Below are 218,001 nucleotides of genomic sequence, written 5' to 3'. Positions count from 1 at the left end.
GGCTTTGGCGATGTCGCCCACTTCATCGACGCGGTCCTGGCCGCTGATTTCGACCTCCAGTTCGCCGTGCGCCAACCGGCCCATGGCTCCCAGGATGCGATTGAGCGGTGCGGTGATGGAACTGACGATACCCCAGGCCAGACCGCCGCCAATCAGCAGCGCCAGACCGGCGGCCACCAACGCCAGGGTGACGCTGGTACGCGAGGTGTCGCGACCTTTTTCGTATTCCTGTCGGGCGGTCTCGACCTGAAGGGCGAAATCCTCGGTGATGGATTTTTCCAGCGCGGCGCCGGCTTGCGCCCCTTCGGTGCGGGAAATCTCGCGGGCTTTTTCCATGTCGCCGGCGGCCAGGGCGGCGAAATAGCGGTCGCGTGAGTCGCGATATGCCGCCAGCGTCCGTTCCAGCTCGTTGGCGATACGGGCCTCCCCGGCGGTCAACTCGACCGAACGATAGGTGGACCAACTTTCGTCCAGACGGGCGTCTAGCGTCGCGATTTCGCGCTTGATTCGGGCCTGAACCTCGGGGTCCGTGGCGTCGCGGTAGCCGATGGCCTGAAGCCGGATACGCAGGAAGGTGTCCTGGACTTCAGCCAAGTGGATCACCGCGGTGGTCCGGTCTTCATAGACCGTGCGCAGGCTGGCCAGGATGGAATTCATCCCGGTGATGCCCAGTCCGGCGACGGCGGCCAGGAAGACCCCCATGGCGATGGTCAGGATGGCAAGGCGTGCCGGAATACGAAGGCGAGCGAACATGGTCTGCGGTCCTTTGGGGCGGGATCAGACGTCGGCGCCGGGGGCGGCCGAAAGGGGGGCGTGCAAAAGCTTGGGCAGGTCCAACAGGGCGACCATGCGGCCGTCAACGGACACCAGCCCGGACAGGGCGTCGGAATGGTGAGCGTGATCCAGTTCCGGGACGGGCTGGATGGATTCCGGCGACACGGTCAGGATGTCGGCCACTGCGTCCATCAAGATGCCGACGTCGCGGCCATCGACGCTGACGACCATGATCACATGGCGCGAGGTGGCGTCGGTCTGTTGTCCGGTGAAGCGGGCGCGCAGGTCCAACACGGGAATGATCGCCCCGCGCAGGTTGATGACGCCGCGCATGAAGGGCGGCGTGTCGGGCAACGCCGTGGTTGGCGTCCATCCCTTGATCTCGCGGATGGCGATGATGTCGATACCGTATTCCTCGGCGCCGATCGTAAACGAGATGAATTGGCGGGGAACCGTGGAAGCCACCGGTTCTGTGTCGGACGGAGGGGGTGTCATGGATCGCCCATCGGAAATTTGAAGGGACCAGGATACGGGAGAGATTCCCGTGACGCAAAAAAGGAAGCCATGCGTCAAACGCACGGCTTCCATAATATTAGGGTTTTATGACGTGGTGGTGCGGGTGGGGAAACTAAGGTTTTATTTCCCGATATACTCCCGGATATAGGGCGGAAGCGCGAACGAAGCCTTATGGATGTCCGGCGTGTAGTAGCGTGTCGCCACCGGCGCGGCGGCGAAGCGGGCACGGATGGTTTCCGACGATTCTGTTCTGGCGCGCGTGCTGGCCGAGGCCCAGCCCAGCGCCATGAACCCGCCGACGTAAGTGGGGACCGCCGCCAGATAATAGGAGACGTCGGCGTAATGGGGGCGGCGGCGTTTCCAGGTGTCGGTGATTTCCTCGCCTTGCAGGAAGGGGACGCCGTTCTGGTTCACCACGATGCCGTCGGGTGTCAGGCAGCGGGCGCAATCCTTGTAGAACGGTTCGGTGAACAAGACGCCGCCCGGCCCGATGGGGTCGGTGGAATCGATGACGATCAGGTCGAACTTTTCCCGGCAGCGCGCCATGTATTCGATGCCGTCGGCGATGACGATGGCGGTGCGCGGGTCGTCGAAGGCGCCGTCCGACACGCTGGGCAGGTGTTGGCGGCAAAAGTCGACCACGGCGGCGTCGATTTCCACCAGCACGGCGCGTTCGACCGAGCGGTGTTTGAGCAACTCGCGCAACATGCCGCCGTCGCCGCCACCGACCACGCAGACCGAGCGCACGGCGCCATGGGCGTAGACCGGCACATGGGCCAGCATCTCGTGATAGATGAACTCGTCGCCGGTGGTGACCTGGATGACGCCGTCCAGGGTCAGCACGCGGCCGAAACCCGGTGTCTCGAACAGGGCGATGTCTTGCATCGGTCCCTTGATGCGGGTGATTTCACGGGTGACGCGGAAACTTTGGCGCCAATGGTCGTAAAGGGTTTCCTCGAACCAGTTCTGGATCATCGCAGGATCTCGCAAAAGCGTCGTGCCGGCATGCGGGACGCATGCCGGCGGCGAACGTTCGGATCGACAGGAACGGATATCCGCTTATGGCACCAGGCCGCGCTTGCTTTCCGAGACGGTGACGAAATCAGGGCTGAAGGCCGCCTTCAGCACCGGAATCGCCTTGTAGGGATCGCAGTCGCCGCACATGAACACATCCAGCGCCGCATAGCCGCGTTCCGGCCAGGAATGGATGGTGATGTGGCTTTCCGCCAGCACCAGCACGCCGGAAATGCCGCCGTTGGGCTGAAAGTGGTGCAGGTGGCAATGCAGGATGGTCGCGCCCCCGGCAATGGCGGAATCGCGTAAGGCGTCCTCCACCAGCTTGAGGTCGTCCAGTTTGCTCGCTCCCCACAGGTCGATGAGCAAATGCGTTCCGGCGTATTTCACGCCGTTGCGCGAGACATAGTAATCCTTGCCGTTCTCGGCCTCGGGCCAAGCTTCGGCAACGGTATCGGCGACGCTGTGGGTATTCCTCGGATCGGCTTCCGAGTTCATCCCCAGTCGGGCAAGAGCTTGAGCCATGGCTCCCCTCCAAACCAGCAGATGGACCAGAAAGGTATTAGGGGGGACCTTTCCCCTAAAGGGGCGGGTTATCCCCCAAACCGCGTGGGGATGCAAGTCTTAAGTGGGGTGTTCGCCCGACAACCCCGCGCGCCGCCTCAATTCACGGACGACAAACCGCCGGTTTGCATTTTCTTGCGCCAACTGTCCATGAAGGTCTGGAAGTTTTCCACCATCTTGATTTTTTCGCCGATCAGTCGGTAATCGATGATTCCGCGTTCCGGCGCGCTGGTCAAAAGGTCGAACGCTTCCTTGTATTCGCTTTTTTCCATGCGCGAGCCATAGGTGCGGCGCAGCCGTGCCAGCCCCCGGTCGTCACGGGCCAGGGTCAGCGCCGAAGCCAGTTCCACGAGCCGCTGGTCGGTCCCCGGCATCAATTGCGACGCCCCCTCGGGCTTTTCGATGATGGCCTCCAGCGCGGCCGCCGCCTCGGGCCATTTCTTCAGGTCCCAATAGATTTCGGCGCGCAGTTGCTTGGCGGTTTCGGAATGGTCGTTGATGATCAGGGCCAGCGCTTCGGCGGTGCGGCCCAACTTGGCCAGCGCCTGGACGCGCAGATAGCGGCGCTGGTCGTACAGTTCCGGCGGCTGGTCCGGCACCTCGCTCTGGTCCAGGGTCTCAAGCGCCCGGCCGGCCTTGCGGTCGGACAGCTCGAGCCCGGCCAGACGGGCCCCCACACGGGCTTTTTCCGCCCCTTGCAGGCGGAAGCGGACCTGATGGCTCAGCAAGTCGCTGGCCCGGTCCAGCAAATCCACCGCCGCCAGCCGGTCGGCCAGCTTGCGGATCATTTCGTCGCCTTTTTCACCCGACGGCGTCAGTTCCTGGAACTCGTCGTAAAGACCGATGGCGGCGACGGGGGAAAGGCTGTCTGCGGCGCCGCCCAGATACAGTTTCTCGAAGGTGTCGGACATCATCGTCTGGATGGTGCCGATGTCGGGATGGTCGGGGTAGTTGGCGACGATGGAGCGCAACAGCCGCAATCCGTCGGCATATTGCTGGTCGGCCAGCATCAATTCGCCCAGCCGCTTCAACAGGCTGTATTCAAAATCCTCGCCGCGCCAGGCGAAACGCAGCTTTTGCAACTGGTTGATGGCGTCCTTGGCGGTAATCGAGTTGCGCCGCAACTGCAACTCGATGCGGTTGCGGGCCGCATAGGCGCGGTCGGGCCGGGATTCGCCGTCCTCGGCCTCGCGGTACTTGACCACCGCCTGATCCCATTGCTTGCCGGCCTCGGCTGCCAGACCCTGAAGGTAGCTGATGGTGCCAAGGTCGCGGCGCGACAGGCCGGGGCCGTTCATGGCCTCGACGATGCGGGTGGCGCCCCGCGAATCGCCGGCCGCCGCCACCGATTGCGCGGCGATTCGGCCCAGCCCCATGCGCAAGCGCGCGGTCAGCGGCTTGATCTCGTCCGGGGCTAGCCGCAGCAACAGACCGTTGCGCGCCAGGTCGCCCGATGCCCGTGCCCGTGCCGCCGCCAGCCAGATCTGGGCCTGGGGGTCCTTGGCCAGCGACGGGTGGGACAGGTCTTCGACGGCATCGGCGTCGTGCAGCATCAGGAACTGGGCGACGCCGCGCGGGCCGCGGAAGGCGGCGGTATCGACCATGGCCGGATCGGCCGCCGTGATCAGCCGCAGGACACCCAACGCCTCGGCCGGCATGCCGTTGGCAAGGTAGTGCCGAGCCACCTCAAGCCGCTGAAGGTTCTTTTCCTCGGGTTTGACGTTGGTCAGACGGCCCATCAATTTCTGGTGCTCGGTCACGAACTTGTCGGCGCCGCCGCGGTTCCACCGGCTGATGTCGAGCGGCCCGCCTTCCGACGCCTCGGCCGATTGGGTATCGAGCGGGGTGTCTCCATCGGGCGTGGGCAGCGAGCGTGACAGGTGCAGGCCGCCGGGCATGGAAACCTCGACGCCCTGGCGGTTGCTTTCCAGATGGCTGCCATCGGCCAGCGGCACCAGCGCCACGCCCTGGGCGGTGGGCAGCAATTGGGCGCCGGGCACGATTGTTTCCACCGCGACACCGGCGCCGATGGTGGTCAGTGGCATCACCTGGATGGTGTCGCCCACCTCGGGATCGCGGAAGATCGCCGGCTTGGCCGGCACGTCGGAAGCCGGCAACAGCAGCCGCCCGCGCTCCTCGAAGTCGAACTGGCGGTTGACGGCCAGGGCGGTACGCGGGGCGATGGGTTGTTCGGCCATGTCGAACACCCACAATTGGCCTTCCTTGCGGACCGAGGGGTTGTAGCCCGGTTTGGTGATCAGGCGGACGGCGCTGCCGTCCTTGACGCCCTGGATCTGTTCGACGTGCAGCACGATGTCGCCGCCGGTGCGCTTGAGAAGCTTGGTGTCGATCTCGGCCTTGCGGTCGAACACCAGCCACAGCCAGCCGGCACGGCGGAAGACCGCCGCCCCCGACGGTTGGTCGAAGCCGACACCCAGGGACACCGCGACCGCCGGCTTTGCCGGCTCTAGAACAGAGGGCGGCTTTGCCGGCTCTAGAACAGAGGGCGGCTTTGCCGGCTCTAGAACAGAGGGCGGCTTTGCCGGCTCTGGAACGGAGGCTGGCCTTGCTGGCTCAGGTGTGGCGGTGGGCTTCGCCGGTTCCGGGCCGGTGACGTTTGGTTTCTGCGGTTCGGCCTTCGCCGTGGACGTGGCCGGCTCAGCCGGCGGGGAGGCCGGAGGTGTCAGCGCGACGGGGGCCGTCGCCGGTGGTTCGGCTTTGGCCGGTTGTGATGGCTTGAAGCCCGGCGGCGGCTTGACCAGATCAAGCGCCACCTTGCTGCCGGAAAGGAAATGCTTGGTGGTCATGCCCTCGGGCACGGCCAGCACGATCGCGGTGCCTTTGCCCTGGGGGCGGGCCTCGACGAAGCGGACATCGGCCGGCAGCGATGCCTCGAGCGAGGTGACGTTCAGGTTGGCCGGGCGGTCGAACGCCACCACCACCTGTCCGTCGCCGGCGGATACGGTGTAGCCGACCCGTTTGGGCCAGTCGAACACCAGCCGGTTGAAGTTGGCATGTTCCCCGCCGCGCACGTTGAGGTCGGTGGCGGGCGTGCCCTGGGAGGCGGTTTCCTTGGCGGGAGTCTCGGTCGGCGGCGTCGGCGAAGCCGCTGCCGCCGGTGTCTTGTCGGCGGAAAGGTCGATGACGGTCGAGGTGCCGGTGACGAAGCTTTTGACCTGAACCGGCGTGGACAGGGAAAACGTCGCCATGCGCCGGTCGGGCGACACCGTCACGCCCTTGAGGTATTTGGACAGGGGCTTCAGCAGCGCGCGGGGATCGCCGGCGATGGGTTGGTCGAAACGCACGACCAACTGGCCGTTGACCATTTCGGCCGACCATTGCACTGGGCCGGGCCAGTCGAACACCATGCGGCCGAACGTGTCGTGGGTGGCGCCGCGCGGCGTGTTCTGGGGTTGGGCTTGGGGCTGGCTGTAAGGCGCAGTCGCCAGCAAAAGCCCGACCGCCACCAACATGGCGGCAACCAACCGCTCTATACGGGGAAAATGGAACGTCAGGCCCCGCGCAAAGCGCGGACGCGCCTCCGACGGCTGACAATCCGACGCCCGACCATGTGCCCTGTCCCCGGCGTGCCCCCGCGCCTGCATGCCGGTCAGTCGAAGCTCGCCAACAGCCTGTCGATCTCGGCCTGGTCGGCAGCGTTGGAGGGCAGTTGCGGACCGTTGAGAAGGTTTTCGTCCGAAGAAGCGTCCTTCTGCTTGGCGGTGGGGGCGTCGTCTTCCGTCCCGAATGCCTTGACCAGGTTCTCGACCCGGCCCTCGATCTCCTTCAGCATCTTCACCACCTTGGTGATGCGCTGTCCGGTGATGTCCTGGAAGGTGCAGGCCTCGAAGATGCGGGTGGTGATCTCGGTCAGCCGTTGGGCCACCTGGGCATCCATCATCGGGGTGAGGGATTCCAGGTGTTCGGCCGAATCCATGATCTCGTTGGTCGCGGCCTCGGTGGCGCCGACGATGGCGTCCAACTCGTCCGTGGCCGAGGCGATGAACTCGTTCTTGATCTCGCCGGGCCGAAGCGCGGCGATCTCGGCCTTGGCGGCATGGATGTAATCCGCCAGCGACTCGATCTCGCGATAAAGCCTGAGGTCGCTGGCGTTGATGTCGCCGCTCATGGTGTCGAGCATGCCGCGCACCACCTGGGCGATCTGATCGACACGGACGGTGTCGCCATGCTCGCGACGAATGGCGTCAAGGCGTAAGGAAAGATCGCGGTCAACGCCCTTCGCCGGCATGGCGGATTGTCCCCCTGTCTGGATCAGGCGAAGTCGCCGAGCACGCTCGACATCTTGGTCTTCAGCGTTTCGGCGTTGAACGGCTTGACGATGTAGTTGGAAACGCCGGCTTCCTTGGCGGCGATCACGTTCTCGGACTTGGACTCGGCGGTCACCATGATGAACGGAATCGACTTCAGCTTGGCGTCGGCGCGCACTTCGCGCAGCAGTTGGAGGCCGGTCATCGGCTCCATGTTCCAGTCGGAAATGATGAGACCGTAATTGCCGACGCGCAGCATTTGCAGCGCCATCGAACCGTCGGTGGCTTCGTCAACATTGTTGAAGCCCAACTGCTTCAACAGGTTGCGGATGATTCGCAGCATCGTCTTGTAATCGTCAACGATCAAGACGTTCATATTCTTGTCGACAGCCATCCAACCAGCTCCTTCGAAGCACTAGTCGCCAAAGCGTCAAGAACCCGCCAAGGCGCAAGTTTCCCTAGTTAAGATAGGGGGCGGTGGTCACGCAAGGCATTTTTCATTCCTCCCCCCCCCTTGGAATTTGTTTTTAGCCTCCGGTCGTCGGCTTCGGCAAAGGAATTTGCCGGCGCTGCGCCAATTCGGAGGTGATCGTGCGGGCCTTGGCCGGATCCATTTCAGCCAAGATGGGTGCAACCTTCTGTTCTTTCATGCGTTCGACGACTTCAAGCATGATCGGCATGTCCAATTGCTCGAAAATCTTCGCAGCGTCTTTTGGTTTCATGTTTTCGTAGATTTTGACCAAGGAGCGCATCTTGTTGTCTTCCTGGTCGTTGTATTGGCGCAGCAACCCCTCGATGGTGTTCTGAAGGGTACGCATTTCCGAGACCTTGCGGTCGATCTGGTCCTCGGCGGCTTTCAGCAGCGCCTCGCGCCGGCCCACTTCTTTTTCGCGGGCGTCGATGGCGTTGCGCCGCTCGGTCAGCTTTTGCAGAACGTCCATTTCGGTCTGGCTGAACGAGCCGGGATCGGCGCCGCCGGGCGGTGGCGGCGGTGGAGCCGTGGTCTGGCTGGCCGGGGCGGGCGAAGACGTGCCCGTCGGCTGTGGTGCCGGCACCTGCGCGGTTTGCGCCTGGGGGGCGGTCTGCGGCGGCTGCTGGGCCTGCAATTCGCCGGCGACGCGCACCGAGGCGCCGTCCAGGAACCCCTTGCGGATGTCGTTGACGCGGATGCTCAGCATCACGCCGGCGACGATGATCAGCAACGGCAGCAGCCGCACGAAGGGCGTACGCTGTGCCTTGGTCGCCCTGACGGGGGCGCCCTTGGGGCGTGCGGCCGATTTGCTCCGCGTGGATTTGGTGGGGGCGGCCATGCCTTACCTCATGGATTGCAGCGCGCGCAACAATTCGCGCTCCGCCTCGGAACGTTCGTCCACGTCCATGTCGGCGGCGGCGGCGGCGGCCATGGTGGCGGCACGCGGCGACGCACCCGGCGCCCGCTCGGGCGGCGGCGCCATGCGGCCGCTTTCCTTGGCGGGCGCGCTGGTGGCGGTGGCCGGGCCGGTACGGACTTCGGTGCGGGCCGAGCGGACGGCGTTCTCCAGGCGGTTTGCCATGGTGTCGGCGCGTTCGATCATGAAGGCCAGGTCGTCACGCAGGCTTTGCGCCTTTTCGACCCGGTCCTGCAACGACTGGCCGGCGTCCTCGGCCGCCTTTCTCAGTTTGGGGATGGCGGTTTCGGCGCGCACGGTGGCTTCGTTGAAGCTGACGATGATCTTGGCCAGATCGTCGCGGTTCTTGCGAAGCGCGGTCAGGCGCTGGTTCAACATCACCGCGTAGCCGATGGTGGCGACCAGCAGCACCGAAACGACCAAGTCGAGGATGATCTTCCAATCCATGATCTATCCCCTGGCCTTGTTGAGTTTCTCGTCGACCCGGATGGCGATGTGCTGGCCCTTGCGGCCCATGCGGCCGCGGAACATGGACACGTCGCCGCAACGCAGGTCGATGGGAGAGGTGGGCGAGGCGTTCAGCATGATCTTCGATCCCACCTTCCAATGCAGCACGTCGCGCAGGTTCATCACCTGCTCGTCCAGAACCGCCTCCATCTCCACCTCGGTCAGCCACAATTCCTCGGCCAAGTGGGTTTCCCAGATCGAGTCGCGGCCGAACTTTTCACCCATGAACATCTGGAGCAGCAATTCGCGCACCGGCTCCAGGGTGGCGTAAGGCAGCAGCAGTTCCAGGCGGCCGCCACGGTCTTCCATGTCGATGCGCAGCTTGGCGACGATGGCGGCGTTGCTGGGGCGCGAGATGGTGGCGAAACGCGGGTTGGTTTCCAGGCGGTCGAAGCGGAAGGTGACGGGCGACAGCGGGTCGAAGGCGGCGGACAGGTCGGACAGCACCACGTGCACCATGCGTTCGACCAGATTACGTTCGATGGTGGTGTACGGGCGGCCTTCGATACGCATGGCCGCCGTGCCGCGCCGGCCGCCCAGCAACACGTCGACGATCGAATAGATCAGGGACGAATCGACGGTCAGCAGGCCGTAATTGTCCCATTCCTCGGCCTTGAACACCGCCAGCATGGCCGGCAGTGGAATCGAGTTCAGGTAGTCGCCGAAACGAAGCGACAAAATGTTGTCCAGCGACACTTCCACGTTGTCGGACGTGAAGTTGCGCATGGAGGTGGACATCATGCGGACAAGGCGGTCGAACACCACCTCGAGCATGGGCAGGCGTTCGTAGGAAACGAGCGCCGAATTCAGGATGGCCTGGATGCCGGATTTGTCGTCGCCGCGACCGTGGTCGTCATCGAAGCCCAGCAACGAATCGATTTCGTCCTGGTTCAGGACGCGGGTCGAATCCTTGGGCGCGTCGCCGCCGCCTTCGTCGCCGGCACCCAACATGGCTTCCCACTCGGCCGCCATGGCGTCCGAGTCTTCGCCTCCGCCTCCGCCCCCTCCGTCGCCTCCGCCGCCGCCACCTTCACCGGAATCGCCTCCGGCCATGGCGGCCCATTCGCGCATCAGGGCCTCTTCGTCCTCGGCGGACCGACTTTCGCCGCCATCCTCGTCCATAGCCATCCGATTCTCGCGCTTACTGGACCAGCATTTCCCGGAACAGAACGTCGTTGACCTTGACCGGCTTCACCGCTGCCGCCACGCGGGTCTGCAATTCCTCGCGCAGCAGGTGCATGCCGGCCGCTCCTTGCAGGTCCTCGACCCGCAATTCGCGCAAATAGACCTGGAAGGAATCGACGATGCGCGGCATCACCTGTTCGACGCGCGGCATGTCGGCCGGACTCTCCAGCTCCAGCGCCACCCGGATCTTGAGGAAGCTCTGCTTGCGTCCCTGAGTTTGCAGGTTCACCAGCATTTCCGGCAAATCCATGAACACCACCGGGCCGCCCGCCTTGGGGGCTTCGGCGGTGTGTTCGGCGGAAGCGCCGTGTTCCTCTCCGCCCTTCATCTTGCCCATCAGGGAATCGATGACCCCAGTGAAATAAAGACCGGCACCGGCGCCGACCAGCAACAGCAGCGGCAGCACCAGGATCAGAATTTTCTTGATCGGCAATTTCTTTGACGGTGCCTCGGATATCTCGTCCGAGCCCAGGTCGTCATCGAAATCCTCTTCCAGATCTTCCGCCATACTCCCCCACTTCGCGGGTCGGGCGTCCCAGGCGCATGGGCCCAGTGACGCACATGTTCAACGATATAAGGTAGCCGCGCCCGGTTAACATAAGGTTGACCCCCTCACGGGGGGCGGGCCGACCTTGCCGTATCGGCCGTGACCATACCTTTTGCCGGGCCCGGCCGGCAATATCTGCCCGGCTTCACCGGGGGATAGGGAGGGGTGGAAAATTCGAAATGGCGGAATTCCGCCATTTTCCCCGGGCCGGGAAACTTGGCACGCAGCCTGCAAGTATGGTGGGGAGCTTCGCAAGGCCGGGTTTCGTGAGATGGAAAATACCTCCTACATCGCTCTGTCGCGGCAAAACGCCCTGTGGCGCCAGTTGGACGTCATCGCCACCAACATGGCCAACGCCAACACCCCGGCCTACAAGGCCGAGCAGATGATGTTCCGCGAGTTCCTGGTCGATACCCGCTCGTCCAACCGCGCCACGGGCGGCAAGCTGTCCTTCGTCCAGGATACCGCGCTGTTGCGCGACACCCGCGAAGGCCCGCTGACCAAGACCGACAACCCGCTGGACGTCGGCATCCACGGCGACGGCTATTTCCAGATCGAGACCCAGGCCGGCATGCGCTACACCCGCAATGGCCATTTCCGCCTGGACGAGACCGGCATGCTGGTCAACACCCAAGGGTTCGCGGTGATGGACAAGAACGACCAGCCGATCATCTTCGCCCCCAACGAGACCCGTATCGCCATCGCCGGCGACGGCACCGTGTCCACCGAGAACGGCGTGGTCGCCAACCTCAAGGTGGTGCGTTTTGCCAACGAGCAGAACCTGCGCAAGGCCGGCGACAGCCTGTACGAGACCACCGACGCCGTCGAGGTGATCCAGCGTCCGCAGGTGGTGCAGGGGATGATGGAGGAATCCAATGTTCAGCCGGTGGTCGAGATCACCCGGATGACCGAGCTTTTGCGCCAATACCAGGCCGCCCAGAACATGATCGACAAAGAACACGAGCGCACCATGAAGGCCATCGAGGCCTTGGTGCCCCGGACCTGAGCCCGTAGGAGAGTAAGCCATGCGTTCGCTGAATATCGCCGCCACGGGCATGCTGGCCCAACAGACCAACGTCGAAGTGATCTCGAACAACATCGCCAACATGAACACCACCGCCTACACCCGTCGGCGGCCGGAATTCAGCGACCTGTTGTACCAGAACCTGCGCCGCGTCGGCGCCGCGTCGTCGGACGCCGGTACCATCGTGCCGAGTGGTGTGCAACTGGGGCTGGGCGTCAAGACCACCGCCGTCTACCGCATCACCGAACAAGGTTCGGTCAGCAGCACCGACAACACGCTCGACATGGCCATCCAGGGCAAGGGCTATTTCCAGATCCGCCTGCCCTCGGGCGAGACCGCCTACACCCGTGACGGCGCTTTCCAATTGTCCGACCAGGGGCAGATCGTCACCCACGAAGGTTATACCGTGTTGCCGGGCATCAACGTTCCCAACGATGCGGTTGGCGTTTCGGTCAACAGCTCGGGTCAGGTGCTGATCAAGCGTGACGGCGCCACCGAGTTGACCAATGTCGGCCAGTTGCAGATTTCGATCTTCCCCAACGAAGCCGGTCTGGAAGCGCGTGGCGACAATCTTTACATGGAAACCCCGGCCTCGGGCCCGGCGGCGGTGGCCAATCCCGGCACCGCCGGCTACGGCACCGTGCTTCAGGGCTACCTGGAAACCTCGAACGTCAACGTGGTGTCCGAGGTCACCAACCTGATCTCGGCCCAGCGCGCCTATGAAATGAATTCCAAGGTTATCCAGACATCCGACGAGATGCTCTCGACCATCAACCAGATGAAGTAATCGAGGTCCGCCATGAAGCGCCTCCTGCTCGCCGCCATCTTCGCCCTTGCCGCCACGCCGGCCCTTGCCGCCGGTTTGCCGGTCGAACTCAAGTCCTTTGTTCTGATCGAGGACGAGGTCGTCCATCTGGGTGATCTGTGGGACAATCTGGGCGACAAGGCCGACACCGTGCTGGCTCCGGCGCCGCAGCCGGGCAAGCGGGTGACCGCCGACGCCCGCTGGCTGAGCGCGGTGGCCGACCGTTACGGCATCAACTGGAAACCCGCCAACCCCGTCGAAAGCGTGGTCATCGAGCGGGCCGGCCAGATGATCGACGTGCAACTGGTGGAAAGCGAACTGCGCGAGGCCCTGGCGGCCGAAGGCGTGCCCGTTCCCTTCGATTTCGAGATCGCCAATCGCACCACGCTCAACATGATGGTTCCCACCTCGGGCGAAGCCATCGGCGTCGCCGTGCGCGATGTGGCGTGGGACCCCCGCACGGCGCGCTTCTCGGCCACCGTCGAGGCTCCGGCCGGCCTGCCGTCCGCCGTGCGCCAACGCATCAACGGCCATGTCTATTCCGTGGTCCGCGTGCCGGTGCTCAACCGGGCCCTGGGCCGTGGCGACGTGGTCGGCGAGCGCGACATCGGCTGGGTCGAGATGCGCTCGAACGCCGTGCGCCGCGACCTTGTCACCGACGTCCGCCAGATGATCGGCCAGGAACCGCGGACCCAGTTGCGGGCCGGCGCCCCGGTGCGTTCCGCCGACCTCCAGCGCCCGGTGCTGGTGCCGCGCAACTCTTTGGTCACCATGGTCATCGCCTCGCCGTTCATGCGGCTGACCGCCCAGGGTCGCTCCATCGACGAAGGCGGCAAGGGCGACGTGATCCGCATCACCAACCTGCACAGCAAGCGCGTCGTGGAAGCCGTCGTCGATGGCCCCGGAACGGTGCTCGTCGTCCCCAACGGCGCCGTCGCGCTGGCCAACTAAAATTCGCGAAAGGAGCGAAACATGACCTCGCGCCCGCTCAATTTTGCCCTCAAGGCCGCCGCTCTGATGACCGCGATGGCGTCGCTGTCGGCCTGCAACGCCCTGACCCGCCTGTCCGAAGTGGGCAGCGGTCCCGAGGTGTCGGCCATCCAGAACCCGACGCAACGGGCCAATTACCAGCCGGTGACCATGCCCATGCCGCAGCCGGTGGCGCCGCCGCCCAACGCCAATTCCTTGTGGCGGCCCGGTTCGCGCGCGTTCTTCAAGGATCAGCGCGCCAAGGAGGTGGGCGACATCCTGACGGTGGCGGTGTCCATCAACGACAGCGCCAGCTTCGAAACCAGCCTGGCCAGGACCCGCGATTCGTCCGAGGCAGCCGGCATCACCGGTCTCTTCGGCTTCGAGAACAGCCTGGACAAGTTCCTGCCCGACAGCGTCGATCCCGCCAATCTGGTGGGCACCACCGGGGCCAGCACCAATTCCAACAGCGGCAAGACCGGCCGCACCGAAAGCATGACGGTCAACATGGCCGCCATCATCACCCAGGTTCTGCCCAATGGGAATCTGGTGATCTCGGGCAAACAGGAAATCCGGGTGAACTACGAACTGCGCGAGTTGTCGGTTCAGGGCATCATCCGGCCCGAGGACATTTCCAGCTCGAACTCGGTGACCTACGACAAGATCGCCGAAGCCCGCATCCATTATGGCGGTCGCGGTGTCGCTTCCGACGTCACTCAGCCGCGCTATGGTCAGCAATTGATGGATGTGATCCTGCCGTTCTGATGGCTTTCCTCTTCGCCCCCGCCCGGTTTCGATCCGGCGGGGGCTGTGGCGTGGGCAAAAACTGCCGCGCGGCAAAAGCCGCAGGGGGCGCGATTCCCTCTGGCTCATGGGCACGGGCTTCCTTATTTAGGAGGCATGGCCGACAAGCTTCCCGACGCCCGCGGGCGTGCCGACATCGACGCTTTCCTTGACCGCCTGTCCTCGGTGCCGGCGGTGAAGACGGCGACGCGCGGCCGGCTGGTCTTCGCGCTGGACGCCACCGCCAGCCGCGAGGCGGCGTGGACGCGGGCCCAAGCGTTGCACGCCGAGATGTTTTCCGCCGCCGCCGCCTTGGGCGGGCTAGAGGTGCAACTGGTCTATTACCGGGGCATGGGCGAATGCCGTGCCGCCGCCTGGACCGACAGTGCCGACCGTTTGCTGACCTTGTTGGGCAAGGTGGCGTGCGTCGGCGGCCAGACCCAGATCGCCAAGGTCTTACGCCACACGTTGGGCGAGGCGTCGCGCGCCCGTGTCCATGCCCTGGTGTTCGTCGGCGACAGCATGGAAGAGGACGTGGACCATCTGTGTCGGCTGGCCGGCGAGATGGGGCTGCGCGGGGTGCCGGCCTTTTTGTTTCACGAAGGCGAGGACGCCGTCGCCGGCCGCGCCTTCGCCCAGGTGGCGAAGCTGTCGGGGGGCGCCAGTTGCCGCTTCGATCCCAACGCCGCCGACCAGTTGCGGGCGTTGTTGCGGGCGGTGGCGGTGTTCGCCGCCGGCGGCAGGCCCGCCTTGGCCGAATTGGGCCGGCGCGAAGGCGGCTTGGCCTTGAGTCTGACCCATCAGGTGGGAGGCTGAGCGGCCATGTTCCCGCAATTGCTGTTCGTGCTGGGGGCCTTGGTGGCGGCGTGGCTGTTCCTCGACTGGTTCAAGCGCGCCAAACCCCAGGTGGCCGCCCGCGCCGCCAAGATGGCGGCGTTCGGGTTGCTGGCCCTGTTCGGCGTCTGGTTGGTGCTGACCGGCAAGCTGGCCGGCCTGTTCGCGGTGGCCGCCGGCATCATGCCATGGGTCGCCCGCGCCGTGCGTCTGCATGGGTGGTGGAAGGTGTTGCGCGGCCTCGGCATCCGGGTACGCGGCGGCCGTGCCGCGGCCGGCGGCGCCAGTCAGGTGGAAACGCGCTTCCTGCGGATGGAACTGGACCATGACACCGGCCGGTTCGACGGTCAGGTGTTGGCGGGAAGTCTGAGCGGACGGATGTTGTCCAGCCTGGATGCCGACGAGGCGCTGGCGCTGTGGCGCGAGACGGCGGTGGACGCCGAATCCGCCCGCGTGCTGGAGGCCTGGTTGGATCGGGCGTGGCCCGATTGGCGGGGGCGCCCGTCGGCATCCGCCGCCGCGCCGCCATCCGGCCGCGCCGGCATGAGCGTCGAGGAAGCGCGCGAGATCCTGGGGGTCGGCGCCGATGCCGGGGCCGAGGAAATCCGCGCCGCCCATCGCCGGCTGATGTTGGCCAACCATCCCGACCATGGGGGATCGACCTGGATCGCCGCGCGCATCAACCAGGCCCGCGACCTGTTGCTCGGATAGTTATCCACAGCTTGTTGACAGCTTTTCCTTACCCCCGTTGCGTCCTTAGCCGTGCCATGGCAAAACAGGCCCCATCGGCTGAAGGCGGTTTTCGTCGCCGGCCGGACCATATGAATTCGCAAGGAGTTTCCAGATGGCTCGTCGCGTGCGCAAGGCCGTGTTTCCGGTGGGGGGCATGGGCACCCGTTTCCTGCCCGCCACCAAGGCGATGCCCAAGGAAATGCTTCCGGTGGTCGACAAGCCCTTGATCCAATATGCGGTGGAAGAAGCCGCCGCCGCCGGGGTCGAACACTTCATTTTCGTCACCGGCCGCGGCAAGGCGGCGCTTGAAGATCATTTCGACCACGCGCCAGACCTGGAGCGTACGCTGAAAGAGCGCGGCAAGTTCGATCTGGTCGAGGCCTGCACCAGTTGGATGCCCAAGTCGGGCCAGATTTCCTATACCCGTCAGCAGGAGCCGCTGGGTCTGGGCCATGCGGTGTGGTGTGCCCGCGATCTGGTCGAGGACGAACCCTTCGCCGTTCTGTTGCCCGACGATCTGATCCTGGCCAAGACGCCATGCCTGCGTCAGATGGTGGCGGTGCATACCGAGGTGGGCGGCCATGTGGTCGCCGTGTCCGACGTGCCGCGCGAACACACCAAGCGTTACGGCATCCTGGACGTGGAATTCGACAACGGCCGCATCGCCAAGGCCAAGGGGCTGGTGGAAAAGCCCGATCCCGAGGTGGCGCCGTCGACCTTGTCCATCATTGGCCGCTATATCCTGCATCCGGCGGTGTTCGAGGTTCTGGACAAGAAGGAAAAGGGCGCCGGCGGCGAAATTCAGCTGACCGACGCCATTGCCCAGACCATCGGCATGGTGCCGTTCCACGGTCTGCGCTTCGAAGGAAACCGCTACGATTGCGGCGACAAGGTGGGCTGGCTCGAAGCCAACGTCGCCTTCGCGCTGGAGCGCGAGGACATCGGCGAATCGGCTCGCGAAGTCCTCAAGAAATTCAAGATTTGATCTTAAAAGGATAGCAGCGTCATGCGCATCGCCATGATCGGCACCGGCTATGTGGGTCTGGTGTCGGGAACCTGTTTCTCTGAATTCGGCATCGAAGTGGTATGCGTCGACAAGGACGCCCGCAAGATCGATCTGTTGCATCAGAACGTCATGCCCATCTACGAGCCCGGTCTGGACCAACTGGTCGCCGACAACGTCAAGGCGGGGCGCCTGTCCTTCACCACCGACCTCAAGGCGGCGGTGCGTGATGCCGACGCGGTGTTCATCGCGGTGGGCACTCCGTCGCGTCGTGGCGACGGCCATGCCGACCTGTCCTACGTCTACGCGGCCGCCGAGGAAATCGCCGACGCCATGGACGGCTATACCGTGGTGGTGACCAAGTCCACCGTGCCGGTGGGCACCGGCGACGAGGTCGAGGCGATCATCCGCAAGCGTCGGCCGGATGCCGAATTCGACGTGGTCTCCAATCCCGAGTTCCTGCGCGAAGGCTCGGCCATCAACGACTTCATGCGTCCCGACCGCGTGGTGATCGGCACCGATTGCGACCGTGCACGGGCGGTGATGAAGCAGCTCTATCGCGTGCTGTACCTGATCGAGACGCCGATCGTCTTCACCTCGCGCCGCACCTCCGAACTGATCAAGTACGCTGGCAACACCTTCCTGGCGACCAAGATCACCTTCATCAACGAAATCGCCGATTTGTGCGAAAAGGTGGGGGCCAACGTCCACGACGTGGCCAGGGGCATCGGCCTGGATGGCCGCATTGGCAAGAAGTTCCTGCATGCCGGTCCCGGCTATGGCGGGTCGTGCTTCCCCAAGGACACCCTGGCCCTGGTCAAGACCGCGCGTGACTATGACGCGCCGCTCAAGATCGTCGAAACCGTGGTCGCGGTGAACGACGCCCGCAAGAAGGCCATGGCGGAAAAGGTGGTCGCCGCCTGTGGCGGTTCGGTCAAGGGCAAGACGGTGGCCGTGCTGGGCCTGACCTTCAAGCCCAATACCGACGACATGCGCGACAGCCCGTCGCTGGATATCGTTCCCGCCTTAGTCGAGGCTGGGGCCGACGTCCGCGCCTTCGACCCCGAAGGCATGGAAGAGGCCAAGAAGCTGTTGCCGACCATCACCTATTGCGATGATGCCTACGCCACCTTGGCCGGGGCCGATTGCGCGGTGATCATCACCGAGTGGAACGAGTTCCGCGCGCTGGACATCGGCCGCATGAAGTCGCTGTTGACCAACCCGGTGGTGGTGGATTTGCGCAACGTCTGGGACCCGGCGGAAATGCGCGATTCCGGTTTCACCTATATCAGCATCGGCCGGCCCTGATTCGGGGCAAGGTCACGGAAAGGAAAGGGCTCGTTCGCGACGCGGACGGGCCCTTTTCCCGTTCTCAAGGATTGGCGACGACGCGCAAGCCGGCGGCCCGCGCCAGCGCCTGGGGCATGTTGAGTCCCACCAGCACCCCGATAGCGGCGGCCGAGGCAAACGCGATCCCGGCCACCGTCGAAGCTACCTTGTTCATGATGTCGTCCCCCCTTGACGTGTTCCGAAAGCTACCTTGGGCGGCGCAGGGGGGCAAGCCGGGGGGCAGGCCTAGTCCCGCGTCATCACCTGTTTGACCGCTCCGGCCAGTTGTTTCAACGAGAACGGCTTGGGCAGGAAGTGGATGCCGGCGTCGGGGTCGATGCCGTTGCGTGCCACGTCTTCGGAATAACCGGAAATCAGGATGACGCGGATGGCGGGGCGTTCCATGCGCACCAGCCGGGCCAGGGTGACGCCGTCCATGCCCGGCATCACCACGTCGGAAATCAGCACGTCGATGGCTTCGTCGCCACGCAGCACGTCCAGGGCCTGTTCGCCCGAACGGGCCTCGATCACCCGGTATCCCTTGTTCCTGAGGGCACGTCCGGCGAACAGCCGGACCGCGTCCTCGTCCTCGACCAGCAAGATGGTGCCGCTGCCGGTCAGGTCGGGGGCCATTTCGGGGGGGGGGATGGGGCGTTTCGTCTCGACTTCCGGCTCGGCCTCGATGCGCGGCAGATAGATGGAGAAGCTGGCGCCCTGGCCCAGTTCGCTTTCCACCAGCACGAACCCGTCGGTCTGGCGCACGATGCCGTAGACGGTGGACAGGCCCAGTCCGGTTCCGGCCCCCACTTCCTTGGTGGAAAAGAACGGTTCGAAGATGCGGGCCAGGTTTTCCTTGGCGATGCCGGTGCCGGTGTCGGACACCTCGATCAGGACGTAGTCGCCGGCCGGCATCAGCTCGGGTCCGCGCTGGACCGGCTGTTCCACCTTGACCGCGCCGGTGCGGATGGTCAGCGTGCCGCCGCCGGGCATGGCGTCGCGGGCGTTGACCGCCAGATTGATGATGACCTGATCGAACTGGCCGGGATCGACGCGGACCGACCCGGTCTGGCGGCCGTGCACCACCTTGAGCTCGATGGTTTCGCCCAACAGCCGGCGCAACAGGTTGTTGAGGTCGGCCAGGGCGTCGGTGACATTCAGCAGTTTCGGCTGTAACGCCTGACGGCGTGAGAAGGCCAGCAACTGACGCACCAGCGATGCCGCGCGGTTGGCGTTCTGCTTGATCTGCATGATGTCGGCGAAGCTGGGGTCGCCCGGCCCGTGCCGTTGCAGCAACAGGTCGCAAAAGCCGATCATGGCGGTCAACAGGTTGTTGAAATCATGGGCCACGCCGCCGGCCAACTGGCCCATGGCCTGCATCTTCTGGCTTTGTGCGAACTGGACTTCCAGGTTGCGCTGTTCGGTGGCGTCGATGAAATGGACGATCAGGCCGGAAATGTCGCCGTCCTCGTGGGTCGGGCTGACGAACAACTGGGCGATGACGTCGCGCCGTCCGCGCAGCCGCACTTCGAGATGGGTTCCCGGCAACGATCCCGCCAGCACCTTGCTCAGTTGTTCAAAGGCGAGCGGGCGTTGTTCCTCGGCGATGTATTCGGTGAGCGGACAGCCGACCAAGCCGTCGTGGTCGATACCCATGATGGATTGCAGGGCCAGGTTGCAGGTGCCGACCGTGCCATCCAGCTCGATCAGGGCGATGCCCACGGGGGCGTCGTCGAACAGCCAGCGGAACCGCCGTTCGGCGGTGCGCAAGGCGCGTTCCCACTGATGTTCCGGGACCATGTCGCGCACCACCACCGAGCGGGTGCGGATTTCGCCGCCGTCGTCGAACACCGAATGGGCCAGCAACGCCTGGAACACCTCGCCGCCGCGGCCGAGCAGCCGCAATTCGGTGCGTTCCGCCTCGGGGTCGGGAACGCATCCCAGGATGTCGAGCAGGCTTTGGCCGACCAGTTCGGATGGTGGCCGGCCCAGCCATTCCGCCAGCCGGTGGTTGACCGAGCGGATGATGCCGTCGGAATCGGCCGAATAACATCCCACCGGCAGGAAATCGACGAAATCGGCCAACCATTCGTTCTCGCGCCGCAGCGTTTCCTCGATGGCGCGCCGCGCGGTGACGTCCTCGGCGAACCATGCCAGGGCGGTCTTGCCGGCGGGGCGAACCTCAAGCGCCAGCCATTCGCGGCCGCCTCCCTCGGCTGGCAGGGCGACCTCAGTGCGGCGCGGCGCCCGGACCAGCGCCGCCGCCTGCAACCGCTCCAACTCGCCCAAGGTGCGGTCGTCGGCACCGGCGCGGGTCATCAGCGGCGCCAACGGGGCGGCGGCCGGGCCCAACAACCGGCGTCCGCCGGCGTTGCGCAGGATTTCCAGGCCATCCTCGGTGGCGATCAGACAGGCGCGGGTTTCCGATTCCAACGCCGCCGCCAGCAACGGCGCCTTGGCCGCGGCCCGGCGGGCCTGGCCCCAGCGATGGGCGAGAACGCTGCCGGCGGTCATGGCGCCGGCGGTGGCCGCCAGCGCCGGCAAGGTCAGCGCGCCGCCCTGGGCGAACGCCACCGCCGCCAGCGCGGCCACCGAACCGCCCAGCCCCCATGGTATCGGCGATGTCCACCAATCAGCGCGCACGGTTTCCTTTCAGACGCATGACGTAGCCGATGACTTCCGCGACCGCCTTGTAGTGGTCGGGCGGCACTTCCTGGTCAAGTTCGACGGTGGCGTAAAGGGCACGGGCCAAGGGCGGGTTCTCGACGATGGGAACCTCGTTCTCGGTGGCCAGGTCGCGGATGCGCTTGGCGATCAGGTCGGCGCCCTTGGCCACCAGGGTCGGCGCGTTCATGGTTTCCTGGTCGTATTTCAGCGCCACCGCGTAATGGGTCGGGTTGGTCACCACCACGTCGGCGGACGGCACCGCCGACATCATGCGCTTGCGGGCGCGGGACATGCGCAGCGAACGGATGCGGGCTTTGACCTGGGGGTCGCCCTCGGACTGCTTGTGCTCGTCCTTCACCTCCTGCTTGCTCATCTTCATCTTTTCCTTCCAGCGATGGTGCTGGAACAGATAGTCGGCGATGGCGATGGCGGTGACCGACAGCAAGGTCACCAGCACCAGGAAGTAGACGTGGTCGCGCAAATACCCGAGAAGGTCCTCGATCTCCAGCGTGGCCAGGTTCTGGAATTCGGCGCGGTGGCGCCAACTGACCCAGAACAGCAGGCCGCCGATCAGCATCACCTTGAGCAGCGCCTTGGCCAATTCGACCAATTGGGTGGGTGAGAACAGGCGCTGCAATCCCTTGAGCGGGCTGATCTTGTCCAGGCTGGGCATGATCTTTTTCGGCACCCACATGAAGCCCTTGCTCTGTATGAGCGACATGCCCAGGCCGAACACCACCACAAGGGCCAAAGGCCAGGCCATGATGCGGGCCGAAGCCAGGGCCAGTTCGATGCTCAACTGCCGTAAACCGCCCGGATCGACCATGATGGTATGGGGGCGCTCGATGAACGGCAGCAGCAACGTCTTGAGATCGCGGGCCATTATCGGCAGCAGCAAGCCCACCAGGATCAGGCCGGCGACCAGCGACGCCAGCGCCCGGACCTCCATGGTCTGGGCGATGTTGCCTTCCTTGCGGGCGTCGTCCAGACGTTTGCTTGTCGGTTCCTCTGATTTGTCTTCGGACGATTCGTCGGCCATGCTTGCCTCAGCGCAGGAACGGGATCAGACCGGCTTCGAACCAGCGCAGGAAGATCATGATGATCAGCGGCAGCGCGATCATCAGCATGGACAAGCCGGCGATCACCTGCAAGGGCAGGGCGACGAAGAACACCTGGATTTGCGGGGCCAGTCGCGACAACAGCCCCAGGCCGGCATAGAAGATCAGGCCGAACGCCAGGACGGGCGAGGCCAGCCGCACGCCCACCCCGAAACTGCCGCTGAGGGTGTGCGCCAGGGTCGAGGCGAAATCGTCCAGCGGCAAGGGCTGGCCGGGGACGAAGGTGGCGTAGGAATCGGCCAGGGCCCGCAGCATCAGGTGGTGCAGGTCGGTGGCGAAGATGGCGACCAGCGCGGTGGTGGACAAGAATGCGGTCAGGGTCGAACCTTGCTGCTCGGCCACCGCGTCGAAGGAAAAGGCGTTGGTCAGGCCCGATTGGAACCCGATGATGGTGCCGGCGATGTTGAGCGCGGCCATCAGTGCCTGGGTCAGGACGCCGAGATAGATTCCCACCAGTATCTCGCCCATGATCAACAGCAGCAATGCCCCCACATGACGTGGAAGCGGCGGGTAAAGCGCGCCGACCACCGGCAACAACACCAGGCTGACCACCAAAGCCAGCAGCAGGCGAATCCGCGTCGACACCAATTGCCCGGAAAACCCCGGCAACAGCATCATCGCCGCACCGACGCGGGCGACGATCATGAAAAAGCGATAGATGTCGAGGGTGAGGATTTCGTTGAGCACGGCCGGCCGTTTATCCGCCGCCGGCGACCGCGCGATCCAGCATGGATTTCCAGAAATCGTTGAGTGTGCCGAGCATGAACGGCAAGAACAGGATCAACGAGCCGAAAACCAACAGGACCTTGGGCACGAAGGTCAGGGTCATTTCCTGAATCTGGGTGACGGTCTGAAGGATCGACACCACCAGACCGACGGCAAGACCGGTCAGAAGCGGCGGCGCCGCCACCACGATCATGGTCAGGATGCCTTCGCGGGCGATGTCGATCAGTTCGGCCTCGGTCATGGCAACAATCCCCGTCGGGGGTCAGATCGGCATGCGCATGATTTCGTTGTAGGCGTTGATCACCTTGTCGCGCACCGTCACCACGGTTTCCAGGGTCATCTCGGCGTTGGTCACGGCGGCGACCACATCGCGGATGTCGGCCTTGCCGGCGATGGCGGCGGCGGATTGGGTTTCCGCCTCCTTCATGGTCCCCACCGCCACCTTGGCGGCGTCTTTCAGCACGGCGGCGAAATCGGTGCCGGGAACCGGGGCGGGAGTGTCGCGCGCCTCCATGCCGTCGCCGCCGCTGACGGCCTTGGCGAGCGAGGAATAGGCGTTGATGGCGTTGTTGATGGTGGTCATGGCAGGCTTTCCCTAGGCCGGACGCGCGACGGAACTATTTCAGCATCTCGACGGTGCGCGACAGCAATTGCTTGCTGGAGCTGACCACCGCCAGATTAGCTTCATATGAACGCTGCGCCTCGCGCATGTCCATCATTTCGATCAGCGGATTGACGTTGGGCATCAGCACATAGCCGTCCTTGTCGGCCGCCGGATGCTTGGGGTCGTAGCGACGCTGGAACTCGGACTTGTCGGTGCGGACCTTGTCCACCTTGACCTTGGCGGCGCCGGTGGTCTTGTCCAGTTCGGTCTTGAACGACACCGTCTTGCGGCGATAGGGCTCGCTGTCCGGGGTTTGGGCCGCGGAATCGACGTTGGCGAGGTTCTGGGAAATGACGCGCAGCCGTTCGGATTGGGCCTTCATGCCCGACAACGCGATGGCTTGCGTGTTTTTCAGCTCGTCCATGGTCTATGGTCCCTAAATGCCCTTGCCAAGCGCTGTTCTCAGCATCTTGAATTGTTTCTGGAACAGGGACGCCGCGGTGTCATAGGCGCTTTTCGCCTCGCCCACCTTGGCCATCTGTTCCTCGAGGATCACCGCGTTGCCGTCGGCCGAGGATTCGAAATCCTTGCGGTCCTTGATCACCGTCTGAGGATCGGTCATCACTGGCTGGACGTGCATGGGGCTGGTCACCTTGACCTGGACGGTGGGGTTGCTGTCGTTCAGCACCGACTTGAAGTCGAAGGACTTGAGATCGCTGGGGACGAATTTCGGGGTGTTGGCGTTGGCGATGTTCTCGGCCAGCACCTCTTGGCGCTTGGCGACCCAATCCATGCGGTTCTTGGCCAGGGCGACCACGCTGAGTTTGTCGAACATCGGCCTTAGGCCCTTTTCCCGAAGACGATCCTCATCACGCCCAGTATGCGGGGTGGCTTTTAAGAAACGGTGAATCCGCCTTGAACGGGCGTTTAACCGTTCTTTAAGCGCACACGCCGAAAGTCGAGCCAGGACGCCAGCGGGGCGCCATCTCTGGGACGGGACGATAAGGGACATGGGCTCAGGCCATGACCTGTGGGACGAGCGGGCCGAGCAGGCCGCCGGGCAGGCGGAGGCCGAGGTGCGTTCGCGCGCCAAACGCCCGGTGGCGGTGGCGCTGCAATACGATCCCGACCGCGCCGATGCTCCGACCGTCACCGCTTCGGGCAAGGGGGCGCTGGCTGAACAAATTCTCAATCTCGCCTTCGCCAATGGCGTCAAGGTCCGCACAGATCCCGATCTGGCCCAGGTGTTGGCCGCGGTCGAGGTGGACACGGTGATCCCCATCGAGGCCTTCGCCGCGGTGGCCGAGATCCTGGCCTATGTCTACCGCGCCAATAACCGTGCCGTTCCGGTCCCCCCCCAGGCGGAGGCCTCGGCATGACCGCCAGCGGAGCCGCGGACGCCGTCGCCGGCGTGCGCGAGGAGTTGGACAAGGCGGCGTCCCTGGTGCTGACCGCGCGGCGTCTGCTTGCCACCGGCACCACCGTCGACCTGTCGGCGCTTGAGAACAAGGTGCGGACCATCTGTGATCGGGTGGCGGCCATGACGCGCGAGGACGGGCGGCCGCTGGTGCCGGCGCTGGAAGCGCTGATCGGCGACCTTGACCGTCTGGAAACCGCCATTCACGAGCGGGTCGATCCGCTGGTGCGGGGGTAGGCGCCGTGGAATGGACATCCTATCTGCGTGTGGTCCTGGCCCTGGCCGTGGTGGTCGGGCTGATGCTGGCGACCTTGTGGGCCTTGCGCCGGTTCCAGATCGGCGGCATGGTCGCGCGGCCCAATCCGCGTCGCCGCCTGGCGGTGGTCGAGACGGCCAACCTGGACAGCCGACGCCGGCTGGTGCTGGTGCGGCGCGACGGGGTCGAACATCTGTTGCTGATCGGTGGCGGCAACGACGTCGTGGTGGAAGCCGGCGTCGTGTCGCCGTCCGAAGCCGAGAAGGAGAGCGCGCGATGAGGCGGAAATGGCTGGGAGTGCTGGCGCTGGCGCTGGTGGCCGGAACCGCGGCGCTGGTGTGGGCCTGGCCCGCGGCCGCGCAACAGGTGACCTTCGATTTCGGTGCCGGCGGCGGTTCGGGCAACCCCAACAGCACCACCTTGCGCATCATCCAGTTGATCGCCCTGACCACCATCTTGTCGGTGGCGCCGTCGATCCTGGTGATGGTCACCAGCTTCACCCGTATCGTCGTGGTGCTGTCCTTCCTGCGCCAGGGGTTGGGCACCATGCAAAGCCCGCCCAACATGGTGATGGTGTCGCTGGCGATGTTCCTGACCATGTTCATCATGGCGCCCACCTTGGAACAATCGTGGAAACAAGGTGTCGAGCCCTACATGGACGGCAGCCTCGAGGAGATGGAGGCGTTCGACCGCACCGTCCAGCCGCTCCATGCCTTCATGAGCCGGCACGCGCGTCCCCAGGACGTGCAGTTGTTCATGGACCTGTCGCACAGCAAGCAGGTGGAGAAGCTGGAGCAGGTGCCGCTCAAGGTCATGGTGCCGGCCTTCATGATCTCGGAACTGCGCCGCGCCTTCGAGATCGGCTTCCTGATCTTCCTGCCGTTCATCATCATCGACATGGTGGTCGCCTCGGTGCTGATGAGCATGGGCATGATGATGATCCCGCCCACCCAGATCGCGTTGCCGTTCAAGCTGATTTTCTTCGTGCTGGTGGACGGCTGGTACATGGTGGTCGGTTCGCTGGTGCAAAGCTTCGGCCCCGGATGAATTCATTTCCGATCCGATCTCGGCGCCCCTTTCGGCCGGCGGTTGTGCTATAATTCCCTCAGGGCTGGAATACGGACCAGCGGCAACCGGACGCAAGGAGGGAAGCCATGGCCGACAAGACCACCATTCGCACAGACAAGGACGCGACCCTGTCGTCGGCGCCGCCGGACATGGCGACGCGCCCGTTGACCTTGCGTGACGAGGTCGACCGGCTGTTCGACGCTTTCTTTCCCGCCGCCTTCGCACGGACGGCGTTTGGCCTTGGCGCTTGGCCGCGTTTGGCCGGCGACATCGCCCCGCGCATGAACGTGGCCGAAAGCGCCGAACGCTACGACGTCAGCGTCGAACTGCCCGGCATGGATCTGGCCGACGTGTCGGTCGGGGTGCAAGGCGACATGCTGACCATTTCCGGTGAAAAGAAGGTCGAACGGGCCGATGCCGCCCTGCATCTGTCCGAGCGGGTCGAGGGGGCGTTCGCGCGCAGCCTGCGCCTGCCCGACGACGTCGATTGCGACGCCATCCGCGCGGATTTCGCCAAGGGCGTGCTGACGGTCACCCTGCCCAGGCGGCCGGCCGACAAGGCCGCGCGAAAGATCGAGGTCACCACCCACTGAAGACCCCTCCCCGTGTCTTCCTGGGTGTCCCCGATCAGCCGGGCGGCGGGCGGTTTGCTCCCCCCCTCTTGCGACCGCTGCCGTTCCGGCGCCCCCTTCTCCACCTTCGGGTGGGGGAGGGGGCTTTCTTATGGCTCGTTGCAATCCGTCGGACTAATCCCCATCCTCTTGCCAAGGCCTTCGCCAACAAGGGGGCCGCAACAGCAAACAACGGGGGATTCAATGTCCGTCGAGGCTATTCTCAAGACCAAAGGCAGCAACGTTTTCACCATTCGTCCCGAGCATTCGGTAACGGATGCCGCCGCCCTGATGGCGGCGAAAAAGGTGGGTGTCGCCATGGTGTGCGACGCCAAGGGGCGCCTTCAGGGCGTCATTTCCGAACGCGACATCGTCACCGGCATCACCCAGTACGGCAAAGGTCTGCTGGACATGCCGGTCCGCAACATCATGTCCAGCCCGGTGGTGACCTGTTCGCCCGCCGACGCGGTCAAATCGATTCTCGAGATCATGACCAAGCGTCGCATCCGCCACCTGCCGGTGGTGGACGGCGAGGATATCCTGGGCATCGTTTCCATCGGCGACGCGGTCAACTATCGTCTGACCCAGTCCGAGATGGAAAAAGCGGTGCTGCGCGATTTCGCCGTCGCCCGCTAGAGCGGCGAGCGTCAAACCTGACGCACGCCACGATCAGCGGCCATTGCGGCCGCGGCCAAGCGGGCGGATGCCCGCGCCCGGCGAGGGCTAAACATAAAGCTAGACCATCGTGCGCCATATTTGACGCGCGATGGTCTAGTGGTCCGATCCAGACAGAGGGTTCATGGACATGAACCTTCTGTCTGGTAAATCGGCCCAGGTGCCTTGCCTCAACGCTTGACGCCGCAAGCCTTGTCGATGGCGGCCAGGGCTTCGCCGAAGCCCTTGAGCGAGATGGTGTCGGTGATGGCCGCGCCCTTGGACGGCTGTGCCTTCACCACCAGGTCGCGGCCCTTGACCATGGCGGCGATGATGGCGGCGTCCGCCTTGGTGTCCTTGGCCCAGGCCGATCCGCCACGGGTAAAGAAGGTGTGCTTCATGCCGCCGATCTGGATTTCGGCCTCGGAATCCTTTTTGAAGCCGTAAGAGGCGATCAGGCTGATCTCGCCCGGGCTTTTCGGGCGGTGGGTGACGGCGACGGCGGTGCCGGCGCGGCCCTTGTCGCGCGGCGAGTCGGCGCGTGCCGCCGCATAGCAAACCTTGTCGCCCCCCTCGGAATAGGCATAGGCCTCCCAATTGCCGACACTTGCCAGCTTTTTGGCGTCGGCGGCCCAAACGGTGACGGGGCCGAACGAAGTCAGCAATGCGGCGGTCAAGGCAATGCGGCGAAGTTCCATGGCGATGGCTTCCAGTGGTTTCGACGATGAAAGGGAACGGTTGGGTTAAACGCCCGTGGCGTCCGGCTTGTCAACAACGGATGGCAACCGGGTGTTATTCCCGGTCGGGGCGGCCGCGTGGGGCGAAGCCGCTTTTGCCGCGCATCTCGCGTTCGTATTCCAAGGACCAGCGCACGTTGGGATAGGCCAGATCGTCCCAGGGAATGTCCTCCCAGGCGAACAGGGCGACCTCAAGGCTTTCCGGGCCGGCGGCGAAGTCCGGGCCGGTCATCGGCGCCCGGTAGATCATGTGGACCTGGCTGATTTCGGGAATGGAATAGATGGCCAGCAAGGCGTCGATCCTGGCGCGGGCCTGGGCTTCCTCCCACACCTCGCGCAGCGCGCCCTGTTCGGTGGTCTCGTTCAGTTCCATGTAGCCGACGGGCATGGTCCAATAGCCCAGGCGCGGTTCGATGGCGCGCCGGCACAACAGGTACTTGCCGTCCCAGGTGCAGACGGCGCCGACGATGACCTTGGGGTTTTCGTAAAGGACGAAGCCGCAATCGCCGCAAACCAGACGTTCGCGGTCGTCACCTTCGGGGATGCTGCGGATGACGGGTCCTTGCGGGCTCATGGCGCCAGTGTGAACAACCCGCGCCGTCAGGGCAAGGCTTTACCCGCCTGATTCGCCATTCGGCGTTTTCAGACCAGGATGTCGAGATAGGTGCCGCGGGCGGCGCTGCGGTCCAACTGGTCCATGGGATAATCGGCCGGCAGCACACGGCTGCCGCGCGGACCGAAGGCGCCGGCCTGACCGCCGCCACTGCCGCCGCCGGTGGCGGCCACGGCACCGCCGCCGCCCCCTCCCGTGGTCGGAGAGACGGAACCGACGCCGGAAATCTGGCGCAGCAAATCCATACCCGTTGTGGGCAGCGACGATCCGATGCGGGTCTGGTTGTCCGCCATTGTCTTGAAATCCGAACCCCAAGGACACTTCCGAAGCCATACCTTAACACGGTTGAGAACAAGGTGCCAGGAATGGTGGTTGTCCTTGCCCTCGACAACAGTGGTTGTCCTTGCCCTCGACTCGCGTCTCGGGCTAAATGGGGCCATGATGATGTCCACCGCCCCTTCCTCGCGCATCACGCCGCCGGCGGCCGATCTGGCGGCGCATTTCATGGAATGCGGGGCGCTCAACACCAATCTGACGTTGGCGCCGGGCGATCGCATGGTGATCACCGACGACCTGTTGAACGGCCGGGTGGCCGATCTGGCGGCGATCTCCATGGCGGCCATCGTCGCCCGCGATTCCCAGGTGGCCAAGGCGGCGGTGCTGCCGCTGGGCATGGTGGCCAGCAAGGTCGCCGCCAAGGATCGCGAGAAGTACGAGCGTCTGTTCGCGCTGATCGAGGAAACGGCCTTTGACGAAAGCGTGCGCGAATCGGCGGAATCGCTGATCGCCGCGCGGTTCCGCGAAAGCCAGATCAAGGAAATCGCCGCCGAGTTGGGCGGCACGGTGGGACCGGCACGCCAGCGCTATCGCGCCTTTCTGGACGTGGTCAAGCTGTTGACCGCCAAGAAGATCAGCGAAAGCCTGTTCCTGGACGAGTTCCTGGATTTCACCCGCACGGTTGCCGGCAAGCTGGATTTCGGCATCTACGCGCTGTGCGTCGATCGTCTGTTCATCGCCGCGCGCATTCCCGTCCTGGTCAAGGTCGCCTTGCTGCGCGAGGTGTGCAAGTACCCGCCGCTGGTGCGCAAGGAACTGCTTACCAATCTTTTGGCATCCGACCGGGTCGCGCCTGAGTTGATCCGCTATGCCCACCAAGAGGTGGCGGGGATCATGGACCGTGACCAGCTGACCGAGATCATGCTGTTCACCACCCTGAAACGGGCCTGGGCCGCCCAGCGCCGGACGCCGCTGGCCAAGGCGTCGTAAATCCCACCGCTGAGAAGGTGTTTCCCATGCGTGCCGTCGTCTGCCCCGCCTTTGGCGCCGCTCTCGAACTGCGCGAGATCGATCCGTCGCCCCTGGGGCCGACCCAGGTGCGAATCCGGGTGGCGGCCGCCGGGGTGAACTTTGCCGACACCTTGTTCGTCAACGGCAAATACCAGGAAAAGGTCGAGCCCCCGCTGGTCCCCGGCATGGAACTGGCCGGCACGGTGACGGAACTGGGCGCGGCGGTCTTTGGCCTGTCGGTGGGGGATCGGGTGATGGCGGCGGTCACCGGCGGCGCCTTCGCCGAGGAAGCGGTGGCCGAATACACCGACGTCGTGATGTTGCCCGAGACGCTGGATTTCGTCACCGCCGCCGGGTTCCCCGTGGCCTATGGCACCTCGCATCTGGGGCTCAAGGGCAAGGCCGGGCTGAAATCCGGCGAGGTGCTGGTGGTGCACGGCGCGGCCGGCGGCGTCGGGTTGACGGCGGTGGAAGTGGGGGTGGCCATGGGGGCCACGGTGATCGCCACCGCCGGCGGTCCCGACAAGGTCAAGGTGGCGCTGGACCATGGCGCCCATCATGGCATCGACTACAAATCCGAGGACATTCGCGAACGGGTCAAGGCTTTGACCGGTGGGCGCGGCGCCGACGTGATCTATGATCCGGTTGGCGGCGCGGTGTTCGACGCCAGCTTGCGCTCGGTCGCGCCCGACGGCCGCATCCTGGTGATCGGTTTCGCCTCGGGCACGGTGCCGCAGATCCCCGCCAACATCTTGCTGGTCAAGAACGTCACGGTGATCGGCTATTGGTGGGGGGCGTACCGCAAGCTCAATCCGGCGCTGGTCCAGCACTCCCTGGTTGAATGCGTGCAATGGTGGGCCGAGGGCAAGCTGAAGCCGCTGGTGTCGCGCACCCTGCCGCTCGACCAGGCCGCCGACGCCCTGGCCCTGTTGAAGGGGCGGGCGGCGACGGGCAAGGTGGTGCTGACGGTATGATTCAGGCCGTGCGGACGTTTGCCAGGAACTTTTCGACCAGGGTGCGCAGGGTCTGGGCATCCCCGGCCACGCCATGGGCGATGTGCAGGACCGATTGGGCCGCCGTGCCGGTTGTTTCGGCGGCGTTTTGCACGCCGGTCATGTTGGCCGACACCTGATCGGTGCCGATGGCGGCCTGTTCGACGTTGCGGGCGATTTCCGCCGTGGCCGCGGCCTGTTCCTCGACCGCGCTGGCGATGCCCGACGAGGATTGGCCGATTTCCGAGATGATGGCGACGATCTGATTGATGGCGGTAACCGCCTTGGACACCCGGTCGCGGACCTCGGCGACCTGGGTGGAAACTTCGTCGGTGGCGCGGGCGGTTTGGGTGGCCAGCGCCTTGACCTCGCCGGCCACCACGGCGAAGCCCTTTCCGGCCTCGCCGGCGCGGGCCGCTTCGATGGTGGCGTTCAGGGCCAACAGGTTGGTCTGGGACGCGATGTCGGTGATGGTCTGAACCACGGTGCCGATGCGCGCGGCGGTTTCCGCCAGCGAGCGGACCAGATCGGTGGTGTCGGCGGCGCGTTCGCTGGCCTGTTGCGAAATGGTGTTGGCATGGGCCACCTGACGGCCGATTTCGTCGATCGACGCGGCCAATTCCTCGGCGGCGGCGGCGACCGTCTGGACATTGCCCGCGGCCTGGATGGCGGCGCTGGCCGCTGTCTGCGCCCGGTCGCTGGCATCGCGGGCGGCAGAGGTCATGGTCGAGGAATTGTCTTCCAACTCGTGCACCTCGCCGCCGACGGCGCCGAGAACCTGACGCACTTCGGCGTCGAACTGGCTGGTCAAGGCCGCGATGGTCTTGGCCCGAGCCAAATCCGCTTGGCGACGTTCGTCGGCCTGTTGTTCCAAGATCCGCTCGGCCAACAGTTTTTCCCTGAACACCACCATGGCGCGGGCGACCGCGCCGATTTCGTCCTTTCGTCCGGCGCCGGGGATGTCGGTCTCGAGCCGCCCGTCGCTCATTTCGCCCAACGCCCGGACCGATTGTTCCAGCGGTCGGGAAATGCCCACGCGGACCACCGCCAAGGCGATGGCACAGCCGATCAGCAACGTCGCCAGGGTGGCCGCGACGATCAGCGACCGGCTTTGGCGGATGCTCTGTTCCGCGGCTTCCAGTTCCTGGTTGGCATGGTTTTCGGAAAGCTTGAAGAAGGCACGCACCGCCTCGCGCAAGGCGGCGGCCTGTTGGCTGTTGTTCTTGGCCGCGATGGCCAGGGCGGCGGCGTCGCCGGTTTGCGCCGTGGTCAACAGGTGGTCGAGGGCTTGGCGGTAATTGGCGAAACCCTCGTGCACCGGGGTCAGTGCGGCGTGGTCCAACTCGCGGTCCAACAGGCGGGCGATCTCGGCGGCGCGGGCGGTGAACAATTCCTGTTCGCGAGCCAGTCCCTTGCGGATCGTCGCCAGGTTTTCCGCCGATGGATCGGCCTGCAACTGAAATTGCAGGGCGTTCATGACCTGGATGTTGGTGTTCATCCGTGCCGCCAAGACCACCGCCTTGCCATCGGAATCGATATTGACGATGTCGTTGCCCAGGCTGTCAGCCATCTTCCACGCACCGCCGCCCACGGCAACCAGGGCGGCGGCGAACACGACGACGATGACGAATACTTTTTGCGCGATGGTAAGCCGGCTGAGCGTCATGGCCATTCTCCCCCCAATCCCAGGAAACATTATAAGGTTGCGGATTGTCATGGCCCATAAGCGTTTTCCAGGGGGCAGCCTTCAGTCGGGTGAAAAGGGCGGAACCAGGGCCGTCCCCCGGTTAAGGCTGCGCATGGCCTGATCCAATCCGTCCAGGGTCAGGGGGTACATGCGTTCGCCCATGAGCCGGCGCAGGATTTGGGTGGACTGGGTCCACTCCCACATGCGGATCGGCGCCGGGTTCAGCCACACCGCCGACGGCCATGCGGTCAACAGCCGCTCCATCCACACCGCGCCCGCTTCCTCGTTCCATTCCTCGACAGCCGCGCCGGGGGTCATGATTTCCCATGGACTCATGGCGGCGTCGCCGACGATCACCAGTTTCCAGTCGTGGGGAAAGGTGCGCAGCACCTCATGGGTGGAAATCCGGGCGGAATGGCGCCGGCGGTTGTCCTTCCACAGCGTGCCGTAGGGGCAATTGTGGAAATAGTAATGCTCAAGGTGTTTGAATTCGGATCGCGCCGCCGAGAACAGTTCCTCGCAGGTGGCGACGTGTTCGTCCATGGAGCCGCCGACGTCGAGCAGCAACAGCACCTTGATGCGGTTGTGCCGTTCCGGGCGGAAACGGATGTCCAGCATGCCGCCCGCCCGCGCGGTGTCGGCGATGGTGCCGTCCAGGTCCAGTTCGGTGGCCGCGCCCTCGCGGGCGAAGCGGCGCAGCCGACGCAACGCCAGCCGGAAATTGCGGGTGCCCAGTTCCTGGCCGTCGTCCAGGTTGCGGAATTCGCGTTTGTCCCACACCTTGACCGCGCGGTTGTGGCGGTTTCTTTCCTGGCCGATCCGCACTCCGGCCGGGTTGGCGCCATAGGCGCCGTAAGGGGAGGTGCCGGCGGTGCCGATCCATTTGTTGCCGCCTTCGTGTCGGCCTTTCTGTTCGGCCAACCGCTGGCGCAGGGTCTTCATCAACTGGTCGAAGCCGCCCATAGTCTCGATCTCCGCTAGTTCCTCGGGACTCAACAGCTTTTCCGCCAGCGCCCGCAACCAGTCGCGGGGCAACGCCAACAACATCTCTTCCGCCCCGGAATCGGGATTGGCCGTCAGCACGCCGTCGAACGTGGCGGCGAACACCCGGTCGAACTTGTCCAGGTGGCGTTCGTCCTTCACCAGGGTCGTGCGGGCCAGATAATAGAAATTCTCGGCGGAAAACCCGGCCACGCCCTTGGCCACCGCCTCCAGAAGCGTCAGGTATTCGCGCAAGGACACCGGAACCTTGGCGTCGCGCAGGGCGAAGAAAAGGGCGAGGAACACCCGTCGTGTCCTAACGCTGGCCGCGCGCGGCAAAAGCCAGCCGTTCGAACAGGTGCACGTCCTGTTCGTTCTTCAACAACGCGCCGTGCAGTCGGGGGATCAGCGAGCGGGTTTCCTTGGCACGCAGGTCATCGGGCGACAGATCCTCGGCCAGCAGCAGCTTGAGCCAGTCGAGGAGTTCCGAGGTCGAGGGTTTCTTCTTCAGTCCCGGAACCTCGCGTACCTCGAAGAACACCGTCAACGCCTCGCGCAGCAACGCCGGCTTGATACCGGGGAAATGCACTTCGGCGATGCGGGCCATGGTGTCGCGGTCGGGGAAGCGGATGTAATGGAAGAAACAGCGGCGCAGGAAGGCGTCGGGCAGTTCCTTCTCGTTGTTCGAGGTGATGATGACCAAGGGCCGCTGGCGGGCTTTGACCACCTGGCGGGTTTCGTAGACGTGGAACTCCATGCGGTCCAGTTCCAGCAACAGGTCGTTGGGGAACTCGATGTCCGCCTTGTCGATCTCGTCGATCAGCAGGACCGGCGCGACCTCGGCCTCGAACGCCTGCCACAGCTTGCCCTTGACGATGTAGTTGGCGATGTCGTGTACCCGGCCGTCGCCCAGTTGCGAATCCCTAAGACGCGCCACCGCGTCATATTCGTAAAGGCCTTGCTGTGCCTTGGTGGTGGATTTGATGTGCCACGCGATCAGGTCGCGGCCCAAGGCTCGGGCCACTTCCTGGGCCAGCACGGTCTTGCCGGTGCCGGGCTCGCCCTTGACCAGAAGCGGGCGTTCCAAGGTGGCGGCTGCGTTGACCGCGACCATCAGGTCGTCGGTAGCGATGTAGCTGTCGGTGCCGGCGAAGCGCATGGGCGTTGATCCTCCTCGGCAAAGGGTAGAGGAGGGGGAGGCCCAGCGTCGAGAGACAAAAACTTACGCCGAACGTGAAAAAAACGCCCGCCCCCATGGTATGGGGCGGGCGTCTTAGGGAGTGCGTCACCTGATGGGAAACGGATGGGAGGAGGAACCCGTCCCCGCGAACGCACTCAACCGGGCGCTGATTAGGCGGCGGTCTTGATCAGCGACTGGAACGCGGCGACGCGGGCGTTCAGCGGCTCGAGAGCGGCGGTGAGCACGCTCTGCGACAGCTCGGCGAACTTGCGGCCCTCGGCGATGGCGCTTTCCACCGACTCACGGGCCAGCTTGCCCTGAAGGTCGGCGAACTCGGCCGGGGTCTTGACGGCGAACAGCGCCTTGACGGCGGCGTCGGCCTTTTCGGCCGAAACGGTCAGGTAAGCCTGCGAAGCCTTGGCCAGTTCCTCGAAGCCCTTGGCGGCGAGGGTGGACGACTTCACCACGGCTTCGGCGTTTTCCTTGCCCAGGGCGACGAACTTCTCGAAACCTTCGATCTTCATGGTCATGGCCTTCATTCCTTTGTCTAGCCGACGACCGTTCCGGGGAAAGGTCGTTGTGCACTGCAACATGAGGCTAGGATACGGATTCCATCGGCCGAGGCAAGAGGTTTTTTGCACTGCACAATAAATTCATTGGGGCGGTTGCGCGCCTCAGGCGATGTGAGCCTGACAGGGGGCCTCCTGGCCGGAAACCGCCTTGACCAGCGCCTGACCCCGTTCCGGCCCTTCGGTGAACACCAGATGCAAGGATCCATCCTCCCATTTGCGGACCTCGACGGCGATGCCGCCGCCGGCCACGGCCAGCCGGCCCTGAAGGCCGGGGCGGCACTCCTCGATGCCTTCGACAGCGGCGCCACCACCGGAAATGTCCACCAGCCGGCCCTCGAACGTCTGACCGCCCAGGGTGACGGTACAAGGAGTGGAGACCGCGACGCGCGGGCAGATGCGGCGGTCGGCTTCCTTGGTGCTGGTGCGCACCACGCGGACCAGCACCTGGCGCAGTTCGTGGATGGAATGGGCGACGTCAGTGGAGGCGACGCGCACGTCGCCGGCCTGACCGCCGGTCTCGGCGGCATCGGCCGAGACCGAGGCGATCAGGGTGGAAACCTCTTGCGCCGCCGAACTGGTCTCGATGACGTTGCGGCTGATCTCGGCGGTGGCGGCGCTTTGCTCCTCCATGGCGGCGGCGATCGAGGCCGACACTTCGTCCACCCGGCGGACCGAGCTGTTGATGGCGCCGACCGCGTCGACCACCTGGTGGGTCAGCGATTGAATTTTGTTGATCTGGGTCGAGATTTCCTCGGTCGAGCGGGTGGTTTGGGTGGCCAGGTTCTTGACCTCGCCGGCGACCACGGCGAAGCCCTTGCCGGCTTCTCCGGCCCGCGCCGCCTCGATGGTGGCGTTCAGCGCTAACAGGTTGGTTTGCGAGGCGATGTCGCCGATCAGCACGGCGATTTCGCCGATCTTGGCCACTTCGGCGGCCAAGGAGGCGATGGTTTCCTGGGTGCGTTCGCCATCGGCGACCGAAGCGCGGGTCACTTCGCCGGCATAGGTGACCTGAGCGGCGATCTCCTGGATCGAGGCGGCCATTTCCTCGGCGGCGCCGGCCACCGCCTGGGCGTTGGCCAGGGCTTCCTCGGCGGCGGCGGCGACGCCTTGGCTGTGTTCGCTGACCCGTTCGGCGGAACGGGCCATGGTTTCTGCGTCCTGGGCCATCTGGGCGGTGCGTCCGGCCACCCGTTCCACCGCCTCGCCGGCTTCGCGTTCGACGGTGTCGGCCATTTCCTCCAGCGCCTTGGCCCGTTCCTCGGCGGCGCGGCGTTCGTGTTCGGCCCGTTCCTGGGCGCCATAGGCCAGTTTGGCCTTCATCGCCCGCAACAGGACGGTCAGGCGGCGGAACTCGTGTGCCGGCGGGGTTTCGATCTCGTGGGCGAAGTCGCTGCGGGCGATGGCGTCGAAATGGGTTTCGAACCGGGTCAGCGGGCGGCGCACCGCCGACAGCAGCAGCCGGCCGCCCAAGGCGGTAACCGCCACCGCCACCGCCACCAGAGCCGCCATCTGCATCAGCTTGAAGCGGAAATCCGCCTTGGCGGCGGCAAGATCCTGGTTGGCGAGCTCGATCTGCAATTGCAGCAGCTGACGGTTGGTTTCGTGCGCCGCCTCGAACAGCGGGGTGATCTGTTTGGCGAACAAGGATTCGATCTGCAACGGGTTGGAATCGCGTGCCGCCTGGATGGCCGGCAACAGGCCTTGCTGGACGAAGGCCGTGCGCTGGCTGGTGAAGCGGTCGGCCAGTTCCTTCTCGTGTTCGCCCATGGGGCGCGCGACGAAGGAAGCCCACAATTCGGTGATGCGGGCGATGTTGTCCTCGATGCGTTTGATACGGCCGGCGACGATGCTGTCGTCGCTGCCGTCGCGCAGGTCGATGACCAAAAGGGTGGTCTGTTGCAGGTTGTCGCGCATGCGGTCGACGATGTCGCCGATCTGGCCGGTGGGGACGGTGCGTTCCTGGATGGCCGAGCGCAGCGCCTCGTTGGTGTCGCCCATGCCGGACAGACCAAGGCCGCCGACCAGGATCATCAGGGCGATCAAGCCGCCGAACAGCACGTAGAGCCGGCCGGAAATGGAGGCCGCGAAAGTGGAAAGGCGGTGCGACAGGCCGGCGGGAACGGCGTCTCCCTCCTCGACCCTGAGGGCGGAACTGCCCGAGCGGATCGCAGTGTAAGCGTTGTCGGCGGCCCGGATTTGAGCGCGCGACGGCTTGGAGCGGATCGAGATGTAGCCGGTAAGCTGCCCGTTCTCCATGACCGGGGTGACGTTGGCCCGGACCCAATAGAAGTCGCCGCTCTTGGTGCGGTTCTTGACCAGTCCTTCCCACGGCCGGCCGCCTTTGACCGTGGTCCACAGGTCGGCGAAGGCCTGGGGCGGCATGTGGGGATGGCGGATCAGGTTGTGGGGCTGGCCGAGCAGTTCTTCCTCGGCGTAGCCGCTGATGGTGACGAAGGCGCGGTTGACGAAGGTGATGCGACCGGCCGGATCGGTCCGGCTGACCAGCAATTGGCCATCCGGCATCTCGACTTCACGGTCGGTGATCGGTTCGTTCACGCGCATGACGGCGCCCCCTCCACGGTTCAATCTTATTGTGGATATCCGATATGCTGAAACGACGTTCCAGGGCAAGGGCGTTGCAGGAAATGGTTGTGCGCAAGTATCGAAAAAGCGTCACATTACGGTTTCGACGGTTTCCAGGAAATTTCGTGTCACCGGGGTAATCCCGTCCCGGTGGATCAACAGCAAGTCGATAAACGCTTCGGGCGTGTCGATGCCGGCATAGGCGATACCGTCGAATCCCACCCGGCACATGGTCTGGGGAACGATGGCCAATCCCAGACCGGCGCCCACCAGACGGATCATGGTCGACATCTGATGCGCCTCGACCGCGATGCGTGGGGCAAAGCCGGCGGCGGCGCATAATTGGCTGATCTTGTCGTAAAGGCCGGTGCCGATGTGGCGGGGGTTCATCACCAGTCCCTGGCCCGCCACTTCGGCCATGGTCACCGCCGCGCGCCCGGCCAAGGGATGGTCGGACGGCAGCGCCAGCACCAACGGCTCGCGCAGGATCAGGCGAGAGCTCACGCCGGGGGGCAGGTTGCTGGCCGATGGCCGGGCGAAGCCGATGTCCAGGCGGCCTTCGGCCATCGCTTCGATCTGGCTGCCGGTGGACATCTCGCGCAAGGATACCCGGACGTCGGGGAAGCGGTGACGAAAGGCCCGCAGGATGCGGGGCATGATCTCGGTGAACGGCACCGATCCGGTAAAGGCGATATCCAGTCGCCCGGCCTCGCCGCCGGCTGCCGCGCGGGCCAGCCGGCCCAGGTCGCCGGCACGGGTCAGGATGTCGCGCGCCTCGGGCAACAGAGCTTCTCCGGCGGCGGTCAGCTCCACCTTGCGGCGGTTGCGGTCGAACAGGCGGGCTCCCAATTCTTCCTCCAGCGCCTGGATCTGCTGGCTCAGCGGCGGCTGGGCCATGCGCAGCCTGAGGGCGGCGCGGCCGAAATGCAGTTCCTCGGCGACGGCGACGAAATAGCGCAGGTGGCGTAGCTCCATGATACATTCCAAATATCACTGACGACTGTGTAATATATTGGATATGTGGGCAATCGACCACTAGCATCGGGCTCGCCGTTTTCGGAGTGTCCATGATCGCCCTCGACCGTCGCCGCATCGCCGTGTTCATCGCCGGTGCCAGCGCTTTTCTCGACATGTATTGCACCCAAGCCCTGTTGCCCGACCTGGCGCTGCATTTCCACGCCAGCCCGGCCCAGGTCGGCCTGACGGTGACCATGTCGACTTTGGCCACCGCCCTGGTGGCGCCGTTGATCGGGGCGTTGGCCGACATGTGGGGGCGCAAGCGGCTGATCGTCGCCGGTGCCTTGGCGCTGGTGCTGCCCACCCTGGCCATCGCCTGGGTCGACAGCCTGCCGGCGATCCTGGTCTTGCGTTTCCTTCAAGGGCTGTGCATGCCGGCCATCTTCACTGTCACCATGGCCTATGTGGGCGAGGAATGGCCCGCCGCCGAAGTGCCCGAGGTGGTGAGCCTCTACACCGCCGGCACGGCGCTGGGCGGGGTGTCGGGACGGCTGGTCACCGCCGCCGCCGCCGATGCCTTGGGCTGGCGTGACGCCTTTATCGTGCTGGGCGGGGTCAACCTGGCCGCCGGCCTGCTGATCTGGGGGTTGCTGCCGGCGGCGAGGGGCTGGCATCCGTCGGGATCGTTGCTGGAAACGCTGCGGGCGGCGGTGGGTCATTGGCGCAATCCGCGACTGGTGGCGACCTTCGGCATCGGCTTCACCATTCTGTTCTCGCTGGTGGCCACCTTCACTTATGGCACCTTCCATCTGGCCGGCTGGCCCTATTCGTTGTCCACCACCGGTCAGGGTCTGGTGTTCCTGGTCTATCTGTTGGGATCTGTGGCGGCACCGGTGGGGGGCAAGGTGATCGCCCGTATCGGTCCGGTGCGGGGGCTGGCCATGGCGGTGGGGCTGGTGTGGCTGGGCCTGGCGGTGGCCCTGGCGCCGGCGCTTCCGGTGATCGTCGCCGGCCTGGGAATCATGGTGTGCGGTATCTTCATCTGCCAGACCGCCTCCATCAGCATGATCAGCGCCACCGCCAAGACCTCGCGTTCGGCGGCCATGGGCATGTATGTCACGCTTTACTACGTGGGCGGTTCGTTGGGTGCGGTGGCTCCGGCACCGGCTTGGCACGCCTTCGCCTGGCCCGGCGTGGTGGTCATGGTCATGGTGGTCGGGTTGGGCGGGTTCCTGCTGGCGTGGCGTTGGTGGCGATAGCGATGCAGAAAGATTGCCTTTCCCCGCGGCAATCCCTATGTGTTGCCATCATGGATACCGGCACCTTGAAGAACCTGATCGGCCTGTCGCGTGAGCAACTGGCCGCCGAGATGGCGATGATCGGCGAGAAGCCGTTTCGCGCCAAGCAATTGTGGCATTGGCTGTACAATCGCGGCGAGACCGATTTCGCCAAGATGACCTCGATTTCCAAGGTCATGCAGGCACGGCTGGCCGAGCATTACGTGGTGGCGCGGCCCGAGGTGGAGCGCGACCTGATCTCGGTGGATACCACCCGCAAGTGGTTGCTGAAGTTCGCCGACGGCAACGAGGCCGAAACCGTCTACATTCCCGACGAGGACGAGGTGCGCGGCGCGGTGTGCATCAGCAGCCAGGTGGGCTGCACGCTGACCTGCAAGTTCTGCCACACCGGCACCCAGTTGCTGGTGCGCAACCTGACGCCGGCCGAGATCGTCGGCCAGTTCATGGTGGCGCGCGACGCCTATGGCGAGTGGCCGACTCCCGATGACCAAGCACGCAAGCTTTCCAACATCGTCATGATGGGGATGGGCGAGCCGCTCTACAATTTCGACAACGTCGCCACCGCGCTCAAGATCGTCATGGACGGCGAGGGCATCGCCCTGTCCAAGCGCCGCATCACCCTGTCCACCTCGGGCGTGGTGCCGATGATGAAGCGCTGCGGCGAGGAACTGGGGGTCAATCTGGCCATTTCCCTGCATGCCGTGACCGACGACGTGCGCGACCGCATCATGCCCATCAACAAGAAATATCCGTTGAAGGAACTGATGAAGGCCTGTGCCGAGTATCCCGGCGCCTCCAACGCCCGCCGCATCACCTTCGAGTACATCATGTTGAAAGGCGTCAACGATTCGGCCGCCGACGCACGTCAATTGTTGCGGCTGATCAAGGGCTTGCCGGCCAAGTTCAACCTGATCCCGTTCAACCCCTGGCCGGGCTCCGAGTTCGAGTGTTCGGACATGAAGCACGTCAAGGCGTTTTCCGACATCCTTCAGGACGCTGGCTATTCGGCGCCGATCCGCAAGTCGCGCGGCGCCGACATCCTGGCCGCATGCGGGCAATTGCGCTCGGAAAGCCAGCGTCAGAAGTGTTCGCGTCTGGCCGAGCGGCTCAAGGCCGGCATCGCCGACGAACACCACGTTTTCCCGAGTTAAGTCCTGTCTCTTCCCTGTTCGGGATGATGGAAGAAGCCGTCACCTGCATCGCAGGTGGCGGCTTTTGTGTATGGGATGTGTCCATAGTAAACAGGTTTTAAAAATTTAATCTAAATAGATCAACTGAGAACTAAGTCTTGGTTGATCATGATCAAACAACCGCATCTTTCTTGTCTGTATTACTGTTGCTTGTGGCCTGTGCGCTATGGTAGTCGTCCGGGTATGGGGAATATGTGGCCGATGGGCGGCCTTGAACGTGGATGTGAGATCATGTTTCGTCGTTTCCGCTCCCTGAGTGTCGCTTCCAAGATTACCGGTGTGATGGTCGCCATGATGGTGTTGCTGGGTACGGTGATCTCGATCGCCCTCAGCACTTATGTGGGGCAGGCCTTGGATCGCATGGCGGCGGAACGGCTGGAACAGAACCTCTCCGTTCTTTTTGCGGTGCTCAATCCCGCGCAGGAATCATTCCATATCCGTGATGGGAAATTGTTGCTGGGCGAGCGCGTCCTGGATGGCGACAACGGCGTTCTTGATGTGGTGGTGGGAGCGGTTGGCGGAGTCGCCACCATTTTTCGTGGTGATGAACGGGTTGCCACGACGGTAATGATGGGAACCCAGCGGGCGCTCGGCACCCATTTGGCGCCTGGGGAGGTATACGACACCGTGCTGAAGGACGGTTATCGCTACACCGGCCCCGCCGAGATTTTGGGTGAACGCTACATGGCGGTTTACGATCCCATCGCCGATGACGACACCGGCAACCCCATCGGCATCTTGTTCGTGGGCGTAAAGGTTGATGAGTTCCTGGCCATGAGCCGTTTGGTGGCGGAAATCGCCTTGGCGATCGGGGTTGGCGCGGCTTTGGGGCTGTCGGTGCTGGCTTTCCTGGGATTGCGGCGCATGCTCAGCCCCTTCGCGCCGTTGACCCGCATGATGGATCGCGCCACCCATGGCGACTATCCCGACAACGTGCCCCATGTCGGGCGCGGTGACGAATTCGGAGCGCTGGCCCGCGCCATCGGCTCTTTCGGCACGGCCATGCGCGCGGCGGAACGGGCGCGAGCCGAGCAAGAGGAGCATGAACGTGCCGCGGTGGCGAACCGGCGGCGCGACATGATCGCCCTGGCCGACAGCATCGAGGCGGGAATTCACGGCGCCATCGCGGCCATCGGCCAGCAGGTGGAAGGACTGGGGCGCACGGCCGAGAGCTTGTTGCGCAGCGCCGGGGCCACCAGCGAGCGCGCGGCCACGGTGGCGGCGGCGTCGCAGACCGCCACCGCCAACGTGCGGGGCGTGGCCTTGGCGACCGAACAATTGAGCGGCGCCAGCGGCGAGATCGGCCGTCAGGCCGAACAATCCTCGGCGGTGGCGGCCGAAGCCAGTGGCCGGACCGAGCAGGTGGGAAACCAGATCGGCGCATTGGTCGAGGCCGCCAAGCGCATCGGCCAAGTGGTGGAAATGATTACGGCCATCGCCTCACAAACCAATCTCTTGGCCTTGAACGCCACCATCGAGGCGGCCCGCGCCGGCGAGGCGGGAAAGGGCTTCGCCGTGGTGGCGGCCGAGGTCAAGCAACTGGCCAACCAGACGGCCAAGGCCACCGAGGAAATCGGCGCGCAAGTGACCACTATTCAAAAGGAATGCGCGGACACCGCGACCTCGGTCGACGCTTTTGCCGCGATCATCGCCACGGTGCGCGCCAGCGCCGGTTCCATCGCCACCGCCATCCATCAGCAAAACGCCACTTTGGGCGATATTTCCGACAACGTGCGACAAGCGGCGACCGGCACCGGCGACATCAGCGGCTACATGGAGGAAGTCTCCAACGGGGCGGCGGACACTCGTTCCGCCGCCGCCGAAGTGGCCAAGGCCGCCCAGGCGCTGGGCGAGGCCGCCGGCCAGATGAATCAGTCGGTACGCCAGATGATCGAGCGCATCCGCCTGGACAACGCCGCCTGAACGGATTCTTCCAAAAGGCGGCCGGCATGAGGGTCGGGCTATTTCTGCTCGGCCTTGACCGCCTTGACCTCGGTGGTGAACTGCCGGAGACCGTCCGGCGTGTCGAGGAACAAGGTGACGTTCGCGGTGCCGCTTTGCCAGTCGTCGGTGGTCACCAGACGCACCTCGATGTGACGGCCCAGCATCTTGTCCGAGCTTTGCAACGCCACCAGATGGTGGGTGCTCTTGGGCATCACCGTCATGTCGGTGACGGTGCCGTGCACCGGCAATTTGACGTCCAGCGGCGGGTTGGTCGCCTGGGTGACGCCGGACATGCCCGCCGCCTTGTTGTTGACCACGTCGACCACCAGGTCCAGCGTCAGGCAATAGCCCCCGGCCAGCACGTTGACGCTTTCATACGAGACCAGAAAGGTACCAACGGCCATGTTCTTTCCCTCCACGTTGGGGTGAGCTTCGACGGCATGGGAGGCGCTCGCCAAAGGTGATGGGATGTTGCCACTATTTCCCTCATTGGTGGAGTCGGCAGGGGTGATATTCCTCTCTATGGCTTTCAGGACAGGACTTATTCGCCGCGTTCGATACGTTCCAGCACCGGCCAGAATTCCAAGAAGGCGCGTTGACGGTCGATGTCGCCGCGTCCGCCTTGGTCGGGGTGGAACGTGCGGGCGAAGGCGCGTTTGGCCTCGCGGAAGCGGCCATCCTCGGGGATGGTTCCCGTGGGCGCGGCGCGGGCACGGGTGATCTCCAGCGCTTCCTTCAGCATTTCCACCTTGTTTTCGGCCAGCCGGGCCCGTTCCTCGGTCTCGCTCAGACGCGCGCTCAGGCGTGCGACCTCGCCGGGGGCGGGGAGGCGTTCCTGGCGTTGGGCCAGTTGCGCACGCAGTTTCGCCAGTTCGCTTTCGCACGCCTGTTGCAACTGGGAGGTCAATTGTTCCAGTTCGGCCACCCGCGCCTGCTCTTTCGCCAAAAGCTTGTCCTTGTGCGCCACAGCCTTTTCGCCTTGGTCGCGCAATACTTCGGTCAGGCGGGCCAGTTCGCGTTCGTAGTTCTCCGCCACTTGGGCGGGGTCGCCTCCGGGGCGCCGCCGGCCGCCGGCGCGCCACAGCCAATAGCGCAGCGTCTTTCCCGCCTGCTTGAGGGCTGGTTCCGCCCGCGCCTCGGCTTCGGCCACTCCGCCGCCCATCAGCTTTTCGGTAAGACTGAAGGCACGGGCCAGCTCGGATTCCTCGGCTCTGTCCGGGGTCTTGTCGGGGGCGGTGTCGCGGGGATTGGTCATGACTGAAGTATGGGGCAAAAACCCTGGCGCGAGAAGGGGGACGCGGTGCGGCGCATCTCCGCGCATGTGCTGGCCCTTGCTCCTGTCGCCGCAAAGCCTATACTTCGGGCCTCACGTTTTCCCATTTCCAAGGGCGTTTTCCCATGAAGGGCGAAGTTAAGAAGGTCGTGCTGGCCTATTCCGGTGGTCTCGACACCTCCATCATCCTGCGTTGGTTGCAGGACCAGTACCAGTGCGAGGTGGTCACCTTCACCGCCGACCTCGGCCAGGGCGAGGAACTGGAGCCGGCGCGCAAGAAGGCCCAACTGATGGGCATCAAGGACGAGAACATCTTCATCGACGACCTGCGCGAGGAATTCGTCCGTGATTTCGTCTTCCCGATGTTCCGTGCCAACGCCCAGTACGAGGGCGTGTACCTGCTCGGCACCTCGATTGCCCGGCCGCTGATTTCCAAGCGCCAGATCGAGATCGCCAACCAGGTCGGCGCCGACGCCGTGTCCCATGGCGCCACCGGCAAGGGCAATGATCAGGTGCGTTTCGAGTTGGGCTATTACGCGCTCAAGCCCGACATCAAGGTGATCGCGCCCTGGCGCATCTGGGACCTGACCAGCCGCACCAAGCTGTTGGACTTCGCCGAAAGGCACCAGATTCCGATCGCCAAGGACAAGCGTGGCGAGGCGCCTTATTCCACCGACGCCAACCTGTTGCACATCTCGTACGAGGGCAAGGCGCTGGAAGACCCCTTCGTCGAGCCCGACGAGGACATGTTCACCCGTTCGGTCAGCCCGGAAAAGGCCCCGGACAAGCCGACCTACGTGGAAATCCAGTTCGAGAAGGGTGACGCGGTCGCCATCGACGGTGAGCGCATGACCCCGGCGCAGTTGTTGACCAAGCTGAACGAACTGGGTGGCGCCAACGGCATCGGCCGCCTGGATCTGGTGGAAAACCGCTTCGTCGGCATGAAGTCGCGCGGCGTCTACGAGACCCCCGGCGGCTCCGTCCTGATCGTCGCCCACCGCGCCATGGAAAGCCTGACGCTTGACCGTGGCGAGGCGCACCTCAAGGACGACATCATGCCGCGCTATGCCGAGCTGATCTACAACGGCTTCTGGTTCAGCCCGGAACGCATCGCGTTGCAGCAAATGATCGACCACATCAGCCAGAACGTCTGCGGCGTGGTTCGCCTCAAGCTGTACAAGGGCAACGTCACCGTGGTCGGCCGCAAGTCCGAGAAGTCGCTCTATCGCATGGACTACGTCACCTTCGAGGAAGACAGCGTCTATGACCAGCGCGACGCCCAGGGCTTCATCAAGCTCAATGCGTTGCGCATGCGTTTGGCCAAGATGGCGCGCGGATAATCGACGAATTCAACTGAAAGAGTTCGTGGGGCGGGGGATTTTCCCCCGCCCTTGGTCTATGTGGGCTTTGCTGCTTATATTGGATGGAAGGGGCGTGGAAACGGAAAGGGGAGCCATGTGAGCGTCTATACCAGAGCTCGGCTGAGTATCCGTTTCGTCGTTGCCGGCGTGGTGGCGTTGACCATGATGGCTTTCTGGCTGGTGGCCGCCACGATCATCGAACATGCCTATGGCCGGTTGTCCCAGGACGCGCGGGCCTCGCTGGCGGAAACCGCCCGGCTGGTCGCGTTTGCTCACAGCCAGTGGGTGGACGAAACCCGTGCGTTGGCCGCCACCTTGGGGACCGTGTTGCCGCGAACCGGGTTCCGTCCTGGCGAATGTCAGACGCTGTTGACGGCGGCCCTGTCCAGCAGCCAGGGCTATGCCGCCTTCGTGGTGGTCTCGCCCGAGGGGGTCGCCCTGTGCGGTTCGACCGAACAGGCGCCGGGCACCGACTTCCGCGACCGCGGCTATGTCCGCCGGGCCATCGAGACCGGATCTTTCGCTGTCGGCGAATACGTGCGGGGCCGGGTCAGTCGTCAGACCGTGTTGCCCACCGCCTCGGCGGTGCTGACCCCCTTTGGCGATGTCGCCTTCGTCCTGATCGTCAGCAAGCGGCTTGACTGGTTCCAGGCGGTGGCCGACCGTCTGCGTCTTCCGGCCGACACGCGGGCGTTCCTGGTGGACGGCGCGGGGGTGACGCTGGCGTCGTTTCCCCATGGCTCCGTCGATGGCGGCGAGCCCTTCGCCGTTCCGCAAGTCCTTGATGCCCGGCGTGAACATGCCAGCGGCACCTTGATCCTCGACGACGCGGTGCATGCTTATGCGCCGTTGGGGGACGGCGCCTTGTCGTCCATTTCGGTGGTGGTGTCGCGGCCGCGTTCGGTGCTGTTGGGAGCCATCGAGGATTTCCGCCTGCATGCCAATGTGGCGGTGCTGGGGGTTTTGGTGCTGACGGTGTTGCTGCTGGTGCAGACCATGCGTCGGCTGGTGCTGCGGCCGTTGCGTGCCCTGGCCGAGGGCATGCGGATCGTGCACGGCGGCGATCTCGGGTGGCGCGCGTGCGAGGACGACGCCGTTACCGTCGAGATGCGGCGTCTGTATGGCGGTTTCAACGAGATGGTGGCCGAGGTGGCACGGACCCAGGCCCGCATCCGCGCCCAGGCCGAGACGCTGGAGCAAAGCAACCGCGACCTCCAGCATTTCGCCTACATGGTCTCGCATGACTTGCGCGAACCGCTGCGTTCGGTGTCGGGCTTCGCCCAATTGCTGGCGCGCCGTTATGCCCCGGTGGTCGATGACGAGGGCCGGGAGTTCGTCCGCTTCGTGACCGAAGGCGCCGAGCGCATGAGCCGCATGCTGGACGGGGTATTGGCCTTTTCCCGCATTGAAACCCAAGGCGAGCCGCTTTGTCCGGTGGCGTTGGACGGGCCGTTGGACAAGGCGGAAGAGGATCTACAGGCCGCCATGACGGAAAGCGGTGCCGTGGTCGAACGGGCCGGGCCTCTTCCGGTGGTTCGTGCCGATCCCGAACAGATGGCGCGTCTGTTTCTGAACCTGTTGGCCAATTCCATCAAGTTCCGCCGTCCCGACGTCCCGCCGGTGATCCGCGTCACCGCCCGTCGGCTGGGAACGATGTGGGAGGTGGTCGTGGCCGACAATGGCATCGGCGTGGATGAGGAAGGGCGTGATCGTATCTTCCTGCTGTTCCACCGTCAGGTGCGGCGCGACATGTATGACGGCGACGGCATTGGCTTGGCGGTGGTGAAGCGCATCGTCGATCGCCATGGCGGCACCATCCGTGCCGAGGCTGGTCCCGATGGCGGAACGGTCATCGTCTTCACCCTGCCGGCGGCGGAAGAGTAGGCGTTATTTCTTCGGCAATTGCACGACCTGGCCGGGATAGATCAGGTCGGGGTCGCGGATGCGGTCGCGGTTGGCGCCATAGATGATGGTGTAGGCCAAGCCGTCGCCATAGGTGCGGCGGGCGATGCGCCACAGCGAATTGCCCGGTTCCACGACTACCGTGGTGACGGTTTCGGCCGATGGCGGGGCCAGCGGCGCTTCGATGCGGGCGATCACGCGGCCGCGTTCGTCCACGATGTCGGCCCGCAACTGGCCGGTGGCTGGGGCTTGGCGGAGGCTCAGGTGCCAGTTGCCTTCGGCGTCGGTCAGGGCACGGCCCAGGAAACGGTTGTCCAGGTACAGATGCAAAAGCGCCCCGGCCGGAGCGCGGCCACCCAGGAACAGGGTGCCGTCGTCCTTGCGGTCGGCAAGGTCGATGGTCAAGGCGCCGCCGTCGCCGCCCGGTCCCTGCATCAGCCGGGCCGCGCCCGCGCCTTGCGGAATCACCGCCAGGACCGGCTGGCCGCCGTCTTCCGGCACCACCAGGATCACCGGGTCGGCCGAGCGGGTCACGGTGCCGTCGGGGTGGTGCGCCTCAAGGCTGAGTTCGCGCCCGCCCGGCTTGAGCGGCAGGCTGGGGACCAGCACCCATTCGCCGCGTTCGTCGGCCTGGACCCGGCCCAACTCGGTCTCGCCGTCCCGCACGATGACTTCGGCCCGTGGCACGGCGCGGCCGGCGATGACCATGTCGCCTTTTTCGCTGACCCGGACCACGTCGAAGCTGGGCGCGGTCGGCACGGGAGCGGAAATCGCCGCTACCGGTGTGGCCGGGGCGGTCGCGGTGGGCTCGCCGCGTTCGGCCTCGCGGTCCAAGGACCACGTCAGGGCCAAGGCGGCAAGGGCGGCGACAAAACCGAGGATGGCGATCAGAACGGCACGGGACAAGATGGTCCGACTCGCGGCAATCTACGAGAAAACGAGCCTAACCCTAGCGCCTTGTGGCGCTCCCGGCAACCGCCGCGCGTCTGACCCGATGTCAGTGCATGTTGACCACGGGCTTCGCGCTTGGAAAAGTATCGGTTGAAACACCGCCACGGAGGGATTCCATGCACGACGACGCAACCACCGAAGTCAAGGTATGGGACCATGCTGTCCGCCTGTTCCACTGGGTGTTGGTGGTGGGGGTGGCGACCTTGTGGTTCAGCGGCGAATTCGGTCACCTGGACCTGCACATGGTTCTGGGGGTGTGGGTTCTGGCCTTGCTGGTGTTCCGCCTGATCTGGGGCTTCGCCGGCAGTCCCACGGCGCGGTTTTCCCATTTCGTCCGCGGTCCGGGGGCGATCCTGGCCTATGTCCGGGCGGCGCGTTCGGGCGCGGTGCGTTCGGTCGGGCACAATCCCCTGGGGGCGCTCAGCGTGCTGGGGCTTCTGGGGTTGTTGACGGCCCAGGCGGCCACCGGCCTGTTCACCACCGACGACATCTTCACCAACGGCCCGCTGACCCATCTGGTGTCGTCCAAGGTGGCGGCGACGTTGTCGTCGCTGCATCGCCTGGGCGGCAAGCTGGTGCTGTTCTTGGTGTTCGTCCACCTGTCGGCGGTGGCGTTCTATACCCTGGTCAAGAAGGACGACATGATCCGCGCCATGATCACCGGCACCAAACGGGTGCCCGAGGGCGTGGACGGCATCCGCTTCGCCTCGCCGTTGCTGGCGGTGGCGGTGGCGGTGCTGGCCTGTGCCGTGGTGTGGGGCGGGCTGTTGCTGCTCAAGGGATAGTAGGCATGCGCGGGTGGGGCCGCTGAAAGTCCGCTCCCCACCCGTTTCCCACACCAAGGTGGTGCTTTCGTCTTGCGTTCGTCGCCCTGGATGCTATCGTCCCCGGCTGTCTGGAGAAGAGTTGGAACAACCTCCGGCAGACACCTCTCGATTGGCATGAAACGGGGACCGAAAAGAATGACCGACGCGAAAATCATTTGGACCCAGGTCGACGAAGCGCCTGCGCTTGCCACCTATTCCCTGCTGCCGATCGTGCAGGCTTTCACCAAGGCCGCCGGCATCGCCGTGGAAACCCGCGACATTTCGCTGGCCGGCCGCATCCTGGCCACCTTTCCCGACAGCCTGAAGCCGGAACAGCGTATTTCCGATCAGTTGGCCGAACTGGGCGAACTGACGCTCAAGCCCGAAGCCAACATCATCAAGCTGCCCAACGTTTCCGCTTCCGTGCCGCAGCTCAAGGCCGCCATCAAGGAATTGCAGACCCAGGGCTTCGCCGTTCCCGACTATCCCGAGGACCCGGCCAGCGACGCCGAAAAGGACGTCAAGGCCCGTTATGCCAAGGTGCTGGGCTCGGCCGTCAACCCGGTTCTGCGCGAGGGCAATTCCGACCGTCGCGCCGCCGGCGCGGTCAAGCAATACGCCCGCAACAACCCGCACAAGATGGGTGCCTGGACGGCGTCGTCCCAGGCCCATGTCGCCCACATGAGCCATGGCGACTTCTACGGCAGCGAAAAGTCGGTGACCGTGGCCGACGCCACCGATGTTCGTATCGAACTGGTGAGCAAGGACGGCGCCACCATCGTGCTGAAGGAAAAGACCGCGCTCAAGGCCGGCGAGGTGATCGACACGGCGGTGATGAACGTGCGCGCCCTGCGCGCTTTCTTCGCCGAACAGATCGCCGACGCCAAGTCCCAGCCCGGCCTGCTGCTGTCGCTGCATCTCAAGGCGACCATGATGAAGGTTTCGGACCCCATCATGTTCGGCCATGCCGTCACCGTGTTCTTCAAGGACGTGTTCGAACGTCACGCCGACGCGATCAAGGAAATCGGCGTCAACGTCAACAACGGCTTCGGCGACCTGTTGGCCAAGCTGGACAAGCTGCCTGCCGCGACCAAGGCGGCCATCGAGGCCGACATCGCTGCGGCCTTCGAGAATGGCCCGCCTTTGGCCATGGTCAATTCCGACAAGGGCATCACCAACCTGCATGTGCCGTCGGATGTCATCGTCGATGCCTCGATGCCGGCGATGATCCGCGATTCGGGCAAGATGTGGGGCCGTGACGGCAAGCTGCACGACGCCAAGGCGGTCATTCCCGACCGCTGCTACGCCGGCATCTACCAGGTGGTGATCGAGGATTGCAAGAAGCATGGCGCCTTCGATCCCAAGACCATGGGCAGCGTCCCCAATGTCGGCCTGATGGCCCAGAAGGCCGAGGAATACGGCAGCCACGACAAGACTTTCGAGATGCCCGCCGATGGTGTGGTGCGCGTGGTCGATTCCTCGGGCGCCGTGCTGATGGAACAGAAGGTCGAGAAGGGCGACATCTTTCGCGCCTGCCAGGCCAAGGACGCGCCGATCCAGGATTGGGTCAAGCTGGCGGTCACCCGCGCGCGTCTGTCGAACACCCCGGCGGTGTTCTGGCTGGACAAGAACCGCGCCCACGACGCCCAGATCATCACCAAGGTCGAAACCTACCTCAAGGACCACGACACCGCCGGCCTCGACCTGCGGATCCTGGCGCCCGAGGAGGCCTGCCAGTTCTCGCTGGATCGTATTCGCCAGGGGCTGGACACCATCTCGGTGACCGGCAACGTGCTGCGCGACTATCTGACCGACCTGTTCCCCATCCTCGAACTCGGCACCTCGGCCAAGATGCTGTCCATCGTGCCGTTGATGGCCGGCGGCGGCCTGTTCGAGACCGGTGCCGGCGGCTCGGCTCCCAAGCATGTCCAGCAGTTCCAGGAAGAAGGCTACCTGCGTTGGGATTCCCTGGGCGAGTTCCTGGCGCTCGGTGTGTCGCTCGAACATCTGGCCCAGACCTTCGACAACGCCAAGGCCCAGGTGCTGGCCGAGACGTTGGACCAGGCCAACGGCAAGATTCTTGAGAACAACCGCTCGCCGGCCCGCAAGGTGGGACAACTGGACAATCGTGGCAGCCATTTCTATCTGGCGCTCTACTGGGCCCAGGCCCTGGCCGCCCAGACCAAGGATGCCGAGCTCGCGGCCCGCTTCGCTCCCGTCGCCAAGGCCTTGGCCGAGAACGAGGATAAGATCAACGCTGAGTTGATTGCCGCCCAGGGCAAGCCGGTCGACATGGGGGGGTACTACCTCCCCGATTTTGCCAAGACTTCCGCCGCCATGCGTCCCAGCGCCACGCTCAACGCGGTTCTGGCGACCCTCTGACACGAACAAGCACGGCGGGGGCCAAAAGCCCCCGCCGCAGTTTTTCAGCGAGGATGTGAGAATGAAGAAGATCAAGGTCGCCAACCCGGTCGTGGAACTCGACGGCGACGAGATGACCCGCATCATCTGGAAGTTCATCAAGGACAAGCTGATCCTGCCGTACCTTGATGTCGACCTGAAGTACTACGACCTCAGTGTCGAACACCGCGACGCCACCGAGGACCAGGTGACCGTGGAATCGGCCGAAGCCATCAGGAAATACGGCGTCGGCGTCAAGTGCGCGACCATCACCCCCGACGAGGCGCGCGTCAAGGAATTCAACCTCAAGAAGATGTGGAAGTCGCCCAACGGCACCATCCGCAACATCCTTGACGGGACCGTGTTCCGTGAGCCGATCATCTGCAAGAACGTGCCGCGCCTGGTGCCGGGCTGGACCCAGCCCATCGTCATCGGCCGCCATGCCTTTGGCGACCAGTACAAGGCCACCGACTTCAAGGTGCCGGGCGCCGGCCGCCTGACCATCAAGTTCGAGGGCGAGGACGGCGAGGTCATCGAGCACGAGGTGTTCCAGTTCCCCGGTGCCGGCGTCGCCATGGGCATGTACAACGTGGACGAATCCATCCGTGGTTTCGCCCGCGCCTGCATGAATTACGGCTTGCTCAAGAAGTGGCCGGTCTATCTCTCGACCAAGAACACCATCCTCAAGGCCTATGACGGCCGTTTCAAGGACATCTTCCAGGAAGTCTACGAGACCGAGTTCAAGGCCGAGTTCGAAAAGCACGGCATGACCTACGAACACCGTCTGATCGACGACATGGTCGCCTCGGCGCTCAAGTGGTCGGGCGGCTTCGTCTGGGCGTGCAAGAACTACGACGGCGACGTCCAGTCCGACACCGTGGCCCAGGGTTTTGGTTCGCTGGGCCTGATGACCTCGGTGCTGATGAGCCCCGACGGCAAGGTGGTCGAGGCCGAGGCGGCGCACGGCACGGTGACCCGGCACTATCGCGAGCACCAGAAGGGCAAGGAAACCTCGACCAACCCGATCGCCTCGATCTTCGCCTGGACCCGCGCCCTTTATTACCGCGCCCAGTTCGACAACACCCCCGAGGTCGAGAAGTTCGCCCTGGCGCTCGAGGAAGTGTGCGTGGAAACCGTGGAATCGGGCTTCATGACCAAGGATCTGGCCATCCTGATCGGCCCCGGCCAATCGTGGCTGACCACCCAGCAGTTCCTGGACAAGCTGGACGAGAACCTGAAGAAGAAGATGGGCGTCTGATACCGGCTACTGTCTCGAAAGGAAGCCCCGTTAGGTCCGCCCCCTAGCCATCCACCTAAGGTGGGGGAAACTAGGGTTCCGGGGAAATATCGGCGAAGGCCGCGCAGCCATGGTTGCGCGGCCTTTTGCTTAGGCGTCGCCGCGCCAGGGCGCAGACCCGCCCGGTCCAGCCCAGACAGGTGGGGGCGTTGGTGCCGTTGAAGAAGCTGTCGCCCAGGAAACAAATGCGCATGTCGGCGATGGTGCGGCAGTGGGTGTTGATATTCCACAAGAATCCGCGTTGTGGGATAAGCTTGGCAAGGTCGTGAAAAAAGTCGCAAATTCCCTTTGCACGGCGCCGGGGTTGGCGCTATAAGAAGCGCCTCGCAGGCGACCGGAGTGTAGCTCAGCCTGGTAGAGCACTGTCTTCGGGAGGCAGGGGCCGGAGGTTCGAATCCTCTCACTCCGACCATATGAAAGCCCGCCAAGTCTTCGGACTTGGCGGGCTTTTCATTTCCATGGCGCGATGGATTACTAGATGTCGTACATCAGCACGGGTTCCACCTTGACGGTGCGCCGTGCCATGTCGGCCAGGGTGGTATTGTCGAGGATGCCGGCGATGGCGTCGCGCACGTCCTGCATCACCGCCCGTACCGCGCAGGCGGCTTCGTCGGCGCAATCGGTGCACGGCCGATAGGACCGGCGTGACACGCACGGGACCGGAGCCAACGGTCCGTCCAGGACCCGGATGACGTCGCCGACGCGGATGTGCGCGGCGGGCACCGCCAACTGGTAGCCGCCTCCCTTGCCCTTCTTGCTGCTCAGGAAGCCGTGGGTCTTGAGTTCCAGCAAGATGGTGTCCAGGAACTTGCGCGGAATGTGCTCGGCCGTTGCGATGTCGATGATCAGCGACGGCCCCTCGTTCTCGCGGCGGGCCAGGTAGACCATGGCCTTCAATCCGTACTTGGCTTTGCTGGCAAGCATGAGGTGTCTCGACAAGCTGAAGTGGCGGGCCCTGGTGTCCGTGGCAGGATGGGCCGCGCGCGCTAAATGTGGCGGTTGCCCGGCAAGGCGTCAATGCGTGCCGTGCCACGCGGTGAAGGGGTAGGGGCGCCCCGAGACCTTCCTTGACTGTGTTTGCCCCCCTTCGTACGGTACTCGGCCTTGATGCCGGCGCCGCGAGTCCGGCCTGTTGGCTGTTGGGAGGAATGTCAGGATGCAGGTCAGCGTTTCGCCGGGAATGTGGTTGCCGGTGCTGCGCACGCAGCCGCCGGGCAACGATGCGGTGGCGATCACCATCGACGACGCGCCCATGCCCGATTCCCTTCCGGCCATGCTGGATGTGCTTGACCGCCACAACGCCAAGGCGACGTTCTTCATGTCCGGGTGCCGTGCGATACTGGCCGAGGAACTGGTGCAGGAAACGGTGCGCCGTGGACACGCCGTCTATGGCCACGGCTGGGAACATGTGCGGCTGGATCGGGAGAAACCCGAGCGGCTGATCGCCGATTTCGACCGCTGCGAGACCCTGTTGGCCAAGTACCGGCCGACCCCTTCCGCCTATCTGGTGCGCATGCCCTATAACGGTGGCTACCGCAAGATAGCGGTTCATCGCGCCATTCGCCGTTGGATGCCCGGCAGCCAGATCGCCCATTGGCGTCTGTCCACCGAGGACCACCTGATATCTCCCCGTTGCGCCTCGGCCGCCGAGGTGGAGGCGGCGTGCCGCGTCGAGGCCCGCCGCGTGGTCTCGTCCGCCGCCATCAAGGGAGCTATCGTCTTGATGCACGACCAGCCGATCAACGAACGTCCCAACGGTCACCTCAAGGCGGCGGTGACGGTGGCGTTGATGGAGGCGCTGCTGGTCGAACTGGCCGCGGCGAAGCTGAGGGCCGGCGTGCTGGTGCCGCACGCGTCGCAAAGTCTGCTCAGCCGGTTTTTTCTTTGATCGCGTGCATTCACAAAATTTGAACGTCGATTGGAGGATTGTTAAAGCGAGGCCGCACGGCTGTTCATAGTTCGCCCCTACAATTGACTGTATTACCATTGGCTGGTGTCTGTTTTCGGGGGGTGATGTGATGCGCCTGATGGGAATCGTGGCTGCGTTGTGCATTGGCATGATGTCCGTGCCCGTTCGCGCCCAGACTCCGGCGGAACCGTCGTTCGTGGTGGCGGTCGCGCCCCATACCTCGGCCCGTGTGATCATCGAACAGTACCAGCCGGTGCGGGCGGCTCTTGCCGCCGCCCTCGGCCAACCGGTCGAGATCATCACCGCGCCCGACTTCACCGAATTCGCCCGCCGTGCGGTGGCCGGACAATACGACATCGCCGTGACCACCGGCCATCAGGCCGAGTTGCTGCGGGCCGATTCCGGCTACGTGCCGTTGCTGACCTATGCCGCCAGTTTCCGCGCGGTGATGGTGGTCGGGCGCGACTCGCCGATCGGCTCCGCCGCCGATTTGGCGGGAAAGGTGGTCTTGGGGCTGAACCCGTCGTCGCTGGTGACCTTGTGGGGACTGCACTGGCTGGACGGCAAGGGCGTCAAACCGCGTCAGACCCGCTATGTCAGCGCCGCCGACAGCGTCGCCCAACTGATTCTGGCCGGCGATGCCGCCGCCGGTTTCATCTCGCTGGCCAATTTCCAGAAACTGCCGGCCGACGTTCAGGCCGGCTTGCGGATTCAGGAACAAAGCGCGCCGTTGGCCGGCCGGGTATACATGCTGAACGGCCGTCATGCGGCCCGCCGTGATCTGGTGCTGTCGGCGTTGCGATCCTTTGCCGCCACCGCCGAAGGCCAGCGTTACTTCGCCGAGAACAAGCTCGAAGGATACCGCGACATCACGGAGGACGAACTTCAGGCCATGGCCCCCTATGCCGACGAGGTGCGGCGAAACCTCGGGGGCGACACGCCATGAGGTTCCTGCCTCGTTTCCGAACGGTGCGGGCGCGGCTTTTGGTGGCCGCGTTGTGCGTCGAGGCGGTGATGCTGTCGGCGCTGGTGGGCAATTCCGTCCGCCTGCTTTATTCCAGCCTGGCGGAACAGGCCCGGCTGCATGCCGAACAGATTTCCCCCGTCCTCAACGCTGCCCTGGTGGCGCCGCTGGCTCAGCGCGACACCGTCACCCTTCAGGCCATCCTGCGGGAAAGCCAGATGGCCGATGGTCTGTCCTATCTGGCGGTGGCCGATTCGCGCGGCAAGGTCATGGCGCGGGCCGGATGGGACGAGGACCGTCCCTTGCCATCGGCTGATTCCGGCTTTTCCCTGGCCGACAAGGATGGCGGCGCCCGCTATGACGTGGTGGTGCCGGTGGTGTCGGCCGGGCAGAAGCTGGGGACCCTGCATTTCGGCCTGGGTCTCGACCACATCGTCGCCGCCCGTCGCGCCCTGGTGGTCCAAGGCGTGGCCATCGCGGTGGGCGAGGTGGTCATGACCGCCTTGTTGCTGACCTTGGTGGGCTGGTGGCTGACCCGCCATCTGGGCCAGTTGACCCGCGCCAGCGCCCAGGTGGCGGCCGGCGACTACGCCCATGTGCGGGTGGCCGAAGGCGATGACGACGTCGGCCGTCTGGGGGCCGCCTTCAACGCCATGGCTCGCGCGGTGGACGAACGGCTGGGCGACCTGAACCAGACCTTGCACCAGCAGTCGCGGCTGGCCGGCGCCTTGGACCAGGAACGCGCCCGCTTGTTGTCCCTGTTGTCGGCCATGGAATTCGGTGTGCTGTTCGCCGATGGCGACGGCCAGATCGTCTACGCCAATCCGGCGTTCTGCGGCATCTGGAACTGCGAGGAGGAGCCGGCGGGAAAGTCGGTGACGGCGGTGTTGCCCGAACAGGTGACGGCCGGCGGCGGCGGCGACATCGAAATGGGCAACGGCCGCATCGTCACCCACCGTTCGTTCCCGGTTCTGGGCGGCGGAGAGACGGGAGGGCGGCTGTGGACCTTCGTCGATGCCACCGCCTCGCGCATGTTCGCCCAGCAATTGTTGTCGGCCAAGGACGCGGCCGAGGCGGCGGCCGAGGCCAAGGCGGCGTTCCTGGCCACCATGAGCCACGAAATCCGTACCCCCATGAACGGCATCATCGGCATGACCGGATTGTTGCTGGACACGCCGCTGGATCCACAACAACGCCATTTCGCCAACACGGTTCGGGTGTCGGCGGATTCGTTGCTGACCATCATCAACGACATCCTGGACTTCTCGAAGATGGAGGCCGGAAAGTTGAGCTTCGAGGAAAGCGCCTTTGAAATAAAGTCCGTGGTGGCCGGTGTGGTGGACCTGTTGGTTCCGCGCGGCCGCGAACGCCAGGTGGTTCTGGATTGGCGGCTGGATGGCCGGTGCGAGGGGGTGTTCGTCGGCGATTCCGGCCGCTTGCGTCAGGTGTTGCTGAATTTGGCCGGTAACGCGCTCAAGTTCACCGAGCGCGGCCGTGTGGACGTCGTCGCCTCGGTTGCCGCCGAGGGTGAACGGGAATGGTTGCGGGTCGCGGTGGTCGATACCGGCATCGGCATTCCCGAAGAGGCGCAGGCGCGCCTGTTCACCATGTTCACCCAGGCCGATTCCTCGACCGCGCGCCGTTTCGGCGGCACCGGTCTGGGGCTGGTCATCTCGAAGCGCATCGTCGAACAGATGGGCGGCGAGATCGGTTTCCTCAGCGAGCCCGGCCACGGCAGCACCTTTTGGTTCCGCGTGCCGCTGACCCGCGCCGAGAACCGGAGCGCGGTCGTGCGCGACATCGTGTTGCCGCCAGGGTCGCGGATGCTGGCGGTGACCGAGGATGCGGGCATGTTGGCCGAGGTCGAGCCGGTTTTCGACCGCCTGGGGCTCGAGGTGACGTTGGCCCTGGACGCCATCCAGGCGCTGGCCATGCTGCGTCAGGCCGCCGCCGCCGGTTGTCCGCCGACGGTGATGCTGCTCGACGACAGGCTGAGTGGGGTCACCGCGCTTGACCTCGTGTTGCTGACCCGTGCCGATCCGACCCTGAAAGGGGTGGCGGCGGTCCTGGTGGGCGACGAATTGCTGCGACGGGACGACGGCGCCAATCTGGCGGCGGTGGGGGTGACCCATCTGTTGTCCCGTCCGTTGGACGGCGCGGCCCTGGTCGAGACCCTGGCCCAGGTGTTCGGCGTCGCCGCCGACATGCCTTCGCCGGTGTGTGCGCCGGCTCCGGGGCATCGGCGTGGGGGACTGCGTATCCTGGTGGCCGAGGACAATGTCATCAATCAACAGGTTGCGGTGGGGTTGCTGGAGAAGTTCGGTCACCACGCCGAGGTCGCCGACGACGGTGTGGCGGCGGTGGAACAGGTCCGGTCCGGCGATTTCGATCTGGTTTTGATGGACATGCAGATGCCGGGCATGAGCGGCCTGGACGCGACGCGGGCGATCCGGGCGCTGGACGGGGCGGCGCGTTCGGTGCCGATCATCGCCATGACCGCCAACGCCATGAGCGGAGACCGCGAAATCTGTCTGGCCGCCGGCATGGACGACTACATCGCCAAGCCGATCGACCGGACCAAACTGGGGACGCTGCTCGATCGCTGGAAAGCCAGGTTGGATGACGGCACGGCCGCTCACGTGGAACGGCGCGCCTGAAAAATAAGCAATATTGGAATATGCCTAAAAATAGGTCTAAACTCGGGTCGTGCGCTTCCGCCAAGCCACAGCCGGGACCAAGACATGAGCGACGTCGATACCCTGAAAGCCGAGATCAAGAAGCTGTCGACCCAGGCCACCCAGGCCAAGATGGATTTGCACGACCTGTCCGAGGAACTGCCCACCGATTGGCAGAAAATCCCCGAGGTGGCGCAGAAATGCTATGATCTGCATTCCCGTCTGGCCGCCGCGCGCGAGCAGTTGAAGGCGGCCGGTTAGAGAACCCTATTCTTCCCCTTCGCGCACCAGCCGGCGCAGGGCGTCGAGGTCGGTCAGCACCACTTCGCGGCCATGGCTTTCGACGCCCACCGCCTTGAGCCGGCCCAAGGCCCGCGACAGCGATTCCGGGGCGATGCCGATACGGCTGGCCAGCACCGCCTTGGTGATCGGCAAACGGACCTGGGTGCCGCCGCCTTCCGCGTCGCCTTCCTGTTTCCTGGCCAGCGCCAACAGGAACGACGCCAGACGTTGGCCCGGCGACTTGCTTTTCAACTCGGTGATCTCGTGGATCATGCGCATCTGCCAGCGCGACAGACCCGACATCAGGTGAAACGCCGTCTTGCGGTTTTCGCTCAGCCGCTTGAGAAACGGCCCCGCCGGCACGTGCACCAGCCGGGACCCCGCCAGAACCTCGCAATTAAGCGGAAACTTGCCCGACGAGAACATGGCGGCCTCGGCGAAGGTGGCGACGGCGTCGAACACCTCGATGATGGATTGGTCGCCGGTTTCCGTCAGCGCGAACAGGTTGACGCGGCCGGCCAGCACCACGAAGAAGCGGTCGGCGGTGTCGCCCTGGCTGAACAACAGGCCGGTTTCGCCATAGGACACCGCCTGGGCCTGTTCCAGCAGGGCGCAAAGGTCGGTTCTGTCCAGTGCCGCGAACAGCGGTGCCTGGGCGCAAAGTTCAAGATCCGCGGCGGGTAACCCGGCCATCTTCCTTACCCCATGTCGTCTTCGACGCAGAATTCGCGCAGCCGTTCGATGTCGGCGATGACCACGCTGTTGTCGGGCCGTGATTCGACCCCCAGTTTGCCGAGTTTGGCCAGCGCCCGCGACAGGCTTTCCGGCTTCATGCCCAATTCGTCGGCCACCAGCCGCTTGTCGTAAGGGAAGCGCAGGGTGACGCGGCCTTCCTCGGCTTCGGCCTGGGACAGCAGGAAGCTGCCCAGCCGCTGGGCGGTGGTCTTGAGCTTCAGTTCGGCGATCTGGCGCACCAGCATGCGCAGCCGGAACGACATGGTGGACAGCATGTGGGTGATGATGTCGAAGCGGGTTTCCAGCTTGTCCAGGAACGACGCCGCCGGCACCGCCAGGACGGTGGCGCCGGTCAGCACCCGCGCGCTCATCAGGAAGCGGCCATCGCCGAACATGGCGGCGTCGCCCAGCACGGTGCCCTTGCGCACCACCTCGACCACCGAACGACGGCCGCCGCTGTCCACGGACAATTCAACATGGCCGTCAAGGACCACGTAGAAGTCGGCCACAAGGTCGCCCTGGTCGTAAAGCGCGTGTTCGTGGGCAAGGGACATCAGGCGCGCGCCCTCGATCAGCGCACGGATGTCCGCTTCGAGCAGGCCCGAGAACAGCGGAGTGAATTGCAGTTGCAGCAGGACGCTCTTGTCCGGCGCGGTATCGGGCATAATAGGCTCCCTGGATGCCGGTTAGACCCTAGACCAATGTCCGGGCGTCGCCAAGAGGCTGATGCCCGCGCTCGGCGCTTGCTTTTCCATGCCGACGGACCAAGGATGCCGGCTTCCGCCGCCAAGGATGCCAGAACCGTGCCTCAGAAGAAACGCGACCTGCCTATCGGAGTGTTCGATTCCGGCGTGGGCGGGCTGACCGTGCTCAAGGCCCTGCGTGAGCGCCTGCCTCGCGAGTCGCTGGTCTATCTGGGGGACACGGCGCGTCTGCCCTATGGCACCAAGAGTGCCGAGGCGGTCAGCCATTACGCGGTTCAGGCCGCCCGCGCCCTGGTCGCCACCGGCATCAAGGCGCTGGTGGTGGCCGACAACACCTCGTCGGCCCATGCGCTGGAACCTTTGCGGGCCGCCTTCCCCGGCCTGCCGGTGATCGGGGTGGTGGAACCGGGCGCCACCGCCGCCGGCCACGCCAGCGCCGAAGGCCGCATCGCGGTCATCGCCACCGAAAGCACGGTCCAGGCCGGCACCTATCCCCGCGCCATCCTGCATTCGCGGCCCGGCGCGCGGGTGACGTCGCGGGCCTGTCCGTTGTTCGTGTCGATGGTCGAGGAAGGCATGGTCGACGACGCCATCGCCGAGATGATCGCCCGGCATTATCTGGCGCCGTTGTTCCTGGACCCGCCGCCCGACGGGCGCGCCGACTGCCTGTTGCTGGGCTGCACCCACTTCCCGGCGCTGGAACCGTTGTTGCGCCGGCTGCTGGGGCCCGAGGTGGCCATCGTCGATTCCGCCACGACCACCGCCAGCGCGGTCGAGGATCTGCTGTCCCACCGCCGTCTGGCGACCACGGCGACGGCGGGCGAGGTGCGTTACATGGTCACCGACGCTCCCGATCGCTTCGCCCGCGTGGCCGGGGTGTTCGTGCCCTGGGGCATCGCCGCCGCCCAGGTGGAGTTGGTGGACATCGGCTGAAGGCCGGCCCGGCCCGCTTCTTGCTTCCCTTGTCGAACGTCAAGGGAATCGACCACACCCGGTGTAGGGTTGGCGACAAAGCAGGGAGTTTGCCATGAACGACCGGACAACGGGCGCGACGGCCAAGGGCTTGACAGACAAGGATTCGACGGCGGAACGGCAACCGGGGCCGCCGGAATGGCTGGCGTTGGCGCTGGATATCGAACCGCTGGACGTGCGTCCGGCCCTGGCCACCGGCGAGGACCCTTTGGGGCTGATCATGGAAGCCGCCGACGGCATCGAATTCGGCGGTGCCCTGGTGATCGACGCTCCCTTCAACCCGTCGCCGCTGCGCCGCATCCTGGCGGCACGCGGTTTCTCTTCGTACGGGCGTAACCTGGGGCCGGGCCATTGGCGGGTGTTCTTCGTGCTGAACGGCGGCCAGGACTGGGAGCGCGACGCCGACGTCGAGGTCGGGCCGGAAGGAGCCATGACCTGGCGCGAAGACGACGGTTTGCATATCGACGTGCGCAAGCTCAAGCCGCCGCAGCCCATGCTGGCGGTGCTGCGCCTGCTTGACGCCGTCGCCGCGACCGAGACGGTGGTGGTGCATCACGAACGCGTGCCGCAATTCCTGTTCCCGGAATTGGCCGAGCGCGGCTGGCGGGTGGAACGCATGGCCGAGGAATTCGCCAATGTCCGCCTGTGGCTGATGCGCGAGGGCTGAGGCCATGGTTCCCGGCATGCTGATGATGGGGGCCAAGGACCGGTTGCTGCCGCCGTCGGTGCCCTTTCGTTTCTTCGCCTCGGCGGTGGTCCTGCATGTTGCCGGCTGGGGCGCGGTGCTGCTTGGCGCCGACACGCTGCCTGGGTTCCAGGGCGGGTTGGGGCCGGCTTTGGCCGGGCTGCACCTGATCACGCTGGGCGTTCTCGGCATGACCGCCATGGGGGCCGCCTTCCAGATGTTGCCGGTGGCGACCCGGCGCCAATTGGGGCCGCTGTGGGCGTGCCGGCTGACGTGGTGGCTTTATACGCCCGGTGTCGTGGTGCTGAGCCTGGGCATGGGAGCCGAACATGTGGGCGCCATGCATGCCGGCGGGTGGCTGACCGTGGCGGGGCTGTCGCTGTTCGGGGTGCTGGTGGGGCGCAACCTGCTCCAGGTATCCGACCTGCCCGGCGTTACGCGCCACGCCTGGATCGCCCTGGCGTCCCTGCTTGGTCTTGCCGTGCTTGGCCTGTTGCTGGTGTCGGATGTGGGCGTGGGGTTCCTGGACCGTCGCGGCGCCGTCGCCGCCGCCCATGCGGTGCTGGCCGGGTATGGCTTCATGGGCAATCTGGCCTTGGGCTTTTCCTACGTGCTGGTGCCGATGTTCGTGCTGTCCCAAGGGGTGCCCGACGCCGTCGGCCGGCAAAGCGCGACGTTGTCCGCCGTGGCGTTGGTTCTGGCGGTGGCGGGGCTGGTGCTGGGACAGGGCATGGTGGCCGTGGCTGGCGGCGTGGTCGGACTGGTCGCCATCGGATTGCATCTGCGCGCGCTTCTGGCGGTATTGGAAAGTCGCATGCGCAAACGCCTGGAGCCATTCTTTCGGCTGGTGCGGCTGGCGTGGATCTTGTTGCCGGTCAGCGTGGTTCTGGGAATGGCGGTGGCCGTGGGCGGCGCGCCCGAATTGTCGGCGCCGCTGTGGGGATGGCTTCTGGTGTTCGGCTGGCTGCTGACCTTCGTCACCGGCATCTTGCAGCGCATCATGCCGTTTCTGGCGTCCATGCATTCGGGCGGCGCCAGCGGCCGGCCGGTGCTGATGTCCAAATTGGTGGCGGAACGGCCGCTGGCCGTTCATGCCGTATGCCATGGCGCGGCGCTGGCGCTTGGCGTCGTTGGCCTGATGGCGGGATCTGTGCCGGTGATCCGGGCCGCTGCCGCCCTGGGACTGGTCGGGGCCTTGGCCTTCGCCCTTTCCGCCTTCCTAGTCCTGTCGCGCCTGATCGCCCAAGAGCGGGCGGCCCAACCTTCAAAAGCCTGAGGATTTCGCCAAATGTTGATGCAGACCCAGACCGGTTCCCTGTTGCACCAGGACCACATGGCCACCATCGAAAGCCTGCAAAACCTCGAGGAATTCCTGGGCCGCCAACGCGGAGCACCGGTCTTGGACGAGACGGTGAAGGCGTTCCTGGCGGCGCTTGGCGGCACCCTTCGTCAAGAAGTGGAAAAGCATTTCGGCTTCGAGGAAAACCACCTGTTCCCGGAATTCACCCGGCGCGGCGAAACCGGCATCGTCATGATGCTGACCATGGAACACCGCACCATCCTGCCGCTGGCGCTCAGGGTCGCCGATCTGGCCGACGCGGCGGTGGCGGCCGGCGCCTTCGGCGAACAGGACTGGCGGGATTTCAAGGATGCCGGCGTCGAGTTGGTCGAGCGCGAGATCTTTCACATCCAGAAAGAAGAGATGGGGCTTCTGGCCGCCATTTCGGCGCTGGTGGACGGCGACACCGACGTCCGTCTGGCGCAGGTCTACCGCGAGACGGTGGGGTGACATGAAAAAGGCCCCTGACGGGGCCTTCGCTCATTCCTCGACGATGTCGGCGGCGGGCAACACCGTGACGCCGGCGCCGTCGTCTTCCTCGATCAGGGCGATGTCGCCCTGGATGCGCTCTTCCGGCTTGGCCATGTGGTTGAAATAATGCCACAGGAAGGCGACGGCGATGGTCTGGTCGATCTGGTCGTCCTCGTCCATCTCGTCTTCGTCGAGGTCGGCGACGTCGCGCAGGATTTCCAGCGAGTCGTCGAACATCTCTTCGATGTCGGGCTTGTCCTCAAGCAGGTTCTTGATGATGTAGTCGTGTTCTGCTTCGTCCAGCTCGTATTTCCACTGGGCGCTTCCAGACTTGTAGTAGACGGTGATCATCGCGATACCTCGGTCAGGACGGTATGGGGCGCAGGGGCCCAAAAGACCCGCGGACCATGGGCGATAACGGGAAAAAAGGCAAGCGGCGGTTTGCGGCTTGGCGATAGCGTCCGCCTCGGCTATCAAGCGGGGGCGACAAGGAGTACGGGCATGTCCGACAAGAATACTTTCGTGCTGACCATCACCTGTCCCGACACGGTGGGCATCGTCGCCGCCGTGTCCGGTTTCCTGACCCAGCACGACTGCTTCATCACCGAGGCGGCGCAATACGGCGACCCGCTGTCGCGGCGTTTTTTCTGCCGCATCGTGTTCGCCGCCGGCGCGCTGACCCCGACCCGGACCGAGTTCGAAAAGATGTTCGCCATCGTCGCCGAACGCTTCCAGATGATCTGGACGTTGCACGACCTGACGAAAAAGCCGCGCGTGGTGATCCTGGTCTCGAAATTCGGCCATTGTCTGGTGGATTTGCTGCACCGTTATCACACCGGACAGCTCAACATCGAGATTCCGGCGGTGATCTCGAACCATCCCGAGATGCGTTCCATCGTCGAATGGCACGGCATCCCGTACCATTATTTCGCCGTGGACAAGCACGACAAGGCCGGCCAGGAAGCCCGCGTGATGGAGGTCATCGATCGTGTCGGCGCCGATTTGACTGTCCTTGCCCGCTATATGCAGATTTTGTCCTCGGACATGTGCACGCGCCTTCAGGGCCGCGCCATCAACATCCACCATTCCTTCCTGCCCAGCTTCAAGGGCGCCAAGCCTTATCACCAGGCGCATACCCGCGGCGTCAAGATCATCGGCGCCACCGCCCATTACGTCACCCCGGACCTGGACGAAGGCCCGATCATCGAACAATCGGTGGAGCGTGTGGATCACACCCACACCCCTGACGATCTGGTGGGTATCGGCCGCGACATCGAGAATTTGGTGTTGGGCCGTGCGGTGCGCTGGCATGTGGAACACCGGGTTTTGCTGAACGGTTCGAAAACCGTAGTGTTCAAATAAGACGGTTCTGATAAAGTCCGGCTATGTCGCGAGCTTTACGCATGGGAGCGCCGCTGCTGGCCCTGGTCGCCATGACCGTGCCGGCCGCCGCCGAAGAAGAAACGAACGCCGACTGGTTGGGCGTGGTCGGTGATTTCGTCATGGCCGGCCTGGGCCCGGCCCGCACCGTCGAAGACATTCGCCGCCAGGAAGAGCGGGCGCGCGAAGCCTATTTGCGGGACTTGTCCGAACGCGAGAACGCGACCGAGGCCAGTGCGGCCCCTTCCCGTGACGAGGCCGAGATCGAGGTCAAGGGCGTGGCCGAGGATGAAGCCGACACGGATGCCGATGTCGCCGTCGCGCCGGTTCCCGACATTACGTCGGATGTCCCGGCCCCCGTCACCGTTGCCGTCACGGCTGCCGCTGGCCCGGTTCCGGTCGCGCCCGAGGCGGTTGCCCACTCCCTGTCCAAGCCGGTGCAGCAAGCCGGTGCTCCGGCGCCGGAAGCGGTTGCCAAGCCGGTGGTTCCGGTTGCCGTCCGTGTGGTGCCGCCGCCCGAACCGCTGGTCAGCCGGATTGCCGCCACCGCCACCGTGGACCAGGCCATCCGGCTGGGCGGTTCGTCCGACACCTATGATCGCCGTTTCGGCTCCTTGGGTCCGAACTGATCCCCGTTTCACGACGGATCAGCGGAATTCCACGCTGTCCAGGGCACGGCGGATTTTTGCCTCTCCCCATTTGACCGGGGCGCCCGGCGCTTGGTCGACAGCGGCGACGCCGGTTCCCTGGCCGGCGTCCAGATCGACGTGGCCGGCGTTGTTGGTCACCGTCACCGCGCCCTCCAGAACCAGCACATCCAACGGATTGCCCAAGGGGCCGCCCCAGAACCGGGTGCCGCGCACGCCGATCACCGCCACCGGTGTCGCCACCGACAACGGTCGCCCCGGCAGCTTGGCGACGGCACCGCTGGTGATCAGGAAGGCGCCGTCGGTCACCTTCAGACGAGCTTCGCCGCTGTTGGCGGCCGGGTCGTAAAGATAACGCTCCACTTTCAGGCGGGCATGTTCGCCTAAGACCAGCCGGCCGCCATCCACGAAGGCGATTTCCAGGCGGGAGTTGTCGCCGGTGGTCAGCTCGGCTCCACTTTCGAAGGCGGTGCCCGATGCCAACGCCACCCCGTCCGCGCGGGCGTCGCCGGCCACGCGCTGCACCGTCCCCACCGGTTCGGCCAGGACCGCCCATGGCCAGGCAAACAACACCGCGATCAGCCATTTTCCGAAACGCATGCTGTGCCTCCCTTTGGCTTGCGTTAGATTGGCTGCGGAATGTCATGGCCTGTCAAGGAGAAGGTAATGCGGGCGTGGGTGGTGCTGGCCGGGCTGAACGGGGTGGTGGCGGTGGGGATGGGGGCCTATGCCGCCCATGGACTGGGGGCCGACCCCTATCTTCAAAGCCTGGGCGAGCGTGCCTCGCAATATCAGTTGCTGCATGCGCTGGCGCTGTTGGCCGCCGACCGGCTGGCGGTAGACGGACGGCGTCTGGCCCATGGCGCGGCGGCGCTGTTCCTGGCCGGGTTGGTTTTGTTCTGTGGCTCGCTGTATTGGCGGGCGCTGACCGGGGGGCAATTGCCGGTCCCGATGGTGACGCCGGCTGGCGGCGTGTCCTTCATGGCGGGCTGGCTGGTGCTGGCGGTGTCCGGGGCGTTTGCGGCTCGGCGGCGTTCCTAAAGAGGCACCTTGGTTTGACTTGTGTTCGCAAATTGCCCATGATGTCGCTGTCTTGATGCGCCGTATCCTGTGGGGGAAATAGACGGGGTAGGGGTGTTTTCTTGTCGATTTCAGGGGATGTCATGCCGAAAACCGTACTGATCGTCGAAGACAACGACCTGAATATGAAGTTGTTCAACGATCTGCTTCAGGCCAACGGTTACAACACCTTGCAGACCAAGGACGGGCGCGAGGCGTTGGACATTGCCCGCGCGCATCGTCCTGACTTGATCTTGATGGATATTCAGTTGCCGGAGATTTCGGGCCTTGAGATCACCAAGATGCTCAAGGACGATGCCGAGTTGAAGGTCATTCCGGTGATCGCCGTCACCGCCTTCGCCATGAAGGGGGACGAGGAAAAGATTCGGGAAGGCGGTTGCGAAGGCTATATCGCCAAGCCGATCTCGGTCGCCGGCTTTCTTCAGACCGTCGCCAAGTTCCTGAACTGAGGCACCATTCCATACGAAACGTGAAAAGGCCCCATTCGGGGCCTTTCTTCTGTCGCGAGTGCCGTGCGCAAAAGCGAACGCCCGCCCAGGCATGGCCCGGGCGGGCGCGAAGCGTCATCGAAGGTCCGAAGGAGCCTTACTTGATCTTGGCTTCGTTGAACTCGACGTGCTTGCGCACGACGGGGTCATACTTGCGGAACTTCAGCTTCTCGGTGGTCTTGCGGGGGTTCTTCTTCGCCACGTAGAAGTAGCCCGTACCCGCGGAGCTAAGCAGCTTGATGAGGATGGTGGCAGGCTTGGCCATGACGAAAATCCCGAAATCGTTGGTTCTGGTACGAAACGTAGGGGGCGAAAAATACTGATCTGGCGCCAGGAGTCAAGGGGTTCTTACGGCTTGCCTTAGAACAGTTCGACGCCGCCCTCCGTGGCGTGGGGTTTCAGCTCTCCGGCGGCGACCAGATCGTCGTACCAGCAGACCCGGTTGCGGCCGTGCCGCTTGGCCCAATACAGCGCCTCGTCGGCCTGGCCGACCACGGTGGCGGGGATGTCATCTGGGTCGATGCGCACGAAGCCGACCGAGGCCGTGACCTGTCCCACCTGGGGAAAATGGAAGCTCTCGACGGTTTCGCGCAGGCGTTCGAAGGCCTGGCGTGCGCGTTCGGCTTCGGTGGGGGCCAGGACCACCACGAATTCCTCGCCGCCGAAACGGAACAACAGGTCCTCGGTGCGGAACACCTTGCGCATCAGGGCGGCGAACAGCAACAGCACCTCGTCGCCGAAGGCATGACCATAGGTGTCGTTGATACGCTTGAAATGGTCGATGTCGACGATGCCCAGCCAATGATGGTCGTCGTCGTCGTGGTGACGGCGGTCGTCGTCCCAGGTCCGGGCCGCGCGGGTCTGGGCGATGGCGCGGCTGATGTTGTCGTCGAAGGTCTTGCGGTTCTTGAGGCCGGTCAGGGTGTCGCGTTCGGAATCCTTGAGCACCGCCAGGAAGTTGCGGTAGACCGCCAGGAACCCCCGGATCAGCGTTTCCGAACCGGCCATGCCGTCCGAGCTTTCCACCACCAGGAAGGCCACCACCTCGTCGCCGTCCAGCACCGGCAGGCAGCAATGTTCGCCCCCTTCCACGGATGGTTCGCGGATTTCCGAGGCGGTGGTCAGGCTGCGAGCCATCAGCGGATGGTCGTCCAAGGGGCGGCACAACGGGTCGGCGTCCTTGCCCGTGCCCAATTCGGCGCGGGCCAGGATCTCGATGACCGTGCCGTTGCTGCGGCGCAGGGGACGGGCGATGGTGGCGGCGCGGATGCCGCTCAGTTCGGCCAGGGTCGAAACCAGACACTGTTCCAGGTTCTCACGGCTGCGCTGCTCGGTGATGCGGACCACCGATTGCAGGACGCTTTCCAGTGTGACGTGGTTTTCTGACATCCGCCCGCTTTCGCACGGCTTGGCGCCGTTCCCCCAGACCCGTGGCGGTCAGCACGCGGGCGGCGCGGACTCTGCCTCAAATCCTGTGGAGGCGTCAACTGCAAGTGGGGGAAAGACCCTAACGGGAATGCTGTCCCGTGCTTTGGAGGGGATCCCGCAGTTCGGCAGCCGCCGGTGTTTCGGCCGGTGCCGACAGCGCCAGCGCCCGCATGTGGAGTTCGGGTTGAAGCAACAGCCGCTCGGCCAGATCGGTTTCCAGGCGGGCGTCACCATGGGCGGCGCCCGGACAGGTGTCACGCAATTGCCGGCGCAGGCCGGTTTCGTCAAGCCGGGTGTGGCGCCACAGGCCGAGGTTGACGGTGGTCGCGGTCGGCGCCGTCTCTTGCGCCAGTCCGGCGGTCAATCCGTCCACGGTGGCGGCCGTGTCGGCGGTGCACAATGTCGGCAGCACGCCCAGCCCATGCAGGGCGTAGCCCGACGGTGTGTGGAAGCGGGACCAGGTCAGGGTCATCTCGCCATCGTTGGGCAGCCGGATCACCGTCTGGACGGTGCCTTTGCCGTAGGAGTTGGTGCCGATCACCACGGCGCGGCCGGAATCCTGAAGGGCGGCGGCGACGATTTCGGCGGCCGAGGCCGACTTGCTGTCCACCAGCACGGCAAGTGGCAGGGTCTCGCCGATGTCGCCGTCATGGGCGTCATAGGACTGGCTGGCCAGCGGCGAGCGGCCTCGGGTCGAGACGATGGTGCCGTCGCGCATGAAAAGGTCGGAAACGCCGACCGCCTGATCCAACAGGCCGCCGGGATTGCCGCGCATGTCCAAGATGGCGCCGGCCAGGTTGCCGCCGTTCAGGTCGCGCAGGTGCTCCAGGCTTTGGCGCAGGCTTTGGGTGGTGCGCTGGTTGAAGCTGGAAATCTGGATTTCGGCGATGCCGTTCCTGAGATGGGCGCTGACGGTGGGGGGGACGATCAATCCGCGCCTGAGGTTGACCTCGATGGGCTTGAAACCACGGCGCACGGTCATCGCCAGGCTGGACGACACCGGCCCGCGCAGGCGCTTGGAAATCTCGTCCTTGCTGAGTTGGGACAGCGATTCACCCTCGATGTGGGTGATGATGTCGCCGGCCTGAAGACCGGCCTCGGCCGCCGGGGTGTCCTCCATGACTTCGCTGATGCGCGATTCGCCGTCGGTCAGGTCGAACTTGATGCCGATGCCGCCAAAACCGTTGCGGCTGGCGCGGTGTTCGCGCGCCTCCTTGGCGCCGGCATAGCGCGAGAACAGGTCCATTTTGGAAAGCGTGGCGTCGAACACCGCCTGGTACACGGCTTCGACGTCGGCTTCGCGCATGCGGGCCGACAACCCTCGCGCTTCCAACGCGACCGTGACGGTCAGGCGGGACCAGCCGCGCACGTCGTCGGCCTCGGGCGCGGGATATTCGGCGGCCAGATGATCCGACGCGCTCAGCAATATCTTGCCGTCCAGGCGGGACACGACGATTTCCGGGTCGATGGCGGCCAGTCCCCGCATGCCCTCCAGCGCCACGTCGGCGGCGGTGGCGCGTTCGAGGTGGCGTTCGACGATCGAGGTGTAGGCGTAATGGATGGTCCGCTCGGCCTCGCCGGTGTCGTAGGGGGCCTCGGGCATGGCATGCAGCTTCTGGCTGACCGGGGCGCACGAGCCGGCGATCAACAACGAGGCGGCAACAATCCAGCGAGCGGTGGCGTTACGTTTCAAATCGGGCACCCGGAACGCGGTTCCGACGCGGCACGTGGGGCGAAATGCTCCGACGAAGGCCGGAAAACCGTCATTTTTCTTAGCCCCTTGCTGATGAAAAGTAAATTAAAAGCAAGGAAAACAATGCCTGTTAATAGGAAAAGCTCACCAGGAACAGGTATGGGAGCGGTTCCTATTAACAGGATGTTAATATTGGGGCGGGGTCCTATCTGCGGCCGCGTTTGAATGCCGCCTTGGCGCCTTTCCTTTCCGGTTTGGCCAGGCGGGACCGCGTTCGTGGCGGCCGCCGGTCGCCATCGGACGTGGTCGGTTCCGTCTCGGCCAGCCGGAACAGCATGGAACCGGTCAAGGTGTTGGCTTCATGCAGCACCACGTCGAGCGTCTGGCCCAGTTGGAACTGGCGGCGCGTGCGGCGCCCGACCAAGGCATGATGCGTTTCGTCGTGGTCGTAGAAATCCTCGGGCAGGGTGCTGACCGGGACCAGACCGTCGGCGCCGGTTTCCAGCAAGGTGACGAACAGGCCGAAACGGGTGACGCCCGACACCTTGGCGACGAAGCCGGCGCCCACGCGGTCGGCCAGGAAGGCGGTGACGTAGCGGTCGACCGCTTCGCGCTCGGCGGTGGCGGCACGGCGTTCGGTGGTCGAAATGTGCTCGCCCCATTCGACGAACTCGGCCAGGCAATCGGGGGGTAGGCCGCCATCGCCCAGCTTGAGGCCCGACACCAGCGCGCGATGCACCAGCAAGTCGGCATAGCGGCGGATGGGCGAGGTGAAGTGGGCGTAGCGCGCCAGGTTCAGGCCGAAATGGCCGATGTTTTCCGGGCTGTAGCAAGCCTGGGCCTGACTGCGCAACACCACTTCGTTGACCAGGGTCTCGTTGGCGGTTCCCTTGACCTTTTCCAGGATCTGGTTGAACTGGCCGGGCCGCAACGCCTGACCTTTCGGCAGGCTGAGGTCCATGGACGACAGGAATTCGCGCAGGCCGTCGAGCTTTTCCACGCTGGGCTGGTCATGGACGCGGTACATGCAAGGCTTTCTCACCCGCTCCAGTTCCTCGGCGGCGCAGACGTTGGCCTGGATCATGAAGTCCTCGACCAGACGATGGCTGTCGAAGCGCGGGCGCGGCTTGATGCCCAGCACCACCCCTTCGGGGCTGATGTCCACCTTGCGTTCGGGGATGTCGAGCTCGAGCACGCCGCGCCGTTCGCGCGCCGCGAACAGGGCCTTCCACGCGCCATAGAGCGGCTTGATCACCGGCTCCAGCAACGGCCCGGTCAACTCGTCCGGGCGTCCGTCCTGGGCGTCCTGCACCTGGGTATAGGTCAGCCGTGCCGCCGAGCGCATCATGGCGCGCACGAATTTGTGCTTGGTCTTGTTACCGTCCTTGTCCAGCCAGAAATGCACGGCGAGACAGCCGCGGTCCTCGTTTGGGCGTAAGCTGCACCAGCCGTTGGAAAGCTGTTCCGGCAGCATGGGCACCACCCGGTCGGGGAAATAGACCGAGTTGCCGCGCTTGTACGCTTCCTTGTCCAGGGCGTCGCCGGGGCGCACGTACCACGACACGTCGGCGATGGCGACGATGCAATGCCAGCCGCCGTCTTCCTGTTGCTGGGCCCACACCGCGTCGTCGAAGTCGCGCGCGTCCTCGCCGTCGATGGTGACCAGGGGCACCGGGCGCAGGTCCAGGCGGTGGTCCATGGATGCCGGCCCCGCCGCCTCGGCCTGGGCCAGCACGCCGTCGGGAAAGACGAAGGGAATGTCATTGGCATGGATGGCGACCAAGGACACCGATTTGGGGGCGCCCATGCGGCCCAGCCGTTCCTTGACCGCCACCTGGCGCAGACCGTAGACGCGGCCGGGCAGCAGGTCGCACATCACCAGTTCGCCGGCTTCGGCGCCGCCGGTTTCGCCGCGCGGCACGTTGTATTCGGCCTTTTCCTTGCGCGAGGTCGGCCTGATCCGGCCGGAACCGTCGGGCATGGGCTCGAACACCCCCAGCACGCGGGCTCGGGCCTCGCCCACCAGACGGATGGCGCGCCCTTCGTACAGGTCGTCCTTGATGCGGCGCAGCTTGCTCAGCACGCGGTCGCCGACGCCCGCCACCACGTCGCCCTTGCGCCAGGGCGCCATGACCACGCGCGGCGGCCGGCCTTCGCCTTCCCACCCGACCGGGCGGCCGATCAGTTCACCGTCGGTGTCGGTACCGACCATCTCAACCACCGCCACCTCGGGCAAGGCGCCGGGGCGGGCGAAGCGGCGATGCTGGCCGCGTTCGATGGAGCCCGTGCCCTCCAATTCCTTGAGGATGGCCTTGAGGCCGATCTTGTCGGCGCCCTTGAGGTTGAAGGCGCGGGCCACCTCGCGCTTGCCGACGCGGCCGGTCTGCGAGCGGATGAAGTCCAGCACCTCCTGTTTGGAGGGCATGGGGGTGATCTTGGGGCGTTTGGGCTTGGTCATGTTCTCAGCCTATCCCCAGGGGCTTGGCGCCACAAGGGCGTGCACGGTGAAGGTTTTGACAGGACGGAAACACAGGCCCATGCTGGGCGCGCCGCCACCGGAGACCCGTCATGGCAAAGTCGAAGCCGAAGAAGCCCGCGCCGCCGAAGAAACAGTCCCCCATGGACAAGATGATCGCCGAATGCGTCAAGAAGGCGCAGGCGCGCAAGAAGTCCGGCCAGACCGACCGCGAATGGCGCGAGCAATACGCCAAGACCCTGAAGGTCGAGGACGAGGCCGCGCCGCTGTCGGAAACGCCGTTCGACGGTACCACCACCCGCAAGAAGACGGCGGAGTAAGCTTCAGCTTTCGATGCCGTTTTCCGCCAGTTGCGCCCGCGCGGCCGCCAGTTCGTCGCCCATCGAGCGCATGGTGCCGATCAACGACTGAATCAAGGTGGCAAGCCCCGGCGCCGCGCTGTCCATCATGTCGCGGACGCGGGCTTTCGACAGCACCAGGACGGTGGTGTCCTCGCTGGCCTCGGCGGCGGCCATGCGCGGGCCGTCGTCCAACAGCGCCAGTTCGCCGAACACCTGGAACGGCTTGCACACGCCCAAGGTGACGCGGCGGCCATGCACGGTCTTGAAGATGCGGACCGAGCCTTTCTGCACCAGATACGCCTCGGACCCGCTGTCGCCTTCGCGGAAGATCACGCTGCCCTTGGTGAAGGTGCGCCGTTCGGGATTGCCGCTCATGTTCTTGGATCCCCTGTGATAGTCCTGGCGACCACAGCTTAGCGCACCCTCGCACTTTGTCCATCGGCCGCCGTCGGGTGACGTTGTCACTCACACGTATTCAGTGTAGTCTCTTGATAAATAATCCGAAGGGAGGCAGCGATGGCCAAAGCGCGGCGGATCGCCCTGGCACTTCAGGGCGGCGGCGCCCACGGCGCCTTCACCTGGGGGGTGCTGGAAGGGCTGTTGGATCATGTGGCGTCGGGGGGCATCGAACTGGCGGCGGCCAGCGGCGCCTCGGCGGGAGCGCTGAACGCCACCGCGCTGGCCTATGGGCTGCGCCAGGGAACGGCATTGCCGGGACCGGCGGCAGCCCGTTCCAAGCGCATGGCCGAAGCGGCGCGGAGCAAGCTTCAGGAATTGTGGGAAAACGTCGCCCGCGCCGCGTTCTGGGGCGGCAATCCGTTCGTTGCCGCCATCGGCCTGTCGCCGGGCTGGAACATCGATGACAGCCCGGCGGCGCGCTGGGCCGACATGGCCGTCGCCGGCGGCGTTTCCGATGCCGGCATCGGCACCTATCTGAACACCGTGCTGAGCCAGGTTTTGCCCGAGCTTCCGGCCATCCTGGCGATGCCCGAGCCGGGGGTGCCGTCGGTCCTGGTGGCCGCCACCGACATCGAGGAATGCCGGCGCCAACTGTTCGTGGACGGTGCCGTGTCGCCCGAGGCGCTCAAGGCCTCGGTTTGTCTGCCCAACACCTTCCAGCCGGTGACCATCGCCGGCGGCACCTATTGGGATGGCGGTTACATGGGCAACCCGCCGCTGACGCCGCTGGTGGATTGTCTGCGCGGCGGCGATTGCGACGACATCGTGCTGGTGACGGTGACGCCGCTGCACCGCGAGGGGGTGCCGCGAGGGGCGCGTCAGGTCATGGACCGGCTGTCCGAGATTACCTTCTCGGCCAGTCTGGTGCACGAGGTCAACGCCATCGAGACCATCAACCGCCTGATCGACGCGGACCAGATCAGGCCCGAGGCGGGATACCGCCGTGTCAACCTGCATCGCATCCACGCCGACGAGGAGATGACCAAACTGGGCGTCTATTCCAAGGATGCGCCATCATGGGATTTCCTCAGGCATCTGCGCGAAGTGGGGCAAGAGGCGTTCAAGCGTCTGTGGCCCGAGGTCGAGGCGGCGTTGGGCAAGACCTCGTCCTGGGATACCCGGGCCTTGTGCGATCAGATGATCGCGAGACAGGGACTGCGCTGAGGCTCGGGGACGGATGCGGGTCACTTCTGTCCGAGAGATGACGTTGCCGTTGTCCCGGTACGGTGACGTTCCGGCATCTTCCGGCGGCTTGACGACCAGCGTGGTGGCGGTGGTCACCGACGTCATGCGGGGCGGGCGGCCGGTGGTCGGCTATGGTTACGGCTCGGTGGGGCGCTATGCCCAGGGCGGGCTGATCCGCGAACGTTTCGCCCCGCGTCTGTTGGCGATGCCTGATCTGCGTGCCGAGGATGGCGGCCTGGACCCGTTCCGTGCCTGGGACGCGATGATGGCCGGCGAGAAAACCGGCGGGCATGGCGAGCGGTGCGTGGCGGTGGGGACCTTGGACATGGCGCTGTGGGACGCCGCAGCCAAGATCGCCCAAGAGCCGCTTCACCGCCTGCTGTCCCGGCGGCTGGGGCGTGACGGGAGCGCGACGGTGGCGGTCTATGCCGGTGGCGGTTATCCCTATTCCCATGACGACCTGTGCCGTCTGCGCGATGAAATTCGCCGATTCCGCGACGCCGGGTTCCTTCGAGCGAAGATCAAGTTGGGCGGCGTCGGCGGAATGGCCGGGGATCTGCGGCGGGTCGAGGTCGCCTCGGGTGAGATGGGAGGGGCGGGCTTGCTGGCGGTGGACGCCATGAACGCCTTCGGGCCGGAAACGGCGGAGGCGGCGGCCCAGGCTTTGGCTCCCTTGGGTCTGTGGTGGTTCGAGGACATTTGCGATCCCTTGGATTTCGATACCCATCGACGGGCCATCACCGCCTATGGCGGTGCCGTGGCGGCCGGTGAGGCGCTGTTCCATGTCACCGAGGCGCGTCTGTTGGCGGAGCATGGTGGCCTGCGGAGCGATCGTGATGTCCTGGTCTTCGATCCGGTTCATTGCTACGGCTTTCCGGGCTATCTGCGGATCGTAGCCGATCTGACGGCTCGGGGTTGGCCTCGGCGGGCATTCTGGCCCCATGGCGGCCATCGCTTCGCGGTCCACGTTGCCTCGGCCCTTGGTCTGGGGGGCGTCGAGGTGACTCCCGAGGCCTTTGCGCCGTTCCGGGGTCTGGGTGGTTGCGAGATGGTTGAGGGTGCCGTGGTGGTGCCGGAAACGGACGGGATCGGTTTCGAGGCCGACAAGGCAATTCGGTCGCTGTTGTCCGACCTGTCTGCCTGATCCTTTCCCGGCGCACTTGACGCCTTGCGTGCAATCACCCACCCTGCCCGCCATGGATGAGCCGACACGCAAGATTTCACCCACCGAGAGACTGGACCGTCTGCGTCTGATCCGCAGCGAGAACGTCGGGCCGCGGACTTTCCGCCGGTTGCTGGAACGCTTCGGCACGGCGGCGGCGGCGTTGGCGGCGTTGCCGGAACTGGCGGCGCGTGGTGGCGGCAAACGCCCGATCAAGGTCTGCGCAAGAGGGGTGGCCGAGGCTGAGCTGGCCGCCGCCGAGCGGTTGGACGCGGTGGCGCTGTGCTGGGGCGAGTCGGCTTATCCCGCCTTTTTGGCCGCTACCGACGACGCGCCGCCGGTGCTTTATGCGCGGGGCAACGTGTCGATGCTGACCAAGCCCATGGTGGCCATGGTCGGTGCCCGCAACGCCTCGATCAACGGCCGCAATCTGGCTCGGCGGCTGGCCGCCGATCTGGGGCGGGCGGGCATGGTGGTGGCGTCGGGGCTGGCGCGTGGCATCGACACCGCCGCGCATGAAGGATCGCTGGCATCGGGGACCGTGGCGGTGCTGGCCGGCGGCGTCGATGTGGTTTACCCGCCCGAGAACCAAAAGCTTTACGACGACGTTCTCGCCATGGGCTGCGCCGTCGCCGAGATGCCGCCGGGAACCCAGCCCCAGGCCAGCCATTTCCCCCGCCGCAACCGGATCATTTCAGGCCTCAGCCTGGGAGTGGTGGTGCTGGAGGCCAGCCTGAAGTCGGGCTCGCTGATCACCGCCCGCATGGCCGCCGACCAGGGGCGCGAGGTGTTCGCCGTGCCCGGTCATCCCGCCGATCCGCGAGCCGCCGGCCCCAACGACCTGATCCGTCACGGCGCCACCCTGACGGAACGCGCCGACGATGTTCTGGCGGTGCTGGGCGACCTGTTGCGACGGCCGCTGGCCGAAGGCAGCGGCGATGGTTTCGATGGTGCCGCACCGGCCTTGCCGTCCGATTCCGAACTGTCGGCGGCGCGGTCGCGGGTGGTGGAAAGCCTCGGCCCTGCGCCTGTGACGGTTGACTCCGTCATCCGCGAATGCCAATTGTCTGCTTCCGTGGTGTCCCTGGTCCTGCTCGAGCTCGAGTTGGCCGGCCGCCTGGAACGTCATCCCGGCAATCAGGTTTCCTTGCTGACGTTCCTGTAGGCTTCGGGTCCCACACCCTGGTTTCCTCGTACCCGTCAGGTTCGGATGAAGGTCGTCGTCGTCGAGTCTCCCGCCAAGGCCAAGACCATCAACAAATACCTGGGATCGGATTTCCAGGTCATCGCGTCTTACGGCCATATTCGCGACCTGCCGGCCAAGGACGGCAGCGTCAAGCCCGACGAGGGCTTCGCCATGGACTGGGAGGCGGACGCCAAATCCGAGCGCCAGATCCGGGAAATCGCCAGTGCTGTCAAGAAGGCCGACAAACTGTTCCTCGCCACCGACCCGGATCGCGAGGGAGAGGCTATTTCCTGGCACGTCAAGAAGGTGCTCGAGGAACGCGGCGCGCTCAAGGGCAAGGACGTCAAGCGCGTGGTGTTCAACGAGATCACCAAGAGCGCGGTCACCGAGGCCATGCGCAATCCGCGGGACATCCACCAGGATCTGGTGGACGCCTATCTGGCACGCCGCGCGCTTGACTATCTGGTGGGGTTCACCTTGTCGCCGGTGCTGTGGCGCAAGCTGCCGGGGGCCAAGTCGGCCGGTCGCGTGCAATCGGTGGCGCTACGGCTGATCTGCGAGCGCGAAACCGAGATCGAGGAATTCAAGAGCCGGGAATATTGGACTGTCGCCACCGACTTCCTGACCCCGCGCGGCCAGATGATCACCGCGGCGCTGACCCATATGGGCGGCAAGAAGCTCGACAAGTTCGACATTCCCGACGAGGCCGAGGCCATGGCCGCCAAGGCGGCGATCGAGGCGCGGCGCTTCCATGTGGGCAGCGTCGAACGCAAGAAGGCGCGGCGTAACCCCTATGCCCCTTTCACCACCTCGACCTTGCAACAGGAAGCCAGCCGCAAGCTGCATATGTCGGCCAAGCAGACCATGCAATTGGCCCAACGCCTGTACGAAGGCGTCGACATCGGCGGCGAGACGGTGGGTCTGATCACCTACATGCGTACCGACGGCGTGCAGATGGCCGCCGAGGCCATTGCCGCCGCCCGCGATCTGATCGGCAAGGATTTCGGCAAGGGGTACGTTCCCGACGCGCCGCGTCTTTACAAGACCAAGGCCAAGAACGCCCAGGAAGCGCACGAGTGCATCCGCCCCACCGACATGTTCCGCCGCCCCGATCAGGTGGCGCGCTATCTGGACCGCGACCAACTGCGCCTTTACGAGCTGATCTGGAAGCGCACGGTGGCCAGCCAGATGGCGGCGGCCGAACTGGATCAGGTGGCGGTGGACATCACCTCCGATGACCGCGCCGTCACCTTGCGCGCCACCGGTTCGGTGGTGGTGTTCGACGGTTTCCTCAAGGTCTATCGTGAAGACCGCGACGACGCGCCGGCGCACGGTGCCGCCGACGACGAGGCCGAGCGGCTGTTGCCCGACGTGGCCGAAGGTGACGACATGGCCCGCCAGGGCGTGCGTCCCGAACAGCATTTCACCCAGCCGCCGCCGCGTTATTCCGAAGCCAGTCTGGTCAAGCGCATGGAAGAACTGGGCATTGGCCGGCCATCCACCTATGCCTCGATCCTGTCGGTGTTGCAGGAACGCAATTACGTGCGTCTCGACCAACGCCGCTTCATTCCCGAAGACCGTGGCCGTCTGGTCACGGCGTTTCTCGAGCAGTTCTTCGGACGCTACGTCGAATACAATTTCACCGCCGACCTGGAAAACCAGCTCGACGACATTTCGGGCGGGCGCATCGACTGGCGCAAGGTGCTCGAGGATTTCTGGAAGGCGTTCTCGGCCTCGGTCGAGGGCACCAAGGAATTGCGCATCTCGGACGTGATCGAGGCGTTGGATGCCGAGCTGGGCGCCCACTTCTTTCCCGACGACGGTTCCGGGCACGATCCCCGGCTGTGCCCCACCTGCAATGCCGGCCGGCTGTCGCTGAAGCTGGGCAAGTTCGGCGCCTTCATCGGCTGTTCCAACTATCCCGAATGCCGCTTCACCCGGCCCTTGGGCATGGCCGGCGAAGGTGGCGACGCGCCGGCGGACGGCGCCGAGGGCCCCAAGGAATTGGGTGCTCATCCCACTGGCGGCGAGATGGTGACCCTGCGCAAGGGGCCCTATGGCTGGTACGTACAACTGGGCGAGGGAGCCAAGCCCAAGCGGGTATCGCTGTATAAGGGGCTTGCCCCGGCCGACGTCACGCTGGAGATCGCCGTCAAGCTGCTGGAATTGCCGCGCGAGGTGGGAATCCACCCGGAAACCCAAAAGAAGATCGAGGCCGGTGTCGGCCGTTTCGGTCCCTACCTCAAGCATGACGGCGGTTTCAAGTCGTTGGGCAAGGATGACGACGTGCTCAGCATCGGCATGAACCGTGCGGTCGAGCTGTTGGCCCAGGCTCGCGTCAAGAAAGGCGCCGAGCCCTTGCGCACCCTGGGCGAGCGCGCGGGAAAGCCGGTAACCGTGCACGAGGGGCGTTATGGCCCCTATGTGTCGTCGGACGGCATCCACGCCACCCTGCCCAAGGATGCCGACCCCAATACGGTGACGCTGGAAGAGGCGATCAGTCTGATCGACGCCAAGGCGGCCAAGGCCCCGGCCAAGCCGGCGCGCAAGGCAGCGGCCAAGAAGGCTCCGGCGAAGAAAGCCCCGGCCAAGAAGGCGGAAGGCGAAACACCCAAGAAGCCGGCCACCAAGAAAGCCCCGGCCAAGAAAACCGCAGCGAAGAAGCCCGCGGCAAAAAAGGCGGCGGTGGACTGATCCGCCGTCAGCCTTTCTGCGGAAAAGGGAAAATCAGGCGCTGCGGGCTCGGCTGGGCGGCGGCAACGGTGCGCAGACCGGTGCCGGCGCGCAAGGCGTGGTGCGGAACGACGGGGCCGGACTGCCCAGCGAGCGGCCGATGGTGCGTGACAACGTGGTCAGCCGTTCCAGTTCGGCGAACGGCACCATCACCGGGTCGATTTCCAGTCGGCGGGCGGTGTTGAGCAGGTCTTCCACCGGAGGGCTGAAACTTTCCGAGGCGGTGCCGCGCATACGGCGAAGCATGTCTTCCGCGACCGCGCTGAGTTTGCCGGTGTAAGGCGCCAGCGTTGCCGGATCCGTGGTGACGCCGTCGCGGATGGTGGCGTGGATGTGTGTCACCAGCCAATCGATCTGCACCGCGTAGCGTTCGATCTTGATGCGGTTCATGGTGATGGCGGTTTCCGCCACGCTACGGTTCAGCCGGGTTCCGTCCAGGTTGGTGGCCTCGGCCCGGAATTTCAGCGGGTTGGGAACCTCCACCATGGGGGCGGAATGGGTTTCGAAGGCGCGCGCCTTGGTGCGGCGATCGGGGCCGGTATAGTCGTGGGTCACCACGAACGGCTTGCGCGAACGGATCAGCTTTTCGATGCGCAAGATCAACTGGTCAGGCTGGATCGGGGTCAGCAGCAAGTCGTCGGCCCCGGAATCGATGACTTTCTTCACGTAATCGGGTTCGGCGTTGGCCAGCAGCGCGATGACCACCAGGAAGGGATTGGGGCCCAGGCGCTGGTTGCGCATCTCCGACACCAGAAAGCCGGTATCGTTGCCTTCCAACTCGCTCGAGGAGATCAGCAGGTCGATTGCATCTTGTTCGATCAAATCGTGAAGTTTAATAAAACTTCCGGTTTCTGTTATATTCCTGAAGCCAATAGAAAACAGCGCACCACGCAATCCTGTGCGCACCATCGGGCTTTGGTCGGCAATAAGCAGACGAACATTTTCGAAGGACTGCGCCAAGGTTCCGCCGTTTCTCTCTATCGAAGCGCGTATCTATCAAACCAATACCGTTGGCGAGGATTATCCCTACCTAGGTTGGATGGCATCATAGGGCCTCTTGGGCGCCCGGTCATCAAGGGAATCCTCTAGGGGCACATGCGGCTGCCGCTTGCGGGGGGCAAAAGGCCGCCCTATAGTTCGGCCACCATGATCGAACCGCGCTTCACGCACCGCCATCTCCTCGGCATCCAGGGTTTGGGGCCGCTGGAGATTACCACCATCCTGGATCTGGCCGACGGCTACGTCGCCCAGAACCGTTCCGACGACAAGCGCAAGAACCTGTTGCTCGGCCGTACGGTCGTCAACCTGTTCTTCGAGAACTCGACACGCACCCGCACCAGTTTCGAACTGGCGGGAAAGCGGCTGGGGGCCGACGTCATCAACATGCAGACCTCGGCCAGTTCGGTGGCCAAGGGCGAGACGTTGATCGACACCGCCATGACGTTGAACGCCATGCACCTTGATGTGCTGGTGGTGCGTCATCCCGATTCGGGCGCGGTCAAGTTGTTGTCGGAAAAGGTCAACTGCGCCGTCATCAACGGCGGCGACGGCAGCCATGAACACCCGACCCAGGCGTTGCTGGACGCGCTGACCATCCGCCGCCGCAAGGGGCGGATCGAAGGCTTGACGGTGGCCATCTGCGGCGACGTGCTGCATTCGCGGGTGGCGCGTTCCAACATCCACCTGTTGAACGCCATGGGCGCGCGGGTGCGGCTGATCGGCCCGCGGACGCTGATGCCGTCCGAGGTGACGCGGCTGGGGGTCGAGGTGTTCCACGACATGCGCAAGGGATTGGATGACGTCGATGTGGTGATGATGCTGCGCATCCAGAACGAACGCATGAACGGCCGGTTCATTCCGTCGATCCGTGAGTATTTCCATTTCTTCGGCCTGGATCGCGACAAGCTGTCGCGGGCCAAGCCCGACGCGGTGATCATGCATCCCGGTCCCATGAACCGGGGCGTCGAGATCGATTCCGACGTGGCCGACGACGTCGAACGCTCCCTGATCCGCGAACAGGTGGAAATGGGCGTGGCGGTACGCATGGCCTGTCTCGACCTGTTGACCCGCAACCTCGCCAACAGGGGCGTTCAGTGATGCCGAATCGTACCCAATCCGGCTTGGTGGCCTATACCAACGCCCGTCTGCTTGATCCCGCCACCGGTCTTGACGCCAAGGGCGCACTGCTGACCAAGGGCGAAGTGATCGCCGATTTCGGACCCGGCCTGTTTCAGGGCGGCGTGCCCGACGGCATCGAGGTGATCGATTGCGGCGGGCTGTGTCTGGCCCCTGGTCTGGTGGACATGCGCGTGCAATTGCGCGAACCGGGCGAGGAACACAAGGAAACCTTGAAATCGGCGGGTGAGGCGGCGGTGGCCGGCGGCGTCACCTCGATGGTGTGCCTGCCCAACACCGACCCGGTCATCGACGAAGTGGCGACGGTGGAGTTCGTGGCCCGTCGTGCCCGTAAGAACGGCTTGGCAAAGGTCTATCCCTACGCTGCCGCCACCAAGCGGCTGGAGGGCAGGGAACTGGCCGAGATGGGCTTCCTGCTCGAAGCCGGGGCGTTGGCCTTCACCGATGGCACCAAGGCCATCGCCGACGCCCAGGTCATGCGCCGGGCGCTGTCCTATGCCGCCACCTTCGGCGCGCTGATCGTTCAGCACCCGGAAGAGCCGAGCTTGGCGACCGGGGTCATGAACGCCGGCGAGATCGCCACCCGCATGGGCCTTTCGGGCATTCCCGAGCAGGCCGAGGTCATCATGCTGGAGCGCGACATGCGTCTGGTGGAGATGACCGGCGGGCGTTATCACGCCAGCCACGTCAGCACCAAGGCGGGGATCGAGGTCATCGCCAAGGCCAAGGCGCGCGGGTTGTCGGTCACCTGCGACACGGCGCCGCCCTATTTCGCGCTGAGCGAACTGGCGGTGGGCGACTATCGCACATTCGCCAAGCTGTCGCCGCCGTTGCGGACCGACGCCAACCGTCAGGCGGTGGTGCAGGCGTTGAAGGATGGGGTGATCGACGCCGTCGCCTCGGACCACGCGCCCCAGGACGCCGATTCCAAGCGTCAGACCTTCGCCTTGGCCGAATTCGGCGGCGTCGGCCTGGAAACGCTTTTGCCGGTGACGCTGGAACTGGTGCACAACGGTCATTTGTCGCTGTTGCAGGCGTTGAAGCTGCTGACGTCGGGACCGGCCGAGGTGCTGGGGCTGGCCGCAGGGCGTCTCAAGGTTGGCGCGGCGGCCGATCTGGTGCTGTTCGATCCCGAACGGCCCTGGCTGGTCGATCCCGCCCTGTTCCATTCCAAGTCCAAGAACTCGCCGTTCGACGGCCGGCCCGTCCAGGGTATGGTCGTGCGAACCGTGGTCGACGGCCGGACGGTGTTCGTGAAATGAGTCTTGATCTGGCGTTTGCCGCGATTGGCGGTTATTTGCTCGGTTCCATTCCTTTTGGATTGGTGTTGACCCGTCTGGCCGGATTGGGCGACATCCGCCAGATCGGCTCGGGCAACATCGGTGCCACAAACGTACTACGGACCGGCCGCAAGGGCTTGGCGCTGGCGACACTGCTGCTGGATGGCGGCAAGGGGGCCATCGCCGTCGGCCTTGCCTGGGCGCTGTTGGGCGGTGGCAATGCGCCGCTGGTTGCCGGCTTCGCCGCCGTGCTGGGGCACAATTTCCCGGTGTGGCTGAAGTTCAAGGGAGGCAAGGGGGTCGCCACTACCTTCGGAACGTTGATCGCCGCCGCCTGGCCGGTGGGGCTGGCGGCCTGTCTGACCTGGCTGGTGGTGGCTTTCCTGTTCCGCATTTCCTCGCTGTCGGCCCTGGTGGCGCTGGCGGCGTCGCCGGTTTACGCTTGGTTCCTGGCCGGGCCGCAGGCGGCGGTCATGGCCGCCGGTTTGGCTGTGTTGGGTTTCGTGCGCCACCACACCAACATCGTTCGTCTGCTCAAGGGCGAGGAGCCGCGGATCGGCGCCAAGAAATAGCTGTCGAAAACCGGGGGGGCGCAAACTAAGGACGGTTTCTTATGCTGAAGATGATGATCGTTGCCGTTGTCGGCTTGCTGGTGGCGGCTTTGGCCACCAATCCCGACGAGATTGCCCACAGCCGGGCCATGGTGCAGCACGTCAAGACCAAATGCGCCGACAACACCATGGCGCGGGCGTTGTGCGGCGGCGTCGCCTCGCTGGCGACCATGGGCGTGGTCTACGAGGACCACATCCTCTATTCCTCGGCCCGGATGGGCGAGATCGAGACGCTTGGTGTGTTCGGCAAAGTGATGGTGGTCGACGAATAGCCGACTGCCCGACGCCGGGCCCAGGCATGGCCGGCCAACAGCAACGGCGCCCCCAGCATCACGATTGCGGCGGCGGCCAGCAACGCCAGGCTCCAGCCGCCCTCGGCGGCCAGCCGGGCGCCCAGAACCGGGCCGATGATCTGGCCGATGCCGAATGCCGCCGTCAGAAAACCCATGACGCGGGCGGCGCCGGAAGGGTTGAGCACGCGCCCGAACGCCAGGCTCATGCCGACGATGCCCAGGAAGGTGCCGCCATACAGCGCGGCGCCGGCCAACACCGCCGCCGGATGGTTGGACAGCGCCGGCAACGCCACGCCTGCCGCCTGGATCAGGTGGGCGGCCACCAGCACTCTTAAATGACCATGGCGTTCCGCCAGGAACGACCACAGGACGGTGGAGGGCAGCGCCGCCAGCCCGACCAGCGTCCACGCCAGATTGGCGGTGTCGGCGATGTCGGGGGTGGCGCGCACCACCGCCACCAGGAAGGTGCCGGTGACGATGTAGCCCAGTCCTTCGCAGAAATAGGCGGCGGCCAACAGGCTCATGGGGAAAGCGGAGGTCCGGGCGGTTGGCGCGGTGGCGCTTGCCGGGACGTGCGGATGGGCGGCGGCCAGGATCGGCCATGCCGCCAGCGCCGCGCCCAGTCCCAGCGCGGCGGTGACCAGCCAGCCGGCATCGGCGCCAAAGCTGTCCACGGTCCAGCCGACCACCAACCCGGCCAGCACGATGCCGGCGCCGACGCCGCCGAAATGCAGGCCGCTCCAGCGGGCGTGGCCGGCGGCGGCCAACAGCGGGATCACCAGGGCGGTCGCCAGCACGAAAATCCAGGCCGAAGCCACACCGGCGACCAGCCGCAACAGGTTCCACACCGCCGGCGAGGCGGTGGCCGGCATCAGCGCCAAACTGGTGACCAGCAGGATCAGGCCCAGGAACAGCAGACGGTGACGGGTGGAATCGTCGCGTACCGTTCCGGCCCACAGCGCGCCGACCAGATAGCCGACATTGTTGCTGGCCGCCAGCCAACCGCTGCCTTGGGCATCGAAACCATATTCGGCCTGCATTACCGGCAAGATGGGGGTAAAGGCGAAGCGGCCCAATCCCACGGCGACCGCCAGGGCCAGCATTCCACCCAACAAAAGCCGTCCGCTGTGGGGTGCCATGTTACCTCCCGCAATTATGCTTTTTTCCCAAGATGGGGGGCGGCTTGCTTCTCTTCCAGCGAATAATTATGCTCTAACCGTTCTGCATAGGAGAACGCGGCCATGGATGTCGCCGGTCTGCGCCTGTTCCGCGCCGTGGCCCGCACCGGTTCGGTGGGGGCGGCGGCGGAACTGGTCCATTCGGTTCCGTCGAACGTTTCCGCCCGCGTGCGCAAGCTCGAGGACGATCTGGGAGCGGCCTTGTTCGTGCGCGAACCGCGCGGCATGCGCCTGACGGCGGCCGGGGACGTGTTGCTGGATTACGCCGAACGCATCCTGGCGCTGACCGACGCTGCCCGCGAAGCGGTGCGCGAGATGGTCGGCGAAGGCGGCGAGTTGCGGCTGGGGGCCATGGAATCCACCGCCGCCGCCCGGTTGCCGCCGCTTCTGACGGAATACCACCGCCGTTATCCCAAGGTGGCGCTGTGCCTGTCCACCGGCACGACCGACTTGCAGCTTCAGGCGGTGCTCGACCGTCAGGTGGACCTTGCTTTCCTGGGCGGGCCGGTGTTTCACGAACGGGTGGTCGGTGCTCCGGTTTTTGTCGAGGAACTGGTGCTGGCGGTGCCGGCGGACATCTCCTCGGTGGAAGAGGCCAACACCCATTCCATGCTGGTGTTCCGCGCCGGCTGCGCCTATCGCGTCCACACCGAGGCGTGGATGCGGCGCACCGGCCATCCGCCGCGCCGGGTGATGGAGTTCGGCACCCTGGATGGTTTGCTGGGTTGTGTCGCCGCCGGCATGGGGATCAGCCTGTTGCCGCGGAGTGTGGTGGAGCGGCCGCAACTGGCCGGTCAGATCCGCGCCCTGCCCATCGACGGGGTGCAGGTGGAAACCTGGCTGGTTCAGCACAAGGACGCGGTCGAGACTGGTGCTGTGCGGGCCTTCAAACAGATGTTGAGCGAACAATGACGGGGGAGACGGCCATGGACGACGCGGGCTTCATGCATCTGGCCTTTGAACAGGCGCAAAAAAGCTATGACGAAGGCGGGTTGCCCATCGGCGCGGTGATGGTCGAGGACGGCCAGGTGGTGGCTGCCGGCCACAACCGGCGCGTCCAGGATGGCGACCCGGTGGCGCATGGCGAGATGGATTGCATCCGCAGGGCCGGTCGCCGGCCGCGCTATGACCGCGTCACCCTCTATACCACCCTGAGCCCATGCATGATGTGCGCCGGCACCATCGTTCAGTTCGGTATCGGCCGGGTGGTGGTGGGCGAAGACCGCAACTTCGCCGGCAACGCCGAGTTCCTGCGGTCGCGCGGGATCGAGGTGGCGGTGCTGGACTCGGCCGAATGTGTCGAGTTGATGGCCCGTTTCATCGCCGAACATCCCCGATTGTGGGACGAGGACATCGCCGGCAAGGATGGCTGAGATCCGGTGCTTGGCAACCCCTGTCGCCGCATGACTGTTCCGGTGGTGGTTGCGCTGGCGTTGTGCGTTATTCGGGCTTACCCTTGGCGGATAACGAAGACCGGGGTGGAGATTTGCCATGCGCGACGCCTCGTCACCGCCCACCAAGGTTCTGATGGTGGAGGACAATCCGGGCGACGCCCGGCTGGTTCAGGTTCTTCTGGCCGAGGTCGGCGGCTTCGACATCGCCTGGAAACAGGACATGCGCGAGGCCGGGGACTGGTTGGCCGACAATTCCCCCGACGCGGTGTTGCTGGATCTTTCCCTGCCTGATTCGCACGGCGTGGCGACCATCGACGCCATGCGCCGTATTGGTCCAGACCTTCCGGTCATCGTCTTCACCGGCCTGTCGGACGAGGCGGTGGGCATGGCGGCGGTCAAGCGCGGTTGCCAGGATTATCTGGTCAAGGGCCAGGGCGACGGCCAACTGATCGCCCGCACCATCGCCTATGCCGTCGAACGTAAGTCGATCGAGCGCGAGCGGGCGCAATCGGCCGAACGCATGAAACGGGTGCTGTTGCAGACGGTCAAGGCAGTGTCGTTGACGCTTGAGATGCGCGACCCCTACACCGCCGGCCATCAGCGCCGGGTGGCGCAACTGGCCACCGCCATCGGCGAGCGGCTGGGATTCGATCCCGACCGGCTTGAAGGGTTGCACACCGGGGCGCTGATCCACGACCTTGGCAAGATCAACGTGCCGTCGGATTTCCTGTCGCGGCCGGGCAAGCTGTCGGACGCCGCTTTCGGCGTGATCAAGTCGCATCCCGACGTGGGGGCGGAAATCGTCGATGGCATCGACTTCCCCTGGCCGGTGTCCACCATGATCCGCCAACATCACGAACGTCTGGACGGCAGCGGTTATCCCGATGGCTTGCGGGGCGATGCCATTATCTTGGAAGCGCGTATCCTGGCGGTCGCCGACGTGGTCGAGGCCATCAGCAGCCATCGCCCCTATCGCCCGTCCCTGGGTCTAGACGCCGCGCTCAAGGAAATCCAGTCCAAGTCGGGCAGCCATTATGACCCGGCGGTGGTCGAGGCCTGTCTGGGGGTCATCCACGACAACGGTAACGCGGTGTTCCGCGACGACCACGATTTGCCGCTGGTGACCTGACGCCGGAAGGAAAAAGGCGCCCCTTGCAAGGGGGCGCCTTTTTGACGGTCAGGCCATGTCCTGGCCGTTGATGGCCTTGTCCAACAGGGCGACGGTGTTGGCGACGCCGTACAGCTTGATGAAGCTGCCCATGCGCGGCCCCTGATCCTGGCCCAGCAGCACTTCGTAACAGGCCTTGAACCACGCCTTGAGCTCGGGGAAGGCGTCGCGCTTGCCGATCTCATAGACGGCGGTCTGTAGGTCCTCGGCCGAGGAATCGGCGCCCATGGCTTCCAGCTTGGCCCTGAGGTCGGCGAAGGCGTGGGCTTCGTCGGGCGTGGCCTTGCGGTACTTCTTGGCCGGCTTGACGAAATCGGCGTAATAGGCGATCGCCCCTTCCACCAGCTTGTCGAGGATCGGCGCGGTCTCGGGGCTGGCACCCGGCGCATAGCGCTGGATGAAGCCCCACAGAACCGCCTTGTCCTCGGCGTTGCACACGCTGGCCAGGTTCAACAGGATGCTGAACGACAGGTGCGCCTCTTCCTTGGGCGGCTGGCCGTTGTGGATGTGCCAGGCCGGGTTGTCCAGCCGCTTGCCCGCCTCTTCGGTCTCGAACTTGCCCAAATACGTCAGGTAGTCGTCGACGCTGCGCGGGATCACGTCGAAATACAGCCGCTTGGCCGCCTTGGGCTTTTGGTACATGAACAGCGCCAAGCTGGCGTCGGGGGCGTATTTCAGCCAATCCTCGACCGCCAAGCCGTTGCCCTTGGACTTGCTGATCTTCTGGCCCTTGTCGTCAAGGAACAGTTCGTAGGTCAAGTTCATGGGCGGCTTGCCGCCCAGGATGCGGCAGATGCGGCCCGACAGCTCCACCGACGGGATCAGGTCCTTGCCGCTCATTTCGTAGTCGACGCCCAGCGCGTACCAGCGCATCGCCCAATCGGCCTTCCACTGCATCTTGCAATGGGCGCCGGTGACCGGGGTTTCGATCAGTTTGCCGTCTTCGCGCCTATAGACGATGGTGCCGGCCTTGACGTCCTTCTCGACCACCGGCACCTGCAACACGATGCCGGTTTCCGGGCAGACGGGCAGGAACGGCGAATAGGTGGCGCGGCGTTCCTCGCCCAGCGTCGGCAGGATGACGTTGATCACCTCGTCATAGCATTCGAGGATGCGCAGCTTGGCGGCGTCGAACTTGCCGGTCTTGTACCATTCGGTCGCCGACTGGAACTCGTACTCGAACCCGAAGGTATCGAGAAAGCTGCGCAGACGGGCGTTGTTATGGGCGCCGAAGCTGTCGTGGGTGCCGAACGGGTCGGGCACCTGGGTCAGCGGCTTGCCCAGATGCGGGCGCACGATCTCGGGGTTGGGGATGTTGTCGGGGACCTTGCGCAGGCCGTCCATGTCGTCGGAAAAGGCGAACAGCTTGCTCGGCAATTCCGGCGCCAGGACCTTGAGCGCGTTGCGGACCATGGTGGTGCGCGCCACCTCGCCGAAGGTGCCGATATGCGGCAGACCCGACGGGCCATAGCCGGTTTCGAACAGCACGAAGCCCTTGTCCGGGGTTTTGCCTTTCAACCGCTCGTCCAGCAGGGCCTTGGCTTCCTGGAACGGCCAGGCGGTGGCGTTGCGGGCGAGGTCGGAAAGGTCGGACATGATCAGGGTACTCTGACAATTAGGGAAAGAGCGGAACCCTAAGCCCGCAGGACGTTCAGGTCAATCATTCCACCGGTCACGTTGACAGGCGCGTCGCCGTGTCGCGACAGTGTGCCGACTATTATTGATTGAGGTCACCTATGCGTCGCATCGCCATTGTTATGCTGGGTTTGGGGGGCTTTCTGCTTGCCGGCTGCAAGTCCACCACGTTGTCCGAGACGTTCGTGGACCCGTCCTATCGGGTTCAGCCGAAATCCATGCTGGTGGCATATTACTTGCCGTACGATTCGGCGTTGCTGGACAACCAGCGGCTTGCCAATGCGGTGACCGTCGGGTTGGCGCGATGTGGCGTCCAGGCGCGGGTGGTCATGCGGGGCGGGGTATCCTTTGACGGTTTCCCGGCGGAATTCGCCAACAGCACCACTGCGGATGTGGATGCCATCCTGGTCCTGAGCGACGCTTCGAACAAAGGGGCGCGTCTCGCCGAGGCGTTCATGGGTGGCCGTCGGGGCGAGGCGGGCAACAACTATGCCGTCTCGTTGTTCGAACGCAAAGCCATGTCCCGCGTCTGGGGCAGCGAGATCAATGTGCATGGCAGCAATGGCTTGCAGATCTATACGACGGCGGAGAAAAGCGACAATTTCGCCCACGCCCTGCTGGATTACCTGGCGGCGGACGGTGTCGTATCATGCCCCAAGGCGGCGGGCTGATCGTCCAGGATCAGCAACAGGCTGTCCTCGGTGACCGAATCGGCGTTCCTGACCAGGACTTCGCGCACGGTGCCGGCGCAAGGCGCGGTCACCTCGATGGTGGTCTTGTTGGTTTCCACCTCGGCCAGCACGTCGTCTTCCTCGACCGTGTCGCCCGCCCGTACCAGCACGGCGGCGACGAACACGTCCAGTTTGTCGTCGGCGGTGAAACAGGCGCCGCAGGGTTCGGCGCATTCGGGGAACTTGGGAACGCGGATTTCGATCACGGTGGCACCGCCGTCAGGTCATGACCTGGATCATGCCCAAATCGGCGCCGGCCGCAACCACGGGTATTTTGTGGTCTTTCAGCAAAGATATTCCGACACCTCGACCAGATTGCCGTCGGGGTCGCGGAAATAGACCGAACGGATCGGGCCGGTGGCGCCGGTGCGGGCGACGGGGCCTTCCTCGATGGCGACGTCCTGGGCGGCAAGGTGGGTCATGACCGCATCCAGCGGAATTCCGGCGATCAGGCACAAATCGGCCGAGCCGGGCGTCGGGCGCGCCGCCTTGGGTTCGAATTCGCGTCCGGCCTGATGCAGGTTGATCTTTTGGGCGCCGAAGGTCAGCGCCTTGCGTCCCTGGCCGAAGGTCACCACCCCCATCCCCAGAACACGGGCATAGAAGTCGCAGGTGGCGGCCACGTCGGCCACCGTCAGGACCATGTGGTCGAGGCGCAGGATCTTCATGTTCTTGGTCCTCCCATGGTCAGGCCCTGGTTATTGGGCCCTGGCGATCAGAATCGCGCCGGTCGCCACCAGCATGATGCCGAAGGCGCGGCGCAAGGCCCGTTCGGAAAAAGTGTGGGCCAGGGCGACTCCGGCCGACACGGTGACGATTCCGCCCGCCGCCAGCGCCGCACCCAACGGCCAGTCGACGCTTTGATGGCGGGCATAACCCCACAGGGCGGCGCCGGCGCTGGGCGTCACCAGGGCCAGGGCGATACTTTGCGCCGCCCGCTGACCCAGGCCGAACAGACCGGTCAGGAACGGCGTCGCCACCAGACCGCCGCCGATGCCCAACAATCCCATGCTGCCGCCGCCGGCCAATCCCACCAGCGGCATCCATCGCGCCGACAGGCGGGGCCGCGCGTTCTCGGTCCTGGCCGGCCATTGTCCCAGGCCAAGAACCATCAGGAAGCCGGCGAACAGCAGACGCAGCAGTTCGGGGTCCAGGTCGTGGGCCAGATAGGCGGCGCCCCAGGTGGTCAGGGTCGCCACCGCCGCCACCGCCACGGTGCCGCCGCTCAGGCCGGTGGGATTGTGGCGGGTATAACGCCACCACGCCAACACCAGGTTGGGCACCATCATCACCAGCGCCGTTCCTTGGGCGGTGGCCTGTTCCATGCCGTATCCCAGCACCAGGATGGGAATGGCGATGATGCCGCCGCCGATGCCGAACACGCCGCCGAAAAAACCAAGGATCGCGCCGAGCGCCAGGGCGCCCAGCCAGGGAAACAGGATGTCCATCGCGGGTGTCGCCGAAAGTGGTCGTTCGATGACAGGATATTGTTGCCGAGAATCTGGTTAAATGCCGCTATGATCCAGTTACTCGTGCGTTTTACGCAATAGTATGTCGCCATGGAAAGCACTTCGGACCTTGCCTTTTTCGTCGCCTTGACGCGCCGTTCCACCCTGGCGGCGGCGGCCCAGGATCTTGGGGTCACCGCGCCCGCCGTCAGCCGGCGTCTGGCCGCGCTCGAGGCGCGTCTGGGGGTGCGGCTGCTCAATCGCACCACCCGTCGGCAAAGCCTGACCGCCGAGGGCGAGCGCTATCTTGAGGAAGGCCGACGCATCCTGGACGAGTTGGAGCAGTTGGAGCGCGAATTGACGGCGGGGGGCGCCGCGCCGCGCGGGCTGTTGCGGGTCAACGCCGGCTTCGGCTTCGGCCGCCGTCATCTGGCACCGACGCTGGCCGATTTCGCTCAGCTTTATCCAGAAGTCGAGGTGATCTTGCACCTTTCCGACAAGCCGCAGGATCTGGCGGCGGAAGGTGTCGACGTCAGCATCCGTTTCGGGCTGGGCACCGACACCGGCCAACTGACGCGCAAGATCGCCGCCAACCGTCGCTATTTGTGTGCCTCGCCGGCCTATTTGGCGCGGCATCCGCCACCCTTGGAACCGCGCGATCTGGCGGCCCATCAATGCATCGTCATCCGTGAATCGTTCGGCGCCTACAACATCTGGCAATTGGTCTCGGGCAACGCCCAGCAAAGCGTCAAGGTCGCCGGGCGTCTTGCCGTCAACCATGGCGAAATCGCCGTGGACTGGGCCTTGTCCGGTCACGGTATCGTGCTGCGGTCGCAATGGGATGTGGCGTCGTACCTGCGCAGCGGTGAACTGGTGCGGGTGCTGCCTGAATGGTCGGGCAGCGATTCCGACATCTACGCTGTCTATTTGCAGCGAGCCCACCTGTCGGCCAAGGTCCGGGTGTTCCTGGACTTCCTGGCCGAACGCTTCGCCGGACAGCGGCGGTCCGAAGAAGGGTGGTAGAAGCGAGGCCCTGTTGACAAAGGGGGTTCCCAAACGCGCGAGGACGTGACTCAACCCTGGTCTTTGCGGAGACCAGTGACATGCGCGGCGATCTGACGGACGAGGAATGGGGCATCATCGGGGTTCTGCTGCCCGCCGAGCGGGGGCGCGGCTGTCGCCCCGCCCATGACAACCGCCGTTCCATCAACGGCATGCTTTACGTGCTGCGGGTCGGCTGATCCCGCGACCGCCCTTCGATGTAGCCCGCCATGAAAAAATGCCCGAAGCCTACGCCTCGGGCATTCTCTCTCGGCTAAAGGGCGGTGTGAATCCGGTTTTCACACAGGCTCATATGGGGCCTTTTTTGTTTTAAATCCCTTTCAGCTTCGTGGCTGGCAGGTAATGGGCCAGCAACCATGAAACCTGGCTGGTCTCGACTGACAGGATGCTGGCGTCCAGCTTGAAGTTACGGCCGTCCGTCAGCGCGACCGAATACCAGGCATCCTCCCCCATACCGTCCGTGAACTGGACCTTGGCGATTTCCTCCCAGGTCACCGGAGAGCCAAAATCCCGCCAATAGAGTCCTTTGACGTCAATGCGCAGCACTTCGCCCCCACGAAACGCCTCGCGGACATAACGCCCGCCGCTCCACAGCGCAGAGAGCAGCACGGCAACAACGAACATCAGCGCAAGGTAGAGAAGCAGTCCTCCCCCCATGGCTTCGCTGAGCGTGCCCGCAACAATGGTCAGGACAATCGGTACGCCCAACAGATGGATGGTGGCCATCTTGATGGCACGCAAACGGCTGATTTCGACAGTAACGCTCTTTGCTATTCGCGTTATTTCTTCGGCGCGAGCGGGACGGACATCCTGCACTTCACCCTGGAAGATCAGGTGCAAACCGGCGAAAGGATGATTGCCGTCCAATACGACAGAATCGTCGCGGAGTTCGACCACCCGATAAAGCTCGCCCCCGCGTTCGACCATCTCACCCGGCTGGGGCGGGTTGGTGAACTGGTCAAAGCCAGCGACAACAACCTGTTCCGGGTCGTATTCCCCAAAGGCTTCCTTGGGCTCCAGACGCACCGAGACCTCGTCGCCAACGCTTTTGCCGTCCAGCGCACTCTCGATCCTGTCGAAAATATCATGATAGCCGCCGTGGAGATAGCTGACCGGTTCAGCGCCATCATCCACCACGGCGCCGTCCAAATCCGTCACCCGCTGGCGCAAGGTGACCACAACATCCTTGGCGATCTTCATCGCGCCCTGTCGGCAAAAGAACCGATGAGCACCAGCCCCACCAGCCAACATAATCCGCCAGCGCCCCGCACAATCTTCAACGCCGCCATCCCACCACCGATCACAACATTCTACATTCTTTGCATCGCCCAGTTCTTTACCACTATGGAACGCATGCGATTTCGCTCGCCGCCTGGAGACCCTGCTGGGGCTCATACCGTGCGAATACATCTGCAAAATCTGGGAAACGGAACCAAAGCGTTTCAGGCTTGATCCGCACCATCAAATGCCGGGGCTGAACATCTAGTGCAGTTCGGCCCTGATCTGCTGGCGCAGGGAATCGATGGGCACCATCTCGTCGCCCTTTTTCATGCGCCAGAAGGTCCAGCCGTTGCAGGCCGGGGCGTTCTGCACCAGGGCGCCGACCTTGTGGATCGATCCGCGATGGTCGGCGGTGACCAAGGTGCCGTCGGCGCGCACCTTGGCGGTCCATTTGGCCTTTTCACCGCCATACAGCACGGTGCCCGGCTCCAACAGGCCGCGTTCGATCACCGTGCCGAATGGGACGCGGGGTTCGGTGCGCTTGGACGGGGTCGCCAACAGCGACAAATCGGCCACCGGGCGAACCTTGGCGATGCGCTCCTTGGCGGCGGCGATGTAGTCGGGGTCGCGTTCCATGCCGATGAAATGGCGCCCCAGCTTCTTCGCCACGGCGCCGGTGGTGCCGGTGCCGAAGAACGGGTCGACCACCACGTCGCCCGGCTTGGTGGTCGCCATCAGCACACGGAACAACAACATCTCGGGCTTTTGCGTCGGATGGACCTTGGCTCCCTCGGCCCCCTTCAGACGCTCGGACCCGGTGCACAGCGGAATGGTCCAGTCGCTGCGCATCTGAAGGTCGTCGTTCAACGCCTTCATGGCGTCGTAGTTGAAGGTGTAACGGCTTTCCGCCGACTTGGCGCACCAGATCAGGGTCTCGTGCGCGTTGGTGAAGCGGGTACCTCGGAAATTGGGCATGGGGTTGGACTTGCGCCAGACGATGTCGTTCAGCATCCAAAAACCCAGGTCCTGAAGCGCCGCGCCGACCCGGAAGATGTTGTGATAGCTGCCGATCACCCACAGCGCGCCGTCGTCCTTGAGCACGCGGCGCGCGGCAGCCAGCCAGCGGCGGGTGAAGTCGTCGTATTCGCGGAAACTGTCGAAATGGTCCCAGGCGTCGTCGACGCCGTCCACCTTGCTGTTGTCCGGGCGCAAAAGCTCGCCGCCCAGTTGCAGGTTGTAGGGCGGGTCGGCGAAAACCAGGTCCACCGACTTGGCGGGCAAGGATTCCAGATGGGCGATGCAATCGCCCTCAAGGATGGTGTCGAGCGGCAGTTTCATGTCTCGCACTTTGAGTCAAATGCGAGACTTGGTCAAGAACCCGTTGGAATCACTGATTCTTTTTTTGAATCTGAGCGTGTCCGACACAAATTGCGCGGTTTTTCGCGGCGCTGGCCTACAACAGGTTGAGTTGGGCGATGGGGGCGAAGCTGGTGCGGTGGTGCGGTGTCGGCCCTTTTTCCCGCAGTGCCGCCATGTGGGCGGCGGTCCCGTAGCCGGCGTTCTTTTCCCAACCGTAGCCGGGAAACTGACGGGCAAGCTCGGCCATCAGGCGGTCGCGCCGCACCTTGGCGATCACCGACGCGGCGGCGATGGACAGCGACAAGCCATCGCCACCGACGACGCAGGTGAGGGGAACGCCCAGTGGCGGTGTCTGGTTGCCGTCCACCAGGACGTGGTCCACCGGCCGGCCCAAGGCGTCGAGCGCCCGACGCATGGCCAGGAAGGTGGCCTTCAGGATGTTGAGACGGTCGATCTCGGCGACGCTGGCTTCGCCGAAGCCGTGGACACAACTTTCCAGAACCAGTTCGGCCAGCGTCTCGCGCTTCTTGGCCGACAGCTTCTTGGAATCGTCCAGTTGTTCCGCCAGACGGGCCGGCAGGGTGGCGGGGTCGATGATCACGGCGGCGGCGACCACCGGTCCGGCCAACGGGCCGCGCCCCACTTCGTCGATGCCGGCGACCAAGCCGGCCAAACCGCGTTCCAGGGACAGGTCAGGCATCGGTGTCTTTGTCTCCGCTTTTGTGGAAGGGCAGCATCTTGCGGCGGCTTTTGGCCAGAACGCCGACGACGGCCGAAGCCTCGCGCCCGTAAAGCGCGGCCAACAGACCGCGCAGGTTGGTGTCGGCCACATGGCTCAGCCGGCGCATGGTGAACAGCCAGAACGGCGACAACACCAGCGACAGCACGGTCACCGCCACCACCAGCCGGGTCTCGGTGGCGGTGATCAGGCGTCCGGCCTTGCCCACCTCGGCCAGCAGGAAGCTGAACTCGCCCACCTGGGCCAGGGCGACGCCGGCGAAGGTGGCGTTGCGCCAGTCCTGGCCCAACAGGCGCAGGGCCGCGACGTTCAGTATGGTCTTGAACAAGGTGACCATCAGCAACAGGGTCAGGACGTGCCCCAGGTTCTTCCAGATGAAGGTGAAGTCCAGCAGCAACCCGATGGACAGGAAGAACACCATCAGCAATACCGCCTGCACCGGTGCCGCATGGCGCAGCACGGTTTCGCGCTGGGGCGAGTTGCCGATCATCACCCCGGCCAGGAAGGCGCCATAGGCCGGCGACAAATCCATCAGACCCGACAAGGTGGCTGCGCCGAAACACCAGGCCAGGGCCGCCAGCGGCCCCAATTCGGGCGAGCGGGCCAGGCGCTCGGTGATGGGAAGCCGCAGTTTCTGGCGCAGCAGCAACCAGAACAGCACCACCAGGAACACCACCGAGAACACCACCTTGATGATGTCGAGCGGCACGATGCCCTTGCGCTCAAGTCCCCCCAGGAACAGCATCATGGGCACCACCGCCATGTCCTGGGCGATCAGGATGCCGATGATGGTGCGCCCGACCGGCTTGTCCAACTGGCCGGCGCTTTCCAGCATCTTGATCACCACGGCGGTGGACGACACCGCCACGGCGAACCCCAGCACCATGGACAGGCCGAAACTCCAGCCCAGGAACTGACGCAGCAAAAGTGCTGTGCCCACCGACCCGGCGATCTGGATGACGGTGGTGAACAGCGCCACCCGCCATCCCTGGACAAAGCGGCGCAAATCCAGTTCGACGCCGATCACGAACAGCAGCATCAGCACCCCGAACTCTGCCAGGGTGCCGATGGCGTCGCGGTTGGACACCAGCGCGAAACCGCCCGGTCCCAGCACCACGCCGGCCAGGATGTAGCCGACGATGGCCGGTTGCCGGAAGCGGGTCATGACCACGCCGCACAGCAAGGCGACCAGGGCGACCAGGGCGGCGGCGGTAAGTTGGGTGTTGTGGACTTCCATGGTGGCCGAGGTTTAACACGCTTCCGATGGCGGGTTTAGGTGCAAGTGGTGGCGAGATTGTGACGGCGGGCGCATCCTGAGGTAAGATACAGTCCGAGGTGAGACGGGGAAAACACAGGGAGGGGGCATGGACATCCGAGGATGGGCCGTCGCTTTATGCGTCACGGCGTTCGCCTTTCCCGCCTCGGCCGCCGAGATCAGGGTCCTCGCCTGGTCGTCCTACCTTTCGCCCGAGGTGGTGGAGCGTTTCGAGAAGGAAACCGGCGTCCGGGTCCAGGTCGATACCGTCACCGGCTATGCCGAACTGATGCGGCCGCTGGAAACCGGGGCATCCGGCTATGACATCGCGGTGCCGGCCGATTTCCAGTTGCGTGAACTGGTGGACCGCCGGCTGTTGGAACGGGTGCAGGTGGACCGTCTGCCCAATTTCTGGAACGTCGAGGATCTGTGGCGTTCGCGCTCGCTTGATCCGCGCAACGAATATGCCGTGCCCCATGCCTGGGGAACCACCGCCTTCGTCGTCGACACCACGGTCTACAAGGGTGACCCCGACAGCCTGAAACTGCTGTTCGACCCGCCGCCGGAAATCGCCGGCCGCATTCTGCTGCTCGACAGCGGTTACGACATGATCCAACTGGCCCTGGTCTGGCTGAACCTGCCGCGGTGTTCGACCCGGCCCGAGCACATGGTCCGGGCCGAGGAAGTGCTGGTGCCCATGCTGCGCCGCTATCCCATCGCGACCATCGACACCATCGTCGACGAACTGGCCTCGGGCCAGTATGCGCTGGGGGTGGCGTGGAACGGCGACGCGCTCAAGGCCCGGCAAAAGCGACCCAGCCTGCGTTACGCCTATCCGCGCGAGGGATCGTTGGTGTGGACCGACGTCCTGGTCGTGCCGAAGGGGGCGCCTAACCGGGTCGACGCCCTGCGCTTCCTGTCGTTCATGATGCGCCCCGAGATCGCCGCCCTGGAAAGCAACTACAACGGCTACGCCAACATGGTGCGCGGGTCGGAACAACACATGGATGCCGAACTGGCTTCGGCTCCCGAGATCGTCACGCCGCTGTCGTCGTCGCTGGATTTCTTCACCTATTGCGACAACGCCGCCGAGTCGCGCCAGGAAGCCCTGTGGACGGCGCTGCGCGAGAAACTGGGGAAATAGCGTTTCCCCAGTTTCCTGGCCAATTGCTCAGCCCTTGTTCCATCGCACCGTGACGGAATCCAGTTCGGCCGAGTTGGGGCCGACGCCGATGACGAATTTCCCCGCTTCCCACACCCGGCGCAATTGGGCGTCGTGGAACTCCAGGTCGCGGGTGGTCAAGGCAAAGGATACCGTCCGGGACTGACCGGGCTCTAGCCACACCTTCTCGAATCCTCGCAATTGTTTTCCCGGCCGCACCTGGCTGGCGACCGGATCGGTCAGGTACAATTGCACCACCTCGGCCCCGGCGCGCCGGCCGGTATTGGTGACGTTGACCGACACGGTCAAGCGATCGTCGGGACCAAGCTCGGTCTTGTCCACGCCCACCGGGCCATAGGCGAAGCTGGTGGTGCCCAGACCGAAGCCGAACGGAAACAGCGGTTGGGACGACCCGTCCAGATAGCAGCGGGTGGTGTACTTCCCCGGATCCTCGGCCGGGTTGCCGGGGCGTCCGGTGGTGGCGCGGTCATAGGACAGCGGCACTTGGCCCACATGGCGTGGCCACGAGGTGGTAAGACGGCCACAAGGCGCACGCTCGCCGAACAAAAGATCGGCGATGGCGTTGCCGGCCTCGGACCCGCCGAACCACGACACCAGGATGGCCGGAACGTGTTCAGCCTCCCACGGCAAGGTCAGCGGCCGGCCGTTCATGGTCACCAACACCACCGGCTTGCCGGTGGCGACCAGGGCCTTCAACAGGTCGCGCTGATTCTCGGGGATGCCGATGTCCATGCGCGAGGCGGCTTCGCCCGACATCTCGGCCGCTTCGCCCAGCACCGCCACCACCACGTCGGCGGCGGCGGCGGCCGCCACCGCCTCGGCCACCATGGCTTCTGGGGGACGCGGGTCCAACTCTACCTTGGTGCCGGCGAAGTTCAGCAACTCGACCATGCGGCGGTCTTCGGTGAAGTTGGCGCCCTTGGCGTGGGTGACCGCGACGCCTTGGGCGCGGATGCCGTCCAGCACGCTGACCGCCTCGGCCGGGTCGCCCTGGAATGCCCATGGCCCCAGGATGTTCTTATGGTCGTCGGCCAGCGGACCGATGACCGCGACGGTGCCGGTGCGGGCCAGCGGCAACAGTTCGCCCGCGTTCTTCAGCAGCACACAGCAATCGGCGGCCGCCGCGCGGGCGGCGGCACGGTTCTCGGGGGTCTTGAGGTCGCGGGCCACGCGGGTTTCGTCGAAACGGGCGAAGGGGTCGGCGAACAGGCCCAGCTTGTACTTGGTCTCAAGCACCGCGCGGCAGGCGTCATCCACCTGTTCCATGGTCACGCGGCCGGCGGCCAGCGCACCTTCCAGGCGGCTGATGTAGCCCTTGCCCATCATGTCCATCTGCACTCCGGCGCGCAGCGCCCGTTCGGACAGGGTCTGAAGGGGATCGGCCTCATCGATCGCGCCGGTTTCGTCCCCCAGGCCGTGGGCGATCATCTCGGGGATGCCGTCGAAATCCGACACCTTGAGCACGCCGTCGAGGAATTTTCCCAGCAGGTCGGCATCGGCGTGCGATGGCATGGCGTTGACCGCCGAGAACGACATCATGGCCGACGCGGCACCCGCCGCCACCGCCGCCTGGAATGGCGGCAGGTAAACGTCGTACAGGCGTTGCGGGCTCATGTCGGCGTTGTTGTAGTCGCGTCCGCCCTCGGGGGCGCCATAGGCGACGAAATGTTTGACGCAGGCCATGACGCTTTGCGGATCGGACAGGGCGTCGCCTTGAAGGCCGTGCACCATGGCCTCGGCGATGCGCGATCCCAGATAGGGGTCTTCGCCCGAACCCTCGGCGATGCGGCCCCAGCGCGGATCGCGGCCGATGTCGACCATGGGCGAGAACACCCAGTTGACGCCGCTGGCGCTGGCTTCGCGCGCGGCGGTACGCGCCGCGGTCTCCACATGCCGCATGTCCCAACTGCACGACAGGCCCAGCGGGATGGGAAACACCGTCTGGTGGCCGTGGATGACGTCATAGCCGAACAGCAACGGGATGCCGAGACGGGTCTCGGTGACAGCGATTTCCTGGACCGCGCGCAAACCGGCGGGGCCGTTGACGCCGAAGCTGCATGGAAACAACCCGCCCAGCATGCCGCCGACCCGGCCGGCGCGGATTTCGTCGGCGCGCTCCTGCTCGATCGGGATGTTGGTGGTGACGAGGTTCAGTTGGCCCAGCTTTTCCCCAAGCGTCATCCTGGACATCAAGCCATCGACGAACGCCGCCATGCGCGGATCGTGGGAGGGGGTCTTGTCGCTCATCATCGTCGTTCCCTGTTGCGATGATTCAGCCTAATCCAACAAATGCCGGCCCGATAGTCCCCGCCCTGAGCCAAGGGTCGCAAAGTTGGGACGGATTTCCTGACGGGGCTGCGTTTCAACGGGCGAACGACGTTGCCTCAATGGGTTGGCTCGTCCACAATGGCCGCCGGCCTGGCGAGTTGGGCAACGGCACCTTGATGTTTCTGAGGAACAGAAACCGGGCTGGAATGGTGGCCATTTCTGCGGTGCGGGTTTCGACCGTGCCGTTGATGCGCTGGCTTGCCCTGCTGCTGCTGTTCAACGTGGTGGCCGCCGGCGTCTTGCCGGGGGTGGCCAATGCACGGCAAATCTCCACGCTTGATTCCGCCGGTTCCGTGGTGGTGTGTACCGCCGCGGGCATGGTCGTCCTTGACCTTGACGGCCAATCGCAAGGGACGGCAGCCGGTGACACCCGTGTCTGCGCCCTGTGTCTGCCCTTGATGCATGTGGGCGCGGCCTTGTCCGCGCCGACGGCGATGGCGGTTCTTCCCCAACCGCTGCCGTTGTCTCCGACCATGGCCTGGCCGGATAGCCACGGTGGCACGTCCAGTTAGCTAACTGGATGCGCCTCTGCACATTTGGCGGACGGACACACGCGAACGGCTACGGGCCGTTGGTTTTGCCACACCTATGCCACATGGAACGCCGTTCGCGCGCCGATGCCACACGGGCCAATCCGCTGAAACCCGCAGAAAAGAAGAGGCCCCGGCTTACGCCAGGGCCTAAGTCAAACAGGGAGGCTTCACGTCTAGGAGACGCCCCGCACCATCTCCCGTCCGTCACCGATAGGCATTTCGGACGCGAAGCCAGATGCCGAAAATATCCCAGCATTTCCCATGCTTAACCACACCCTTGCACCCCATGGGCAAAGGTGTCAATGATTGGATGGTGACGGCAAGTCGCCGTCATTTTGCCCATGAATTGCCCACGGAGGGCGCCATGAAGCGCCAACTGACCGACCGCACCATTCAGTCAATCAAGCCCCCCATGTCCGGCGTCGTCGAAGTCACCGACGCAGCAGTGACCGGGCTTCAAATTCGCGTGACTGCGAACGGTGTGCGCTCTTGGGCGCTCCGGTATCGGATCGACGGCAAGCACCGCCGCATGGCCTTGGGGGAGTACCGTCCCGAGGCCCCCGATCATATTTCGCTGGAAGCGGCCCGCCGGGTAGCCCTGGACGCGCTGGCATTGGCGAAGAACGGAACAGACCCCGCAGCAGCGGCGACGACAACTGAGGCCACGACCGCTTCAACAACGGTTCGCGTGGCGGCCGAAAGGTTCATCCGCGCTCAACGACGAAAGGGGCTTCGATCCGTTGGCGAGCAGGAGCGTCTTTTGGACCTGCACGTCCTGCCAGAGATTGGCGACATGCCGATTGGCGCGGTCGAGCGGCGCCATGTGTACGTCCTGCTAGAAAAGCTCCGCGATGGCGGGTTCGGCGCCCAGGTTAATCGCGTCCTAACGCAGACGAAGACCTTTCTCAATTGGGCCGTCGAGGCCGGCGAAATTGCAGCGAACCCCGCCGCAGTCATCAAGCGGATGGTTCCGGAGAAGCCGCGTGAGCGCGTCCTGTCAGGCGATGAGGTTGCAAAGGTTATCTTGGCGGCGGATGGCGTCGGGTATCCCGTCGCGCCTCTCGTCCGCCTACTGCTTCTGACCGGCCAGCGTCGGGAAGAGGTGACGCAGGCGAGATGGTCCGAGTTCGACTTGGAAAACGGATACTGGACGATCCCGGCGGAGCGGACCAAGGCCAAGCGGGAGCATCGCCTGCCACTGCCCAAGGCCGTGGTTGACATGCTCAACCAACTGCCCCGGTTCACCAGCGATGGCACGGAGGACCGGGGGTACGTGTTCTCTGCCCGAGGCGGCCGCAAACCCTATGCGGGGTGGCGAAGGGCCGCGCAGAACCTCCAGACCAAGGCCGCCCTATCCGCCCCTTGGACGATCCACGACCTGCGCCGCACTGCCGCCAGCATGATGGGTGAGGCCGGCGCTGACGAGGCCATTATCAGCCGGGTTCTCAACCACAGCCCGCGTAGCCGCATGGGCATCACCGCCACGTATGAGCGGTCGCGGCGGGATGAAGCGATGCGTTCGGCGCTGGAAAGTGTCGCATACAGCTTGGAAAAATTTATCGAAGAGGAAAAGCGCAAAAACCCTGAATGATCGCTAGATTTTTGCATTAAGATTGTCGCATACAGCATTGCAAACAAAAAACGAAAGTAATTGACGCTAGGTTTCTCATTGCCTCTCAATAGTTGCCAGAGTTTACCGCTGGCAGAGGCAATCATGAGTGCCAAACAGGAAAACAGCCTTCTCGACTTCTCCGACTTGAAGGCGCGCAACATCATCCGCAGCCGGTCCGCGCTTCACAGGCAGATTGAAGCTGGCAACTTTCCGGCGCCGATCCGCTTCCCGAATGGCCGCATCGCGTGGCGAGAAAGCGCGATCAATACTTGGCTCGCCTCGCTGGAAGCCGCCGCCCCGTCCACCGGAAGCCCGCAGAACGCCACCCCCTGAAACGACCACGGGGCCGCCCGGCAAGGCGACCCCGTTTGCGTTCCACCGCGCCCGGCGTTCACGGGCTGGAGGCTTCATGTCGGATCGAAAGATAGCAGATACGCCCGCGCATTTCATGCGGGAATACGGCCCGCGATTGCAGGCCAACGGCTGGCCCGTTCTACCCATCCTACCCCCCGACGCGCATATCCGGACGGCACCTTGGCCGAGCGGAAAGCAGATCGACGAGGCGCGCTTCCGCGAAGTGCAGGCCGCGCGGGGCAAGGCCCCCGGCAAGTGGACCGACACCGGTTGGTGGACCTATGGGGGCTGGCAGGATATCGGCCTCCCCGCCGCGTCCCTGGTGGCCTATTGGTGCGAGGATTGGCCTCCGCATAGCGTCGGGTGCGCCATGGGCTTCCAACTGTCAGACGGCAGCACCGTTGTCGCGCTGGACAACGACGTTCGCCATGCCGGCGCGGCGGATGCCATCGACGCCCTGTTGGTACGGATGCTGGGGCGCACGCCCGTTCGTGTCGGCGCGCCGCCGAAGCGGACGCGCTTCTACCGGGTGCGTGACGCTCTGCCCAAGGGCGAAATCGCCACCACCGGCTACGCGATGCCCGGTGATGATCCCCACCAGAAGGCCCATCGGTTGGAAGTGTTGGGGAAGGGGCGGCAGAGCGTCCTCTTCGGCGTTCATCCCGGAACCGGGCGTCCGTATTCCTGGCCCGAGAGCGACGTCCTGGGCATTCAGCCCGTGGGTTTGCCGCTGATCGGCTCGGACCAGCTCATGGCGGCGATCGACGCGGCGGATGCGATCCTCCGCGAGCACGGTGGGGCGGAGAAGTCCAAAAGCCGGCTTCACGGCAATCCTGAGCGGGACGCTCCGCGCCGGCCGCGCGCCGAATACCTCGCCAAAGACCCGCACGAACTGAAAGCAGCCCTCGTCAGCATCAAGAACGACGATTTCCCCCGCGCCGATTGGGTGGGCATGGCGCACGCGATCAAGGGCGCGCTGGGTGACACGGGCGAAGCGCGGGAAATCTGGCTGGATTGGTCGCTGTCCGCGCCGAAATCCAGCGGCGACCCGGCGGCCTCGCTTCGGGTATGGGACGGCATCCGGGACGCTGAAATCCGTTCGGGTGCCGGCACCATCTATTGGCTGGCGAAATCGACAGGGTGGCGCCCCAGCCGGATCGGCAAGCCCTGCACGCCCGATTTCGCTTTGCCCGTCGCCACGCTGGCCGAGGCCGCCGGCACCGTCCGGAATGTGATTGCCGGTTTTGTTGGAGAGGTCGAGGACTTCCTTGCGCGGCGTTCGGCTTGGATCGCGGCGGGGATGCCCGCAGACGGTCGCACGGATGCGCGCGACGACTTCGTCGCGGCCGATGTCCAGTTGGACGATAGCGAGGTCTGGGCATGACCGCCGGCAGCGTCATTCGTCCGGAAAGCCCGCAAACCGCCATCGTGGTTGACGTGGGCGTGGGCAAGACCCACGAGATCGTAAATACGATCCCCACCCTCGCACGCCAAGGCGCACGGATCGCCTACGCCACGGCCAATCACAAGATCGCGGCCGAGGTGGTGGCGAGGATCAACGAGGTGGCCGGGGAGCGGTTGGCCGTTGTGTGGCGTGGCCCCGAACAGGAAGACCCGGCGTGCCCCGGCGGGAAGATGTGCCCCCGTGCTGACGCCCTGGCCGCCGTTCTGGGCGTGACCCACGACCGGGAAGGCTTGTGCGGCTCCAAGCGGCGCGAGGGCGGCTTCTGCCGCTACAACCCCGCCGTGGCTGGCGAGGACGGGTGCGGCTATCTCCGCCAGCGGGAACAGGTGCGCGGCGCTCCCGTCGTGGTGTTCCCGGTGAACATGCTGGCCGAAGCGGTCCCGATGTCGATGCGGCGCCCCAAGGTGCCGTTGCCGGACGGCAGCGAGGCCGAACAGCCGGCCTTCGACATGCTGGTGATCGACGAGGCGTTCCATACCGCCTTGTTGGGCGGCTTCGGCGCCAAGCCCTACGCGGTCCCTCTTGAAGACTTGGCGCCCGAGCTGTGGAACCCGCCGGATCGTCCCGACGCGGATGGGGACCGGCCGGGCTGGGCGAAGCGAGAACTTCACGAGGTTTTTGGCGCCCTGGGGGCCGCAATCACCAGCGCCAGCAACGGCCGCGTTCCGGACGGCCCTTTCCGGACGGCAGGTCTTACGGGATCGCGGCTCCAGCGGGCGTTCAACCTTGCGCGGCGGTGCTACCCCGGCGATGCGGAGGTGAGGAAGTTATATCGGCCCGACATGGCCGCCGACCAGATCGCGGCGGCCCTGGCGGACGCGGCGAAAACCACCGGACGGGTCCGCAGGGTGACACGGCTCCTGGAAATCGCGGCTGACTTGCTCGACGGGCGCACCACGGCTGCCGCGATCCAGCGGCGCCAGCACGGGGCCTCGGTGAGCGTGGCGCTCAAGTGGCGCAAGCCGATCCACGCCGGCTGGGATGCGGCGACGGTGTATCTCGACGCCACCGGCACGCCTGAGCTTACGCGCGCATGGCTTCCCCGGCTGAATGTCGCCCCCGCCGTCACCGCCGCCAAACCGTACCAACGCATCGTCCAGGTGGTGGACAAGACGTTCTCGCAAACCTCGCTGATCGACGACGAGAGCAAGCCGCCCGAGGACAAGCACCGAAAAACCGCACTGAACAACCAAGCCAAGGTGGCGCAATTCGTGGAGGTGGTGGCCGCCACCCATCACGGGCGCGGCGTAGTTCTCCCTGACGGCCAGCGGGTGGACGTGCTGCTGATCGGGCAACTGGCCTTGGTGGGTGATCCCGAGAAAGGCGCGAAGGGCCGCCTGAGCGGACGCCTGCCGGGCAATCTCGCAGTCGCGCATCTGAACGGGATGCGGGGCCTTGATCGCTACAAGGGCGTATCCGCCTTGGTGATCGTCGGGCGCACGCAGGCATCGCCGGGAGAGGTCGAAGACTTGGCCGAGATCATCACCGGGACGCCCGTCGCGCGCTTGTCGAGTGGTGAATGGTACTCGACGCGGACGGGCGGGCGGTTGTTGGCGGACGGGTCCGGATTGTCCGCCGAGGTGGACCACCATCCCGACCGATTGGCGGAGATGGTGCGCCGTTCCATCTGCGAGGCGGAAATTCTCCAGGCCATCGGCCGGGGGCGCGGCGTGCGGCGTGGCGCCGACCACCCGTTGACCATCTATCTGCTTACGGACGTGGTGATCCCCGAGCCGGTAGAGGTGGTGACGTGGGAGGAGGCGCAACGGATCGCCGGCCCGCCCGGATTACTGTTCGCTCGCGGCGTCGTTCCCCTGGATGGGCGCGGACGGGCTGCCGTGTTGGCGGACGTGTTCGGACCGGGCGCGAAGGGGCATCAAGCGTGCAAGGACTGGTTGCGGCACCACCAGGAGGACGCGGCCACCTTGGACAAATGGGCCAACGGCGAGTTGGTGGAATTCTCCTATAGTACCTCTCTATTGGAGTTTTCCACCAAGTCGCGGGAGGGGTGGGCGGCGTTCAAATACCGCCGCGGCGGGGAGCGCCAGTCTGCCTCGGTGTGGATCGACACCCGCCAGCATCCAGACCCCCGCGCCGCCGCTGAACGGTGGTTGGGCCAGCTTGACCGCTGGGAGGCCGCGCCTATCCCGATGCCGGTTCCGGAAGCCAAGCCGGCCGAACAACCCGTACCGCCCCCGAAGCCGCAGGCGGCGCCCGTGGAACAGCAACCCGCCACCTTCACCCTTGAGCAGATTGCCGCCGCTCTCGGCTACTCCGACTGGCTCCAGAGGGAGGCGCGCAAAGGACGGCTCAAAGGGCTGCCCGAGGCCATGCGCGATGCGCTGGGTATCCATCTGCTGCAACAGGAAGCTGGGGTTCCCGCCTTCATCGCGGCGTGCAATCGACTGATCGCAGGCGCCGGCACGGGGAGGGCCGCGCCATGAACGCCGATCCCGACACCAAGGAGTACGTCCGCAGTGCGCTACGCCATGCGGCGTTGTTGGCGGAGTTGATCGACCACCACGGGAGGGAAGACCTGCGCCCCGAGTTTGAGGCCCTGATGTTTGACCTGGGGGTGGTGGCGCGATTGAACCACATAGCTTGGTTGGCCGATTTGGAAATCAGGCGTCATTGAGCGGGGAGACTTGTCTACTCTTAAGCACGGTATCATAATACCGTGCATTCCACCCCTGTTGGAGAGGCCGGAATTGTCTAGTTTGACCGAAAAGCAACAGGCGTTCGTTGATGCCGTCGTGCGCGGCATGACCCCCACCGACGCCGCCCGCGCCGCCGGCTATGAGCCGGCCGTTCACGCGGGGCAGATCGCTTATCGGCTCCAGAGAACCCCATCCGTGCAGGCGGCCCTTCGGGCGCGGTTCAAGGCTCGCATCGAGGGCGACCTGGTGCCGACTGCCTTGACGGTGATCGAGGAGATCATGCGCGATTCCACTCAACCCGGTGGCGTCCGTCTCAAAGGGGCGCAGTTAACCTTGCAGGCGGCCAACTTCCTCAATGAGCGCGGCCGGGCAATCGAAGATGAGGAGGGCGCGCGCGGACTGTCCGAAATGACGGTCGAGGAATTGGAGCGGTTCGCCATGGATCAGCGCCAGCGCCTCGAAAACGCCCTGGCCGTGGTCGAGGACTTGCGCCGTGAGGCTGGCGCTCAGGCGAACGTAATCACCATCGACGCGCTTCCGATTTCGAGTGACACCAGCCCGTGGGAATGAGATTGCACGCGGTAGCACGTAGAACCGTGCCGTTGGAGAGGCGCTGCGCGACACCTTGTGTCGCCATGGTGCATTATAGAAACAGTGTCGTGCAGTGATAATTAGGCATATACATCAGGTATCTACTAGGAGGCAACAATGCCTTATCCGGACGGCAACAGCGAATATCTGAGCGTGCTTTCTGCCGCTTCTGGTCTTGCCAAGTCTCTTTTTGGCGATCCCGAACTTGCGGCCAAGCACAAGCTCCAGCAGGCCCAAGAGGGCTACTACAGCGCCGCCGCCGGCAAAGCCCAATCCGAAGCGCAGCTGAACCAGGACGTGGCCCGACGCCGTTCCATGGCGGACGGCCTTTTTGGTGATCCGAACCTGTTTGCCGACGCCGGCAAGCGCCAACGTGCCGTCACTGCCTGGGCGCAGGCATACCCCGAGCAAGCCCATCGCGCCGGGGAGATGATGCGCGCCGGCTACGCCGCTGGCGACCCCAACAATATTGACCTGACGGTCATGTCCAACATGATCGCGGGCGCGGGTGGTCAGTGGGGGCACACTCCGCTTGGCTTCGCGCGGGCGGACGCCACCCAGCGGCGCGGTCAGGACATGGACAGCGCCGACCGACGCTACGACGCGGGGCTGGACTACAAAGCGGCGATGGCCGGTCACAGCCTGACCGACGACCGCGAACGGTGGAAGTTCGCCAACGCGGACGCCAAGATCGGACAGAACGAGACGGTGCTGTTCTCGCCCGAGCGCCAAAAGGCCCTTGGTGTTGCCAACGTATTCTCCGGACAGGCGAGCGTGGCGCCCGGCGAAAACATCTATCCGGCCGATCCGCAGATTGCCAAGCGCCCGGTGATCCAGGGACAGCCGCCCGCCGCTGGCCGGGCAGGCGGGCCGATTGACGTTTCCCCCTCCGACATGCGGGGCATGGACGCCCTGATCGGCCATCTGGTCCCTGACGGCTATGAGATGGAGAACGCCGACCGCAACGCCGTGTTGGCGCGCGCCGGGGAACTCTATCAGCAATCCCGTGACGCGGGAACGGCGGCCGAACAGGCGTGGCGGGAGGTGATGGGGCCGAACCCGCATACCGAAGGGCGCTGGAACCCGTTTTGGACCAACACCGTCCGGCCCGATCCGTCATTGAAGCGGGGTAGCAACCTGCCGGCACCTGAGGCGCGGGCAGGCGGGGCGCAACGGGACCAGATCATCCGCGAAGCGGAAGCAGCTCTCCAGCGCGGTGCCGATCCAGCCAAGGTGCGCGAACGCCTCCGACAGCTTGGGGTGGATATCGACGGCTGACAGCCGGTGGTCTGGTCATCGAGGCCGGACCACCCACGCCAATGCAAATAGCGCGGCCCCGAGGGCGATTAGCCCAGGATCGACGGGCGGGAAATTGCCCAACGCACGGGTTGGCGTGAATGCCGTCGCGGTGGAGAACGCTCCCGATCCGATGGCCGCAACGAACGCGGCGGTCCGCGAATGCCGCGTTGCGATGGCACGGAATAAGGCGCCCATTCTCGCCTCCCTGCAAGTAATGCTCGACCAGCTTACACCACATTATTGCCGAAGGCGCCTAGCCGAACCGGGTGGGGTGGTGCGCGTCGGCTTGCGCCCCAGTACCTTACCGACAGGGAACAGAGGGGCTTTGGCAACACCCATGCTGAGAAGCAGCCACCCTCCAGGCGGCACCATTCCCGGATCATCGCCCACGCCCTTTCTGGCGCGCATAGTCGGCGCCGATCATTCGGGAAAACGTGGTCATTGGTCCTCGTGGGCGACCGCGCTCCGCCTCCGTGCTGGCGAACGAGCACAAGCCCATCCCTGCCACCGGGCAGAAATTTTGCGTGAGGGGAGAACGGAGGAGCCAATTGGTCGAGAGAAGCCGGCGCCCAAGCGAACGCATCAACCATCGACGCGCGCCCGGTTCGAACGCCAGCAACAGTCCGTGGGAATGAGGGGGTGGTTTCACCAAGGCCCCTTGCCGGTGGCGCGGGCGCGGAGGGCGAGGGTTCGCCCGAGGGAATACGGGTCTTGCGCGCCTTTCTTCCCGGCGGCCAGCACCTTCCCCATGAGGCGCGGGTTCAGATGATCCTCAATAGATGCCGTCTTGGCCTTGGCCCTGGCTTCCGCCTGAGCCTCTTCCGAGGCGAGGTATGCGTTCAGGTCAAAGCGGAGGATTTTGACCGGACGGCCTGGGATGTAGGGCAGCTTGCCGGCCCGGCGGATGCGGTAGACTGTATCGGGGGTACACCCGAGGATTTCCGCCACCTCGTCTTGGGTCAACAGGTCGTCGGCGCTGCCTTGCGTTCCGGACTGGTCCGGCACCCGGTAGTTATTGAGCCTGAGCCATGCTCTCGCCCTGGCGACAGCTTTTCCGGGAGTGGTAGCAGCGAAAACGGCCTCTACGTCGCCAGTCGCCTCAGAGGTGAGCGACCACACGCGGGAACGGGGGTATTTCTCCAGTCGGAGCGGGATGCTGGCGGCGGCAAGTTGGCTGTTCAGCCGCCGAACGGGCGTCGTCATTCGAGTTATCCGATGGTTCCGCGCACATCTTGGGCCGGGGAAATCAACGCCGTCTAGGGTTTGGGGTGGCGAATATCCCCCGTCCTCATTCCGGACCATTTCGGACGGACGATGCGGCCTGTTCCGCCATTTCCGCCCGGATGCGCTGAACCACGCTGACGCCTACGCCGAACCGTCCGGCAATTTTTCGGACGCCAGTCCCGCCGGCTGCCAGCGCCGCCCGGATAGCGGCCTCGGTCGCGTCGGCCACCTTCGGCCGTCCGAGTGTCTTCCCTTGCTGCCGCGCCCGCGCCAAGCCGGCGTTGACCCGTTCACGGATCATGGCGCGCTCGAATTCGGCAAACACCCCGAGCATTTGGAACATCGCCTTGCCGGCCGGCGTGGTCGTATCCACCCCCTGTTGGTGGAGGAACAGGTCAACTCCGACCGAATGGAGTTCCCCCAGGAAGGCCACAAGGTCTTGCAGGCTCCGCCCGAGCCGGTCCACCGACCACGCCATCACCACATCGAAGCGGCGGCGGGTGGCGTCCTTGCACAGCCGATCGAATGCCGGCCGCTTGTCGCGGCCGTTGGCGCCGCTGATCCCGGCATCCTCATACACCCCCGCGATTTCCCAACCTGCCCGGTTGGCGACGGCCTCAAGTTCAAGGCGCTGGTTCTCGGTCGTCTGCCCGTCCGTCGAGACGCGAAGGTACATCACCGCGCACTTGGTCATGTTGTTCTCCTCTACTGGTTCCGGCCGGCCGTCAGGCTATGCCATGCCTGTACGGAAACCAACCGTTTGCCGAACACCCTTTCCGGCGCCTGCGAACCCCACGGAATGCGCCACATTGGTAGAAGCAAATTCGCGGGGTTTTCCGTACACCCCGGAAAATGCGAAAGGGCCACCGTCCCGGCGGCCTCTCGCTTGCGTGATCCCATGTGCTAGGGTCGGGCGCCTACTCCCTCGCAGGGGCGAGAATGCGTAGACCCTGCGAGCGTAGCCCTCGGCGTCGTCATCGAACCCGCCGGGAGCATCGGGCGCCGCCGGTCCGACAGGACCACCACGGACGCCTTGGGGCGCCGCTTCACGTTCTCCAGCCACGCCCGCGCCCAGGTCACGGCCTCGGCCTCCCCACAGGCCCATTGTTCCGCCACGGCGTCGTCCGTGACGGTGGAAACCACCGCCCACAGACCCGCCGGACCGTGAAAGCTCTCCAAGGCGTAGGGCAGACCGGCGGCGGCGAATTCGGCGTTGATCCTGGCGGCGGTAAGCATGGCGTGGCTCCGGGTTGACGCTGTGTGCGAATGTGTGCAGTATGCTTACGACGAGTGCAGCCGTCAATGCCTATCTGCACACAATGAATGCGGAGAGAACACAATGAGGAAGGATGCCGCGATATCGGTCCGCGTGACGCCCGATGTGAAGGAGGCCGCCGAAAAGGCCGCGAAGGAAGATGGTCGCACCCTGGCCGCGTATGTCGAGCGGCTGTTGGCCGCGCATCTTCGGGAGAAGGGATATCTCCCCCAGTAACGGACTATCCGTCCGGAAACCTCACGGCCGACAAGCTATTACTTGGAGGCGGGCCGCTTCGGTCCGCCCTCCGCTTGCTCCCTCCGGATCGCGGGGCAGCGCATCCGCTCACACCCCCACCCCACCCCCTGGGCTTGCCCCGAAGCGCAAACTTCTCCCAATGCCGGGCGCTCCGGAAAAATTCCGCGCCGAGCAAAATCTTGGACCCTGGCCTGCCCTCAGCGAGTTGGTGGAATTCTCCTATAGTAACTATCCATAGGAGTTTTCCACCAACTCGCGGGGGCAGGCCACCGACCATCTCCGCCGCCCGCGCCGTGTTGCCTCAGCGCAACATATCGTCGCCAAAGCTCTGGCCCTGCATAGATATTGTGTCAACACCGCTTGGTGTGAGCTATAATATCCTCGCGTTCTACCAACTATCCGCGAGGCTTCCATGTCGGAGTATCTGCGCGCACACAAGATCAGCGGAAATCCGCCCCACATCCACGACACGCTTGACGCGCTCTCACCCGCCATCGAAGGCGGTCTTTATTTGGACGGCATCGCCCATACGCTGCACAAGGTCATCTATATCCTTTTGGATCGGGCGAAAGAGAAGCCGCATCCCTACCCGGCTCCGGGCTTCACCGATGCTGCGGCATGGTTGAACCGCGCCGTTGATGTGGTCTGCGCCCTGCCGGCCGGCGAGGACCATGACGCCATTGAGGCCGCCATTCTCGACGTGCTGGAGGGGTTCCGCGCCCTGGCCTACGGCGAGCGGCTTCCGCGCCGCTTGGCCTCGCGGCTGGTGCGCCACGAGGCGCGCCTTCACGACGTTGCCGACGACTGGTGCGGCGAACAGGCCGGCGCCCCGGCGGACGGCTGGGTGGAGTGGCTGGACCAGCGAGCGGCGACGACCCACGCGGCCGACATCACTGCGTGGTTCGATGGCCGCCCCGGTGAACGCCTGGGGGCGTATTCGGGCGTGCCGGCCGGTGTGGTGGCGTTGCTGCCCGAGGCGATCAGGCCAGCCAGAGCGGCCTGATCCGTTCCCTGATGGTGGGGGCTGGGTTGGAAACAATTTCGCGTAGCCGGGCGGCTTCATATCCTGCCGGCAGCAGCGATTAGGAGGATGTGCCATGTGTGGAGGAGGTGGTGGTGGAGGCGGAGACGGCGGCGCTGGTGCGGCCCGTGCCGCCGAGGAGGCCCGGCAGGCTCGTATCCGTGAGGGTATGGGCAAGATCGACACGGCGTTCTCGAAGTTCGACGATCCGTACTTCGGTTCCATTCGCCAGAGCTACACGGACTTCGCTGCGCCCCAGGTCGAAGACCAGTACAAGAAGGCTCAGGAAAGCCTTGCCTACGCGCTGGCGCGGAACGGCATCCAGGACAGCACCATCGCCGGCTCGAAACAAGCCGATCTCCAGAAGGAATACGACCTGAACCGCGCGGCCATCGCGGACGAAGGGATCAATCAGGAAAAACAGGCGCGCACGTCCGTTTCCAACGAGCGGTCGAACCTCGTGGCGCAGCTCCAAAGCACGGCCGATCCGACCGCTGCCGCGTCGGCCGCCGCGTCGAGCGCATCCGCCTTGTCCATGAAACCGACGTTCTCGCCCTTGGGGCAGTTGTTTTCCAACATCGCCGGCAGCCTCAAATACGGCGGACTGCCTGTCTACCCGGATGGCAGCGGCGTCCTCGACCGCTTGAAGCAAACCGGGCTGTTTGGCAGTCCCAGCACCTCGGCCGCCGGTAGCTCCAAGGTCATCAACAGTCCGTAAGGAGGCGACCATGTGTGACGCGATCTCCGCCGCCGCTGCGGTTATGTCCGTTGCCGGTGCCCTGGAACAGAACCGGGCACAGAACGCGGCGCGCAAGAAGTCGGACGCCGCCATGTCAGCGGCGTCCGAGGCGGAGGCCGCGCGCCAGCGGCGCTACCAGGACGAGGCGCTCAACATCTGGCAGGGTGAACTTGACCAGATGGACCGCCCCGCCCAGGACGAACTCACCGACAAGAAGACCGCCGAGCGGCAGGCGGCCTACGATGCCGTGGTGCCTGGAAGCCGGGACTACAACGCCGAGATGGCGAGCCTGGGAGCGTCGTCTGACGCTCCGAAGGTGATCCAGGACGCCAACGCCAAGACGCTTTCCGAGGCCCTGTCGCAGACCCGCCAGCAGCTCTCGGCCAAGGCCAAGCTGCAAGGCTTCGGGGACCGCACGTTCAGCAACGCCGAGATGCTCAACCAGGGCGGCGGCAACGTGGGCATGTGGGGGAATTTCTCCAAGGGGTCGTCGGGCGTCTTCCCACTCGAATATCAGGCGGCCTCTCGCGCGGGCGGCTCCGGGTTCAGCCCCTTGGGTATGGGGTTGTCTCTCGCCGGCATGGGGCTTGGGATCGCAAACGCCGGGGGCCTCTTCGGCACTGGTGCGCCGCCCGCCAATATCGGTGCTCCGCCCGCCGGGGCGGAATGGGCGCCGTCTTCGCTCGGCGGCTGGGAGGCCGGTACGTCGTCGGGGGCAGGTTGGGTGCATCCCGATTACGCGGCTGGTTCCTTGGGGCGGCCGGACCCGATTGTCATTCGCAGCCCCAACGCCACGCTCTACTAGGGGGCGCCCCCTCTCCGAGCGGTAGCGGCTCCGCCAGCGGGGGAGGCATCGACCAATACCCGCCTGAACCTGGGGTGGGTGCCGCGCGCAGCAGCATATCTGCAAAATTTTGCCCACAGATTGCCCATGGCGCCCGTGGGCAATCGGACGGCTCCCGTAATCGCGCCCGCTAACCCCTTGAAAAAGAAAGCCCCGTGGTTTCCCACGGGGCTAAGTCAAACAGGGAGGCTTCACGTCTAGGAGACGTAGGGTCACAAGACCCCAAAAACCCAGGAACGTATCCTGGGGGTGGCAAGGCGGACCTTGCCAGAACATTTCGCGGTCGCGAAAACGACCTCACGCGATCTATGTACGGCAGGAAGCCTTCCGCAACCATGTGAAAAAGCGCGGGCTTGGCATGCGGTGCGTGCATAACAAAATTGTAAACGAAGGCGTCGCCGCTCAAACCAAGTGTCTGTGGCGGTTTCGTGCCGTTCTGGGGGATAAGCGTGCCCCCTGGAGAGGGGATTTGCTTGCCGCGCTCAGGATATATTAGAGAGATTCTTGAATTTTATGCAGCAGGAAGTCGCGGAACACCGTGATGCGCTTGGAGTGGCGCAGTTCCTCTGGATAGACGAAATAGGTGTCGAGCTTAGGTCCCTTCAGTTCGGGCAGCACGTGCACCAGATTGTCTGCTTCGGTGGTCATGTAATCGGGCAGGGCGGCGACGCCCAGGCCGGATTTCACCGCGCGGTAGATGCCGTAGATGTTGTTGACCTCGAGCACCGGCTTGCGCGGCCGCGACGGGCTGGACCCGGCTTCCAGAAGCCAGTTGACGTTGGCCACCGGCGGCGAGACGCGGGCGTCGTCGCCGTAGACCACGATATGGTGGTTGTCCAAATCCTCGGGCGTCTTGGGCAGGCCATAGCGCTTGATGTATTCCGGCGCCGCGTAGACGTTGTAATGCATGGTCAGCAGGTGGCGCTGGATCAGGTCGGGCTGGCGCGGCGGCATCATGCGGATGGCCACGTCGGCTTCACGCATGGCCAGATCCAGTTCGCCGTCATACAGCACCATGGTCACGTCGATCTCGGGATAGAGGTCGAGGAAATCCTTGATGCGCGGCGTCAGCCACAGGGAACCGAAGGCGACGGTGGTGGTGATCTTGAGCGGACCTTGCGGGCGTTCCCGGCTTTCGGTCAGCAATGCCTCGGTCATGGCGAGCTTGGAGAAGATCTCGCGCGCCGTCTTGTAGAGCAATTCACCCTGTTCGGTGAGGATCAGGCCACGGGCGTGCCGATGGAACAAAGGCAGGTTGAGGCTTTCCTCTAATGCGCTGATCTGGCGGCTGACTGCCGATTGGCTCAGGTTGAGCACCTCGCCGGCGTGGGTGAAGCTCCCCGCCTCGGCAACGGCGTGAAACACCCTGAGCTTGTCCCAATCCATGTCCCGAAAAGGGCTCCTTTCCCCCCTTGATCCGACTCCGGCGTCTTGCAAAGACGCCGGGCCGGTATTGTTCTGCGGCTGTTACTGTGCCGCAACTTACGGCGTATGTCCATGGATGGCGAGGAAACGTTCCGCTTCGAGCGCCGCCATGCAGCCGGTGCCGGCCGCGGTCACCGCCTGGCGGTAGGTCTTGTCCTGGACGTCGCCGGCGGCGAAAACGCCGGGAATGTTGGTGGCGGTCGAACCGGGCGTGGTGACGATGTAGCCTTCGTCGTCGATGGTGACCGCACCCTTGAACAACTCGGTGTTGGGGCTGTGGCCGATGGCGATGAATACGCCGTCGCACGACACGGTGGACACTTCGCCGGTCTTCACGTTCTTCAGGCGAACGCCGGTGACGCCGGGCGGGTTGCTGTCGCCGACGATTTCATCGATGACGCTGTCCCAGCACACGCTTACCTTGGGGTTGGCCAACAGGCGGTCCTGGGCGATCTTTTCGGCGCGAAGGGAATCGCGGCGGTGCACCAGGGTCACCTTGCTGGCGATGCCGGCAAGGTAGATGGCTTCCTCGACCGCGGAATTGCCGCCGCCGACCACCACCACTTCCTTGCCCCGGAAGAAGAAGCCGTCACAGGTGGCGCAGGCGGAAACGCCAAAGCCCTGGAACTTCTTTTCCGACTCGATGCCCAGCCAGCGCGCGGTGGCGCCGGTGCAGATCACCAGGGTTTCGCCAACATAGGTATCGCCCGAATCGCCCTTGGCGACGAATGGCCGCTTGGACAGGTCCACCTCGGTGATGGTGTCGTACAGGAACTGGGTGCCCACATGCTCGGCCTGCTCTTGCATCTGTTCCATCAGCCACGGACCCTGCACCGCCTCGGCGAAGCCGGGGAAGTTCTCGACGTCGGTGGTGATGGTCAGCTGGCCACCCGGCTGGAGGCCGGCGACCAGAAGCGGCGACAGATTGGCACGGGCGGCGTAGATGGCGGCGGTGCAGCCGGCCGGGCCGGACCCGAGGATGAGGACTTTGGTGTGGTGGGTGGCCATGGCGATCCCCCGGCAAAAAGGTTGTGACAAAATAGGTTCGGTGCCGTCCTTGCGCAAGCGTCGCTCGAAACGGCTGAAGATGTTATTATATTAGGATCAACTAATAAAAAGGCAAGGGGCGCGGAGTTGCCTCTGCGCCCCTTGGTTTCAGGCCGTGGCCCGAGGCTTACAGGTCCTTGGCGTTCTCGGCCAGATACTTGGCCACGCCCTCGGGGCTGGCCTGCATGCCGGACTTGCCCTTTTGCCAGCCGGCGGGACACACCTCGCCATGTTCTTCGGTGAACTGCAAGGCGTCGACCAGACGCAGCATCTCGTCGACGTTGCGGCCCAGCGGCAGGTTGTTGACGTGGGCAACCTGAACGGTGCCGGCCTTGTCGATCAGGAACGAACCGCGCAGGGCGACGCCGCCCGGCAGCAGCACGCCGAACGACTTGGCGATGTCCTTGGTCAGGTCGGCCACCATGGGGAACTGAACGTTGCCCAGGCCACCCTTCTCGACCGGGGTGTTCTTCCACGCCAGATGGGTGAAGTGGCTGTCAACCGACACGGCGACGACCTTGACGCCCTTTTCCGCAAAGGCCTTGAGGCGGTGGTCGTGGGCCAGGATCTCGGACGGGCACACGAAGGTGAAGTCCAGAGGATAGAAGAACACCAGGCCATAGGAGCCGGCCAGATAGGACTTCAGGTTGAAAGCCGGGTTGATCTCGTTGTCCGGCATCACCGCCGGGGCGGTGAAGTCCGGGGCGGCTTGGGTCACCAGGCTCACGGGGTTGATCGCGTCGGTCATCCTTGGGGCTCCCTTATATTAAGGAAAGGGGTGGAACATGGATGGCAATCTAGTCCCCTCGCCGGTGGCGGGCAAGGTGGAATGATTCCAGGCTTCAATGAACAGCAACAGCGGTGGCCGACGGCTCCGCCATGACGCATCGGTTGCGGCCATTGGCCTTGGCCTGATACAGGGCGGCGTCGGCCCGCTTCAGGGTGTCCTCCATGGTGTCGGTCGGCTGAAGTTCGGCGATGCCCATGCTGACGGTCAGCGGCGGCCCCGCAGCGATGGCGTCGGCGGCCGTCAGCGCCAGACGCAGCCGTTCGCCGACGACCCATGCCGCCTCGGTGCCGGTTTCCGGCAACAGGGCGACGAATTCCTCGCCGCCGAACCGGCACAGGATGTCGTTGCCCCGCAACTGGCCGATGGCGACCGCGACGAACCGGCACAGCGTTTCGTCGCCGACGGCGTGGCCGAACTGGTCATTGATGCGCTTGAAGTGATCCAGGTCCATGGCCAGCAACGACAACGGTCGGCCGGTACGGCGCGACCGCGCCACTTCGCGCGTGGCCAAGGCGGTGAAGGCCCGGCGGTTCAAGGTGCCGGTCAGCGGGTCCTGGCTGGCTTGGCGGTCCAGGTCCCATTGCAGGCGTTCGCCGGTCATCAACGCCATGCCCAGGGCCACCGCCACCGAGTTGGCCAGCCACCACAGCAGGCTCAGCGACGGAAAGGGGCCGTTGAAGTCGACTTCCGGCCCCCGCAAGGCGGCGGCGATGCGTAACACCATGAACAGGGCGGTGGCGGCGTAGGTATAGGCGGTGACGCGGGTGGCAAGCCCGCTCCACGGACTTGGGCGCCACAATTCGCGGGCGATCAGCGTCGCCAGCACGCCGATGCTGGCCGAATTGGTGAGAATCCGCCCGGAAGTCCAGTCCAGAGCCGAGGCTGCGTAGGGGGGAAGGGCTACAACCGCCGCCAAGACCACCCAGGTGGCACGGGGCAGGGGGCTACGGCCAAAGAAACGGCGGAAGCCGTCCCAGGCCACCATCAGCGCCGTCGAGGCCAGCAATGGGGGGAGCGGCAGCATCCACCATCGGGGCAGGCCGTGCATTTGGCTGTAAAGCGCCAGGGCGATCGCCGACAAGATGCCCGCCCAGCCCCAATGTCCCAGGCCGGGAACGTCGGGATGCATGCGCCACAGTAAGATGCGGGCCGAGGCGCAGAAGGCCGCCGCCAAGCTTACCGCGACCACCAGGGTCTGGAAATCCAACGCCATGCCAGCCTGTGTCCCGCCGTCCCGTTATCGTTTTAGATTGGATAAAAAATCGACGGTAGCGCAGGCGCACGGCCCGCGCCATAGGGTCTTGGCCGTGTGGCGCGGCGGACACAGGGAGCCGTGAATTCCTTGGTTCGTGCGATCGGGCGCGGGCGCAGAGGGGGCATGCGTGCTTCCGATACAAACAGGCGCTTGGCGGGGCGAACCGAGCGCGGTAATATAATTTCGTGAAACGCGTTCCGGTTGGAGTTCCTTAAATATGCAACGGGTCAAGCTCGACCGCATCGACCGCCGAATCCTGGCGGATCTGCAAGCCGACGGTCGCATGACCAACGTGGAACTGGCCCGCCGTGCCGGCATTTCCGCGCCGCCCTGCCTGCGCCGTGTCCGCGCGCTCGAGGAGGCCGGTTACATCAAGGGCTACCACGCCGAGATCGAGCCGCACGCCCTGGCCTTCAACGTCACGGTCTTCGCCCATGTCGGCCTCAACAGTCAGGCCGAGGCGGATTTGCGGTCCTTCGAAGAACTTGTACAGGGGTGGCCCGAGGTTCGCGAATGCCACATGCTGGCGGGCGAAACCGACTTCCTGTTGAAGATCGTCGCCCACGACTGGGACGACTATCAGCGTTTCCTCACCACCAAGCTGACGGCGGCGCCCAACATCAGCCACGTCAAAAGCTCGCTGGCCATCCGCACCTCGAAGCTTCAGCCGGGCGTGCCGATCGACGTCGACGCCGGCCCCGAGGCCGAGCACGAATAGGACCGTCATGGACATTCTGGATGTTACCGGGCTGGCGTGCCCGCTGCCCATCCTGCGCACCAAGAAGGCGTTGAAGAATGTTGCGCAAGGCGGGCTGCTCAAGGTGGTCGCCACCGATCCCGGTGCGGTCAGGGACATGGACGTCTTTTGCCGCCAGACCGGCAACGAATTGGTGGAATGGGCCGACGAGGGCGGAACCTACACCTTCGTCATCAAGCGTTTGACCTGAGACCGTCCGACACCTCGGTTTCGTCCAGGGGAGCATTCAGCGCCGCGCGGGTTTCTATGTCCAGCGCCGCCAGACGTGCCGCCAGGGGGCGAATTTTCAGCCAATCCTCGGCCTTTGCCGCCTGTTCCAGGGCGCGTCCCGTCAGTCCCAGCCGCGTCGCGCCCAGCGACAACGCGGCCGAGGCCAGGGAATGGGCGGCCTCGGACAATTCCCTGGAATCCCCTGCCGCCAAACTGGCGGTGATGGCGCGGCGCAAATCGTCGGCGGTGGCGCTGAACAAAGCCGCCATGTCGGCGCGGGTGGCCGGATCTGGGCCGCATACGGCGGCAAGGATTTCGGCATCCAGCAACGGCGCTTCGGTAAAAGAGGGGGGCGGACCGGGGTGGCACGGGCTGGTGGTCCGCGTCGTGCCGGCACGCAAGGACAGCGCGGACGCCATATCCTGAAGCGAGACAGGTTTGGTGACCACCGTGTCCATTCCCGCCTTCAGGCATTCCTCGACCGTGTCGGCGAAGGCGTCGGCGGTCATGCCGATGATGGGAACGCGCTGGTTCGGGGCTTCGGTGGCCCGGATGGCGCGGGCCAGGTCGAGCCCGTCCATCACCGGCATATGGTAATCGGTGACCACGGCGGCGAATTCCGTCCCCTTGCGGAAAGCGTCAAGCGCCAGGGCGCCGTTGGAATGAATCTCGACCTCGTAACCCAACCGTTCCAGTTGCGAGCGTAACAGCCATTGGTTCACCGGGTTGTCTTCGGCCGCCAGCACGCGGCCGGCGTCGATGGTGGCCGAGGCTGGATCGTGCCGGGGGCGTGCCGTTGCCGCGGTGGGCGTTGACGTCTCGATCAGCGGCAGCAGCACGCGGAAGGTGGAGCCGGTGCCCAAGGTGCTGGTGGCGTCGATGCGCCCGCCCATCAAGTCGACCAGTTGCCGCGAGATGGACAACCCCAGCCCGGTGCCGCCGTGCCGGCGGGTGGTGGAGGTGTCGGCCTGACGGAACGGTTCGAACAGACGGGCCAACTCGCTGGTGGCGATGCCGATGCCGGTGTCGGCGACGGTAATTTCCAGCCGTTCGCCGTGTCGTCCCAAGCTGACGGAAACCGTGCCGGTTTCGGTGAACTTGACCGCGTTGCCGACCAAGTTCATCACCACCTGACGCAGTCTGAGCGCGTCGGCCAGAATCCATTCCGGCAGATCGGGCGCGGTGACGAGGTCAAGGCGCAGCCCCTTGGCCCGCGCGGTGGCGTCCAAGGCGCCGGCAACCTCGCGGACGATGGCCGCCGGGTTGGTCGGGGCCGGGGTGATGCGGACCTTTCCCGCTTCGATCCGTGACAGGTCCAAGATGTCGTTGATGATGCCCAGAAGCGATTCCGTCGATTGCCAGATGACGTCGGCGTATTTGCGCTGTTCCAGGGTCAGTGGCGTTTCGCGCAGCAATTCCACGGTTCCCAGCACCCCGTGCATGGGGGTGCGGATTTCGTGGCTCATGGTCGCCAGAAAGCGCGACTTGGCCTGGGCGGCGGCCACGGCTTGGGTGCGGGCGTCCTCGAGTTCGGCGTTATGGGCGTCGATGCGGTCCAACAGGCCGTTATAGGCGGTGACAACCCGCCCCAGTTCGTCGCGCGGGCGGGGATTGGTCTCGACCTTGGCGGCGGTGGCGATGGCACGGTTCAGCCGGTCCAGCGGCGCCATCACCGTGGCGCGCAGGGCGAACACCGAACTGATCACCATGGCGGCGGACAGCAGCAGGAACACCAAGGCCGTCAACTGCGCGTCGGCCCGCGCGGCGGCGGTCAGTGCGCTTCGGTCGACCCACAGGGTCAATCGTCCGAGGTGGTGGCCTTCGTAATCCACGTCGGCGGCGAACGGGGTGCTGTCGACAGGGGCGTCGCAGCCCGCGGCGGCGGTGGCGGCCAACAGCCGGCCCCTGGAATCGGTCACTTCGGCACAGGACAGGGACGGGTTGGCGGCCAGCGAATGGACGATGGCGGCGGTGGCGCGGTCGTTGATCGACCACATGGGTTCCTGGAGCGCGATGGCGTTCAGACGGGCGACATCTTGCATGGCGGACGACAGGCGATGGCGCTCGCCCTCGAACTGCCGCCAGGCGACCGCGCCCGACACCAACGCCGCCAGCACCGCCGACACCGACATGGCGATGATCAGGAAGCGGGCGGTGATCTGCTCGACATGCCAAAGCGCCACCTTGGGTCGTCCTCGCCTGGATCGAGAATTCAGCCAAAGGTTAGGCCAAAGCCGCCTGGGATGCCAGAAGCCATTGCGCACGGCGGTTCCGCTCGGCACAATGGGCGCATGTCAGGTCTTTACCCGATAACGGCTGTTCTTCGGAGGTCGCTGGCCAGCTTTGTCGCGGTGGCGATGCTGGGGCTGTTGACGTGGCCGGCGGCCGCAGCCGAACCGGTCAAGGTCGGGTGCGTCGAGTTTCCGCCCCTGACCTATACCGGGGGCGACGGCCGGGCGACGGGACGGGCGGTCGAACTGGTTTCCGTCATCCTGGAGCGTGCCGGGCTGGAGTATCAGGTGACCTGCTATCCCGGTGCCCGGCTGATGGCGTCCTTGCGCGACGGGTCAGTCCAGGTTGCCATGCTGATCCGTCATCCCGACCTGTTGTCCTCGGTTCAATATGGTGCGTTGCCCATGGCGCGGATCGATCTGCGGGCCTATCGCCGGGCGGGGACTACGCCGTTGGGGCGGGTGGAAAACAGCCGGGGCAAGCGGGTGGTGGTGTTGCGCGGGTACGGCTATGGCGGCTGGATCGACTTTTTCCGCGATCCCGCCAACAGCGTGGCAGTGTCCTACGCCGACAGCCGCGAGGCCGCCGTCCGCATGTTGAGCGGCGGCCATGGCGACTATCTGATCGACTATGTGCCTCCCGAGGTTCTGGGGGCAAAGGACGAGGCGTTCCTGGTGGAGACGCTGGCCCGGCTGGACACCTATTTCGTGGTGTCCAACAAGGCGCCCAATCCCACCGCGCTGTTGCGGCGGCTCGAGGACATCTTCGCCGACATGGGGGCGCGGCCGGTCGAGTGACGATGGCCGTCGCCCATGGTGGCGTCAGGGCCATTGGCTGGTCGGCAGGCCGCGGGCCAGCCAGCCAGGACCGGCGGCGCTGCCGGCCATGCCCTCGGGGACGTGGCTGACCGCAGTGAAGCCCTGTTCCGCCAGATAGGCCAGCGCCCGGCTCGAACGGTTGCCGGTACGGCAGATCAGCACCAGGGGGGCTGCCCGGTTGCCTTTGGCCAATTCCAGGAGACGTTCGGCGAAGTCGGGTCGCCCCCAGGAAATGGTGGCGGCGCCGGCCGGGATGCCGGTGTCCGACCATTCCATGGGCGTACGGATGTCCACCAGGACGATTTCATGGCGTGCTTCCAACGTCTGGGCCTGGGGGGCGTCCAGCGTTCCGGCCTGGGCCGGCATCGCGGTTGCGATCCATCCGGCCAGGACCAGCGTGGCAAACCTAGCGACGGCGTGCCACCCAGCCGCCGAAGCACAATGCCCGGAAGAACGGGCGCGGCGGCTCGAACCCGGCTTGGTCCAGCAATTGCCCGAGCCGTTCTTCGGTGACGGGGTGGATGTCGCGGTCCACATGGGAAAACCCCTTGTCGATGGCGTCGGCACCGATGCCGGCGGCTTTTTGCAGGTGGCGCCAATAAAGGCGCAGTTGCGATTGCCAGGAATCGTCCCAGCCGGGACCGAACAGGTCGGCCAGCACCAGGGGCGCGCCGGGCTTGAGGTGGCGGGCGATGTCGCCAAGCAGGTCCAGCTTGGCGCCGTCGTCGGCCAGGAAATGCAGTACCAGCAACAATGTGGCCGCGTCGAACGGCTCGAAGGTCGGCAGGGCGGATACCGCGCATGGGTAGAGCCGGACCCGTTCGGTCAGACAGTGTTCAGCGACCTTGTGCTCGGCAAGTTTCAACATGTCGCCGGCCGGGTCGACGCCGACCACATGCAGGGCCGGGCAAGCCTGGCCCAGGGCCACGCACTCGGCGCCCGATCCCGCCCCGGCCACCAGCACCCGGCCGTGGCCGCCGGTGGTTTCGGCGATCACCATGCAGGAGAGTTGGTGCAGCGCCTCGTAGCCGGGAATGGCGTCGCGGATGCGCCGGTCATAGGCCTGGGCCTTCTCGGCGGCGTAGATGCGGTCCAAAGGGCTCTCGGTCATGGACTGTCCTCCGGCGGAAAGGCCCCTAACTGGCGCAACGCTTCCGACATGGCCATGGCGGCGGCCATGGCCACGTTGAGCGAGCGTGCCGCCGGCGCCAGCGGAATGCGGACCCGCGCGTCGGCCGCGTCGGCCACATTGTCGGGGACACCGGCGCTTTCGCGCCCCACCATGATGATATCGTTCGCGCGAAAGGAAAAGCGGTCCAAACGTTCCGACGCCTTTGTGGACAACAGCACCACCCGCCGGCCCGCACGGGTGGCGTCGTCGCGGAACGCGCCCCATGAAACGTGGCGCGTCACCTGAACCAGCGCGACGTAATCCATGCCGGCGCGGCGCATGCGTTTTTCGTCCCACAGGAAGCCGCACGGTTCGATCACGTCCAGGCCGAAATCCAGACAGGCTCCCAGCCGCAGGAGCGCCCCGGCGTTTTGCGGGATGTCGGGGTGATAAAGTGCCAGGCGCGGCCGGTCCATTCTTGCTCCAGGTCACGGCGCCCGGCCCGTTGGGGCGCCATTGATGAAAAATCAAGGGGCTGGATTAGTGAAAGCTGAACAGCCCTTGACTCGCCTGTTGATCCAGGCGGGCCAATGTGGTTAATAGGGCCGCTTCCGCGGGCCAACAAGAGGTTATGTCATGGCTGATTCGGCAACGCATGCCCAGCCCTCGTCGACGGACGGGCAGACTAGGCGGGATTTCCTGCTTTATGCCACTACCGCCGTCGGCGCGGTCGGGACCGCCGCCGCTCTGTGGCCGTTCGTGCACAGCATGAATCCGGCCGCTGACACCTTGGCGCTGTCCACCACCGATGTGGATCTCGCCGCCATCCAACCAGGTCAGGCCGTCACGGTCGTCTGGCAGGGCAAGCCGGTTTTCGTGCGCTACCGCACGGAAGCGGAAATCGCCCAGGCCGCCCAGGACGACAGTGCCCACCTGCGCGATCCACAAAAGGACGCCGACCGTGTGACCAAGCCGGAATGGCTGGTGGTCATCGGTGTGTGCACCCATCTCGGCTGCGTGCCGCTGGGCCAGAAGCCGGCCGACCCCAAGGGCGAGTTCAACGGCTGGTTCTGCCCCTGCCACGGTTCGCACTACGACACTTCGGGACGTATCCGCAAGGGGCCCGCGCCCCTGAACCTGCCGGTTCCGAAGTATGCGTTCACCACCGACACCACCATCCGGATCGGGTAAGGATCGGCCATGAGCGGTTTTCAGACCAATAACAAGGTGGTGAGCTGGCTGGACCAGCGGCTTCCCATCTTCTCGATGCTCCATCATTCCGGCATCGAATATCCCACCCCCCGGAACCTGAACTACTGGTGGAACTTCGGTTCGCTGGCCGGCTTCATCCTGGTGGTGATGATCCTCACCGGTATCTTCCTGGTGATGAACTATTCCTCCCACACCTCGCTGGCCTTCGACTCGGTCGAACGCATCATGCGCGATGTGAATTACGGGTGGCTGATCCGCTACCTGCACATGAACGGCGCCTCGATGTTCTTCATCTTGGTGTACATCCACATCTTCCGTAATCTTTATTACGGTTCGTACAAGAGCCCGCGCGAGGTTCTGTGGTGGATCGGCATCATCATCTTCCTGTCGATGATGGGCACCGCGTTCATGGGCTACGTGCTTCCCTGGGGCCAGATGTCCTTCTGGGGCGCCACCGTGATCACCAACCTGTTCTCGGCCTTCCCGATCGTCGGTGATCCGATCGTCACCTTGCTGTGGGGTGGTTTCGCGGTCGACAACCCGACCCTCAACCGCTTCTTCTCGCTGCATTACCTGCTGCCGTTCGTCATTCTCGGTCTGGTGGTCGTCCACGTTTGGGCGCTGCACACCGTGCGGTCGAACAACCCGCTGGGCGTCGAGATCAAGACCCAGGCCGACACCATCCCGTTCCATCCCTATTACACGATCAAGGACCTGTTCGGCATCGGCGTGTTCCTGATGTTCTACTGTGCCTTCGTGTTCTGGGCTCCGAACTTCTTCGGCGAGCCGGACAACTACATCCCGGCCAACCCGATGGTGACCCCGCCGCACATCGTTCCCGAATGGTACTTCCTGCCGTTCTACGCGATCCTGCGCGCCTTCACCCAGGACATCTGGATCATCTCGGCGAAGCTTCAGGGCGTCGTGGCCATGTTCTCGGCCATCATCATCCTGTTCTTCCTGCCCTGGCTGGACACGTCCAAGGTTCGTTCGGCCAAGTTCCGTCCGTGGTACCGCCAGTTCTTCTGGCTGTTCCTGGTGGATTGCGTGGTGCTGGGCTATGTCGGCGGCAAGCCGGCGGAAGAGCCGCTGGTGACCATCGGCCAGATCGCCACCGCCTACTATTTCGCTCACTTCCTGATCATCATGCCGCTCTTGGGCAAGATCGAGAAGCCCAAGGCTTTGCCGGCCAGCATCTCGGCCCCCGTGCTGAAGGAGAAGGCATAATGCGTAAGCTCATCCTTTCGGCCCTGGTCGCCGCCGGTCTGACCGGCGCTTCCGGCGCGGCTCTGGCCAGCGGTGGCGGCGAGCCGCTGATGAAGCCCGAGTTCTCCTTCAACGGCTTCTTCGGTCAGTACGACAAGGCCCAGCTCAAGCGCGGCTTCGAGCTGTTCCATCAGGTCTGCTCGAACTGCCACGGTTTGCGTCTGGTGGCCTATCGCAATCTCGAGGCGGTTGGCCTGACCGCCGATGAGATCAAGACCATCGCTGCCGAGCGTGACATCGACGACGTGCCCAATGACGAAGGTATCGTCAGCAAGCGCGCCGGCCGTCCGTCGGACAAGTACATCGGCCCGTTCCCCAACGACCAGGCGGCCGCCGCGGCCAACGGCGGCGCGTTGCCGCCCGACCTGTCGCTGATGGCCAAGGCCCGTGTCGGCGGTCCGAACTACATCTACAGCCTGATGCTGGGCTTCAAGGACGAAGCCCCGGAAGGCCATTTGGTCCCGGACGGCAAGTTCTTCAATGTCTACTTCCCCGGCAACAACATCAGCATGCCGCCGCAGCTGATGGAGGATCTGGTCACCTATTCCGATGGCACCGCCGCCACCCCGGAACAGATGGCGCTGGATATCTCGGCCTTCCTGAACTGGACGGCCGAGCCGGAACTGGACGTGCGTAAGTCCATGGGCCTCAAGGTTCTGGTCTTCCTGGCGGTGTTCACCGCCTTGCTCTACGCCCTCAAGCGTCAGATCTGGAAGAACGTGCACTGATCGCCCTTTCCCGGGGCGGCCCGCGCCGGGAAACAGATCGTCGGATTGGCCGCCGTCCTTGCGACGGCGGCCTTTTTGTTTTACGACCCATGTCGAACTTTTCCACTCAGGGGCGACAGGCATGACCACTCCCGTACTCGGCATCATCGGCGGTTCCGGCGTCTACGACATCGACGGGATGACCAACAAGGAATGGCGCCGGGTGGAAACGCCGTTCGGCGAGCCCTCCGATGAATTGCTGTTCGGGGAGTTGGGCGGCCAGAAACTGGTGTTCCTGCCGCGCCATGGCCGGGGACATCGCATTCCGCCATCGGAACTGAACTTCCGCGCCAACATCGACGCCATGAAGCGGGCCGGGGTCACCGAGATCGTCTCGGTCTCGGCGGTTGGCTCGCTCAAGGAGGAATTGCCGCCCGGCACCTTCGTCATCGTCGACCAGTTCATCGACCGCACCTTCGCCCGCGTCAAAAGCTTCTTCGAAACCGGTCTGGTGGCCCATGTGTCCATGGCCCATCCGGTGTGTGGCCGTCTGGGCGACATCATCGAAAGGGCCGCCCAGGACGCGGGCATTCCCGCCGTGCGTGGGGGCACCTATCTGGTGATGGAAGGGCCGCAATTCTCGACCCAGGCCGAAAGCAACCTCTACCGCCAATGGGGCTGCGACGTCATCGGCATGACCAACATGCCCGAGGCCAAATTGGCCCGCGAGGCCGAGATGTGCTACGCCACCGTGGCCATGGTCACCGATTACGATTGCTGGCATCCCGACCACGACGCGGTGACGGTGGAGCAGGTGGTCAAGGTGCTGATCGAGAACGCCGACCGCGCCCGCGCGCTGGTCAAGGCCATCGTGCCTTACGTGGCGGGGCGCGATTGTGCCTGCGGCAAGGGCTGCCACAGCGCGCTTGAGCATGCCATCATCACCCATCCCGAAAAGCGGGATGCGTCCTTGGTGTCCAAGCTGGACGCGGTGGCCGGACGGGTGCTCAAGAAGTAAGGGGGCCGTTCACGCGCGGTGGGAGCGGGCGACGGAGCGGAACATCTCCAGCGCCTGTTCGCTGCAACTGACACAGCGGTCGCACCCTTGGACCGAGGCGCAGTTGAGGATGGTCTGAAGCGTATCCAGGTTGCTATGGGCCGTGGGGTCGGAATGCCAGGCGCACTCCTCTCCTTTGCGGTTCCTCATGATGCTTCCGACGTGGTGGGCGAGCGTTCCAATGACCGCTCTTGATGAAATGATGATAAATCCGTTTTCTCCGACCTTGGTATAGGTGCAGGTGTATAGCTTCCACGGTGCGGGGCATCGTTCGGAAGGCTGGCGTCCCCCCTTATCCCTTTGCTTAAGACAAACGAAATGAAAGCCAACGAGGTTAGGCCATGAAGATCGACGGCAAGTCCACCCGGACCATCTGGCTGGCCGAGGACGGTCAGGGGGTCGAGATCATCGACCAGACCCGTCTGCCGCACGAATTGGTGACGGTGCGTCTGGAAACCCTGGCCGACGCCGCGCACGCCATCAAGGCCATGCTGGTGCGCGGCGCGCCGCTGATCGGTGCCACCGCCGCCTATGGCATGGCGTTGACGGCGCGGGCCAACGCTTCCGACATGGCCTTGACCGTGGCCTACAACATCCTGCATGCCACCCGGCCGACCGCCATCAACCTGAAATGGGCGTTGGACGAGATGATCAAGGCGCTGGCCGGCGTGCCCGAGGACAAACGGGCCGAAGTCGCCTATGCCCGTGCCGCCGAGATCGCCGACGAGGATGTGGCCATCAACTCGGCCATCGGCGACAACGGCCTGGACCTGTTGCACGACATCTGGGCGCGTCGCCGGGCGGAAGGGGCCGAGCGGTTGAACGTGCTGACCCATTGCAATGCCGGCTGGCTGGCCACCGTCGATTGGGGCACCGCCATCGCTCCCATCTACAAGGCGTTCGACGCCGGCATGCCCATTCATGTCTGGGTGGACGAAACCCGGCCGCGCAACCAGGGCGCCAGCCTGACCGCACGCGAACTGAACTGGCACGGCGTGCCGCATACGGTGATCGCCGACAACACCGGCGGCCACCTGATGCAGCACGGCATGGTGGATTGCGTCATCGTCGGCACCGACCGCGTCACCCGTAACGGTGACGTCTGCAACAAGATCGGCACCTACCTCAAGGCATTGGCGGCGGCCGACAACAATGTGCCGTTCTATGTGGCGCTGCCCAGCCCGACCATCGACTGGAGCGTCGCCGACGGTGTGAAGGAAATCCCCATCGAGGAACGCGACGCCACCGAACAGACCCATATGACCGGCAAGGCGGCGGATGGTTCCATCGTCACCGTCCAGGTGGTGCCCGATGGCAGCGCCGCCGGCAATTGGGGCTTCGACGTCACCCCGGCGCGGCTGGTCACCGGCCTGATCACCGAACGCGGCGTCTGTGCCGCCAGCCCCGAAGGATTGAGCGAGCTGTTTCCCGAACGGGGATAAGGGGCGTGGTCAGAACACGTCCTTGCGCCGCCTGAGTTCGGCGAACACGCGGGCCGGGTCGGTTCCCGGCTCCATGCCGACGGCACGGGCGACGCTGGCTTCGTCGGCGCGCAGGAACGGGTTGGCGGCGCGTTCGTCGGCCATCAGGGAAGGCACGGTGGGAAGCTCGGCTCCGCGCAGCCGGGCGACCTGTTCGACACGGGTCAGCAGGGCGGCATTGCCGCGCTCCACCAACCGGGCGAACCGTCCGTTGGCGGCGGTGTATTCGTGGGCGCAATAGATGCGGGTGTCGTCCGGCAGGTCGCGCAGTTTGCGCAACGAGTCCCACATCTGTTCGGCCGTGCCCTCGAACAGGCGGCCGCAGCCCAGGGAAAACAAGGTGTCGCCGCAAAACAGCGCGTGGCTGTCGGGAAACCAAAAGGCGATATGGCCGGTGGTGTGGCCCGGCGTCTCGAACACCATGGCCGCCGCGTGCCCCAACAGGAAGGTGTCGCCTTCGCGGACTTCGACGTCGATGCCGGGAATGCGCTGGGCGTCGCGGCGGGCGCCGACCACCTGCGCCCCGGTGGCGTGCTTGAGTTCCAGGTTGCCGCCGGTGTGGTCGCCGTGGTGGTGGGTGTTGAGGATGTGGGTCAACCGCCACTGTCGGCGCGCCAGTTCGGCCAGCACCGGCTCGGCCACCGCCGGATCGACGGCAGCCGTGGCGCCGCTTTCCGGTTCGTGCAGCAGGTAGACGTAATTGTCCGACAGCACCGCGATCTGTTCGACCACAATCCGCGTCATCGCGCCCTCTCTTTGCTGAAGGCGCAGCCTAGCACAAGGTGGAGGGGCGCGACCAAGCGGAGTTGTTCAAGGAGAGGGTGCCGGTTTAGTATTCGGGCTCTTTATTCCGATCACCAAAGGATCATTCGATGAAGTGCCCCAAATGCGATTCCGAGCACGTTTACGAAGACGGCAACCTGTGGGTCTGCCCGGAATGCGCCCATGAATGGAACCCCGAAACCGCCGCCGAGGCCGCTGACGAAGGCGTGATCAAGGATGCCAACGGCAACGTGCTGGCCGACGGCGATTCGGTCACGGTGATCAAGGACCTCAAGGTCAAGGGCTCGTCGCTGGTGGTCAAGGGTGGCACCAAGGTCAAGAACATCCGCTTGGTGGCGGACGCGGTCGATGGTCACGACATCGCCTGCAAGATCGATGGCATCGGCGCCATGAACCTGAAGTCGGAATACGTGAAGAAGGCCTGAGCGCCTTCTTTTTATCCTTCGATGCGGTAGACCACCACCTCGCGGGCGTCGCGGTCTTCCAGTTCCAGGCTGGTGCGTACGGTCGTGCGCGCCAGTTCCCGCAATCCCGTCTTGGGCAGGTAGGCCCGGCCGGGATCGGCCATCAGCACCACCGCCCCGGCGGCGGCCAGGGAGCGCAGCCAAGGCAGGATGTGGTCGGTCATGGGGCGTTCGTAACAGACGTCGCCGGCCACCACCACGTCCCAGCGGCATTCCTGGCCGACGATGTCGCCGTCCGCCACGTCCACCACCACACCGTTCAACTCGGCGTTCATGGGGATGACGGCGCAGGCCAAGGGGTCGATGTCGGCGGCCAGAACCTGGACGGCGCCGCCCAAGGCGGCGGCGATGGCCGACGCGCCCGATCCGGCGGCGAAATCCAGGACCCGTTTGCCGCGCACCAGTTCGGGATTGTCCAGGACATAGCGGGTCAGCGCCTGGCCGCCGGCCCAACAGAACGCCCAATAGGGCGGGGGCAGGTTGACGCGCAGCAACGCCGCCTCGGTGGCTTCCCACAGCGGCGTCACCTCGGTCGCCAGCCACAGGTCGATCTCGGGACAGGCCGGCGGTTGCGACACCTCGGTCACGTCGCGGATGAAGGCGCGGGGGTCTTGGGTCATGAGGACTCTCAGCCGTTCGATGTCCAGCATGGCCGCAAAACTCCGACGGGAAAAGGGAAAAGGATTACGCCACCTTGCCGGCCAGGATGGCCCCCAGGACCAACCAGCCGAACCAGCGGTTCGACTTGAACTTTTCCAGGCAATCGGCGGAATCGTCGATGTCGCCGGTCGCCACCTGCCACGCCAGTTGCAACCCGGCCACCCCCAGCAGCGGATAAAACGCGAGGCCAAGATCGGCGGCCCAGCCGGCGGCGGCCATCAGAACCAGCGTTCCGGCATAGAAGCCGACCACCCAGCGCGGCGTGGCGGCGGCCAGCCTGAGCGCGGTGGACTTGACGCCGATCAGCGCGTCGTCTTCCTTGTCCTGGTGGGCATAGATGGTGTCGTAGCCCAGCGTCCACAGGATGCCGGCGGCATAGAACAACAGTGGTGGCAACGCCATGTCGCCGGTCACCGCCGCCCAACCCATCAGCGCCCCCCAGTTGAAGGTCAGGCCCAGCCAGGCCTGCGGCCACCAGGTGATGCGCTTCATCAGCGGATAGGGGAACACCAGGGCCAGCGACCCCACCCCCAAGGCGATGGCGACGGGGGGCAGCGTCACCAGGATGGCGAGGCCGACCAGCAATTGCGCCACCAGGAAGGCCCAGGCCTGTTTCAGGGTGACGGCGCCCGACGGGATCGGGCGGCCACGGGTGCGTTCCACCTGAGCGTCGAACTTGTGGTCGGCGATGTCGTTGATGGTGCAGCCGGCGCCGCGCATCACCACCGCGCCCACCGCGAACAGGCCCATCAACAGCCAGTCGGGTTGGCCGTCGCCGGCCAGGGCGATGCTCCACCAGCATGGGAACAGCAACAGCCAGGTGCCGATGGGGCGGTCCAGACGCATCAGCCGCAAATAGGGGCGAAGAACCGCCGGCACATGGCGGTCGATCCAGTTGCCGACGGGAATGTCGCCGTCCAGGGTGGGTGCGCTGTTCATGGGGCAAGCTTTAGCGGAAAGCCGGCGTCAAAACCAGGGTCACAGCGCCGTGCGGCAGATCAACAAGCCGTTTTGCCATTCCATGTTGTCCACCGCCCAGCCGCGCAGGGCGACGTCGGCGGCGGGGCGCGGGCTGATCGGCTTGCCGAAGTGGTAGCCCTGGCCGAACCGCACCTTCAGCAGCTTCAACAGGTTGGTGGTTTCGGTGTTCTCGACGAATTCGGCGATGGTGCCGACCTTGAGGTCACGGCACAATTGGGCGATGGCGCGCAGGAACGGTGTGCTTTCGCCATTGGCGGAAATCTCGCGCACATAGGATCCGTCGATTTTCACGTGGTCCACCTGAAGGGCGCGCAGATAGTGGAAGGCGGCGGCGCCGGCGCCGAAATCGTCCAGGCACACCGGAAAGCCCTGACGGCGCAGCATCTGAAGCACGCCGTTGACCGCCGGCAGGTCCTCGACCTCGGCCGATTCGGTCAGTTCGAACAGCAACCGGCCGCGCAAGTCGATGGCTTCGCGCACGATTTCCAGCAATTGCCGGGCGGTGCCGATATGCGACAGCGACCGCCCCGACAGGTTGACGGCGAAGCGCAAGGCGTCGTGCTTGCCCATGGTCGAGCGCATGAAGTCGATGGCGCGCCGAAGAATGGCCAGGTCAAGGCCTCCGACCATGCCGACATTCTCGGCGAAGGTCACGGTCTCGAACGGCGAATCGCGACCAGGGAAACGCACCAGACATTCGAAATGGTGCACCACGCCGGTCCACAGATCGACCACCGGCTGGAACACCAGTTCGAATCCTCCGGTGTCGATCACCGTCTTGATCTCGCGCATCTGCGCCACCGTTTCCGACAGGCGCGGGCGAAGGTCGGTGGTCAGGTCGTCCAGCGTCATGGAGCCGCCGCGGGAAAAGGCGTTCAGGCTGTAGATCAGGGCGTTGGCCGCCTCTTCCGACGACACCCCGGCACCGTCCAGGGTCATGGAGGCCGAGAACACCGACTGATGCGGCGGCGGCGGCAGGAAGGCGTGCAGCAACTCGCCGATGGTGCTTTCGATGGCGTCGGCGGTGACGTTGGGGGCGTGGATCAGGCCGTATTTGTTGTCGCCCAATTCGCCGGCGGCGTCGCCGCCCACCGAACAGGCACGCAGCCGGTCGCCCAGTTCGGCCATGAATTCGTCGGCGGCCAAGGGGCCGGCCTCGGCCCGGACCTTTTCGACCTGCGGCACTTCCAGCATGGTCAACTGATAGGCGTCGGTGGCATCGACCGCCGAGGATTCGCTGAGCATGCGCCGCGCCAGATCGGTGAAACCGTCCTTGTCCAACAGGCCGGTGATGGGGTCGTGCGCTTCGGCCGGAGTTTCCAGCGCGGCGGCGTGGCTGAGGGCGATCAGCCGGGCGTGGGCGCGCTGGGGGTGGCGGTATCCCGACAACGCCACCGGTTTGCTGGGGTGTGTCTCGTCCCGTCCCGGCGTGTGCAGCAGCATGTGGCGCACGCGCTCGCCACGGTCGATGCGGATGAGGGCGCGGCTGATGCGCTCCGCGTCCTCGGGGATGAACAACTCGGCCAACGGCAGGCCGGACAACAGCCGCGCCGGCTTGCCGGCCAGGGCCATGGCGGCGCCCACGGCGAATCCGATGCGGCCGTCCTCCTCGACCTCGACCAACAGGTCGGCGGCGGCAAAGGCAAAGGCGACGTACAGGTCGCGCGAACGGTTGATGTCGCCGGCGGCGCTCATGCCCTTTGTGGAATCCCTCTCTTTTCCCCCAGGAAACTATCGCACGAGCGCACAGGGAACGCCAGTGACGCCAGGTGACGACGGCAAGGCCGGCGCGGTGCAGCGGGAGCTTGCAATGGCGGCGGCGAATCGATATAAACGCCCCTTCCTCGCGCGGCCAAAGGCCAGTGGCATGCCTTGTCGCGCCTGAATCGCTAAACTCGCACCGTAAGGACAAGCGAAAATGCCCAAGATGAAGACCAAGAGCGCCGCCAAGAAGCGGTTCAAGCTCACCGCCTCCGGCAAGGTCAAAGGCAACGTGGCCAACAAGCGTCACTGCCTTTCCGCGAAGCCCCAGGACATGAAGCGCCAGGCCCGCGGCACCTTCATCCTGTTCAAGGCTGACGGTGAAAAGGTCAAGCAATACTACCTGCCGAACGGAGCTAAGTAATGGCGCGCGTCAAGCGGGGCGTTATCACTCACGCCCGTCACAAGAAGATTCTGAAGCTGGCCAAGGGCTTTCGCGGCCGTTCCAACTCGTGCTTCCGCGTTGCGATCGAGAAGGTCGAGAAGGCGCTGCGTTACGCCTATCGCGACCGTCGCGCCAAGAAGCGCAATTTCCGCGCCCTGTGGATCCAGCGTATCAACGCCGGCACCCGTCAGTACGGCATGCCCTATTCCCGCTTTATGGACGGTCTGAAGAAGGCCAACATCGCGCTCGACCGCAAGGTCCTGGCGGACATCGCCGCCCGCGAGCCGGAAGCCTTCAAGTCGCTGGTTGAGAAGGCCCAGGCGGCCCTCCAGTAAGGCTTGTCCGATCCCCGGCGACGGGGAGAGGGAAATTACGTGGAGGGGTCGCCCGTCAGGGCGGCCCCTTTTCGCGTCCATAGGGGATCGAAGTCATGGATCAACTCGATAACATCCGCGCCGAGGCTCTGGCCCAGGTCGCCCAGGCGCAAAGCCTCGAGGCGCTGGAAGCCGCCCGCGTGGCGACCCTGGGCAAGAAGGGCAGCGTGTCGGCGCTGATGGCGTCGTTGGGCAAGATGAGCCCGGACGAGCGCAAGACCGCCGGTGCCCAGCTCAACGCCGTCAAGGACCAGGTGGCCGAGGCCATCGCCACCGCCAAGGCGGCGCTCGAGGCCAAGGCGTTGGAGGAGAAGCTGGCGCGCGAACGGGTGGACGTGACCTTGCCGGTGCGCCCCGAAAGCCAGGGCCGCATCCATCCCATCGCCCAGGTGATGGACGAGATGGTCGCCATTTTCGCCCAGATGGGCTTCGAGGTGGCGGAAGGCCCGGATATCGAGGACGATTTCCATAATTTCACTGCGTTGAACATCCCGGCCGAGCACCCCGCCCGCCAGATGCACGACACGTTCTATTTCGGCGAGAAGGACGATGGTTCGCGCCATCTGCTGCGCACCCACACCAGCCCGGTGCAGATCCGCACCATGCTGGCCAACAAGCCGCCGATCCGCATCATCGCGCCGGGCCGCACCTATCGCTGCGATTCGGACATGACCCATACCCCGATGTTCCATCAGATCGAGGGGCTGGTCATCGACAAGACCACCCACATGGGCCACCTCAAGGGCACCCTGATGGAATTCGTCACCACCTTCTTCGAGGTGGACGAGGTTCCGGTGCGTTTCCGCCCCAGCTTCTTCCCCTTCACCGAGCCCTCGGCGGAAGTGGATATCGGCTGCTCGCGCGAGGGCGGCGAACTGCGTATCGGCAAGGGCGCCAGCTGGCTGGAAATCGGCGGCTCGGGCATGGTGCATCCCAATGTGCTGCGCGCCTGCGGCTTGGATCCCGACGAGTACCAGGGCTTCGCCTTCGGCATGGGCGTCGAGCGCATGGCGATGCTGAAATACGGCATTCCCGATCTGCGCACCTTTTTCGATTCCGATTTGCGCTGGCTCAAGCATTACGGCTTCGTGCCGCTTGACGTGCCGACCCTGTCCGGAGGGCTGACCCGATGAAGTTCACTCTCTCGTGGCTCAAGGATCACCTTGAGACCGACGCATCCCTCGCCGAGATCGAGGCGCGGCTGACCATGCTCGGCCTCGAGGTCGAGGGCGTCGAGGACCCGGCCAAGGATCTGGGCGGCTTTGTCGTCGCCGAAATCCTGGAGGCCGAAAAGCATCCCGACGCCGACCGTCTGCGGGTGTGCAAGGTCAACACCGGGACCGCGACGATCCAGGTGGTTTGCGGCGCCCCCAACGCGCGGGCCGGCATCAAGGTGATCCTGGCCCAACCCGGCACCTACATCCCGGTCACCGGCGAAGCCCTGAAGAAGGGCAAGGTGCGTGGTGTCGAAAGCCAGGGCATGATGTGCTCGTGGCGCGAACTGAAGCTGGGCGAGGACCATGACGGCATCGCCGAACTGGACCAAGGCTTGGCCGTCGGCGCCCGTCTGGTGGACGTGATGAGCTTCGATCCGATGATCGAGATTTCCATCACCCCCAACCGCGCCGATTGTCTGGGCGTGCGCGGCGTGGCGCGCGATCTTGCCGCGTCGGGCCTGGGCACCCTCAAGCCGCTGAACAGCGATCCGGTGCCGGGCAGCTTCAAGAGCCCGATCGGCGTCAAGCTGGAGTTCACGCCGGAAAACGCCTCGGCCTGCCCGTATTTCGCCGGGCGTCTGATCAAGGGCGTCAGGAACGGCGAATCGCCGCAATGGCTGAAGGACCGGCTGACAGCCATCGGTCTCAGGCCCATTTCGGCCCTGGTCGATATCACCAACTACGTCACCTACGACCACGCCCGGCCGCTGCATGTGTTCGACGCGGGCAAGGTCAAGGGCGACATCCGCGCCCGGCTGGCGCGTGACGGCGAGACCTTGCTGGCGCTGAACGGCAAGGAATACACTCTTTCGCCCGAGATGACGGTCATCGCCGACGAGGCCGGGGCCGAAGCCATCGCCGGCATCATGGGCGGCGAACATTCCGGCTGTACCGAGACGACCACCGACGTCTTCCTCGAGGTCGCCTATTTCGACCCCATCCGCACCGCCACCACCGGGCGCAAGCTGGACGTCCTGTCGGATGCCCGTTTCCGTTTCGAACGCGGCGTCGATCCGGCCTTCGTCGTGCCGGCGGCGGAAATCGCCACCCGGATGATCCTGGAATTGTGCGGCGGCGAGGCGTCCGAACTGATCGTCGCCGGTGAGGAGCCGGATTGGCGGAGTTCGGTGGTGCTGCGCCCCGAGCGCGTCGCCGAATTGGGCGGTGTCAAGGTGAGCAAGGCCAAGCAGGAAGACATCCTGCGCGGTCTGGGCTGTGTGGTGTCCGAGCATGCGGACGGTTTGCTGGTGGTGCCGCCGTCGTGGCGCGGCGATATCGGCGCCGAGCACGATCTGGTGGAAGAGGTCATCCGCATCAACGGCTACGACCAGTTGCCGTCGGTGCCGCTGCCGCGCCCCAGCATGCCCAAGCCGCTGTTGACGCCGGGCCAGCGGCGGGCGTCATGGGTGCGCCGTCAACTGGCGGCGCGCGGTCTGGTGGAAACGGTGACGTGGTCGTTCCTGCCCTCGGCCCAGGCCAAGCTGTTCGGCGGCGGTGCGCCGGAAATGCATCTGGCCAATCCGATCTCGTCCGATCTGGACTGCATGCGTCCCAGTGTGCTGCCCAATCTGGTAGCCGCCGCCGGGCGGAACGCCGACCGTGGTTTCAAGGATGTCTGTCTGTTCGAGATCGGGCCGCAATTCGATGGTCCCGAACCCGGGCAACAGCGCGCCGTGGCCGCCGGCATCCGCTCGGGCCGCGCCGTGCCGCGCCATTGGTCGGAAAAGACCCGGCCGGTGGATCTGTTCGACGCCAAGGCCGATCTTCTGGCCGCCATCGCGGCGGCCGGGGGCAACCCGGATTCGTTCCAAGTGACGGCCGGCGGTCCCGGCTGGTATCACCCCGGCCGCTCGGGCACGCTCAAGCTGGGCAACAAACCGGTGGCGGCTTTTGGTGAGTTGCATCCGGCGACTCTGGCCGCTTTGGACGTCAAGGGGCCGGTGGTGGCGTTCGAACTGTTCCTGGAGGCTCTGCCGCCACAGAAGGCCAAGGCCACCAAGGCCAAGCCGGCGCTGAAGCTGTCGCCGTTCCAGCCGCTGGAGCGCGACTTCGCCTTCGTGCTGGATGCCACGGTGTCGGCCGACGCGGTGGCGCGTGCCGCCAAGAATGCCGACAAGGCGTTGGTCGCCGATGTCGCGGTGTTCGATCTGTACGAAGGGCCGAACGTCGGCGAGGGCAAGAAGTCGCTGGCCGTCACCGTCACCCTTCAACCCACCGAGAAGACCCTCACCGACGAGGAGATCGAAACGGTGGGCAAGAAGATCGTGGACGCGGTGGTCAAGGCCACCGGCGGCGTCTTGCGGTCGTAGTTTCCACTCCTCCCCCTTCCGGCTTGACCGGGAGGGGGCCGGGGAGGGGGAGTTCCCTATCCATGTTCGACATCATTTTGCTGCGTCACGGCGAAACCCAATGGAACCGCCAGAAACGCATCCAGGGCCATGGCGATTCGCCCCTGACACTCAGGGGTATCGAACAGGCCAAGGCCTATGGCCGGACCATCAAGGCCATGCTGGGCGACGACTTGGCCAATTGGCGGCTGGTGTCCAGCCCGTTGCCGCGTTGCCTGCAAACCGCCTCGATCCTGTCCGAGGTGGCGGGGATGGATTTTGCCGCCTTGGAAAGCGAGGGGCGGATCAAGGAAATCTCGACCGGGCATTGGATGGGGCGGCTTAAATCGGAAATGCCGGCCGAGGATCTGAACGGAGAGGGAACCCGGTCATGGTTTTTCCGCTGTCCCGGTGGCGAGAGCTACGAACATTTCGCTCAACGCCTGGGCTCTTGGCTGTCGGAACGCGGCAACGCTGAAAAGATGGTGGTGGTCAGCCACGGTGTCGCCGGCCGCGTGTTGCGCGGGCTGCACATGGGGATCGATCCCGACCAAGCCCTGTCGGCGGGAGAATCGCCGCAAGACGCCATCTTCCGGTTGCGTCCCGGTCACATCGAGCGGATTTCCTGCGGCTGAGCGGTCAAGCTCTGGCGTTGGTGCATGAGACCCGGTGTTGAAACGCAGGGCTCTGACGCTCCCGTTTTGTCGAAATTATTCTATAATAATTCCAGGTTCATACATGCGCGTTGCATATATGAATGGGCGGCAGCCATGACTGACAGAGGGGGCTTTCTAGACTCCTCGGTGCGGACTTGTTTGATAGTCATGTGTCGGAAAGGATTTGCCGAATATTTTTTTGTTTCTAGGCGTGTGTCTTACCGTTGTTCTTCATATGATGTCGCACCAATTAATGGTCGTAATCGTGTGGTTGTTTCTAAGCATGGCCTATCATTCTTGACGGGTGTGTGTTGCGCCAGGTCCAGAATGGTGTGAGCATGTGCCGGGCATGCGTTTGGGGAATGCGAATGGTTTTGATGCGGACGGTCTTGATCGCGTTGGTCATGGGGGGCGTGGCGACGTCGGCGGCGCTGGCGAAGCCGCGTACCTTCGTGGTCGGGGTCGAGGAACTGGACTATTTCCCCAGCTACGCTGTGCGTGATGGTGAATATGTCGGGGCGGCCCGCGACATCCTGGATGCGTTCGCTCAGGCCCATGGTTACACCCTGACGTTCCGGCCGCTACCCATCAAGCGGCTGTACGCGGAGCTTCTGTCCGGTGGCATCGACCTTAAGTTTCCCGACAACCCCCAATGGGCTGGCGACGTCAAGCAGGGCCAGCCGGTTCGCTATTCACAACCGGTGATCGCCTATGTGGACGGGGTGATGGTGTTGCCCGATCGCTTTGGCGGGGGGGCCGATGCGGTTCGCACGTTGGGGACCGTTTCCGGCTTCACCCCGTTCGCGTGGCTCGACCGGATTCGTTCCGGGCAATTGGTGGTCAAGGAAAACCCGCGGATCGACCTGTTGTTGCGCCAGGTGATGATGGGGCGGATGGATGGCGCCTACGCTTCGGTCGCCGTGGCCTACCATACCCTTGAGGGCGAGTTGAAGGCTCCTGGCGCGCTGGTGTTCGACCCGGCGCTTCCCCATTCCCGCGATTTCTATCGGCTGTCCAGCCTCAACCATCCCGAAATGGTGGCCCAATTCGACGAATGGATGGCCGCCAACCGGGAACTGATCGAGGGCATCAAGCTGCGTCATGGCGCGGAAAAGGGCGTGAACTAGAGGCGGGTCTCATCCCTGGCGTAACGGGCATGCACATACGGCCTGCTCAGGTGAGTGATGCATCGGCGATCTGGCGCGTCATCGGCCTACCACTCGGGCGCTCGATGAGGCCGTGGCCTAACGCGGCAACGCCACCAGTTGGAACCAATAGGTGTCGAGGGTGCGCACCACGTCGACCAGCCCGTCGAAGGTCACCGGCTTGCTGACGAAGGAATTGGCGCCCAGGTCGTAGGAGCGGGCGATGTCTTCCTCGGCCTTGCTGGTGGTCAGGATGACCACCGGGATACGGCGCAGGTCGGGATCGGCCTTGATGTGGCTGAGCGCGGTGCGGCCGTCCATGCCGGGCATGTTGAGGTCCAGCAGGATCAAGCCGGGCCGGGGCGAGGAGGCAGGGTCGGCGAAACGCCCGCGGCGGTTCAGGTAGTCCAGCAATTCCTGGCCGTCCGACACGTTGCGGAAATCGTTCTTGAGGTGACATTCCTCAAGCGCTTTTTGGGTCAGCCGGACGTCGGCCGGGTCGTCGTCAGCCATCAAGATGACGATCGCGCCGTTGCTGCTCATACCTGATACCCTTAGCCTGCGAATCCATAATACCGCCCATAGTGGTACGACAGGTGGACGGGTCAAGTCCATGGACCATTGGTGGAAGGCGGGTTGTCATAAGTGTATAAGCCCCAGATGTCCGCACGTCTCATACCTTGGCGGGCCGAGGCGATGGCGATGCTGTCGCTTGGCTGGCCGCTGATTTTGACCAATTTGGCCCAGATCGCCATTGGCACCACCGACACCTTGATGATGGGGTGGCTTGGGCCGCACGAGCTTGCGGCCGGCGCCTTGGGAACCAACCTGTTCTTCGCCTTCTTCATTCCCGGCATGGGCCTGACGCTGGCCACGTCCCCGCTTTTGGCGCAGACATTGGGACGTGCCCGCCACAGCGTACGGGAATGCCGGCGGCTGACCCGTCAGGGCTTGTGGCTGGCGGTGGCCTATGTGGTGCCGTGCTGGGTTCTGCTGTGGCATGCCGAACCGCTTTTGCTGTTGTTGGGACAGGAACCCGATCTGGCTCATGCCGCCGGTGCCTACATGCGGGCCCTGCAATGGAGTCTGTTGCCGGGGCTGTGGGTGATCGTGCTGCGCTCTTTGCTGGCAGCCAAGGAACGCCCGCGCGCCGGCATGGTCGTCACCTGGGTGGCGGTGGTGGTGCATGTGGGCTCCAACTGGCTGTTGATGTTCGGCCATTGGGGATTTCCGCGTATGGGGGTGGTCGGGGCCGGGGTGTCGTCGACCTTGTCGTTTTCGTTCATGGCATTGGCGCTGTTCGTCTTTTTGTATTGGGACCGTCATTTCCGCCGGTTCCATGTCCTGGGCCATTGGTGGCGGGCCGATTGGGCCAAGTTCCGCGAACTGGTCCGAGTCGGCGTGCCCATGGCCCTGGCCATGGGGTTCGAGGTTACCGGCTTCAACGTGGCGGCCCTGCTGATGGGATTGATCTCGGCCGATGCCTTGGCGGCGCATGCCATCGCGCTTCAGGTGGCGTCGATCACCTTCATGGTGCCGTTGGGGCTGTCCCAGGCGGCGACCGTGCGGGTGGGACTGGCGGCGGGGGCGTGCGACCCGGTCGGCGTGCGCCTGGCTGGCTGGATGGCGCTGACCTTGGGAGTGGGTTTCATGGGATGCACCGCCATCGTCCTGTTGACCGGGGGCGGCGTCATCGCCGGCCTGTTCCTGGATGCCGGCCGTGCCGATTCCGTGGCGGCGACGCAGTTGGCGGTCGGCTTTTTGGCGGTGGCCGGGCTGTTCCAAGTGGTGGACGGGGCCCAGGTGGTCGGTTCCGGTGCGTTGCGCGGCCTCAAGGACACCAAGGTGCCCATGCTGTTCGCCGGTTTCGGCTACTGGTTGATCGGCATTCCGCTGGGGGCCGCGTTGGCGTTCTGGGCCGGGCTGGGCGGCGTGGGCATCTGGGTCGCCCTGGCGGTCGGGTTGGGCATCGTCGCCAGTCTGATGGTGGGGCGTTGGAGCATGCGTGAACGCTTGGGCCTGGTTAACGTCCGTTCCACTTGACCCCTGGTGTGGGCAGGACTTGGCGCGGCTTCATTCGGCCGCGTCTCGCCCCGGATTTTTCCCGCACCATTGCGGACAGACGAAATCCGCCTGGGTCATCATCGCCAGACGGGGGTCGGGGGCGTCCAGCAGCCGGGCCCGGCAACGACCGCGAACCGGCGCACCGTCGCTGTCGCGGGGTATCCAAAACACGCAGGTCGCGCAAACGCGCGTGGCAATCGTCATGGCTTTCGAAATCCGCTCATCCCGGCCGCCTTCGGCGGTCCGCCCCCAGGTCGCACTATGGGCTTTGTTACGCTTCCAAGTCTCAAACAGCCCGTGAACGGTCGCGCAACGAACGGCAACGGCCTTTATCGCGAGGGGCCTCGACTCTGAGGTGGGGCGCCCCTTTCGGGCATCGCGATGCAAGGCGCGGCGATTTCCTCTTCCGGCGACATCCGTGGCGGCGGACAATGATTGGAAAACCGGTCGGGAGGACCGCCATGCCCCAGCCGACGGAACCCGTCGTCGTCCGCCATTTCCGCCACATCCTGTTGTGGCCGTTGCAGTTGATGCCGGCCGCCGACGGCCGACAGGTTCTGCGCCATTGGGAACGGCTTGGCGACACCGACAGCCCTTGGGTGCCGGTCGAGGACGAGTTCGGTGCCGCCGATGGTTTGCGGCCGCGTCATTACGGCGAGTTCGTCACCTTCCTGCCGGCGGTGCAGCGTTTTCTATACGGCGAGGGGCGGGGGGACGACGCCTCTGTCCGGGTGTTCCGCCGTGGCGACGTCGCCCGCGTGCGGCTGGGCTTGAAACAGGGGGCGGCGCCGATCGAGCTGACGGTCGCTCATATAGACCTCTATTTCTTTCACGACATCGACGTGGTGATCCTGACCGCCGAGGTGTTCGCCGATGATCTGGATTTGGCGGTGGTTCAGGAAATCCTGTTCCGGTTCGGACGGTCTTATCCCGCCAGTTGGGACGAGGACGGTTCGGGCAGTCATTGCCCGGCTTCGGTCGAGTGGTTGGATGCCGCCGGAATGGTGCTGACGCAAGCCGATTACACCGACCGGAGCAGGTATCTGGATTTCGTCGGCCAAGAGCGGGCGGCGGCTATTTCCGCCGATTGGGAATACCTGTTGGCGCCCCTGGTCCACCATGCCGGCAAGCGCGCGGGGGCATTGCGGTTCCGCCAGTTGGAATACGACCGCATGCCGGTGATGTCGTTTCTGGCGGTGGACGATCCCGGCCGGCTGTCGCGGGGCGATTTCGTGCGTCTGGCCCTGGCCACCCGCTCGGGGCCGTCCGACCGCTTGCCGTTCTCGGCGACCTCGCTACGCCGGTTCGAACATGAGTTTTGTTACGACCGCTACTGGAATACCGGCGATCCCGAGGTCGCGAACACCCGGTTGCTGTGTTCCGGCCATGCCTTCGTCATGGTGGGCGAGGTCGGACGGCGCTTCGTCACCGATTCGGAAAGCGGGCTGTTGGCCCAGTTCCGCCACCAATATTTCCTGGTCGGCTTGATCGCCCATTTCCACAAGGCGGCCCTTCTGATGTTTGGCGACCGTCTGGGCGGCGCGGTCAGCCGGTTGGACATCCGCGACGCCGACAGCGTCAAGGCGTTCAAGCGCACCATTCGCACCACCTTCGAAACCTTCCTGCGCTTCACCCATCGTTGCTGGTTCCACGAGGTGTCGATCCAGGCTCCGGCCAAGGCGCTGTTCGGGTTGTGGCGGGGGCATCTGGGGACCGATCCGCTTTACGATACCCTGCGCCGCGAGGTGCAGGACATGGCGCAATACCTGGACAGCGACGGTTTGCGCCGTCAGGCCAACACCGTGGTCCGGCTGACGGTGGTCACCACCTTCGGGCTGATCGCCACGGTGACCACCGGCTTTTTGGGCATGAACCTGCTGGCGGCGGCCGACGATCCCTTGCCCGAACGGGTGGTGTGGTTCCTGTTGGCTTTTGCCGGAACCACTCTGTTGACCCTTTACACCCTGATGATCTCCAAGCGGTTGTCCGACATGCTGGAAATGCTGTCGGACGAACGCTTGCCGTTGCGGCTTAAGCTGGCGGTTTTCGCGCGGGCGTGGAAATTCGGGTTCAGTCGTCCGGCGAAGGAGGTGTCGGGTGTCAAGGGCCGCGAATTGTAATCAGAAGTCGTCTGATATAGGCTGCGCTCGGCGAGGGGGAGGCAGTGCATGGCGAAAGGCGGTCTCGGCCTGAGAGGGCGCTTGTTGGTCGTGGTGTTCATCGCCGTGCTGCCGGCCTTGGGTCTCATCATCTACAACACCGACACCGTGCGCCGCTCGGCCAGCGAGCGCAGTGCCGAATCGGTGTTGCAGATCGCCCGTGTGGTCGCCGCCAGCCAGCGCGACCTGGACCGTCAGACCCGGACCCTGGTCGGATTCCTGGCCCGCGATCCGGCGGTGCTGTCCCAGGATCGCGTCGCCTGTTCCGCCCGCCTGGCGGAACTGCTGTTCAATGCCGTCAGCGATGCCGACAGTTTTTTCAATTTCGCCGCCATCGACATGAACGGCGACATCGTCTGCGCCGCCCGCAGCGGCCCGCCCGAACGCATGCATGTGCGCGACCGCGCCTATTTCCATCAGGTCGTGGAACGTCAGGCGCTGGTGACCGGCGAGTACATCTTCGGCAAGATCATCAACGCTCCGATCATTCCGGTGGCCGGTCCCATCTTCAAGGATGGCCGGATGCAGGGCGTGATGCTGGTCAGCGCCAACTTGGCCTGGGTCATCAAGACGCTGGCGCCGCGTCTGCCGTCGGATGCGGAGCTCAGGCTCTATGACAGCCAGGGCATCATCCTGGGTCAGGTTCCCAACCACGAGGCGGCGGTGGGCGGCACAGACCCGGTCTTCCATCAGGTGCTGGCGGGGGGGGACGAAGGAACTTTCCGCCACGGCACGGGACGGGAGGAACGGCTGGTGGCTTACAGCCGCCTGCCCTATGGCGAGCATTCTTTGTATGTGACGGTGTCGCGTCCGACGGCCATGGTCTTCGCCGATGCCGATTCCGCCCTGCGCGGCGGCTTGCTGGCGCTGTTGGCGGCGACCGTGGCGGTGCTGCTGTCGGCCTGGGCTTTCGGCAATTCGCTGATCTTGCGCTCGGTGTCGGCGTTGACATGTGCGGTGCGGCTGATGGCCGGCGGTCACCTTGGGGCGCGGGTCAAGGTCGATCGTCAGGACGAGATCGGCGAATTGGGCGAGGCCTTCAACGACATGGCCCGCGCGCTGGAACAAAACGCCCATGAGGCGGAAGCGCGCGAGGTCGCGCTGCAACAGGCCAACCGGGCCAAGAGCGATTTCGTCGCCACCATGAGCCATGAGATCCGTACCCCCATGAACGGTATCCTTGGCATGGCACGGCTGATCGCCCAAGGTCCGCTGACCGAGGAACAGCGTGGTCAGATGGGGGCGTTGACGTCGTCGGCCGAGGCGTTGCTGACCATCATCAACGATATCCTCGATTTCTCGAAGCTGGAGGCCGGGCGCGTCGAGTTCGAGGATGCCCCCTTCAGTCTGGTCCGCGTGTTCGAAGGCGTGGTCGGGCTGTTGAAACCGCGCGCGGCGGAAAAGGGGCTGGAGCTCAACTGGAACGTCGATCCTGGCTTGCCGCAATGGATCAGCGGCGATTCCGGGCGGTTGTGGCAGGTCCTGCTCAATCTGACCGGCAACGCGGTCAAGTTCACAGACAGCGGTCATGTCACCTTGCGCGCCACCGCCGAAGCGGCGGTCGACGGTCGGGTCGATGTGTTGTTCGAGATCGTCGACACCGGCATCGGCATCGATTCCGAGGCGAAAGCCCGGCTGTTCGAATCCTTCGTCCAGGCCGACGCCTCCATTTCGCGCCGGTTCGGCGGCACCGGGTTGGGACTGGCCATTTGTCGCCGGCTGGTCGAAGGTCAGGGCGGCGCCATCGGTGTGGACAGCCAGCCCGGACAAGGCAGCCGTTTTTGGGTGCGGCTGGCGTTTTCCCCCGCCGCCGGGCCGCCGCCGATGGACATGCCGCGCGTCATGGTGTCGGTGCCGCCGCTCGACATCCTGTTGGCCGAAGACAACCCGGTCAACGTGTTGGTGGCGCGCGGTCTTCTGGAACGCTGCGGCCATCGGGTCACCGTGGCCGTCGATGGTCGCGAGGCGGTGGCCCAGGCAGCCCACGGCAGTTTCGACCTGATCCTGATGGACATGCAAATGCCGGAACTGGACGGATTGGGGGCGACACGGGCCATCCGCCGGCTGCCCGGCCCGATGGCGGCGGTGCCGATCATCGCCTTGACCGCCAATGCCATGCCGGGCGACGCCGAACGGTGTCTGGCGGTGGGTATGAACGCCCATGTCAGCAAACCTATCGACCCCCATACCCTGTTCGAGACCATGGCGGCCCTGGTCCAGGGCGAGACGCCGCTGCCGCCCATGGTGAACGCCCGACAGTTCCGCGAATTGTCCGACCACATGGGGCCGGCGGCTCTAGGCGAACTGGTGCATCTGTTTCAGGCGACGGGGCAAGCCTCGGTCGATCGTCTGGCCGATCTGGCAGGCCAGGGGGATTTCGAGGCGTCACGTCAATGCGCCCACGACCTCAAGGGCATGGCCGGTTATTGGGGGGGGGAGCGGCTGTCGCAGCACGCCGCCGCCATCGAAAAGGCGGCGCGTGACCAGGACGTCATCCGGTTGCGGGCCCTGGCCTCGGGATTGGTGCCGTTGTGGCGCGAGACCCTGGACGAGGTGCGGCGCGGATTGGAGCGGGATACTGATTCTTAGATCCTATGTTCGCCGGCTGAAACGGCTGGCGAACATAGGGTCTAAAGCGCCACCAATTCGGGCCGGTGGCCGGTCGAGGCGAGAAAGGATCTGAAATCGGCGGTGCGAATGGTGGTGGTCATGGTGTTGCGCAATGGGTGATAGTTCAGCAGATCCTGCTCCATCATCCAGGCATCCAGCACCACCGAGACCTTGCGTTCGGCGTCGTTGATCAAGGCGAACGGCGTGACCGATCCCGGTTCGACCCCAAGCACCTGACGCAGCAATTCGGCCGAGCCGAACGACAGCCGGGCCGAGCCGATGCGGGCCGGCAGCCCTTTAAGGTCGATCCGGCGCTCGGCCGGGGCGACCACCAGCCACAGCTTTGCCTTGGCGTCCTTGAGGAACAGGTTCTTGCAATGCACGCCGGGGATGCCGTTCCAGATGGCGTTGCCCTGTTCGACGGTGAAGGCGGCCTCGTGGTGGTGGGTGGTGACCGCGATCCCCAGGTGTTCCAGATGGGCGAACAGGTCTTGGGGGGTGGCGGCCATGGCGGTTTCCGTGGGGGACGAAAGAAAACACTCCCGGCGACGGGGACGCCGGGAGTGTCAAGGATTTGGGGCTCAGGCGGCGCGGATGCCGTCGAGGAAACGGTCTACCGCTCCCTCCAGCGATTCCGCGCCATGGGACAGTCCTTCGGCCTCGGCCAACAGCCCGTCGGCGGCGCGGCCGGTGTCGCTGGCGGCGGCCCGCACTTCGGTGACGTTGTCCGAAACGTGGCGGGTGCCCATGGCCGCTTCTTGGGTGTTGCGCGAGATTTCGCGGGTGGCGGCGCCTTGCTGGGTGACGGCGGCGGCGACCGACGACGAGATTTCGCTGATCTGGTCGATCACCTTGGTCACGTCCTCGATGGCGGCGACCGCTTCGCGGGTCTGGTCCTGTACGGCGCTGATCTGGGTGCCGATTTCCTCGGTGGCCTTGGCGGTCTGGTTGGCCAGATGCTTGACCTCGTTGGCGACCACCGCGAAGCCCTTGCCGGCTTCACCAGCCCGCGCCGCCTCGATGGTGGCGTTCAAGGCCAACAGGTTGGTTTGGCCGGCGATGGCGCTGATCAGGGTCACCACCTCGCCGATGCGGCCGGCGGTCTGGGCCAGTCCGCGCACGATCTCCTCGGATCGCTGGGCGGTGGTGACCGCGCCCTGGGCGATGGCGCTGGAACGTTCCACCTGCGAGGCGATCTCGCCGATGGACGCCGACAATTCCTCGGTGGCGGCGGCCACCGAATCGACGTTCATGGTTGCCTGTTCGGCGGCGGCGGCCACGGCGGCCGAGCGTTCGGTGGCGGCCGAGGCGCTGGCGCTCATGCTTTGGGCGGTTCCCTTGAGGCTTTGCGCCGATTGCGCGACCTCGCCGACCACACCCTTGACCGAGCTTTCGAATTCCTGGGCCAGACGCTCCATCAGCCGCTTGCGTTCAGTCTCGGCCCGGCTTTGCGCTTCTGCCTGTTCCGCTTCCAACCGCTTCATGGCCAGGGCGTTATCCTTGAACACCTGCACCGCGTGGGCCATGGCGCCGATTTCGGCGCCCTGGTCACGGGCCGGGACTTCGACGTCCAGACGGCCTCCGGCCAGATCGTGCATGGCGGTGGTGAGCGTACGCACCGGGACGGCGATGGCGCGCGCGCCGATCCAGGCCAGCACCAGCACCAGGGCCAGGATCACTCCGATCTGGGCCAGATGTTCCAGGATCTGCTCCCGCACCTGGGCCCGCACGTCGTCCATGTAAAGGCCCGACCCGACCATCCAGTTCCAGCCGGGAACCGCCTGGACGAACGACACCTTGGGCAAGGGTTCGTTCGATCCCGGCTTGTTCCATTTGTAATGGACGGTGCCCGAGCCTTTGGCGCGTGAGACGTCGACCATCTGCTTGAAGAAGTTCTGGCCATCGGCATCCTTGAGGTCGAGCACGGTCTTGCCCACCAGCTTGGGGGCGAAGGGGTGCATGATCATCAAGCCGTCAAGGTCGTTGACCCAGACGTATTCCTGTCCCTGATAGCGCAGCATGGAAAGCGCGGTGGCCGCCGCCGACTTCGCGGCCGCCTCGTCCATCTCACCCTTGGCGGCACGTTGCTGGTAGCCGGCGATGATTGCGTGGGCGCTTTCGACCACCGAGCGAACCTGTTGTTCGCGTCCCTCAAGCAGGATGTGGGAGGCGTCGCGCAGCAATTGGGCGACGCTGATGGACATGCCCACCAAGGCAACCGCCACGATGACGGCCAGACGGCCCGCCACCGGCATGCGGCGGAAAAACGTGCTCATTCCCGGAACCCCTACAAGACGCTTCGGCATTCGATGTATGCGGGGCGGAATTTAACACCACCGTTGAATTGTACGAAGAATTTTATGGATTATGGCGACAACCCGGCCCCGGCCCGCGACGCGGGACCGGGACCGGGGGGCTTCGTTTCTTGTTCAGGCCGCGCGAATAGTACCCAGGAACTGTTCCACCGCCTGCGACAGCGAGCTTGCCTCGGTTGCCAAGGACTCGGCCTGGACCAGCAGCGTACCGGCGGAACGACCGGTTTCCACGGCCGCCGCGCGCACGCCGTCGACGTTTTCGGACACGTTCTGGGTGCCCATGGCCGCTTCCTGGGTGTTGCGCGAAATGTCGCGGGTGGCCGCGCCCTGTTCCTCGACGGCCGCCGCGATCGAGCCGGCGATCTCGTTGACCTCGCCGATCACCTGCGAGATGGCGGCGATGGCCGTTACCGCCTCGCCGGTGGCCTGTTGCACGCCGGCGATCTGGCTGGTGATCTCTTCGGTGGCCTTGGCGGTCTGGGTGGCCAGATGCTTGACCTCGCCGGCGACCACCGCGAAGCCCTTGCCGGCTTCGCCGGCCCGCGCCGCCTCGATGGTGGCGTTCAGCGCCAACAGGTTGGTCTGGGACGCGATGTCGGTGATCAGCCCCACCACCTGGCCGATGCGGTTGGCCGCTTCGGCCAATCCGCGCACGATGGCGTCGGTCCGTTGGGCGGTTTCCACCGCCTGTTCGGCGATCGAGCTTGAACGGTGCACCTGGATCGAGATTTCGTCGATGGAGGCGGAAAGCTGTTCCGTGGCCACCGCCACGGTCTGGACGTTGGCGCTGGCCTCTTCGGCGGCGGCGGCGACCATGGCGGAACGTTGCGAGGCTTCGTCGGCCGCCGAGTTCATGTCCTGGGCCGTGCCCTTGAGCGACGAGGCGGATTGCCCGACCTGGGACACCACTTCCTTGACCGATGCCTCGAAGTCGTCGGCCAGTTGCAGCATCAGCGTCCGCCGTTCGGCGGCGGTGCGAGCCTGGGCTTCGGCCTGTTCGGCCTCAAGCCGTTTCATGGCCAGGGCGTTGTCCTTGAACACCTGCATGGCCTGGACCATGGCGCCGATTTCCGCGCCTTTGTCGCGGTCGGGAATCTCGGTGTCCAGACGGCCCTCGGCCAAAAGGTTCATGGTGGCGGTCAAACGGCCCAGCGGCTTGGTCAGCGAGTGCGCGATCCACCAGCACAGAGCCATCAGCACCGCGACACCGGCGGCGGTCAGGGTGCCGCGCTGGATGGCGCGAGCCATGATCGCCTGACGAACGTCATCGACGTAGATGCCCGACGAAATCAGCCAGTTCCACTGCGGGAAAACCTTGAAATAGGTGATCTTGGGCTGGGGCTTGGCGGCGCCGGCCTTGGGCCACATGTAATCGACCACGCCCTCGGCGTGGGTCGTGGCCATTTCCAGCATGTCGCGCAGGAACAACTTGCCGTTGGCGTCCTTGAGCTCGGCCATGTTCTTGCCGACCAGTTCGGCCTTGGGATGCGCCAGGGTCATGCCCGAACGGTCGTTGATGAAGACGTATTCGCTGCCGTCATAGCGGATGGCGGCGATCGCCGCCTTGGCCTGTTCCTGGGCCTGTTCCTCGGTCAGCGTGCCGCGTGCCGCCATGTCGGCGTAATGGGCGGCGACGGAGTGGGCGGCTTCGATGACGTTGCGGACCTTGGCTTGGCGGGCGGCGTAGGTTTCGTCTGCCATGTTGACCATCTCGCCGGCGAAGGCCAGCGCGAAACCAACCAGCGACAGCACTACGATGGACCACAATCTTAGACCGATAGGCAACCTGTGGATGAGGTGCGGCATGGTCGCCTCCCGTTTTTATCTATCCATAAAGTATAGGGCATTGGCGACGGATAATCCTACGGTGCCTATGGTTAATACCCCCTATCCTGTTGGGGGCCCGGCACCTTCGATAGTCGGAGGTTCGGCTTCCTTGCGCCACATTCCTGCGCTAGCATCTTCGCCTCACCAGGAGAAGCGGGCATGGGCGGCTGGCAGTTCTGGATCGATCGTGGGGGCACCTTCACCGACATCGTGGCGCGACGCCCCGATGGCGGATTGGCGACGGCCAAGCTGTTGTCGGAAAATCCCGAGCAATATCAGGATGCGGCCCTGGCCGGCATCCGCCGCTTTCTTGGCGTCGCTGAGGGCGATCCCATTCCGCCGGAAAAAGTGGCGGCGGTGAAGATGGGCACCACGGTCGCCACCAACGCATTACTGGAACGCAAGGGGGAACGGATCCTTTTGGCGGTAACCAAGGGATTCGCCGACCTGTTGGCCATAGGCACCCAGAATCGCCCCGATCTGTTCGCCCGGGCCATCCGCCTGCCGGACATGTTGTACGAGCGGGTGGTCGAGGTGCCCGAGCGTACGGGGCCGCGCGGCGAGGTGTTGTGCGCGCTCGATCTGGCGCAGACCGCCGCCGACCTGATCGAGGCCTATGAAGCGGGCATCCGCAGCGTCGCCGTGGTGTTGTTGCATGGATACCGTTACCCGGAACACGAACGCGCCGTCGGCAGGCTGGCGCGCGAGATCGGCTACACCCAGGTCAGCCTGAGCCACGAGGCCAGCCCGTTGATGAAGGCGGTGGGGCGCGGCGATACCACGGTGGTGGACGCCTATCTGTCGCCGATCCTGCGCCGCTATGTGGACCGGGTGGCCGGCCAGCTTGGCGGCACGCGGCTGATGTTCATGCAAAGCTCGGGCGGGTTGACCGACGCCCGGCGGTTCCAGGGCAAGGACGCCATCCTGTCGGGGCCGGCGGGCGGCGTGGTCGGTGCGGTCAAGACGGCCGCCATGGCCGGCTTCGACCATCTGATCGGCTTCGACATGGGCGGCACCTCCACCGACGTCTGCCATTATGACGGCGAATACGAACGCAGTTTCGACACGGTTGTCGCCGGTGTGCGGCTGCGTGCGCCGATGATGCGCATCCACACGGTGGCGGCCGGTGGCGGTTCGATCCTGCATTATGACGGCGCCCGATTCCGGGTCGGCCCCGATTCCGCCGGCGCCAATCCCGGTCCGGCCTGTTACCGGCGCGGCGGGCCGCTGACGGTGACCGACTGCAACGTCATGGTCGGCAAGCTGCGGCCTGATTTCTTTCCGGCGCTGTTCGGTCCCGACGCCAACCAGCCGTTGGACAAGGTGGCGGTTCGCGAAGGCTTCGCCGCCCTGGCCGCTGAAATCGGTGACGGCCGCACCCCGGAACAGGTGGCCGAGGGCTTCCTGTCCATCGCCGTGTTGGGCATGGCCAATGCCATCAAACAGGTCAGCGTGGCGCGCGGCTATGATGTCACCCGCTATACTCTGGCCTGTTTCGGCGGGGCCGGTGGCCAGCATGCCTGTCTGGTGGCTGACGCTTTGGGAATGGACACGGTGTTCCTGCATCCGCTGGCCGGGGTGCTGTCAGCCTATGGCATGGGGCTGGCCGACTTGCGGGTGCTGCGCGAGCGGGCGATCGAGGCGGTTCTGGACGACGATGCCCACAAGGCCATGTGCCGCGCCTTCGCCGACCTCGAGGCCGAGGCGCGGTGCGAGCTGGAACGCCAAGGCGTCGAACGTGCCGACATGACCGGCACCCGGACCGTGTTCCTGAAATATCAGGGATCGGATACCGCCTTGCCGGTCGATGCCGCCGACCTGGACCGTCTGGCCCAGGCGTTCGCCGCCGCCCATCACGCTCGTTTCGGTTTCGTCATGGATGGCCGGCCGCTGGTGGTCGAGGCGGTGGGAATCGAGATGGCCGGTGGTGGCGAAGACTTGGCCGAGGCCGAGTTGCCGACGACGACAACCCAACCCGACGCCATGGCGCAAGAGCGCTTCTTCAGTGGCGGCCAATGGCATGACGCGTTGATTTTCGACCGGGAACGCCTGTGTCCGGGGCAAAGCGTGGATGGGCCGGCGATCATCACCGAGGCCACGGCGACGACCGTAGTTGAGCCGGGCTGGCGGGCCGCCATGAATGCCCGGCGCCATCTGGTCCTGACCCGTGTCGTTGCTAGGCCGCAACGATTTGCCGCCGGCACCCGTGTCGATCCGGTGTTGCTTGAGGTGTTCAACAACCTGTTCATGAGCGTCGCCGAACAGATGGGGGCGGTGCTGGCCAACACGGCGCATTCGGTCAACATCAAGGAACGGTTGGATTTCAGTTGCGCGGTGTTCGACGCCGAAGGCGGTCTGGTGGCCAACGCGCCCCATATTCCCGTGCATCTGGGCAGCATGGGGGAAAGCGTGCGGGCCATTCTGCGCAGCCGCGCCGGAAGCTTGCGGCCCGGTGATTCCTTCGCCCTCAATTCGCCCTATGCCGGCGGCACCCACCTGCCCGACATTACCGTGGTCACCCCGGTCTTCCACCAAGGGGCCGTCAGGTTCTTCGTTGCCAGTCGCGGCCATCATGCCGATATCGGCGGGGTTACGCCGGGCTCGATGCCGCCCGATTCCACCACCATCGACCAGGAAGGCGTGCTGATCGACGATTTCCAACTGGTCAAGGATGGCCGCTTCCGCGAAGCCGAGTTGCGGGAATTGCTGGCCGGCGGCCCCTATCCGGCCCGCAACCCGCGCCAGAACGTCGCCGACCTGCAAGCGCAGTTGGCGGCCAACGAAAAAGGCGCGGCCGAGTTGTTGCGCATGGTTGATCTGTTCGGATCCGAAACGGTTGCCGCCTACATGAACCATGTCCAGGACAATGCCGAGGAATCGGTGCGCCGGGTTCTCGCCCGGCTTGAGGACGGCGCGTTCGCGGTCGAGATGGACGACGGTGCCGTCATCAAGGTTCAGGTGCGGGTGGACAAGGCGGCGCGGCGCGCCACCATCGACTTTACCGGCACCAGCGCCCAGCGGCCGGGAAACTCCAACGCGCCGACGGCGATCACGCGGGCGGCGGTGCTGTACGTTTTCCGCTGTATCGTCGACGACGCCATTCCGCTGAACGAAGGCTGCCTCAAGCCGCTCGAGATCATCGTACCGCCGGGATGCATGCTGGCGCCCCAACCGCCGGCGGCGGTGGTGGCGGGTAACGTGGAAACCAGCCAAGCCCTGGTGGATTGCCTGATGGGGGCGTTGGGTGTGATGGCGGCCTCCCAGGGCACCATGAACAACCTGACCTTCGGCGACGACCGCTACCAATATTACGAAACCATCTGCGGCGGGGCTGGGGCTGGGGCCGATTTCGACGGCGCCAGCGCGGTCCAGACCCATATGACCAACTCCCGCCTGACCGATCCCGAAGTGTTGGAATGGCGTTTCCCGGTTCTGGTGGACGGTTTCGCCATCCGCCGCGGTTCGGGGGGCGAGGGGGCACATCGCGGTGGCGACGGCGTGGTACGCCGGCTCAGGTTCCTGGAACCCATGACCGCCGGAATCCTTTCCAACCGGCGGCGGGTGGCGCCATTCGGACTGGCCGGCGGCGGCAACGGCCTGCCGGGCCGCAACAGCGTCGAACGCGCCGACGGCACGGTCGAGGTGTTGGGCGGCACCGCGCTGGTCGAGATGGCGCCGGGCGACGTGTTCGTGATCGAGACGCCGGGCGGCGGCGGCCATGGCCGGCAACAGGTTTGACAGGTTCAGCGAGGTGAACGGGGAATGATCAAGCACATCGTGTTCTGGCGCATGAACGGCGAGAGCTCGGCCGAGCGGCACGCTCAGGCCCTGGAAATCAAGCAGGCGCTGGAGGCGCTGAACGGTCGGATCCCCGGTTTGCTGCGTCTCGAGGTGGGGATCGACGTCAGCGGTGCCGCCGACGCCGCCGACGTGGTCTTGTATTCCGAGTTTTCCGACCGCGCCGCGCTCGAGGCCTATCATCACCACCCCGAACACGAAAAAGCCGCTCCGGTGGTGCGGGCGGCGCGATGCGAACGGCGGGTGGTGGATTACGAAGCCTGAAGCTTAAAAGGGGCGCAACGACAAGGCGTTTCCAGGGCCTGTCGGTGCACCCCTTCGTCCGCTTCCGAAAAAGCGGCGCGGATAAGATTAAGCCTGTCGCGGGGGTGATGGAAAGGGTGTTTTTGCATCGCAGCATTCTCAAACGGCAATGGCAGCGCCTTGCCGCTCCGTCTCTGGCCGCTTAAGGTCGGGCGGAAACAAAGGATGCGATCATGGACGACGACGACGAAATTCCCTCGGGCCCGGTGCCCGGTGCCCGCCTGGATGCCTTGCGCGCCATGCTGGCGGCGCGTGGGCTTTCGGGGTTCGTGGTGCCGCGTGCCGACGAACATCAGGGCGAATACGTCGCCCCCAATGCCCGCCGTCTGGCATGGCTGACCGGCTTCACCGGTTCGGCCGGCATGGCGGTGGTGCTGGCGACCCAGGCGGCGGTGTTCGTGGATGGCCGTTACACCCTTCAGGTTCGGGCCGAGGTGGACACCGAACGGTTCGAACCGGTGCATCTGGTGGATTGCCCGCCATCGCGCTGGCTGGCCGATCGGCTGCGGGCCGGCGACCGCCTGGGTTATGACCCGTGGCTGCATACCGCCGATCAGGTCGAGGCGTTGCACAACGCCGCCGAACGGGCTGGGGCCGTGCTGGTGGCCTGTCTGGACAATCCGCTGGACGCGGTGTGGAACGAACGGCCGCCGCCGCCGGTCGCCCCCCTGGCCGTCCATGCCATGACCTTCGCTGGTCGGTCGTCGCAGGAAAAGCGGGGCGACATGGCGGAAATCCTGCGTGCCGACCGGCTTGACGCCGTCGTGCTGACCGACCCCAGTTCCATCGCCTGGTTACTGAACATCCGAGGCGGCGACGTGCCCTATACGCCGCTGCCGCTGTGCTTCGCCTTGCTTTACGCCGATGGTCGGGCGGCGCTGTTCGTGGACGACGCCAAACTGAGTGATGCGGTCCGCGACCATCTGGGGCCCGAGGTGGACATTCGCCAGCCGTCCGAGTTGCCGGCGGCGTTGGACCTTCTGGCTGGCAAGCGGGTGCGGGTTGATCCGAATGCGGCGGCTTCGGCGTTCTTCGACCGCCTGTCGGCGGCCGGCGCCCAGGTGGATCGCGGCGCCGACCCGTGCGTGTTGCCCAAGGCCTGCAAGAATCCGGTGGAACTGGCCGGGGCGCGGGTCGCCCATCTGCGCGACGGCGTGGCGGTGGTCCGTTTCCTGGCATGGTTGGAGGGGCGCGCGGGCGTGGACGAACTGGCCGCCGCCGCCCGACTCGAGACGTTGCGTGCCGAGGGCGAGCATTTTCGCGGCCTGTCCTTTCCCACCATCGCCGGTTCGGGGCCGCACGGCGCCATCGTCCATTACCGGGCCACGCCCGCCAGCAATCGCACGCTGCTTCCTGGCGAACTGTTCTTGCTGGATTCCGGGGCGCAATACCTGGACGGCACCACCGACATCACACGAACCGTGTTCGTGCGCGGGGGCGGACGGGAACCAGGGCCAGAGGAACGGGAACGTTTCACCCTGGTTCTGAAGGGCCATGTGGCGATCTCCCGCGCCCTGTTTCCCACAGGAACCACCGGCAGCCAGCTTGACGTGCTGGCGCGTCAGCCGTTGTGGCGGCACGGGCTGGACTATGACCACGGCACCGGCCACGGTGTCGGCTCGTTCCTGTCGGTGCATGAGGGGCCGCAGCGCATTTCCAAGCTGGGGGTGGGCGCGGCGGCGTTGAAGTCTGGAATGGTGCTGTCCAACGAGCCCGGATATTACAAGTCCGGCGCCTATGGCATCCGCACCGAAAACCTGCTGGCGGTGGTCGCGGCGGACGGACCGCCAGGGGGCGAGCGCGAGCTTTTGGCGTTCGAGACCCTGACCCTGGTTCCCTATGATCGGGCGCTGGTCGTTCCCGATCTGTTGGATGCCGAGGAACGGGCCTGGGTGGACGCCTATCATGCACGGGTCGAGGCGACCTTGGCGCCGTTGCTGGACGATGCCACCCGGACATGGCTGGCCGGCGCCTGCGCGCCGCTTTATTGACCCTCGCCGGGCGCGCCCATCTGGGCGCTTGGCCGCGCCCTCAACGGCCGCTTTATTGACCCGGCATGGAGACTTCTCCATGCCGGGTCAATAGCTATTCGCTGTAGCCGGCGGCGCGGGCGAATTCGGCGGTGACGAAATCCATGGTGTTGCGATGGTTCATCAGCCATTGCGGCAACGCGCGGGTGAAATATTCGTCTTGTTGGTCGCCGCCGGCTAAGCGCTCGCGGACCTGGGCCAATTCGGCCAGGACGCGCTGGTGTTCGCCCTGATGACATCCCAGGGCGAAAAAGCCGACCTTGCCCATCAACACCTCTTCGCGGGCGAAATGGTCGCGGCAATGGTCGATGAAATGGTCCAACTGGACCAGACGATCCTGCCCCGAGGCCTGGGCCATGGCGTTGATGGCGTTTGCCGCTTCTGTATGGTCGTGGTCCATGAAAGCCACTCCCACGTTCAATCCGTCATGCCATTCGATCACCGACATCGTGCCCATTCCTCACCAAGTCCCGCCGGGGCGGCATAATGCCGAAATGCCGCTATAGGTGGCAATAAAATACCTATTTGTTTTGTGGTTACCGTGGGTGCAAGAAACGCAAGGCTTGCCCGGAACGTTGCGCACAATGCCTTATCCCTTGGGGGCACGACTTGCTACCAACGCGCCCACCGCTCGTCTGGTTGCGTGGTTGGGCATGCTCGGCGGGTGATGCACAATGACCTTGTCATCGACCGCCAGGGGGGCGCGACCATGGCCGAACAAGAACACCGTCATTGCTTGAACCGATTGATTTCCATCACTGGTCTGGCCGAGGGGATGGACCATCGGCAGCTTGCGGCGGCTGTCGACGAGGCTCTGGCCTGTAACGGCCGCCGGGCCTGTTCGTCGCATCTGGCCTGTTCCTGGCTGGCGGCCGACCTGGCCGCGTCGCTGGCGAAACGCTATCGCTAGCGTTTATCACCTATTCACGGCGCGTAGCAAAAGTGGTTTACCTGGAGATGCTATGAACGGCTTCTCAGCCAGGCAGGAACCATGAAAGACCATCTTCATCGGATCAGGGCGGCCAATGTGCTGCGTGCCCACGAGGGCGCTGATCGCCGCCAGTATCAACGGTTCGAAGACCACGGTATCATGGCTCGGATCGGCGACAAGCTGCTTGAGGTCCATGACGTTTCCGTGGGCGGCATGCGGGTCGGGCGGATCGATGCCGTGATCGGGGCCGAGTTGGGCCTGACGCTGTTCCCGCGGGAAGGCCGCCAGTTGGAGCTGTCGCGGGCCATGACGGTCCGGGGCGAGGTGGTGGGGCATACCGGGCAATGGACCCGGTTGCGTTTCGTCACCGTCTCTTACACCCTGGCCAAGTTCCTGATCCAGCATCTGGCCCGTCGCCATGGGGTCGAACCTTATATCTTCAAATGAACGCCCCATGCTTTCGGAAGAGAGGGGGCGGAAAAGGTCTGTCATCCCATCGCCCGTTCGTCGTGGCGGGGGCGTCCGTGCTGTGATGGTCGCGTGGTGTTGCTCCCTTCGGGAGGCGAAGCATGGAATGGACCATTAGCTCGACTGATCGCAATTGGTTGGAATTGGCCGACATCCTGCGTCGGGAATGGCAGGGTTCCGCCATCGACCGCCAGCGCGCCCTTGATTTGGCGGCGCGCCTGGGCCCCAACTGTCCCGACATGCGGCACACCCTGACCCACTTGTGCGGCCGTCTGGGGTCGCCGACACATTGAAGGCGACCTCATCGAAGGGTTGCCTTGCCATGGCGAGCGTGGGAGCATCTTCCTTCCCAGGGGGGAAGGGGAAACAACGCCATGCGCCGTCTTGCCGCTATCGTCGCCGTTGCCCTGTCGTCAGTCGCCGCGCCAGCACTCGCGGATGGTTTGCCCGCTGACTTCGTCAGGCTGCGCGAGGTCGATCCCACCATTAATCAGGACATGCGCTATGTGGGGGCGCACAATTTCGTCGGCCGCCCCATTGACGGCTACGTCAACGGCGAATGCTGGCTGACCCGTCCCGCCGCCCTGGCGCTCAAGGGGGTTCAGGACGATCTGCGGGCCTTGGGGCTGGGGCTTATCGTGTTCGAATGCTATCGCCCGCAACGGGCGGTGAACCATTTCGTCCGCTGGGCGCGCGACGTGAATGACATTGTGACGCAGGCGGAATTCTATCCGGGTGTGGACAAGCGCGATCTGTTCCGGCTGGGCTATATCGCCGAACGCTCGGGCCATTCGCGCGGCTCGACCGTCGATGTCACCTTGACCGGTCCCGGCGCCTTGCCGGCCCAAAGCTATCGGCCGGGGCAGCCGTTGGTGGCCTGCACCGCGCCCTATGGTTTGCGTTTCGCCGATGGCGGTTTGGATCTGGGGACCGGCTACGATTGCTTCGATCCGTTGTCGCACCCCGCCTCGACCGAGGTCACGGCCACCGCCCAGGCCAACCGCAAGCTGCTGGCCGAAGCGATGGCGGCGCGCGGTTTCGGCGGCATCCCCGAGGAATACTGGCACTTCACCTATCGGCCCGAGCCCTATCCCGACAGCTATTTCGACGTGCCGGTGGAATAGGGGATGCTCAGCCGCCGAACAGGGCGGCGTAACGCTCGGGCTTGAAACCGGCCTCCAGGATGTCGGGGCCTTCCAGGATCGGGCGCTTGATCATGCTGGGTTGGGCCAGCATCAAGGCGATGGCCTTGGTCTCGTCCAGGTCGCTCCGCGCGTGCTCGGGCACCTTGCGAAAGGTGGTGCCGGCGCGGTTCAGCACCTTTTCCCAGCCTAAGGAGGCGCACCAGCGTTCCAGGTCGGAACGGTCGGCGCCGTCCTTCTTGTAATCGTGGAAGGTGTAGGCGACGGCATGGGCGTCCAGCCAGGTGAGCGCCTTCTTCATGGTGTCGCAGGCCTTGATGCCGTGGATGACGACGGTCATGAACGGCTACTCCCGATAACTCAGCCTGATCTTGGCCGCCGCCTCGCGGGCCGCCCGGCGGGCGGTGTCGGTGTCGCCCTCGCGGGCCAGCGCCAGGGCGACGCCCATGCGGCGATAGGGCCGGGTGGTCGGCTTGCTGAAAATACGCACGTCCACGTCGATGCCGGCAACGGTGGGGATCAACGCCTCGGCCAGGCCGGACACGGTGAAGTCATGGGCTTCGCGGTCCGCCAGGATCACCGCCGAGGCGGCGGGACCGTGCTGGGTGATGGACGGGATGGGCAGACCCAGGATGGCGCGGGCATGCAGGTCGAACTCGGTCAGGTTCTGCGAGATCAGGGTGACCATGCCGGTGTCGTGCGGGCGCGGCGACAATTCGGAAAAGATCACCTGTTCGCCTTTGACGAAGAACTCGACGCCGAACAGGCCGAACCCGCCCAGATTGTCCACCACCGCCTTGGCCTGACGCTGGGCCTCGGCCACGGCGGCCGGGGCCATGGCGGTGGGTTGCCAGCTTTCCTGATAGTCGCCGCGTTCCTGGCGGTGGCCGATGGGATCGCAGAACACCACGCCGTCGCGGGTGCGGACGGTCAAAAGGGTGATTTCGTAGTCGAAGTCGATGAAGCCTTCGACAATGACCCGCTTGCGGTCGCCGCGCATGCCGGCCACGGCGTATTCCCAGGCGGAAACGGCGGCGCTTTGGTCGCGCACCACGCTTTGCCCCTTGCCCGACGACGACATCACCGGCTTGACCACGCAGGGCACGCCGATCTCGGTCACCGCCGCGCGCATCTCCTCCAGCGTTTCGGCGTAAAGGTAACGAGAGGTCGGCAGCCCCAGTTCGGTCGCCGCCACCTCGCGGATGCGGTCGCGGTTCATGGTCATCAGGGTGGCCCGTGCCGACGGCACCACGGCGAAGCCCTTGTCCTCGAAGTCCTTCAGGATCTCGGTGCGGATGGCCTCGACCTCGGGGACGATCAGGTCGGGTTGGTGACGTTCGATGGCGGCGGCCAGGGCGGCGCCGTCCAGCATCGAGAACACCTCGGCCTGATCCGCCACCTGCATGGCCGGAGCATGGGCATAGGAATCGCAGGCCACCACATGGGCGCCCAGGCGCTTGGCGGAAATCACGAATTCCCGTCCCAGTTCGCCGGAACCCAACAGCAATATCTTGGCGATGGCGGCCATGGTCCTTGTCCTCCAGAGTGCCTGCACGCGTCCAGCCTTATAGTGGCAGTTGGCGGGGGCGGTCGAACGCAAAATACGGGTGGTGTTGAGTCCTCTCCGGTGCCTTGGTATGATTGTCCAGCTCTGGCGGAGCTGAACGGTCCTTGGCCGGAAAACTACTTGCTCCGAATCGGGACGGTCTCCCCGACAAGGGCAAGCCATGTCAGATCATCCCACCCTGCACCTGTCCGTCGAAGCCGCCTATGATCGCTGGGCCGGACTTTATGACGATTACGACAATCCCATGCTGTTCGTCGCCGGCCACGCGGTCGCTTCGTTGGCTCCCTTGGCGGCCGGTGGCAGCGTGTTCGAGTTCGGCTGCGGCACCGGGCGCAATCTGGCTCTATTGAAACATCTTGGGGCGGAACGTCTGTCCGGTTGCGATTTGTCGAAGGGCATGTTGGCCCAGGCCCGCCGGCGAGACCCGGCTTTCACCTTGATCCGCCACGATATGGAGCAGCCGCTGCCCGCAGCGGCGGCGACAGGCGCCGATCTGGTGCTGTTCTGTCTGGCGCTGGAACACGTGGGGGATTTGCGCCCGCCCTTGGCCCAGGCCCGGCGCCTGCTGCGTCCCGGGGGGCGGGTCGCCATCGTGGAAATCCACCCCTCGCTGGCCATTGGCGGGGTGGCCGCGCATTTCGTTGCCGAGGGGATGGAAGTGCGTATGCCGGTAGCGGCCCATGGCTTCGACGAGTACCGGGATGCTTTTGCCGAAACGGGGCTGGTGCCGCTCCAGTGCCGCGACTGGTGCCCTCGCGATCTGCCACCGCCGCTGCCGTTCAAGGTGAGCCGGCGGGGGCCGGATATCCCTTTGGCTGTCCAGTTCATCCTGGGGGGCCGCACGACGGAAAATGGCTAATCGTCGGTCACCCTTATTCCATCCCAACATATGGAATCACACGATGGGATATCAGGCCCAGCCTCTCCCCACAGCAAGAAGGCGCCTCGCGGCGCCCTCTCATCCAAGCTAAGTGATTGAAAATTCATTCCCATTCAATCGTCCCCGGCGGCTTGCTGGTCACGTCGTAGGTCACGCGGTTGATGCCCTTGACCTCGTTGATGATGCGGTTGGCCACGCGGCCCAGGAAGGCCATGTCGAAGGGGTAGAAATCGGCGGTCATGCCATCGGTCGAGGTGACGGCGCGCAACGCGCAGGCGTAGTCATAGGAGCGGCTGTCGCCCATCACGCCGACGGTGCGCACCGGCAACAGCACGGTGAAGGCCTGCCAGATGGCGTCATAAAGGCCGGCGTTGCGGATTTCCTCGAGATAGATGGCGTCGGCCTTCTTGAGGATTTCCAGCTTGTCGCGGGTGATGTCCTGGCCGGGGATGCGGATGGCCAGACCCGGTCCGGGGAAGGGATGGCGGCCGACCATTTCCTCGGGCAGGCCCAGTTCACGGCCCAGCGCGCGAACCTCGTCCTTGAACAATTCGCGCAAGGGCTCCACCAGCTTCATGTTCATGCGCTCGGGCAGGCCACCGACATTGTGGTGGCTCTTGATGGTGACGCTGGGGCCGCCGATCACGCTGACCGATTCGATGACGTCGGGGTACAGCGTGCCCTGGGCCAGGAAGTCGGCGCCGCCCACCTTCTTGGCCTCTTCCTCGAACACGTCGATGAACAAGGCGCCGATGGTCTTGCGCTTCTGTTCCGGGTCGGTCATGCCGGCAAGCCGGCCCAGGAACAGCTCGGAGGCGTCCTTGTGCACCAGATTGATGTTGAAGCGGTCGCGGAACACGCTCACCACCTGTTCGCTTTCGCCCAGGCGCATCAGGCCGTGATCCACATAGACGCAGGTCAACTGGTCGCCGATGGCTTCGTGGATCAGGGCGGCGACCACGGACGAATCGACGCCGCCCGACAGGCCGCAGATCACCCGGCCCTTGCCCACCTGGGCACGGATCTTCTCGATGGCCTGTTGCTTGAAGGCGGCCATGGTCCAGTCGCCGGTGCAGCCCGCCACGTCGTGGGTGAAGTTCTTCAAAAGCTGGGCACCGTGCGGGGTGTGCACCACCTCGGGGTGGAACTGCACGGCATAGAAGCGGCGGTCGTCATTGGCGATGGCGGCATAGGGCGCGCCCTCGGACACCGCCACGGCGCGGAACCCCTCGGGCAGCTTGGTGACGCGGTCGCCGTGGCTCATCCACACCTGTTCGCGGCCGCCCCTGGCCCACACGCCATGGAACAGCGCACAATCTTCCTTGATGTCCACATAGGCGCGGCCGAATTCGCGATGGTCGCCCGGCTCGACCTTGCCGCCCAACTGCTCGCACATGGTCTGCTGACCATAACAGATGCCCAGAACGGGGACGCCGAAGCTCCACACCGCCTCGGGGGCACGGGGGCTTCCTTCCTCGGTCACGCTGGACGGGCCGCCCGACAGGATGATCGCCTTGGGGCCGAAGGCGGCTAGGCTGTCGGCGGTCACCTTGTTGAACGGGTGAATTTCGCAATAGACGCCGCTTTCGCGCACACGGCGCGCGATCAGCTGGGTCACCTGGCTGCCGAAATCGAGGATGAGGACGCGGTCGGTCATGGACAAAGGCCTTTGGCGGAATTGGGAAAAGCGCGCGGAGCGGACTTTAGCGACGCCGTCGCGGCGGGGCAAGCATCGCCCGCTTGCGCGCGGTCAATTCGGCCATGCACGATCCGCGCTAAACTGACATCATCAACCGTCGGAGTGTCGTCATGCGTCCGCTGTTCGTGTTCTTGCCCGTTTTGGCCGTGCTGTTGTCGGGGTGCTACGAGACTCGTGCGCCGGTGGTGACCAACGGCGTGCGCGCCGAGGCGATGAAGGACGGACGCTGGCGCCGCGCCGATGGCAGCGAATTGGTGCTGTCGTGGAACCAGGCCGATTCCGCCTATCGCGTCGACGCCGGTGGCGAGGTGCGGCTGGCCCCGCTGGGCGCGCTGTGGCTGGCCGATTACCAGGCCGAGCGCAACGTGGTGTTGTTGGCCCGCCTGAGCAAGGATCAGGTTGTGTTGCTGGAACCCACCCCCGAGGTCGAGGCCAAGCTGATCGCCGCCCATGGTCTGGGCGTGCACCCCGGCCCGGTGAACCGCCTGTCCGGCGACCCGGCCGAGTTGCGGCGCTTCCTTGGCGACCTGGCCAAGCTGGAGGGGGCGGGCGTCCTGCGCGAGGCCGAGCGGCTGACCTGGGTCGGGCCGTCGTGATCTGTCACATTCCTGCAACTTGAGCCTGGGCGTGCTTCGGCGGATATAACCAGGGATCCGCCAGCAAGAGGACGCCGTGAGCCTGTCCGTGCCATCGGGCGCCGCCTCCACCCTTGAAGAGGCCGGCATCGTCTACGCCTTCGCCGTGAAAGACGGCCGGGCCACGCCTTTCCGCGCCTCGGGCCTGGAGGCGGCCGCCCGTGACGCCGACTATGTCTGGCTGCACGTCAATCTGGCGACCGAACCGGGGCGGCAATGGGTGTTGCGTCATTCGGGACTGGCGCCGCAACTGGCGGCCACCTTGCTGGATCGCAACGAGGACGTGGGCGCCCAGGTGTTGGGCAACGGCTGTCTGATCATCCTTGAGGACCGGTTGCGGGAGTTCGATGCTGCCGTCCAGGAATTGGGCGACCTGCATCTGTGGTTGGCCCCGGATCGGCTGATCACCGCGCGGTGGCGGCCGCTGGCCGCCACCGACCGCTTGCGCTTCCGCCTTGAAGTGGGGGCGGCACCGGGCAGTTCGCCGGCGCTGTTCCTGGCGCTTCTGGAAGAAAGCATCGCCGACATCGAGGCGGTGGGGCGCAAGATCCGCCGCCGTTTCGACGTGCTCGAGGATCTGGTGCTGGACGACGAACTGGACGGCGTCGCCGGTGAACTGGGCGCCATCCGCCGCGACGCCATCAAGCTCAGGCGGCGGGCCATGCCGTTGCGGCTGTTGCTGGCCCGCGCCCAGAACGCGCTGCCCCCTTGGGTCAAGGACGACGAGGGCGAACGCTTCGATCCGCTTTTGACGCGGGTCGAGCGCGCCATCGGCGACCTTCAGGAATGCGTCGAGCAATCGCGGCTGCTGCACGAAGAATTCTCGGCCCGCAACGGCGAACGGTCCAGTCGCAACCTCTACATCCTGTCGGTGCTGTCCACGATCATGCTGCCGCTCAATCTGGTCGCCAGCATCTTCGGCATGAACGTCGCCGGTCTGCCCGGACTGCATGACGGCTGGGCGTTCTGGTGGGTGCTGGCCGGCATGGCGGCGGTAGCGGTGGCGGTGGTGGTGTACTTCAGGCGCAAGGATTGGGTTTAGGCCATCAGGCTGTCGGCGGCGGCGCGGGCCTGGTCGGTGACGGTTTCGCCGGCCAGCATGCGGGCGATTTCCTCGCGCCGTTCGTCGCGCGCAAGCTCGGCGACGCCGGTCAGCACCTTGCCGGCCTCGACCTCACGCTTGGACACCTTGTAGTGCTGGCGGCCGCGTGCCGCCACCTGCGGCGAGTGGGTGACCACCAGCACCTGCAAATCGGTGCCCAGACGGGCCAGACGCTCGCCCACGGCGGCGGCGACGGCGCCGCCGATGCCGGAATCCACTTCGTCGAAGACGATGGTGGGGGTGGGCGAGGTGCGGGCCAGCACCACTTTCAGCGCCAGCATGAAGCGCGACAGCTCGCCGCCCGAGGCGATCTTGCCCAATCCCGACGGCGGCGCGCCGGGGTTGGTGGACACCAGGAATTCCACGGAATTGAGACCGTCCGGCCCCCAGCCGTTTTCCTCCAGCGTGACGACGCCAGTGGTGAAGCGGGCCTTGTCCAGTTTCAGCGGCGGCAGTTCGGCGGCCACCGCCACGTCCAGCCGCCCGGCGGCCTCGGCGCGTAGCTTGGACAGGGCACGAGCGGCCTCCACATAGGCGGTGCGGGTGGCTTGTTCGGCCTTGGCCAGCTTGGCCAGATCGTCGCCGCCGCCATCCAGCGCCGCCAGCTTGGCGGCCAGATCGGCCTTGAGCGCGGCCAACTGGTCCACCTCGATCATGTGCTTGCGGGCGGCGGCGCGCAGGGCGAACAGCCGCTCCTCGACCTTTTCCAGATGGCGCGGGTCCATGTCGATGTCGGCCGAGACGTGTTCCAACTGGCCGACCGCCTCGGCCGCTTCCACGGCGGCGCGGTCCAGGGCGGCGATCACCGGCTCCAGCTTGCCCTCGGCCAAGGACGCCACACGCTCCAGGCTGCGCTGGGCGCTGCGCAAGGATGCCTCGACCTCGCCCTTGGCGCGCAGGGCGGCCATGGCGGTGTTCATGGCCTCGACCAGCTTCTCGCCATGCTGCAACAGGGCACGGCTGGCCGCCAGTTCGGCATCCTCTCCGGGCTTGGGGTCCAGGGCCTTCAACTCGTCATGGGCGTGGCGCAGGGCCTCTTCCTCGGCCCGCGCCCGCTTCAGGGTTTCCTCGGCCTCGGTGCGGGTCTTGGCGGCGGCTCGCCACGCATCCCAGGCGGTGCGGGTGGCGCGGCGGGCCTCGCCCGAGGCGGCGAAGGCGTCCAGAACCGACAGATGGGTGGCGGGGTCCAACAGGCCGTGGCTTTCGAACTGGCCGTGGATTTCCACCAGTTCGTCGCCGACCTTGCGCAACAACCCGACGCTGACCGGGGCGTCGTTGACATAGGCGCGCGAGCGGCCGTCGGCGGTGACCACCCGGCGCAGCACCAGCGGGCAATCGGCCACATCCATGTCCTGGGCGGCCAGCAACACGCGGGCGGGATGGAACGGCGGCGGGTCGAACTCGGCGATCACCGACAATTGCGGCGCACCGTGGCGCACCAGACCGGAATCGGCGCGCGCCCCCAGGGCCAGGGACAGGGAATCGAGCAAGATGGACTTGCCGGCGCCGGTCTCGCCGGTGAATACCGACAAGCCCGCCCCGAAACCAAGGTCGAGCTTTTCGATCAGGACGACGTCGCGGATCGACAGCGAAACCAGCATGGCCGGATCACCAAAGCCCCAGCCAGCCCGAGGATTCCTCTTCCTGCTGCGAGGCGTTCTTGCCGGTGCGGACCAGGGCGTAGGCGTCCTCGTACCAATCGCTGCCGGGGAAGTTGTGGCCCAGAACGGCGGCGGCCTTCTTGGCTTCGTCGTCAAGGCCAAGGGTGGTGTAGATTTCGACCAGCCGCAACAACGCCTCGGGGACGTGGGTGGTGGTCTGATAGCTCTCCACGACGATCTTGTAGCGGTTGATGGCGGCCAGCCACTGGCCCAGGCTCTGGTAATAGCGGCCGATGGCCATTTCCTTGCCGGCCAGGTGGTCGCGGGCCAAATCGACCTTGAGCCGTGCGTCCTTGGCGTAGGAACTGGCGGGGAAACGGTCGATCACCTCTTGCAGCGACTTCATGGCCTGTTCGGTCATCTTCTGGTCGCGATGGACGTCGGTGATCTGTTCGTAATAGCACAGGCCCTTGAGGTAATAGGCGTAGGGCGTGTCCTTGTTGCCGGGATGCAGTTGGATGAAGCGGTCCAACTGGATCAGCGCGTCGTCATATTTGTTGCGCTCGTACAGCACATAGGCGGCCATCATCTGGGCCTTGGTCGCCCACACCGAATAGGGGTGCTGACGTTCCACCTCTTCGAAGGCCTTGGCCGCTTTCTGGTATTCGTTCTTTTCGACCAGATCCATGGCCTCGTTGTAGAGCTCCTCGACCGGGCGCTCGACATATTCCTCTTTCTTGTCGGAACAGGCGGCCAATGTGGCGGCGACGGCCAGGGCCAGCAGGCCGAGACGCGGACGGCGAAGGGCGGAGACGAAACCGGTCATGGACTTCCTTGGGCAAGGCAGGGTGCCGAGTGGTCGCGACTATACCACGGCAGCGGCCAAGAAAAACCCCCGCCTTTCCGGGAAAGGCGGGGGCGTTCGTCCAGTGGAGGGACCCTCTGGAAAGAAGATCAGCCGTTGACCACCAGGGCGTCGGGAGCCGGCAGGGCATAACCGCCAGCGGCGGCCGAGCCGGGGGCTACGGGGGTGTAGGCCCAGGCGGTCTGATCGGCGAACAGGGCACGCAGCAACTGGTTGTTCAGCGCATGGCCGGAACGGATGCCATGGAAAGCGCCAATGATCGGGGCGCCGGCCAGCGACAGGTCGCCCACCGCGTCCAGGATCTTGTGGCGGACGAATTCGTCGCCATAGCGCAAACCGTCGTCGTTCAGAACCTTGGTGCCGGTGCTGTCGATGACCACCGCGTTGTCCAGCGAACCGCCGCGGGCCAGACCGTGGGCACGCAGCATGGCCACTTCCTGTTCGAAGCCGAAGGTCCGCGCGCGGCTGATTTCCGACTTGAAGCTGCCCCTGGACAGGGCGACGAAGAATTCCTGGCGCGCGATGGCCTGGCTGGCGAAGTCGATTTCGAAGCGCAGCGAGAAACCGTTGGCCGGGCTGAGCGAGGCCATCTTCTCGCCGTCGGTGACGGTGACGCGCTTCAGCACGCGGATGGCGCGGCGCGGCGCGTCCTGTTCGACGGTGCCGGCGCATTCGATCAGGAACAGGAAGGGCGCGGCCGAGCCGTCCATCACCGGCACCTCGGCGCCGTTGATCTCGATCAGGCAATTGTCGATGCCCGATCCGGCCAGCGCACTCATCAGGTGCTCGACGGTACCCACCTGGGCGCCGGTCTCGTTGACCAGGCAGGTGTTCATGCGGGTGTCGCCCACGTTCGACCACAAGGCGGGAACGATGGCGCCACGGCCGGCGATGTCGGTGCGCTTGAACTGGATGCCGAAATCGGCCTCGGCGGGGTGGAGAACCATGGTGACCTTGGCGCCGGAATGAAGTCCGATGCCGGTGCAGCCGATGGCGGTCTTGAGGGTTCGCTGGCGAATGACGGTATGCTCTGAAATTTCGGAGGAGGACTTGAAGGCGGCGACTTTGTCGGTCTTGGAGAACTTCACGACTTCACCCCATCCTTACCCGCGGGCGGCTTCGGCTTTCGCCGTTTGGCCTGGACCCAGGGCCCTGTTTCGATGCTGCTGTTCTACCGCTGCCCTCTCAATCCCTCAAATCAATCATTGTTTCGCTTTGTTACACCGCGGCAACCGACCCTGATGCCACGGGGAAAGAGTGGGTCCGGCCGCGTTGGCGGCGACCGGACCCAAGTCGGTCATTCAGCGCGGATTCCGTTTTCCGATGCGTCAGTTGGCCTGACGGCGCAGGAAAGCGGGGATGTCCAGATCCTCGGCCGAGCGGGCGGTGGCCGGTTCGCCACGGCTGGCCATGCGCGGCTGCGCCTGCTGCGGCGCGGCCTGCTGGGCCGGGGCGGCCGGTTGAACCGGCTCGTGCTGGGCCGGCTGGCGGGCCGGGCGGCGCAACAGGTCGAACAATCCGCCCATGCGGCGCGGTTCTTGCTCGGCGTGGCGGGCGTGCGGCGCCTGATGAGAGGGGTGGTGGCTGTCGGCGATGTCGCTGACGGCGCGGGTCAGGGACGCCATGTCCGGCTGATGCGACGGCAACGGCGCCATGTCGGGATCGACCCGCAACTGCTCACGGACGGGCATTTCCTCGCGGACCTGGGCGGCGGCGCGGGGCTGGGGCTGTTCCATGCGCATTTCCGGCTGATAGGCCGGTTCCGGGCGCTCGACGCGCATTTCGGCACGGGTGGCGGGCTGTTCCTGTTCGACGGCGTCGACCGAAGTCTCAAACGCCACGGCCTGCATGGTCGCGGCAGAGGACATCGGGGCGGTCTTGACGCGGGCGACCGCCGGTTCCGGCGCCGGAGCGGCCTGCGAACTCACCACCGAAGGACGGAAGGCGGGCTGTTGGGCCGGAGCGGTGCGCATCTGGGCCGGGGAGGCCTGTTGCGGAGCCAGCGAGATCACCGTCGGCTTGGGCTGGGCGGCGGCTTCCGAGGCGATGCCGGTGGCGACCACCGAGACGCGCATCTTGCCGTTCAGCTTTTCGTCGAAGGTCGAGCCGAAGATGATGTTGGCGTCGGGGTCGACCTCGTCGCGGATGCGGTTGGCCGCCTCGTCCACCTCGAACAAGGTCATGTCCAGGCCGCCGGTGATGTTGATCAGCACGCCCTTGGCGCCCTTCATCGAGGTGTCATCCAACAGCGGGTTGCTGATGGCGGCTTCGGCGGCGGCGATGGCGCGCTTGTCGCCCTCGGCCTCGCCGGTGCCCATCATGGCCTTGCCCATCTCGCTCATCACCGTGCGGATGTCGGCGAAATCCAGGTTGATCAGGCCGGGCATCACCATCAGGTCGGTGACACCGCGCACGCCGGAATACAGCACGTCGTCGGCCATCTTGAAGGCGTCGGCGAAGGTGGTGCGTTCGGTGGCGATGCGGAACAGGTTCTGGTTGGGGATGATGATCAAGGTGTCGACGTATTGCGACAGTTCCTCGATGGCTGCTTCGGCGGTGCGCATGCGGTGCGCGCCTTCAAAGTGGAAGGGCTTGGTCACCACGCCGACGGTCAGGATGTTCTGCTCGCGCGCGGCCTGGGCGATGACCGGGGCGGCGCCCGATCCGGTGCCGCCACCCATGCCGGCGGTGATAAACACCATGTTGGCGCCGGTGATCTGGGCGATGATCTCCTCAAGGCTTTCCTCGGCGGCGGCGCGGCCGATGTCGGGACGCGAGCCGGCGCCCAATCCTTGGGTGACCACGGTGCCCAACTGCACGCGCCGTTCGGTGCGCGACTGGGCGATCGCCTGGGCGTCGGTGTTGGCGACGATGAACTCGACGCCTTCCAGCTTGGACGAAATCATGTTGTTGACGGCGTTGCCACCGGCGCCGCCGACGCCGACTACGGTGATCTTGGGCTTAAGTTCCGCGGGCGCACCCGGAAGAAAAGTCAACATATTGTACCCTCCGCGCTGTTGGCCGTCTGTTTTCGCGGCCGTTGTAATGGGGTATTTCCGTGTTCTGCTTGTTGTTCTTTTTGTTTTGTTTTCTAGAAGTTGCTCTTGAACCAGCTTCCGAACCGTCCCAATTTGGAACTGCCCGGTTCACCGGTGCTGGCGCGTTTACCCCGACTGGTCGGTGGGGCGTGGGCCAGCGCATAGCGGATCAGGCCGCCACAGGTGGAAAAGGCCGGGCCGCCCGTGGCTTCGGGCAATCCCTGCAATCCCACGGGACGGCCCAGCCGCACCTGCTTGTCGAGCACCAATCCGGCAAGGTCGCGAACGCCCTGCATCTGGCTGGCGCCGCCGGTCAGCACCACCCGGCGTCCGGCCAGCTTGTCGAAGCCGCCTTGTTCCAGGTACGAGCGCACCAGTTCGAAAGTCTCTTCCAGCCGGGGCTGGATGATCTGGATCAGCATCGAGCGCGGCACCTGGTTCGCGGCGCCGTCCTCGTCCTCGCCGACCAGCGGCACCTTCAGCATTTCGCGGTCGTCGGCCGGCGACGGGATGGCGCTGCCATAAAGTGTCTTCATGCGCTCGGCATAGGCCAAGGGCGTCGAAAGCCCGCGTGCGATGTCGTTGGTGACGTGGTGGCCGCCGACGCCGATGACGTCGGTGTGAACCAGTTGCCCGCCCAGGAACACGGCGATCGAGGTGGTGCCGCCGCCCATGTCGATGCAGGTGACGCCCAGTTCCTTTTCGTCCTCGACCAGACAGGCCAGACCCGAGGCGTAGGGGCTGACCACGCGGGATTCGATGTCCAGATGGCAGCGATGAACCACGGTCTGAAGGTTGCGAACCGGACCGATGGCGGCGGAAATGACGTGGATGGCCACGCCCAGCCGTTCGCCATACATGCCGCGCGGGTCGCGGATGCCTTCGTTGCCGTCGATGGTGTAGTCCACCGGGATGGCGTGGACCAGCTCACGGTCGGCGGCTTCGTGGTGGGCGCGGCCATGATCCAGCATGCGCCGGATGTCGGCTTCGTTGACGGCGTGGCCGTTCATCGCCACCTCGACCTTGACGTTGGCCGATTGCGGCGCGCCGCCGGAAACGTTGACCACCACCGTCTTGACACGTTCGCCGGCCATGTCCTCGGCTGCCTCGACGGCGGCGCGGATGGAATGCTCCAGTTCCTCCATATCGACCACGGCGCCGCCGCGCATGCCGCGCGCCACCTGATGGCCGATGCCGACGATGCGGGGACTGCCGTCGTCTTGGACGCGCGCGATGAAACAGCACACCTTGGTGCTGCCCACATCCAGCGCTGCGATCAGTCCGTTGCGCATGTCAGGCTCCGTTGTCCTTGCGCTTGGCTTCGGCCGGATTGGCGGGGCGCTCGGTCTTCAACACCATGCGGTCGGGGGTGCGCAGGTCGATCATGGCGACCGCGCGGTTGGTCACGCTTTTGTCGCGCTCCATCTGGGCCAGACGATGCCAGGCGTCCTCTGCCTGGTCCTCGGGCAGCCGCACCTCGACGCCGTGGATGGCGTCGTCCAGCATGACGTTCCAGCGGCGGTTGCCGACGCGCACCGCCGCCTTGACGCGGGCGGCCAGTTCCGGTTCGGACGCCAACATGGTCAACAATTCGTCGGCGCGGATGCCGGCGCCGTCGCCCACCACTAGCGGCAGATCCTCGTAACCGGCGATGGGGCCGGGAATCTGGACACCGTCGCGGTCGACCAGCACATGCACGCCGTTGTTCTGCCACAGAGCGACCGGGCTGCGTTCGACCAGGGCCAGATGCAGCGATCCGGGCAGGCGGCGTTCCACCGCCGCCGCGCGCACCGAGGGGATCGCCTCGAGCCGGTCCTTCACCTCGTTCAGGTCTACGGCCAGGATAGGTCCGCCATGGCGGGCGCCCAGCGCCGCCGCCACCTCGTCCATGGTGGTGCGGCCACGCCCCGAAACGGTGATCTCCTCGATACGGAAGCCGGCACGGGCGGTGGCGTCGAACAGGGCGGCCACCGTCGCCTGGGCGGTCCGTTGAACCACGCCGGAATGCCACAGCACCGCGCTGCCGACCACCAGGGCGGTGACGGCGACGCCACCGGTCGCCAGTTTTTGCAACGCGCTCAGGTGCAGGCGCGGAATCTTGCGCCGCATCTTGGCCTTGGCCTTGCGCGGACGCGGTTCCCCCGCCTCGCGCGGGTCGGCCGCGGGGCGCTTGTGCTTGCGGTGCACCGCGTGGGCCGACGAGGCGATCCGGTCGTCGGCGGTGATGACGATGTCGCTGTCGTTCATCCGTCGCATGCCGCGTTCTCCACCATCCAGCGAACCAGTTCGGGATACGTGATGCCCAGTTGACCGGCGATGTCGGGAACCAGCGACGTCGCGGTCATGCCCGGCTGGGTGTTGACCTCGAGCACCACCAGCCGGGGTTTCTCGTCGGGCCGGGTGTCGTCGTAGCGCAGGTCGGCGCGCGACACGCCCCGGCACCCCAAGACCTGATGCGCCAAGAGCGCCAGCCGGCAGGCTTCCTCGTAATCCTCGGCGGGAATGGGGGCGGGGAAGAGATGGCGCGAGCCGCCGGGGGCATATTTGGCTTCGTAATCGTACCAGCCGCGATCCGAGGTGATTTCCAGCGCGCCCAGCGCGCGGTCGCCCATGATTGCGGCGGTCAGCTCGCGGCCGGGCACGAATTCCTCGACCAGCACCTCGTCGGAATCGAACGGCCAGTCCTTGAGCGGGTCGCGGTTGTCGCCGGGATGCAGGATGTAGACCCCGACCGAGGAGCCCTCGTTCAACGGCTTGACCACATGCGGACGGGGAACCGAGGTCGGCTGGCCTTTCTTGACCACCTCGCCCTTGGCCACCGGGATGCCGGCCTGTTCGAACAGGCGGCGGGCGAAAGCCTTGTCCATGGCCGCCGCCGAGGCCAACAGGCCGGAATGGGTATAGGGAACGCCCAAAAGGTTCAGAAGACCCTGGACGCAGCCGTCCTCGCCGAAGCGGCCGTGCAGCGCGTTGAACACCACGTCCGGCTTGCTGGCCACCACCTCACGCACCAGATCGCCGGGGTCGCGGCCGACATCGAGCAAGGTCACGGCGTAACCGGCCTCGGTCAGCGCCTTGGCCGAGGCCTTGCCGGAATTCAACGATACCTCGCGCTCGGTCGAGGCTCCGCCCATCAGGACCGTGACGCGCTTCATGCCTTGTTCTCCTCGATGCCGATCCGGCGGATTTCCCAACGCAACTCGATGCCCGAGGTTTCGCGCACGCGGCGGCGCACCTCCTCGCCCAAGGCCTCGACGTCGGCGGCGGTGGCGTCGCCGGTGTTGATCAGGAAGTTGCAATGCTTTTCCGACACCTGGGCGCCGCCGATCCGCAGTCCCCGGCAACCGGCGCGGTCGATCAGTTCCCAGGCCTTGTGGCCTTCGGGATTGGCGAAGGTCGAGCCGCCGGTGCGAACGTGCAGCGGTTGGCTGGCTTCGCGTGCCGAGCGGATTTCCGCCATGCGGGTGGCGATGGCCTGGGTGTCGCCGGCCTGTCCGCGCAGCACGGCGCGGGTGAAGATGAAATCCTCGGGCACGGCGCAATGGCGGTAGGAAAAGCCCAGCGCGGCGAGATCGAGAACGTGGGACACGCCCTGACGGTCCACGGCCTCGGCAGAAAGGGTCACGTCCTTGATCTCGCCGCCGAAGGCGCCGGCGTTCATGCGCAGCGCCCCGCCCACGGTGCCCGGCACGCCCGACAGGAATTCAAGGCCGGCGATGCCGGCTTCCATGGCGGTCATGGCCACCGTCAGGTCCAAGGCCCCGGCCCCGGCGGTCACCGTGATGCCGTCCACGGCGATGGCGGCGAAGGGACCGGCCATGCGCACCACAACGCCCGGCACGCCGCCGTCGCGCACCAGAAGGTTGGAACCGACGCCGATCACCGTGACCGGAATCTCGGCCGGCAGGGCGGCCAGGAACTGGGCCAGATCTTCGGAATCGGCGGGACGGAACAACACTTCGGCCGGTCCGCCGACACGGAACCAGGTCAGCCCGCCCAACGCCGCGTCGCGGGTCAGGCGACCGCGGACGCGGGGAAGGGTGTCGGCCCAGTCGGCGGGAAGCGGGGAAACCGTCAAGGGGCGACCTCCAGCGCGTTCAATTCGGCGGGCAGGGCATGGGCCCATTGGGTGATGTTGCCGGCACCCAGGCACACCACGAAATCGCCGGGTCGGGCGACGGCGGCGACCAGCCCGGCCAGTGCCTTGGCCTCGGGCAGCGGCACCACGTGGCGATGGCCGTGTTCCTGAAGCCCCTTGACCAGGGAATCCTTGTCCACGCCGTCGATGGGCTGTTCGCCGGCGGCATAGACGTCGGCCACAACCACCATGTCGGCGTCGTTGAAACAGGTGCAGAATTCGGCGAACAGCGAATGCAGGCGCGAATAACGGTGCGGTTGCACCACCGCGATGACGTTGCCGGTGGTGGCCGAACGCGCGGCTTTCAGCACGGCGGCGATCTCCACCGGGTGGTGGCCGTAATCATCGATCACGGTGACGCCCTTGGCCTCGCCGGTCTTGGTGAAGCGGCGCTTGACCCCGGCGAAGTTGCCGAGCGCCCGGCGCACGATGTCGTTGGGCAGTCCCATCTCGTGCGCCACCGCCACGGCGGCCAGCGAGTTCTGGACGTTGTGTTCGCCGTACATGGGCAGGCACAGGTCGTCGATGGTCCGGGTCTTGCCGGTGACGCGGTCGGTGATGACCACGTCATAGCGGGCGCCGTCCGGGCCGATGCGGACGTTGGTGGCGCGGATCAGCGCCTGGGGCGAGAAGCCGTAGGTGACGATCTTGCGGTCGGGAACGCGGGCGATCAGCGCCTGGACCTCGGCATGGTCGATGCACAGCGCGGCGAAGCCATAGAACGGGATGTTCTCGACGAAGGTGCGGAAGGCGTCGCGCAGCCTGTCGAACGACCCGTAATGGTCCATGTGCTCGGGGTCGATGTTGGTCACCACCACCGCCGTCGCCGGCAGCTTGGTGAAGGTGCCGTCGCTTTCGTCGGCTTCCACCACCATCCATTCGCCGGCGCCAAGTCGCGCGTTGGTGCCATAGGCGTTGATGATGCCGCCGTTGATGACGGTGGGATCCAACTGCGCCGCGTCCAAAAGCGCGGCGATCAGCGAGGTTGTGGTGGTCTTGCCGTGGGTGCCGCCGATGGCCAGGGCGTTCCTGAGGCGCATCAGTTCGGCCAGCATTTCGGCACGGCGGACCACCGGCACCATGCGGGCGCGTGCCGCCACCAGTTCCGGGTTATCGGCCTTGACCGCCGAGGACACCACGACGACGCGGGCGTCGCCCAAATTGTCGGCGGCGTGACCGATGTGGATGGCGATTCCCTTGGCGCGCAGACGCGCCACATTGGCGTTGTCGGCGATGTCCGACCCCTGGACCGAATAGCCCAGGTTGACCAGGATCTCGGCGATGCCGGACATGCCGATGCCGCCGATGCCGACGAAATGAATGGTGCCGATGGAAAGCGGCATCGTCCTCATTGGACCAACTCCGATTGGCCCGGCAGGGCGGCGACAAGGTCGGCAAGCTGCGCCGCCGCGTCCGGCCGTCCGGCCGTGCGGGCGCATCCCGCCGCCCGCGCCAGGGTGCCGGGCTGGGTGAACAGGGCTTCCAGACGGCTGGCCAGCGCGTCCGAGGTGAAGGCGGGTTGCGGCATCAGCCACGCGCCGCCGGCCTCGTCGACCGCGCGGGCGTTGGCGGTCTGGTGATCGTCGATAGCATGGGGATATGGCACCAGGATGGCGGGCCGTCCCAGCGCGGTCAGTTCCGCCACCGTCGAGGCGCCGGAACGGGCGATCACCAGATGGGCGGCGCTTATGCGGTCCGGGGCGTCGGCGAAAAAACTTTCCAAGGTGGCGTCGATGCCGCTGCCGGCATAGGCCCCGCGCACCGCCTCGATATCCTCGGGGCGGCATTGCTGGGCCACCGACAGGCGGCCGCGGAGGGCTTCGGGCAGGGCGGCCAGAGCCGAGGGAACGATTTCGGACAACACCCGCGCGCCCTGGCTGCCACCCAGCACCAACAGGCGGATGGGACCGTCTTCGGTCAGGGCCGGATAGGGGGCGTCGCGCAGGGCGGCGACGGCGGCGCGCACCGGCATGCCGGTATGGGTCAGCTTGTCCCGCCACGCCGGGTCCACATGCAAGACGTTGGCGTAAGAGGTGGCGATCCGGCGCACGCGGCCGGCCAACAGGCGGTTGGCGCGGCCCAGCACGGCGTTTTGTTCGTGGATGGCGGTGGGCAGACCCAACAGGGTCGCCGCCACCATGGTCGGCACCGAGGCGTAGCCGCCGAAGCCCACCACCGCCGCCGGACGCAGGCGCTTGAGCAACGAACGGGCCTGGATCACGCCCAGTCCCAGTTCGGCCACGGCGCGCAGCTTGTTCATCAGGCCGCGTCCGGCGATGCCGCCGGCGCTGATGCGGAAGGTCTCGAGCGAGCCCAGCGTGCCGCCATAGGCGTGACCGCGCCGGTCGGTGACCAGACCCAGGCGGAATCCGCGCTCGATCAGCACGCTGGCCAGCGCTTCGGCCGGGAAGACGTGACCGCCGGTGCCGCCGGCCGCCAGAAGGACCAGTGGCGCGGTCATCGCTCGACCTCCTCGGAACCGTAGCGGGTTCGTGTCAGGGCCAGAACCATGCCCATGCCCAGCGCCAAAGCCAGCATGGACGAACCGCCATAGCTGATGAACGGCAAGGTCATGCCCTTGGTCGGCATCAGACGAAGGGTGGACGCCATGTTGACGATGGCCTGAAGCCCGAACTGCACCAGAAGGCCGGCGGTGGCCAACACCACGAACAGGTTCTCCTCTTTCATCAGGCGCGAGAAGCCGCGCAAGACGATGAAGGCGAACAGCGCCACCACCACCAGACACAGGGCGATGCCGAATTCCTCGCCGGCCACCGCCAGGATGAAGTCGGTATGGGCGTCGGGCAGCACCAGCTTGACCCGCCCTTCGCCGGGGCCGCGCCCGAACATGCCGCCGTTCTTGAAGGCGTTGAGCGCGGTCATCACCTGATAGGCGTCGCCGCCGGTGGGGTCGAGGAAACGGTCGACACGCGATTGCACGTGGTCGAACACGAAATAGGCGCCGACGCCGCCGACCACGCCCAGCACCACCAACCCCAACACCAGGATCATCGGCAGGCCGGCCAGGAAGAACTGCCCCCCCCAGACCGAGGCGATGATCAGGGTCTGGCCGACGTCGGGCTGACGCAGCAGCAACAATGCGGTCAGCAAGAACAGCCCGGTGGCGATGGACTTGCCGGGAAAACCGGGATTCAGGCGGCTTTCGGCGAACATCCAGGCCGAGATCACGGCGAAGGTCGGCTTGGTGAACTCGGAGGGCTGGATCGAGATGCCGGCCACGTTGATCCAGCGGGTGGCGCCCTTGACCTCGGGGCCGACGAACAGCACCGCCAGCAACAGGAACAGACAGCAGCCGAAACCGACCACGCCCAGACGGCGCACCTGTTTCGGCGTCAACAGCGACACGCCGACCATCACCACCATGGCCGGCGCCAGGAAAATGAACTGACGGCGGATGAAATGGAAGGAATCGGCGCCGATGCGGTCGGCCACCGCCGGGCTGGCGGCCATGGTCAGCAACAGGCCGATGCCGGCCAACAGGAACAACGCGGCGATGGTCCAACGGTCCACCGTCCACCACCAGCGCCCCATAATGGAAGTATCGGTGCGGCCGAAGTTCATTTCAGCGCCTCCACCAACTGACGGAACACGTCGCCGCGATGCTCGAAGCTCTTGAACTGGTCCCACGACGCGCAGGCCGGGCTCAGCAACACCACGTCGCCGGTTTCGGCGGTGGCGGCGGCCTTGGTCACCGCCATCACCAGCGACCCGCATTGGGTATAGGGCACGCGGCCTTCCAGCACGGCGCCGAATTCCTCGGCGGCATCGCCGATCAGATAGGCGTGCTTGATGCGGCCGAAATGCGGCACCAGGGCGTTGATGCCGCCTTCCTTGGGCTGGCCGCCCAGGATCCAGTGGATGTTCTCGTAACACACCAGCGCCTTTTCGGTGGCGTCGGCGTTGGTGGCCTTGGAATCGTTGACGAAGGTGACGCCGTCGATTTCCGCAACCAGTTCCTGGCGGTGCGCCAGACCGGGATAGGTGGCAAGCGCGGCGACGATGTCGTCGCAGGCGATGCCGTCGGCACGGGCCAGGGCGAAAGCGGCGCAGGCGTTCTGCCAGTTGTGGCGGCCGGGTAGCCGGATGGTGGAACGCAGGTCGGCGACCGGCTGACCATCGACGCGCAAGATGCCGTCGGCGGCCGACACACCCTGTTCCAAGGTTTCCTCGGCCGAGATGCGCACCACGGTCATCCCGCGGTCTTGCAATTCGTCGGCGATCATCTCGCAATAATCGTCATCGATACCGATGATCGCGGTGCCGTCGGCGGCGATGTGGTCGAACAATTTGCGCTTGGCGGCGACATAGCCTTCCATGCCTCCGTGCCGCCCCAGATGGTCGGGGGTGATGTTCAGCAGCACGCCGGCCTTGAGCGACAGGCTGTCCACCAGCTCAAGCTGGTAGCTGGACATTTCGAGCACGTAGCGGCCGTCCGGGCCAAGGTCGGGCATGGCCAGCGCCGGGGTGCCCAGATTGCCGCCCGCCGCCGCGTCGCGACCGGCCTGGACCAGGACATGGGTCAAAAGGGTTGTGGTGGTGCTCTTGCCGTTGGTGCCGGTCACCGCCAGTTTGGGCGTGTCCGGCTTGGCACGGGCCAGCAACTCGACGTCGCACACCAGGGGAATGCCGGCGGCGCGTGCGCGTGCCGCCAGGGGGTGGGCTTTTTCCGCCGGGTGGGTGTGGGGGATGCCGGGGCTCCACACCACCAGGTCGATCCCTTCCAGCGCCGGCTCGGCCACGGTCACGCCGGCCTCGGTGGCGGCCTTGCGCGCCGCTTCGCCGTCGTCCCAGGCGGTGACCAGGGCGCCGCTGGCGGCCAGCGCGCGGGCGGTGGCGGTCCCGGACTTGCCGAGCCCCATGACCAGCACACGTTTGCCGCTCAGGAAGGGAGTGGGGATCATGGCCGTCGCCTCACCGCAATTTCAGGGTGGACAGGCCCACCAGGGCCAGGATGCCGGCGATGATCCAGAAGCGGATCACCACGGTCGGTTCGGCCCAGCCCTTCTTTTCGAAGTGGTGGTGCAAGGGCGCCATGCGGAACACCCGCTTGCCGGTCAGCTTGAAGCTGGCGACCTGGACGATCACCGAAACGGTTTCCAGCACGAACAGGCCGCCGACGATGGCCAGCACCAGCTCATGCTTGGTCACCACCGAGATGGCCCCCAGGGCGCCGCCCATGGACAGCGAGCCGGTGTCGCCCATGAACACCATCGCCGGCGGCGCGTTGAACCACAGAAAGCCCAGCCCGGCACCGACCAGCGCGCCGCAGAACACCGCCAACTCGCCCGAGCCGGGGACATAGTGGATTTGCAGGTAATTGGCGAACACCGCGTGGCCGACCAGATAGGAAATCAGCGCGAACACGCTGCCGGCGATCATCACCGGCACGATGGCCAGCCCATCCAGTCCGTCCGTCAGGTTGACGGCGTTCGACGCACCGATGATCACGAACACCGCGAAGGGCACGAAGAACCAACTCAGGTTCAACAGCACCGACTTGAGGAACGGCACCGCCAGCATGCCCTGCATGGCTTCGGGATGGACCATGTAGATCCAACCGGCGGCGATCAGGGCGATGGCGATCTGGCCCAACAGCTTGAGCTTGCCGGGCAGTCCCTTGGGGTTCTTCTTGGAGACCTTCAGGAAGTCGTCCATGAAGCCGATGCCGCCATAGCCCAGCGTCACCATCAGCACGATCCAGACGTAATGGCTGCGCAGGTCGGCCCACAGCAGCGTCGCCACCGACAGCGCGATCAGGATCAGGAAACCGCCCATGGTGGGCGTGCCCTTCTTGGTCAGAAGGTGGGATTCGGGGCCGTCGGCGCGGATCGGTTGGCCCTGTTTCTGCCATTGGCGCAGCCAGCGGATCAGGCCCGGTCCGATCAGGAACGACACCACCAGCGCCGTCAGCACCGCGCCGCCGGTACGGAAGGTCAGGTATTTGAAGAGATTGAAAAGCGCAATCTCGTCGGCGAGGGGAAAGAGCAGATTGTACAGCATGTTCCCTTAGGCCCCTTCCTGCAAAGCCTTGACCACCCGCCCCATGCGGCTGCCCGCCGAGCCCTTGACCATCACCACGTCGCCGGCCTTGACCGCGGCCTTGACCAAGGGGGCCAGGGCTGCGGAATCGTCGGCGTGAATGCCGCGCCGGTCCTCGGGCAGGGCGTCGCGCAACGCCGCCGACAACGGCCCCGCCGTGTGCACAACGTCGATGTTCCAGGCGGTCACCGCCTGGGCGACGCCGGCATGCAGCGCCGCCGATTGCTCGCCCAATTCCAGCATGTCACCCAGGACGGCGATGCGGCGCCCCCCCTTGCCCGGCCGCGCGGCGGCCAAGGTGGCGATGGCGGCTTTCATGCTGACCGGGCTGGCGTTGTAGCTTTCGTCGATCAATTCGGCGGTGCCGGCACCGGCCTTGATCAGGTGGCGTTCGCCCCGGCCCTTGGGCGGGGTCATGTCGGCCAGCGCGCGGGCGGCCGTCTCGACCTCGGCGCCCAAGGCGCCCGCCGCCAACAGCACCGCCAGCGAGTTCATGGCCCAATGCACGCCGGGAACGCCGATGCGGTACGCCAGCGCGCCATCGCGCAACAGGGCGAAAACGGCGGTTTCCTTTGGATCGACCGCACAATCCAGCAAGCGGGCGTCGGCGTCGATATGGCTGCCGAAGGTCAGTTGCCGGGTCACGCCGGCGGCGGTGGCCGCCCGGCTCAGGCGACGGTAATGGCGGTTGTCGCGATTGAGCACGGCGACGCCGTCCGGTTCCAGCCCGCTGAAGATTTCCGCCTTGGCGTCGGCGATTTCCTCGATGGTGGCGAAATGGCCGGCATGCACCAGTTCGACGGTGGTGACGATGGCGACGTGCGGGCGGACCATGGCGACCAGCGGCGTGATTTCGCCCGGATGGTTCATGCCCAGTTCGAACACCGCGAACTTGCTGGCGGCTGGCATGCGGGCCAGACTCAGTGGCACGCCCCAATGGTTGTTGAAGCTGCCCACCGACCAGTGGGTGGCGCCTTGGCGCGACAGCACCAGCGCGGCCATTTCCTTGGTGCTGGTCTTGCCGACGCTGCCGGTGACGGCCAGGATACGGGCGTCGGTGCGGGCACGCGCCGCGCGTCCCAGATCTTCGAGCCCTTTCATGGTGTCGGCGACCACCAGCAAGGGCAGGCCGTCGCAGCCGTCGGGAATCTTGTGCACCACGGCGCAGGCGGCACCGCTTTCGATGGCCGCCTTGACGTAGTCGTGGCCGTCATGGTTGGGGCCGGCCAGCGCGATGAACAGGTCGCCCGCCGCCACCGAACGCGAATCGATGGAAACGCCCGAGGCGTTCCAGTCGGAGGGGCCGGACAGACGGCCGCCGGTGGCGATCCGGGCTTCTTGGGCATTCCACAGCAAGGTGGGGGTCATGCGGCACCTCGCACGGCTTTTCGGGCCTCCTCGGCATCATCGAAGGGAAGAACTTTCGCGCCCACGATCTGGCCGCGTTCGTGCCCCTTGCCGGCCAGAACCACCACGTCGCCGGCCTGGGCCATGGCGATGGCGGCGGCGATGGCCTGGGCGCGGTCGGCGATTTCGGTGGCGCCGGAACAGGCGGCCAGGATGGCCTGGCGGATCAGGGCGGGGGCCTCGCTGCGGGGATTGTCGTCGGTGATGACGACGACGTCGGCAAGGCGGGCGGCGATGGCGCCCATCTCGGGGCGTTTGCCGGGGTCGCGGTCGCCGCCGCATCCGAACACCACGATCAACCGGGCGGCGGCATGGGGACGAAGCGCCGTCAGCACGGTTTCCAGGGCATCCGGGGTGTGGGCGTAATCGACGAAAACCGGGGCGCCGGTTTGGGTCTGTGCCACCTGTTGCAGTCGGCCGGGCACACCGGTCAACGCAGCCAATCCCCGGACGACGTCCTCGGACGTGCCGCCGGTCGCCAGCACCAGCCCGGCGGCGGCCAGGGCGTTGGCGGCTTGGAAGGTGCCGGCCAGCGGCAACGTCGCCTCAAGCCGGCGGCCGTCAATTTCGATCTCCAGATCCTGACCGCCGGGGGTCGGGGTGGCGGACACCAGCCGCACTTCGATTCCGGCGCGGCCATAACGGATCAACCGGTGGGCACCGGCCGCTTTCGCGACCTGTTCGGCCGCCGGGTCGTCGGCGTTGACCACCGCCCAGCCATCGGCCGGCAGCAGATCCGAGAACAGCCGCAGCTTGGCCGTCAGATAGGCGTCAAGGTCGCCGTGATAATCCAGGTGGTCGCGGGTCAGGTTGGTGAAGGCGGCGGCCTTCAGCGCCACGCCGTCCAGGCGGTATTGGTCGAGGCCATGGCTCGATGCCTCCATGCAGGCGTGGGTGACGCCCGCTTCGGCCAGTTCGGCCAGGGCGGCATGCAAGTCGGCCGGGTCGGGTGTGGTCAGGCTGGGACGGTCGGGGAAACCGTCGGCGACGATGCCCAGGGTGCCCAGGGCGGCGGCCCGGTGGCCCGACCGGGTCCACATCTGGCGGGCGAAATTGGCGACCGAGGTCTTGCCGTTGGTTCCGGTCACCGCCGCCATCACCTGGGGCTGGCGGCGATAAAAGGCCGCCGCCGCGCGGGCGAAGGCCCGGCGCGGGTTGGCGACGCGGATCAACGGTACCGGGCCGGTGTCGATCGCGGTGTCCTCGGGTGCCAGGATGGCGGCGGCACCGGCGGCGATCGCCTGGGCGACGAAGGCGCGGCCGTCGTTCCTGGCTCCCGGCAGGGCGGCGAACAGCATGCCGGGGCGCACCTTGCGCGAATCGGCGGTGACGCCGGCGATCAAAGGCGCGGCGTCCAACGGCAATCCGGGAAGAAGGTCAGTCAATGGCGCTGACATCCCTGCCTCCCCCGGTTCCGGCGATGAAACCCTTGACGCCCGGAGCGGGCGGCGGCGGCGCGGTCCTGGGCATCACCCCCAGCAACGGCGCCAACTGGGCGACGATGCGTCCGGTGGTGGGCGCGGCGTTCCAGCCGGCGGTGATGAAGCCGTAGGTGTCCTTGGTGGGTTGCGGTTCGTCGATGCTGACCAGCACCACATAGCGCGGGTCGTCCATGGGGAAGGCGCCGACGAAGGACGCCAGCACCGACTTCTTCTTGTAGCCGCCGCCCGCCGCCTTTTCGGCGGTTCCGGTCTTGCCGCCCACTTCGTATCCGGGGACGTTGGCCTTTTTGCCGGTGCCCTCGCTGACCACCAGGCGCATCAGTTGGCGCACCTGGGCCGAGGTCTTGGGCTTGATCACCCGCTCGCCGGGCAGCGGTTGGCCGGGGGCGCGGGTCAGCAAGGTGACGGGGTGGAAGATGCCGCCGTTGACCAGGGTGGCGGTGCCCTGAACCAGTTGCAGCGGCGTGATGGACAGGCCGTGACCGAACGAGATGGTGACGGTGTTGATCTCGCGCCACGGATTGGGAACCAGCGGTCCGCCCACCTCGGGCAATTCGATGCTGGGGGATTGCAGCATGCCCAGCCGGCCCATGAACGAGCGTTGTCCCTCGGTGCCGACGTCCAACGCCATGCGGGCGGAACCGATGTTGGACGAATGGATCAATATCTCGGCGACGCTGGCCCAACGGTTGAGCGGGTGGTCGTCGTGGATGGTGTGGCCGGCGAACACCAAGGGCTTGGTGCAGTCGACGCTGGAGTTGATGTTGAAGCGCCCGGAATCGATGGCCAGCGCCGTGTTGAACAGCTTCATGGTCGAGCCCATTTCGTACGCGCCCTTGGTGGCGCGGTTGAAAAGGGCCTCGCTTTGTCCGGCCGGCGGGTCGTTGGGGTCGAAATCGGGCAACGACACCATGGCGACCATTTCGCCGGTGTGGATGTCCAGCACCATGCCCAGCGCGCCCAGCGCGCGGAACTCGGCCACCGCCTTGGCCAGTTCGTTGCGCACCACGGTCTGGGCGCCGATGTCGATGGACAGTTTCAGCGGTTCGCGGCTGTCGCGCAGGGCACGGTCGAAACGCTTTTCGATACCGGCGATGCCCTTGTTGTCGATGTCGGTCATGCCGACGATGTGCGCGACCAGATTGCCGTGGGGATAGACCCGGCGTTCGCCTTTTTCGAAATACAGGCCGGGAATGCCGAGCGCGTTGACGTCGTATTGCTGGCGCGGGGTCAGGTTGCGGCGCAGCCAGACGAATTGCTTGTCGCTGGACAGCTTGGCCTGAACATCGGCTTGGCTCAGGTCGGGCAGCACGCGCACCAGCTTGGTCGCAGCCTCGACCGGATCGAGGATTTCGGTGGCCTTGGCGTAAAGCGACACGGTGGGCAGGCTGGTGGCCAGGATGACGCCCGAGCGGTCGACGATGTCGGCCCGGTCCATCTCCAGCCCCTCGGTCCGCGCGGTGGGCAGGGCGCGCGGCGTCGCCGGGTTGGAATCAAGCACGGCGACGTCGATCATGCGTACGCCGATCACCACGAACACCGCGAGAAAGGCCAGTGCGGCGACCACCAGTCGCGAGCGTCCGGTTTCCAGCGCCCGCTTGCGCACGCCGTCCAGCCGCACCGCCGTTGGCGCGTTGCCGAGGTCTTCGCCGGCGTGATAGCCGGGGACGCGGGGCTTGGGCGCGAACAGGCTCACCGGATCTCCCCAGGCTGCACCGGTGCCGAAGCGAGCGCGGGCGATTGCACGATGATGGAGCGCGGCTGCGCGGAAGGCGCACGCGGGGTGGTGTCGGCACCGGGATAAAGCACACGCGGCGCGGCGACCACCGGGGCCGGGTTGGATGCGGGAATCGGGATGACCGGAGACGGCCCGGCCGGCTTGGCGGAGGCCAATTTGGTGGCGGCGGCCTTGGTCGGTTCCGGCTTGGGCGGAGTCCGGGTCGGTTCGGGGCGGGCGGAGGCGGGCGAGGTGTGGGCGAGCACGGTGTCGTTGCCGCCGCTCACGGCAGCCGCCGGCCGGTCGGTGTCGGCACGGGCGACGACCGCCGCCGCCGCGTGGGCGGCGTAGACCGGTCCGGTGGCCGGCAGGGAATCCAGGCTGGCCACCTGAGTCGGGCCCATGACCTTCATGGACAGGTACTTTTCCGACAAAGCGCGCAGTCGCGCCGGGTCGTTCAGGTAGCTCCACTCGGCCTTGAGCACGTGGATGGCTTCCTGGTTGGACTGAATCTCGTGGTTCAGTTCGGCAAGGCGGACTTCCTGTTCCTTGACCTCGTGCTTGACGAAGAACAGGCCGACTCCGATGCCGCCGGCAAGGCAGGCGCAAACGATGGTGGTGCCAAGACCGTGGATCATCGTGTTCCTCCCCTGTGCGGCCATGCGGGGGCGTCGGTGCGTTGTGCCGCGCGCAGCTTGGCCGAGCGGGCACGCGGGTTGCGCGCCACCTCGGTCGCCGTCGGCGCCTGGGCCTTGCGGCTCAGCAAGGTGAAGGTGGGGGCGGGACCATGCGTCGCCGACGGCAGGTGCCGCGACGGTGCCGGCATGTCGCCCGAGCGTTCCTTGAGGAACGCCTTGACTACCCGGTCTTCCAGCGAATGGAAGGTCACCACCGCCAGCCGTCCGCCCGGTGCCAGGATGCGTTCGGCGGCGGCCAATCCGCGTTCCAGTTCGCCCAACTCGTCGTTGACGTGGATGCGCAGCGCCTGGAAGGTGCGGGTGGCGGGATGGATGCCGTCGCCCGACTTGCGCACCACCTTGGCCACTACGGCGGCCAGTTCCAAGGTGCGTTCGAACGGCTTTTCCGCACGCGCCGCGACGATGGCGCGGGCCACCGGGCGCGACATCCGCTCCTCGCCCAGGCGATAGAGGATATTGGCCAGTTCGGTTTCGTCGCAGGTGTTGACCACGTCGGCGGCGGACGGACCGTTTTGTTCCATGCGCATGTCGAGGGGGCCGTCCTTGGCGAACGAGAACCCTCGCTCGGCCTGGTCGATCTGCATGGACGACACGCCGATGTCCAGCGCCACGCCATCCACCTGGGCGATTCCAGCTTCGGCCATCAACTGGTCCATGTCGCCGAAGCGACCTTCCAGCAGCCGCAGGCGGCCATCCGCGGCCTCGGCCAGGGCGCGGCCGGCGGCGGCGGCGTTGGGGTCGCGGTCGATGCCGTAGACGGTGCCGGCACCGGCCCGCAACAGCGCCAGGGAATAGCCGCCGGCGCCGAAGGTACCGTCCACGTAAGTCCCGCCGGCGCGGGGCGCCAGCGCGGCCAGCACCTCGGTCAGCAGCACGGGAACGTGCTGCGCGTCGTTTTCATTCTCTGCGCTGGGCTCTGCGTTGGGCGGGGTCATTTGCCGTCTCCGCCGGTGGGCTTCTTGAGGGGCAGGGTCGGACGGTTCTTGAACGCGCGGGCGCGGATTTCCGCCTCGGCCGCCCGATAGGTTTCGGGTTCCCAGATCTGGAAGGTCTGCCCCTTGCCGACAAAAGCGCACATGTCGGTGATGCCGGCATGCGCCATCACGTCCTCGGGCAGGACGATGCGGCCTTCGGGGTCCCACGACAATTGGCGGGCGTCGGCGAAGATCAGGGCGGAGATGTCTTCTTGTTCGGGCGAGAAGGCGGCGAAGTCCTGGGTGCTGTCGGACAGGCGTTCCATGAAGTCCATGCCGCAGCCTTCGACGCAGGCGGCGGTGAACGAGCGGTACGCGATGATGCCTTGGAACGGCTGCGGCGCCAGGGTCGCGCGGAAGGTCGCGGGCACGCTGACGCGTCCCTTTTTGTCGACCTTATTCATAAACGTGGAGAGGAAGAGTCCCATCCTCGTCCGCCTAACGCCAGAGATGTGCCCGAAGCCCCCAACCCATCGATGCCCGTGGTGCACACGTCTTCCGTGGGCCGATCATCGGTGGGTGTTTATGGGATATCATGGGCAAACATGGGCGTCAATGGAATCGAGTAGTAAAAGAATGGGAGATTTCGAATGGGGATAATTTTTCCTAAGTTGTTGTCAAAGTAGTAGAAGATTGTCGCGCAAGGCTTTGAGTCTGCGTCGATTTTCGTGATTCTCAGCAAAAAAACGCCGAAGTGGCGAATGGAAACATAAAGTGAACATTTGTGGTGCCCATGATTTCCCATCGAAGCGTGGCGATTTGGGGAAACATGGGAAGTGGGTGAGAAATTGCGCCAGACGGCCTGTAAGCCGGGTTTTGTACCCATGGTTTCCCACGGGTGACGACCATTCATCTGGGACGCCCGTTACCGGACGCCTCACGCGACCGACCCGGACGGCTACGCGGAAGTGCGTTTGGCTTTCCCGAAGGAAAGGCTGCCGTCCCTATTTGGTCTTGCTCCCGGTGGGGTTTGCCGTGCCGCTTCCGTTGCCGGTCGCGCGGTGCGCTCTTACCGCACCCTTTCACCCTTACCGGCCGAATTCCGGGGAATCGGGCCGGCGGTTTGCTTTCTGTGGCACTTTCCCTAGGGTCACCCCCGCCGGACGTTATCCGGCACCGTACTTCCGTGGAGCCCGGACTTTCCTCCCCCGAGGTTCCCCCCGAAAGCGGCCGTCCGGCCATCTGGCGCGGGCGCAATGTGGGCCGGTTGGCGCGCGGCGTCAAGGGGAGGTGTCGGGTGAAGATACCTCGACTTCATATTAAAGTATGATGTGGCCTGTTTACTTTGTATGGATTTGCGGGTTTCGAGGGCAGGTGGCAAAAATGTCGTCTTTTTTCAAAATGTTCTTTGTTTTTTGTCTTTTTTCGTCCCCTTTCAAAAGAAAAAGCCGCCCGGAAACGATGGCCGGGCGGCTGAAACGGAAAGGTGGACGTGGGGTCATCCGAACAATTTGTCGATTTCGTCTTGGCTGATGCCTTGATTTTCGAGAGCCGGTCCATTCAACAGCTTGGCGTCGTCGTCGCGGTGATCGGTGGCGGGCTTGGGGACGATGTCGGCGATGTTGTCCGGGCCCCAGATGTCGATCATGGCGTTGATGCGGGCCTCGATGTATTGCAGCGTCTTGACCACCTTGGTGATGCGCTGCCCGGTAATGTCCTGGAAATTGCAGGCTTCGAAGATGTTGATGATGGTTTCGTTGATGTCCTCGGCCAGGCGGCCCACGTAGGAATCGACGCCGTGCGACTGGATTTCCTTGGTGATGCCTTCGATCTTTTCGGCAGCTTCCAGGATGCTTTGGGTCGCGCCTTCGGTCGCCGAGACGATGGCGTCCAATTCGAAGGTCACTGCCATCAGACGGTCGTCTTGGGAATCCTTGGGCCTGAGCGCGGCGATCTCCTGCTTGGTCTGCTCGATGCAGACGGCGAGCGCCCGTAGCTCGGTCTTCAGCATGGAGACTTCCGCCTGCTTGTGGTTGACCATGTCGTCCATGGTCTGAAGCTGGACGGAAGGCGGTGGCGCTTCCTCGCCCTTGATCAGATGCTCCAGCGACTTGATGTCGGCGCGAAGTTCGCCAAGCGCCTTGAGCACCTCGCCGTTGCCGGAGACGTTGGGATGGGCTACCGGCTCGCCCTTGGCGGACAGGGCCTTAAGGCGCTGAAGCTCGGCGGTGAACAATTTCCGTTCGGTGTTCATGATACAGTTTGCGCCCTTCCCCTTCGCGTAACGCCCCTTGTGGTCGGTGGGTCATTCCCCGCCGGCCGACCCCCCGCTGTCGGCGATGCCTTCGACCCAAGGCTCATACGATTTATCTGCGCCGAGAATATGCTCGGTCAACCACTTCTTGAGCATTTCCAGAACGTCTTCTTCCACCACCGACCGGTCGCCGGCGTTCCAGCGGTCGCGAAGATCGCGGACCTTCGCTTCCAGGTCGCGGTGGGCGGCGCGGTGCGCCTCCAATCCGGGATAGCCGGCGGCGGCCATCAACGCTTCCTCGCGCCGGAAATGGTGCTCGGTGTATTCCGCCAAGACGTTGACCACGGTGCCGACCACCTCGCGGCTTTGCCCGGTCTCGGCGGCGTCGTGAAGCTGGTTCAGCAGGTTGATCAGAATGCGGTGGTCGGAATCCAGCATGGCATGGCCGACGCTGTACATCTCGTTCCATGCCAGCAACGCCATCCGTTTCGACCCCAGTGGTGTGTCCGCCGACCACTATACCGCGAGCGTCGTCACGCACAAGCCAAGCGGGCTGGATGGCGGCGGGTTTGATGCTATGGTCATGGGAACGACATGATCGGCCCAACGCGGCGGAGCCCCCGACGTGAGACATTTGCGCATCGCCACCTTCAACATGGAAAGCCTGGACGACCGGCTGGGCGAGGGGGATTTCGCCGACCGGGTGGCTGTGTTGCGCCCACAAATTCAGCGGTTGCGCGCCGATGTGCTGTGTCTCCAGGAAATCAACGCCCATGGTCCGACCAAAAAGGGGCCACGGGGGTTGCCGGCGCTGGACCAGGTCCTGGCCGGCACCGAGACGGAACATTTTCACCGGGTGGTGTCACTGAACAGGGGCGGCGTGCGGCCGTCCGACCGCCACAACCTGGTGGTGTTGTCGCGCTTTCCGGTCCTGGGGCACCAGCAATTGTGGCATGATCTGGTCGAGGCGCCGCTGTATCGCCCCGCCACCGTCCAACCCCGTCCGCACGCCGCAGGTTCGGTTGAATGGGACCGGCCGTTGCTGCATGTGCGGCTGGCCTTGCCGGGCGGGCGGGTACTGCACGTGGTCAACGTTCATCTAAGGGCACCGCGTGCGGCTTTCCTGTCCGGTCAGAAGACCGAACACGGCCGTTGGCACAGTGTCGGCGGCTGGGCCGAGGGGTTTTTCCTGGCAAGCCTGAAACAGGCGGGCCAGGCGCTTGAGGCGCGTCTGTTGGTCGAGACCATCCTGGATGGCGATCCTGAAGCCCTGGTCGCGGTATGCGGCGACTTCAATTCGGACGACCGCGAGGGGCCGCTGCGCACCATCCGCGGCGACGAGGAAGACACCGGCAACGGCCATCTGGCGCCGCGGGTGTTGGTGCCGGTCGAACGGTCCCTGGCCGACAGTCAGCGGTTTTCGGTGATCCACCATGGCCGCAGGGTCATGTTGGACCATATCCTGGTGTCGCGTCCGCTTTTGGGATGGTTTCTGGGGGCCGAGGCCCACAACGAGGCCTTGGGCGACGAATTGGTGTCGCCGGCCACCATCTGGGGCAGTCCCGATTCCTACCACGCCCCGCTGGTGGCCGAGTTCGCGGTGCCAAGGGGCGAGAACATCTCACCGGCCGGCCGGCGGCCATAGGCCACCAGATAGCGCAACAGGTTTTCTTGCAGGAAATGCTTGTTCGGCTGGTCGGCCACGCGCTCGAACACCCGCTCGAAACGGTCAAGATCGCGGGGAACGCGGCAACAAGTGCCGTGACAGGGAACCGGACCGTGGCAATAGGGGCAGGTCTCGAACATGCTGTTTCCCCTTTCCAGACAGCGCGGCCGGCATGATCTGCATGCCAAGGGCCATCGGACGGATGGAATCCTAGGCCGCGAAGATCTGGGAGGGAAGTGGCCGGAGGCATCGCCTCCGGCACGCATGCGGATAGGGTGGGGCGTACGCCCCTCTATACTTCGGCAGCAGCCTTGAGGGGCGTGAGCGCCGCTTTGTAACGGCGATCTTCGTGCCGGATGTGGTTGACCAGCCAATCGGCCAGGAAATGGTGCAAGTCAGCGGTGATCACCGCGCCGGGGTCGTTGTTGTAACGATCCTCGAGCCCGCGCACATGTTCGGCCATGGCCCGATGATGCTGGCGGTGCTCGGTCAACTCGGCGTAGCCGACTTCCTCCATCAGGCGTTCTTCTTCGCCGAAATGGTAATAGACATAACGGATCAACTCGCCCAGTACGGCACCGGTCACCTGTTCGGCGTCATGGCTGGCGATGGCGGTGCCGAGTTGGTTGGTCAGGTCGATCAGACGGCGGTGGTGTCCGTCGAGCTGTTCAACCCCGACGCTCATGTCCTCGGTCCACTGAATGTCGGACATACGGTAACTCCCCTCCCGTGTTCTTGTCTTGATTTCGGCGGGAATCATACTCCCGCCGACGGCGGCAAGACAGGGGGAAAGCAAAGGCAAGCTCTGCGTCCGGCAAGGATCAGACCATCTCCACCATCACGATCTCGGTCTCTTCCTCGGCCATCAGTTCAAGGTCGTCCTCGTCCGTCACCGCCACGCCATCACGGGGGCCGAGAACCAGATCGCCAACGCGGACCCGGCCGCGCGCCGCCACCACATAGGCGGCGCGGCCGCCAAGGGTGTGGCGGACGCTCTCGCCCCGGTCCAGGGTGGCGCCCAGCACGCGGGCGTCCTGGTTGATCAGCGGCGCCCTGTCCTCGGGCCAGCCCGAGGCCAGGATTTCGAACCGGCCGTGGGTGCGGGGAAACGGCCGGGTTTCCCAACGCGGCGCCAGTCCTTGCGCGCGGGGCAGGATCCAGATTTGGAACAAGGTCGTGGGCTGGTCCTCAAGGTTGTATTCGGCGTGGCGGATGCCGGTCCCGGCGCTCATCACCTGGACCTGGCCGGCTTCGGTACGGCCACGGTTGCCCAAGGAATCCTCGTGGGTGACGGCGCCGCTGCGGACGTAGGTGATGATTTCCATGTCGCGGTGCCCATGCGGGGAAAAGCCGGTATGGGGCTGGATCGTGTCGTCATTCCATACCCTGAGCACGCCATGGTTGACACGGGCAGGGTCGAAATAATCGGCGAAGCTGAAATGGTAATGGGCATCCAGCCAGTCGTTGGCGAAGGTGCCGAGCGCGGCGAAGGGGCGAAAGTCCAGCATGGCAAGGGCTCCAGAAACAGGGGCGGGGGCTTTCCGAAAATATCGAGGCTGTGAAGGCGCTGGACAATCCGCGCTAAAGGAACAAGATTGTTTCCATGGCAGAAACGGTCTCCATGGATTTGTTGGCGGGAATGGCGGTGTTCGCCCGTGTGGTGGATTCCGGCGGCATTTCCGCGGCGGCGCGCGATCTGCGGCTGTCCAAATCGGCGGTGTCGAAGCAACTGGCGGCGCTGGAGGACCGGTTGGGCGCCCGGCTTTTGCACCGGACCACCCGGCGTATGAGCCTGACCGAGGCCGGCGCCGGCTTCCTGGAACATTGCCGCCGTGTGGTGGCCGAGGCCGAGGCGGCGGAGAACGCCGTCGGCGCGTTGCAGGCGGAGCCGCGCGGCATCTTGCGGGTCAACGCCCCCATGACGTTCGGCACCATGCATCTGGCGGTGGCCATTCCCGATTTCATGGCCCAGTTCCCCCAGGTCGCGGTCGATCTTTCGTTGAACGACCGCATGGTCGATCTGGTCGAAGAGGGATTCGACGTGGCGGTGCGCATTGCCCGGTTGGCCGATTCGTCCTTGGTGGCACGCAAGCTGGCGCCGGCACGGCGGGTGATGGTGGCGGCGCCGTCCTATCTGGACCGGCGCGGTCGGCCGCGGGTTCTGGCCGACCTGACGGAACACGACGTGTTGTCCTATTCCTATGTCTCGGCTTCCGAGGAATGGCGCTTCGTCGGCCCTTCCGGCGAGGAAAGCGTGCGGGTCGAGGGGCATTTACGGGCCAATAACGGCGAGATATTGCTGGCCGCCTGTCTGGCCGGCACCGGCATTGCCGCCTTGCCCACCTTCATTTCCGGCCCCTGCCTGCGTGCCGGGTCGCTGGTGCGGGTGTTGCCCGATTACGAAAGTGCCGCTTTCGGCATTCACGCGGTGTGGCCGGCCAACCGCCATCTGTCGGCCAAGGTTCGCTCTTTCGTCGATTTCCTGGCCCAGCGTTTTGGCCCCGTCCCCTATTGGGAGGCATAAGGGTGGCGAGCGAACCCAAACTGAAAGCCAAGCTGTTCGTCCATGCCGCCATCCGCCGTTGCGGGATCGAGGCCATTCCGGCGGTGGTGGCGCGAAAGGGCGACGAAGACGCCGGCACCATCCTGGTCAAGGTCAACCGCTGCGACGGCACCGCCGAGGTCTATACCCAGGCGCGCGACGGCACCGGCCGGCTGGGCTGGCTGAAATCCACCGGCGCCGAACCGGTGGACGATTCCCGCGCCGAGGCGGTGATCGCCCGTGCCCGCGACGTGGATTACGATCTGTGGGTCATCGAGGTGGACAGCCGCGACGGCCGCGTTCCCTTCATCGACCATGTCCTGGCGGTGCGTTAACGCCGGGTAAAGAGTCCCGCAAGCTTCATCAAGGCGTCATCATGCTGCCGATATTCGGGCGGTATGGTCGGGCCGTCGCCACCGCTTGGGAGACCTGGCCATGTTGACCCCGACCACCCACGCGTCCCAAACGCCAAGTCGCGTCCGCCGCAACCATCGTACCGCCGCCGAACCGGGGCTGGTCACGGAACGCCGTCACGCCATGCTGGTGGTGGCGCATCGTCTGGTCCGCCCGGTGCTGCGCCCGGAATGGCTGCGCTGGCTGGAACAGAAGGCGGCGCCGGGGCAGAAGGTGTATTGACCTGTTTTCCTTGCCCGTTCGGCCAAATCGTATAGAACCAACCGCCGTGGCGTTTTCGCGTCGGCGGCGGGCCACGGCCGCGCAGGTAGCAAGGATAGTGTCCATGACCCGTCGTCTGATTTCGTCCGGTTCGCCCTTCGAGGAAGTTGCCGGCTATTCCCGTGCCGTTCAGCAGGATCCGTGGGTGTTCGTTTCCGGCACCTCGGGCTACAAGGACGGCAAGATTTCCCAATCCGAGGTCGAGCAGGCCGAACAGGCGCTGTTGACCATCAAGGCCGCCCTGGAACAGGCCGGCGCCAGCATGGACGACGTGGTCCGGGTGACCATGTACGTTACCGACGCCTCGTATTTCGGCACCATCGCCCCGGTGCTGGGCAAGTATTTCAAGAAGGCCAAACCGGCTAACACCACTATCGTTTGCGGTCTTGTGGATGCCGCCATGAAGGTGGAAATTCAGGTGACCGCGCTTAAGCAGTAATGCCAAGTCTCGATGAGCGCGGCGTTGATCGGTTCAGATCAACGCGATTTGGCATAAGCCGGCTCCGGCCGCTCCGACCGTTCAGGACGGGGCGGCCCGCCATTGCAACGGAGGTCAAGCCATGCCCACCATCCTGATTACCGGCGCCGGCCGCGGCATCGGTCTGGAATTCGCCCGCCAATATGCCGCCGCCGGCTGGCGCGTGCTGGGCACGGTGCGCGATCCGCTGGCCGGACGGCCGCTGTCCGATGCCGGGGGCGAGGTCTACGTCGCCGACGTCGCCGATCCGGCGTCCGTCGCCCGCCTCAAGGGGGCGCTGGCCGGTGTCCAACTGGACGTGGTGCTCAACAATGCCGGTATCTATGGCCAGGACCAGTCCTTCGGTTCGGTTGATGCCGACGCCTTCATGGCGGTGATGCGCACCAACGCCCTGGCGCCACTCAAGGTGGCCGAGGCTTTCGCCGACCAACTGACCGGGCGCAAGGTCATCGCCACCATCACCTCGCTGATGGGGTCGATCGCCGAGAACAGCTCGGGCAATTTCTACGCCTACCGTGCGTCGAAGGCGGCGGCCAACATGGTGATGAAGACCCTGGCGCTTGACCTGGGGTCGCGGGGCATCACCGCCATCGCCGTGTCGCCGGGCTGGGTGCGTACCGACATGGGAGGCGCCGAGGCGCCGCTGTCGCCGGCCGAGGCGGTGTCCGGCATGCGTGCGGTGCTGGATAAAGTTTCTCTTAACGACAGCGGCAAGTTCTTTCATTTCGACGGCAGCGAGTTGCCTTGGTAGGTTTGGTGCCGGTCCTCAGGGACACGGCGCCGGTTCCGGTTTCCCCTTTCGTCTCCCGGTCGGCGATGCGCGATCCGGGCCCCGTGGTCGGCCTCCTGTCACGGGGCCCGGTGGTGCGCCGTTAAGAAAAACAACAGGGAGCAAGGTCCCATGCCGGCCGCCATCGATTTCTACACTGACTTCTCGTCGCCCTATGGCTATTTCGCCAGCACCATGATCGACGCCTTGGCCGCGCGCCATGGTCGCGACTGCCGCTGGCATCCCATGCTGCTCAGCCCGGCCTTCCAGGCCTCGGGCAACACGCGGCTGATCGACCAGCCGCTCAAGGGCGCCTATTCCCGGCACGACTGGGATCGGGTGGCCCGCCGTCACGGCATCCCCTATCGTTTCCCCGAGCCGTTCCCGGTGGGGACGGTGGCGGCGGCCCGCGCGTTCTGGTGGCTGGACGCCAACATGCCGACACAGGCCAAGCCGTTCGGCCACGCCATCTTCGCCGCCTATTTCGCCCAAGGCCGCGACATTTCCGACAAGGCGGTGGTGCTGGCGGTGGCCGAGGCCATGGGATTGGACGCGGCGGTTCTGGCCCAGGGCATCGAAACCCCCGAGATCAAGGCCAAACTGCGGGCGGAAACCGAAGGCGCCATCGCCGCCGGGGTATTCGGCGCCCCGTTCACGGTGGTGGACGGCGAGCAATTCTGGGGCTTCGACCGCCTGGGCATGGTCGAGGAATGGCTTGAACGCGGCGGCTGGTGACAACGGATTGGTAAGCGTATACTGCTTGCCGGTCTTAGGAACCTGCGTTCAGGAGAAGTCCAGTGCCCTTGCTGATCGATTTGAAGCCCGGCGAGAAGGTCATCATCAACGGTGCGGTGATCGAGAACGCCGGGGCCAACACCAAGATCCGCATCTGCAACGATTCGACCCTGTTGCGGCACAAGGAGATCATGGTGGAGGAAGAGGCCAAGACGCCAGCCGCCCGTGTCTATTTCTGCCTGCAAAACGCCTACATATTCCCGGCGAAGCGGGCGCAATACATGGCGCTTTATTCAACCTACCTGACGGAATTCGTCGATGCGTGCCCATCGGCGGCGGATATCGCCGACCAGATTCGTGCCGAGGCCGAACAGGGCCATTACTACAAGGCGCTGAAATGGGCCGGCAAGCTGCTCAAGCATGAAGGCGAAATCATCCACGCCATGCTGAAGGCCACCGAAGCCGTGGCCGCCGAGGTCGAGGCGGAATGAACAGGGGGGCCGTCAAACGGCCCCCTTTTCGTCAGCTCATGTAATTCAGCAACGACAATCCGCGCACGGTCGCCAGCGTCTGGTAACTGGCTTCCATGGCCCGCTGTTCGTCCAGCAATTTGACGATGGCTTCGGTCTTGTCCACGTTCTCGATGCTGTCGGCACGTGCCTGGAACAGGCCGATGAAGGTGGTGTGCTTTTCGTTGCGCTGGCTTAGCAACGCCTGGGTGGTGCCGATGTTGGACGACAGGGTCTCGATGTCCCGGTGGTCCTCTTCGCCATAGGGCGGAGTGCCCGAGGACGGCGAGTTCAGGGCGTCGCTGATCAGGTAGCGGGCGGCGGCGATGCGGTCCTGGTTCTGGTCCAGTCCGCCGGCGGTGCCGGTCACGCCCTGGGCGATCAGTCCCATGGCCCGCAACGCCTTTTCAAAAGCGGGGTCGGCGGCCTGAAGGCCGATGTCGATCGATGCCTGGGTATCGACCCGATGGGTCAGCGTGCTGGTGTCGCCCTTGTACCACGACGTGCTGTTGAAGGTGGCGGTGGTGGAGCTGTCGTTGCTGATCGTGTTGCTTTCCACCACGATGTTGGTGCCGTCGTTGCTGATCACCTTGTAGACGCCGTCGTTGACACCAGAGGTGCTGCTCAGGGTCAACAGATCGCCGATCTTGGGCGAGATGTTGCCGCTGGCGTCGGTGAAGGCGTTGGCGTTGGCCGCCGTGATGGTCTCGCCGCCGCCGCCGGTGGGCGAGAACGTCAAGGAACCGTAGGCGGCGGTGGCATCCAGGACCACGGTGCGTCCCTCGAAATCGAGGGTGACGTCGGTGCGCCCGCTTTGCGGAACGAATTGCGACGTGCGCAAGGCGTCGGGGTTGATCTGGAACGACACGGTGTTGGCGGTGACCGCGCTCACCTGGAAACTGCCGTCATGGTCGAGCGATCCGGCGATGGTGATGGGGTCGCCCGCCGAGAACAAGGTGGACAGCGAGGTACCGCCCGACGGCACGGTCAAGGTGACGGTGTTGCCGCTGACGGTGAATTTGGCGTCGCCGCTGATGGCGCCAAGACCGACGGCGGTGTCGGGGATGGAATCGGCGTCGGCGCTGTCGGCGGTGAGCGTCAGGTTGGCGACGTCCATGGTCTCGACTTCCGCCATCTTGGTGTCGGTGACCAGGGTGATCGAACCGTTGGCCACCTTGCTCACCACGAAGGCGCCGTCATGGTCGCCGAAACCGTCGGCGTCGCCATCGGTCGATCCCTGGATGGTGATGCGCATGCCGGGGCTGAGGTCGGACAGGGTGTTGGCGTTGGTCGGGGTGACCACCATGTTGCCGTCGGCGTCGAAGGCAAAGGCCAAATTGCCGGTAGTGGCGTTGGTCAGGTTGCCGGTGGACGCGGTGATGTAGGCGCCGGCACCGGCGCTGGCGGTCTCGGTCATCACCTTGCCGTTGACGTTGGTGGCGAGGTGGCCGGTGACGGTGATGTCGTCGTTGTTGTTGGTGGTGCCGCCGACGGTCACCAGACTGCCGCTGTTGACCTTGGAAAAGGCTCCGGCGTTGGCCGGGATGATGGCGCCGCGGTTGGCCTGGAAGGTCACCGTTCCGGTGTCGTCGTTGGTCAGCGCCACATCCTGGAGATGGGCGGCGCGTGTGGTCGGATAGGTGTTGTTGTAGCCATCATAGATGGACTGGAAGGTGGTGATGTCGGTGGTGGTCAACTGCACCGGTTCGGTCGAGATGCGGCCGCCCGAGAACAGGTATTGGCCATCCACGTCGGTGTTCAGATAGGACTGGATCTCGGCCATGGATTGCACCGCCCATTTCTGAACGTCCTTGATGCGTTCGGGGTCGGTGGTGTTGCCGGTGGCGAAATTGTCCAGGATGTCGCGGAAATCCTTGATCGCCGTCTGCACCGAGTCCACGGCCGTCTGCGCCGTGCTCAGCCGGGTGGTGGCGACGTCGTTGTTCTGCTTGAAGCTGTTGGCCTGGGAGATCGAGTTCTCGAAGTTGATCAACCGCGTCGAGTCGGTCGACAGCCCGGTGTAGTTGGGCGACTTCTTCTCGGTGGCCACCTGGTTTTGCAAGGTGTTGAGACGTTCCTGGGACGACATGATCCGCGTCAGGTACATCTGAGCCGCGCCATAAGTGCCGATGCGAGACATGGTCAGCCTCCGTTAACGGATCATCGAGGTCAGGGTTTCCAGCATGTCCTGCAACGTGGTGATCACCCGTGCCGACGCAGTATAAGCCTGCTGGAAATCCATCATCGAGGAAATCTCTTCATCCAGGTTGACGCCGCTGAAGGACGTGTTCTGGAAGTCGAGCGAGTTGTTCAAGGTGGTCTGGTATTCCAGCCGGGACTTGGAACTGGAAGACATCTGCGCCACCACGCCGATGCTTGAGGCGGCATATTCGGAAAGGCTGTACTTGCCGGCATAGATGCCGCCGGCCGAATTGAACGAGAGCTTGCTTTCCGTGGCGTCGGCCAGGGCCAGGGCGGAACTGTTGTCGCCCTCCGAGATGTAATAGCGCTTGATGTCGCCGTTCCACTGAACCTGGCCGCGGCTGATCTTTTCCGGGGCGCCCAACAGGTCGGTGCGGACCTTGATGCCGTCGGCGGCGCCGGTGGCGGCGCGGTCCAGGCTCAGTTCGGACAACAGGTTCTTGGACTGGCCGTCCAGCGACGACGAGGTGTAGAGCGTGTCGCCGGTGGTCTGACGCAGGCGCAGGCGATAGCCGGACCCTTCCGGGACCACCGACGCCTGGATGCGCTGGGTGGGGGTCATGTCCAGCGTCTGTCCCAGGTTCAGGGTCGAGCCCGAGATGTCGCCGCCGCTGATGGACACGGTGAGCGCATGGCCGCGTGCATCGACCAGACGCAGGCGGCTGTTGCTGCCGTCCTGGACCACCGACGCGGTGACCGTCCCCTGACTCATCTTGCCGGCCAGTTCGTCCAGCGAGTGGGCGCCGGCGAGAAGGTTCATCGAGAACAGCGTGCCGCTGCTGTCGGACACGCTGATGGTCGCCGGAGTGTCCAGCGTCCACTCGCTGGCCGACAGCGCCGCCGATTCGTTGGTGCGGCTCTGGGTGTTGATGGTGTCGGCGATCTGTTGCAGCGTGGAGCCCTTGGCCAGGACGATGGTGTTGCCCAGCTTGCCGGTGCTGTCGAACAATTGCAGGTCGCGGTTGGCGCTGAGCTTGAACGTATCGGGCAGGATGGTGCTGTCCTGGAACGACGCCGCCTTGGTGTTGACGTAAAGGTCGTTCAGGCCGAAGAAGTTCGAGAAGCCCTGGACCGTTTCGTCCGAGATGCCGTCGCCGTTGACGTCGAACTTGATGGTGGCGTCCTCGGCGTCGTCGCCGGGGTCGCTGGTGGTCTGGTCGCGGAAGGCCAGCGAGGTGTCGGTCTGTCCCATGTCCACCACCATCTTGCCGTTGGAATCCAGGTTGACGCTGGCGTTCTCGTACCCCTGCTTGCGCAGCCACGCCTCGACATGGGCGCTGACTTCGTTGACCGCCCACTGGTCGTGGTCGCCCTTGGCGTCGAGGTCGGCGAGCGAGCGACCGGAACCGATGGTGGTGGCGGTGTAGGGGGTGGCCGGCGCGTTGGGGGCGCTGGTGAAGTCCAACTGCATGATTTCGTTCAGCGTGGTCTGCTGGAGCTGGTTGCCGTCCTTGTCGAAGGTGGCGATGACCACGTCGTCGGTGCCGTCCAGTTGGATGGTCTGACGGACGTTGACCTTTTCCACCACGATGTTCTGGTCGTCGGTGTAGCCGACCACCTTGTAGGTGCCGTTGTTGCGCGAATCGGGCGTCCCGGTGATGCCGGCGATGCTGAAGGTCTTGCCGATGGCATAGGCGGTGGAGTCGAAGGTGCTGGCGGTGGCGCTCAGGTTGATCTGCCACGGGTTGGTGGTGTTCGCGGAAAAGCTGAGCGTGCCGTAGCCGCCGCCGCCGCTGCCGCCGCCAGCGTTGGTGATGGCGGTGGCGGTGCCCTGGTAGAAGGTGGCCGAGTTGACGCCGGCCGCCGGCACCACGTCGCCCTGTTTGGCGAAGGCGCGGGTGCCTTGGTAGTAGTAGGACACGTTGGGCAGGCTGGTGCCCCGGTTGTGCACCTGGTTCAGCGTCGTCGTCATCTGCTGCGACACTTCGTCCAGGTTCGCCTGGAGGTCGGGGATGGTCTTGTCGCGCATCTGAAGCAGCGCGTACAGCTTGCCACCCTTGACCTGGGGGCCGAAATCGGTGGTGCCGCCCTCGATGGTGATGTCGTCGTACTGGCCGCCGGCGGCGCTCATCCAGCTTTCGGTCACCGCACTGGCGGAATAGGTCAGCGCCTGCGGCTGGTTGTCCAGCAGCATCTGGCCCGAGGTGGAGTAGATCGTCACCGCGTTGTCGGTGCGGTAGTAATATTGGATGTCCACCAGCTTGGCCAGGTTCGACAGCGCCAGATCGCGTTTGTCCTCAAGGTCCGAGGTGCCGGTGGCGATGGCCGAGTTCTTGACGATCTTCTGGTTCAGGTCGTGAATGTCGCTGACCAGGGTGTTGATCTCGGTGACCGTGGTCTCGATGTCGCGGTCGGCCTCGACCCTGAGGTTTTGCAGGCTGTCGGTCATCGACGACAACTGGTCGGCCACGTCCTGGGCGCTTTGCACCGTCGCCCACTGGATGGCCGGCTTGTTGACGCTGGTGGCCAGGGTTTCGAACGAAGACGTCAGGGTCGCCAGCTTGTGGGCGATCGAGGAATTGTCGGCAACCTCGCCGAACAGGTCGTCGATGCGCGGATAATAGGTTTGTTCGACGTCAAGCGCGCCGGTGGCGGTGTTCTGGCGGCGGATGTCCTTCAGCAAGCCCTCGTTGACCATGCGGCTGACGCCGCCGTCCTGCACGCCGGCGCCGGTGCCGGAAACGATGCGGGACTCGGGGTTCATCACCTTGCGGACGTACCCTTCCGTGTTGACGTTCACCACGTTCTGGGAAATGACGTCGAGCCCGCGTTGCGCGGTCAGCAATCCCGACAGGGCGGTGTTCAGTCCGAGGGTCAATGACATGGCGATCTCCCCGCCGTTCTGGCGTCAGAGGGTCTGGTTGAAACTGATCGAGTTGCCGTCGCCGGGAACATGGTCCTCGACCATGCCGGCACGGCCGTAGGTCACGGAACTGGTCTTCGAGATCTTCACCGCCGACACCACCGCGTCCATCAACATCTGATAGGCTTCCATCTCGGCCTTGATGCGCCGGGCGTTTTCCTCGACCAGATCCTTGAGGCGGTTGCCCAGCGCCAGCAATTCTTCCTTCTGCTCCGGCGCCAGGGTGTCCACCAGATGCGGATCGTCGGCCATGGGGGCCACGGCCTGTTCGTAGATGCGGGCCAGGGCCGCCTTGTTCTCGGTCAGCTCGCGCACGGTGGCGGCGTCGTGCAGGGCCAGTGCCTGATTCTCGTACTCGATCAGCTCGCACAGATGGGTGCAGGCCCACACGATGTCGTCATACGGGATCGGGGTGGTGGCGTCGTCGCTCATGCCTGGGCCTCCTGCTGCGCCAACAGCGTCCGGGTGACCTGATCGGCCAGTCCGATGCCGTTGCCTCGGTTCGCGATCAGCTTGCCATATTCCTCCATCAACATGGGGCGGAACATGGCTTCGGCTTGACCGCCGCCGAAATAACTATCTTCTGCATCAAGACCGGTAAACATGTGGTTGAGCATCTGCGTGACGAACATGGCCTCGAACTGTTTTCCGGTGGCGCGGGCCTGTTCGGGATTGGCGGCCTTGGTGGCGACCGGCCGCGGAGCGGTGGCGGCCATCTCGGCGTTGGCGGTGGCGGCGGCGACGACGTCCATCACATCACCTCGATGTCGGCCTGGAGCGCGCCGGCGGCCTTGATGGTCTGAAGGATGGCGATCAGGTCGCGCGGCGTCACGCCCAGGGCGTTGAGGCCGTTGACCAGTTCCTGGAGCGTCACCTCGTGCGGGACCACCTTCATGTTGGCGGGCTTGCCTTCGTCCACTTCGATGTTGGTGCGGTCGACGGTGGTGGTGTCGCCGGTGGTCGAGAAGGGCGACGGCTGCGACACCTGCGGCGTCTCGGTGATGCGGATGGTCAGCGCGCCCTGGGCGATGGCCACCGTGCTGATGCGCACGGCTTCGCCCATGACGATGGTGCCGGTGGCCTGGTCGATGACGACGCGGGCGGTCTGGTCGGGTTCAACGCGCAATTGCTCGATGTCGGTCAGCATGGCGACCACGTCGCCGCGATATTGCGGCGGCACCACCAATTGCACGGAACCGGGATCGCTGGGCCGGGCCACGTCGGTCCCGAGATAGGAGTTGACGGCCTGGGCGATGCGGCGTGCGGTGGTGAAATCGGGGTTGCGCAGGGAAACCTTGACCGATTCCATGTGGCTCATCTCGAACGGCAGTTCGCGTTCGACGATGGCGCCATTGGCGATGCGGCCCTTGGTCGGCGTGCCCTTGCTGACCGATGCGGCGTTGCCCTGGGCCGAGAACGAACTGGTGGCGACCCCGCCTTGGGCGACGGCGTAGATTTCGCCATCGGCACCGACCAGCGGCGTGACCAGCAATGTGCCGCCGTCCACGCTTTTCGCGTCACCCAGCGCCGAAACCGACACGTCGACGCGGGTTCCCTGGCGGGCAAAGGCCGGAAGCACGGCGGTAACCATCACCGCGGCCACGTTCTTCGGCTTCAAGGTGGCGATGGTGCCCCCCTGTTCGCGGATGTTGACGCCCAGGCGTTCCAGCATGGCGACCAGAGATTCCTTGGTGAACGGCGTGTTGGTCAGGTCGTCGCCGGTGCCGTTGAGGCCGACCACGATGCCATAGCCGACCAACAGGTTCTCGCGCACGCCCTCGAAATCGGCGATGTCCTTGATCCGTGACGCGCCGAACGCCGTGTGCGGCATGCAGGCGATGGTCACGGCGGCCAATCCGGCGGCAAGCACGAAAGCGCGCAGGCTCTGGGCGATGGCAGCGGCGGTGGTGGCTCGGATCATGGCGTCCTCGGGGCGCGGTCATAACAATAACGCTTTCTTAGATGCGAAGGCCGTGCCAGAGCGCGAAAGCGTTTGTTTTCAATGTTATGCATGAAATTTCGATGGATTTTCGGGCGGCAAAAAACGGTGATGGCGGCAGTTTTTTCCCATCTGCGGCGGTCTGGACCGGCAGAAATAGCGGCTTTCGCCGGGGCGTCCCAACCGTTAGAATGCGTGTGATCTCCGCACAGCCCATGGATGCGACCGCCTCATGAAAGTTTCCGGACCCGGTTCCAGCTCTGCCGCCGGTAGCGGCGCCCGCCGGGTCGGCAAGACCACGGGGACGCCGGGCGCGTTCAAGCAGACGCTGGCGGAAACGCTGGACGGTACCGGTTCGGCCGCCGCCGCCGAGGCGCCGGCTCAGTTGTCGGGCATCGACGCATTGCTGTTGGTTCAGGCGGTGGACGATTCCACCGAGCGCGAGGCGCGCAAGCGCCTGCTGCGCCGGGGCGAGGATATCTTGGATAAACTCGAGGAGATTCGCCACGGCCTGTTGCTGGGGACCCTGCCCAAGGAGAAGCTGACGGAACTGGTCGATATGGTGCGTTCGCGTCGCGAAGCCTGCCAGGATCCCCGCCTTGCCGCCCTGTTGGACGAGATCGAGTTGCGGGCCGAGGTTGAAATCGCCAAGTTGTCCCGCGGGATGTAAATTTTATCGCCAAAGTGTTCGCAGGCATTTTTCATGCCACGATGTGCACGCGGGCCTTGCTACATCCCCCCCCTCCCCATATATTCCCCCCGCTAAATTTGTATAGATCGTTGCGAGGGAGCGGATGAGCGTCACTCTGCCGCCGGATTACCGTCCGACCGAAGAAGAGCCCTTCATGAACGAGCAGATGCGCGAATATTTTCGCCGTAAACTGCTGGAATGGCGGTCGGAACTGCTGCGCGAATCGGACGAGACCCTGGCCCACCTGCAAGAGGGTGGGTTGCAGGAACCCGACATCGCCGACCGTGCCTCGGCCGAAACCGATCGCGCGCTGGAGCTGCGTACCCGTGACCGCGAGCGCAAGCTGATCTCCAAGATCGACGCTGCGCTGGAACGTGTGGCCGATGGTTCCTACGGCTATTGCGAGGAGACCGGCGAGCCCATCTCCATCCGCCGTCTCGAGGCGCGGCCCATCGCCACCCTGTCCATCGAGGCGCAGGAACGGCACGAGCGGTTGGAGCGAACCCACCGCGAAGACTGATCCCGAAGGCCCGGCCAACCGCCGGGCCTTTTTCTTTCCGTCCAGGCGTGTAGAATTTCCGTCATGCCCATTCGCCTCGCCCTGGCTGGCGGACCACCGGACGGTCCCGTCTTCGAATTCCCCGACACCCAGCCGCTGGTGGTGGTGGGGCGCCATGTGTCGTGCGACGTCTGCTTTCCCGCCGACACGCAGCATGTGGCGCGCTACCACCTGGCTTTCGAACGCAAGTTGGGGCGCTATCGTCTGGTCCTGCAATCGGACACCCAGGTCTGGCTGAACGGCAAGGAAGCGTTCGAAGGCGATGAGATTCCGGCGCGGGCCGAGTTGCGGCTGGGGGCGGCGGACGGGCCGCGCCTGTTGGTCGAGGTGTCGGAAGACGACGATGTGTCGTGTCCGGTCGGTTTCGTCCACCACGACAGCGCCGCGCGCATGGCGGCCACCACCGAGCGCCGGGTGCGGGTGCTCCTGGCGGCGTTGACGGTGGCGTTGCTGGCGGTGTCGCTGGTGCTGGGCTGGCTGCGTCATTCCGACCGCCAGACCTTGTCGACGCTGATGACCGAAGCCCGCAACGGCACCCGCGACCAGGGGGGGGAGCATCTGGCGGCGCGCCTGCGCGAGGCGCAGCGTTCGGTCTATCTGGTCATGGCCAAGGACGCCCAGGGGGCGACGCCGTTCGGCACCGCCTTCGTGGTCGGGCCCGGTGTCCTGGTGACCAGCGCCCATGTGGCGGAACAATTCAATCAGATGGGCGAGGGGCTGACGCTGGTGGTGCGCGCCGCCGGCGCCTCGGGCGAGGACGTCGAGGTGGTGGACACCGTCTCGCATCCCCATTACGAACCGTTCGAGGAGGCCTGGCGTTCCTATGGGCCGTTGGCGGCGGGAGCGGGGGGCGCCAACCGTCCCATCGTCGGGGCCGGCGGCTACGACGTTGCCCTGCTCAAGGTGGCGCCCGCCGATGCCGGACGTCTGGGGCCGCCCTTGCCGTTGGCCGCCGACGCCGATCTGGTGGCGCTGGAGCCGGGTGACCCGGTGGGGTACGTGGGCTTTCCCATCGAAAGCGCGGCGTTGGGCGGCGTCAACCTGGACGACCCGGAAGCGCAGTTGCAGATCGGCCATCTGACGGCGCTGACCGACTTTTTCCTGGTCAAGAGCGATCTGGCCGACCGCCAGTTGCTGCAACATTCCCTGCCGGTCCAAGGCGGCGCTTCGGGATCGCCCATGCTGGACGGACGCGGACAGGTGGTCGGCGTGGTGTCGGGGGGCAACCTGATCGAGATCAACGCCCAGGGCACCCGCGTTCCCACCGGCATCGGCGTGAACTTCGCCCAGCGTGCCGATCTGGTGCGCGAATTGCTGGCCGGCGACGCGGCGACCCACACGGTGGAGCGCGAGGCGCTGTGGCAGCGCCGGCTCAAGCGTTACCAGAACGAGGTGGACGTGGCCTTGGCCGATTGGGTCGGCAGCCATGGGCGCGGCAGCGTGCCGCCCGCCTTGGCCCAGGTCGATGGGCGCACCGTCGAGAATCCGCGCTACGACATGCCGGCCTTCGTCTACCCGTTCAGTGTGCCCAAGGCGGGCTGGTATCTGTTCCTGGCGACCTCGCGCAATCAGGAAAACATCGACATGATGCTGATCGAAGACACCGCCAAGGGACCGAAGCTGGTGGGGCTCGACACCTCACCCGACCATTATCCCGGCGTGGAATTCGCCGGCGAGACGGGGAACGAGCTTCAGGTGGTGATTCCCGGTCCGGTGGGGACCGACGTCCGGCTGCGCATCTATCACCTGCCGTCCGGGCGGAAATAATCACATTATCGAACATTAATTAGAAACTGTGACGAAGGCGTTTATTGCGCCCCTTTAATTATGCCCATACAGTAGGCGCTATGCTGTGTGGATGCTAATAATTTGGGCACATTGGGGGCGCATATGTCTGCACCGGAACGCATCATTTCCTTGACCCGGACCGTCCACGAAGTCGCCAACGACAAGATCCAGGCCATCAAGAAGGTAACCGGAACCACCCGCATCCTGTCGCTCAATGCGTTGATCGAGGCGACGCGGGCGGGCGAGGCGGGACGGGGCTTCGCCGTGGTGGCCAACGAGGTCAAGAACGTCTCGCACAGCATTGACGCCATTACCCAGTCGCTGGAAGGCGACCTGTCCATGTCCATCCAGGAGTTGATGCTTCTGGGAGAGAATCTGGTTGCCCAGGTGCGTGGTTCGCGGTTGGCTGATCTGGCGCTGCACATGATCGACATCATCGACCGCAACCTCTACGAACGCTCTTGCGACGTGCGTTGGTGGGCCACCGATTCGGCGGTGGTGGATTGTCTGGCCGATCCCTCGCCGGCCGCGGCGGCCCATGCCGCCAAGCGTCTGGGCGTCATCTTGGATTCCTATACGGTCTACCTTGATCTGTGGGTGGCCGATGCCTCGGGCCGGGTGGTGGCGTGCGGCCGTCCCGACCGTTATCCCCGCGCGTTGGGCCAGGACGTGTCGGGCCAGGACTGGTTCCGCGACGCCATGGCCACCGGGGACGGCACGGCCTTCGCCATGGCCGACATCGCTGCCGTGCCGGCGCTCGACAACGCCCTGACCGCCACCTACGCCACCGCCATTCGCGAAGGCGGCGAGGTCAACGGCCGTGTGCTGGGGGTTCTTGGCATTTTCTTCGACTGGCAGCCCCAGGCGGAATGCGTGGTCACCGGGGTCCGCCTGACCGACGAGGAACGCACGCGGACGCGGTGTCTTCTGGTGGACCGCAACCACCGTGTGCTGGCGTCGTCCGATGGTCAGGGCGTGCTGACCGAGGTGGCGGAACTGGTGGCCAAACAGCCCATGGGGGCCTATGTGACGCCGTCCGGGCTGGTGGTCGGCTATGCCGAGACGCCGGGGTATGAAACCTATCGCGGCATGGGCTGGAAAGGCGTCATCGTCCAGGTGCCGGCCGAGGACTGATCCTTACCAGCGCTCGTCGCGCGATGGCGCGTCCAACCGTACCGGCATGGACAGCAACTGGTCGTGGGCGACCGAGCCGTCCTCGGCGTGGGGCAGGTCGGCGACGAATTCCACCCGGCGCGGCACTTCGTGGGCGGCCCGGCGGGTGGTGACGAAATCCTGAAGTTCGCGGGCCAGGGTGACGTCACCGGCGACGCCGGCCGCCGGCACCACGAAAGCCTTGATCTCGCCCGGCTTGATCTCGAGCACCGCTGCCGCCGCCACTTTGGGATGACGCGACAGCGCCGCGGTCACCTCGTCCAGCGCCACGGTAAAGCCGTCCATGACCACGCAGCCCTGTGGCAAGGCTTGGGGATCGGGCCACAGATAGCCGTCAAGGTCCCGCGTTCCCACCAACCCGGTCATCAGCCAGCCCGAGGTCAGGCGTGTCCGCGACGGGTCGGTGGCGTTCCAATGGGCGACGAAGGTGCCGGGCGCCCCCGGTGCCACCGCCAGCATGCCGCGCTCACCGGCCCGCAAGGGGCGGCCGTTGCCGTCCACCGCGTCCACGGTGACGCCGGGGGCGGCGCGGCCGGGGGAATTGGCCAACTGTTCCATCAGCGACGAATTGTTGGCGGCCACCGCACCGCTTTCCACACTTCCCCAGATTTCGTGGGCGGGGACGCCGAAGGCGCGCAGGGCCAGAGCCTGTTCCGGTTCCGTCAGTGCCGCCGGGCCGGTGGCCAGCGCGCGTGGCAAGGGATGCGGCGCGTCCAGCGCCGCCTGGGCCAGGGCCGACAACTGAAGCGGCGGGGCATAGATGGCGCGCACGCCGTGGCGGCCCATCACGGCCAACTGGTCCTCGGCGCTTTGTCCGAACGGACCGGCCACCACCGGAACGCCATGATGCCACGCCGGCAGCAGCGCCCACATCAGGCCGTGGAAGCCCATCCAGTCGGCGGCGCTCCATAAGATGTCGCCCGATTGTGGAAAAAAGCCCAAAGCCATTTCCACGGGGGGCAGGTTGCCGGGCAGCGACCGGTGGGCGTGCAGCACGCCGGCCGGCTTGCCGCAGGCATGTTCGGGATAGAACAGCAAGGCCGCGTCCTCGGCCGAGGTCACCAGCGGCGCGAAGATGTCCGAGGCGCCTTCCAGCGCCGTCCACAATTCCGTGCATCCCTGGGGGGCACGGTCGGCGACCACCATCACCGACAATGACGGCGCCGCCTCGCGTGCCGACACCAGGCGCGGTCCCACCTCGGCCGACACCACCGCCGCCGAGGCACCCGAATCGGCCAGCCGCCACGCCAGCGGCACCTCGCCCAGGGTGACCGGCACCGGCACCGCCACCGCGCCCAGCTTCAGCACCGCAAGAATCGCCACCGCCGCTTCAAGCGATTGCGGGAACGACACCACCACGCGGTCGCCGGGCATCACCCCGGCCCGCGTCAGCACGTTGGCCAGCCGGTTGGACAACAGGCGCAGCATGTGGAAGGTGTGGCGTTCGACCGATCCGTCGGCGGTTTCGACGATCAGCGCGGTGCGGTGGCCGTCGGCGCCGGCCATGGTCTGGCGGTCGCACACGTCGAAGGCGATGTTGTAGCGGTCGGGGATGCGCCAGCGGAAGGTGCGGCAGGCTTCCTCGTAGCTCTTGGCCGGTTTCAGCATGGCTTTATCTGTCCAGCGGCATCAGTTCCTCGAACCACAGATAGGTGTCGAGGTCGTCCAGGACCACGCCGTCGAAGCCAAGGTCCATGATCCCGGCCAGATACTTGCCCAGCAATTCCTTCCATTGCGGGTCGTCGACCTCGGTGATGAAGCTGCCGGGGTCGGTATTGTCGAGGGCGAACAGAAACGGCGGGTTGCCGGCCACCCATTCGCGCTTCCAGTACCAGCGCCAGTCATAGGCCTTGCCGACGGGCAACACCGCCAGCATCAGGCGCGGCGCCCCCAGTTTCTTGAAGCGCAGCCGGTTGACCTCGTCCTTGGTCAGCGGGTCCGAGCCGCGATGGGCGACGTCGATCAGCATGACGTCGTGGTTGGTGCGTTCCATGGCCATCAGCCACGCCGCCTTGTTGCCGAAACGATCGGCCCGCAACAATGGCATCCAGTTGCGTGCCGCGGTGATGGCCGTCACCGGCATGGCGTTTTCGCCCTGGGGATGGCCCCGTTGCAGTTTGCTCAGATCCTCGTCGCCGACGGCGGCATAGCTGAGGACATGGTCGCGGGCCGCCCCCTTGTAGGCGGCGTCGGCCTCTTTCTGCGTCTTGCACTGTTCGATGGACAGGATGCTGCGGCCCTGTTGCCGAAGCGCCTCCACCGCATAGATCAGCCGGCGCTGGCGTTCTTGGCGTTCGGCGGCCCGCTTGATCTCGGCCGCCTTGCGCAATTCTTCCTTGGGGTCGATGCTGAACGGGCCGAATTGCTGCGGCACCGGCGGGCGCTGGATGCCCTGGGCCTTTTCCTCGGCCAGCTTGGCGTCAAGCTCCTGGCGGTCCTTGATGGCCTTGTCCAGGGGTGTTCCCAGCGCGTCGGGACCGCAATAAAGGCCATCCACAACCATGCCGTCCACCACCCGCACATAGGGACGGAAGACGCTGCGCAAGGGCAGGCGCTTTTCAAAGGTCTTGCCCTCGGGGTCCTGGATTTCCTCCCACGCCGCCTCGCGCTCGCCCTTGACCACCAGTTCGGTGCCGCCCCGCACCAGCACCACGAAACCCGGCTTGCGCGTCTTGGCATAGGTCGCCAGTTCGATGAGCACGTTGCGCCACAATTCACGGTGGTTGGGCACGGTTTCCGGCGGTGGCGGCTGCCAGTCGCGGGGCCGTTCCTGCGCCTGGGCCGGCAGCGCCAGCACCAGCGCCAGCATGATCGGAGCGAGTGCTTTCATGCGGCCATCTCCCGGATCAGATCGGCCAATGCCAAAGACGCGGTCAGTCCCGGCGATTCGATGCCGTACAGGGCGACGATGCCGGGAACTCCATGGTCGCGCGGACCCGCCACCACGAAGTCGCGGGCGGGATCGTCCGGCCCCTGGATCTTGGGGCGGATGCCGGCATAGGCCGGTTCCAGGGCGCCATCGGGCAAGCCGGGCCAATAGCGGCGGATGGCGCCATAGAAACAATCGGCGCGGGCGGGATCGACGCGGTAATCCTCGGTCTCGACCCATTCTACGTCGGGGCCGAAGCGGCCGCGCCCGGCCAGATCCAAGGTGTAATGGACTCCCAGCCCGGCCGCGACCGGCACCGGATAGACCAGATGCGAGAACGGCATGCGCCCGCCCAGGGTGAAGTAATTGCCCTTGCATAGGTATTCCCGCGGCACGTTGGGCAGGCCCAGCGCGCGGGCCACCGGACAGCACGACAATCCGGTGGCGACGATGACGGTGCGGGCGACAAGGCGGGTGGGGTCGTCGCCGCCCACTTCAAGTTCGACGCCGTCCCCGGTGGCGCGGCCGCCGGTCACCGGCGAACGGAAGGCGACGACGGCGCCGTGTTCCTCGGCCTCGCCTTGCAGCGCCAGCATCAGGGCGTGGGTGTCGACGATGCCGGTGGCCGGCGACAACAACGCGGCGGTGCAGTTGAGAACCGGCTCCAGGTCACGGGCTTCGGCGCCGCTGATGGCGCGCAATCCCTCGACGCCGTTGATGCGCCCCTTTTCCAGGATGGCGGCAAGCTGGGCCTCTTCGGCGGCGTCGGTGGCGACGATCAGCTTTCCCACCATCTGGAACGGCACGCCGTGCACGGTGGCGAAATCGCGCAGCATGCGGTTGCCGGCCACGCATAGCCGGGCCTTGAGGCTGTCGGCGGGGTAATACATGCCGGCATGGATGACCTCGGAATTGCGTGACGAGACCCCGCCGCCGATGGCGTCGCCGGCTTCCAGCACCACCACCTCGCGGCCGGAAAGCGCCAAGGCGCGGGCGGCGGCCAATCCGACGATTCCGGCGCCGATGACCACGCAATCCAATCGTTCGCTTGCGGTCGAAGTCAAGCGCTTGTCCTTTGCAAACCCTGTCCCCTCAAGATGTGGCGGCAGCATAGCACCGGCCCAGACCTTGCGAAAGTTGCCCGATGGCGGTCAACCCAAGTACAGTGCCGGCCATGAACATCACCGTCGCCCCTTCCGTGTGCCCGCACGATTGTCCCTCGGCCTGCGCTCTCGACGTCGAACGACGCGCGGACGGCGGCATCGGCCGTTTGCGTGGCGCAGCCATGCCTTACACCGAAGGCGTCATCTGCGCCAAGGTGGCGCGTTACGCCGAGCGGGTGCACCATCCAGACCGCATCCTGACGCCGCTTAAACGGACTGGCGCCAAGGGGGCCGGCGTTTTCGCCCCGATCGGCTGGGACGAGGCGCTGGATACCATCGCCGAGAATTTCCGTGCCGCCGCCGACAGGCTGGGGGCGGAAACGGTGTGGCCCTATTTCTATGCCGGCACCATGGGGCTGGTGCAGCGTGGCGCCACCAACCGCTTGCGCCGGGTCCTGGGCTATTCGGAACAGGCCAAGACCATTTGCGCCACCATCGCCGGTGCCGGCTGGATGGCCGGCGTGGGCAAGAAGCGTGGCCTTGACCCGCGCGAGATCGCCGACGCCGATCTGGTGGTGGTGTGGGGCGGCAATCCCGCCGCGACCCAGGTGCAGTTGATGGGGCTGGTGGCCAAGGCGCGCAAGGCGCGCGGCACCAAGTTCGTGGTGGTCGATCCCTACCGCACGCCGACGGCGGAAAAGGCCGACTTGCACCTGATGCTCAAGCCGGGCACCGACGCAGCCCTGGCTTGCGCGGTGATGCATGTCTTGTTCCGTGACGGCCATGCCGACCGCGACTACATGGCCCGCTATACCCAGGATGCCGAGGGGATCGAGGCGCATGTGGTGTCACGCGGTCCCGAATGGGCGGCGACCGTCACCGGGCTGAGCGTCGCCGAGATCGAGGAGTTCGCCGCTCTTTACGGCCGGACCAAGCGTTCCTTCCTGCGGATCGGCTATGGCATGAGCCGGTCGCGCAACGGCGCGGTCAACGTGCACGCGGTCAGTTGCCTGCCTGCCGTCACCGGCGCCTGGGCCCATCCCGGCGGCGGCGCCACCTACAGCGTGTCGGGGGCGTTTGCGGTGTCCATGGACCTGGCCGAGGCGTTGGACGTGCCCAGCGCGGCCCGTGTGCTCGACATGTGTCAGATCGGCCCGATCCTGACCGGCGACGCGGCGGCGTTGAAAGGTGGGCCGCCGGTCACCGCCATGCTGGTGCAAAGCACCAACCCGGCCAGCGTCGCGCCCGAGACCGAACTGGTGTGGCGGGGGCTGTCGCGTGAGGATATGTTCCTGGCGGTGCACGAACAGGCGATGACCGCCACCGCGCGTTTCGCCGACATCGTGTTGCCGGCGACCACGTTCCTGGAACATGCAGACCTCTATACCTCTTATGGTCACACCCTCCTTCAGGCGGCCAAACCGGTGATCGCGCCGGTGGGCGAGGCCCGCTCGAACCATTGGGTGGTGGCTGAGCTGGCGCGTCGGCTGGGGGCGGAGCATGCCAGCTTCGGCCTGGACGAATGGCAGATGGTGGATTCCATCCTGACCGCCTCGGGGCTGCCGGGGGCGGACGAGTTGCATGCCATGCGTTGGCTGGATTGCGCGCTTTCGTTCGAACAAAGCCATTTCCTGGACGGCTTCGGCCATGGCGGACGGTTCCGTTTTGCCGCCGTCTGGGGGTGTGACGACATGCCGTCCCTGCCCGATTACTGGGAAGTGATCGAGGCGGCGACCGAGGAAACGCCGTTCCGGCTGATCACTCCGCCGTCGCGGCATTTCCTCAACTCCACCTTTGGCGACACCCCGACGTCGCGCGCTCAGGCCGGACGGCCCACAGTGCTGGTGCACGACGAGGACGCCGCCAAACTGGGGATCGTCGAGGGGAGCAAGGTGCGGTTGGGCAACCGGCGCGGCTCGGTGGTGGTGCATGTCCGGCCCACCGACGGCATCGCGCGCGGCGTGGTGGCGGTCGAGGGGATTTGGCCCAACGAGGATTTCGTCGAAGGTATCGGCATCAACCGGCTGGTGGGCAGTTCGCCCGTGCTGCCGATGGGCGGCGCCGCCTTCCACGACGTGGCGGTATGGATCAGGGGGGAAGCATGAGCAGGCGTGCGCGCATCATCGTGGTCGGCAATGAAAAGGGCGGCACCGGCAAGTCGACCTTGTCCATGCACCTGATCGTCAGCCTGTTGCATCAAGGGTTGTCGGTGGGGTCGATCGACATCGACGCCCGTCAGGCGACGTTGACCCGCTATATCCAGAACCGCAAGGGGCGCCCCGATTTCGCGCAATTGGCGCTGGCCTGTCCCGACCACGTGGCGGTGCCGCCCACCGGCGATCAGGCGGCGGACGAGGCGCGGCTTCTGGAAACCATCGAGCGTCTGGCCGCCAGCCATGACGTGGTGGTGATCGACACTCCCGGTTCCGATCATTACCTGTCGCGGTTGGGCCATTCCTTCGCCGATACCTTGGTGACGCCGTTGAACGATTCGCTGGTGGATCTGGACGTGCTGGCGCGCGTCGATCCCCAGACCATGCGCGTCGCCCGTCCCAGCCATTATGCCGAGATGGTGTGGGAGACCAAGAAGGCGCGGGCCATGCGCGGCGAACGCGCGGTGGTGGAATGGATCGTGCTCAGGAACCGTTTGGCCCATCTTGACGCCCGCAACAAGCAGACCATGGAAAAACTGTTGGCCGAATTGGCGAAGCGGGTCGGTTTCCGTGTGGTGCCGGGCCTGGGCGAGCGTGTCATCTACCGCTCTTTGTTCCTCGAGGGGCTGACGCTTCTGGACCTGCGCCACAAGATTCTGGGCTTCGAGATGAACATGAGCCATGTCGCCGCCCGTCAGGAACTGCGCGCCGTGGTCGAGGCCATCGGCTTGAACAACGTGCGCCCGGAAGGACACGCTTCGCCGTAACGGGTGACGGGGCGGACTAAACCCTTTGTTAAGGGGTGGGGTCGCACATTTGGCGTCATGAGTACACTCGACGGCAAATCCATCCTCGTTACCGGTGGCACCGGCTCGTTCGGACAGGCCTTTGTCCGTACCGTGCTGGAGCGTTGCAAGCCCAAGCGGCTGGCTATCTTCTCGCGCGACGAGTTGAAGCAGTCGCAGATGGCGATGGACCCCCGGTTCGCCAACCGCCAGGAACTGCGTTTCCTGATCGGCGACGTGCGGGACAAGGACCGTCTGTCCATGGCCATGCGCGGCATCGACACGGTGGTTCACGCTGCCGCCATGAAGCAGGTGCCGACCGCCGAGTACAATCCGTTCGAATGCTTGCGCACCAATGTCTGGGGCGCCGAGAACGTGGTGCGGGCGGCGCTGGATACCGGGGTCAAGCGGGTGTTGGCGCTGTCCACCGACAAGGCCGCCAATCCCATCAACCTTTATGGCGCCAGCAAGCTGGCGGCGGAAAAGATTTTCGTCGCGGCCAACAACCTTTCCGGTGGAACCGACACCCGGTTTTCGGTCGTGCGTTACGGCAACGTCCTGGGGTCGCGCGGCAGCGTGCTGCCGCTGTTCCAACGTCTGATCGCCGAAGGCGCCAAGGAACTGCCGGTCACCGACGAACGGATGACCCGTTTTTGGATCACCCTGCAACAGGGGGTGGATTTCGTCCTCAGTTCGATGTCCATGATGCGCGGCGGCGAGATTTTCGTGCCGCGTATTCCCAGCATGACCGTGGTCGACATGGCCAAGGCGGTGGCGCCCGAATTGCCGGTCAAGGTGATTGGCATCCGCCCTGGCGAGAAGTTGCATGAAGTTTTGATGTGCGAGGACGAGGCACGTCTGGCGCTGGAACTCGACGATCGTTTCATCATCGAGCCGGCGTTCAGCTTTTGGCGCAGCAAGCCCTATGCTGACCGTGGCGCCAACCGTGTGTCCGACGGCTTCGCCTACACCTCGAACACCAACACCATGTGGATGTCCATCGACCAGCTCAGGGACCTTCTGCAACGGCCCGGCGCGCTGGCCTGAGGAGGGGCGGATGGCCGGAATGCCTTTCCTACCCTATGGACGGCATTGCGTCGACGACGACGACGTCGAGGTGGTGACGCGGGTGCTGCGCGGGGGAGCGCTGACCTGCGGCCCCATGGTCGATCGTTTTGAACAGGCTTTCGCCCGGCGCGTTGGGGCACCGCACGCAGTGGCTTGCGCCAACGGCACCGCCGGTTTGCACATGGCGGCACTGGCTTTGGGGCTGGGGCCGGGCGATGCGGTGGTGGTTCCCACCCTGACCTTCCTGGCGACCGCCAACGCGGTGCGTTTCGTCGGGGCCGAGGTGGTGTTCGCCGATGTGGATTCCGACAGCGGTCTGATGACCGCCGCCCATTTGCAAGAGGCCCTGGACCGTGCCGGCGGCCGGGCCAAGGCGGTGTTTCCGGTGCACCTGAACGGCCAGCCGGCAGA

217 protein-coding genes, 1 tRNA gene and 1 other RNA gene (1 of these 219 only partly in view) are annotated in these 218,001 nt (G+C 65.3%); 109 read left to right on the top strand and 110 right to left on the bottom strand.

Annotated elements, in window-relative coordinates; genetic code table 11:
- From G4223_RS14925 to G4223_RS14875, 11 genes are all read right to left on the bottom strand, one after another.
- The coding region (locus G4223_RS14925; RefSeq protein WP_163681396.1) for an MCP four helix bundle domain-containing protein at positions 1-753 on the bottom strand (753 nt) is incomplete at its 3' end.
- Positions 754-777: 24 nt separating this feature from the next.
- Entirely contained in the window at positions 778-1,269 is a 492-nt protein-coding gene (locus G4223_RS14920; protein WP_163681394.1) for a chemotaxis protein CheW, read from the bottom strand.
- Positions 1,270-1,410: 141 nt separating this feature from the next.
- The gene (gene speE, locus G4223_RS14915; RefSeq protein ID WP_163681392.1) at positions 1,411-2,265 is read right to left on the bottom strand and encodes a polyamine aminopropyltransferase; all 855 of its coding nucleotides are present in this window, start codon (positions 2,263-2,265) and stop codon (positions 1,411-1,413) included.
- 84 nt (positions 2,266-2,349) lie between these two features.
- Positions 2,350-2,829 carry an adenosylmethionine decarboxylase gene (gene speD / locus G4223_RS14910; protein WP_163681391.1) on the bottom strand — a complete coding sequence of 160 codons (480 nt, stop codon included), beginning with the start codon at positions 2,827-2,829 and terminating at the stop codon, positions 2,350-2,352.
- 137 nt (positions 2,830-2,966) lie between these two features.
- Entirely contained in the window at positions 2,967-6,341 is a 3,375-nt protein-coding gene (locus G4223_RS14905) for a tetratricopeptide repeat protein (RefSeq protein WP_163681389.1), read from the bottom strand.
- 137 nt (positions 6,342-6,478) lie between these two features.
- Positions 6,479-7,117 carry a protein phosphatase CheZ gene (locus G4223_RS14900; RefSeq protein ID WP_163681387.1) on the bottom strand — a complete coding sequence of 213 codons (639 nt, stop codon included), beginning with the start codon at positions 7,115-7,117 and terminating at the stop codon, positions 6,479-6,481.
- Positions 7,118-7,140: 23 nt separating this feature from the next.
- Positions 7,141-7,530 carry a response regulator gene (locus G4223_RS14895; RefSeq protein WP_163681385.1) on the bottom strand — a complete coding sequence of 130 codons (390 nt, stop codon included), beginning with the start codon at positions 7,528-7,530 and terminating at the stop codon, positions 7,141-7,143.
- 133 nt (positions 7,531-7,663) lie between these two features.
- Positions 7,664-8,446 (bottom strand): MotE family protein, encoded by a 783-nt coding sequence (locus G4223_RS14890; RefSeq protein WP_163681383.1) that lies wholly within the window; start codon positions 8,444-8,446, stop codon positions 7,664-7,666.
- A gap of 3 nt (positions 8,447-8,449) precedes the next feature.
- Positions 8,450-8,971 carry a DUF6468 domain-containing protein gene (locus G4223_RS14885; protein WP_163681381.1) on the bottom strand — a complete coding sequence of 174 codons (522 nt, stop codon included), beginning with the start codon at positions 8,969-8,971 and terminating at the stop codon, positions 8,450-8,452.
- A gap of 3 nt (positions 8,972-8,974) precedes the next feature.
- The gene (gene fliM, locus G4223_RS14880) at positions 8,975-10,159 is read right to left on the bottom strand and encodes a flagellar motor switch protein FliM (RefSeq protein WP_163681379.1); all 1,185 of its coding nucleotides are present in this window, start codon (positions 10,157-10,159) and stop codon (positions 8,975-8,977) included.
- Positions 10,160-10,172: 13 nt separating this feature from the next.
- Positions 10,173-10,724, bottom strand: a complete 552-nt coding sequence (locus G4223_RS14875; RefSeq protein WP_163681378.1) for a flagellar basal body-associated FliL family protein — start codon at positions 10,722-10,724, stop codon at positions 10,173-10,175.
- A gap of 310 nt (positions 10,725-11,034) precedes the next feature.
- On the opposite strand from G4223_RS14875, the gene flgF reads away from it, so the two are divergent.
- From flgF to G4223_RS14835, 8 genes are all read left to right on the top strand, one after another.
- Positions 11,035-11,769: a flagellar basal-body rod protein FlgF gene (gene flgF / locus G4223_RS14870; RefSeq protein ID WP_163681375.1), complete on the top strand. Its 735-nt coding sequence runs from the start codon at positions 11,035-11,037 to the stop codon at positions 11,767-11,769.
- 19 nt (positions 11,770-11,788) lie between these two features.
- On the top strand, positions 11,789-12,574 hold the full coding sequence (flgG, locus tag G4223_RS14865; protein WP_163681373.1) for a flagellar basal-body rod protein FlgG: 786 nt from the start codon (positions 11,789-11,791) through the stop codon (positions 12,572-12,574).
- A 12-nt stretch (positions 12,575-12,586) separates the two neighbouring features.
- Entirely contained in the window at positions 12,587-13,543 is a 957-nt protein-coding gene (gene flgA / locus G4223_RS14860) for a flagellar basal body P-ring formation chaperone FlgA (RefSeq protein WP_163681371.1), read from the top strand.
- Positions 13,544-13,564: 21 nt separating this feature from the next.
- On the top strand, positions 13,565-14,326 hold the full coding sequence (gene flgH / locus G4223_RS14855) for a flagellar basal body L-ring protein FlgH (RefSeq protein ID WP_163681369.1): 762 nt from the start codon (positions 13,565-13,567) through the stop codon (positions 14,324-14,326).
- A gap of 135 nt (positions 14,327-14,461) precedes the next feature.
- Positions 14,462-15,160 carry a VWA domain-containing protein gene (locus G4223_RS14850; RefSeq protein WP_163681367.1) on the top strand — a complete coding sequence of 233 codons (699 nt, stop codon included), beginning with the start codon at positions 14,462-14,464 and terminating at the stop codon, positions 15,158-15,160.
- A 6-nt stretch (positions 15,161-15,166) separates the two neighbouring features.
- On the top strand, positions 15,167-15,889 hold the full coding sequence (locus G4223_RS14845; RefSeq protein ID WP_163681365.1) for a J domain-containing protein: 723 nt from the start codon (positions 15,167-15,169) through the stop codon (positions 15,887-15,889).
- Positions 15,890-16,022: 133 nt separating this feature from the next.
- Positions 16,023-16,895: a UTP--glucose-1-phosphate uridylyltransferase GalU gene (galU, locus tag G4223_RS14840; RefSeq protein ID WP_163681363.1), complete on the top strand. Its 873-nt coding sequence runs from the start codon at positions 16,023-16,025 to the stop codon at positions 16,893-16,895.
- 21 nt (positions 16,896-16,916) lie between these two features.
- Complete coding sequence (locus G4223_RS14835) at positions 16,917-18,221, top strand: UDP-glucose dehydrogenase family protein (protein WP_163681361.1); 1,305 nt, start codon at positions 16,917-16,919, stop codon at positions 18,219-18,221.
- A 64-nt stretch (positions 18,222-18,285) separates the two neighbouring features.
- Here the strand turns inward: G4223_RS14835 and G4223_RS20280 are convergent, their stop codons facing one another.
- The 8 genes from G4223_RS20280 to flgB form a co-directional block, all read right to left on the bottom strand.
- Positions 18,286-18,417: a hypothetical protein gene (locus tag G4223_RS20280; RefSeq protein ID WP_277395046.1), complete on the bottom strand. Its 132-nt coding sequence runs from the start codon at positions 18,415-18,417 to the stop codon at positions 18,286-18,288.
- Between the two features lie 71 nt (positions 18,418-18,488).
- Complete coding sequence (locus G4223_RS14830) at positions 18,489-20,882, bottom strand: hybrid sensor histidine kinase/response regulator (RefSeq protein WP_338086884.1); 2,394 nt, start codon at positions 20,880-20,882, stop codon at positions 18,489-18,491.
- The gene (gene flhB, locus G4223_RS14825) at positions 20,872-21,945 is read right to left on the bottom strand and encodes a flagellar biosynthesis protein FlhB (RefSeq protein ID WP_163681359.1); all 1,074 of its coding nucleotides are present in this window, start codon (positions 21,943-21,945) and stop codon (positions 20,872-20,874) included. Before flhB ends, G4223_RS14830 begins: the two co-directional genes overlap by 11 nt.
- 7 nt (positions 21,946-21,952) lie before the next feature.
- A complete protein-coding gene (gene fliR / locus G4223_RS14820) occupies positions 21,953-22,711 on the bottom strand; it encodes a flagellar biosynthetic protein FliR (RefSeq protein ID WP_163681357.1) in 759 nt (252 codons plus the stop codon).
- 10 nt (positions 22,712-22,721) lie between these two features.
- Entirely contained in the window at positions 22,722-22,991 is a 270-nt protein-coding gene (gene fliQ, locus G4223_RS14815; protein ID WP_163681355.1) for a flagellar biosynthesis protein FliQ, read from the bottom strand.
- A gap of 21 nt (positions 22,992-23,012) precedes the next feature.
- Positions 23,013-23,333, bottom strand: a complete 321-nt coding sequence (gene fliE, locus G4223_RS14810; RefSeq protein WP_163681354.1) for a flagellar hook-basal body complex protein FliE — start codon at positions 23,331-23,333, stop codon at positions 23,013-23,015.
- A 34-nt stretch (positions 23,334-23,367) separates the two neighbouring features.
- Positions 23,368-23,778, bottom strand: a complete 411-nt coding sequence (gene flgC / locus G4223_RS14805; RefSeq protein WP_163681352.1) for a flagellar basal body rod protein FlgC — start codon at positions 23,776-23,778, stop codon at positions 23,368-23,370.
- A 12-nt stretch (positions 23,779-23,790) separates the two neighbouring features.
- On the bottom strand, positions 23,791-24,189 hold the full coding sequence (flgB, locus tag G4223_RS14800; protein ID WP_163681350.1) for a flagellar basal body rod protein FlgB: 399 nt from the start codon (positions 24,187-24,189) through the stop codon (positions 23,791-23,793).
- A gap of 175 nt (positions 24,190-24,364) precedes the next feature.
- Here flgB and G4223_RS14795 point away from each other — a divergent pair, with 175 nt between their 5' ends.
- The 6 genes from G4223_RS14795 (at position 24,365) to G4223_RS14770 (ending at position 27,342) form a co-directional block, all read left to right on the top strand.
- Positions 24,365-24,733: an EscU/YscU/HrcU family type III secretion system export apparatus switch protein gene (locus tag G4223_RS14795; protein ID WP_163681348.1), complete on the top strand. Its 369-nt coding sequence runs from the start codon at positions 24,365-24,367 to the stop codon at positions 24,731-24,733.
- Positions 24,730-25,008 carry a hypothetical protein gene (locus G4223_RS14790; RefSeq protein ID WP_163681347.1) on the top strand — a complete coding sequence of 93 codons (279 nt, stop codon included), beginning with the start codon at positions 24,730-24,732 and terminating at the stop codon, positions 25,006-25,008. Before G4223_RS14795 ends, G4223_RS14790 begins: the two co-directional genes overlap by 4 nt.
- A gap of 5 nt (positions 25,009-25,013) precedes the next feature.
- On the top strand, positions 25,014-25,307 hold the full coding sequence (locus G4223_RS14785; RefSeq protein WP_163681345.1) for a flagellar biosynthetic protein FliO: 294 nt from the start codon (positions 25,014-25,016) through the stop codon (positions 25,305-25,307).
- Entirely contained in the window at positions 25,304-26,074 is a 771-nt protein-coding gene (fliP, locus tag G4223_RS14780) for a flagellar type III secretion system pore protein FliP (protein WP_163681343.1), read from the top strand. Before G4223_RS14785 ends, fliP begins: the two co-directional genes overlap by 4 nt.
- Positions 26,075-26,181: 107 nt before the next feature.
- Positions 26,182-26,688, top strand: a complete 507-nt coding sequence (locus G4223_RS14775) for an Hsp20/alpha crystallin family protein (protein WP_163681341.1) — start codon at positions 26,182-26,184, stop codon at positions 26,686-26,688.
- 222 nt (positions 26,689-26,910) lie between these two features.
- Complete coding sequence (locus G4223_RS14770; protein WP_163681339.1) at positions 26,911-27,342, top strand: CBS domain-containing protein; 432 nt, start codon at positions 26,911-26,913, stop codon at positions 27,340-27,342.
- 209 nt (positions 27,343-27,551) lie between these two features.
- On the opposite strand, the gene G4223_RS14765 is transcribed toward G4223_RS14770, so the two are convergent.
- The 3 genes from G4223_RS14765 to G4223_RS14755 all read right to left on the bottom strand — a co-directional run bounded on the left by G4223_RS14765 (position 27,552) and on the right by G4223_RS14755 (position 29,003).
- A complete protein-coding gene (locus tag G4223_RS14765) occupies positions 27,552-28,058 on the bottom strand; it encodes an invasion associated locus B family protein (RefSeq protein WP_163681337.1) in 507 nt (168 codons plus the stop codon).
- Positions 28,059-28,152: 94 nt separating this feature from the next.
- Entirely contained in the window at positions 28,153-28,671 is a 519-nt protein-coding gene (locus tag G4223_RS14760; protein ID WP_163681335.1) for an NUDIX hydrolase, read from the bottom strand.
- A 68-nt stretch (positions 28,672-28,739) separates the two neighbouring features.
- Positions 28,740-29,003 carry a hypothetical protein gene (locus G4223_RS14755; protein ID WP_163681334.1) on the bottom strand — a complete coding sequence of 88 codons (264 nt, stop codon included), beginning with the start codon at positions 29,001-29,003 and terminating at the stop codon, positions 28,740-28,742.
- Positions 29,004-29,148: 145 nt separating this feature from the next.
- Here G4223_RS14755 and G4223_RS14750 point away from each other — a divergent pair, with 145 nt between their 5' ends.
- Together G4223_RS14750 and G4223_RS14745 are read left to right on the top strand one after the other, a co-directional pair.
- On the top strand, positions 29,149-29,976 hold the full coding sequence (locus G4223_RS14750; RefSeq protein ID WP_241004129.1) for a hypothetical protein: 828 nt from the start codon (positions 29,149-29,151) through the stop codon (positions 29,974-29,976).
- Between the two features lie 26 nt (positions 29,977-30,002).
- Positions 30,003-30,971, top strand: coding sequence for an NADPH:quinone oxidoreductase family protein (locus tag G4223_RS14745; protein ID WP_163681331.1), 969 nt, complete (start codon positions 30,003-30,005; stop codon positions 30,969-30,971).
- A gap of 1 nt (position 30,972) precedes the next feature.
- On the opposite strand, the gene G4223_RS14740 is transcribed toward G4223_RS14745, so the two are convergent.
- The 6 genes from G4223_RS14740 to G4223_RS14715 all read right to left on the bottom strand — a co-directional run bounded on the left by G4223_RS14740 (position 30,973) and on the right by G4223_RS14715 (position 38,967).
- Entirely contained in the window at positions 30,973-32,655 is a 1,683-nt protein-coding gene (locus G4223_RS14740) for a methyl-accepting chemotaxis protein (RefSeq protein ID WP_163681329.1), read from the bottom strand.
- Between the two features lie 81 nt (positions 32,656-32,736).
- Positions 32,737-33,963 (bottom strand): VWA domain-containing protein, encoded by a 1,227-nt coding sequence (locus G4223_RS14735; protein WP_163681327.1) that lies wholly within the window; start codon positions 33,961-33,963, stop codon positions 32,737-32,739.
- 10 nt (positions 33,964-33,973) lie between these two features.
- Entirely contained in the window at positions 33,974-34,816 is an 843-nt protein-coding gene (locus tag G4223_RS14730) for an AAA family ATPase (RefSeq protein ID WP_163681325.1), read from the bottom strand.
- A gap of 191 nt (positions 34,817-35,007) precedes the next feature.
- Positions 35,008-35,367: a phasin family protein gene (locus tag G4223_RS14725; RefSeq protein WP_163681323.1), complete on the bottom strand. Its 360-nt coding sequence runs from the start codon at positions 35,365-35,367 to the stop codon at positions 35,008-35,010.
- Positions 35,368-35,511: 144 nt separating this feature from the next.
- Positions 35,512-37,971 carry a methyl-accepting chemotaxis protein gene (locus tag G4223_RS14720; RefSeq protein WP_163681321.1) on the bottom strand — a complete coding sequence of 820 codons (2,460 nt, stop codon included), beginning with the start codon at positions 37,969-37,971 and terminating at the stop codon, positions 35,512-35,514.
- Positions 37,972-38,082: 111 nt separating this feature from the next.
- Complete coding sequence (locus G4223_RS14715) at positions 38,083-38,967, bottom strand: LysR family transcriptional regulator (protein WP_163681320.1); 885 nt, start codon at positions 38,965-38,967, stop codon at positions 38,083-38,085.
- A 92-nt stretch (positions 38,968-39,059) separates the two neighbouring features.
- Here G4223_RS14715 and G4223_RS14710 point away from each other — a divergent pair, with 92 nt between their 5' ends.
- The 3 genes from G4223_RS14710 to G4223_RS14700 all read left to right on the top strand — a co-directional run bounded on the left by G4223_RS14710 (position 39,060) and on the right by G4223_RS14700 (position 43,360).
- Positions 39,060-40,208 carry an MFS transporter gene (locus tag G4223_RS14710; RefSeq protein ID WP_163681317.1) on the top strand — a complete coding sequence of 383 codons (1,149 nt, stop codon included), beginning with the start codon at positions 39,060-39,062 and terminating at the stop codon, positions 40,206-40,208.
- A gap of 50 nt (positions 40,209-40,258) precedes the next feature.
- A complete protein-coding gene (rlmN, locus tag G4223_RS14705; RefSeq protein ID WP_241004128.1) occupies positions 40,259-41,398 on the top strand; it encodes a dual-specificity RNA methyltransferase RlmN in 1,140 nt (379 codons plus the stop codon).
- Positions 41,399-41,668: 270 nt separating this feature from the next.
- Positions 41,669-43,360 carry a methyl-accepting chemotaxis protein gene (locus tag G4223_RS14700; protein WP_205762522.1) on the top strand — a complete coding sequence of 564 codons (1,692 nt, stop codon included), beginning with the start codon at positions 41,669-41,671 and terminating at the stop codon, positions 43,358-43,360.
- Positions 43,361-43,398: 38 nt separating this feature from the next.
- Here G4223_RS14700 and G4223_RS14695 read toward each other — a convergent pair whose 3' ends face one another.
- Both G4223_RS14695 and G4223_RS14690 read right to left on the bottom strand, forming a co-directional pair.
- Complete coding sequence (locus G4223_RS14695) at positions 43,399-43,785, bottom strand: DUF1842 domain-containing protein (protein WP_163681313.1); 387 nt, start codon at positions 43,783-43,785, stop codon at positions 43,399-43,401.
- A gap of 137 nt (positions 43,786-43,922) precedes the next feature.
- Positions 43,923-44,636: a hypothetical protein gene (locus G4223_RS14690; protein ID WP_163681311.1), complete on the bottom strand. Its 714-nt coding sequence runs from the start codon at positions 44,634-44,636 to the stop codon at positions 43,923-43,925.
- A 143-nt stretch (positions 44,637-44,779) separates the two neighbouring features.
- On the opposite strand from G4223_RS14690, the gene G4223_RS14685 reads away from it, so the two are divergent.
- Positions 44,780-45,994 carry an argininosuccinate synthase gene (locus G4223_RS14685; RefSeq protein WP_163681309.1) on the top strand — a complete coding sequence of 405 codons (1,215 nt, stop codon included), beginning with the start codon at positions 44,780-44,782 and terminating at the stop codon, positions 45,992-45,994.
- A 117-nt stretch (positions 45,995-46,111) separates the two neighbouring features.
- Complete coding sequence (locus G4223_RS20410) at positions 46,112-47,899, top strand: ATP-binding protein (protein WP_163681307.1); 1,788 nt, start codon at positions 46,112-46,114, stop codon at positions 47,897-47,899.
- A gap of 3 nt (positions 47,900-47,902) precedes the next feature.
- On the opposite strand, the gene G4223_RS14675 is transcribed toward G4223_RS20410, so the two are convergent.
- Positions 47,903-48,823 carry a LysM peptidoglycan-binding domain-containing protein gene (locus tag G4223_RS14675; RefSeq protein WP_163681305.1) on the bottom strand — a complete coding sequence of 307 codons (921 nt, stop codon included), beginning with the start codon at positions 48,821-48,823 and terminating at the stop codon, positions 47,903-47,905.
- A gap of 161 nt (positions 48,824-48,984) precedes the next feature.
- Here G4223_RS14675 and G4223_RS14670 point away from each other — a divergent pair, with 161 nt between their 5' ends.
- The 3 genes from G4223_RS14670 to G4223_RS14660 all read left to right on the top strand — a co-directional run bounded on the left by G4223_RS14670 (position 48,985) and on the right by G4223_RS14660 (position 53,332).
- On the top strand, positions 48,985-49,653 hold the full coding sequence (locus G4223_RS14670; RefSeq protein WP_163681302.1) for a cytochrome b/b6 domain-containing protein: 669 nt from the start codon (positions 48,985-48,987) through the stop codon (positions 49,651-49,653).
- A gap of 177 nt (positions 49,654-49,830) precedes the next feature.
- Complete coding sequence (locus tag G4223_RS14665) at positions 49,831-52,056, top strand: NADP-dependent isocitrate dehydrogenase (RefSeq protein WP_163681300.1); 2,226 nt, start codon at positions 49,831-49,833, stop codon at positions 52,054-52,056.
- Between the two features lie 61 nt (positions 52,057-52,117).
- Positions 52,118-53,332 carry an NADP-dependent isocitrate dehydrogenase gene (locus G4223_RS14660; protein ID WP_163681298.1) on the top strand — a complete coding sequence of 405 codons (1,215 nt, stop codon included), beginning with the start codon at positions 52,118-52,120 and terminating at the stop codon, positions 53,330-53,332.
- Between the two features lie 70 nt (positions 53,333-53,402).
- Here the strand turns inward: G4223_RS14660 and G4223_RS19770 are convergent, their stop codons facing one another.
- Positions 53,403-53,603 (bottom strand): hypothetical protein, encoded by a 201-nt coding sequence (locus tag G4223_RS19770; RefSeq protein ID WP_205762521.1) that lies wholly within the window; start codon positions 53,601-53,603, stop codon positions 53,403-53,405.
- Positions 53,604-53,706: 103 nt separating this feature from the next.
- Between G4223_RS19770 and G4223_RS14650 the strand changes: the two genes are divergently transcribed.
- A tRNA-Pro gene (locus tag G4223_RS14650) sits at positions 53,707-53,783 on the top strand.
- Positions 53,784-53,845: 62 nt separating this feature from the next.
- Here G4223_RS14650 and G4223_RS14645 read toward each other — a convergent pair.
- Positions 53,846-54,295 carry an RrF2 family transcriptional regulator gene (locus G4223_RS14645; RefSeq protein WP_163681296.1) on the bottom strand — a complete coding sequence of 150 codons (450 nt, stop codon included), beginning with the start codon at positions 54,293-54,295 and terminating at the stop codon, positions 53,846-53,848.
- Positions 54,296-54,527: 232 nt separating this feature from the next.
- Between G4223_RS14645 and G4223_RS14640 the strand changes: the two genes are divergently transcribed.
- From G4223_RS14640 to G4223_RS14625, 4 genes are all read left to right on the top strand, one after another.
- Positions 54,528-55,259 carry a polysaccharide deacetylase family protein gene (locus G4223_RS14640; protein ID WP_163681294.1) on the top strand — a complete coding sequence of 244 codons (732 nt, stop codon included), beginning with the start codon at positions 54,528-54,530 and terminating at the stop codon, positions 55,257-55,259.
- A 169-nt stretch (positions 55,260-55,428) separates the two neighbouring features.
- Positions 55,429-56,226 carry a phosphate/phosphite/phosphonate ABC transporter substrate-binding protein gene (locus G4223_RS14635; protein WP_241004127.1) on the top strand — a complete coding sequence of 266 codons (798 nt, stop codon included), beginning with the start codon at positions 55,429-55,431 and terminating at the stop codon, positions 56,224-56,226.
- On the top strand, positions 56,223-58,901 hold the full coding sequence (locus G4223_RS14630; protein WP_163681292.1) for an ATP-binding protein: 2,679 nt from the start codon (positions 56,223-56,225) through the stop codon (positions 58,899-58,901). Before G4223_RS14635 ends, G4223_RS14630 begins: the two co-directional genes overlap by 4 nt.
- 84 nt (positions 58,902-58,985) lie before the next feature.
- Complete coding sequence (locus tag G4223_RS14625) at positions 58,986-59,180, top strand: CCE_0567 family metalloprotein (protein WP_163681291.1); 195 nt, start codon at positions 58,986-58,988, stop codon at positions 59,178-59,180.
- Positions 59,181-59,186: 6 nt separating this feature from the next.
- On the opposite strand, the gene G4223_RS14620 is transcribed toward G4223_RS14625, so the two are convergent.
- Together G4223_RS14620 and G4223_RS14615 are read right to left on the bottom strand one after the other, a co-directional pair.
- Positions 59,187-59,894 (bottom strand): Crp/Fnr family transcriptional regulator, encoded by a 708-nt coding sequence (locus G4223_RS14620; protein ID WP_163681290.1) that lies wholly within the window; start codon positions 59,892-59,894, stop codon positions 59,187-59,189.
- A gap of 5 nt (positions 59,895-59,899) precedes the next feature.
- Positions 59,900-60,601, bottom strand: a complete 702-nt coding sequence (locus G4223_RS14615; RefSeq protein ID WP_163681289.1) for a Crp/Fnr family transcriptional regulator — start codon at positions 60,599-60,601, stop codon at positions 59,900-59,902.
- A 138-nt stretch (positions 60,602-60,739) separates the two neighbouring features.
- Here G4223_RS14615 and murI point away from each other — a divergent pair, with 138 nt between their 5' ends.
- From murI to G4223_RS14595, 4 genes are all read left to right on the top strand, one after another.
- Entirely contained in the window at positions 60,740-61,573 is an 834-nt protein-coding gene (gene murI / locus G4223_RS14610; RefSeq protein ID WP_338086882.1) for a glutamate racemase, read from the top strand.
- A 94-nt stretch (positions 61,574-61,667) separates the two neighbouring features.
- A complete protein-coding gene (locus tag G4223_RS14605) occupies positions 61,668-62,279 on the top strand; it encodes a DUF2249 domain-containing protein (RefSeq protein WP_163681285.1) in 612 nt (203 codons plus the stop codon).
- A gap of 4 nt (positions 62,280-62,283) precedes the next feature.
- Positions 62,284-63,573, top strand: coding sequence for a hypothetical protein (locus G4223_RS14600; protein ID WP_163681283.1), 1,290 nt, complete (start codon positions 62,284-62,286; stop codon positions 63,571-63,573).
- Positions 63,574-63,585: 12 nt separating this feature from the next.
- Complete coding sequence (locus G4223_RS14595) at positions 63,586-64,086, top strand: hemerythrin domain-containing protein (RefSeq protein ID WP_241004126.1); 501 nt, start codon at positions 63,586-63,588, stop codon at positions 64,084-64,086.
- Positions 64,087-64,116: 30 nt separating this feature from the next.
- Here G4223_RS14595 and G4223_RS14590 read toward each other — a convergent pair whose 3' ends face one another.
- Positions 64,117-64,458, bottom strand: coding sequence for a hypothetical protein (locus tag G4223_RS14590; protein ID WP_163681281.1), 342 nt, complete (start codon positions 64,456-64,458; stop codon positions 64,117-64,119).
- Between the two features lie 150 nt (positions 64,459-64,608).
- Here G4223_RS14590 and purU point away from each other — a divergent pair, with 150 nt between their 5' ends.
- Together purU and G4223_RS14580 are read left to right on the top strand one after the other, a co-directional pair.
- Positions 64,609-65,469 carry a formyltetrahydrofolate deformylase gene (gene purU / locus G4223_RS14585; RefSeq protein WP_163681279.1) on the top strand — a complete coding sequence of 287 codons (861 nt, stop codon included), beginning with the start codon at positions 64,609-64,611 and terminating at the stop codon, positions 65,467-65,469.
- A 41-nt stretch (positions 65,470-65,510) separates the two neighbouring features.
- Entirely contained in the window at positions 65,511-66,116 is a 606-nt protein-coding gene (locus G4223_RS14580) for a hypothetical protein (protein ID WP_163681277.1), read from the top strand.
- 18 nt (positions 66,117-66,134) lie between these two features.
- Here the strand turns inward: G4223_RS14580 and G4223_RS14575 are convergent, their stop codons facing one another.
- Positions 66,135-66,734 (bottom strand): FecR family protein, encoded by a 600-nt coding sequence (locus tag G4223_RS14575; RefSeq protein ID WP_163681275.1) that lies wholly within the window; start codon positions 66,732-66,734, stop codon positions 66,135-66,137.
- A gap of 66 nt (positions 66,735-66,800) precedes the next feature.
- Here G4223_RS14575 and G4223_RS14570 point away from each other — a divergent pair, with 66 nt between their 5' ends.
- Positions 66,801-67,175 carry a DUF423 domain-containing protein gene (locus G4223_RS14570; protein ID WP_241004125.1) on the top strand — a complete coding sequence of 125 codons (375 nt, stop codon included), beginning with the start codon at positions 66,801-66,803 and terminating at the stop codon, positions 67,173-67,175.
- A 122-nt stretch (positions 67,176-67,297) separates the two neighbouring features.
- Complete coding sequence (locus G4223_RS14565) at positions 67,298-67,663, top strand: response regulator (protein WP_163681271.1); 366 nt, start codon at positions 67,298-67,300, stop codon at positions 67,661-67,663.
- A gap of 136 nt (positions 67,664-67,799) precedes the next feature.
- Here the strand turns inward: G4223_RS14565 and rpmG are convergent, their stop codons facing one another.
- The 4 genes from rpmG to rnr form a co-directional block, all read right to left on the bottom strand.
- Positions 67,800-67,967, bottom strand: a complete 168-nt coding sequence (rpmG, locus tag G4223_RS14560; protein WP_068499100.1) for a 50S ribosomal protein L33 — start codon at positions 67,965-67,967, stop codon at positions 67,800-67,802.
- 95 nt (positions 67,968-68,062) lie between these two features.
- Positions 68,063-69,091: a GGDEF domain-containing protein gene (locus G4223_RS14555; protein WP_163681269.1), complete on the bottom strand. Its 1,029-nt coding sequence runs from the start codon at positions 69,089-69,091 to the stop codon at positions 68,063-68,065.
- Positions 69,092-69,209: 118 nt separating this feature from the next.
- Positions 69,210-70,832 (bottom strand): S41 family peptidase, encoded by a 1,623-nt coding sequence (locus G4223_RS14550; RefSeq protein WP_163681243.1) that lies wholly within the window; start codon positions 70,830-70,832, stop codon positions 69,210-69,212.
- Positions 70,833-71,028: 196 nt separating this feature from the next.
- Positions 71,029-73,281 carry a ribonuclease R gene (gene rnr, locus G4223_RS14545; RefSeq protein ID WP_163681239.1) on the bottom strand — a complete coding sequence of 751 codons (2,253 nt, stop codon included), beginning with the start codon at positions 73,279-73,281 and terminating at the stop codon, positions 71,029-71,031.
- Between the two features lie 110 nt (positions 73,282-73,391).
- On the opposite strand from rnr, the gene G4223_RS14540 reads away from it, so the two are divergent.
- Positions 73,392-73,619, top strand: a complete 228-nt coding sequence (locus G4223_RS14540; protein ID WP_163681237.1) for a hypothetical protein — start codon at positions 73,392-73,394, stop codon at positions 73,617-73,619.
- Positions 73,620-73,622: 3 nt separating this feature from the next.
- Here the strand turns inward: G4223_RS14540 and G4223_RS14535 are convergent, their stop codons facing one another.
- Positions 73,623-74,015 (bottom strand): Crp/Fnr family transcriptional regulator, encoded by a 393-nt coding sequence (locus G4223_RS14535; protein WP_163681233.1) that lies wholly within the window; start codon positions 74,013-74,015, stop codon positions 73,623-73,625.
- Between the two features lie 141 nt (positions 74,016-74,156).
- On the opposite strand from G4223_RS14535, the gene G4223_RS14530 reads away from it, so the two are divergent.
- Genes G4223_RS14530 through topA form a run of 4 tightly spaced genes read left to right on the top strand, consistent with a single transcriptional unit; the run spans position 74,157 to position 80,326 of the window.
- Positions 74,157-75,263, top strand: a complete 1,107-nt coding sequence (locus G4223_RS14530) for a patatin-like phospholipase family protein (protein WP_163681230.1) — start codon at positions 74,157-74,159, stop codon at positions 75,261-75,263.
- Positions 75,264-75,276: 13 nt separating this feature from the next.
- Positions 75,277-76,428 (top strand): enolase C-terminal domain-like protein, encoded by a 1,152-nt coding sequence (locus G4223_RS14525; RefSeq protein WP_163681227.1) that lies wholly within the window; start codon positions 75,277-75,279, stop codon positions 76,426-76,428.
- A gap of 52 nt (positions 76,429-76,480) precedes the next feature.
- Complete coding sequence (dprA, locus tag G4223_RS14520; protein WP_163681422.1) at positions 76,481-77,611, top strand: DNA-processing protein DprA; 1,131 nt, start codon at positions 76,481-76,483, stop codon at positions 77,609-77,611.
- A gap of 45 nt (positions 77,612-77,656) precedes the next feature.
- The gene (topA, locus tag G4223_RS14515) at positions 77,657-80,326 is read left to right on the top strand and encodes a type I DNA topoisomerase (protein WP_163681224.1); all 2,670 of its coding nucleotides are present in this window, start codon (positions 77,657-77,659) and stop codon (positions 80,324-80,326) included.
- 33 nt (positions 80,327-80,359) lie between these two features.
- Here the strand turns inward: topA and G4223_RS14510 are convergent, their stop codons facing one another.
- Positions 80,360-81,325, bottom strand: a complete 966-nt coding sequence (locus G4223_RS14510) for a response regulator (RefSeq protein WP_163681221.1) — start codon at positions 81,323-81,325, stop codon at positions 80,360-80,362.
- Positions 81,326-81,511: 186 nt separating this feature from the next.
- Between G4223_RS14510 and G4223_RS14505 the strand changes: the two genes are divergently transcribed.
- From G4223_RS14505 to G4223_RS14490, 4 genes are read left to right on the top strand one after another with little or no spacing between them, the layout of a single operon-like run.
- Positions 81,512-82,462: an aspartate carbamoyltransferase catalytic subunit gene (locus tag G4223_RS14505; protein WP_241004144.1), complete on the top strand. Its 951-nt coding sequence runs from the start codon at positions 81,512-81,514 to the stop codon at positions 82,460-82,462.
- Positions 82,462-83,763, top strand: a complete 1,302-nt coding sequence (gene pyrC, locus G4223_RS14500) for a dihydroorotase (RefSeq protein WP_163681215.1) — start codon at positions 82,462-82,464, stop codon at positions 83,761-83,763. The genes G4223_RS14505 and pyrC overlap by 1 nt, the downstream gene beginning before the upstream one ends.
- Positions 83,760-84,353: a glycerol-3-phosphate 1-O-acyltransferase PlsY gene (plsY, locus tag G4223_RS14495; protein ID WP_163681212.1), complete on the top strand. Its 594-nt coding sequence runs from the start codon at positions 83,760-83,762 to the stop codon at positions 84,351-84,353. The genes pyrC and plsY overlap by 4 nt, the downstream gene beginning before the upstream one ends.
- Positions 84,354-84,394: 41 nt before the next feature.
- Entirely contained in the window at positions 84,395-84,664 is a 270-nt protein-coding gene (locus G4223_RS14490; RefSeq protein WP_163681210.1) for a hypothetical protein, read from the top strand.
- On the opposite strand, the gene G4223_RS14485 is transcribed toward G4223_RS14490, so the two are convergent.
- Complete coding sequence (locus G4223_RS14485) at positions 84,592-85,824, bottom strand: YbfB/YjiJ family MFS transporter (protein ID WP_163681207.1); 1,233 nt, start codon at positions 85,822-85,824, stop codon at positions 84,592-84,594. The two genes, G4223_RS14490 and G4223_RS14485, sit on opposite strands and share 73 nt — an antisense overlap.
- 102 nt (positions 85,825-85,926) lie before the next feature.
- Between G4223_RS14485 and G4223_RS14480 the strand changes: the two genes are divergently transcribed.
- The 3 genes from G4223_RS14480 (at position 85,927) to G4223_RS14470 (ending at position 88,386) form a co-directional block, all read left to right on the top strand.
- The gene (locus tag G4223_RS14480) at positions 85,927-86,775 is read left to right on the top strand and encodes a LysR family transcriptional regulator (RefSeq protein ID WP_163681205.1); all 849 of its coding nucleotides are present in this window, start codon (positions 85,927-85,929) and stop codon (positions 86,773-86,775) included.
- 14 nt (positions 86,776-86,789) lie between these two features.
- On the top strand, positions 86,790-87,236 hold the full coding sequence (locus G4223_RS14475) for a nucleoside deaminase (RefSeq protein ID WP_163681203.1): 447 nt from the start codon (positions 86,790-86,792) through the stop codon (positions 87,234-87,236).
- 118 nt (positions 87,237-87,354) lie between these two features.
- Positions 87,355-88,386 carry a response regulator gene (locus tag G4223_RS14470; RefSeq protein WP_163681200.1) on the top strand — a complete coding sequence of 344 codons (1,032 nt, stop codon included), beginning with the start codon at positions 87,355-87,357 and terminating at the stop codon, positions 88,384-88,386.
- 48 nt (positions 88,387-88,434) lie between these two features.
- On the opposite strand, the gene G4223_RS14465 is transcribed toward G4223_RS14470, so the two are convergent.
- The gene (locus tag G4223_RS14465; RefSeq protein ID WP_163681198.1) at positions 88,435-90,021 is read right to left on the bottom strand and encodes a lysine--tRNA ligase; all 1,587 of its coding nucleotides are present in this window, start codon (positions 90,019-90,021) and stop codon (positions 88,435-88,437) included.
- A gap of 140 nt (positions 90,022-90,161) precedes the next feature.
- On the opposite strand from G4223_RS14465, the gene G4223_RS14460 reads away from it, so the two are divergent.
- A complete protein-coding gene (locus G4223_RS14460) occupies positions 90,162-90,731 on the top strand; it encodes a hypothetical protein (protein WP_163681195.1) in 570 nt (189 codons plus the stop codon).
- Here G4223_RS14460 and G4223_RS14455 read toward each other — a convergent pair.
- From G4223_RS14455 to G4223_RS14445, 3 genes are all read right to left on the bottom strand, one after another.
- Positions 90,683-90,997, bottom strand: coding sequence for a biotin/lipoyl-containing protein (locus G4223_RS14455; protein WP_163681192.1), 315 nt, complete (start codon positions 90,995-90,997; stop codon positions 90,683-90,685). The two genes, G4223_RS14460 and G4223_RS14455, sit on opposite strands and share 49 nt — an antisense overlap.
- Before the next feature lie 78 nt (positions 90,998-91,075).
- The gene (locus tag G4223_RS14450; protein WP_163681189.1) at positions 91,076-91,459 is read right to left on the bottom strand and encodes a VOC family protein; all 384 of its coding nucleotides are present in this window, start codon (positions 91,457-91,459) and stop codon (positions 91,076-91,078) included.
- Between the two features lie 30 nt (positions 91,460-91,489).
- Positions 91,490-92,239, bottom strand: coding sequence for a sulfite exporter TauE/SafE family protein (locus tag G4223_RS14445; protein WP_163681184.1), 750 nt, complete (start codon positions 92,237-92,239; stop codon positions 91,490-91,492).
- A 111-nt stretch (positions 92,240-92,350) separates the two neighbouring features.
- On the opposite strand from G4223_RS14445, the gene G4223_RS14440 reads away from it, so the two are divergent.
- Both G4223_RS14440 and G4223_RS14435 read left to right on the top strand, forming a co-directional pair.
- Positions 92,351-93,262: a LysR family transcriptional regulator gene (locus G4223_RS14440; RefSeq protein WP_163681181.1), complete on the top strand. Its 912-nt coding sequence runs from the start codon at positions 92,351-92,353 to the stop codon at positions 93,260-93,262.
- Positions 93,263-93,342: 80 nt separating this feature from the next.
- Positions 93,343-93,480: a transposase gene (locus G4223_RS14435; RefSeq protein ID WP_205762520.1), complete on the top strand. Its 138-nt coding sequence runs from the start codon at positions 93,343-93,345 to the stop codon at positions 93,478-93,480.
- Positions 93,481-93,610: 130 nt separating this feature from the next.
- Here the strand turns inward: G4223_RS14435 and G4223_RS19765 are convergent, their stop codons facing one another.
- The 4 genes from G4223_RS19765 to magA form a co-directional block, all read right to left on the bottom strand.
- The gene (locus G4223_RS19765; RefSeq protein WP_205762519.1) at positions 93,611-94,501 is read right to left on the bottom strand and encodes an FKBP-type peptidyl-prolyl cis-trans isomerase; all 891 of its coding nucleotides are present in this window, start codon (positions 94,499-94,501) and stop codon (positions 93,611-93,613) included.
- Between the two features lie 282 nt (positions 94,502-94,783).
- Positions 94,784-95,860, bottom strand: coding sequence for a site-specific DNA-methyltransferase (locus G4223_RS14425; protein ID WP_163681178.1), 1,077 nt, complete (start codon positions 95,858-95,860; stop codon positions 94,784-94,786).
- 115 nt (positions 95,861-95,975) lie between these two features.
- Positions 95,976-96,581 (bottom strand): ribonuclease HII, encoded by a 606-nt coding sequence (locus G4223_RS14420; RefSeq protein ID WP_163681175.1) that lies wholly within the window; start codon positions 96,579-96,581, stop codon positions 95,976-95,978.
- The gene (gene magA / locus G4223_RS14415; protein ID WP_163681172.1) at positions 96,574-97,857 is read right to left on the bottom strand and encodes an iron transporter MagA; all 1,284 of its coding nucleotides are present in this window, start codon (positions 97,855-97,857) and stop codon (positions 96,574-96,576) included. The genes G4223_RS14420 and magA overlap by 8 nt, the downstream gene beginning before the upstream one ends.
- Positions 97,858-97,984: 127 nt before the next feature.
- Here magA and G4223_RS14410 point away from each other — a divergent pair, with 127 nt between their 5' ends.
- Complete coding sequence (locus G4223_RS14410) at positions 97,985-99,019, top strand: extracellular solute-binding protein (protein ID WP_163681169.1); 1,035 nt, start codon at positions 97,985-97,987, stop codon at positions 99,017-99,019.
- A gap of 27 nt (positions 99,020-99,046) precedes the next feature.
- Here the strand turns inward: G4223_RS14410 and bglX are convergent, their stop codons facing one another.
- Entirely contained in the window at positions 99,047-101,305 is a 2,259-nt protein-coding gene (bglX, locus tag G4223_RS14405) for a beta-glucosidase BglX (RefSeq protein ID WP_241004124.1), read from the bottom strand.
- 227 nt (positions 101,306-101,532) lie between these two features.
- Between bglX and G4223_RS14400 the strand changes: the two genes are divergently transcribed.
- The 8 genes from G4223_RS14400 (at position 101,533) to G4223_RS14365 (ending at position 109,876) form a co-directional block, all read left to right on the top strand.
- The gene (locus G4223_RS14400; protein WP_163681165.1) at positions 101,533-101,898 is read left to right on the top strand and encodes a DUF2946 family protein; all 366 of its coding nucleotides are present in this window, start codon (positions 101,533-101,535) and stop codon (positions 101,896-101,898) included.
- A gap of 385 nt (positions 101,899-102,283) precedes the next feature.
- A complete protein-coding gene (locus G4223_RS14395) occupies positions 102,284-103,510 on the top strand; it encodes a tyrosine-type recombinase/integrase (protein ID WP_163681162.1) in 1,227 nt (408 codons plus the stop codon).
- Positions 103,511-103,633: 123 nt separating this feature from the next.
- A complete protein-coding gene (locus G4223_RS14390; protein ID WP_163681160.1) occupies positions 103,634-103,864 on the top strand; it encodes a helix-turn-helix transcriptional regulator in 231 nt (76 codons plus the stop codon).
- 76 nt (positions 103,865-103,940) lie between these two features.
- Positions 103,941-105,269 carry a bifunctional DNA primase/polymerase gene (locus G4223_RS14385; protein ID WP_163681156.1) on the top strand — a complete coding sequence of 443 codons (1,329 nt, stop codon included), beginning with the start codon at positions 103,941-103,943 and terminating at the stop codon, positions 105,267-105,269.
- Positions 105,266-107,794 carry a hypothetical protein gene (locus tag G4223_RS14380; protein ID WP_163681153.1) on the top strand — a complete coding sequence of 843 codons (2,529 nt, stop codon included), beginning with the start codon at positions 105,266-105,268 and terminating at the stop codon, positions 107,792-107,794. The genes G4223_RS14385 and G4223_RS14380 overlap by 4 nt, the downstream gene beginning before the upstream one ends.
- Complete coding sequence (locus G4223_RS14375) at positions 107,791-107,985, top strand: hypothetical protein (protein WP_163681150.1); 195 nt, start codon at positions 107,791-107,793, stop codon at positions 107,983-107,985. Before G4223_RS14380 ends, G4223_RS14375 begins: the two co-directional genes overlap by 4 nt.
- A gap of 82 nt (positions 107,986-108,067) precedes the next feature.
- Positions 108,068-108,577, top strand: coding sequence for a terminase small subunit (locus tag G4223_RS14370; RefSeq protein ID WP_163681147.1), 510 nt, complete (start codon positions 108,068-108,070; stop codon positions 108,575-108,577).
- Positions 108,578-108,715: 138 nt separating this feature from the next.
- Entirely contained in the window at positions 108,716-109,876 is a 1,161-nt protein-coding gene (locus G4223_RS14365; protein WP_163681144.1) for a hypothetical protein, read from the top strand.
- A 666-nt stretch (positions 109,877-110,542) separates the two neighbouring features.
- On the opposite strand, the gene G4223_RS14360 is transcribed toward G4223_RS14365, so the two are convergent.
- Positions 110,543-111,100: a helix-turn-helix domain-containing protein gene (locus tag G4223_RS14360; protein ID WP_163681140.1), complete on the bottom strand. Its 558-nt coding sequence runs from the start codon at positions 111,098-111,100 to the stop codon at positions 110,543-110,545.
- Positions 111,101-111,185: 85 nt separating this feature from the next.
- A complete protein-coding gene (locus tag G4223_RS14355; RefSeq protein ID WP_163681137.1) occupies positions 111,186-111,815 on the bottom strand; it encodes a recombinase family protein in 630 nt (209 codons plus the stop codon).
- 645 nt (positions 111,816-112,460) lie between these two features.
- Between G4223_RS14355 and G4223_RS14350 the strand changes: the two genes are divergently transcribed.
- The 4 genes from G4223_RS14350 (at position 112,461) to G4223_RS14335 (ending at position 115,199) form a co-directional block, all read left to right on the top strand.
- Complete coding sequence (locus tag G4223_RS14350; protein ID WP_163681134.1) at positions 112,461-112,613, top strand: YlcI/YnfO family protein; 153 nt, start codon at positions 112,461-112,463, stop codon at positions 112,611-112,613.
- A 433-nt stretch (positions 112,614-113,046) separates the two neighbouring features.
- Positions 113,047-113,637, top strand: a complete 591-nt coding sequence (locus G4223_RS14345; RefSeq protein ID WP_163681131.1) for a hypothetical protein — start codon at positions 113,047-113,049, stop codon at positions 113,635-113,637.
- 187 nt (positions 113,638-113,824) lie between these two features.
- On the top strand, positions 113,825-114,373 hold the full coding sequence (locus G4223_RS14340) for a hypothetical protein (protein WP_163681129.1): 549 nt from the start codon (positions 113,825-113,827) through the stop codon (positions 114,371-114,373).
- Between the two features lie 10 nt (positions 114,374-114,383).
- Entirely contained in the window at positions 114,384-115,199 is an 816-nt protein-coding gene (locus G4223_RS14335) for a hypothetical protein (protein WP_163681126.1), read from the top strand.
- Between the two features lie 531 nt (positions 115,200-115,730).
- On the opposite strand, the gene G4223_RS14330 is transcribed toward G4223_RS14335, so the two are convergent.
- From G4223_RS14330 to G4223_RS14315, 4 genes are all read right to left on the bottom strand, one after another.
- Positions 115,731-116,624 carry a LysR family transcriptional regulator gene (locus G4223_RS14330; protein ID WP_163681123.1) on the bottom strand — a complete coding sequence of 298 codons (894 nt, stop codon included), beginning with the start codon at positions 116,622-116,624 and terminating at the stop codon, positions 115,731-115,733.
- 96 nt (positions 116,625-116,720) lie between these two features.
- Positions 116,721-117,671 (bottom strand): thioredoxin-disulfide reductase, encoded by a 951-nt coding sequence (gene trxB / locus G4223_RS14325; protein WP_163681121.1) that lies wholly within the window; start codon positions 117,669-117,671, stop codon positions 116,721-116,723.
- Positions 117,672-117,837: 166 nt separating this feature from the next.
- Positions 117,838-118,458, bottom strand: a complete 621-nt coding sequence (locus tag G4223_RS14320) for a peroxiredoxin (protein WP_163681118.1) — start codon at positions 118,456-118,458, stop codon at positions 117,838-117,840.
- A gap of 94 nt (positions 118,459-118,552) precedes the next feature.
- Positions 118,553-119,713 (bottom strand): GGDEF domain-containing protein, encoded by a 1,161-nt coding sequence (locus G4223_RS14315; RefSeq protein ID WP_163681116.1) that lies wholly within the window; start codon positions 119,711-119,713, stop codon positions 118,553-118,555.
- A gap of 259 nt (positions 119,714-119,972) precedes the next feature.
- Here G4223_RS14315 and G4223_RS14310 point away from each other — a divergent pair, with 259 nt between their 5' ends.
- Both G4223_RS14310 and G4223_RS14305 read left to right on the top strand, forming a co-directional pair.
- Positions 119,973-120,473, top strand: a complete 501-nt coding sequence (locus G4223_RS14310; protein ID WP_163681113.1) for an Lrp/AsnC family transcriptional regulator — start codon at positions 119,973-119,975, stop codon at positions 120,471-120,473.
- A 7-nt stretch (positions 120,474-120,480) separates the two neighbouring features.
- Positions 120,481-120,702 carry a sulfurtransferase TusA family protein gene (locus tag G4223_RS14305; protein ID WP_163681109.1) on the top strand — a complete coding sequence of 74 codons (222 nt, stop codon included), beginning with the start codon at positions 120,481-120,483 and terminating at the stop codon, positions 120,700-120,702.
- Here the strand turns inward: G4223_RS14305 and G4223_RS14300 are convergent.
- Positions 120,686-122,905, bottom strand: coding sequence for an ATP-binding protein (locus tag G4223_RS14300; RefSeq protein ID WP_163681106.1), 2,220 nt, complete (start codon positions 122,903-122,905; stop codon positions 120,686-120,688). The genes G4223_RS14305 and G4223_RS14300 overlap by 17 nt on opposite strands.
- 108 nt (positions 122,906-123,013) lie before the next feature.
- On the opposite strand from G4223_RS14300, the gene G4223_RS14295 reads away from it, so the two are divergent.
- A complete protein-coding gene (locus tag G4223_RS14295; RefSeq protein WP_163681103.1) occupies positions 123,014-123,751 on the top strand; it encodes a substrate-binding periplasmic protein in 738 nt (245 codons plus the stop codon).
- Between the two features lie 24 nt (positions 123,752-123,775).
- Here the strand turns inward: G4223_RS14295 and G4223_RS14290 are convergent, their stop codons facing one another.
- Genes G4223_RS14290 through G4223_RS14280 form a run of 3 tightly spaced genes read right to left on the bottom strand, consistent with a single transcriptional unit; the run spans position 123,776 to position 125,359 of the window.
- The gene (locus G4223_RS14290; RefSeq protein WP_163681100.1) at positions 123,776-124,138 is read right to left on the bottom strand and encodes a rhodanese-like domain-containing protein; all 363 of its coding nucleotides are present in this window, start codon (positions 124,136-124,138) and stop codon (positions 123,776-123,778) included.
- A 40-nt stretch (positions 124,139-124,178) separates the two neighbouring features.
- Complete coding sequence (locus G4223_RS14285; RefSeq protein ID WP_163681097.1) at positions 124,179-124,883, bottom strand: class I SAM-dependent methyltransferase; 705 nt, start codon at positions 124,881-124,883, stop codon at positions 124,179-124,181.
- Complete coding sequence (locus G4223_RS14280) at positions 124,880-125,359, bottom strand: tRNA (cytidine(34)-2'-O)-methyltransferase (RefSeq protein ID WP_163681094.1); 480 nt, start codon at positions 125,357-125,359, stop codon at positions 124,880-124,882. Before G4223_RS14280 ends, G4223_RS14285 begins: the two co-directional genes overlap by 4 nt.
- Positions 125,360-125,519: 160 nt before the next feature.
- Here G4223_RS14280 and petA point away from each other — a divergent pair, with 160 nt between their 5' ends.
- The 4 genes from petA (at position 125,520) to G4223_RS14260 (ending at position 129,086) form a co-directional block, all read left to right on the top strand.
- Positions 125,520-126,074, top strand: coding sequence for a ubiquinol-cytochrome c reductase iron-sulfur subunit (petA, locus tag G4223_RS14275; protein WP_163681091.1), 555 nt, complete (start codon positions 125,520-125,522; stop codon positions 126,072-126,074).
- Positions 126,075-126,083: 9 nt separating this feature from the next.
- Positions 126,084-127,322, top strand: a complete 1,239-nt coding sequence (locus G4223_RS14270; RefSeq protein WP_163681089.1) for a cytochrome b — start codon at positions 126,084-126,086, stop codon at positions 127,320-127,322.
- Positions 127,322-128,089, top strand: a complete 768-nt coding sequence (locus tag G4223_RS14265) for a cytochrome c1 (protein ID WP_163681086.1) — start codon at positions 127,322-127,324, stop codon at positions 128,087-128,089. Before G4223_RS14270 ends, G4223_RS14265 begins: the two co-directional genes overlap by 1 nt.
- Positions 128,090-128,210: 121 nt before the next feature.
- A complete protein-coding gene (locus G4223_RS14260) occupies positions 128,211-129,086 on the top strand; it encodes an S-methyl-5'-thioadenosine phosphorylase (RefSeq protein WP_163681083.1) in 876 nt (291 codons plus the stop codon).
- A gap of 9 nt (positions 129,087-129,095) precedes the next feature.
- Here G4223_RS14260 and G4223_RS14255 read toward each other — a convergent pair whose 3' ends face one another.
- Positions 129,096-129,275: a hypothetical protein gene (locus G4223_RS14255; protein ID WP_163681079.1), complete on the bottom strand. Its 180-nt coding sequence runs from the start codon at positions 129,273-129,275 to the stop codon at positions 129,096-129,098.
- A gap of 191 nt (positions 129,276-129,466) precedes the next feature.
- On the opposite strand from G4223_RS14255, the gene mtnA reads away from it, so the two are divergent.
- On the top strand, positions 129,467-130,567 hold the full coding sequence (mtnA, locus tag G4223_RS14250; RefSeq protein ID WP_163681077.1) for an S-methyl-5-thioribose-1-phosphate isomerase: 1,101 nt from the start codon (positions 129,467-129,469) through the stop codon (positions 130,565-130,567).
- A gap of 9 nt (positions 130,568-130,576) precedes the next feature.
- Here the strand turns inward: mtnA and gloB are convergent, their stop codons facing one another.
- Entirely contained in the window at positions 130,577-131,350 is a 774-nt protein-coding gene (gene gloB / locus G4223_RS14245) for a hydroxyacylglutathione hydrolase (protein WP_163681074.1), read from the bottom strand.
- Positions 131,351-131,478: 128 nt separating this feature from the next.
- Between gloB and G4223_RS14240 the strand changes: the two genes are divergently transcribed.
- Positions 131,479-131,814 carry a zinc ribbon domain-containing protein YjdM gene (locus G4223_RS14240; RefSeq protein ID WP_163681072.1) on the top strand — a complete coding sequence of 112 codons (336 nt, stop codon included), beginning with the start codon at positions 131,479-131,481 and terminating at the stop codon, positions 131,812-131,814.
- Between the two features lie 11 nt (positions 131,815-131,825).
- On the opposite strand, the gene G4223_RS14235 is transcribed toward G4223_RS14240, so the two are convergent.
- The 3 genes from G4223_RS14235 to G4223_RS14225 all read right to left on the bottom strand — a co-directional run bounded on the left by G4223_RS14235 (position 131,826) and on the right by G4223_RS14225 (position 135,189).
- The gene (locus G4223_RS14235) at positions 131,826-132,473 is read right to left on the bottom strand and encodes a class I SAM-dependent methyltransferase (RefSeq protein ID WP_163681070.1); all 648 of its coding nucleotides are present in this window, start codon (positions 132,471-132,473) and stop codon (positions 131,826-131,828) included.
- Positions 132,474-132,537: 64 nt separating this feature from the next.
- The gene (gene ubiA, locus G4223_RS14230; protein WP_163681068.1) at positions 132,538-133,452 is read right to left on the bottom strand and encodes a 4-hydroxybenzoate octaprenyltransferase; all 915 of its coding nucleotides are present in this window, start codon (positions 133,450-133,452) and stop codon (positions 132,538-132,540) included.
- A 39-nt stretch (positions 133,453-133,491) separates the two neighbouring features.
- The gene (locus G4223_RS14225) at positions 133,492-135,189 is read right to left on the bottom strand and encodes an EAL domain-containing protein (protein WP_163681065.1); all 1,698 of its coding nucleotides are present in this window, start codon (positions 135,187-135,189) and stop codon (positions 133,492-133,494) included.
- A 223-nt stretch (positions 135,190-135,412) separates the two neighbouring features.
- On the opposite strand from G4223_RS14225, the gene rpmI reads away from it, so the two are divergent.
- The 6 genes from rpmI (at position 135,413) to G4223_RS14195 (ending at position 141,341) form a co-directional block, all read left to right on the top strand.
- Positions 135,413-135,619, top strand: coding sequence for a 50S ribosomal protein L35 (rpmI, locus tag G4223_RS14220; protein WP_163681062.1), 207 nt, complete (start codon positions 135,413-135,415; stop codon positions 135,617-135,619).
- On the top strand, positions 135,619-135,975 hold the full coding sequence (rplT, locus tag G4223_RS14215) for a 50S ribosomal protein L20 (RefSeq protein WP_163681059.1): 357 nt from the start codon (positions 135,619-135,621) through the stop codon (positions 135,973-135,975). Before rpmI ends, rplT begins: the two co-directional genes overlap by 1 nt.
- A 95-nt stretch (positions 135,976-136,070) precedes the next feature.
- Positions 136,071-137,147 carry a phenylalanine--tRNA ligase subunit alpha gene (pheS, locus tag G4223_RS14210; RefSeq protein ID WP_163681056.1) on the top strand — a complete coding sequence of 359 codons (1,077 nt, stop codon included), beginning with the start codon at positions 136,071-136,073 and terminating at the stop codon, positions 137,145-137,147.
- Entirely contained in the window at positions 137,144-139,540 is a 2,397-nt protein-coding gene (gene pheT / locus G4223_RS14205; protein ID WP_163681052.1) for a phenylalanine--tRNA ligase subunit beta, read from the top strand. Before pheS ends, pheT begins: the two co-directional genes overlap by 4 nt.
- A gap of 62 nt (positions 139,541-139,602) precedes the next feature.
- Entirely contained in the window at positions 139,603-140,193 is a 591-nt protein-coding gene (locus G4223_RS14200; protein WP_163681049.1) for a histidine phosphatase family protein, read from the top strand.
- Positions 140,194-140,591: 398 nt separating this feature from the next.
- On the top strand, positions 140,592-141,341 hold the full coding sequence (locus G4223_RS14195) for a substrate-binding periplasmic protein (protein WP_163681047.1): 750 nt from the start codon (positions 140,592-140,594) through the stop codon (positions 141,339-141,341).
- A 117-nt stretch (positions 141,342-141,458) separates the two neighbouring features.
- Here the strand turns inward: G4223_RS14195 and G4223_RS14190 are convergent, their stop codons facing one another.
- Positions 141,459-141,902 (bottom strand): response regulator, encoded by a 444-nt coding sequence (locus G4223_RS14190; RefSeq protein WP_163681044.1) that lies wholly within the window; start codon positions 141,900-141,902, stop codon positions 141,459-141,461.
- Between the two features lie 117 nt (positions 141,903-142,019).
- On the opposite strand from G4223_RS14190, the gene G4223_RS14185 reads away from it, so the two are divergent.
- A complete protein-coding gene (locus tag G4223_RS14185) occupies positions 142,020-143,402 on the top strand; it encodes an MATE family efflux transporter (protein ID WP_205762518.1) in 1,383 nt (460 codons plus the stop codon).
- A 30-nt stretch (positions 143,403-143,432) separates the two neighbouring features.
- On the opposite strand, the gene G4223_RS14180 is transcribed toward G4223_RS14185, so the two are convergent.
- Positions 143,433-143,627 (bottom strand): hypothetical protein, encoded by a 195-nt coding sequence (locus tag G4223_RS14180; RefSeq protein WP_163681041.1) that lies wholly within the window; start codon positions 143,625-143,627, stop codon positions 143,433-143,435.
- 257 nt (positions 143,628-143,884) lie between these two features.
- Here G4223_RS14180 and G4223_RS14175 point away from each other — a divergent pair, with 257 nt between their 5' ends.
- The gene (locus G4223_RS14175; RefSeq protein WP_163681039.1) at positions 143,885-145,543 is read left to right on the top strand and encodes a hypothetical protein; all 1,659 of its coding nucleotides are present in this window, start codon (positions 143,885-143,887) and stop codon (positions 145,541-145,543) included.
- A gap of 48 nt (positions 145,544-145,591) precedes the next feature.
- Positions 145,592-148,171, top strand: coding sequence for an ATP-binding protein (locus G4223_RS14170; protein WP_163681034.1), 2,580 nt, complete (start codon positions 145,592-145,594; stop codon positions 148,169-148,171).
- A 41-nt stretch (positions 148,172-148,212) separates the two neighbouring features.
- Here the strand turns inward: G4223_RS14170 and G4223_RS14165 are convergent, their stop codons facing one another.
- The 3 genes from G4223_RS14165 to G4223_RS20275 all read right to left on the bottom strand — a co-directional run bounded on the left by G4223_RS14165 (position 148,213) and on the right by G4223_RS20275 (position 152,313).
- On the bottom strand, positions 148,213-148,701 hold the full coding sequence (locus G4223_RS14165) for a prolyl-tRNA synthetase associated domain-containing protein (protein WP_163681032.1): 489 nt from the start codon (positions 148,699-148,701) through the stop codon (positions 148,213-148,215).
- 72 nt (positions 148,702-148,773) lie between these two features.
- The gene (locus G4223_RS14160) at positions 148,774-150,468 is read right to left on the bottom strand and encodes a methyl-accepting chemotaxis protein (RefSeq protein ID WP_163681029.1); all 1,695 of its coding nucleotides are present in this window, start codon (positions 150,466-150,468) and stop codon (positions 148,774-148,776) included.
- 153 nt (positions 150,469-150,621) lie between these two features.
- The gene (locus tag G4223_RS20275) at positions 150,622-152,313 is read right to left on the bottom strand and encodes a methyl-accepting chemotaxis protein (protein ID WP_163681027.1); all 1,692 of its coding nucleotides are present in this window, start codon (positions 152,311-152,313) and stop codon (positions 150,622-150,624) included.
- 180 nt (positions 152,314-152,493) lie between these two features.
- Here G4223_RS20275 and G4223_RS14150 point away from each other — a divergent pair, with 180 nt between their 5' ends.
- The 3 genes from G4223_RS14150 (at position 152,494) to G4223_RS14140 (ending at position 158,426) form a co-directional block, all read left to right on the top strand.
- Entirely contained in the window at positions 152,494-156,072 is a 3,579-nt protein-coding gene (locus G4223_RS14150) for a hydantoinase B/oxoprolinase family protein (RefSeq protein ID WP_163681023.1), read from the top strand.
- Between the two features lie 24 nt (positions 156,073-156,096).
- On the top strand, positions 156,097-156,396 hold the full coding sequence (locus tag G4223_RS14145) for a Dabb family protein (protein ID WP_163681020.1): 300 nt from the start codon (positions 156,097-156,099) through the stop codon (positions 156,394-156,396).
- 212 nt (positions 156,397-156,608) lie between these two features.
- Complete coding sequence (locus tag G4223_RS14140; protein WP_163681018.1) at positions 156,609-158,426, top strand: aminopeptidase P family protein; 1,818 nt, start codon at positions 156,609-156,611, stop codon at positions 158,424-158,426.
- 94 nt (positions 158,427-158,520) lie between these two features.
- Here the strand turns inward: G4223_RS14140 and G4223_RS14135 are convergent, their stop codons facing one another.
- Entirely contained in the window at positions 158,521-158,913 is a 393-nt protein-coding gene (locus G4223_RS14135; RefSeq protein WP_241004123.1) for a bacteriohemerythrin, read from the bottom strand.
- Between the two features lie 261 nt (positions 158,914-159,174).
- On the opposite strand from G4223_RS14135, the gene G4223_RS14130 reads away from it, so the two are divergent.
- The 4 genes from G4223_RS14130 (at position 159,175) to G4223_RS14115 (ending at position 160,988) form a co-directional block, all read left to right on the top strand.
- Positions 159,175-159,375: a hypothetical protein gene (locus tag G4223_RS14130; RefSeq protein ID WP_163681012.1), complete on the top strand. Its 201-nt coding sequence runs from the start codon at positions 159,175-159,177 to the stop codon at positions 159,373-159,375.
- Between the two features lie 81 nt (positions 159,376-159,456).
- Positions 159,457-159,843, top strand: coding sequence for a hypothetical protein (locus G4223_RS14125; protein WP_163681008.1), 387 nt, complete (start codon positions 159,457-159,459; stop codon positions 159,841-159,843).
- A gap of 122 nt (positions 159,844-159,965) precedes the next feature.
- A complete protein-coding gene (locus tag G4223_RS14120; RefSeq protein ID WP_163681006.1) occupies positions 159,966-160,157 on the top strand; it encodes a hypothetical protein in 192 nt (63 codons plus the stop codon).
- Between the two features lie 81 nt (positions 160,158-160,238).
- Positions 160,239-160,988, top strand: coding sequence for a M15 family metallopeptidase (locus G4223_RS14115; RefSeq protein WP_163681004.1), 750 nt, complete (start codon positions 160,239-160,241; stop codon positions 160,986-160,988).
- A 7-nt stretch (positions 160,989-160,995) separates the two neighbouring features.
- Here the strand turns inward: G4223_RS14115 and G4223_RS14110 are convergent, their stop codons facing one another.
- Positions 160,996-161,346 carry an arsenate reductase gene (locus tag G4223_RS14110; RefSeq protein ID WP_163680999.1) on the bottom strand — a complete coding sequence of 117 codons (351 nt, stop codon included), beginning with the start codon at positions 161,344-161,346 and terminating at the stop codon, positions 160,996-160,998.
- Between the two features lie 6 nt (positions 161,347-161,352).
- Positions 161,353-162,534: a formate-dependent phosphoribosylglycinamide formyltransferase gene (purT, locus tag G4223_RS14105; RefSeq protein WP_163680995.1), complete on the bottom strand. Its 1,182-nt coding sequence runs from the start codon at positions 162,532-162,534 to the stop codon at positions 161,353-161,355.
- Between the two features lie 199 nt (positions 162,535-162,733).
- Here purT and G4223_RS14100 point away from each other — a divergent pair, with 199 nt between their 5' ends.
- Positions 162,734-163,432, top strand: coding sequence for a class I SAM-dependent DNA methyltransferase (locus G4223_RS14100; RefSeq protein WP_163680992.1), 699 nt, complete (start codon positions 162,734-162,736; stop codon positions 163,430-163,432).
- A 124-nt stretch (positions 163,433-163,556) separates the two neighbouring features.
- Here the strand turns inward: G4223_RS14100 and guaA are convergent, their stop codons facing one another.
- The gene (guaA, locus tag G4223_RS14095) at positions 163,557-165,110 is read right to left on the bottom strand and encodes a glutamine-hydrolyzing GMP synthase (protein WP_163680989.1); all 1,554 of its coding nucleotides are present in this window, start codon (positions 165,108-165,110) and stop codon (positions 163,557-163,559) included.
- 152 nt (positions 165,111-165,262) lie between these two features.
- Here guaA and G4223_RS14090 point away from each other — a divergent pair, with 152 nt between their 5' ends.
- Together G4223_RS14090 and G4223_RS14085 are read left to right on the top strand one after the other, a co-directional pair.
- On the top strand, positions 165,263-165,748 hold the full coding sequence (locus G4223_RS14090; protein WP_163680973.1) for a hypothetical protein: 486 nt from the start codon (positions 165,263-165,265) through the stop codon (positions 165,746-165,748).
- Positions 165,749-165,824: 76 nt separating this feature from the next.
- Entirely contained in the window at positions 165,825-166,829 is a 1,005-nt protein-coding gene (locus G4223_RS14085) for a CorA family divalent cation transporter (protein WP_163680970.1), read from the top strand.
- Here the strand turns inward: G4223_RS14085 and recN are convergent.
- From recN to G4223_RS13975, 22 genes are all read right to left on the bottom strand, one after another.
- On the bottom strand, positions 166,826-168,490 hold the full coding sequence (gene recN, locus G4223_RS14080; protein ID WP_163680967.1) for a DNA repair protein RecN: 1,665 nt from the start codon (positions 168,488-168,490) through the stop codon (positions 166,826-166,828). The genes G4223_RS14085 and recN overlap by 4 nt on opposite strands.
- 7 nt (positions 168,491-168,497) lie before the next feature.
- Complete coding sequence (locus G4223_RS14075; RefSeq protein WP_163680965.1) at positions 168,498-169,316, bottom strand: outer membrane protein assembly factor BamD; 819 nt, start codon at positions 169,314-169,316, stop codon at positions 168,498-168,500.
- A gap of 128 nt (positions 169,317-169,444) precedes the next feature.
- Positions 169,445-170,374, bottom strand: a complete 930-nt coding sequence (lpxC, locus tag G4223_RS14070) for a UDP-3-O-acyl-N-acetylglucosamine deacetylase (RefSeq protein ID WP_338086885.1) — start codon at positions 170,372-170,374, stop codon at positions 169,445-169,447.
- A gap of 309 nt (positions 170,375-170,683) precedes the next feature.
- A complete protein-coding gene (gene ftsZ / locus G4223_RS14065; protein ID WP_163680962.1) occupies positions 170,684-172,354 on the bottom strand; it encodes a cell division protein FtsZ in 1,671 nt (556 codons plus the stop codon).
- A gap of 92 nt (positions 172,355-172,446) precedes the next feature.
- On the bottom strand, positions 172,447-173,685 hold the full coding sequence (ftsA, locus tag G4223_RS14060; protein WP_163680960.1) for a cell division protein FtsA: 1,239 nt from the start codon (positions 173,683-173,685) through the stop codon (positions 172,447-172,449).
- A 1-nt stretch (position 173,686) separates the two neighbouring features.
- Positions 173,687-174,649 carry a cell division protein FtsQ/DivIB gene (locus G4223_RS14055; RefSeq protein ID WP_163680957.1) on the bottom strand — a complete coding sequence of 321 codons (963 nt, stop codon included), beginning with the start codon at positions 174,647-174,649 and terminating at the stop codon, positions 173,687-173,689.
- Entirely contained in the window at positions 174,637-175,548 is a 912-nt protein-coding gene (locus G4223_RS14050) for a D-alanine--D-alanine ligase (protein WP_163680954.1), read from the bottom strand. Before G4223_RS14050 ends, G4223_RS14055 begins: the two co-directional genes overlap by 13 nt.
- The gene (gene murB / locus G4223_RS14045; RefSeq protein ID WP_241004122.1) at positions 175,545-176,471 is read right to left on the bottom strand and encodes a UDP-N-acetylmuramate dehydrogenase; all 927 of its coding nucleotides are present in this window, start codon (positions 176,469-176,471) and stop codon (positions 175,545-175,547) included. The genes G4223_RS14050 and murB overlap by 4 nt, the downstream gene beginning before the upstream one ends.
- A complete protein-coding gene (gene murC, locus G4223_RS14040) occupies positions 176,468-177,883 on the bottom strand; it encodes a UDP-N-acetylmuramate--L-alanine ligase (protein WP_163680949.1) in 1,416 nt (471 codons plus the stop codon). Before murC ends, murB begins: the two co-directional genes overlap by 4 nt.
- On the bottom strand, positions 177,880-178,992 hold the full coding sequence (murG, locus tag G4223_RS14035; protein WP_163680947.1) for an undecaprenyldiphospho-muramoylpentapeptide beta-N-acetylglucosaminyltransferase: 1,113 nt from the start codon (positions 178,990-178,992) through the stop codon (positions 177,880-177,882). The genes murC and murG overlap by 4 nt, the downstream gene beginning before the upstream one ends.
- Positions 178,989-180,113, bottom strand: coding sequence for a putative lipid II flippase FtsW (gene ftsW / locus G4223_RS14030; RefSeq protein WP_163680946.1), 1,125 nt, complete (start codon positions 180,111-180,113; stop codon positions 178,989-178,991). The genes murG and ftsW overlap by 4 nt, the downstream gene beginning before the upstream one ends.
- Entirely contained in the window at positions 180,110-181,453 is a 1,344-nt protein-coding gene (gene murD / locus G4223_RS14025; RefSeq protein ID WP_163680944.1) for a UDP-N-acetylmuramoyl-L-alanine--D-glutamate ligase, read from the bottom strand. The genes ftsW and murD overlap by 4 nt, the downstream gene beginning before the upstream one ends.
- A 10-nt stretch (positions 181,454-181,463) precedes the next feature.
- Entirely contained in the window at positions 181,464-182,552 is a 1,089-nt protein-coding gene (mraY, locus tag G4223_RS14020) for a phospho-N-acetylmuramoyl-pentapeptide-transferase (RefSeq protein ID WP_163680942.1), read from the bottom strand.
- A gap of 6 nt (positions 182,553-182,558) precedes the next feature.
- Positions 182,559-183,959 carry a UDP-N-acetylmuramoylalanyl-D-glutamyl-2,6-diaminopimelate--D-alanyl-D-alanine ligase gene (locus G4223_RS14015; protein WP_163680940.1) on the bottom strand — a complete coding sequence of 467 codons (1,401 nt, stop codon included), beginning with the start codon at positions 183,957-183,959 and terminating at the stop codon, positions 182,559-182,561.
- Positions 183,956-185,383 (bottom strand): UDP-N-acetylmuramoyl-L-alanyl-D-glutamate--2,6-diaminopimelate ligase, encoded by a 1,428-nt coding sequence (locus G4223_RS14010; RefSeq protein WP_420844452.1) that lies wholly within the window; start codon positions 185,381-185,383, stop codon positions 183,956-183,958. Before G4223_RS14010 ends, G4223_RS14015 begins: the two co-directional genes overlap by 4 nt.
- Complete coding sequence (locus G4223_RS14005; RefSeq protein WP_163680936.1) at positions 185,376-187,136, bottom strand: penicillin-binding transpeptidase domain-containing protein; 1,761 nt, start codon at positions 187,134-187,136, stop codon at positions 185,376-185,378. Before G4223_RS14005 ends, G4223_RS14010 begins: the two co-directional genes overlap by 8 nt.
- Positions 187,133-187,795: a cell division protein FtsL gene (gene ftsL, locus G4223_RS14000; RefSeq protein WP_163680934.1), complete on the bottom strand. Its 663-nt coding sequence runs from the start codon at positions 187,793-187,795 to the stop codon at positions 187,133-187,135. The genes G4223_RS14005 and ftsL overlap by 4 nt, the downstream gene beginning before the upstream one ends.
- Entirely contained in the window at positions 187,792-188,790 is a 999-nt protein-coding gene (gene rsmH, locus G4223_RS13995; RefSeq protein WP_163680933.1) for a 16S rRNA (cytosine(1402)-N(4))-methyltransferase RsmH, read from the bottom strand. The genes ftsL and rsmH overlap by 4 nt, the downstream gene beginning before the upstream one ends.
- Positions 188,787-189,257, bottom strand: a complete 471-nt coding sequence (gene mraZ / locus G4223_RS13990) for a division/cell wall cluster transcriptional repressor MraZ (protein ID WP_163680931.1) — start codon at positions 189,255-189,257, stop codon at positions 188,787-188,789. Before mraZ ends, rsmH begins: the two co-directional genes overlap by 4 nt.
- Before the next feature lie 361 nt (positions 189,258-189,618).
- Positions 189,619-190,015: RNase P RNA component class A (gene rnpB, locus G4223_RS13985), an RNA gene on the bottom strand.
- Between the two features lie 252 nt (positions 190,016-190,267).
- Positions 190,268-191,023, bottom strand: a complete 756-nt coding sequence (locus G4223_RS13980) for a protein phosphatase CheZ (protein ID WP_163680929.1) — start codon at positions 191,021-191,023, stop codon at positions 190,268-190,270.
- A gap of 51 nt (positions 191,024-191,074) precedes the next feature.
- Positions 191,075-191,506: a bacteriohemerythrin gene (locus G4223_RS13975; protein WP_163680927.1), complete on the bottom strand. Its 432-nt coding sequence runs from the start codon at positions 191,504-191,506 to the stop codon at positions 191,075-191,077.
- A 142-nt stretch (positions 191,507-191,648) separates the two neighbouring features.
- On the opposite strand from G4223_RS13975, the gene G4223_RS13970 reads away from it, so the two are divergent.
- Entirely contained in the window at positions 191,649-192,668 is a 1,020-nt protein-coding gene (locus tag G4223_RS13970) for an endonuclease/exonuclease/phosphatase family protein (RefSeq protein WP_338086880.1), read from the top strand.
- Here G4223_RS13970 and G4223_RS13965 read toward each other — a convergent pair.
- From G4223_RS13965 to G4223_RS13955, 3 genes are all read right to left on the bottom strand, one after another.
- On the bottom strand, positions 192,593-192,829 hold the full coding sequence (locus G4223_RS13965) for a hypothetical protein (protein WP_163680924.1): 237 nt from the start codon (positions 192,827-192,829) through the stop codon (positions 192,593-192,595). The genes G4223_RS13970 and G4223_RS13965 overlap by 76 nt on opposite strands.
- 152 nt (positions 192,830-192,981) lie before the next feature.
- Positions 192,982-193,401, bottom strand: a complete 420-nt coding sequence (locus G4223_RS13960) for a bacteriohemerythrin (RefSeq protein WP_163680922.1) — start codon at positions 193,399-193,401, stop codon at positions 192,982-192,984.
- A gap of 109 nt (positions 193,402-193,510) precedes the next feature.
- Positions 193,511-194,197, bottom strand: coding sequence for a pirin family protein (locus G4223_RS13955; protein WP_163680920.1), 687 nt, complete (start codon positions 194,195-194,197; stop codon positions 193,511-193,513).
- A 95-nt stretch (positions 194,198-194,292) separates the two neighbouring features.
- On the opposite strand from G4223_RS13955, the gene G4223_RS13950 reads away from it, so the two are divergent.
- From G4223_RS13950 to G4223_RS13920, 7 genes are all read left to right on the top strand, one after another.
- A complete protein-coding gene (locus G4223_RS13950; protein WP_241004120.1) occupies positions 194,293-195,213 on the top strand; it encodes a LysR family transcriptional regulator in 921 nt (306 codons plus the stop codon).
- A gap of 2 nt (positions 195,214-195,215) precedes the next feature.
- The gene (locus tag G4223_RS13945; RefSeq protein ID WP_163680919.1) at positions 195,216-195,566 is read left to right on the top strand and encodes a DUF1491 family protein; all 351 of its coding nucleotides are present in this window, start codon (positions 195,216-195,218) and stop codon (positions 195,564-195,566) included.
- A 100-nt stretch (positions 195,567-195,666) separates the two neighbouring features.
- Complete coding sequence (locus G4223_RS13940) at positions 195,667-195,867, top strand: hypothetical protein (protein WP_163680917.1); 201 nt, start codon at positions 195,667-195,669, stop codon at positions 195,865-195,867.
- Between the two features lie 103 nt (positions 195,868-195,970).
- On the top strand, positions 195,971-196,345 hold the full coding sequence (locus tag G4223_RS13935; RefSeq protein WP_163680915.1) for a RidA family protein: 375 nt from the start codon (positions 195,971-195,973) through the stop codon (positions 196,343-196,345).
- Positions 196,346-196,466: 121 nt separating this feature from the next.
- Entirely contained in the window at positions 196,467-197,135 is a 669-nt protein-coding gene (locus G4223_RS13930; protein ID WP_163680913.1) for an SDR family oxidoreductase, read from the top strand.
- 150 nt (positions 197,136-197,285) lie between these two features.
- Positions 197,286-197,888, top strand: a complete 603-nt coding sequence (locus G4223_RS13925) for a 2-hydroxychromene-2-carboxylate isomerase (protein WP_163680911.1) — start codon at positions 197,286-197,288, stop codon at positions 197,886-197,888.
- Positions 197,889-197,950: 62 nt separating this feature from the next.
- A complete protein-coding gene (locus tag G4223_RS13920) occupies positions 197,951-198,379 on the top strand; it encodes a flagellar biosynthesis repressor FlbT (RefSeq protein ID WP_163680909.1) in 429 nt (142 codons plus the stop codon).
- Positions 198,380-198,410: 31 nt separating this feature from the next.
- On the opposite strand, the gene G4223_RS13915 is transcribed toward G4223_RS13920, so the two are convergent.
- From G4223_RS13915 to G4223_RS13895, 5 genes are read right to left on the bottom strand one after another with little or no spacing between them, the layout of a single operon-like run.
- A complete protein-coding gene (locus G4223_RS13915) occupies positions 198,411-200,537 on the bottom strand; it encodes a flagellin (protein ID WP_163680907.1) in 2,127 nt (708 codons plus the stop codon).
- A 12-nt stretch (positions 200,538-200,549) separates the two neighbouring features.
- Complete coding sequence (flgK, locus tag G4223_RS20270) at positions 200,550-203,423, bottom strand: flagellar hook-associated protein FlgK (protein WP_163680905.1); 2,874 nt, start codon at positions 203,421-203,423, stop codon at positions 200,550-200,552.
- Positions 203,424-203,447: 24 nt separating this feature from the next.
- Entirely contained in the window at positions 203,448-203,894 is a 447-nt protein-coding gene (locus G4223_RS13905; RefSeq protein WP_163680902.1) for a flagellar protein FlgN, read from the bottom strand.
- Complete coding sequence (locus G4223_RS13900) at positions 203,891-204,214, bottom strand: rod-binding protein (protein WP_163680900.1); 324 nt, start codon at positions 204,212-204,214, stop codon at positions 203,891-203,893. Before G4223_RS13900 ends, G4223_RS13905 begins: the two co-directional genes overlap by 4 nt.
- Positions 204,214-205,383, bottom strand: coding sequence for a flagellar basal body P-ring protein FlgI (locus tag G4223_RS13895; RefSeq protein WP_163680898.1), 1,170 nt, complete (start codon positions 205,381-205,383; stop codon positions 204,214-204,216). The genes G4223_RS13900 and G4223_RS13895 overlap by 1 nt, the downstream gene beginning before the upstream one ends.
- A gap of 250 nt (positions 205,384-205,633) precedes the next feature.
- On the opposite strand from G4223_RS13895, the gene G4223_RS13890 reads away from it, so the two are divergent.
- The 4 genes from G4223_RS13890 to G4223_RS20265 all read left to right on the top strand — a co-directional run bounded on the left by G4223_RS13890 (position 205,634) and on the right by G4223_RS20265 (position 209,573).
- A complete protein-coding gene (locus G4223_RS13890) occupies positions 205,634-206,071 on the top strand; it encodes a flagellar assembly protein FliX (protein ID WP_163680896.1) in 438 nt (145 codons plus the stop codon).
- Positions 206,072-206,195: 124 nt separating this feature from the next.
- Positions 206,196-206,612 carry an RNA polymerase-binding protein DksA gene (gene dksA, locus G4223_RS13885; protein WP_163680893.1) on the top strand — a complete coding sequence of 139 codons (417 nt, stop codon included), beginning with the start codon at positions 206,196-206,198 and terminating at the stop codon, positions 206,610-206,612.
- A 63-nt stretch (positions 206,613-206,675) separates the two neighbouring features.
- Positions 206,676-208,418: a trypsin-like peptidase domain-containing protein gene (locus G4223_RS13880; RefSeq protein ID WP_163680890.1), complete on the top strand. Its 1,743-nt coding sequence runs from the start codon at positions 206,676-206,678 to the stop codon at positions 208,416-208,418.
- Positions 208,419-208,541: 123 nt separating this feature from the next.
- A complete protein-coding gene (locus tag G4223_RS20265) occupies positions 208,542-209,573 on the top strand; it encodes a cache domain-containing protein (RefSeq protein ID WP_163680887.1) in 1,032 nt (343 codons plus the stop codon).
- A gap of 3 nt (positions 209,574-209,576) precedes the next feature.
- On the opposite strand, the gene G4223_RS13870 is transcribed toward G4223_RS20265, so the two are convergent.
- The 3 genes from G4223_RS13870 to G4223_RS13860 are packed head-to-tail and all read right to left on the bottom strand — an operon-like array spanning position 209,577 to position 213,593.
- Positions 209,577-211,220, bottom strand: coding sequence for an acetate--CoA ligase (locus G4223_RS13870; protein ID WP_163680884.1), 1,644 nt, complete (start codon positions 211,218-211,220; stop codon positions 209,577-209,579).
- Between the two features lie 4 nt (positions 211,221-211,224).
- Positions 211,225-212,442: a hypothetical protein gene (locus G4223_RS13865; RefSeq protein ID WP_163680880.1), complete on the bottom strand. Its 1,218-nt coding sequence runs from the start codon at positions 212,440-212,442 to the stop codon at positions 211,225-211,227.
- Positions 212,439-213,593: an NAD(P)/FAD-dependent oxidoreductase gene (locus G4223_RS13860; protein WP_163680877.1), complete on the bottom strand. Its 1,155-nt coding sequence runs from the start codon at positions 213,591-213,593 to the stop codon at positions 212,439-212,441. The genes G4223_RS13865 and G4223_RS13860 overlap by 4 nt, the downstream gene beginning before the upstream one ends.
- A gap of 62 nt (positions 213,594-213,655) precedes the next feature.
- Here G4223_RS13860 and G4223_RS13855 point away from each other — a divergent pair, with 62 nt between their 5' ends.
- The 4 genes in view from G4223_RS13855 to pseC are tightly spaced (at most 57 nt apart) and all read left to right on the top strand, a layout consistent with a single transcriptional unit that may run on beyond the window.
- Positions 213,656-215,689 (top strand): molybdopterin oxidoreductase family protein, encoded by a 2,034-nt coding sequence (locus tag G4223_RS13855; RefSeq protein WP_163680875.1) that lies wholly within the window; start codon positions 213,656-213,658, stop codon positions 215,687-215,689.
- Positions 215,686-216,504 carry a division plane positioning ATPase MipZ gene (locus G4223_RS13850; protein ID WP_163680872.1) on the top strand — a complete coding sequence of 273 codons (819 nt, stop codon included), beginning with the start codon at positions 215,686-215,688 and terminating at the stop codon, positions 216,502-216,504. Before G4223_RS13855 ends, G4223_RS13850 begins: the two co-directional genes overlap by 4 nt.
- A 57-nt stretch (positions 216,505-216,561) precedes the next feature.
- Positions 216,562-217,569 carry a UDP-N-acetylglucosamine 4,6-dehydratase (inverting) gene (gene pseB, locus G4223_RS13845; RefSeq protein WP_163680870.1) on the top strand — a complete coding sequence of 336 codons (1,008 nt, stop codon included), beginning with the start codon at positions 216,562-216,564 and terminating at the stop codon, positions 217,567-217,569.
- Between the two features lie 10 nt (positions 217,570-217,579).
- Positions 217,580-218,001, top strand: partial view of a UDP-4-amino-4,6-dideoxy-N-acetyl-beta-L-altrosamine transaminase gene (gene pseC, locus G4223_RS13840; protein ID WP_163680867.1) — the beginning only. 829 nt of this gene lie beyond the right edge of the window; 422 of the gene's 1,251 nt are visible here — the first part of the coding sequence; it begins with the start codon at positions 217,580-217,582; its stop codon lies beyond the right edge, outside the window.

The organism is Magnetospirillum aberrantis SpK (genome assembly GCF_011022235.1).
Lineage (GTDB): Bacteria > Pseudomonadota > Alphaproteobacteria > Rhodospirillales > Magnetospirillaceae > Magnetospirillum > Magnetospirillum aberrantis.
The sequence above is the reverse complement of the archived record's forward strand: the minus strand, read 5'-3'. Positions and strand labels throughout refer to the sequence as shown.

Coding starts and splice junctions, on each gene's coding strand:
- G4223_RS14920 (WP_163681394.1), bottom strand. CDS start 1,269: ATGACACCCCCTCCGTCCGACACAGAACCGGTGGCTTCCACGGTTCCC.
- speE (WP_163681392.1), bottom strand. CDS start 2,265: ATGATCCAGAACTGGTTCGAGGAAACCCTTTACGACCATTGGCGCCAA.
- speD (WP_163681391.1), bottom strand. CDS start 2,829: ATGGCTCAAGCTCTTGCCCGACTGGGGATGAACTCGGAAGCCGATCCG.
- G4223_RS14905 (WP_163681389.1), bottom strand. CDS start 6,341: ATGTTGGTGGCGGTCGGGCTTTTGCTGGCGACTGCGCCTTACAGCCAG.
- G4223_RS14900 (WP_163681387.1), bottom strand. CDS start 7,117: ATGCCGGCGAAGGGCGTTGACCGCGATCTTTCCTTACGCCTTGACGCC.
- G4223_RS14895 (WP_163681385.1), bottom strand. CDS start 7,530: ATGGCTGTCGACAAGAATATGAACGTCTTGATCGTTGACGATTACAAG.
- G4223_RS14890 (WP_163681383.1), bottom strand. CDS start 8,446: ATGGCCGCCCCCACCAAATCCACGCGGAGCAAATCGGCCGCACGCCCC.
- G4223_RS14885 (WP_163681381.1), bottom strand. CDS start 8,971: ATGGATTGGAAGATCATCCTCGACTTGGTCGTTTCGGTGCTGCTGGTC.
- fliM (WP_163681379.1), bottom strand. CDS start 10,159: ATGGCTATGGACGAGGATGGCGGCGAAAGTCGGTCCGCCGAGGACGAA.
- G4223_RS14875 (WP_163681378.1), bottom strand. CDS start 10,724: ATGGCGGAAGATCTGGAAGAGGATTTCGATGACGACCTGGGCTCGGAC.
- flgF (WP_163681375.1), top strand. CDS start 11,035: ATGGAAAATACCTCCTACATCGCTCTGTCGCGGCAAAACGCCCTGTGG.
- flgG (WP_163681373.1), top strand. CDS start 11,789: ATGCGTTCGCTGAATATCGCCGCCACGGGCATGCTGGCCCAACAGACC.
- flgA (WP_163681371.1), top strand. CDS start 12,587: ATGAAGCGCCTCCTGCTCGCCGCCATCTTCGCCCTTGCCGCCACGCCG.
- flgH (WP_163681369.1), top strand. CDS start 13,565: ATGACCTCGCGCCCGCTCAATTTTGCCCTCAAGGCCGCCGCTCTGATG.
- G4223_RS14850 (WP_163681367.1), top strand. CDS start 14,462: ATGGCCGACAAGCTTCCCGACGCCCGCGGGCGTGCCGACATCGACGCT.
- G4223_RS14845 (WP_163681365.1), top strand. CDS start 15,167: ATGTTCCCGCAATTGCTGTTCGTGCTGGGGGCCTTGGTGGCGGCGTGG.
- galU (WP_163681363.1), top strand. CDS start 16,023: ATGGCTCGTCGCGTGCGCAAGGCCGTGTTTCCGGTGGGGGGCATGGGC.
- G4223_RS14835 (WP_163681361.1), top strand. CDS start 16,917: ATGCGCATCGCCATGATCGGCACCGGCTATGTGGGTCTGGTGTCGGGA.
- G4223_RS20280 (WP_277395046.1), bottom strand. CDS start 18,417: ATGAACAAGGTAGCTTCGACGGTGGCCGGGATCGCGTTTGCCTCGGCC.
- flhB (WP_163681359.1), bottom strand. CDS start 21,945: ATGGCCGACGAATCGTCCGAAGACAAATCAGAGGAACCGACAAGCAAA.
- fliQ (WP_163681355.1), bottom strand. CDS start 22,991: ATGACCGAGGCCGAACTGATCGACATCGCCCGCGAAGGCATCCTGACC.
- fliE (WP_163681354.1), bottom strand. CDS start 23,333: ATGACCACCATCAACAACGCCATCAACGCCTATTCCTCGCTCGCCAAG.
- flgC (WP_163681352.1), bottom strand. CDS start 23,778: ATGGACGAGCTGAAAAACACGCAAGCCATCGCGTTGTCGGGCATGAAG.
- flgB (WP_163681350.1), bottom strand. CDS start 24,189: ATGTTCGACAAACTCAGCGTGGTCGCCCTGGCCAAGAACCGCATGGAT.
- G4223_RS14795 (WP_163681348.1), top strand. CDS start 24,365: ATGGGCTCAGGCCATGACCTGTGGGACGAGCGGGCCGAGCAGGCCGCC.
- G4223_RS14790 (WP_163681347.1), top strand. CDS start 24,730: ATGACCGCCAGCGGAGCCGCGGACGCCGTCGCCGGCGTGCGCGAGGAG.
- fliP (WP_163681343.1), top strand. CDS start 25,304: ATGAGGCGGAAATGGCTGGGAGTGCTGGCGCTGGCGCTGGTGGCCGGA.
- G4223_RS14775 (WP_163681341.1), top strand. CDS start 26,182: ATGGCCGACAAGACCACCATTCGCACAGACAAGGACGCGACCCTGTCG.
- G4223_RS14770 (WP_163681339.1), top strand. CDS start 26,911: ATGTCCGTCGAGGCTATTCTCAAGACCAAAGGCAGCAACGTTTTCACC.
- G4223_RS14765 (WP_163681337.1), bottom strand. CDS start 28,058: ATGGAACTTCGCCGCATTGCCTTGACCGCCGCATTGCTGACTTCGTTC.
- G4223_RS14760 (WP_163681335.1), bottom strand. CDS start 28,671: ATGAGCCCGCAAGGACCCGTCATCCGCAGCATCCCCGAAGGTGACGAC.
- G4223_RS14755 (WP_163681334.1), bottom strand. CDS start 29,003: ATGGCGGACAACCAGACCCGCATCGGATCGTCGCTGCCCACAACGGGT.
- G4223_RS14750 (WP_241004129.1), top strand. CDS start 29,149: ATGATGATGTCCACCGCCCCTTCCTCGCGCATCACGCCGCCGGCGGCC.
- G4223_RS14745 (WP_163681331.1), top strand. CDS start 30,003: ATGCGTGCCGTCGTCTGCCCCGCCTTTGGCGCCGCTCTCGAACTGCGC.
- G4223_RS14740 (WP_163681329.1), bottom strand. CDS start 32,655: ATGACGCTCAGCCGGCTTACCATCGCGCAAAAAGTATTCGTCATCGTC.
- G4223_RS14730 (WP_163681325.1), bottom strand. CDS start 34,816: ATGCGCTTCGCCGGCACCGACAGCTACATCGCTACCGACGACCTGATG.
- G4223_RS14725 (WP_163681323.1), bottom strand. CDS start 35,367: ATGACCATGAAGATCGAAGGTTTCGAGAAGTTCGTCGCCCTGGGCAAG.
- G4223_RS14720 (WP_163681321.1), bottom strand. CDS start 37,971: ATGCGCGTGAACGAACCGATCACCGACCGTGAAGTCGAGATGCCGGAT.
- G4223_RS14715 (WP_163681320.1), bottom strand. CDS start 38,967: ATGGAGCTACGCCACCTGCGCTATTTCGTCGCCGTCGCCGAGGAACTG.
- G4223_RS14710 (WP_163681317.1), top strand. CDS start 39,060: ATGATCGCCCTCGACCGTCGCCGCATCGCCGTGTTCATCGCCGGTGCC.
- rlmN (WP_241004128.1), top strand. CDS start 40,259: ATGGATACCGGCACCTTGAAGAACCTGATCGGCCTGTCGCGTGAGCAA.
- G4223_RS14700 (WP_205762522.1), top strand. CDS start 41,669: ATGTTTCGTCGTTTCCGCTCCCTGAGTGTCGCTTCCAAGATTACCGGT.
- G4223_RS14695 (WP_163681313.1), bottom strand. CDS start 43,785: ATGGCCGTTGGTACCTTTCTGGTCTCGTATGAAAGCGTCAACGTGCTG.
- G4223_RS14690 (WP_163681311.1), bottom strand. CDS start 44,636: ATGACCAATCCCCGCGACACCGCCCCCGACAAGACCCCGGACAGAGCC.
- G4223_RS14685 (WP_163681309.1), top strand. CDS start 44,780: ATGAAGGGCGAAGTTAAGAAGGTCGTGCTGGCCTATTCCGGTGGTCTC.
- G4223_RS14670 (WP_163681302.1), top strand. CDS start 48,985: ATGCACGACGACGCAACCACCGAAGTCAAGGTATGGGACCATGCTGTC.
- G4223_RS14665 (WP_163681300.1), top strand. CDS start 49,831: ATGACCGACGCGAAAATCATTTGGACCCAGGTCGACGAAGCGCCTGCG.
- G4223_RS14660 (WP_163681298.1), top strand. CDS start 52,118: ATGAAGAAGATCAAGGTCGCCAACCCGGTCGTGGAACTCGACGGCGAC.
- G4223_RS14645 (WP_163681296.1), bottom strand. CDS start 54,295: ATGCTTGCCAGCAAAGCCAAGTACGGATTGAAGGCCATGGTCTACCTG.
- G4223_RS14640 (WP_163681294.1), top strand. CDS start 54,528: ATGCAGGTCAGCGTTTCGCCGGGAATGTGGTTGCCGGTGCTGCGCACG.
- G4223_RS14635 (WP_241004127.1), top strand. CDS start 55,429: ATGATGTCCGTGCCCGTTCGCGCCCAGACTCCGGCGGAACCGTCGTTC.
- G4223_RS14630 (WP_163681292.1), top strand. CDS start 56,223: ATGAGGTTCCTGCCTCGTTTCCGAACGGTGCGGGCGCGGCTTTTGGTG.
- G4223_RS14625 (WP_163681291.1), top strand. CDS start 58,986: ATGAGCGACGTCGATACCCTGAAAGCCGAGATCAAGAAGCTGTCGACC.
- G4223_RS14620 (WP_163681290.1), bottom strand. CDS start 59,894: ATGGCCGGGTTACCCGCCGCGGATCTTGAACTTTGCGCCCAGGCACCG.
- G4223_RS14615 (WP_163681289.1), bottom strand. CDS start 60,601: ATGCCCGATACCGCGCCGGACAAGAGCGTCCTGCTGCAACTGCAATTC.
- G4223_RS14605 (WP_163681285.1), top strand. CDS start 61,668: ATGAACGACCGGACAACGGGCGCGACGGCCAAGGGCTTGACAGACAAG.
- G4223_RS14600 (WP_163681283.1), top strand. CDS start 62,284: ATGGTTCCCGGCATGCTGATGATGGGGGCCAAGGACCGGTTGCTGCCG.
- G4223_RS14595 (WP_241004126.1), top strand. CDS start 63,586: ATGTTGATGCAGACCCAGACCGGTTCCCTGTTGCACCAGGACCACATG.
- G4223_RS14590 (WP_163681281.1), bottom strand. CDS start 64,458: ATGATCACCGTCTACTACAAGTCTGGAAGCGCCCAGTGGAAATACGAG.
- purU (WP_163681279.1), top strand. CDS start 64,609: ATGTCCGACAAGAATACTTTCGTGCTGACCATCACCTGTCCCGACACG.
- G4223_RS14580 (WP_163681277.1), top strand. CDS start 65,511: ATGGGAGCGCCGCTGCTGGCCCTGGTCGCCATGACCGTGCCGGCCGCC.
- G4223_RS14575 (WP_163681275.1), bottom strand. CDS start 66,734: ATGCGTTTCGGAAAATGGCTGATCGCGGTGTTGTTTGCCTGGCCATGG.
- G4223_RS14570 (WP_241004125.1), top strand. CDS start 66,801: ATGCGGGCGTGGGTGGTGCTGGCCGGGCTGAACGGGGTGGTGGCGGTG.
- G4223_RS14565 (WP_163681271.1), top strand. CDS start 67,298: ATGCCGAAAACCGTACTGATCGTCGAAGACAACGACCTGAATATGAAG.
- rpmG (WP_068499100.1), bottom strand. CDS start 67,967: ATGGCCAAGCCTGCCACCATCCTCATCAAGCTGCTTAGCTCCGCGGGT.
- G4223_RS14555 (WP_163681269.1), bottom strand. CDS start 69,091: ATGTCAGAAAACCACGTCACACTGGAAAGCGTCCTGCAATCGGTGGTC.
- rnr (WP_163681239.1), bottom strand. CDS start 73,281: ATGACCAAGCCCAAACGCCCCAAGATCACCCCCATGCCCTCCAAACAG.
- G4223_RS14540 (WP_163681237.1), top strand. CDS start 73,392: ATGGCAAAGTCGAAGCCGAAGAAGCCCGCGCCGCCGAAGAAACAGTCC.
- G4223_RS14535 (WP_163681233.1), bottom strand. CDS start 74,015: ATGAGCGGCAATCCCGAACGGCGCACCTTCACCAAGGGCAGCGTGATC.
- G4223_RS14530 (WP_163681230.1), top strand. CDS start 74,157: ATGGCCAAAGCGCGGCGGATCGCCCTGGCACTTCAGGGCGGCGGCGCC.
- G4223_RS14525 (WP_163681227.1), top strand. CDS start 75,277: ATGCGGGTCACTTCTGTCCGAGAGATGACGTTGCCGTTGTCCCGGTAC.
- dprA (WP_163681422.1), top strand. CDS start 76,481: ATGGATGAGCCGACACGCAAGATTTCACCCACCGAGAGACTGGACCGT.
- topA (WP_163681224.1), top strand. CDS start 77,657: ATGAAGGTCGTCGTCGTCGAGTCTCCCGCCAAGGCCAAGACCATCAAC.
- G4223_RS14505 (WP_241004144.1), top strand. CDS start 81,512: ATGATCGAACCGCGCTTCACGCACCGCCATCTCCTCGGCATCCAGGGT.
- pyrC (WP_163681215.1), top strand. CDS start 82,462: ATGCCGAATCGTACCCAATCCGGCTTGGTGGCCTATACCAACGCCCGT.
- plsY (WP_163681212.1), top strand. CDS start 83,760: ATGAGTCTTGATCTGGCGTTTGCCGCGATTGGCGGTTATTTGCTCGGT.
- G4223_RS14490 (WP_163681210.1), top strand. CDS start 84,395: ATGCTGAAGATGATGATCGTTGCCGTTGTCGGCTTGCTGGTGGCGGCT.
- G4223_RS14485 (WP_163681207.1), bottom strand. CDS start 85,824: ATGGCACCCCACAGCGGACGGCTTTTGTTGGGTGGAATGCTGGCCCTG.
- G4223_RS14480 (WP_163681205.1), top strand. CDS start 85,927: ATGGATGTCGCCGGTCTGCGCCTGTTCCGCGCCGTGGCCCGCACCGGT.
- G4223_RS14475 (WP_163681203.1), top strand. CDS start 86,790: ATGGACGACGCGGGCTTCATGCATCTGGCCTTTGAACAGGCGCAAAAA.
- G4223_RS14470 (WP_163681200.1), top strand. CDS start 87,355: ATGCGCGACGCCTCGTCACCGCCCACCAAGGTTCTGATGGTGGAGGAC.
- G4223_RS14465 (WP_163681198.1), bottom strand. CDS start 90,021: ATGTCCGACCTTTCCGACCTCGCCCGCAACGCCACCGCCTGGCCGTTC.
- G4223_RS14460 (WP_163681195.1), top strand. CDS start 90,162: ATGCGTCGCATCGCCATTGTTATGCTGGGTTTGGGGGGCTTTCTGCTT.
- G4223_RS14450 (WP_163681189.1), bottom strand. CDS start 91,459: ATGAAGATCCTGCGCCTCGACCACATGGTCCTGACGGTGGCCGACGTG.
- G4223_RS14445 (WP_163681184.1), bottom strand. CDS start 92,239: ATGGACATCCTGTTTCCCTGGCTGGGCGCCCTGGCGCTCGGCGCGATC.
- G4223_RS14440 (WP_163681181.1), top strand. CDS start 92,351: ATGGAAAGCACTTCGGACCTTGCCTTTTTCGTCGCCTTGACGCGCCGT.
- G4223_RS14435 (WP_205762520.1), top strand. CDS start 93,343: ATGCGCGGCGATCTGACGGACGAGGAATGGGGCATCATCGGGGTTCTG.
- G4223_RS19765 (WP_205762519.1), bottom strand. CDS start 94,501: ATGAAGATCGCCAAGGATGTTGTGGTCACCTTGCGCCAGCGGGTGACG.
- G4223_RS14425 (WP_163681178.1), bottom strand. CDS start 95,860: ATGAAACTGCCGCTCGACACCATCCTTGAGGGCGATTGCATCGCCCAT.
- G4223_RS14420 (WP_163681175.1), bottom strand. CDS start 96,581: ATGCCTGACCTGTCCCTGGAACGCGGTTTGGCCGGCTTGGTCGCCGGC.
- magA (WP_163681172.1), bottom strand. CDS start 97,857: ATGGAAGTCCACAACACCCAACTTACCGCCGCCGCCCTGGTCGCCCTG.
- G4223_RS14410 (WP_163681169.1), top strand. CDS start 97,985: ATGGACATCCGAGGATGGGCCGTCGCTTTATGCGTCACGGCGTTCGCC.
- bglX (WP_241004124.1), bottom strand. CDS start 101,305: ATGAGCGACAAGACCCCCTCCCACGATCCGCGCATGGCGGCGTTCGTC.
- G4223_RS14400 (WP_163681165.1), top strand. CDS start 101,533: ATGGTGGCCATTTCTGCGGTGCGGGTTTCGACCGTGCCGTTGATGCGC.
- G4223_RS14395 (WP_163681162.1), top strand. CDS start 102,284: ATGAAGCGCCAACTGACCGACCGCACCATTCAGTCAATCAAGCCCCCC.
- G4223_RS14390 (WP_163681160.1), top strand. CDS start 103,634: ATGAGTGCCAAACAGGAAAACAGCCTTCTCGACTTCTCCGACTTGAAG.
- G4223_RS14385 (WP_163681156.1), top strand. CDS start 103,941: ATGTCGGATCGAAAGATAGCAGATACGCCCGCGCATTTCATGCGGGAA.
- G4223_RS14380 (WP_163681153.1), top strand. CDS start 105,266: ATGACCGCCGGCAGCGTCATTCGTCCGGAAAGCCCGCAAACCGCCATC.
- G4223_RS14375 (WP_163681150.1), top strand. CDS start 107,791: ATGAACGCCGATCCCGACACCAAGGAGTACGTCCGCAGTGCGCTACGC.
- G4223_RS14365 (WP_163681144.1), top strand. CDS start 108,716: ATGCCTTATCCGGACGGCAACAGCGAATATCTGAGCGTGCTTTCTGCC.
- G4223_RS14360 (WP_163681140.1), bottom strand. CDS start 111,100: ATGACGACGCCCGTTCGGCGGCTGAACAGCCAACTTGCCGCCGCCAGC.
- G4223_RS14355 (WP_163681137.1), bottom strand. CDS start 111,815: ATGACCAAGTGCGCGGTGATGTACCTTCGCGTCTCGACGGACGGGCAG.
- G4223_RS14350 (WP_163681134.1), top strand. CDS start 112,461: ATGAGGAAGGATGCCGCGATATCGGTCCGCGTGACGCCCGATGTGAAG.
- G4223_RS14345 (WP_163681131.1), top strand. CDS start 113,047: ATGTCGGAGTATCTGCGCGCACACAAGATCAGCGGAAATCCGCCCCAC.
- G4223_RS14340 (WP_163681129.1), top strand. CDS start 113,825: ATGGGCAAGATCGACACGGCGTTCTCGAAGTTCGACGATCCGTACTTC.
- G4223_RS14335 (WP_163681126.1), top strand. CDS start 114,384: ATGTGTGACGCGATCTCCGCCGCCGCTGCGGTTATGTCCGTTGCCGGT.
- G4223_RS14330 (WP_163681123.1), bottom strand. CDS start 116,624: ATGGATTGGGACAAGCTCAGGGTGTTTCACGCCGTTGCCGAGGCGGGG.
- trxB (WP_163681121.1), bottom strand. CDS start 117,671: ATGGCCACCCACCACACCAAAGTCCTCATCCTCGGGTCCGGCCCGGCC.
- G4223_RS14320 (WP_163681118.1), bottom strand. CDS start 118,458: ATGACCGACGCGATCAACCCCGTGAGCCTGGTGACCCAAGCCGCCCCG.
- G4223_RS14315 (WP_163681116.1), bottom strand. CDS start 119,713: ATGGCGTTGGATTTCCAGACCCTGGTGGTCGCGGTAAGCTTGGCGGCG.
- G4223_RS14310 (WP_163681113.1), top strand. CDS start 119,973: ATGCAACGGGTCAAGCTCGACCGCATCGACCGCCGAATCCTGGCGGAT.
- G4223_RS14305 (WP_163681109.1), top strand. CDS start 120,481: ATGGACATTCTGGATGTTACCGGGCTGGCGTGCCCGCTGCCCATCCTG.
- G4223_RS14295 (WP_163681103.1), top strand. CDS start 123,014: ATGTCAGGTCTTTACCCGATAACGGCTGTTCTTCGGAGGTCGCTGGCC.
- G4223_RS14290 (WP_163681100.1), bottom strand. CDS start 124,138: ATGCCGGCCCAGGCCGGAACGCTGGACGCCCCCCAGGCCCAGACGTTG.
- G4223_RS14285 (WP_163681097.1), bottom strand. CDS start 124,883: ATGACCGAGAGCCCTTTGGACCGCATCTACGCCGCCGAGAAGGCCCAG.
- G4223_RS14280 (WP_163681094.1), bottom strand. CDS start 125,359: ATGGACCGGCCGCGCCTGGCACTTTATCACCCCGACATCCCGCAAAAC.
- petA (WP_163681091.1), top strand. CDS start 125,520: ATGGCTGATTCGGCAACGCATGCCCAGCCCTCGTCGACGGACGGGCAG.
- G4223_RS14270 (WP_163681089.1), top strand. CDS start 126,084: ATGAGCGGTTTTCAGACCAATAACAAGGTGGTGAGCTGGCTGGACCAG.
- G4223_RS14265 (WP_163681086.1), top strand. CDS start 127,322: ATGCGTAAGCTCATCCTTTCGGCCCTGGTCGCCGCCGGTCTGACCGGC.
- G4223_RS14260 (WP_163681083.1), top strand. CDS start 128,211: ATGACCACTCCCGTACTCGGCATCATCGGCGGTTCCGGCGTCTACGAC.
- G4223_RS14255 (WP_163681079.1), bottom strand. CDS start 129,275: ATGAGGAACCGCAAAGGAGAGGAGTGCGCCTGGCATTCCGACCCCACG.
- mtnA (WP_163681077.1), top strand. CDS start 129,467: ATGAAGATCGACGGCAAGTCCACCCGGACCATCTGGCTGGCCGAGGAC.
- gloB (WP_163681074.1), bottom strand. CDS start 131,350: ATGACGCGGATTGTGGTCGAACAGATCGCGGTGCTGTCGGACAATTAC.
- G4223_RS14240 (WP_163681072.1), top strand. CDS start 131,479: ATGAAGTGCCCCAAATGCGATTCCGAGCACGTTTACGAAGACGGCAAC.
- G4223_RS14235 (WP_163681070.1), bottom strand. CDS start 132,473: ATGACCCAAGACCCCCGCGCCTTCATCCGCGACGTGACCGAGGTGTCG.
- ubiA (WP_163681068.1), bottom strand. CDS start 133,452: ATGAACAGCGCACCCACCCTGGACGGCGACATTCCCGTCGGCAACTGG.
- G4223_RS14225 (WP_163681065.1), bottom strand. CDS start 135,189: ATGAGCGCCGCCGGCGACATCAACCGTTCGCGCGACCTGTACGTCGCC.
- rpmI (WP_163681062.1), top strand. CDS start 135,413: ATGCCCAAGATGAAGACCAAGAGCGCCGCCAAGAAGCGGTTCAAGCTC.
- rplT (WP_163681059.1), top strand. CDS start 135,619: ATGGCGCGCGTCAAGCGGGGCGTTATCACTCACGCCCGTCACAAGAAG.
- pheS (WP_163681056.1), top strand. CDS start 136,071: ATGGATCAACTCGATAACATCCGCGCCGAGGCTCTGGCCCAGGTCGCC.
- pheT (WP_163681052.1), top strand. CDS start 137,144: ATGAAGTTCACTCTCTCGTGGCTCAAGGATCACCTTGAGACCGACGCA.
- G4223_RS14200 (WP_163681049.1), top strand. CDS start 139,603: ATGTTCGACATCATTTTGCTGCGTCACGGCGAAACCCAATGGAACCGC.
- G4223_RS14195 (WP_163681047.1), top strand. CDS start 140,592: ATGCGGACGGTCTTGATCGCGTTGGTCATGGGGGGCGTGGCGACGTCG.
- G4223_RS14190 (WP_163681044.1), bottom strand. CDS start 141,902: ATGAGCAGCAACGGCGCGATCGTCATCTTGATGGCTGACGACGACCCG.
- G4223_RS14185 (WP_205762518.1), top strand. CDS start 142,020: ATGTCCGCACGTCTCATACCTTGGCGGGCCGAGGCGATGGCGATGCTG.
- G4223_RS14180 (WP_163681041.1), bottom strand. CDS start 143,627: ATGACGATTGCCACGCGCGTTTGCGCGACCTGCGTGTTTTGGATACCC.
- G4223_RS14175 (WP_163681039.1), top strand. CDS start 143,885: ATGCCCCAGCCGACGGAACCCGTCGTCGTCCGCCATTTCCGCCACATC.
- G4223_RS14170 (WP_163681034.1), top strand. CDS start 145,592: ATGGCGAAAGGCGGTCTCGGCCTGAGAGGGCGCTTGTTGGTCGTGGTG.
- G4223_RS14165 (WP_163681032.1), bottom strand. CDS start 148,701: ATGGCCGCCACCCCCCAAGACCTGTTCGCCCATCTGGAACACCTGGGG.
- G4223_RS14160 (WP_163681029.1), bottom strand. CDS start 150,468: ATGAGCACGTTTTTCCGCCGCATGCCGGTGGCGGGCCGTCTGGCCGTC.
- G4223_RS20275 (WP_163681027.1), bottom strand. CDS start 152,313: ATGCCGCACCTCATCCACAGGTTGCCTATCGGTCTAAGATTGTGGTCC.
- G4223_RS14150 (WP_163681023.1), top strand. CDS start 152,494: ATGGGCGGCTGGCAGTTCTGGATCGATCGTGGGGGCACCTTCACCGAC.
- G4223_RS14145 (WP_163681020.1), top strand. CDS start 156,097: ATGATCAAGCACATCGTGTTCTGGCGCATGAACGGCGAGAGCTCGGCC.
- G4223_RS14140 (WP_163681018.1), top strand. CDS start 156,609: ATGGACGACGACGACGAAATTCCCTCGGGCCCGGTGCCCGGTGCCCGC.
- G4223_RS14135 (WP_241004123.1), bottom strand. CDS start 158,913: ATGTCGGTGATCGAATGGCATGACGGATTGAACGTGGGAGTGGCTTTC.
- G4223_RS14130 (WP_163681012.1), top strand. CDS start 159,175: ATGGCCGAACAAGAACACCGTCATTGCTTGAACCGATTGATTTCCATC.
- G4223_RS14125 (WP_163681008.1), top strand. CDS start 159,457: ATGAAAGACCATCTTCATCGGATCAGGGCGGCCAATGTGCTGCGTGCC.
- G4223_RS14120 (WP_163681006.1), top strand. CDS start 159,966: ATGGAATGGACCATTAGCTCGACTGATCGCAATTGGTTGGAATTGGCC.
- G4223_RS14115 (WP_163681004.1), top strand. CDS start 160,239: ATGCGCCGTCTTGCCGCTATCGTCGCCGTTGCCCTGTCGTCAGTCGCC.
- G4223_RS14110 (WP_163680999.1), bottom strand. CDS start 161,346: ATGACCGTCGTCATCCACGGCATCAAGGCCTGCGACACCATGAAGAAG.
- purT (WP_163680995.1), bottom strand. CDS start 162,534: ATGGCCGCCATCGCCAAGATATTGCTGTTGGGTTCCGGCGAACTGGGA.
- G4223_RS14100 (WP_163680992.1), top strand. CDS start 162,734: ATGTCAGATCATCCCACCCTGCACCTGTCCGTCGAAGCCGCCTATGAT.
- guaA (WP_163680989.1), bottom strand. CDS start 165,110: ATGACCGACCGCGTCCTCATCCTCGATTTCGGCAGCCAGGTGACCCAG.
- G4223_RS14090 (WP_163680973.1), top strand. CDS start 165,263: ATGCGTCCGCTGTTCGTGTTCTTGCCCGTTTTGGCCGTGCTGTTGTCG.
- recN (WP_163680967.1), bottom strand. CDS start 168,490: ATGCTGGTTTCGCTGTCGATCCGCGACGTCGTCCTGATCGAAAAGCTC.
- G4223_RS14075 (WP_163680965.1), bottom strand. CDS start 169,316: ATGACCGGTTTCGTCTCCGCCCTTCGCCGTCCGCGTCTCGGCCTGCTG.
- ftsZ (WP_163680962.1), bottom strand. CDS start 172,354: ATGTTGACTTTTCTTCCGGGTGCGCCCGCGGAACTTAAGCCCAAGATC.
- ftsA (WP_163680960.1), bottom strand. CDS start 173,685: ATGCGCAACGGACTGATCGCAGCGCTGGATGTGGGCAGCACCAAGGTG.
- G4223_RS14055 (WP_163680957.1), bottom strand. CDS start 174,649: ATGCGACGGATGAACGACAGCGACATCGTCATCACCGCCGACGACCGG.
- G4223_RS14050 (WP_163680954.1), bottom strand. CDS start 175,548: ATGAAGCGCGTCACGGTCCTGATGGGCGGAGCCTCGACCGAGCGCGAG.
- murC (WP_163680949.1), bottom strand. CDS start 177,883: ATGAGGACGATGCCGCTTTCCATCGGCACCATTCATTTCGTCGGCATC.
- murG (WP_163680947.1), bottom strand. CDS start 178,992: ATGACCGCGCCACTGGTCCTTCTGGCGGCCGGCGGCACCGGCGGTCAC.
- ftsW (WP_163680946.1), bottom strand. CDS start 180,113: ATGAACTTCGGCCGCACCGATACTTCCATTATGGGGCGCTGGTGGTGG.
- murD (WP_163680944.1), bottom strand. CDS start 181,453: ATGATCCCCACTCCCTTCCTGAGCGGCAAACGTGTGCTGGTCATGGGG.
- mraY (WP_163680942.1), bottom strand. CDS start 182,552: ATGCTGTACAATCTGCTCTTTCCCCTCGCCGACGAGATTGCGCTTTTC.
- G4223_RS14015 (WP_163680940.1), bottom strand. CDS start 183,959: ATGACCCCCACCTTGCTGTGGAATGCCCAAGAAGCCCGGATCGCCACC.
- ftsL (WP_163680934.1), bottom strand. CDS start 187,795: ATGATCCACGGTCTTGGCACCACCATCGTTTGCGCCTGCCTTGCCGGC.
- rsmH (WP_163680933.1), bottom strand. CDS start 188,790: ATGACCCCGCCCAACGCAGAGCCCAGCGCAGAGAATGAAAACGACGCG.
- mraZ (WP_163680931.1), bottom strand. CDS start 189,257: ATGGGACTCTTCCTCTCCACGTTTATGAATAAGGTCGACAAAAAGGGA.
- G4223_RS13980 (WP_163680929.1), bottom strand. CDS start 191,023: ATGAACACCGAACGGAAATTGTTCACCGCCGAGCTTCAGCGCCTTAAG.
- G4223_RS13975 (WP_163680927.1), bottom strand. CDS start 191,506: ATGGCGTTGCTGGCATGGAACGAGATGTACAGCGTCGGCCATGCCATG.
- G4223_RS13965 (WP_163680924.1), bottom strand. CDS start 192,829: ATGTTCGAGACCTGCCCCTATTGCCACGGTCCGGTTCCCTGTCACGGC.
- G4223_RS13960 (WP_163680922.1), bottom strand. CDS start 193,401: ATGTCCGACATTCAGTGGACCGAGGACATGAGCGTCGGGGTTGAACAG.
- G4223_RS13955 (WP_163680920.1), bottom strand. CDS start 194,197: ATGCTGGACTTTCGCCCCTTCGCCGCGCTCGGCACCTTCGCCAACGAC.
- G4223_RS13950 (WP_241004120.1), top strand. CDS start 194,293: ATGGCAGAAACGGTCTCCATGGATTTGTTGGCGGGAATGGCGGTGTTC.
- G4223_RS13940 (WP_163680917.1), top strand. CDS start 195,667: ATGTTGACCCCGACCACCCACGCGTCCCAAACGCCAAGTCGCGTCCGC.
- G4223_RS13935 (WP_163680915.1), top strand. CDS start 195,971: ATGACCCGTCGTCTGATTTCGTCCGGTTCGCCCTTCGAGGAAGTTGCC.
- G4223_RS13930 (WP_163680913.1), top strand. CDS start 196,467: ATGCCCACCATCCTGATTACCGGCGCCGGCCGCGGCATCGGTCTGGAA.
- G4223_RS13925 (WP_163680911.1), top strand. CDS start 197,286: ATGCCGGCCGCCATCGATTTCTACACTGACTTCTCGTCGCCCTATGGC.
- G4223_RS13915 (WP_163680907.1), bottom strand. CDS start 200,537: ATGTCTCGCATCGGCACTTATGGCGCGGCTCAGATGTACCTGACGCGG.
- flgK (WP_163680905.1), bottom strand. CDS start 203,423: ATGTCATTGACCCTCGGACTGAACACCGCCCTGTCGGGATTGCTGACC.
- G4223_RS13905 (WP_163680902.1), bottom strand. CDS start 203,894: ATGAGCGACGACGCCACCACCCCGATCCCGTATGACGACATCGTGTGG.
- G4223_RS13900 (WP_163680900.1), bottom strand. CDS start 204,214: ATGGACGTCGTCGCCGCCGCCACCGCCAACGCCGAGATGGCCGCCACC.
- G4223_RS13895 (WP_163680898.1), bottom strand. CDS start 205,383: ATGATCCGAGCCACCACCGCCGCTGCCATCGCCCAGAGCCTGCGCGCT.
- G4223_RS13890 (WP_163680896.1), top strand. CDS start 205,634: ATGAAAGTTTCCGGACCCGGTTCCAGCTCTGCCGCCGGTAGCGGCGCC.
- dksA (WP_163680893.1), top strand. CDS start 206,196: ATGAGCGTCACTCTGCCGCCGGATTACCGTCCGACCGAAGAAGAGCCC.
- G4223_RS13880 (WP_163680890.1), top strand. CDS start 206,676: ATGCCCATTCGCCTCGCCCTGGCTGGCGGACCACCGGACGGTCCCGTC.
- G4223_RS20265 (WP_163680887.1), top strand. CDS start 208,542: ATGTCTGCACCGGAACGCATCATTTCCTTGACCCGGACCGTCCACGAA.
- G4223_RS13870 (WP_163680884.1), bottom strand. CDS start 211,220: ATGCTGAAACCGGCCAAGAGCTACGAGGAAGCCTGCCGCACCTTCCGC.
- G4223_RS13865 (WP_163680880.1), bottom strand. CDS start 212,442: ATGAAAGCACTCGCTCCGATCATGCTGGCGCTGGTGCTGGCGCTGCCG.
- G4223_RS13860 (WP_163680877.1), bottom strand. CDS start 213,593: ATGCTGCCGCCACATCTTGAGGGGACAGGGTTTGCAAAGGACAAGCGC.
- G4223_RS13855 (WP_163680875.1), top strand. CDS start 213,656: ATGAACATCACCGTCGCCCCTTCCGTGTGCCCGCACGATTGTCCCTCG.
- G4223_RS13850 (WP_163680872.1), top strand. CDS start 215,686: ATGAGCAGGCGTGCGCGCATCATCGTGGTCGGCAATGAAAAGGGCGGC.
- pseB (WP_163680870.1), top strand. CDS start 216,562: ATGAGTACACTCGACGGCAAATCCATCCTCGTTACCGGTGGCACCGGC.